The sequence below is a fragment of the Paenibacillus sp. 1-8 genome, assembly GCF_056316205.1.
In genome coordinates this window covers 5230405-5448191 of sequence record NZ_CM149995.1, presented here as the reverse complement: position 1 = coordinate 5448191, position 217787 = coordinate 5230405, and the positions used below count along the sequence as shown (strand labels likewise).

Here is a 217787-nt window from a genome sequence, read left to right as displayed (position 1 = left end):
AGACGTCACTCCTTTTAAATCCTGACATTTTGCCGTTTAAGCTGCAGAGAGCTGCTCCCGGTGCTTCGGCAAAATGCCTAAATCCCAAAAATGTTGTTGAAGGCCATAAAAAGACATACCGCCGCCTGAATCATGCGGCAGTGTGGTGAGAGAACGCAGCACAAAATGGTCCTGAAAAATAGCTAATGGAAAAATCCGCTGCTGATCGGCAGAAGAAGGCGATATTTCTCAGGAGGGAATGTGCGGCACGATCCGTTCTCTTGATCCCGCAGGCCAAAACGGGACTTCAATATGTCGAAATCAAATGAAAAATGTAGAATATATCCCCAGAATCCCGAATCCGCACAAAAATAAAAAGATGGATAAATTGAACTTGTTCACAACTTTATCCACAGGGTGTTGATAATATGGAGGGTAAAACAACATATTCACATTCAAAAGTAATATCATCATAGCAAAAGAAGCCTTGTATTTCAATGACTCGTGGTTATTTATCCACAAATTCAATCTGTTGTGTACAATTTTTATTCACAACACAAGATATTGTTTATAATTTGTTCAGTTTTCGACAATAACTCTTTTTCGTCTCAAAATGTTATGCACAAGTTATGACCATTTAAATCACAATTCAGCTCTTTTTGTGGATCTGTGCATAACAGCCGTTGCCTTTTGGTCACAGAGGTCGTTTTTTTTGTTGAAAATTTCCGGTAACGTTTCCGACAATGTTTTTAATAATCGATTACGGTGCTTGGAAATATGCCGATCACAAAATAAAAGACGGTGTAAAGAAATTAGGAAGTAGGAAGGAAGAACGAACCGTAAGGAACAGGAGTGGTGGAAGGAACACAAAATGTAGACAAGCTGATATTGAAGAGGGAAGGTCGAAGAAAATTCACGATAAAAAAGAGCAAAAGAGCGTGGAATAAGTGGACTGGATGAAAGAGCAAAATCTCTGGGCGTAAAAAAGAGGGAGAGGATTGCATGATTTTGGGGAGGGGATTAAGCGGTACATTGACTTTGGCCGCTATTTATGGTTAAATGTACAAAGGTGTTTTTTGTGGAGATTGCTATGTTAGGTATATTCCATATAAAACGTATTCCTTGTAAGGAGGTGCAGTACAATGAGACCGACTTTCAGACCGAATGTCAGCAAACGTAAAAAAGTCCACGGCTTCCGTAAAAGAATGAGCACAAAGAATGGCCGTAAAGTTTTGGCAGCTCGTCGCCAAAAAGGCAGAAAAGTATTGAGTGCGTAATGCGTGCATAAAGACCACTACGGTGGTCTTTTTTTTCATAATGAAGGTATTCATGGGCCGGATCGCTTTCCCTGCGTCTGTAGAAATGCAGTGAAAAAAGAGGGAGAAGCACCGCGTCCTGCTCTATATTAGATGAAGCTTTTGAAAATGAATGTAAAATAAGCGAGATTACCATGGCGGAATGTTGTCCATACTTCTTACTACATAAGAGGTAAGGATTGGCTTGCCGGCATGTGTAAAAGAGATGAGCAAGGAGAAGCGCCGTGCAAAAAAAATTGCGTCTACGAAACCGGGCGGACTTTGGGCGCGTATACCGCCATGGCAAATCTTTTGCCAACCATCAGTTTGTGGTGTACTGGTTCCGCCGCAGAGAGGTAGAGCAGTTCCGCGTTGGAATTTCGGCCAGCAAGAAGATCGGCAACGCCGTAGTCCGTAACCGGATGCGCAGAATTGTCAAGGAAATTGTGCGTCATCATGAGCATGAATTGGTGGAGCAAATTGACCTGATTTTTATCGTCCGCAAGGGAGCGGTTACAATGTCGTATCAGGAGCTGGAGAAAAGCGTGCTGCATGTTCTGCGCAAAGCCTCGCTGCTCAAGTCTTCACGTCGATAGTCAGTATCTTTGTCCTACAGGATATGGTATGATTTACGTTGGAATGGATTGGTTAAGAAAGGGGTTATGAAGTGTCGCGTTTGAAGACTCAACGGGGGAAATGGTTCCTCCTGATTGCCTTATTGGCACTTGTTGCTGTGCTGTCGGGATGTGCCCAGACGGCCCACAATTCTTACACGACGGCAGACTTGGCCAATGGATCTTGGTGGCAAAGATATGTCGTTTACTGGTTTTCGTATGCGCTGGATACATTTGCCCAATGGTTCTCAGGAGAGTATGGCCTGGCCGTACTGATTCTGGTGATTATCGTGCGAACCATTATTTTGCCGCTTACACTCAAGCAAGTACGCAGTTCTAAAGCTATGCAGGCTATTCAGCCGCAATTAAAAGAAATTCAAGCGAAATACAAGGATACGCCTGAGAAAGTCCAGCAAGAGACGATGAGGCTATTCCAGGAAAACAAGGTCAACCCGATGGCGGGCTGTCTTCCTTTGGTCGTTCAGATGCCTATTTTTATCGCGCTCTATAATGCCATTTACTATAACTCGGCATTGCGGGATCATGATTTCTTGTGGCTCCAGTTAGGTAAACCGGATCACTTCTTTATCCTGCCAATTCTGGCAGCAATCACAACATTCATCCAAACCTGGATGATGATGAAAATGAATCCGACTCCGCAGCAGGGACCCATGCAATTTTTGCTGTACGTCTATCCGGTGCTGATTCTGTTCATGTCGTATAACTTCCCATCTGCTTTGCCGTTATACTGGTTCTACAGTAATATTTACACGATTATTCAAAACTATTTCCTTTATCGGAATAAGGATAAAGAAGTTGCGCTGGCAAATGTGAAAACAGCCAGTCTTACGAAAACAGGTTCCTCCAATAGCAATAACAAGAGAAAAGGTGGCAGAAACTCGAAGGGGGCTAAAAAGTCGAGATGACCAAAGTCGTGACTTCAGGAAAAACCGTTGAAGATGCTGTAAAACAAGGACTCTCCCAGTTGGGAGTAAGCCGTGAACGGGTAACCGTAAACGTGTTGGAACAGCCGTCAAAAGGATTCCTGGGGTGGCTGGGGGTCAAAAAGGCGAAGGTAGAGCTTACGCTGCTGTCTGATCCGTCTCCCGAAACCACACACGCGGCTGAACATCATGTATCGGCTCAAGCGCCTGCCGTGGGACAGACTGTTGTTCCGGAAGTGGAATCTGTTATCCAGGAAGTACGTACGAGTAAGGAAGCCTCCACGGAACATGCAGACCCTTATAAAGAAGCTGTACGTTTTATCCACGAAACAGCAGCCGGAATGGGACTGGATGTGGAAGTGGATGTCCGTCACCGCAAGGATGAAAGCATACTGGATATATCCGGTCCGTCGCTCGGCATGCTGATCGGCCGCCGGGGACAGACGCTGGATGCATTGCAGTACCTGACGAATATCGTTGCCAACCGTCATTCTGACAAATTCATCCGGATTGTGCTGGATGCCGAGCAATTTCGCGCACGTCGGCAAAAAACATTGGAAGATTTGGCAGATCGGCTGGCAAACCAGGCTATTCGTTACGGCAAGGAAGTAGTGCTGGAGCCAATGCCGTCACAGGAGCGAAAGCTGATTCACGCCAAGCTTCAACAGCATGCGCTGGTTAGAACATACAGCAAGGGGGACGAGCCGAATCGGCGCGTCGTCATTGCCAAAAAATAATCCGACGCAATGGCTCTCTGCAATGTGCAGAAGCCATTGTTTTTTATATTTCTTGCTGAAACGGTTGCCGTCCTTGATCAAGGACGGCAATGCCGTTTCTACTTGATAGGAGGTAGAAATCATATGCTGAGCGATACCATAGCTGCCATTGCAACAGCTGTTGGCGAAGGGGGCATTGCGGTTGTACGGGTCAGCGGCCCGGAAGCTGTTACGGAAGTGGAAGCTTTGTTCCGGAGCAAAACGCCTCTAAGCAAGGCTCCATCTCACACGGTACATTATGGACATATTATAGATCCTCAAAGCCATGAAAAGGTGGAGGAAGTTCTAGTTACGGTTATGAGAGCGCCACGCTCTTTTACAACAGAAGATGTCATAGAAATCAGTACACATGGCGGGGTTGTAGCCGTCAAACGGGTGATGGATTTACTATTGCTGCAAAATGTACGTTTGGCCGAGCCGGGCGAATTCACGAAGCGTGCTTTTCTGAACGGTCGTATTGATCTGAGTCAGGCGGAGGGAGTCATCGACCTGATTCGCTCGAAGTCGGATAAAGCTTTTTCAGTAGCTTTGAAGCAAGTGGATGGACAACTGTCACAGAATATCCGCCGTTTGCGGCATGTTCTGGTAGAGACACTGGCTCATATTGAAGTGAACATTGATTATCCTGAGCATGATGTGGAATCTTTTACGTCTGAACTGATCAAGGATAAGAGCAGTGAGGTTATGGCGGAAATTGATCGGCTGCTGCATACAGCGGAGCAGGGGAAAATTTTACGTGAGGGCCTGACCACAGCGATTGTCGGAAGACCGAATGTGGGGAAATCCTCGCTGCTGAATACACTGGCTCAGGGCGAACGGGCGATTGTGACCGATATTCCGGGCACGACCCGTGACGTTATTGAGGAATATGTGACGATTAACAGCATTCCTCTGAAGCTGCTGGATACGGCTGGCATTCGGGAAACGATGGATGTCGTGGAACGGATTGGGGTAGAGCGTTCGAGAACAGCGGTCAGTGAAGCAGATCTGCTGCTCATCGTGATTAACGCCAACGAACCGCTGCATGAGGATGAAATGGCATTAATGGAACAAATCCGCGGTAGACAAGCGATTGTCATTATGAATAAAATGGACTTACCGGCCCAAGTAGACCGGGATTTGCTGTTGCGTTATGTTCCCGAAGAGCTTATCGTACCGATGTCTGTAAAGGAAAATGAGGGAGCGGACCGACTGGAGCAGGCTATATCGCAGTTATTCTTTAGTGGTAAGCTGGAATCTGCCGATATGACATATGTCAGCAATGTACGGCATATTGCTTTGTTGAAGAAGGCTCGCCGATCGTTGGTAGATGCCTATGAAGCTGCTGATCAATTTGTTCCGATCGACATGATTCAGATTGATGTAAGGCTGGCATGGGAACATTTGGGCGAGATTGTAGGCGATACTGCGCATGATGCGTTAATCGATCAAATATTTTCACAATTCTGTCTGGGTAAATAGGGACATTGAAGCATGGCTGATATAAGCCTGCTATCGTTATAGATATATAAGAACATATTCGGCGTGAAGACCGGAATGTATAAGGAGGTAAGAGAGATATGGTATATCAAGGAGGCGACTATGACGTAATTGTCGTGGGCGCGGGCCATGCGGGTGTGGAATCCGCCTTGGCAGCAGCCCGGATGGGCTGTCGTACGTTGATGATTACGATTAACCTGGATATGGTCGCGTTCATGCCCTGCAACCCCTCTATTGGCGGTCCTGCCAAGGGGCATGTGGTGCGTGAAATTGATGCTTTGGGCGGCGAAATGGGCCGGAACATCGACAAGACGTTTATCCAAATGCGGATGCTGAACACAGGTAAAGGGCCTGCGGTCCACGCATTGCGCGCGCAGGCTGACAAGTTCTCTTATCAGCATGCGATGAAGGAAACGATGGAAAAGGAACCGAATCTGACCTTGCGCCAGGGAATGGTGGAAGAGCTGATTATTGAAGACGGTCATTGCGTGGGTGTCATCACGAAGACGGGCACAGAGTACCGAAGTAAAGCAGTTGTATTGACTACAGGCACTTATTTACGTGGTAAAATCATTATGGGTGAGCTGATGTATGAGAGTGGGCCGAACAATCAACAGCCTTCATTGAGACTGTCTGAGCATTTGCGTGAGCTGGGCTTTGATCTGGTCCGCTTCAAAACAGGTACGCCGCCGCGCGTGCATAAGGACACGATTGATTTTAGCAAAACCGAAATTCAGCCGGGGGACGATCAACCGAAGTTTTTCTCGTATGAAACGAAGTCTTCGGATAATGAACAGCTTCCTTGCTGGCTGACCTATACTTCAGTGGAAACTCATCAGATTATTAATGATAATTTGCATCGTGCACCGATGTTCTCCGGACTGATTGAAGGAACGGGACCGCGCTATTGCCCATCTATTGAAGATAAAGTGGTACGTTTTAGTGATAAGCCGAAGCACCAAATCTTTTTGGAGCCTGAGGGTAAAAACACATCTGAATACTATGTTCAAGGCTTGTCGACCAGCTTGCCTGAGGATGTGCAATTAGCTGTGTTGCGCTCGATTCCGGGGATGGAAAAGGTAGAAATGATGCGTAACGGCTATGCTATTGAGTATGATGCCATGGTGCCTACGCAATTGTGGCCAACGTTGGAAACGAAAAGAGTACCAGGCCTGTTCACGGCGGGTCAAATTAACGGCACTTCCGGTTATGAAGAAGCTGCGGGCCAAGGGATTATGGCAGGCATTAACGCGGCTCGTAAGGTGCAGGGCAAAGAACCTGTCGTGCTGGACCGCTCACAAGGCTATATCGGGGTTCTGATCGACGATCTGGTGACCAAGGGTACGAATGAGCCTTACCGTTTGCTAACATCCCGTGCAGAATACCGTCTGTTGCTACGTCATGATAATGCGGATCTGCGATTGACTCCAATCGGGCATGATATCGGCCTGATTACGAATGAACGGTACGAGCGCTTTTTGGATAAAAAGCAAAAGGTAGAGCAAGAGATTGAGCGTTTGCGTCTGGCGAAGGTGCGTCCGGTTGATGTAAATGAGATGCTGGAGCAAGGTGGATCTGCACCGATACAGGATGGCAGTAATTTGTTAACCGTGCTGCGTCGACCAGAGATCAGCTATGCGCAAGTGGCACAAATTTCACCTTCGACTGTAGCTCTGACTGAGGAAGAACAGGAGCAGGTGGAAATCCAGATTAAGTATGCGGGCTACATTGAGAAGCAATTGCTGCATGTAGAACGTCTGCAAAAAATGGAGAAGAAAAAGCTTCCAGAGGATATCGTATACGATGAGGTTCAGGGTTTGGCGATTGAAGCCAAGCAGAAGCTTACGAAAATTCGTCCGATGTCGATTGGTCAGGCATCCCGTATTTCAGGTGTGACTCCTGCGGATATTTCCATTTTGCTCGTTTATCTGGAGCACTATAACCGTGTAACGGCAGCAAGGGGATCATAATGGACGCGATACAACAGCAATTTAAGCAGCGACTGGCAGAGCATAGCATTGTGATTAATGACAGTCAGCTAGAGCAGTTCGAAACGTATTACCGTGTGCTGGTTGAGTGGAATGAAAAGATGAACCTGACGGGCATTACAGAGCGTGATGCGGTGTACACCAAGCATTTTTACGATTCTCTTTCGCTGGCCTTTTATGTTCCGTTAAATGATGTGGGAAGCTTGGCGGATATCGGATCGGGAGCGGGGTTCCCAGGTATTCCTTTGAAAATATGCTTTCCGCAGATTCAGTTGACCATTGTGGATTCGTTGAACAAACGCATACAATTTTTGGCGCATGTGGTAGAGCAGCTAGGATTGGAAGACGTGGAGCTGGTCCATAGCAGGGCAGAGGAATTGGGTCGTAAAACGGGATACCGCGACAGCTACGATCTGGTCACCGCCAGAGCCGTTGCCCGTCTTGCGGTACTGAATGAATTTTGTTTGCCTTTTGTCCGTGAAGGGGGTCATTTTGCTGCGATGAAGGGCAGTGATCCGACGGAAGAAATCAAGGAAGCTTCCTATAGCTTGAAAGAGCTTAAAGGGAAGATTAAGCATATTCAGGCTTTTCAGTTACCTGTGGAGGATGCAGCCAGGCATATGATTATTATTGAAAAAAGAGCAGCTACACCACGGAAATATCCGCGTAAGCCGGGTACGCCTTTAAAAACACCGTTAGTGTAACCAATTGAAAGAAAGTGAATGTTTCACGTGAAACATTCACTTTTTTTATGACTTGCAATGCTCTTAACATAAATAACGTATAGATGCAGAAGGTCTTTATTTACGGCGTAGAGAAACATGGATAAATAGGCATCTGATTGGGTGTACAATTTATTCTCTGATCCTTCCGAAAAGCTGGTAGAGACGATAGGATTATGGCTGGAAAAGTGATAGAATAGAGATAATCGTTTTTGATGTAAGTTGACTGCTTCCCGTACCGTTCAATTCAGATATACATAAGGGGGAGCAGGACAACAATGCCAGGGAGAATACGTGGAGTGTACCCGGTTACGGCGCTGTTTCATATAAAAGGGTCTACGATCCGCGTAAGGAACTGTTTTTCACGAAGCGCTGTTAGTATGGTGCTATTATGAAATTAGGTGGTATTATACGGAATGAAAGAACAATTTTCCAAGCTATTTGGTTTGACGGAGCGATCTACTGGGGACGAAATAAAACAAATTCCAGTTCGGGATATTGTCAGCAGTCCTTATCAGCCCCGCACCATATTTGACGACGAGAAGATTGATGAGCTATGCCAGACCATCAAGACGCATGGTGTAATTCAGCCGATTGTCGTTCGTTTCCGTAATGGACAATACGAAATTATAGCAGGGGAACGTCGATGGAGGGCTGTCACCAGGCTGGGGATGGATACCATTCCAGCCATTGTTCGTGAGTTTAATGATTCACAAGCTGCTTCTATCGCGTTGATTGAGAATCTTCAAAGGGAAGGGCTAACATCGATTGAAGAGGCTGTAGCTTATCAGAAGCTGATTGATCTGCATCAGCTCACCCAGGAAAGTCTCGCTCAGCGACTTGGCAAAAGCCAATCCACTATTGCTAATAAGATACGGCTGCTTCATCTGCCAGAGAGAGTGAAAAATGCTCTAATGGAACGGAAAGTGTCCGAGCGTCATGCCCGTGCGTTATTGTCATTAGGGACTGAAGAGCTACAGTATAAGGTTCTGGATGAAGTCATCGCCAAGGAACTCAATGTGAAGCAGACAGAGGCGAGAGTCGCCTTTTATAAACAAGTGTCCACGATGAAGAAATCCAAGCGGATTTCCTTTACCAAGGATGTCCGGCTTGCGCTGAATACGATTCGTCAATCCATTGATATGGTGTCTGGCTCCGGCTTGGATATCAAGACCAAGGAATCCGACCATGAGGATCACTATGAGATTGTCATTCAAATTCCCAAACGTAAGTAAGGGGTGAAGCGTACAGGCGGCAGCAATTGCCGCTTTTTCTGTCTAACGCCAATTAAAGCCGCAGCATACTCGTATTCTATTGATAAAATTGCCGTTATCCGTAAGCTAATAATGGAGAATCGTCTTAATAAAGGATTTTGCAATAATGAAATATAGCAGGATTCCGATTAAAGTATGAGGTGAATGAAGTGTCAAAAATAATAGCCGTAGCCAATCAAAAGGGCGGAGTGGGCAAAACAACTACTTCCGTGAATTTGGGCGCCGGACTTGCTTCCCTCGGCAAAAGGGTATTGCTCGTGGATATCGACCCGCAAGGTAATACAACGAGCGGTGTGGGTATCAATAAGGCGGATGTGGCAAATTGTATTTATGATGTACTCATTAATGAGGTTGATCCTAGCGAAGCGATTGTCAGTACACAGATTGAGGGTCTGGATATTATTCCGGCCACCATTCAACTGGCAGGAGCGGAAATCGAGTTGGTGCCGACCATTTCTCGTGAACTCAGGTTAAAAAGATCACTCCAGCTCGTCAAGCATAAGTATGATTATATATTGATTGATTGCCCTCCATCGTTAGGGATTTTGACACTTAATTCTTTAACGGCCTCTGATTCGGTCATTATCCCCATTCAATGTGAATATTACGCATTGGAAGGTTTAAGTCAGCTACTGAATACTGTGCGATTGGTGCAAAAGCATTTGAATACCTCACTGCAAATTGAAGGCGTGCTGCTGACGATGTTTGATGCCCGTACCAACTTGGGTATTCAGGTGATTGAAGAAGTGAAAAAGTATTTTCAAAGCAAGGTTTATCAGACGATTATTCCACGCAATGTGAGACTCAGTGAAGCACCATCACATGGCCAGTCCATTATTACGTATGATCCCCGCTCCCGTGGGGCAGAGGTATATATTGAGTTGGCAAAGGAAGTGGCATCTTATGAGTAAACGGTTGGGAAAAGGGCTGGATGCACTCATTCCCTCCCTTACGGTCAATGATGAGGACAAGGTTGTTGACATTCCGCTTAGTCAGTTGCGTGCAAATCCGTACCAGCCTCGAAAAACGTTTGATGAGGAATCGATTAAAGAACTGGCAGAATCCATTCGTCAGCACGGTGTTATTCAACCTATTATTGCGCGTAGTGTATTAAGAGGCTATGAAATTATTGCAGGTGAAAGAAGATACCGGGCTTCCCAATATTGTGGGAATTCGACGATACCTGTGGTTGTTCGCAATTTTACGGATCAGCAGGTAATGGAGATTGCCCTGATTGAGAATTTGCAACGTGAAAATCTGAATGCGATGGAAATAGCAGTAGCCTATCAGGGATTAATGGATCAGTTCTCGTTAACTCAAGAGGAATTGTCCTTGAAAGTGGGCAAGTCGCGCTCTCATATTGCGAATTTCCTTCGTTTGCTTGCATTACCGGAGGAAGTTAAGGATCATGTTTCACGTGGAACATTATCTATGGGACATGCCAGAGCGATTGTTGGGCTCAAAGATCCGGACATGGTGAAGCAACTGGCGACACAATGTATTGAGCAGCAGTGGAGTGTCCGGGAGCTGGAAGAAGCTGTACAGCAGTTGGATCATAAGTCTGGTGAAGCGAAGGCCAAGCCCAAGGTGAGAAAAAAGGACCCTTTTATTGATCATATGGAAGAGTCCTTGCGTGAGCGTTTTAAAACAACTGTGAAAATTAAGCATAACAAGGATAAAGGTAAAATCGAATTAAATTATTACAGCCAGCAGGATTTGGAAAGACTACTGGAACTATTGCAGTAGTCTGTATGAAATAGGACATGTCTCCTTGGTCGAAACGGGAAGCGAGATATGTCTTTGCTTTGTCTGGATGTGTAGGAATCAGAATAGTCTGGATGGATAAACTCAAACGTATAAAATAAGAGGTATGCAGTGACATGATTTTTGAGGTAGAGGAGTAGAAGCAAGCATATGGCTGAATTGAACAGACTAATCATGGAACAGCTTGCCGGAATCGTTGCAGGAATTGTGCTGATTTTGCTCATCCTGTTGATTGTTATCATTGTGCAGGGTGCAAAGTTGAAGAAGATGCGGCGAAAGTATGAAACCATGATGGCAGGCAGCGGTGTTGAAAACTTGGAAACGCTGCTGATTGATTTGAAGGTGCAAATGGATACGATTGAGGATGAGCAGGAGGCCCATCGTGCAAGTATGAAATCTCTACGCAGTAAACTGACAGGCCTGAAAGGACATATAGGCATCAAACGCTATAATGCCTTTGGCGAGCGAGGAAGCGATCTAAGCTTCTCCTTGGCTATTGTAGATGACAATCAGGATGGCATCGTATTAACCGGTATTTATAACCGGGATGGCTCTTATGTGTATGCCAAGCCCCTGGAAGCGGGGCAGTCATCCTATTCCTTATCTCCTGAAGAGAAAGAAGCCGTTACTCTTGCGCAGCAAGCAGGACGGAACGGTAATGCCACTCCTTAATCGCAGAGTATAAGCTGCCAGCAATGATATCTGATAATTTCATTACCAGATTTAGTCTTGTATTTTGCAACACAAAGTATTCCATAAAGCCGCCGACGTTAACGATGCCTGTCAAATGGATATCGCCGACCGGCGGTAATTCTTTATTTACCCCCGCTCCAGGCTTCAAAGGCCCGTCCGCAACCTGAATGCATCCGACGCTGGAGGTTTGTCCAAGACATGCGTCTATGCCGATGATATAGGGCTGGTCGTACCGGGTGTGTATGCCGTCCAGTGTTGTTTGCAGATTCATAGCATGTACTGGCTCCTCCAATGTTCCGTAAAGGTGAAAGAGCGGGCTTTTATAGCGAGACAAATGAGTACCTACGAGCGGGCCGAGACAATCTCCAGTAGAACGGTCGGTGCCGATGCAAATAATAACGATATTTTCCAGACTGGGCGCCTGATGCAAATGGAACAGCAAACGATGGCTGATGGCTGATTGGATCCCGGGGTCGGTGTGTGATATTTTTAAGCTAAGGGGTTCTTGCCCCGGAATGAAGTCAGATGGATGAGTCATGGAATCTTCCTTTCGCTCTGTAATGGAGTGTGCAGGTTGCGCTCGCTTTATATAGACAGTTAGCTGTTGGCATCGCATTGATCAGAGATGAAAACCAGCAGTAAACTGCCTTAGAGAATAACAATTAGCCTGCGGGTAACATTTATTCTCAAGATAGTAGCTAGTATATGGATAAGTTTGGGCTTTTATACTCGGGGGAAGTAGATTATTCATAGCAACATGAATGAAGGCAGTAGATGGGCTTATGTAGTAGAAAATAGAATTTGGGAACCCAGAAGAGTAGGTCCCTTGTGTAAGGAGGAGCAACAGAATGACCTTAATGCGTTGGTTGGAGAACAATACAGGGACGGCTACTGTTGTAAAGGATGCGATACACTGGAAGGATGTTATATGGAGATGGCTTACAGATAGTGCGATGTGGTCGACCTTGTTGTTTGTGATTTTGAAGATTGCTATTATTTTCATCATTACACGTATCTTTATTCGGGTTATTAATAAAATTATAGATAAGTCGATGCAGCAAAAGGGAGAGAACGGCAGATTTCGATTGAATACCCGGCGGTTAACTACCGTTGGGGAACTGCTGAAAAATGTAACCAATATCGTATTCAATTTTATTCTGATTATGCTGGTATTGTCTCAGATGGGCATTAATCTCGGACCTCTGATTGCCGGAGCCGGAGTGCTTGGATTGGCCGTTGGTTTTGGGGCGCAGAGCCTGGTCAAGGATGTGATTACCGGATTCTTTATCATTTTCGAGGATCAATTTGCCGTAGGAGACGTTATTCAGACAGGAACCTACAAAGGTACAGTAGAAGTGATTGGGCTACGTACAACCAGGCTGGTGAGCTGGAAAGGGGAGGTTTACATTTTACCTAACGGCTCCATTACGACGGTTACGAACTTTTCCATGTCCAATTCGTTGGCGGTGGTAGATGTACCGATGAAGGCAGAACGTACTCTGGAGGAAGCTGTTGATTTGGTAAAACATGCGATTCGAGGAATTGAAGAATCCAATGTACAGGTGCTGAATATACCGGATGTTCTGGGGGTCCAATCCATGACGACATCTGAGTATATTGTGCGTATTGTGGCGGAGTGTATGCCGAATACAGGTGCTGCGGTAGAGCGTGATATTCAGAATAACATCAAGAAGGCACTAGAGGATGAGGAACATCGTCAGAGCGCGCTGGAGACGGCGGTAACCCTCGAGAAGGAAGACGAGCAGGAAAGAAAAGGGGGAGAGAAGGGTGGAGCGTAAGTCGTTTGAACTGGGGGACATTGTGCAGATGAAGAAGCCCCATCCCTGCGGAACGAATGAAATGGAAATTATCCGCATGGGTATGGATATTCGGATCAAATGTGTCGGTTGCCAGCACAGTGTGCTAATTCCGCGTGCCAAGTTCGAAAAGAATATGAAGAAGGTGCTGCGTTCAAAAGCCAACGCTGACGGACAGAATTCGGAAACGAATTGAGTCGGGGTAACTGAGTGATTTTGGGTAACAATGAACTTGCATCATGGGCACAATGATGATATAATAATCCTTGCTGCGGAAAGGTACCCAAGAGGTCTAAGGGGGCTGACTCGAAATCAGTTAGGCGTCGCAAGGCGTGCGTGGGTTCGACTCCCACTCTTTCCGCCACTAACTTCATTAAATCATAAACCAATCTCTTACATCTATGGATGTAGGAGATTTTTTGTTTTATAGAAAAAATATATAGCTGTATAAACTGAACTTAAAAGTTACATATGCCGCCACTGCGCAGTCGGATAGTGCTTCCCATCGCCATCGTCCCCGGATTTCTAGAATAAAGCCTTTCATCAGGGTAGAAATCCGGGGAAGTGATGCTTCCGAAGCGAGCTTTCCTACGGAAAGCTTTGAAAGCGGCCGCTTCGCTTGTACAGCACCATTCCGCCTACTCCGTTTTAAATGTGCATTTTTAAGTTCAGCTTATTCATCATGTAATAAATTTATGTAAACTGAAAAAAAATGAGCGCTGCCCCAAAGCGGGTTAGCGCTCATTCTCTATGTTTTTAGGAACGTACTGAATGATGTCTTCAATACCAAAAGTTTTTTCCACACCGTGGCTATGAGCAAATTCATTAATCGCGTTTAAGATATTTACCAGCGTATCTAGCTTAATGGTTTTCGTATCACCACTTGCAAGATCAAGAATAGTCGCAGGTCGTGTTTTGGATTCAACTGCTATTTTGTTCCTCGTAGCTCCGATATCTTCGAGCGTTTCACTTAATCTAAAGTTGATTTGACCCATGACACAAGCCTCCTTGAGAATAAATTGCAACTTTATAAGTTATTAAATTAGTTTTCCTATTGATGTTGTTATTATATCCTATCCTCCCTTTATCGTAAAACTTTTTTCGTATATTCTATTGACGTACTACTTACAGAGTAGTACTATATTATTACTAATAAAGTATTACTAACTAAGTAAAGTGTTAACTTTCTTTAGGGAAGAATGAACGATTTTGAAAGAGGAGGGGAGATTTTATAAATGGATTCATTAAAACTGGAACAGGCGGCTATGGTGTATGGACCTTATGATCTGCCACATGTGTACGAGATATTCGAGGGAGTTGTTTATGAGGGCTGTTATTTCTTTTATCTCGAAAATGGCGCTTTGTGCTTACGTCATGTACAAAAGGTGGAACTGCCGTATCATACGCACCTTTATGTAGAAGGAGAGTATGGAGGGCTTCAACTGGCGAGAGGGGTACAGCGTGAAATTACGGAGGTTGTCACGGACATTATTCGGTACTGGAGAGATAAGAGCGGACTGGCTTTTTTATTCGATGAATTACTTTGTCTGCCGGGGAGGGGAGATATGGAACTGGACCTTTTGAGGAACAGAGGATGAACGATGAGGCACGTATACAATAAAGAAGGTGCCCTTGAACAGTGACAGGATATCATCTGTTCAAGCGCACCTCTTTGTTGTTATAGCTGGTTTGGCGGGTAGTTATAGCGTTTTGTTTTTTTCGAGCCGGAGATCATCAGAAGGATTGCTGCGATCAAATGGAGAATCCAGCCCAGAACAGGTATCCAGGCCAGTAAAGAGGTCAATATCCCCCATACAGAGCCATAGATCGCTTCCTGATTGCGTAACGACAGGATGAGTGTCACTGCATGCAGGACAAGCATGAATCCCAGAGCCGAGTAACCGGTCCCCATGACAATAGCTCCTCCCACAATCGGTACGGCAAGCACCAATTCGAATATACCTGATATCCACTTTAATATTCGAGAATAGCTCATCTTTAAACCTCCGTAGATAGTAGGTCTTTGTACTTGGATATATTCTAGCAGAAGGAGCTGGATTAATCTGCATTTTACCAGTATATGCAAAAAGTCCGATAATGCAACAAAGGAGGACCTCAAAGGTCCTCCATCGTAGGCGATACATTTTTAACAGGATACGATCTGTCCAATCACATCACGAAACTCGGTGTACTGACAAGCAATACCAGTGTTGAAAAGACAGTGTCCTCTTACACAAACCTAACGCTTCTAATGCCCGGAATGGATCTCCTAACAGTTTGTCCGGCTACGTCATCCAACGGAACCACACCTCTCTGTTGTATCGCCTGATTATAATATGGCCCGAATGTCGAGGAAATATACATTAATGAACGCGGGCTTTCGTTTTTTTCTTCCATTTGCGATTATGGTTGGCCGTCTCCGGAAAAGTTTCGCCTCTTTCGAGTGTCACTTGCTGCGGGTTTTGAATTTCGGTATGAAAGCTTTTTTCTCCGACTTCCATATATACGCCGTCATTTGGCGCTTTGTCGCCTGGCTCAAATTCGGTTTTTTCACCCATAAGATTGTTCCTCCTTTACTACATGGATTTGAACTGCAACGGTTATTGTTCGCTGACATGAGCAGAAACATGCGGGAACAACAACACGGGATTTCAGAAAATTGAGTTATTTCCTATATATAGATAAATTATACTGTACCTATAAAATCATAGAAAATGGGATGTGTGCAGCTAAATTAACGGATTTACATCCAATGAACTCAATTGCTGGTTGCAATCAGTTGCTGGATTTGGTAAACTGTTTTAGTGCGAGTTTAGGCTCGTTCCTTGCTCTCAACCAAGATTGAGGGCCTTATGTCCATAAGGAGGTGTAAAGAATGCGCAAATATGAAGTGATGTACATTATTCGTCCTGACATTGAACAAGAAGCTGTTCAAGCGGCAGTCGATAAATTCCAAGGTATCATCTCCAACGGCGGTGGCGAAATTACGAGTCACGATGTAACTAAACGTCGTCTTGCGTATGAGATTAAGAAATTCCGTGATGGTTCTTTCGTTCTGGTAAACTTCACAGCAGAACCTGCTGTAGTTGCTGAGCTTGAGCGTCTCATGAAAATTTCTGACGAAGTAATTCGTTATCTCATTACGAACGACGTAGCTTAATTATTGTACGTGATTATGTAATGAACAACGCTCAAAGGAGGGGATTGGATTGTTGAACCGTGTCATTCTGATCGGTCGTTTGACCAAAGATCCAGAGCTGCGCTATACACCGTCTGGTGTAGCAGTAACCCAGTTCACCCTGGCTGTAGACCGTCCGTTTACGAGTCAAGGCGGCGAACGGGAAGCGGATTTCTTGCCGATCGTAACCTGGCGTCAGCTTGCTGAAACATGCGCTAACTATCTTCGCAAAGGTCGTTTAACGGCTGTTGAAGGCCGTGTTCAGGTGCGTAATTATGAGAACAATGAAGGAAAACGTGTATACGTGACTGAAATTGTAGCTGATAATGTGCGTTTCCTGGAATCTAACCGCGATGGCGGTAACGGTGGCGGCAATAGCGGTGGAGCTGCGCGTGAGGAGTCTCCTTTCGGAGGCGGTAACAGCAATAGTGGACGCGGGAATAATAACTCGCGAAACAATCAGGATCCTTTTTCCGATGACGGAAAACCGATCGATATTTCGGATGATGATTTACCATTTTAATTGGGAAAGGACTGACAAAGAATGGGCTTCAGACAAAGAGAAGGCGGAGACGATAACAAAAGACCAGCTCGTCGTGGTGGTCGCAACAAACGTCGTAAAGTATGTTTCTTCACTGTGAACAAAATTACTCACATTGACTATAAAGATACAGACCTGCTTAAAAAATTCATCAGCGAACGTGGAAAAATTCTTCCTCGTCGTGTGACTGGAACAAGCGCGAAATATCAACGTATGTTGACAATCGCGGTTAAACGTTCCCGTCAAATCGCATTGCTTCCTTACACTACTGAATAGTAGTTTGATGGAAGAGCAAAAGAGGCGTTCCCGATTTCGGGAGCGTCTTTTTTTGTGATTTTTCTGGTTGACAACAAGTCCCATGTATTGTAACTTACTAATAATACAATCCATGTTTAACCATTAAGCGTAGCTCAGCTTTTATGGTCCCATTTGTGATCGCACGTTCCCCAACTCGCCAGAGTAAACATTTCAGATTTCTGAAATGTTATTTTATATTACATGAAAATTCAGATTATCGGTATTTTTTCGAATAAAATTCATAAACTTTACAAAAATAGATATTTTGCATTTTTATATTACACAAAAAAAGATATTGACGTGATATTATTTTACACTTAAGATAAACCTTAATAAAAATGTAATGATTATCAGCACCCTAAATTGACCAAAGGTTTAAAAACACGTGTTTACGCTATCATTGGTAACCGTAAGGAGGATGCACAGACTTCATTTTCAAACCTCAGGCTTTAACGAATCAACGCAGGAAAGAGACAGGCTGTTAAAAAAAGAACCGACTAAGGGGGATTAACAGGATGGTGCAAACGAAGAAATGGGTTTCTTTACTTATGGTGCTTACGATCGTTGGTGTTCTGTTTGCAGGATGTAGCGGAGGTGCTAATGAAGCGCAGCCGGGCAAAACGGAGAATAAAACAGAGGGAAAAGAAGGCAGTGCACAAGTCACTGAGGGTGTTATTAAAGCAAGTGATCTGACCCAAAATCCGCCGGGAGCTACAAACCGGAAGGATAACATAGTGGTAGGTATGACGTCACCTAAAGGGGTATTTAACCCGTTGTTCTGGCAAACGACCTACGATCTATATGTAGTCAGAACCGTATTTGATTCCTTTTTACAGGTGAAAGCGGATGGTACATACGAAAATAGCTTGGCTGACAAGATTGATGTATCGCAGGATGGCTTGAAATACACGTTCCACCTGAAACCGGGTGTGAAGTATAGTGACGGCACGCCAGTAACAGTGAAGGATTATGCCTTTGTTCTCAAGGTACTGCATGATCCGAATTATGATGGAGAAACGGATATTTTATCCTTTAAGATTAAAGGCGGTAAAGAATATCACGATGGCAAGGCGAATGATATCTCCGGTATCAAGGTCATTGATGATAATACGGTAGAGGTAACCGTTACAGAAGCAACAGCTTATACAAAGGATTTTCTGGGTGAGCAATACTTCATGCCAGAAGCTTATTACGGAAAAGGTTTCAAAAAGGGTGACCTGGACAGCATCAAGGCGCTTAATAATAAGCCACTCGGCTCCGGTCAGTATGTGTTGAAAAGCTTCTCCCCGGGTCAACAAGTCGTACTTGAAGCCAATCCAAACTACTTCAAGGGCGCACCGAAGGTGAAAACAGTTATTTACAAAACGACGACAGACGAAACCAATTTGTCTATGCTGCAAACGGGTGAGACGGATATAGACAATATTACGGTTACAGAAGATAACGTAGAAGAATTGAAGTCTCTAGGCTTCCTGGACGTGAATATTATGCCGACCAACGGCTACGGATATATTGCATTTAATCACAAAGAAAAGAAATTTCAGGACCCTAAGGTACGCCAAGCTCTGACCATCGGTTTGAACCGGAAGGAGATTGTGGAAGGGGTGTACGGTCCGTATGCGAATGTCATTAACATTCCACAATCTACAGAAGCTTGGTCTTATACAGATGAAGGCATTAATAAATATGAGTTTGATACAGCTAAAGCAAAGGCTTTGCTGGATGAGGCTGGCTGGAAGGTTGGAGCGGACGGCATCCGTGAGAAGGATGGTGAAAAGTTTACCATTAACTTCTCAGCGACTGCGGATAACCCAGTAGTAGAGGCCTTGCTACCGATTATGTCCAACAACTACAAGGAACTGGGCATTAAGCTGAATTCTGAAACACTGGATTTTAACGCGATTATGGATAAAAAAGATACAGGCAAGTTCGATATGTTCTTTGCCGCTTGGGGATTGACACCTGATCCGGATACAACGGTTTACCTTACGAACGGCGCACAAAATGATGTCGGCTACTCTAATAAAAAAGTCGATGAGCTGACGCTTGCTGGTAAAAAGGAATTGGATCAGGAGAAACGCAAACTGATTTACAAACAACTCTATCAAGAGCTGAACAAAGATCTGCCAGCCATCTTTATGTATCAGCGCAGAGATATGTGGCCAGTTAATGGACGTGTATCCGGCTTGGAAATTACACCATACAAAGATTTTGAATTCAGTCTGTATAACGCTCAACTCGCTCAATAAGGATTGCCAATCGTATGCTCAGCTCTCACGGGCTGAGCATATCACTTCTTTATTTGTCTGGAGGAATGATTATGAAGCAGTATATTATTCGAAGACTGCTGCAACTCATCCCCACACTCATTGGCATATCCATTATCGTATTTGCGATTTCAGCCATGGTGCCGGGTGATTATATTACAGCCAAGCAGAACCCGAATATGACCGCCGAAAAGGCACAACAGCTACGACATATCTACGGGTTGGATAAGGCGGAGTACCAACGCTATTTTATATGGGCGGGCAATATGTTGAAGGGTAATATGGGGGATTCATTACAGCATAAGCAGCCGGTAACGAAGGTCATTGGCAATTATGTATGGAACTCTTTTATTATCGCTTTTTTCAGTCTTATTTTTAGTTGGCTGATTGCAGTTGTTGCCGGGGTATTTTCAGCTAAGTTCCAATACTCGTTATTCGATAAGTTTGTCACGCTGTTCATATTTTTGTGTATGTCGCTGCCGTCTTTCTTTATCGGTCTTTTGGTGATCAAAATATTTGCTTTGGAATGGGGCATTCTTCCGGTTGGCGGCATGACAACAGCGGGGATGGAGCCGGGCTCATGGGCTTATATCGTGGATGTTCTCAAGCATATGTTCCTGCCAACGCTCGTTCTCACGATGCTGAGCACAGGCAGTCTGACCCGGTATTTCCGTACAGGTATGCTGGAGGTTATTCGTCAGGATTATATTCGCACCGCACGCGCTAAGGGCTTGAAGGAACGGACGGTTATTTTCAAGCATGCTCTGCGCAACGCACTGATTCCAGCCATCACGCTGCTTGGCTTTGAGCTTCCGGCTTTATTTGGCGGGGCAATGATTCTGGAAAAGGTATTTGTGTGGCCGGGTGTGGGGCAGGTCTATCTGGAGTCGATCAGTATGCGGGATTATCCGTTTATGCTGGGCTTCACTATTTTTCTGGCGGTCCTTACGCTCATCGGTAATTTGCTCTCGGATGTATTGTATGGCATGGCAGATCCAAGAATTCGCTTGAAGTAGGAGGGATACTATTGCCCGCAGAAACAGTCACGATTGAAACCAGTCCAAAGGCGGCGATCCGTCCTGAAGCGTCTCCGTGGAGAATCGCCGTTCGCCGTTTTAACCAGAATCATTTGGCTTTGGCCGGACTCATTATATTGATTCTTATGGTTGTCATTTGTATATTTGGACCGATGATTTCACCTTATCATCTGGATGATTATAAGCTATCTGATAAAAATTTAGCTCCGAATGCCCAGTACTGGCTTGGTACGGATAAGTTTGGCAGAGATATTTTGCTGCGTACGATGCTGGCTGGCCGTATTTCTTTGACGGTGGGGCTGGTGGCCACGTTTATTTCGGTCGTGATCGGTGCGACGTTGGGTGCACTGGCAGGATTCTATCGTAAAGGCGTGGATACGATCATTATGCGGATTGCCGATATTTTCATGGCATTACCTACATTGCCGCTGTTGATTATTTTAGGTGCCGTTTTGTCAGATTTGAAGGTTGATCCAAAGAACCGGATTTATTTTCTAATGCTCATTATCGGGATCTTGAGCTGGACGAGCTTGTCCCGTCTGGTCAGGGGGCAGATTCTTACGCTGCGTGAACAGGAGTTCATGCAGGCGACGGAAGCGCTCGGCTTGAGAGACCGTCGTAAAATATTCCGCCATCTGCTACCGAACACGATTCCTACTATTATTGTAACGGCTACGCTTGGGGTAGCTGGGGCGATTATAACGGAGTCTGCGCTCAGTTACCTGGGAATCGGCGTTGTGCCTCCCACACCTTCGTGGGGAAATATGATTTCGGCTGCGAATAATCTGATCGACTTTCGCAAGCGGCCCTGGATATGGGTTCCACCGGGAATGTGTATTCTGATTACGGTTGTAGCGATTAACCTGATTGGCGACGGTTTGCGCGATGCACTGGACCCTAAAATGAAGAAGTAGGAGACGAACGTTTATGGAAAATGCTTTGATTGAATTTCGTAACCTGAAAACCCACTTTCATACCTCAAGCGGAACTGTCAAAGCGGTCAATGACGTCAGTTTTAAAATACGTGAGGGTGAAACGCTCTGTGTGGTAGGCGAATCCGGCTGCGGCAAAAGTGTAACAGCCATGACGATGATGCGGCTGATTGATTCCCCACACACCTCAGACGGTGAAATCTGGTTTGAGGGCAAAAACCTGTTAACGCTGAATAAAGGTCAAATGCAGCAAATTCGCGGCAATGACATTTCGATTATTTTCCAGGAGCCGATGTCTTCGCTGAATCCCGTGCTTACCATTGGAGAACAGATTACGGAACCGCTACTGATGCATACATTAATGAGTAAAAAGGAAGCACGTACCCGGGCGATTGAGCTGATCAATCTGGTGGGGATTTCGCGTTCGGAGGAAATATTTCATTCGTATCCGCATGAACTGAGCGGCGGTATGCGTCAGCGAATCATGATTGCTATTGCATTGAGCTGTAATCCGAAGCTGCTGATTGCAGATGAGCCGACAACGGCGCTGGATGTTACCATTCAGGCGCAAATCCTCGATCTGATGCGGGATTTGAAGGATAAGCTCAAAACGTCCATTATGCTGATTACGCATGATCTGGGCGTCGTGGCGGAAATGGCCGATTACGTGGTCGTTATGTATGCCGGGAACGTTATTGAAGAGGCTCCGGTCATTGAGCTGTTCAAAAACCCGCAGCATCCGTATACACAAGGGTTACTGAAGGCGAAGCCTGTCATTAATCAGAAGATTGATCGGCTGTATTCGATCCCCGGTCAGGTTCCCAACCCGATTGAGCTGGAGGAAAATTGTCATTTTCATGATCGGTGTGCACATTGTATGCAAATCTGTAAGGATCAGGCCCCTCCCCTGCGTGAAAAGAAGAACGGTCATAAGGTTGCCTGCTGGCTATATGAGGAAGAAGGAGGGCAACGGGGATGAGCGAGCCTTTAATTCAAGTGGAAGGTCTGAAAAAATATTTCCCGATCACAGGCGGGATTTTTCAGCGTACCGTGGGACATGTGAAAGCGGTCGATGATGTATCTTTTAACATTCATAAGGGCGAGTCCTTTGGTCTGGTAGGAGAATCCGGTTGCGGCAAAAGCACGATTGGGCGTACGATTCTCAGGCTGATGGATAAGACAGAGGGATCGGTGCGATACAAGGGAGAGGACTTGCATGCGTTAAGCAAGGAGCAGATCCGTGCGCTTCGTCCGAAGCTGCAAATCGTCTTTCAGGACCCTTTTAGCTCATTGAATCCGAGAATTAAGGTGGGTGAAGCCATCGGGGAAGCACTGCTGGATCACGGATTGATTGAACATAGTAAGCTGCGGAAAAAGGTTAACGAGACGCTGGATATCTGCGGGTTATCTGCTTATCATTATGATCGGTATCCACATGAGTTCTCCGGCGGTCAGCGCCAGCGTATCGGGATTGCACGGGCTTTGATTCTGAATCCTGATTTTATCGTGGCTGACGAGCCGGTATCTGCACTCGATGTGTCTATTCAGGCTCAGATTATTAACTTGTTAAGTGATTTGCAGCAGGAACGGCAATTGACGTATCTGTTCATCTCGCATGATCTGAGTGTGGTCGAGCATCTGTGCAGCCGCATCGGTGTGATGTATCTGGGCTCGATGGTGGAGCTGGCTTCCAAGGAAGAGCTGTTCCGAAATCCGCTTCATCCGTATACGAAGGCGCTGCTGTCGGCGGTTCCCATTCCCGATCCGACGATCAAGAGACAACGGATTGTGCTAAAAGGGGACATTCCTTCCCCGGCGAATCCGCCGTCAGGCTGCAAGTTCCATACGCGCTGTCCTATGGCGGAGGCTCGTTGTAAAATAGAAATTCCGGCGTATCGGGATGCAGGCGATCAGCATTATGTAGCCTGTCATTTTGCCTAGAAACATAGTAGAAGGCCTTTTTGAATCATTCGACTTATAAAAATCTGTCAGCCTGCAAGCAGGAAATGGCGGATTTTTTGCTGTGGAGTGGAAAAAACAAAAAAATTGCATCTTTTTTTCGAAAAGTTGCAGACAAAATGGATTTTTCATCGTCTAATAAAGTATGGGGGTTATTACGATGATGAAAAAATACTGGTTACGTTGGGCTATTGTGGTCCCGGTACTTATTATATTGATTTTTATTACACTTGGACCCCGACTACTGGTCGGTAAGCCAGATGTGCACGCAGGAGCTGCGGTGCTGATGGACATGCAGACGGGAGAATTGTTGATGGATGTGAATGGCGATACGCCTATGCCTTCCGCAAATATGTCCAAGCTCATGACCGAGCTGCTGGTTCTAGAGGATATTCGTGCCGGGCGGTTAGGCTGGAATGATGAAGTGAAAATTAGTCGTTACGCAAGTACGGTGGGTGGTGTAAATCTGTCACTTCGGTATGGTGAAAGGCTGACGGTGTCCGAACTGTTCCAGAGTATGGTTGTGTATTCGGCTAATGACGCGGCTGTGGCACTGGCGGAACGCTCAGCAGGCAATGAACCGGCTTTTGTGAAGCGTATGAACGACAAGGCGGCTAAGATTGGATTAACGTCCTACAGCCGATTTAGCAATGCGTCAGGAGCGGGACAGAGTGAGCTGGGTCCTAACCATCCCGAGAATATTCGGGGAGAAACGCAAATGACGGCAAGCGATACGGCGAAGCTAGCCTCCTACCTGATAACGTCGCATCCGGAGATTTTGAGAACGTCCAGCCGTACGCAGATGGAATTGAAGGATAAGGGCATCTATATTAGTAATACGAATTGGATGCTGCCTTCCTTGGCGGGGCCCTACTCTTACGCAGGAACGGATGGGCTGAAAGCGGGATACACTAGCGATGCGGGATATTGCTTCACTGGCACAGCCGAACAGCATGGCAGAAGGCTGGTAGCTGTGGTGCTGGGGGCACCGAGTAAGGAGGAACGGTTCGAGCAGACACGGAAGCTGTTCGATTATGGTTTCGCTCTGTCTACCTCTTTCCCGGTAAGGGTGCAGAATTTGGTGAAGCTGGCTCCGCGCTAAGGTAAGGAACGACTTTAAAAGCTACATAGGATACGGGCTATAAACATCAAGCAAGGCTTTGACCGTGAGGGCGAAGCCTTTTTTGGCGTGAATGTGGTGGCGAGGGGCTGTCTACGACATGGCACTTTTGACAACAAGGTAGCAGACCTTTTATGCTGTGAGGGGAAGTTTCCGCTTCATAAGGGCCTGATTCGGTTTAATGAAGAGATGGATTTATTGAAGTAAAGAAGGAAGGAACCTGTTATGGAGAGAAGACATAGGAGAAGGACAGGCGGAAAGCCTAAGAAGAAAAAAAGGTTTACCGCTCTATATATTTCATGTATTGTTTTGTTTCTGATTGCGGCGGGAGGATATCTGTTTCGTAAACAGCTGACACTGGTGGCCTTTGACTGGTTCGTATCTCCGACGTTGGAGAGCAAGCTGGAGAAGTCCTTTCAGCCGCGCCAGTCGGAGGGACAGAAGCAGCCAGAGCCGGTTGCTTATCGGAAAGAGCCGTTTTCGGTGCTGCTGCTTGGAACGGACCAAAGGCCGAATGAGAAGGCGCGTGGCCGCTCGGACACGGTAATTTATGCGGCTGTACGGCCTGCGGAATCGCGTGTGCTTCTGGTTTCCCTTCCAAGGGATACGTATGTCCAGATTGCCGGACATGATCCAAATCATGACGGTGAGGATGATTTTGATAAGTTGGGGCATGCTTATGCGTTCGGAGGCGAAGATATGTCCATGGCTACGGTAGAGAAGCTGATGGAGCATAAGGCTGATTATTATGCTACGATTAATTTTCAAGGTATTCAGGATGCTGTAAATGCGGTAGGCGGGGTTGAACTTCCTATTGATAAGCCGATTGAGAATAAAAATCCGCTGCATATCAAGTTCCGCATCGAGGCGGGCAAGCCGCTTTATAATGGTGAAGAAGCAATGTATTATGTTAGATATAGGGAAGACAGCGACTTTAACCGTACCAAACGGCAGCAAATTTTTCTGAATGCAATGACGGATAAGCTGCTGAATATCAACGGGATTTCCAAGATTCCGGAGCTACTCGATATTATGGGAGCCAATTTCAAGACGGATATGGAGCCTACTTTTATTACCGGGCTTGGCAAGCAGGCCATTTTGCAGGGTCAACCACAAATTTCGAGCTTTACGATTACGGGGGAAGGTTTCAAGAAGAAGGGCCTGTATTATGACCGGGCCAATGAACAGGAACTCGAATACGCCAGACTTATGATCGCGAACTGGCTGGATTCCGGCACAACCCCGCAGACGCTGAAGCTTCCCGACAAGCAGGACATTCAGTGAGTAATCATTTGATTTTACAATTGATTTTGAGGGGGATTCGTTTCTCATGAATATCGCTTTTTTCTTGCTTCCCAAACAAGAGGTTGCTTTTGTCACGGCGGATGCAACTTTACGGCAAACGTTGGAGCGAATGGAGTATCACCGTTTCACGGCGGTTCCGATTTTGGATAAGGAAGGTAGATATACCGGGACGGTTACAGAGGGTGATCTGCTGTGGCATATGAAAGAATCTGAGGGAAAAATCACCTTTGAAAACGCTTCGAAGTTCATGCTCAAGGACGTTCCGCTTCGGGTTTCGATAAAGCCGGTGTCCATTGATGCCAATATGGAGGATTTAATTAATTTGGCGAAGGTGCAGAACTTTGTCCCTGTTGTGGATGATATGGAACGGTTTATCGGCATTGTCCGCCGTAGCCAGATTATTGAATATTGTGAAAAATTTGTGTCGAGAGAATCACTTAACTCGTCATCTTAAAGCAAGCAGCGTAGCTGCGCTGAACAATAATAATTTGCCTACGGATAACAATTATTTTCAGCATAGGATATGCTATAATGGAGAATAAAGCTTTTTCAGAGGGGTGTGACTCTTCATCATATGCCTAAAGAACTGGATGTAGTTAAGCGGGCCAAGGTGATTGAATGGCTCAAAACAGAGGTACTTGACCAGGTATCCCGTCTGTTTAAAGCGATGTGGGAAGGCAGTACAGCCCGCATTGGCGATTGTCTGGCGAGCCTGATAATGAGCAGCTATATTTTGGGAAGACGCCTTGGGGTGTCTTACCGTGAATTGGATGATCTCCTCATTGACAAGCTAAGAAAGCACAGAAAAGAAGGACACCAGCTGGAGGATTGGTATCAGGACATTTCCGCACTGGAAGAACATATGCGTAAGAGGTGAAAACTTTGAAATTCCGCTTTGCAACTGTAGCATGGAGCGTTATTTATTTGCTGCTGCTGCTGTCTCTATTGACACCCTTAAGAATCTTTACCGTATTTTTGCTGATTGTGCCTGGCGTTGTATTGTTTTCATCGCTGCCTTTCAAAGGATTTCTGATTCATGTGATACCGGTGCTGTTGATTATAGCGCTACAAGATGTATATTTACTGCTTCCCGCGATTTATTTTCTGATCCCAGCCTTGTTAATGGGACGGGTATATAAAAAGGGAGCCCCTGCTTTTCAGGCGTTGATGACCGGAGCGGGTGTGATTTTAGCCGAGTTGTTGGTTGTGCTACTCATTGCTACGTATGCCTTCGGGTTTGATCTTTCGCAATATCTTCGTGATCAGGCTGCTATATCGGCAAATCTGGTACAGCAAATCTTAAATGACAATCCGATGCTTCCGGGCATGAATTGGACAGCAGAAGATACACAGAGACTCGGTACGATGATGATCGGCAAAGTTCCATATGTGCTGATCCTGACCTCGTTTTTACTGGCTGTGATCACGCATGCTCTGGCGCGTCCGGCATTGAGCAGCCTTGATGTGCCTGTACGCAAAATGAAGCCTGCCCGAGAATGGAGGCTGCCACGCGCGCTCATCTGGTATTACCTGCTGGCGATTGTGTTTGAGTGGATCGCCATGTCCTCTGACAGCAGTTGGGTTCAGGCGGTTTCTGTTAGTATGTTGCCGCTGATCCATGCGTGCTTTATTATCCAGACGATCGGATTTATTTACTTCTGGACGCATAGCCGTAACATGAGCCCGGTGATCGCGGTGCTGCTATCGCTCGTCGTTCTGGTGTTTCAGCCGCTCCGTATTATCGGTATTATTGATTTGGCCTTTCCGCTGCGCGAAGCTATTACAAGATCAAAGAAATAGGGTGAACAGTCATGCCTAAATTTCTACAAAAACGCTGGCACGGCTATCATACCGTCTGGGCGTTTTTACTGCTGCTGGTGCTTGTCATATGTATTTCCATGTATAACTGGGAACTGGGTGTGATGGGACTGGTGCTGTCATTCTTGCTCGGCGGGCTGATGCTGAAGACGGAATTGGATTTCCGTCGGGAACTGAATCAATATATCAGCGGCCTTTCCTTTCGCATCAAGCGGGTGGAAGGGGAAGCGATCAGCTCACTGCCGTTCGGCATCATTTTATACAGTGAAAATCGAACGGTAGAATGGCACAATCGGTTCGCTGGGGAAATGTTCGAGGACCAGTCACTGATAGGCGAGCCGCTCCAGGACCTCTTTCCCCAGCTGGTAGGAGCTTTGGGTGCCAAAAAGGAAACGAAGGAGCCTGTTCGTGAGCTAATGGTAGAGCTACAGCATGATGAGCGCTATTATCAGTTCCTCATCGTGCTGGATGAGCGTCTGATTTATTTGTATGAAGTAACGGAGTTGGCGGTGCTGCACAAGCAGTATGAGAACGAGCGGCTGGCGCTCGGCATCGTTATGCTTGATAATATGGATGAAGCTGCTCAGGGAATGGATGATCAGCAGCGTACCGCGCTTATTGCGAAGGTGTCGAGCGAGATTACATCATGGGCGAACCAGTACAATATTTATTTGCGTCGTTTGTCATCCGAGCGTTATCTCATCATGCTGAATCACAAGGCGCTTCAGGAGCTGGAGCAAAGTCGATTCGTCATTCTGGATACGGTACGGGAAATGACGGCCGATTTGAAGGTGCCGATGACACTGAGCATCGGCTTGTCTTTCGGCGCGGAGAGCATCAAGGAGCTGGGCGAGCTGGCTCAGTCCAGTCTGGATATGGCGCTCGGACGGGGCGGCGACCAGGCGGCGGTGAAGGCCGGACAGCGTCTATCTTTTTACGGCGGCAAGTCCAATGCTGTCGAAAAGCGTACACGGGTGCGCGCGCGGGTCATTGCGCATGCGCTGCGTGATCTGATGCAGGAGAGTGACCGCGTGCTGATCATGGGGCACAAAATACCGGACATGGACGCACTGGGAGCGGCCATCGGGGTATGGAAGGCCGCAGCGCTCTACAACGTAGAGGCACACATCGTGCTGGATAAATCTAATCCGTCCATCGACCGGATGATGGAGCAGGTGAACAAGGACGAGAATCTGTCGAAAGCGATCATGACGCCGGAGCAGTCGCTCCAGCTGATGACCGAGCATAGCCTGCTGGTCGTGGTGGATACGCACAAGGCCTCGATGACAATTGAGCCGAAATTGGTGCAGACGGCGAGCAGGGTGGTCGTTGTAGATCATCATCGTCGGGGCGAGGAGTTTATTAACGACTCTGTTTTGATTTATCTGGAGCCGTACGCGTCGTCGGCATGTGAGCTGGTGACAGAGCTGCTGCAATATATTCATGAGAAGGTTCAACTGACGCCGCTGGAGGCGACATCGTTGCTTGCGGGGATTACGGTGGATACCAAGCATTTTTCCCTGCATACAGGCTCACGTACGTTTGAAGCAGCCGGTTTTTTGCGGCGTAGCGGGGCGGATACAGTCATGATCCAGCGCATGTTAAAAGAGGACCTGGATGAATATATTGCTAAGGCGGAAATTATTAAGCATGCTAAAATGATATATGGGCACATCGCGCTTGCGGTGACAGAGCCCGGACAGAAGATACCGCAGCTCCTGATTGCTCAGGTGGCGGATTCATTACTCAATATGACGGATGTACTGGCCTCCTTTGTGGTCAGTGAACGTCCTGACGGCCTGGTGGGGATCAGCGCCCGTTCACTCGGACGCATGAACGTACAGGTCGTCATGGAACGGCTAGGCGGCGGAGGACATCTGACGAATGCGGCGGTTCAGCTGGATTGTCCGCTGGAGGAAGCCAAACGCAGAGTGGTCGACGTGCTGGCCGAAATTGATGGGGAAGAGGGGTTATTTGAATGAGAGTGATTTTTATTAAAGATATGAAGGGCCAAGGCAAGAAGGGACAAATTAAGGAAGTATCGGACGGTTACGCAGCGAATTTCCTGCTGCCGCGTGGTATTGCCCGCCCGGCAACGGAAGGGAATATGAAGACGCTGGAGAACCAGAACGCTGCTGAGGAAAAGCGCAAGCAAGAGGAAAAGGAAGAGGCGCAGGCACTCGGCAAAAAGCTGGAATCCACAACTGTTCAGCTTAAAGCAAAAGCTGGTGAAGGCGGTCGACTGTTCGGAGCGATTACAAGCAAGCAAATCGCGGAAGCGGTCGCTGCGACGGGGATTAAGCTGGACAAACGCAAAATCGAGCTGGAAGAACCGATTCGTACGTTGGGCGTGACTCAAATGACCGTTAAGCTTCATCCTGAGGTCAAAGCTACGCTGAAGGTACAGGTGACCGAAGAATAATTATGGGCGGCGAATTTTTCGATCGGATTCCTCCGCAAAACCTGGAGGCAGAACAGGCGGTTATCGGGTCCATTTTGCTCCAGTCCGAAGCACTGATTACAGCGATGGAGCGGGTGCAGACCGAGGATTTTTACGATAAGGCTCACCAGATGATTTACGAAGCGATGATTGAGCTGGGTGAATCCGGACAGCCGATAGACTTGGTTACCCTGACCTCGAAAATTCAGGACAAGGGCCAGTTGGAGGATATCGGGGGTGTCAGCTATCTGGCGAAGCTGGCTCACGGGGTACCGACAGCGGCCAACGTGGATTACTACGCTCAGATTATTGAAGAAAAGGCGATGCTCCGCCGATTGATTCGTGCAGCTACGCAGATTGTGAGCGAAGGCTATAGCGGTGGCGAGGACGTCGCCGGTATGCTGAGCGATGCCGAGCGCAAGATTATGGAGATATCCAACGGGCGTTCGGGCAGCGGTTTTATTGCCATCCGCGATGTCGTGATGGAAGTGTTCGACCGGGTCGAATTGCTGCACCAGAACAAGGGCAATACGACCGGGATTCCATCCGGCTTTGTTGATTTGGACAAGATGACGGCAGGTTTCCAGCGCAATGATTTGATCATTGTGGCAGCTCGTCCATCCGTAGGTAAAACGGCGTTCGCCCTGAATATTGCGCAAAACGTTGCGGTTCGGGCGAAGGAGACGGTTGCTATCTTCAGTCTGGAAATGTCAGCGGCCCAGCTCGTGCAGCGGATGATCTGCGCCGAGGCCAATCTGGATGCGAACGTGATGCGGACAGGTGATTTTAAAGGCGACGACGATTGGGCGAAACTGACGATGGGCATTGCAGCCTTGTCGGAGGCCGAGATCTATATTGACGATACGCCGGGTATTACGGTTGCGGATATCCGTGCCAAGTGCCGCCGTCTCAAGACGGAAAAGGGACTGGGTATGATCGTGATCGACTACTTGCAGCTCATTCATGGGCGCGGGAAGTCGGGCGAGAACCGGCAGCAGGAGGTATCCGAAATTTCGCGGACCTTGAAGCAAATTGCCCGTGAGCTGGAAGTGCCTGTAATCGCCCTTTCCCAGTTGAGCCGGGGTGTGGAGCAGCGTCAGGACAAGCGGCCGATGATGAGTGATTTGCGGGAATCCGGTTCCATTGAGCAGGATGCTGATATCGTCGCGTTTCTGTACCGGGATGATTACTATAATCAGGAAACGGAAAAGAAAAATATTATCGAGATTATCATTGCCAAGCAACGTAACGGCCCGGTCGGTACGGTAGAGCTGGTGTTTCTCAAAAATTATAATAAATTCGCCAATTACGAGCGTGCCCATTCGGATGCGTTCGCTGGATAACGGAATGATATATTTGAAAAAAGGCTCTTTCGACGCGGTTCTCGCAATGTCGAAGGGGCCTTTTACATACGATATTCATAAGTTTTCATATAAAGGCCGAAACTCTCAATTACGAACAATACTATTTTCATGTGATATAATGTTCGCTTTTTATTTGACTTTGAAAAATGGTGCTGTTACACTTATAGTGCTGCTTCAACGCAGTGGGGAGATCATTACGCCCGGGGCTTTCCGTACCTACGGAATGTCTGCGACGGACGTTTTTTCCTGCTGTCCAAGAACGCTCCGTATCTGTCCGCTCAGGCGGTTGAAGTCGGATATGCGCAGCGCGTCAGCTCAAAATCAGAGTGTCTGTGGCACTCCACGGAGGAATGAAACATGTCAACTGTAGTCGTTGTGGGAACACAATGGGGAGACGAAGGCAAAGGCAAAATTACGGACTATCTGGCGGAAAGCGCTGAAGTAGTGGCCCGTTACCAAGGCGGAAACAATGCTGGTCATACGATTCTCATTGACGGTAAAAAGTACAAGCTGAGCCTGATTCCATCCGGCGTTTTTTATGAAGATAAAAAGTGTGTCATTGGCAACGGCATGGTAGTTAATCCGGCCGCTCTTATTGAAGAAATTACTTACATTCACGATAATGGCTTCTCTACGAAAAATCTGGTCATTAGTGACCGTGCACATGTTATTATGCCATACCACATCACGTTGGATGTGCTGGAAGAAAACCGCAAAGGACCTAACCAAATCGGTACGACGCGTAAAGGGATCGGCCCTGCTTATATGGATAAAGCTGCTCGTAACGGTATTCGTATTGCTGATTTGCTGGATGCAGAGGAATTCGAAACGAAGCTGCGCCTTCAAGTGAAGGAAAAGAATCAAGTGATCGAACAGGTATACGGCGGCGAGCCGCTGAATGTGGAAGATATACTGAAACAATACCTGGAGTATGCAGAATTTGTTCGTCCTTATGTAGGGGATACGTCTGTTGTGCTGAATGATGCGATTGATGCGAATCAAAAGGTACTGTTCGAGGGCGCGCAAGGCGTTATGCTCGATATCGACCAAGGCACGTATCCGTACGTTACATCCTCCAACCCTTCGGCTGGCGGCGTATGTATCGGTTCCGGTGTAGGCCCGTCCAAGATCCAACAGGTCATTGGTGTAGCCAAATCGTACACAACTCGTGTCGGTGACGGTCCGTTCCCAACGGAACTGAATGATGAAATCGGCGATTACATCCGTGAAACAGGTCATGAGTACGGTACCGTTACAGGTCGTGCTCGTCGTGTTGGCTGGTTTGACAGTGTGGTTGTACGTCATGCCCGTCGTGTCAGCGGACTTACAGGTCTGTCCTTGAACTCGCTGGACGTATTGACAGGTCTGAAAACGGTGAAAATTTGCACAGGCTACAAGTATCGCGGTGAGGTGATTACGCATTATCCGGCTAGCTTGAAAATGCTGGCGGAGTGCGAGGCCGTATACGAGGAACTGCCAGGCTGGAGCGAAGACATTACTGGCGTGAAAACGCTGGAGGAATTGCCTGAGACTACTCGTAATTACGTACAACGCGTATCTGAACTGACAGGTATTCCAATTGCGATCTTCTCTGTTGGTCGTAACCGTGACCAAACGAACCAAGTGCTTCCGATTTACCTGTAAACCAGCAGAATCGTTTTATCTGTTAAGGCGTTATGCCTATTCAATTGTATAGCTATTCCTGCACGTTTAAGGAGAGAGAGGCTGTTAAAGCCTCCCTCTCCTTTTTTTTATGTAAAAACCGTTCCTCTGATTTCCCTCCCCTTTACAAAGTCTTATCGCCCATGTCGATTTGTGATAACAAACCCTCTCTATAATCCAGATAGAAAGAGATTCGGACGTCTAGACGTCTTGAGAGGGATGAATTATGAACTGGTATCTTCGCTCACTTGGCACACGTAAAATTGTGGAGTTCATCGTGCTTGTCATTTTCGTCATTTTTTTCCTGGGGCCTCTGACCAACCTGCTACTATTAGCGGTTTCGGGAAAATGGCAGTATCCTGCACCGCTGCCACAGAGCTTGTCACTGGAATGGTGGAAGTTTGTATTGACCCAGGATGATGTGCTCAGCTCCATATCTCTATCCTTCCTGATCGCCATTACCGTTACAGTCTGCTCGATTATCGTATGTGTTCCCGCTGCCTACGCCTTTGCTCGGATTTCGTTTCCGCTGAGTAAGTGGTTTTTGTTTTCATTTTTGCTCACGCATGCTTTCCCGAAAATGGGATTGTACGTGTCCATCGCGGTGTTGTTCTACAAGTTCGGGCTGATGAACACCTTTACGGGCATTGTATTGATCCACATGGTGAACACCCTGATGTACATGACCTGGATTCCTTCCTCTGCGTTCCGCAGCGTCCATCGTGCTCAAGAGGAATCTGCCCGGGATGCCGGGGCGGGACCGCTACGGGTTTTCTGGAAAATTACGTTCCCCATGGCGCTGCCCGGCATTGTGGTCGCTTCCATCTTTACATTTCTCGCTTCATTAGATGAGGCGCAGGGAACGCTGCTCGTCGGGACACCGGACTATAAAACGATGCCCGTCATCATGTATTCCATTATTGCGGATTATCCGAGCACAACCGGTGCAGTATTCTCCGTCATTTTGACCTTGCCCACGGTGATCTTGCTGCTTGCAGCAAGGCGTTTCGTAAGTGCGGACGTGCTGGCTGGGGGATTCCAGGTGAAATAACGCAATTGGTAAAAAGGAGCCAAATCTAATGTCCATTCAATTATCCATTCGTGAGTTAACCAAACGCTTTAAGACGGGGGACGGAGTCAAGGGCATTTCACTTGACGTAATGAAAGGGGAACTTGTAACGCTACTCGGTCCTTCCGGCTGTGGTAAAACAACCGTGCTTCGCTCCATTGGCGGCTTTTTGGACCCGGACAGTGGCGACATTGAGATTCAGGGTAAAAGCGTGCTCAAGCTGCCACCCGAAAAGCGCCCGACCGCTATGGTGTTCCAAAGCTATAATTTGTGGCCGCATATGACCGTGTATGACAACCTTGCCTTCGGTTTGAAGATTCGCAAGGTGAAAAAGGCGGAAATCGACCGTCAGGTAAAGGAAGCACTGGCGCTGGTTCGGCTGGAGACAGCAGAGCGTAAAACGCCGGGGCAGCTCTCGGGCGGTCAGCAGCAGCGGGTAGCGCTCGCTCGGGCTCTACTGCTAAAGCCGGATGTATTGCTGCTGGACGAGCCTTTTTCCGCGCTCGATGCGAAGCTGCGCATGGAGATGAGGGAGGAGCTGCGCGACATCCAGACCCAAACGGGAATGACGATGGTGTTCGTCACCCACGATCAGGAGGAGGCGCTGTCCATTTCCGACCGGATCGTCGTTATGAATGCGGGTCGGATTGAGCAGCTCTCTTCGCCGCAGGAGATTTATGACAAGCCACAATCGCTTTTTGTAGCAGGCTTTATTGGCCGGATCAATTTATTAAAGGGGGTGAGCACAGGTCGCAGTGTCTCCGTGAGCGGAATACCGTTTGCACAGGAGCATGAATACACAGGTGAATCCATGGTCGGTGTAAGGCCAGAGGATATTGTTCTGACGACGGAAGAAAACGGCTCTCTGGCCGGAACGATCAGACAAGTGATGATTCTCGGGCATTATGCGGAGGTTTCGCTGGATAGCGGAACCGATCATCTGAAAATGTTTGTGCCGCGTGAACGGGCGGCCGAGCTGCGCAGTGGAGAGCAAATCAGATTCAGCTTCAGTAAAATTGTTACTTTTCCAGCAGCACAGTGAAGATTCACGATCAACCTCTACATCGCATCAATGTCCATCATGAATGCATCATCTGATGATGCTGCGAACTTGTGCAACTATCTAAAGGAGGCAACAACGTGTTTGGGAAAAAGAAGATGGGTCTGATTTTGTCCGGGGTGCTTAGCTTATCGTTGTTGGCTGGATGTGGAAACGGTGGTAATGCCGCTACAGCTACAGGGGAAGCCAAGGATACGAAAGCGGGAGCAGCTACGGGAACGACGGAAATCTCCTTGTACACTGGCGGTTCTTTGAACGTCAAAGAGCTGTGGGAGACGTTGATCAAGGACTTTGAAGCTAAAAATGATCACGTTAAGGTCAAGCTGGTGTATTTGCCGGCGGGAACCGGGGGCGCATCTACACTGGATCGTCTGATCGCAGCCAAGAAGAGTGGGCAAACCGATACAGATATTGACCTGTACGAAGGCAGTCTGGATGACATCACCAAAGGGGTAGGCGAAAAGCTGTGGGAAACGGTCGATACTGCCAAGGTTCCCAATTTGAAGAATGTCGATGAAACGTATCTCAAGCAAGTAAACAATCAGGCCATTCCTTACCGGGCATCTTCGGTTGTCCTTGCCTACAACAGTGCAAAAATAGCGACACCTCCGAAAACAGCCGACGAGCTGTATACGTGGATTCGCCAGCATCCGGGCAAGTTTGCCTATAACGACCCGTCCACGGGTGGATCGGGCAGTTCGTTTGTGAACACGGTTATCTATAATTTCCTTCCTCCAGAAGCGATGAACAGTGATGATCCGGCAAATATGAAGAAATGGGATCAAGGCTTCTCGCTGCTCAAGGAACTGGGCCCTTCGATGTACCAAAAGGGAGTCTATCCGAAAAAGAACCAAGGTACGCTTGATATTTTGGCAAGTGGAGAGGTGGACATGGTTCCGGCTTGGTCCGATATGGCGCTCGAACAACTGGATAAAGGTCTGCTTCCAGACACGGTGAAGCTGACACAGATTGACCCTGCTTTTACAGGAGGTCCCTCTTATCTGATGGTTCCTTCGCTTTCCTCCAAAAAAGAAGCAACACAGGAATTTCTGAACTACGTGCTGACGCCGGAAGCGCAAACGGTTATTATTAACAAAATGTACGGTTATCCAGGGATTAAGTGGAATCTGATGCCAAGTGAATTGCAAGAAAAATTCAACAGTGTATCTTCTGGATACCGCAGCTTCAACAGCGGCGAGCTTCAGCAGGAAATCTACAAACGCTGGCAAAGTGAAGTAGCGGGCGGTTGATCATGAGTTCATCGTCCAAAAGGGGGATGCTGGGGCTTGCCCTGGTCATCCCGTCTTTTCTCATTTTGCTGGTCGTCGTCATTATTCCGATTCTCTATGCCGTAAAGGAAAGCCTGATAGATCAGCATGGAACAGGCTACGGGCTGGCGAACTATATCCGCCTGTTCACGGAGACTGCGATGCGAAAAAATATTATATATACGATCAATGTCACGCTGGTTTCGACGGCCCTTACCTTAGTCATCAGCTATGCCTTGGCGATTTATCTGCGATTTGGAAAAGGTTTTGTCGTCAAATGGATCGGCCGATTGTATTTTGTCCCGATGTTCGTTCCCGGCGTAATTGCAACCTATGCGATCATTACGATGTACGGCAATCATGGCTGGGCTGCACGCCTTTTGCTGCCGCTGGGTATTGAAACCATTCCGAGGATTATTTACGACTACAAAGGACTGGTGCTGGCTAATCTGTGGTTTAACATTCCGTTCGCCACGATGCTCCTAAGCTCGGCCTTGGCCAGCATTCCAAACGCTGTTGTGGAGAGTGCCAGAGACGCGGGAGCCAGCACGCTGCAACTGTTTGGGCGCTTTATTTTACCCCTTTCCTACAAAACGATGTGGGTTGCGGTGACCTTCATCTTTATGGGGATTATGGGCAGCTTCACGGCTCCGTTCCTGATCGGCGCCAATTCACCGCAGGTGCTGGGTGTCGCGATGCAGCAGGTATTTTCCAGCTATCAGGAGACGCATACAGCCAGCGCAATGGCAGTGTTTATGTTTTTACTGTGTTCTTTTATGGGCTACTTTTATATTCGGACAATGGTGAAGGATGCGGATGCGAGCTAGACAGCCGCTATACACTAAGGAGGTTACAGGGATGAACAGCCAAGCAGAGGTGCAGATTACCGGATTTAGTGGGCGAGTGTGGGAAAGGGACCTGCTGGATTGCGGTTATCGGATTTCCTTACACAAAGCAGAGGTTGAACTCAGTCCGGGGAATGGATTCCGGTTCACGTTTTCCATGCCGGAAGACGGATTCGCAGAGCTTGATCTGCTCGCCAGATCGGACAGTGACTGGGCTGCTACAGATCGGGAATCCGCTTTCGTGCGCCTCTACCTGAACGAAGCCTATAATCAGGATGTTATTTTGTATTATGGCAGCAGTCAGGGAGTGTACACCCGTTTGTTGGGGTATCTAAAAGAAGGCGATTATGAAGTCTATGCCGAATTTCGTGAGCTGGAATCGTCTCCGCTTGTATCCAGAGCATGGATCGACGGGGTTGAACTGCGCTGTGTGGCTGATTCGTCTCCAAGATCGCTGATTTATCGTCACACCCCACTTTTATACGGTCGCAATCTGGCACATCCCTATGAGAACCGCTTTACGGATACACCGCTTGTTCTGTTCTACTCCGTGGAAGAGAATGAGGGGAAAACGGTCATTGAATACCAGATGATGTACAGCCATGAGGATGAAGGAACGCCCGCACCGCTGCTCATGAGCAAATGGGGGAGAACCACCGATATCGAATGGATGTACCGCGTCGAGCTGGATGCCGGGGGCAACGTTCTGGATGCTGTTTTCCAGGGGGCACATCATATTACGACTGCGTTTAATGGCAACTATGATCTGGGCGGGCATCCTGTTCTCCAATCCGCGACAACCAATGGAAACTTTAAGGATGACATTTCATCGGACTATCGTTTTATGCTGCCGCCTGCTTTCCAGTGGAAGCCAGAGGAAGAGCCGCGTGAAGCGGTCATGAGCCGTTTTCCCTTTGCTTATCAGGTCACCGGGTGGGAGATGGAGCGTCAGCAGGAGCTGGAAATGCCGTCAAATGCGTCTTCCATTATGCTTGCCCACCAGCGCAGCTATGTATTTATCCAGACTTCAAAACGCCCCTTAAGGGATTCCAGCAGTGAATTGTCTCCAGCGTCCAAGCCGGGCTTTAACCGACGCGAGGAAGATGCCTGTGTGGATATAGAGCTTCGCCTTCACGGCTCGGAGCAGTGGTATTCATCGTGCTATCATGATCTGCGACTGGGTGATTTCAGGGCTGCTTATGAGGGTGCAGAGTCGCATTTTTCTACAACGGTCAAGTTATCTGGAGAGGCTGTGCTTGAGGATATAGCTGAAATCAGAGCCGTATTGCTGGAGGGCGGTGCGGACAGCATGGAAGTGGCAGGACTGTATGCTTTTACGCTAAACGAGGAAAACCTGCCGCAGTTTCCTGGTATTCGTACGGACCGGGTGATTGAGCTAACGCGGCTTCAACCAGCGGGTATTTTATGGGCAGCAGGCAAAGACGGGGCGGGTGCTGGCGACCATACTGTAAATCGTACTGTGAACCATGCTGTGGATGACCCGACAAGCCAAGATGGGGAGTCATGAGCAGGCTACTGTACGTGGAGGGAACGGTCGATAGAACCTCCACCCAGAGCCATATTACGTACTCTTTTCACATCCCACAGCCGACTGACACGATCCGCATTCACTTCTCTTACACCCCCAAGTTATTGGAGGATCAAGAGCAAGCGCGAGAAATCATTGAGGAAAGCATGAGCAAATACGGATACGACGAGCCGGGGCATTCATCCGATCTGTGGAAGAAGTATATACCGCTGCAAAATTTATTGACGCTGTCTGTCGATGACCCTCTCCGCCACCGGGGAAATGCACACCGTCCCGAGAGGCAGCAGGAGCATTGGCTCGGTTCGTCTGCGGCTTCGCCGGGATTCCTTGCAGGAGATAATCCGGCGGGCATGTGGCGGATCACCGTCAGTTTGCATGCCGTTGTGACCGAGACGCTTGCCTACCTAATTCACGTATCGGGGGAGGAAGCGGTATATGTTTAAATGGATTCCGGCTGAGCTTCACACCCATACGCTTCACAGCGACGGAAAGCAAACGCTGGAGGAGCTTGCCCAAAGCGCAAAAAATCTCGGGCTTGAATGCATCGCTATAACGGATCACAATACGCAGTCGGCACTTGCGGATCAGGAACGGGTTCAGCGACAGTTCGGTGTCCCGATCATTTCAGGGATGGAGTGGACGACCTTTTACGGACATATGCTGACGCTGGGAGTAGACCGCTTTATTGACTGGCGTGTGCTGGGACCGGATGACATTCATGAGGGAATCCGGCAGGTGCATGAGCAGGGAGGCGTTGCAGGGCTTGCCCATCCGTTCAGGATCGGAAGTCCGATCTGTACGGGGTGCTTTTGGGAGTACACCATTCAGGACTGGCATGAGGTCGATTATATTGAGGTCTGGTCAACGCTCATGCCGTCTATTAAGCGGGATAGCCAGCGGGCGTTTGCCATGTGGACGAATTTATTGAATCAGGGGTATCGCATTACGGCGGTAAGCGGTCGGGACTGGCATGTATCGAAACCGGATGATGCGCTTCCGGCTGTCACGTATCTGGGTATTCATTGTGAAGCAGAAGAGCAGGAGAGCTTAGTTAACCGGGCAGTTGAGGCGATCCGCCTCGGTTCGGTGTCGGTTACGATGGGACCGTTACTGACAATGTCGGCACAAATTAATGACAGCGATAAGCGGTATGGTATCGGCGAATGTGTAGAGCTGGCTGTGGAGGATTCACTGTCCGTGACGGTTCAATTGGATGTGGAAACGAGAGCAGCCCATTACAACCTTGAGCCTCAGAACCTTCGCCTTCTGCTGACAAGCGGCCAGGGGGTATGCTCCGAAACTTATATCCCTGCTCAATCAGGAGAATATACGCTATCATTACAAGATCCAACAGGAAAAGGCTGGGTGCGAGCCGAATTATATGGATATATGGAAGATTGCATCACGATGATTGCCTTTACAAATCCGATGTATATCACTTGAACTCAGGTCACTATAATAGAAAGGCTGGGCTTTGGACGGTGTCAACAAAACAAGAGAACATTAAGCAGCTTATAGAGGAATATATAGAGGTCAACCAAATTGAGCCGGGCGAGAGGCTGCCTTCGGAAGCTGAACTTTCCCGATTGTTCTGCGTCTCGCGTGCGACGCTACGGGGAGCCGTCCGCCAGTTGGAAACGGAAGGCAAGCTGTTGGTGAAGCACGGGAGTGGTACGTTCGCTACTTGCCCGCTGCCGAGCATTCCAAGCTCGCTGGATCGTTTGTACAGCATCGGGGACATGATCCGTTCGGCAGGGTTGCGGGAGGATGAGCAGTTGGAATCTATCAAGAGGATGACGGTATGTCCCCCTGATATTGCCGAACGAATGAGGTTTTCCGAGAATGAGCCCATGATCGTTCTGGAGCGGACTCGCACAGCCGATGGGGAAGCGGTAGCACATTCTATCAATTGGATGCCGGAGACATTGGCAGGTTCGATTTTGGAAGGCGGGTCTTTTTCAGGTTCGCTTTTTCAAAGTCTGGAACTTAAAGCCGGGGTACGAATTGTTGGTGCGTATTCGGAGCTTACTGTCCCGAGTCATGATGATGCCCATATGACGCGTCTGTTGAAGCATCCGCAGGCTACCGTGTTACTGCTCAAGCAGCTTCATTATGATGAGCTGAACAGACAGGTGTTGTATTCACTGGATTATGTCCGCAGCGACATTTTCCATTTTTGGGTGCGCCGTACGCGCTGATCCATGGAAGTATCACATCTACTATCCAATCGTGCTAGTTTTACATATTCCAAGGGTTAAAAATCGTCATATCTCGTCAATACTGATCTATATGCACTTCATGATGATACACATGGCAAGATGCGTATAAGGAGGTAACGGGATATGAGGTGGCTTGGATGGCTGCTTAAAAAAGGAATGACGGTGGTGCTGGTCAGTGCTTTAACGCTGGCGGTAACAGGTGTGGTCGTAAATGCCTATGTTCAATCGCTGCTGCGGCAGTTTAACATTCAGCTGGATCATCAGCCAGTATGGGGATTGGGCTGGCTGACTGGAAGCTCTGGTACCGATAAAAGTACAGATACGGGAAAAAACAAAGCTACGGGCGGCGGTTCGGAAAGTGTAAAACCGCCTGATGATGCTTTGCCTGTCATGGGACAGGGCTTGGAAGCGAACGGGAGCGATACGGGAGGCACGGGTACCAGTGGGGCAACGAATGGGAAAACCCCGCAGGAGGGCGGTTCTTCGTCGGCTGGTGCATCTGGCAACGCATCACAGGAACGGGCAGAAGGTACAACTACACCTGAAATGAGTATTGAAGGTCATGAGCTGGTCATTACGCCTGATAATTTGACGGAAAAGAAGAATAGCTTACCCGCAGAGCAGAAGCAGGAAATTTTTGCGATTCTGATGAAAAAGCTACCGCCGGAGGAAATGCAGAAAATATCAGCCGCGATGGAAGGCGGCCTGACCGAGCAAGAGCTTCAGGATATTCAGCAGGTGCTTGCCAAATATTTGACCAAAGAGGAATACAACAAGCTGATGGGTATGCTTAAATAGACATGCTCACAATAGGACTGTGGAATCCGCGCCGGGCGCGGATTTTTTTGCGTGTCAGGAAGGATCTGGAGTGCAGTTGAATTCTTTGTAAAAGCTATGTTAAAGTAAACAGTGTCGCGAAAAGGTTAAAATTTTGAAACCTTTTACGCAACTATGCAATGAGAGATAGCGACTAATATCATAGATACTTGTAAATACAGGCTAGATTCATAGGGTGAGAGACCAATAACGAACGCATTTATATAGAGATAAGATATGCTGAAAAGGAGAGAATCATGAAGGTTTTGAAGGAGAAGCATTCACCAGACAGCAGGAATGAAGGTTCGAGCATGGAAGACAAGCCTGCTGGGGAAACGGGAAAAATAGCAAAGTGGTGGAGCGGACGGAGAAAATGGTTGAGCTGGACCGCAGGCGGTGTGGTGATTGCAGGCAGTCTTATTTTTGCGGGTAATCAATATGTCGGGGCCAATACAGTCCCTTATTATAAAGTGTATGTAAAAGGTGTCGAGGTTGGAAGCATCCTCAATGAGCAACAGCTAAAGCAATTGTATACAATGAAGAGCAAGCAATATAAGGATAAGTATCCCGGTGTGGACATGGTGCTCAATACGAGCGCGGTAACGACAGGCATCGAAAAGGCGTATAAAGTGGATATCGACAGCGGAGCAACACTGAAGAAGCTGGACGGGTTGCTGACCGCATATGCCAAAGGAGTAGAAGTAAAGGTCAACGGCCAGACGGTCGGTATTGTAAAGGATAAAGCGACTGCGCAGGCGGCTTTAAAGCAAGTGCAGAAGAAATACACACCTGCGGGTGAAGGCGTGGCTACAGGCATCAAGGGACTGGTTCGCAAAACATCCGTGGGCAGCAGTCATGCAAGTACCAGTAGCAAAACCCCTAAAGCGTGGCTGGAGTCTGCCAGTATTCGCGAGAAAATTGCATACGAGCCTGTAAAAGCAGACCCGAACAAGGTGCTGACTGAGGCAGAAGCGGTTAAAGCACTGACCGAAGCGCGTGAGGCACCTGTAACGTACACAGTGCAGGAAGGCGATTCCTTGTCGTCGATTGCGAATAAATTTAATATGACCGCTTGGGAGATTAAGCAGAACAACCCCGGCTCGCGTGAGCGGTATCTGCAAATCGGGGATGAACTGAAGCTCACGGCTCCAAAGGCTCCGGTTACGGTCCGGACGGTGGAGAAGGTCGTCGAGCAGATTGCCATTGAGCCTGAGATTGAGGTTCGCCAAAGTGACGAACTGAAAGCAGGAGTCACCAAGGTCGTCAGACCGGGACAAGCGGGCTTGAAGGAAATGGATTACCGTCTGACCAAGGAGAACGGCGAGGTTGTGCAAGAAGAATGGCTCGGTCAAAAGGTATTGCAGCCGTCTGTTACCGAGGTGGTTCTGAAAGGAACGAAGGTCGTGGGCGAAGGTTCGGGTCAATTTGCTTGGCCGACTGCGGGTGCGACCATGACGAGTAGTTTCGGGGGACGCTGGGGGCGTATGCATGAGGGTGTCGATTTGGTCGGTAGTCCTGACATTCACGCATCGGATGAAGGCGTAGTCACATTTGCAGGGCAGCAGAATGGATACGGCAATGTCATTATGATCGATCATCGCAACGGCTACCAAACGGTGTACGGGCATTTGAGCAGCATTGGCGTTCATGTAGGACAGGTCGTTCAACAAGGCGAGTCGATCGGGGTTATGGGGAACACAGGACGCTCGACAGGAACACATCTGCATTTTGAAATACGTAAAGACAATACGCCACGTAATCCAATGACGTATTTAAGATAGATGGGTTGTTTATAACGATGGGTTATTGATGATTCATGAAGATCAAGGGGAAAGGCCATGTTTTTCTGCATGCTTAAAGTCAGGTGCAGGCATGGTTTTTTTCTGCGTAAAGAAAGGGTCCGAAGAAGTAATGGAATGGCGCATAGGTATGATAGAATAGAATAAGCATCTTATGGATACTGACAAACGAAAGTTAATATATAACATGATCCGTGAGAAGAGGTGAGCGCTGTATGCAGGGAACGATTCTGGTGGTGGATGATGAACAGCCTATCGCTGATATTTTGAAATTTAATTTGGAAAAAGAGGGCTATCAGGTGATTTGCGCCTTCGATGGAATCAGCGCGGTGGATATCGCGGTCAAGCAGCAGCCTGACCTGATTCTGCTCGACCTGATGCTGCCGGGGATGGACGGCATGGACGTGTGCCGCGAGGTGCGCGGGCATCAGCTCCAGACGCCGATTATTATGCTGACTGCCAAAGACGGCGAAATCGACAAGGTGTTGGGGCTGGAACTGGGCGCAGATGATTATGTGACGAAGCCGTTCAGCACACGGGAATTGCTGGCGCGGGTGAAGGCACAGATGCGCAGACAGCAGCGCGGCGGGGCAGGCACGTCGGAAAGCCGCTCGCAGGAAGAGAAGCAGGGGCTGCGCGTGGCGGACCTCTTTTTTGATACGGATATGTATACAGCTTACAAAAACGGTACACCGCTCGATCTGACGCACCGGGAGTATGAGCTTCTGTATTATATGGCGAAAAATGCCGGGAAGGTCATGACGCGGGAGCATTTGCTCCAGGCGGTATGGGGCTTCGAATACTACGGAGATGTGCGGACGGTGGATGTGACGATCCGGCGGCTGCGCGAGAAGATTGAGGAAAACCCGAGCAAGCCGGAGACGATCCTGACGCGCCGTGGACTCGGATACATTATTAGCGGGGGCAAAGGTGGCCTGCGGGCATGAGATGGCTGTCTTTCTTTCGCACTATTCATGCGAAGCTGATTATTATTTATGTGCTGTTGATTTTAGTGGCGATGCAGCTGATCGGGGTTTATTTTGTCAGCTCGATGAAGAACTCTCTGACGAGTAACTTTACACAGGACTTGCAGGCACGGGCGGAAATGCTGTCCGTGCTGGCAGAACAAGATCTGAGCGGCAGTGACGGTAAAATGGAGGAAGACAGCGTAGAAAGTTTGCGTGCACGCGTGAATAATCTGTTTGATTTCAGCGGCGCAGAAATTCAGGTGCTGGATGCCAGCGGTAAGGTGCTGATTACGTCCCAAGGCTCACACGCCGATTATGTCGGACGCAAAAATACGCAGACGGTGGTCAGCCGCGCACTCCAGGGTATCCGTGACAACGAGGAATACATGGTGGACGAGGATAATGTCCGCAAGAAGGTCGTTGCCAAGCCCGTCATCAGCCAAGGCAAGATTGTCGGCGCAGTGTATATCGCTGCCTCCATGACCGAGCTGTACGATACGATGAAACGCATTAACAATGTGTTTCTATCAGGCATGCTCATTGCATTGGCGTTGACGGCTGTGCTGGGCGTGGTGCTGGCGCATACGATTACACACCCGATTAAGGTGATGACGCGTCATGCGACAGAGGTTGCCGAGGGCAAATTCGACCAGCAGATGCCTGTGTTTGGCGACGATGAGATCGGCAGGCTCAGCGTGGCCTTTAACTATATGACAGGCCGCTTGCGCGAGGCGTTGTCGCAAAATGAAGAGGAGAAGGAAAAGCTCTCCTCCATCTTGACCAACATGAGCGACGGTGTGGTCGCTACAGATGACAATGGCCGGGTTATTCTGGTCAACCGCCGAGCCAGTGCGATGCTGGGCGTGAACGAGAACGAAATGACCGGCAGACATATTGCGGTGCTGCTCGGTATCGACCCGGAGGAAACCGAGGCCCTGTACAGCGGTTCCTCGGCTTCCACGCTGTTACAGCTGGAGCCCGCGGGTCAGGACGAGCCGATCGTTATCCGCGTGACGTTCACGCCGATTCATCGGCGTGAATTCGGCATCACGGGAACGATTGCGGTGCTTCAGGACGTGACGGAGCAGGAGGAAATGGAGACAACACGGCGGGAGTTCGTAGCGAATGTATCGCATGAGCTGCGCACCCCGTTGACGACGATCCGCAGCTATGCCGAAGCGCTGGATGACGGGGCAATGGGTGAACCGCAGCTCGCGGAGCGTTTCGTAGGCGTGATCCGCAACGAGACGGAGCGTATGATCCGGTTAGTTACGGATTTGCTGCATCTGTCGCGGCTGGATTCCAATGAGGCGCCTTTGCGGATGCAGCCTGCGGATGTGATGGAGATGCTGGACGAAGTCGCGGATCGATTTTCTTTTCAAATGAAGCAAAAGAATATCCGGTCTGGAATGTTCGTGGAGCAGGGGATCGGCAAGGTCGTGATTGACCGGGATCAAATTGAGCAGGTGTTGGACAATCTGATGTCCAATGCTTTGAAATATACGCCGGAGGGCGGAGATATTCGAATTGAAGCTCGCCGCAATAGTGAGGGAATGCTGGCTATTTCGGTTCAGGATACCGGGATAGGGATTCCCAAAAAGGATTTGGACCGGATTTTTGAACGGTTTTACCGTGTGGACAAGGCCAGATCGCGCAATATGGGTGGCACAGGCTTGGGGCTATCGATTGCCCGGGAAATTGTAAAGGCGCATGGGGGCCAGATTTTTCTGGAGTCAGAATACGGTCAGGGAACCTGTACGACCTTTACACTACCCATGTCGGGTGAGGGGAGGGAAGCACAGTGAAGGAACGTTTGAAGTCATGGGCGCTTATTTTGCTGGTTGCTTCCAGTCTCATACAGAGTTATTTTCTGATTTATCGCCTTCCGGGCAGTGATTCTGTACTTACTTCGGAGACGAATTATGTCAAAACCGAGAGCATGGGACAGGAGAAAAAGATTGAAAATCTCGTGTTTCCCGATAAAATGCTGATTCACCAAGGGCAAAACAAGCATACCGTTTTTTATCCGGGCGTTGCTTTCTATGATTTGATTTTTACACGGCTGGAAAGCCGGAGCTTTAACAGCTTTCAACGTCGGAGTATCCATTCGGCGGATTGGGCGCGGATTCGCAGCGAGAATGAGGGCATGGAGCTGTCCTTTTCGGGGGGCGTCCCTGTTTCACTGCTGGAGAGGGTCATGCGTCTGACGCCGGATTCTGTATTTCAGGGAGAGACGATTAACCGTATCTGGATCTATATAGATGAGAAAAATGCCAAGCCGCATGCTCTCTTTTTCAGTGCCAGAGGCGATGTGGTGTATGAGGCGAATCAGTTCGATATGACGGTGGAGGATATCCGGCAGCATGTGAATTTCGGTAAAAATGCCCCGTTGTACGAGCTGGTGGATAATCAGTATTACATTCCCGCAGATAACCTGGAGACGGTGCAGCCAGTGGTATATGCCGGGTTGTTCACGACAGAGCAGATGCAGCGGAATTTATTTTTCGATCCGGGGATTACGCGTAATATTCAGGAGAAGGATGGTTCCCAAATTTATACAGACAGCAAGCGCAGTCTGCAAATCAAGCAGGATCAGCGATGGATGAGCTATACCGATCCCAGCGCCCCGGGAGCGAGCGGAAGCAGCCCGATTAGGGATGTGTTGGCCGCGGTTGATTTTGTAAATCAACATGGCGGCTGGGATGCTTCTTATCAACTGAAAATCAGAAGCAGCGATGAAGACCGTACAAGTGTGCTGTTTCAGCAGTATTACGGGGCTTATCCGGTGCTGGACACGCCATCCTTCCGGTTTGGCACGATTTTGTTGGAAATCCAGCAGGAAACGGCATCCGTCTATGATCGTTCGCTGTTGTATCTGAAGGGCGGCGAACAATCCTCGAAAAAGGTTATGCTTCCAGGCGGCGAAACCTTGAAGAAGCAGTTGGACGCTGTAGCCAAAGGGAAAACGATTAGAAATCTGACCCCTGTATATCAGCCGGAGCTGATCAATGATGGGTTAAAGCTCGTTCCCGAGTGGCGGGTTACGTTGGGCGATGGTTCAGTAGCAGAGATTCACGCTGTGCCGTAACAGCGACAACGTCGAGTACACCGCAAACACAGCAATCTCAGGAGTCAAAGAAGTGACCATATAGGCTTATGGCAGAAAGGGGGAACGGGAATGGATTGGAGCCGCGCGAAAAACGTACTGATCTGTACATTTTTGCTGCTCAATGTAGTGCTGGGGCGCCAGTTGTGGAATGATGCGCAGGAAACGGCAGGGCCGAATTTGGATTTTACTTCATTGGATGAAAATACGCAGCGTTTAATGGAAGAAAAGAGCATTCAGGTGCTGGCTCCGATTCCCGGGGATACCCCGCAGCTGCCCAAGCTTTCCTACACGTATGTTCATAGTGGGAAAAAGGATGATCGCGTGCAGCTGGTAAAGCCGGTAGACAGCAAGCTTGTATTCACTCACGATTCGCTGGTTGAGGCATTACAGCCGCAAATCAAGGATATCGACAACTACCAGTATGATCCACTGGATGTACAGGAGGAGCCGGCATCCGGACAGACGGACGCTTTTGTGCTGCATCCGTTGGTACAGGATAAATGGCCGCTGTTTAATGTGAAGCTGGCTCTGTTTTACAGCAATCAGAAGATTACAGGATATCGCAAAATTCAGGTTGATCTCCAGCCCTCGGATGAAGCGAAGAAAATGCTGCCCGCATCCAAGGCGCTGGCACGGTTGATTGACAGTTATTTGCCGCGTGATGCGATTGTGAAGGATATTCGGCTTGGTTATTACGGACAAACCTTTAACTCGGATAGCCAGGTAGCTGCGCCTGTATGGCGGTTTATGCTGGATAACGGGCAAGGCGTGTATTACGTGCAGATGAATGGAGATGTCATAAGTCCAAAGACAGAACAAACAGAAGGGTCTTGAACAGATATGGGGATTTCATTTACCGTGCTGTCGAGCGGTTCGACCGGCAACGCCACCGTTGTCCGGAACGAAGACACGACATTACTCATCGACGCAGGTCTCAGCGCGAAGCGTATTGATGAATTGCTAAAGGAACGCGATCTGAGCGGAGAAGAGCTGGATGGTATTTTGGTCACACATGAGCATTCTGATCATGTTAAAGGACTAGGCGCCATGGCGCGTAAATATAATGTACCTGTGTATGCGAATGAGAAGACATGGTTTGCTATCAGTAATGCCGTCGGTCAGATTGCGGACGATAACCGCAGAATATTGGAGACAGGCGGCACACGGGAATTTGAATCGTTGCGCGTAGAGTCTTTTGGCATATCCCATGATGCGGCTGAGCCGGTAGGCTATAGCTTTTACGATGGGGCAGAGAAGCTCAGTGTAGCTACTGATCTCGGCTATGTCAGCGACAAGGTGAAGCAGGCCATTTCAGACGCAGATGTATTGGTACTGGAGTCTAATCATGATGTGGAAATGCTGCGCATGGGACGTTATCCATGGAATATCAAGCGCCGTATTCTCAGCGATATCGGTCACTTATCCAATGAAACGGCGGGCGCGATCCTTAGCGAGCTGCTGACGGGACGGACGAAGCGAACGTATTTGGCGCATTTGAGCCGCGACCACAATATGATGGAGCTGGCAAAGCTGACCGTGCGCGGAGCAATGGAAGATCGCGGCTGCTTTTACAAGGACAGTGAGTTCCGATTGTGCGATACGTATTATGACCGTCCTACACCGTGGGATAAGGTAAGTGAGCCATAAAGCTGTCCAGCTCGGCGGCTTTGCGTTCTACCTCTTCGCGGGTCACAATGCCTTTGTCCACCAATAGCTCAATGAGTGTACTTAACGCCAAAGTGTTGCGGTAATGCTCGTCTTTCAGATCCGCAAGCTTGGCAGCCATACGAACTTCATCCATAGCTGAGCGATGTTGATTCATCATACATTCCTCCTGTTAAAATATTTGAAAAATGGCGTGTGATCAGCTTGGTTTTGCCGGGTGCTGTGATACAATAAAGCTAACAACTGAAAGCTTTCTGAAAGAAGGCTTGTATCGGAAGCATAAGCTGTTACAAGCGAACGGGAACAGGCCAGAACGTCTCTATGAGACGATCATTTTGTAATAGAATAGAAGACTTGTTACTATTGTAGTCAACTGATTTGGAAATCATTCCTCCTTTTTCCTCTATTCGGAGTGGGATGCGACGTGTATGCTGGTTTATGAGATCAGGATGCTTAGGGAGGCCCCATTTGTGGTGATTAATAAGTAGGCTGAAATGAGCGGTTGTTTCGGTCATGGGGGATATTCAATCCATTTTGGCGTTCAAACGGAGCGAGTCTCAGTAGCATAGGTTGGCGCAAGCCCGAATAGCCCTAATTTTTTAGTGAGTGTCGGTGCATGACAACGAAGGGGAGAGGATTAGCATGGGCTTGTTTGATGACGATTTTTATTCAACGAGGGTATCCACGCGTGCGGCCAAAAAAAAGGCATTCAAGGCACGTCGTGGAGGACAGGGACGATGGCCGTACAGGAACCGGGGCGTGAGTCCGGTGCAGGCTGCTGTCATTAGCGGTGCAGTCAGTGCGGTAGTTGCGGTGCTCCTGTTCAGCTTTATTACAGGTCTGCCCTCCACTACAGCGGTAACCGGAGCAAGTCATTATCCCATGCGCCAAGCGGCGGGTGACCCGTATGACCGGATTGTGCAGGCGGCAGCCAAGGTGCGTCCGGCCGTCGTCAGCATCGTGAACCTGAAAGGGGGAGACGGTCATAGCGCAGAGCCGTCGGCGCTTGGATCGGGTGTTATTTTCCGGATAACCTCCGGCAAAGCCTTTATTATGACTAACAATCATGTGATTGAAGGCTCGGATGATCTGGAGATTGTAACTGTGGATGGTGTCAAAAAAGAGGCGAAGCTGATCGGCAAGGATCGCATTAGCGATATCGCAGTGCTGGCGGTAGACGATAAGGGCATTAGCACGATAGCGGATATCGGTGATTCCAGTAAGCTTCGTCTGGGCGAGACCGTGATTGCCATTGGTAATCCGCTTGGCTTGGGCGATACGCTCACCTCCGGCATTGTGAGCTATACGAATCGGATTATTCCCATTTCCATTAATCAGGATGGCGTATATGACTGGGAGCAGCATGTCATCCAGACCGATGCAGCGATTAATGAAGGAAACAGCGGCGGTGCGCTGGTCGATCTGGACGGACGTGTGATAGGCATCAATACGATGAAAATTGCCGATACCGGTGTGGAAGGACTCGGCTTCGCCATTCCCGCCAATGAGGTCATGAAGACGGTGAATGAACTGGTTGAGGACGGCAAGATTACCCGTCCTTATCTGGGAGTATACACAGTTGACCTCAATAATGAGTATGCTCCGCTGGATGAAACACAGCGCAAGGAACTCAAGTTGCCTGATACCGTAAAGGACGGAGCGGTTGTTCTGGAGGCGCACGGCCCTGCCGAGGAGGCAGGCTTGAAGCTGAACGATGTCATTACCGCGTTCGATATTGAACCGATTAACTCCACGCTTGATTTGCGCCGCTACTTGTATGATAACAAGAAGATTGGCGACGAGCTGAAAGTTACCTTTTACCGGGCAGGCAAGGAAGAATCCGTGACGTTGAAATTAACGGATAAGCCGGACGGCTAAGGTATAATTTATAGGCATAACTATAAAAAAGGGCGTTCTCCGGATCATTTTCCGGGAACGCCTTTTCAGTTTGTCGGTTGTATTTTAGGTTAGGATGCCGTTCCCGTTACACAGGTTCCGTTCTTGGTAATTTTGTATGTTACCACATCACCGCTCCAGAAATGGAACTTCAGCGTGACTTCACCATCCTTCACACTGTTAAAAAATTCAGGTAGCAGCTTGATGCCATTCGCATCATACGCAGGGGCAAAGGTGTTGCCAAATTCCTTATACGGTGTCCAATCCTGCGGACCGGCATTGCCGCCATTGGTATAAACAGCTTCCATTGTGGCAAGCTGGCTGCCACGGAAGTCCGTTGGAATGGTAAAGGTTTGCGTAGTACCCTCGGTAGCGCTTAATTTTGGTGTATCATACACGACTACTTTAAAATTCCAGTCTGCCCCCTTATTAAACTTGGCGTTAATTACTGCATTCTCACCATATTTACCGGAAGTGGTTAGGCTGGTAAGCAAGCTGGCCTTCAAGGTTAATGTATCTCCGCTCAGTGTGTATTCGGTGCCCTGTTTCAGTTGCTTGTTGTTGGCGCTTAGTGTGCTCAACTGATTGCCGTTCAGGTTTAAAGTGACCGTGGCATCCTGAACGGAAGTGCCTTTCTTCAAGTGAATGAGGTCACTGACTGCATTGGAGGAACGTCCTTTTAAGCTGGATTTCATGACATTAAAGAGTTCAGGATCGGACCACTTGTATGTTGTGCGGTTAAAATGCTGGCCGTTATCCCAGAGTATGCCTGTTATTTTCTTCTCTTTCATATAATAAGTCAGGTATTCAAAGAATTTCAGCTTTTCGCCTTGTTCAATAACACCTGTATTTTTATCGAAGCCGAGTAGGCCATATTCACCGACAATGACCGGAATGCCCTTGGCTACAAAGGCATTATAGACGTTATCAAAGGTTTGAATAATATCGTTTTTGGTATCCTTCTCAAATGTAGTATATCCGGCAATATTCACACTAAAAGGCCAATAGCCATAATAGTGGACAGTCGCAATCAGGTTGGGATCGTTCAGTTTGGTTATCGTGTTGTACAGCTCGTTGATTTTGTTCTGGGCAGGTGAAGTATCCAAGCCGGGCAGAACAAGTGGGCGGGTTGCATTATTGCCGCCAGAGGCGCGGACAATTTTGTGGAAGGAAACATTCAGTTCTTGGAGCATCTGGTTCATTTTCGCTTCATCCGTCGTTCCTCCTTCGGAGAAACGGGGTTCGTTAATGCTCTCGAACATCAGCTTGTTCGGCTGATCTTTAAAGCGATTGGCAATTTGTGTCCATAATGCGTTATAACGGGCCAGTACTTCATCATGCTTGGGCTCCATACTGCTTACCCATAACCACGAATCATGATGGACATTGAGCATGACGTACAGATTGGCATCCAGTGCCCAGCGGACGACTTCTTCTACACGGTTCATGTAGGCAGCGTCAACGGTATAATTCGGTGCAGCTCCGATGTGTTTATCCCAGGTGACGGGAATACGAATGCTTTTGTATCCTTGGGCAGCAATTTGCTTGATCAGTGCCTGAGTAATGCGTGGATTGCCCCAGGCAGTCTCATCTGCCCCGACAGCATCCAGAGAATTGCCCAGATTCCATCCGGGCTGCATGGCTTCGACATACGATTGCATACTGCTGGCGGCGGTGGCTTGTGGTGCTTGTCCTTCAGATTCAGCAGCGGCGGCAACGGACGCGAACGTAGATAACAACAGAGTGATGGCAAGGGTCAGCGACAGCAATGAAACGGGTCTTCGTTTTAACATAACAGGCAGGCCCCTTTACAAAGTTATTTTTGAAAGCGTTTTCCAATAAAACACTATCATACTATTTCAGTAAGGAATACCTGTAAAATTCATGTAAAAATCATGTGTAAATTAGATATTTTATCATCGTAAACGTTATGATTAATAATAAGAGGGAATTTGCGTAAAATTTATTGTCCTACCGGGAAAGCGGATTAGCGCGGTTTAGTCAGTACAGAAGGGAGAATGAACTGGATATGAACAAGTGGGATACCGAAGCCGTCGGCAGAGATGCTGGAACGATATCCCGATTACCACGAGGACCTGAACGTCAGTCATTTTCTCATTTTTAAAACCAAGCGTCAGGGATAGGAATCAGGCTCTTTCCTTTCCGCGTCAAGTGTGGTAGAACAAAGGAAGGCGTTTGTAACAGACACCAAACAACTGGAAGAGCTTCATACGGAAAGGGATGCAACTTGGATGTACGTGGTATGTAAAGAGCATGTGGAACTGGCAATTGATATGTTCGTCGATGAATACGAGGATGCACCGGATGTCGTCGATCTCAAGGAAACGAAATTTTCGGATTGGGACCCTCCAGTGAAGTGCAAGGAATGTGAGCAGAAAGCAGAATTTTTAGTCGTCTAAAAAAACAAGCACGGGCGTTTCGGGTAGAAACGTCCTTTTTGTATACCAGGATTTTTGCAAAATCCTCATACATAGAGCTATATTTATTCCCAACACGTGCTGAGACAGGAGTGAACGATGGATGGACCCTTTGCTGCATTCACTGTTTCGTCCGATTCAGGTCACTGGAAGTGATTCTTCCACAACCTATATCGAAAAAAGGCCGTCTGCTGCTCTTAGGGCTTACGTGGCATGTTATTGGGAGTCCGGTCCGTCTACTAGAGAAGTAGAGGGAGGTCTAGACGTTTCGTGTGAAGACGTAGCTTCATCATGCTGGCTGGAGGAAGAAGCGAAGGAGCGGGTATTGCCTGACGGCTGTACGGATATTCTATTAGAATATGACCCGAGCAGTCAGCGTTATGATCTGTCGTACTGCGGGACGTTTACACATCCGTTCGTGTCTGCCAGACAAGCAGGTACCGAGACACGCATTTTTGCTGTGCGATTTTTTCCGGGCGGGGCACATTATTTTCACGGTATGCCGACTCACTTGTTTACAGGCGGTAATTATCGCTTGGATGATATATGGCCCGAGAATATCGAGATCATAGGTGAGCGCATTTTGGAAGCTCGGGATTTCAATGAACGGGTGCGGATGATGGACGAGTATCTGAACCAGCTTATACTGCGCCAAGGGACGAACGATTGTGACCTGATGAAAAACCTGCTGCATCGTATTTTTGTAAGTAGTGGGAGTATGAGTGTTAAAGAGCTAGCAGAGCGCGAAGCGATCAGTGAAAGACAGATCAACCGCAAGTTCGGGCAATGGATCGGGATCAGTCCCAAAAAGTTCAGTGAAGTCGTTCGCTTCCAGAGCGTTCTGCAAAGTATTCAAAGCGGTGACCCTCTGGATTGGACGGAGCTTGCGTTGGAGCACAGCTTTTTCGATCAGGCGCACCTGATCCGTGATTTCCGCAGATTTTATGGTGATTCTCCGCTTACAGCGGCAAGGGATTTTCGAAAGTTGTCCGATTTCTACAATACACGCCCCGAGGCTTCCGTTATACTCAAAACATGAAGAAGAATGACAAAGGAGAGATGAGAACATGAGTGGAACGCTGCAAATTCGGGAACATTTGCTGAATGAGCTGGAGACTGGAGTACGAACAGGAGAAGCCCTGATCCGTAAAATACGTCCAGAGGATTGGAGCTTTCGTCCACAGGACAATTTCCGCTCACTTTTGGAGCTAGTGCATCATTTTGTACTCATTCCTGCTTCGGATCTTGCGATTATGCATCAGGAGAAGTCCGAGGAAGAAGTAGGAAATATTGAAAACAGCCTGTCCGAGGTAGACGATCCCGAACGCTTGGCTGCAAGCTTCAGAGAGAATTTTGAGGCATATAAGGCTTACATTCTTTCGCTCAGCGAAGACGATTATTTGAATCGTTCGACCAAAGCTTTTTATATGGAGCATGGACATGTGCAAGTCCAATGGCAGATTGAAACTGTGACACATGTATTCCATCACCGTTCGCAAATATATAATTATTTGAAGCAGTTGGGGCATGAAGTGAGCTTTTTTATGTTGTACGCTTGAGTATTTTTGTGAAGATTTATGGAGGGCACCTGTGCGGTGCTCTTTTTTTGGTTGTAATCAAGCTTTTCCGGGGTGGAATGGCCTTACTCAAACGCGCGTGAAACTTCTTTACTAACTCGTCTGAGAATCCCGATTTGCTTTTTATGTTCAATCCATTTTTTGTTGTAACTCAATTAAACCAACAATATTTTTTGTTATAGTAGTAAGAATTTCGAGCTCTGTTGTTTCTCTTGAATTTATGAGTACCATAAGTTCATTTATGATTTGTTTTCGATCCGAAGTTTCATCGAATTGAAAAAGTTCAAAGGGTGGAACTTTTAACGCTAAAATTATTTTTTCCAACGTCTCCAATGAAATATTTCGATCCCCACGTTCTACTCCGCCAATATAACTGTAATGAAGTCCTGCTGCTTCTGCCAATTGTTCCTGTGTCCATCCTTTAGCTTTTCTTAGTTCTCGTATCCGATTTCCGACGCTTTCTGGTAAACTCATGTAATCACCTCCACTTAAGGTTAGAAGAGGATAGAATATCGTTACAGACCATCTTATGCAAAATAAAATCATTAAAAACTGTACTTTTAAGTACTTTTTATATTGACCTTCATTCTCGTTTTCTATACAATTGGTTGTAAATGGAAATGTAAGGAGGGACTTTTCTTGAGAACTTCTATCCTAAAATCACTCAAACCTGACATCATTGTTGAAATGTTAGAGATGGCTGTGGCTTTTGAAAATTGGAAAAAGGTGATGGAGACGGCGGATATTTTGTACCAATGTGTACAGCGTATCTATGAAGAACGGCAGTATCATAAAGCAATGAAATTACCCATTCCGGATGTCAAGTTAGAGCGCCCGCTGGTATATTATTTTGGACTCAGTCACCTGATGTGTGGAATGGCTCACCAGAACCAGGGTGCATATGAGCAGGCAAGGGAGTGCATCTATAAGTATGCTGAGCTGGGTGGATGGAGGATCTAAAGGAAGAAGACAATCAGGTTGTTGAGGAATTCAGATTTTTAGCCAAGACTAATTTATATGCAGTAGATATTATGTCTGGAAATATAGAGCTGATCGAGGAATATGTAGCCTTTTTACAGGATAATCTAGAGGAAATATTACCGGGGCTGAATACCATATTACAGGCAGCGCTTATTTATCATTTGGATGTGGCAGATATTTTACATACGTTTGCAGAGCAGATTGATGAATTCGGGAGTTATGAAGACGCAGAGAACATATCTTACCATTATAGCTATTGCTATCATTTGGCTTTGTACTATCGGAAGTACGATAGATTACAGGATGCAGTGGGGCTTACTTTGCAGGCGATGCAACTAGCCAACCAGTCAGGTAACGATCGTAATTTCAAAAGATGTACGGCATTGTTCGAATCACTGCGCGAGTTTGCGACAGCGGAACAAATCAGCCAATATCGAAAGATGCTAATGCAGTGTCTTGATGAATACGAAACGGATAGGCATTTCATTGTGAAGAGCGTAAATGAATGATCCGCTATGATCTGAACAGGGAATAGGCTCGTAACAGAGAGGAAATAGATAGGTAAGAGACGTTTCAGGTGCTAAAATAACTATGTTAACGGTATCTTTTCATGTTAGGGATCGTAAATACGATTTTACATTATCATTCGACATAGATAGGGGTATGGAATTTGTTTATTCAACTTATAGGTGTTGGCAAGTTAAAAGAGAAGTATTTGGTCATGGGAATTCAGGAATACGCTAAACGGCTAGGCCCGTACATTAAGTTTCAAATGATCGAAGTAGCCGATGAAAAGGCTCCTGACACACTGAGCGAAGTGGAAGTTCGACAGGTCAAGGAGCGAGAGGGAGAGCGCATCCTTGCTCATGTGAAAAGTGAAGCACATGTCATTGTGCTTGCCATCGACGGCAAACTCTGGAGCTCGGAAGAGCTTGCGGAGGAATTGGACAAGCTTGGCACCTACGGTACAAGCCATGTTGTCTTCGTCATTGGTGGTAGTCATGGTCTCTCTGACGAAGTCCTTCGCCGCGCCCAGCAGAAGCTGAGCTTCGGAAGGATGACTTTGCCACATCAGCTAATGCGATTGGTGCTGGTGGAACAAATTTATCGGGCGGTGAAGATTAATCGAGGGGAACCGTATCACAAGTAGGGCGAAAATCTAATGGAGTAAAATTTTTAAATAAGCAATTTTGCGTTGTAGAAGTCTAGTTGTTAAACGGTACGTAACTAATGTCGAGCAACCAAAAGATATTTAGTATATGAAAAAGAAGGAAATTGAAAGCAGAAATAGAACATAAACAAAGTATGTAAGTTTTTAACCCTGTAACTGAGATGGACTGAAATATAAAAGTCATTAGGGGGATATATAGAATGTCTACAAATATGAAACTATTAGAAAAAGTATCAGATTTAATAAAAGTAGCATCTCAAACTTTCTCAGATAATGTTGCTGAGGATGTTTGTAATAACGCAAGGAAATCAGCAGAAGCAATAAGTAAGGCAGTTATATATAATCACTTTGGCGAACACCTTGGGACGGATATTATTTTAGGAAAGAAAAAAGCTGATGGAACTTCAGTAACCAGTAGAATTAAAGAATTAGAACTAGCTACATTGTCTCAAATTGTTACATGTGAAAATCCAAGAAATTCCACTATTATTACGAATAAACGTACAAGGCATAGAGTAGCTTCGTATCTTGAAACAGTTAGAACACATGGGAACCCTGCATCTCATGACCCTAATAGTGCAGAAGATTTCATAAGTATCGGTCATGTAAATATCACCAAGATTGCAGTTGTGAATTTATTAAAGTGGTTTTTTGAGGAATATTTGGAGGAGACTATTCCAACAGAGTTAAATGAGGTAGTTAAACTTCTATCAAACGGAGAGACTGCTTCGACAGTAATAAAAGAGTTGAGTAATCTAAAGAAATTCAATATTGAGTTAAAAGATTGGTTTCATGCTCTAGATTACACTTTTGATAGTTTAAATATTGAAAACGATAATTTTTTTGTTTTTGTGATAAAAATTCCTGAAAGACGGAGGACAATAGATGTTCTAGTTTATGGTGTAACATCACAAATTAAAGTACAACACGTAAAAGAGGTAGAAAATCTAACAAATTATCATGATTGTGATGAGGGGTGGGTGGTTTCAACTTCAAATGTGACTAAGGCAGCAAAAGATTATTCCGAAAAATCATCAGGGTCTCGTAGCTATATTTGTTATAATTTTGATCAACTAATTGAAGAAACCATTGATTTATCTAATTACTTTGAGTGGATCGAGACCGAGATAACTAATAAAAAAATTGAGAAAAATTACATACCACTGTACTGTGAGAAGATGGAAATAGATGAACGGACTAAACGTTTTGAAGCAAAAAATATTTACGATGAAGAAGATGGGGGTTTAGAAAGATATATAGATTATTGGCAACAAGATAACCAAAAAGAACATATTTCCATCCTTGGGGAATTTGGAACTGGAAAATCATGGTTTTGTTTATATTACACATGGAAAATGATAAAGAAATATAAAGAAGCGAAGAAAACAAACTTTCCCCGTCCAAGGATCCCAATATTAATTCATCTTAGGGATTATTCGAAAGCAATGAAAGTCGACACACTAATTTCCGATTTTTTCTTTCGACTTCATAAAATTGAAGTAAAAGGCGCATTTTCAGCATTCATGCAATTAAATAAAATGGGTAAATTGCTTCTTATATTTGATGGATTTGATGAGATGGCAGATAAAGTAAATAAACAAAAAATGATAGATAATTTTTGGGAGCTTGCAAGTGTCATTAACGGGAGTTCAAAGGTTGTTCTCTCATGTAGAAATGAACATTTTCCCCAAATAAAAGAGGGGAGATCGTTGCTAAATGCTGAATTAAAAGAATCAACAAAATTTTTAACAGGTGAGAGTCCCCAGTTTGAGGTACTACAGTTGTTAAAATTTAATGATGAACAAATACAAAAGATTTTGTCTCTGCATACTAATCCCGAGGCAGTAAGTAAGTTAATAAATAACGAGGAAATTAGGGATTTATTAGCTCGCCCTATAATGATTGATTTAATCATAGATGCAATAAAAGATATTGAAGATAACAAACCTGTAGATATGGCTAGAATTTATTTGTATGCGACACAACGTAAGATGGAGAGAGATATAAAGCAAGTCAGGACATTTACTTCCTTAGCAGACAAACTCTACTTTTTGTGCGAATTATCTTGGGAGATGATTTCGAACGATAAGCTGACTATTAACTATAAAGAATTCCCCAATGTTATAAACCGCCTATTTAATTTAGATGACAAGGAAATTGACTACTGGAGATACGATTTGAGAGGGCAGACAATTTTGATAATAGATGAGGAAGATGGTAACTATAAACCTGCTCATAAGTCATTTCTGGAGTTTTTTGTTGCATATAAATTTGCAGCGGAACTAGGTATCCTACCAGATGATTTTACAGAATGTGCGAGGCTTCACATAAATGACCAAGAAGCAGTAAATGAAGATTACACATGGTCTTCGTACTTTAATAGAAATAAAATTGAAGGTATGAAAAAAAAGTATAAGTTAAGACATTTTAAGCAAGAAGACATTCTGTACATTATCCAATCATTTGGTAAACTTCCGCTGACAAAGGCAATACTAGATCTAATGATGGATATTATTAAATTGGATGATGAGGAAGTTGAATTAAAACTCTTGAAATTACTAGATCAGTGTAGAAAAAAACCATTTGAAGAAGTTAACTATTTAACAAATAATATTGTGCTTTTGCTATTATCCTTTAGAAATGATTATTTTTCTAATAAGGATTTGTCAGACTTATCATTAAGAAATTTCTCTATACCAAGCAATCCAAAATATAGACCGAATAAACCTGAAATCGGTAAGAAATTCTTAAGTACTTATGGAGTTTTTACAAACACACTATTTGACAATTGTGACTTGCAAAATGCTGAATTGGGTAATTTCATATTTGAAAGAAAAAGAAACATTTATGCTGGTGCATCTTTTAGAAATGCAAATCTGAAAAATTTTAAATTTAATAGCTATCAAATCGATGATCTAGATATTGACGAAGTAAATAAAACTGTTGTTTTAGGCTCTCCGGTTCACATATTGATTCTTGATCTTGAGTCCTTTCAAGTTAAAGAGAGAGTAAATGATTCAGCGTGGAATGTTAGTATCAGCACAAACAAAAGAATTATTGCACACTCAGGTTGGGGAAAAATAAAAATTCGCTCGATTGAAAACCTGTCTCTTTTAAAAACTTTAGAAATTGAGCCGTATATTAATTCCAATGCAAGTGAGACCAGTAATTTGTGGACGGGTAAGTTTTTGTTTTCCAAAAGATCCAATATTCTATATGCTGGATGTAATAACTCTTACATTTACTTGTATGATCTTAATAGTAATAAAGAAGACGGATTGTAATATGAAGTGCGACACCTGCTGGAAATAAATAAAAAAGGGCCCATGGCCGGATTCGTGTAGAATGAAGTTACCACACCACCTTCTACAAAGGAGAATCCACCATGAGCTACACACATCTTAGCATAATCGAACGAAGCAAGCTAGAAATCCTGCATCAGCAGGGGAAAAGTGCAAGAGCGATTGCCAAGGAACTGGGCAGGCACCATGCGACCATTAGTCGCGAACTCCACCGCCATGACGAGCAAAAGGCGTATCATGCCGAGCGCTCTCAAGAGAGCTACCACCAGCGACGTAAGGCCTCGATTCCTGCCGGGAAGTGGACTGCTAAGCAGGCGGCGGTCATCGAAGAGAAGCTTCAGGCGACCTGGTCTCCAGAGCAGATCGTAGAGCGGTTGCGTCAGGAAGGACAGCGTGTGGTGTGTTTCAAAACCATTTATCGCTGGCTGTATGCAGGCCTTTTGGTGAGAGGGGCGCTAACCGTACTTCGGCACCAAGGCAAGCGACAGAAGCCAGCAGAAACCCGTGGCAAGTTTACCGTAGGTAAACCCATTTCAAAACGCCCTAAAGACGTCCGTTCTCGGGAAACGTTCGGCCATTGGGAACTGGATACCGTCGTCTCGGGCCGTGGAAAAAGTAAGGGCTGCGTAGCCACGTTCATTGAACGCAAAACGCGTCTGTATACCGCGATCAAGATGCCTGACCGCACGGCGCTATCGATGGAGATTGCCTTTGGCGTAGCCGCTTCTCAGTACCCTACCGGAGCCTTCCAGACCGCTACCGCTGACCGAGGCAAGGAGTTTGCTTGTTATCTCAGCCTGGAAGCTACGCATGGCGTTCAGGTCTACTTTGCTGATCCTTACTCGTCCTGGCAGCGGGGCTCAAATGAGAATGCCAATGGCTTGCTGCGAGAGTTCTTTCCCAAAGGGACGGATTTTGCTCATATCACGGATGAAGATTTGGAGAATGCCCTCTATCTCATCAACCACAGACCACGAAAATGTTTGGGCTGGAAGACTGCTCACGAATCCTTTTCAGAAGAACTGTCGCACTTGGCTTGACAATCCGTCAAGAAATAAAAGCTTTAGAATGCTTTTATAATGCTGACCGGTTATCTATCAATCATTCGGAGAATTTTCTTCTTAGTTCTGGATTTGATGAGTTTATTTTGTGGAATCTTCACACTAATGAGAAGGTATTTTTTGAAAAACTATCAAAAGAGGAAAATGATTTAGTTGAATTTTATGCTGCTTTTCATCCAAATTTAGATCAGTTCGCAGTTAGTGATGAAAAGTCGATTAGAATATTTGAAACCCAATCACAAGAAAAAATATTCGAGATTAGCCTAGAAGATTGCAGACATCTTACGATTAACGGAAGTGGTGAATTTATTGCTGTTTCGGTAAAAGGTGAGATCTTTATTTATAACTACAGCACTAAAGAATTATACACTAAGTTTAAAATTAAGAGTGTTATAAGTGAGAACAGTACAATAGCAGAGGAGGATGACGATGATTATAATTACTTTGTTGAAGAAATGAAATTCAATTATTATGGGACTATTATATATATATTAACTATGAGGGAATTATTGGCTGTAGATATATGTTCATTACAATTATTAAATAGATATTTGCATCTTGATGATCTAAGTGGGTGTGAATTTATAAACTCCTCAGGGTTGACACCTTCTAAAGTTAATGCCTTGAAGAAAAACGGTGCGATTTTCTAGTATGCAAGAGTTTATTAAAGATCAAGATCAATGACTTCTTCCGTAAACTGGCGATTGAACCTTAAAGTTTCACTCATATATTATTGAATCACTATCTCAAAAACAAAGGGTACCTGTTAGGTGATCTTTGGCGATTACACCCTATTTATGATACGGTTCACCGTATCATAAATAGGGTGTAATTTAAGCCTGCAGATAAGGTGTTTAAATATGTTTGGGATAATAAAGGGTTACAGGTTATGTGAGCTTGTAAACCTAGCTATTTACAGGTAGAAGTAAAGGATCATAGCAGCCAAAACACTTTGAATAGTTTATGCCGAAGAATTGCCCCCTTCTCTTAACTCAGTGAGTTCAGATAGGATCCGAAAAGTTATTCAATAACTTTCCTGAGGCCCGAAATATCCAATTTTACCCACAACTTGAATTACCCGGAGGGCAAGTAGAAGAAATAAAGGAACTAAGCAAGATGCGAGGCAATAGCATAAGCGGCGGCCTTTCATGAGACCACCGCTTATGCTTGGTGTATCGATTCCTTACCTTTTAACCAAAGACAATAGCTTCTTTCTTAGTTTAGGGTCTGTAGCGTAAATATAGAGTCCATGGATACCGCGCTTCATCAACACATTAATTGAATTTAAAATGATATCTTGTTTAGCTTGTTGTATTTCCTGCGCAGAGAGATCACTTCGTGAGTTAAAGGCGCCGACATCCTTATATTTAGTTGTATCAATAAGGATTTGGTCCGTATGTTCATCATACCCGACTGAAGGACCTAGTATGACACCTACATAATTTAAATCAAAGCCTTGGATGGTATAGATAGAACCTACTTCATGAATCGTATCCTCTTTCTCCGCCCAGGTCGTGCCGCTAACTGGAATATTCCAAGGCATTTTCAATCCGTCTGTCTCAACGTAGTATATCTGTCCGTCCTTTTTGTGTTCATAATCAAAGGTCGCAACTAGTCGGGACAAGCCAAACTTTTTGTTTTTATCCTCAATCGCTTTCTTCATTTCAAGAGCATTGCTGAAAATCTGTAAGTCATATGTATTTTGACTTACGTGTGGCACGTTAATCAGCTCCTTCGATACAAATTTGTTAATCCATTTAACAAACTCAGGATCGGCACACATTCGGAACTGATCTTCTAAACGAAAGGTTTTAGGATGATACTTTTCAGTAATTTCTTTTAACATTTTGTTGTTCCAGTAGCTTTTAATTCTTAGAACCTGCTTCGGGTCAAAAATGACGATCGTTACTTTGCTTTTCTTAATAATTTCCTCGAGATGATTATTTCCTTTGAAGTTGTTATATCGATCTTCCTTAGTTAAAAGCAAATGGGCTTCGTCTACTAAGACAATATTAGCTGACGTTATTTTTTGATCATTAATGAATGTTGTGGGCTTCATAACTTTGTTCTTTTTAATATTGGGAAGGCTTTTAGCCAGACTATGATAAGTCTTTAGCATCTCGCTATGGTTCACTAATAAGTAATTATTTGTACCGTACAGAATAGTGTCACTGTCATTGGCATAGTCCTGAATAGTATTGAACAGAGAACTTATTAGCACGCTTTTTCCGGTTCCTGCTTCACCTTCAATAATTAATACTTGCGACTCCGTTTTTTGAATATTTTTCTTGCAGAAATTAAGGATTTGATTCTTAATCTCAAACTGCTGATCGGATAATTCTTTAAAGGGCGAGAGCTTATAGGTATCTCTATTCTTTAATTTTTCAAGAGGTTCTTTTACAATTTCTTCATCTCTGAGTTTTTCCCATATTTCTGTGAAAACACCTTCATTGTAGTAATGCTTTCGATAGTAATTGTGTACCTCACTTTTTACCGTCTGGCTGACATTCTGAAGCCTGTATCGATTTTCTGCGATCAAATAGTTAATTAAATTAGTCTCAATATTATAGGTCGCAGACTGGTGGAATCGCTTATGTCCAATAAGTATGGTTTGCTTAAGGCCCTTGCGCTGGGGATTACCCAAATGCTTTTTTAAGCGCCGTTTAAATTGAACCGTTTCGCCAACATAAGCATGGAGCGAGTGCTGATTATAAAGAATGTAGATAATGGGATGGTTGGTTAGCAAATCTTCCTCTATTTGTTGTACGTCATGTGAAGAAAAGCCTATTTTTTTAAAAATAAGTTTATTAGTCATGTTAGCCACCTGTAGAATCTAGGAAATTAGTAAAGACTACTACAGTATACTACATTTAGATTCTCTGTAAGATGTGAAGCTCTTAAATAGTTTGACTGAATATTTTAGTTGAGAGAACAGATTGTATTCTTTATTATGCGGGATCGGCCCTATCGAACGAACATAGTGCAGGCTGGATCGGCGGGAATGCACCTGAATTCTTTGATGATCAATCAGACCTCATCCACGAAGGTAACCAAAAATATGTTTTTTACTTGATCCTCGTCCATCTCTTTAAACCGGAGAGCATGATTTCGATCTTCATCCCTGAGGACTATGAGGAGTATTTGGAAAACAACATTTATCCTAATTGCTCGATCAAGATGATTGAGCATCCCATTTCAACTGAAAGCGTCAAGGATATGTTTACTAACCCAGGTCTTATAAAGCATACAATTTCAGACGGGGAACTAAGCCATGACGAAAAATCCATGGATTAGCCTTTCTTGATCAAAGTAGGCGGAAACCCGAGACTTATTCAAAATGAAGACTACTATTTTACGACCCATATGGATTCCTTTCATATGCATTTTTTGTGTGGTACTCTAAGGTGGTTCAGTGGTGACCTTAAGAGAAGATACAATGAAAAATTGGTTTCAATGCGCTCAACTAAACGTTACGGATGAACAAAGAAAGCTGTTTGCTGCACCGGTTGTATACTGGTGAAAACCTACTTAAAGATACATATAATTCTAAAGAGGTAAAAACCATAGAAAAAATGTTGAAATTGCTGGATAAGCAAATAGAGGAAACATATAATTCTAAAGAGGTAAAAACCATAGAAAAAATGTTGAAATTGCTGGATAAGCAAATAGAGGAAACCTGGCTATAGTCAACAGGAGGGTTCAAATATGTGGTTTGGGAAGAAAGAAACGCAACTGGATCGAATAAAAAACAAACTGAATCAAGCCATGCGCAAAGACGCGGATTTCTCGGTGTTTGGAGCATCCTCACATCAATATAGGGTTAAAGAGAAGCTTACAGCAAAAGAGCTGGCGGACTGGCAAGCCCAAAATCAGGTCACACTTCCTGAGCCTTACGCGCAGTTTTTAACGAAAGTCGGCAACGGAGACGCCGGACCCTATTATGGAATTTATCCGATTGAAAAGGCAGCTTCCTATACCGAGCGCCAGGCACTCCTTGCAAAATCCGTTCTGCATCCCGGGATGATCAAAGAGGAATGGAACCATCTGATTGAGCCCCTGACCAAGGATGAGGACATCCCCGATGAGGAATACGACGACACCTGTAATAAGGTGTTGGGTGGCATGTTGTGCATAGGCACACAAGGCTGCGAATACGACATGTATCTCGTACTTGAAGGGAAACACAGGGGGAGAATTGTGTACACCTCCGATTTTCATCCCGATCATCCCTTTTTCTTTGTCTATGAAGACAGCTTTCTGGACTGGTACGAGCGCTGGCTGGATGAAATTATTCTGGATTATGATATCGGGTGGTTTGGCAGTCGAATGCCAGGTGATGAGAATGCGCTGATCCAGATTTATCAGAGCGCTCCAAACGAAGAAATCCAAGCAAAAGCGCTTGATGGAATGTTCAAGTTTAAGAAAGTTTCTCAGCCAACCCTTGGTTTTTTGAAAAATATTGCGGAGCAAAGCCCAAAAAACCGGACCACAGCCATTTGGTTAATCTGCAAAACTTCTTTTGACGTGGGTAGAAAATATCTTCTGGAGCTGTTGCAATCGGATGAGCATGAGGGTTTTCTGCAAGCTTTACAGATTCTGCATGCCTCCAGTAAAACTGTGAATTTAACGGAATTTATTCCAGTGATCTTGCAAAGGCTTGACAGGATTTACGACCCGGAAACGTTGCGTTATGCAGGGTATATCTTGGAAGATTACGGTGCGATTACTCTCCAGAACTTTGCGCCTTTCTTGTGTCATGCCGACCTGAACATGCAAACCACTGCCATCTACGCCGCGCGCAGTTGCGAAAACAAGCTGGGAAGCTGGCAGATCATTGAACAGATGTTGATGGGGGGCAGCCCGCAGGTTCTGAATAACTCGATTTTATACTGGGGCATTATTCCACATGAGAAGTTGCTACCTTACTATAAGGCGGTATGGCCGGAATATAAAAGCAATCCGAAATTCAGAGAAAAATTTATCGGTTGTTTGCGAGAACTGCATTTGCCAGATGATTATTTCGACAAAGACGAATCGTGAGGAAGGTGTACATGAACCACCCCGCTCGTCATCGGATGAGTCGTTTTGTATCTTTTTCAGCACATTATTATCCATAAAATGTAAACGAATAAGGTTTCAACGTGATAACGGCGGAGAAGTTACCTCGCTTCCCATCCGCCAGTATTTTCAACATACCGTATCACAAGTGATGGTACACACGATCAGGAAAAGAAAGTATTGATTTGATCTGTAATAAAGTCTGTCCATGTTTCCACAGACAGAAAGAAGTTGGAGAGAATATTCCTTTGGATCGGTGACGATTTATGTGTACCAGTAAGTTGTGAGCGCAGAACCGTAACATAAATAGCAGCATGGGAATAATGAGATAAAAGGAGAGATGGAAATGTCCTATATCGTTGATTTTAATAATGTGTCTACGGTTGGTTTAGAGTCTTCACCTGTAGTAGAAGCGCTTGCTGGTTTGTGTGCTAATGAAGCCCGTTACTTTATGAACAAATACAAGCATGAATTTACGGTTGTGTCAGCTAGTGAAAGTCAGGAGACCCTTGATTATGGAACCGAGTTCTGAAAGAGCGTGATATTGAGTTTGCGGCCAAACCTTTAGAAACGTCACGTTTTCAAGTGGAAAATATTAAATTTGCTTACGTCTTTTATGAGGATGGTCTTGAGGTCAACGTCATGTATACGGTTGACGACACTAAGAAGCGGGCCGTTGGTTTTAAGCTTTCTGAGGGGATGGAGGTACCAAAGGAGCTAGAAGGGAAGTTTAAGTTTGCTAGGCAGAAGTCAAAACTAGCTGGAACAATTCGGGGTTCGTTTTTTGTAATTAAAGGAGAATATTAAAGTAAGCAAAAGCGCAATTGGAGAAATCCATCCACTTGTTCTATTTGCAAAAAAGATGCGATATCAAAGAATGGACCATCCCGCAAAATGATGGTCCTAAATCTTGCCGTTACAAACAGCACGGAGAACCTTACCACAAGTAGGGCGAATTTTTTTCCAAGGAAAGGATTGGGCGATCTTCCGCATTTCAACCCTGATCTCGATTTCGATGAAGGACCTGCTTCGGTAAGAGAGCTACGGACACAGCTTAGGCGGCAAATGATGTACTTTTATGTACATCGGAATATGGGAATGGCGTGCCCGGTGTGTTAAAAAATGACTTGTATTTGAATGCTGGGATTGTAGAAAGAGGGAGCTATTTAATATTCTTCTTTGGTAACAGTAGACGTTCCAATCCCACTGCTCATTTTTTTGAATAGCAAGATGGCAAGAAGTAATGCAACGCTTACAGCAGCCAAACCTACCCAATTCAAATTCAGAACAGAGGTACGACTGATGACAAGGCCGCCTAATCCAGATCCTAGCGCAAAACCAAATTGGATGAAGGAAGTATTTACGCTCAGGGCAATGTCTGGATTTCGAGGTACCAGAGTGACCAAAAATAGCTGCTGAGCAGGGGAAATGCTCCAGGTTGCTAACATAAAGATCATTAAAACCAAGATTAATACAATGATATTGACACCAGCTAGAGTGAATAAAAGGAACATTGCTCCTTGTAACAGGAGTCCAATACAAATTGTGAATTTTGATCCCTTTGTATCTGCCAATTGTCCACCCACTTTGGATCCGATGAAGCTGCAAATTCCCGCTAGGAATAAAACACCGCTAATTTCGGTTATGGAAAGAGAGGATGCGGCTTGCAAGAAAGGTGTAATATAAGTAAAGAGCGTAGAGTAACCACCAATATAAAATAAAGTAATAGCCAAGGCAGTTACAATTTTTGAATCTTTTAAAATAGAGAGCTGCATCCTGAGGGTAACAGCTTCTTCTTCTCTGATTGTAGGAACCTTTTTATAGATGATAAACAATGGAAGAACGCTTATTATACCGATCAAAATAAACAAAACTCTCCATCCAAACATCTCGCTAAAAAATGTGCCAGCTGGAACACCCAGAACTAACGAACTACTGAGCCCCATCAAAATAATACCGATGGCATTGCCCCTTCTTTCTTTTTCGACGAGTCGTGTCGCTACTGCCATGGCTACTACGGTAGCGATTCCTCCGCTAGCCCCTTGAATAATTCGTACCCATAGTAATGTTTCGTAAGAAAGGTTTGCAAGCATAAGTCCGTTGCTGGTAATAAACACACTGAGGGCAGCCATCAGTAGCTTCTTGCGATCCATATTTATTGTTAATGCAATCAGAATCGGAGCAACAATGGCCGCTGCGAGAGCAAATACAGTCACCAGTAAACCAGCTTCGGAAGTAGATACTCTCAAGTCCATGGCGATCATTTCAATGACTCCTGTAATAATGTATTCAATGGTTCCAATTAGAAAAACAGCAAGTGCTAGGACATATATAATCAATTTATTTTTCAATTTAATCCGCTCCTCCTCAGTTTCATTCAAGCAAGAAACTTTTTAGACTTTTATCTATAAATACGGAATCTGGTTCATGCTGTCCAATGCCTGCGCAATGCCCCCACTTGGATTCAATCGGGAGGAAGACTGCATTGGGCATATGTTGTGCTTCAACTTTGCTATCCTGGGGAGTGAAGAAAAGGTCTGTACTTCCCGGCATAATCAAGGCCCGTGCAGTGATCCTGCTTAATGCAAGATCAAAATCCCCGTTATACATCGGATTAGCGCTAATGTCACCTGTAATGCCGGTACGTAACATGGTGATGAGGTCATTAGCGTCAAAGGTCAAAAATACTTGATCCCAGTAATTGACGAGATATTCCTCCAGTGTGTGGTAGCCCTCTTGCTGATATAGCTGCTCTAGATAATAAGCCTGAGAGAACCCCCATGCTGCATAGACTCGGCCCATGGCTGCCAATCCCGTTTTGGGTTTATGCGTATAAAAGCCATTATTCCAGGCAGAATCAGCCTGAAGGGCAGCGATCATTCCTTCAAATACAACCTTGGTATGTGGCCGGGTCAGGGCAGTCCCGCCGAATGGCGCGATTCGTTGTACCATATCGGGATAGCTTGCCCCCCACTGAAAGGTCTGCACAGCACCTAGCGACCAACCTACAACGAGGGCGATTTCTGTAATCCCGAACTTTTGATTCACCAGTTGATGCTGCAGCAGCACATTATCATAAATGGAGATAAGTGGAAAATTTGCTTGTTGATAGGGCGATGGCGTATTGCTTGGTGAGGAGGAGAGTCCATTGCCCAGCATATTAGGGACGATGATAAAATATTTTTCCGGGTCCAGTGCCTTGCCGGGTCCGATTAACCATTCGTTATCAGTATGCAGGCCGGCAAACCAGGTGGGATATACAATCACATTATTTTTGGCTGCATTTAGCATGCCGTATGTTTTGTAGGCGAGAATGGCATTTGGCAGAGTGTCACCGGATTGCAGCAGAACATCTCCTAGTTCATAAATTTCATAATCTCTCATATAAAAAAACTCCCTTTCATAGCTAAAAGTATGGACTGCCTTCCTTGTCATCACTCTACGATGCTGCTATTGTTAAGTCAAAGAAACGTTTATGAAGAGAACGTTCATTTTTTTTGATTTAAGGAGCGGGAACTCGATGGAATTGCGCCAATTAAAAACCTTTTATACGCTTGCTTCCACACTCAACTTTACCCGAGCTGCAGAAGTGCAGAACTATGTCCCTTCAACGGTTACGATGCAAATGAAGGCCTTAGAGGAAGAATTGGGTGTCAAGTTGGTGGACAGATTGGGTAAAAATGTGACTTTGACCGATGCAGGGAGAACGTTCCTGCGCTATGCAGATAACATATTGAGTGTGGTTGAAGAAGCACAGCATGCCGTCAAGCAATCCGGCGAATTGACGGGTACGGTAATCATAAGTGCCGATGAAACGTTGTGTACGTACCGGCTGCCGGCTGTATTGCGCCAGTTTCGTTTGTGCTATCCAGGGATTCGGTTAATGTTTCGACCGCTGGCTAATTCGAACCTCAAACAGAGCTTGCGTGAAGGGGACGCTGACATTATTTTTATGCTGGATGAGGACAAGGGCGAGACAGGATTTTGCGGTGAAAAAATGCTGGATGAGCCCTTTTATCTATTGGTATCACCAGATCATCCTTTGGCTGCACATACTGCATTGGCCATTGAAGATTTTCATGGCGAGACCTTTTTGTTGACGGAGAAGGGATGTTCCTATCGCACTTTTTTTGATCGAAGTCTTTCACAGAAGGGCATGGGGGGAATTACCGAATTGGAGTTTAACAGTGCTGAGGCTATTAAACAATGTGCGAAAATAGGAATGGGCATTGCCATATTGCCTGAAATGGCCGTGATAGGAGAAGTGAATCGGGGAGAACTGGTTCCGTTGCCGTGGGATTTGACCGCCACATCGTTTGCAACCCAAATGTTTTGGCATGAAGAGAAGTGGATCTCGCCTGCAATCGAAGCCTTTTTGAGCTTGACCAGAGAAACATTTTTGAAAAATAACACCTAAAGAGATTTCGCGCACAGGTGTGCAATTAGAATGATACTTTATCCGACATGGGGATCGTAAAGGGTACGCCGGACAGTTTATTCAAACCGAACGCTAATGCGACTATATCTGAATCGTTACTCATGATCCTACGCATGCTGAATGCCAGTCTTGATCATTCGCTAGATTTAGAATATAAGAATAGAGTCGCTTGAATTCGGCAGGTACTGGTCAAACGGTATATGCTATTTTGTATGCGGCTAAGATGTCGACAGAGTGTTTCGTCGCACTTATGTCTAAAAAGCATGAAGATAGGGAGAATATTGCATTGCACGTCTGGATAAGGTGCTGTCAGAAGCGTTGAAAGAATTGGTTACTGACAGTCTCGTTGAACGGACGGTATATTCAGAAATACCGCCTAAAGTCTGTTATAAGATCACGGAATATGGAATGACACTGAGTTCGATATTTTGAAGTGTTGCATGAATGTGAAAAAGAACAAAACAACCAGTCGAACTAACGGCACGGTTAGTTTTGCTTCCAACGTTTGGAGCAGACTAATGCCCCGGTGACGGCGAGCCCATTAAGCGATTTTGGGCGTGCGCATGCCCCATTCGCACAAGCAGGCAGCCCGCCCCTGCCGTAAACTGAATTATAATCAGTGAGCGAGGTGAACTTCCATGGCACAATCGAATGAGATGCGCGCACGGGCTAAGAAGCTTCAGGGCCGTCCGGTCTGTGTCACCCTGCACAGCGGAGAGACTTACGTCGGCTACATCACCAACGTTAATTACGGCGGGTTGGTACTTGCCAGCGCCGGAGTCCCCCCACGCGCTTCTTCCGGGAAGCAAGCCTCCCGATCTCTCAAACGCAGAGCTGGTGCGCATGCCCCGGGCGTCCGTCTCGGCAACCGGAGAAGCGGCGCGCGTAAACCGTCTGGCCGTTTGCGCTCCCGCAAGCCGGACGCCAAGGTGTCTGCATTCCTGCCGATGATGGGCTCACTGTTTGGCGGCCTGAGCGGGCTTGGCGGCGCCACTGCGGGCGCAGGAGGGCTTGGCGGTATGCTCGGCGGCGGCCTGCGGCTGTTCGGCATGATCCAGAAATTTGTCCCGGTCGTGAAGATGGGCTACGGCATGATCAAGTCCATTCGCCCGTTTCTCGGCGCCGTTCAAGGCTTGATGCCCCCGGCCGGTCCGGCCACGCCGGATAACGAATAATCGTATACCTGCGGACTTTAAGCCCCTTTTAAGTGGTCAAAGGGGGCTAGCCCACACCATCACTTTCTAACAAGGAATAAAAATGATCACGGTCTTCGTCATCAAATTTGCCAAGTGTCCGTATCCTAACAAATTCATGTTGGCCATACATGTCTATTCCCTCACCGTACCTATTGTAGAGCGCGATCATATTGCCATCCTGATTCAACTCCATGTACCCGTAACATTTTGCTTCAGGCGCTTCACCGTAAAAGAGCGTAAATTTGATTTTGATCACTCTGTGCATGCAGGTCCTCCTTTTCTGTCTTTCATAATTTACTGCACCGGTTGTATACTGGTAAAAACTTACTTAAAGATACATATCATTTTAAAGAGGTAGAACCCATAGAAAAAATAATGAAATTGCTGGATAAGCAAATAAAGGAAACCTGGCTATAGTCAACAGGAGGGTTCAAATATGTGGTTTGGGAAGAAAGAAACGCAACTGGATCGAATAAAAAACAAACTGAGTCAAGCCATGCGCAAAGACACGGCTTTCTCGGTGTTTGGAGCATCCTCACATCAATATAGGGTTAAAGAGAAGCTTACAGCAAAAGAGCTGGCGGACTGGCAAGCCCACAATCAGGTCACACTTCCTGAGCCTTACGCGCTGTTTTTAACGAAAGTCGGCAACGGAGGCGCCGGACCCTATTATGGAATTTATTCAATTGAAAAGGCAACTTCCTACACCGAGCGCCAGGCACTCCTTGCAAAATCCGTTCTGCAACCCGAGATGACCAAAGAGGAATGGAACCATCTGACGGAGCCCCTGACCAAGGATGAGGACATCCCCGGTGAGGAATACGACGACGCCTGTAATAAGGTGCTGGGCGGCATGTTGTGCATAGGTACCCAAGGCTGCGAATACGACATGTATCTTGTACTTGAAGGGAAACATAGGGGGAGAATTGTGTACACCTCCGATTTTCATCCCGATCATCCCTTTTTCTTTGTCTATGAAGACAGCTTTCTGGACTGGTACGAGCGCTGGTTGGATGAAATTATTCTGGATTATGATATCGGGTGGTTTGGTAGTCGAATGCCGGGTGATGAGAATGCGCTGATCCAGATTTATCAGAGCGCTCCAAACGAAGAAATCCAAGCAAAAGCGCTTGATGGAATGTTCAAGTTTAAGAAAATCTCTCAGCCAACCCTTGGTTTTTTGAAAAATATTGCGGAGCAAAGCCCAAAAAATCGGACCACAGCCATTTGGCTAATCTGCAAGACTTCTTTTGACGCGGGTAGAAAATATCTTCTGGAGCTGTTGCAATCGGATGGATATGAGGATTTTCTGCAAGCTTTACAGATTCTACATGCTTCCAGTAAAACTGTGAATTTAACGGAATTTATTCCGGTGATCTTGCAAAGGCTTGACAGGATTGACGACCCGGAAACGTTGCGTTATGCAGGGTATATCTTGGAAGATTACGGTGCGATTACTCTCCAGAACTTTGCGCCTTTCTTGTGTCACGCCGACCCTAAAATGCAAACCACTGCCATCTATGCCGCGCGCAGTTGCGAAAACAAGCTGGGAAGCTGGCAGATCATTGAACAGATGTTGATGGGGGGCGGCCCACAGGTGCTGAATAACTCGATTTTATACTGGGGCATTATTCCACATGAGAAGTTGCTGCCTTACTATAAGGCGGTATGGCCGGAATATAAAAGCGATCTGAAATTTAGAGAAAAGTTTATCGGCTGTTTGCGAGAATTGCATTTGCCAGTTGATTATTTCGACAAAAACGAATCGTGAGGAAGGTGTACATGAACCAGCCCAAGGTTGTCTCCTCCATTCATACATAGATTTTGTTTTCCATAAGCACGAACCGAATAAGAATGTGGAGTAAACGCAAATGCTTCGATAGAATATCATTCTATATTGTTGTATTCAGGATTTTATTAATACAGATTGGAGAGGAAATCATGGGAAATACGGATAAGTTTGAAATGATAGCTAATATATATGACACTTCTGAAAGAATTCAAATTGCAAAGGGGCTGTCCCAAAAGTCATAAAATTGGCTGGGGACGGCCCTTTTCTCCAAATTGTAAAACAAAAAGAAACCGTTCCTTGGTAAAATGGAGGTACCACCCAACCATTCGAAAGGAGACGGTTTCTTTGTACATTCAATATACCATGGATCAACTTTTCTTACCAATGGATTTAGAGGCAGATATCCCCGAAAACCACATCGTCCGTGTGGTAAACGACGCAGTCAACCGCCTGAGTGATTCCATTTTCAACGCTGCGTATCCTGGCGGTGGCCGTCATAGTTATCATCCTAAAATGCTCACCAAAATCATCATTTACGCCTACACCCAGCGCATCTACTCTTCCCGTCAAATCGCCAAGGCCGTCCGCGAAAATATCATGTTCATGTGGCTCGCTGCGCGGCAACAACCGGATTTCCGTACCATCAACCGCTTCCGTTCGGAGCGGATGAAAGAGGTGCTGGAAACCGTGTTTACCCATGTGCTGGAGCTGCTTGTTCAGGAGCAATACGTGTCCTTGGAACACTACTTTCTGGACGGAACCAAGTTTGAAGCGAATGCAAACAGGTACACCTTCGTCTGGAAAAAGGCCGTTGTCAAGCACCAGGCCAAGCTGCAAGAAAAAGTACATACCCTGTTCCAAACCATCGAAGCGGCCGAAAGCGAAGAAGATGCGCTCCACGCGGGTACAGACCTTCCTGAGCTTGGCGAAGCTTCCTCGCTCACGGCAGAAAAGCTGGAAAACGCGGTTCAACAACTGGAGGAAGCTTTGCAAGAAAAACCGAAAAACAAAACCTTAAAGAAAGCCGTGGGCCAGTTACGCAAGGACTTGCTGCCGCGGCTCCAAAAGTATGAGCATCAGATCGAAACCGCGGGCGAGCGCAATAGCTACAGCAAAACCGATTTGGACGCGACGTTCATGCGAATGAAGGAAGATCACATGCGAAATGGTCAACTGAAGCCGGGATACAATGTGCAGATGGGCACGGAAAACCAGTTTGTGCTCGGTTACAGCGTGCATCAGCGGCCTACCGATACGAAATGCTTGAAGCCCCATTTGGAACATCTGGAAGAATCACTCGGGAGACGACCAGAGATGGTCATTGCCGATGCAGGGTATGGAAGCGAAGAAAATTACAGCTATTTCGAAGAGCACAACATCCAAGCGATCGTCAAATACGGGACATACCACAAAGAGAAAACCAGGGCCTGGAAGCAAGCGATAGGCAAAGTGGACAACTGGAGCTACAACGAAACGGAAGATACATGGACCTGTGCGGCTGGAAAAATGTTACGTTTTCGATACGAAGGCCAGACGGTCACGGAGAGCGGCTACACGATTCGGACACGCCATTATCGAAGTGAAGATTGTAGCGATTGTCCCCTAAAAGCGAAATGCACCACAGCCAAGGGCAACCGGGAGATTGCCGTCAGTCTGACCTATATGCGGCAAAAAAACGACATGCGGGAACGACTGCGCAGCGAGGAAGGATACACCCTTTCCGTTCGGCGCATGACTGAGCCCGAGAGCGTGTTTGGACAAATAAAAAACAATCGGGGTTTCCGAAGGTTCCTGCTTCGCGGCTTGCAAAAAGTAAGCCTGGAGGTCGGGTGGCTTTGCCTTGCCCACAATCTGCTCAAAAAAGCCGCAATGACGGAAAAACGCAAAAGGGACGAAGCAGGATAAACCTCTGCTTCGTCCCTTTTGAACATATCGGTGTTTTTGTTCTTTTTCGATATGCTTTTTAAGGGCTTTTGGGACAGCCCCATTCGTGAATATGTAGTTGACGCTAATAGTAAGAATGCTGTTGATTTCGGGTGCGGAACGGGTCTTGTCGGAATGAACTTGTTAAACGATTTTAATTCTATGCTTTTTCTGGATACTTCACAAAACATGATTAATCAAATAAAGCAAAAAATTTTCGATTTTAATATTCAGAATGCAGATACATTATGCTTTGATTTTGAAAAGGAAGGTCTATCGGATTTGCATACTGACTATATTTTTATGGCTCAGGTTCTACTCCATATTCATGATGTTGAATTCGTTTTATCAAGATTATTTGATGTTCTAAATGAAGGAGGACATTTATTAATCGTAGATTTTAATAAAAATGAAAAAGTAGTTTCAGATATAGTTCATAACGGATTTAGTCAAGAAGAGCTGACTGACATTATGACTAAAATAGGATACAGAGATATTCAGTCCAAAACTTTTTTTAACGGAAGTAAAATATTCATGGGACATGATGCATCTATGTTTATTCTTGATTCTCAAAAATAAACATTTAGGAAGAAATGATCCCGTTAGTAGATTTGAGACTATTGAGTAGCGATATAAAAAAGTGCCACCCGTAAAGGATGTCCTTTAAACTTGTTATTACAGGCGGTGAACCGTAACATGGGTAGCGGCAAGTTTTTTTGGAAATAATGAGATAAAAGGAGAGATGGAAATGTCCTATATCGTTGATTTTACTAATGTGTCTACGGTTGGTTTAGAGTCTTCACCTGTAGTAGAAGCGCTTGCTGGTTTGCGTGCTAATGAAGCCCGTTACTTTATGAACAAATACAAGCATGAATTTAGGGTTGAGCCAGCTAGTGAAAGTCAGGAGACCCTTGATTATGTGAACCGAATTTTGAAAGAGCGTGATATTGAGTTTGCGGCCAAACCTTTAGAAACGTCACGTTTTCAAGTGGAAAATATTAAATTTGCTTGTGCCTTTTATGAGGATGGTCTTGAGGTCAACGTCATGTATACGGTTGATGACCCTAAGAAGCGGGCCGTTGGTTTTAAGCTTTCTGAGGGGATGGAGGTACCAAAGGAGCTAGAAGGGAAGTTTAAGTTTGCTAGGCAGAAGTCAAAACTAGCTGGAACAATTCGGGGATCGTTTTTTGTAATTAAAGGAGAATACTAAATTAGGCAGAAGCGCAATTAGAGAATTCCATCCACTTGTTCTATTTGCAAAAAAGATGCGAGATCAAAGAATGGGCCATCCCGCAAAAGGATGGTCCTAAATCTTGCCGTTACAGACAGCACGGAGAACCGTATCATAAGTGACGGCAATTTTTTTTACAAAGTTTGGCAATATTTTGTCTCGCCCGCACCATACCGTTGTACACAAAAAGGCCCCATAAGGGGTCTCAGATTGTCGAGAAACCCCATCTTTTTGAGACGTGGGTTTCTTTTTCTTTACATCATAAGGGTCTGGTATCTGGAAAAACGGGGGGTTACCCCTGTTTTTCCAGGCGATCCAGGCGGATCGCCATCTTCTTCATGTTCTGCACAGCTGCCGTCATGAGGGCTTGTTCCCTGACGTTCAGAAGTCCGCACAAACGGCAATAGCGAAACCCATGAGCTCTTTGGCATCCGCGAAGCTTCGCTCAATCGTCTTTTTTCGTTTGCGGTACAGCTGGTTTCCCGGATGGACTCAGCCGGTTGCTCCGTACCCACTCTTTGCTGTCTTCCCAGACATGCCGAGTCACCACTTTGCGCTGGTTTCGAGACTGGGTGCACTGGCCCAGTAGTGGGCATTGCTGGCACTGAGCTGGATCAGACGCATACTGTCGGTATCCCTTACGATCCGTCGTTCGGTAGGGCAGCTCCTGTTTGGCTGGGCATATATACACATTGCGTTTGGCATCGTATTCAAACTTCCATTTCGGAAACAGGCCTTGTCTGAGATGGAATCTTCGGTGAGCAATCACGGCAAAAATCTTTCGGTTTTGCAAACCTCGGCAAATCGGCGTCGTTAAATAACCGGAATTTAGTGCAACAGCTTCTACTTGAAAACCAAAACGCGCTCTCTGGCGGTCCAAACGGGACAAATAGGGGACGGAATCATGTACATTCCCCGGTGTCACATGCACATCCGTAATCACATTGTACTTCATATCCACCGTACGGTGGTCCAGATAAAAAAAGCCTTCGGGCTTGCCATCACGGATCATATAGCCGCTGTCCGGTCCTCTTTTACTGCTGCATTAAGCTCATCCATATAGTCTTTGGTATTCTGCAATACTTGCCCTTTGGTGTACTGGTGTTTATTGGCATTGGCTTTGACGTGTGTAGAATCGGTGATGAGAACACGCCCGCCCACCATTCGGTGAGAGATCGCCTGCAGCACCATTTCATCGAAGATATCTTGAAAGATTGTGGTGTCTTTGAAGCGTGTGCGGCGGTTCCAGCTTATCGTCGTATGGTCTGGAACTTTATCGGTTAAGCCCAGCCCCAGAAACCAGCGATAAGCCAGGTTCGTTTGAATTTCTCGCTTGAGTTGCCGTTCTGAGCGAATGCCATAGAAATAACCGAGAAAAATCATTTTAAACAACACGGTAGGATCAATGGCAGGGCGCCCATTGTCTGCACAATATAGCGGGCTTACCTTCTCATGTATAAAGGAGAAGTCTATATATTTATCCACTTTGCGAAGCAAATGATCTTGGGGTACCAGTTCTTCCAGAGAAACTAATTCAAAGGATTGTTGTTTGTCTCGATGAGATCGCAGCATACGAGCACCGTCCGTTCTATACGAAGTTACCTATATTTTACAACATTAATGCGGTGTCGTCTTAAATAAAATCAACATAAAATAGGCTGTCGAGACTTTCTCGACAGCCTGAGGCCCCATAGGGGGCCTTAGTCTTGTCTATACACATTACCGCTTTTTGGAACCAAACGCGCCTTCTTCGTAGTATCAGAAGTTTTCTAAAACAATTTTTCCAATGGACCGTCCAGTTTCCAACTTCTCATGTGCTAAACGTAGGTTTGCTGCATTAATGGGTTCTAGTCGTTCGTTTAGCGTAGTTTTTAATTTTCCATCATCAATTAAGTCCGCCAGGTCATTCAGTAATTCGTGTTGTTTAATCATGTCTTTGGTATGAAACAAGGACCGTGTAAACATGAACTCCCATACAAACGTTACACTTTTAGAAAACAGCAAGTCCATTTTCAGGCTTCCTGCCCAGGTAGCCTTATCTGCAGGAACGATACAGCAAATTATACCTTGAGGGGTAATGACCTCCGCCATATTCGCTAGATGTTGTACAGTATCATTCAAGCAAAAGATATAATCTACGGTGTCTAGACCAACTTCCTTGAGCTGAGGTTGAAAAGGGTTGTTGTGGTTTATTATAAAATCCGCACCTAGACTTTTAACCCATTGAGTTGACTCTGGACGCGAAGCAGTACCGATGACAGTCAAACCTGCTAATTTGGCAAGTTGAATAGCAATCGACCCTACTCCTCCTGCTGCACCGATAATAAGTATACTTTTGTTTTCATTTGCGTTTAGGCTAATTCCTAAACGATCAAATAGGCCCTCCCATGCAGTTATCGAGGTAAGCGGTAATGCGGCTGCGGCTGCGAAATCCAAACTTTTCGGCATATTTCCTACAATTCGTTCATCAACCAAGTGAAATTCACTATTACTACCTGGTCGAGACACACTGCCCGCATAATAGATCTTGTCCCCAGGTTTAAACAATTGACAGTCAGGACCAACTTGTTCTACGATTCCAGCAGCATCCCAACCAAGAATTTTCGGTGATTCGGCTTCGTAGTTATGGTTTTCGCGAACACCTACGTCTGCAGGGTTTACAGAGATTGCCTTTACATTTACAAGCAAATCACGGCCCGTAGGTTCCGGTTTATCCAAATGCAGATCAATAAGGCTTTCCGGATTGGATATTGGGAGGTATCGGTAAGCACCGACTGCTTTCATCTTTTGGTTGGTATTCATGGATATCCATCCTCTCAAATAGGAAATGTTGTACAGTTGCATTGTAAATCAATTCGATTACTTTAAGTAAGTACGCATATTTTTATGATATAGTATTAAAAATCAAACCTTTAGGGAGATGAGTTGATGGGAGACCGAAGAAACAAATATGGAGCGAGTCCGGATATGCAAGCATGTCCGGTTGAAACAACGCTGGATGTTATTGGTGGAAAGTGGAAGGGGATCATTCTCTATCAGCTCCTGGACGGAACGAAAAGATTCAATGAATTTAGGCGCCTCAATCCGGGAATTACGCAGTTTATGCTCACATTACAGTTAAGAGAGCTTGAACGGGATGGCATCATTCACCGAGAAATATATAAAGAGATTCCGCCAAAAGTGGAATACTCCCTTACTGATTTCGGAAGGACTTTGGAACCGGTCATTATGTCTATGAAAGCATGGGGGGAGTCTTATAAAATGCGGCTTGATGAAAATCGAACGATACAAGGGGAGGAAAGTTAAAGGCAAGTTGGGTAACAAGCTAGGGGTGGGTATAAGGCCACAGTTACAGGAAGTAAATAGAATATACCAGGCCTGTTGATTAACTAAAAATAGGATAAAAAGAGCCGCCTTGAGCAGTGGAAAGGCTATCGCTCCGGCGTGGATCAAGCGTCGTTAAGTGGTTTGCCGACGGTTCATTACTCTACCTTCTCCGGGAAAGCCGCCGAGGTTCCTTTTGCTGTGTTCAAAACATGGTTTCACCAACTTCTTCAAAGCCGAGGACGAGCCGAACGGCGAACTTTACAGATTCCTCAGGAACTGCTGCTCATCGACTCGACCACCGTAACGGTAGGAAAGACTCGTCTGCCCTAGGCTCCTTATCATGGCGAACGTAGATTCTCCTTTTCCGTCTTTCGTATTGGCTTTGAATATATACAGTATTCTCCATAAAATGTCAACAGATAAGTTTCTACGTGATAATAGCGGGAGAAGTGTACCAGCAAGTTGTGAGCGCAGAACCGTACTATAATTAGCGGCAAGTTTTTTGGAAATAATGAGATAAAAGGAGAGATGGAAATGTCCTATATCGTTGATTTTAATAATGTGTCTACGGTTGGCTTAGAGTCTTCACCTGTAGTAGAAGCGCTTGCTGGTTTGCGTGCTAATGAAGCCCGTTACTTTATGAACAAATACAAGCATGAATTTACGGTTGTGTCAGCTAGTGAAAGTCAGGAGACCCTTGATTATGTGAACCGAATTTTGAAAGAGCGTGATATTGAGTTTGCGGCCAAACCTTTAGAAACGTCACGTTTTCAAGTGGAAAATATTAAATTTGCTTACGTCTTTTATGAGGATGGTCTTGAGGTCAACGTCATGTATACGGTTGACGACACTAAGAAGCGGGCCGTTGGTTTTAAGCTTTCTGAGGGGATGGAGGTACCAAAGGAGCTAGAAGGGAAGTTTAAGTTTGCTAGGCAGAAGTCAAAACTAGCAGGAACGATTCGGGGTTCGTTTTTTGTAATTAAAGGAGAATATTAAAGTAAGCAAAAGCGCAATTGGAGAAATCGGATGTGAATCAGCTTCCGATCTCTCCGCAAACATTGTCATGACTTGGATTAATTATCTTTGGAGTGTCGTTCCCCCACTTGGTACTCATTCGCATGTTCAAACATATATTTCACCGTTACGGGATCTTGACCCGTCAGCTTCTTGAAGTCGTCCGTAAATATATCCATTTTCCCTAAGCGAATAGCTTGTCCAAAGGTAACCATACCTTCAGAAGAGAAGGGGGCTTCGGAGTCCTCCGCAAATTTGCCATCCGTTGTTCTGGGAACTCCCATGGCATCAAATACGCCGTAATTTTCTTCATCCGTGATCTGCTTGTAGGTAACATGATGACCCGTTACTTCATTTCCAATCTCGATAAAGTCGGACATTGTTATTAATTCAGGACCATTTATATTTAATATCGCCTCATGATAATTACTTGCTGCTAATGCATGGGCGACAGCTTTTGCACAATCTTTCCTTGAGATATAGGCCATCTTGCCGTCACCCTGGTTATTTTTCAACACGCCGTCAGACTTCACATAGGTGAAGTAATTGGTAACCATGGCTTCCGCATATTGCGAATTACGCAGGAAAATATAATCTAACCCGACACTTTTGATATAATCTTCGGTATATACATGGTCCAGTTTCTCAACACTTGGATTGGATTCATCCGCCGCATTAACCAATGAAGTATAGATGATTTGTTTTACTCCAGCTTCTTTCGCCGCATCGACCACGTTTTTGTGTGCATTTTGGCGTTTTACCCCCACAAAAGGCATGGAGATTAAAGCAAGCTTATCTGCATTAGCAAAAGCTTCTGCAAGACCATCTATTTTATTGAAATTGGTCACATGCGTTTCAATACCTTGTTCTGCATACCCTTGTAAAGATGCCGGATCATATGCGCAAAAAATAATTTGGTCTTTTTCTACTAATTTTAATAAATATTCAGCTGCTTGTCTGCCCAGATTGCCATCCACACCCGTTAATAATAACTTACCCATGTTCGTCGTCACTCCTTGCTGAAATGATCTACACTTATATAATATGTGAAAAAAATAACAAAGTATAATACAAAAAGCTTATGGGCTATTGTTAAAACGAATTTTGTATTTGTTGCAGGAATGAGTATAACGCTGGATTTGAATTATTTTTTAAGTAGCCTATTTCGATTTTAAAAGTATGGTGTGAACCATGTATGGGAATGAGTCGGACCTCTTCTTTCAGGTCAGTAAGATCATAGTTATCTGGGAAAAAGCCGATTAAATTCTCTGTGATGATATAAAACAGCTTTGTTTCGACATCGTCTGCGGTTCTAAGGATGTTAGGCTGGTAACCGTCTTCCATGGCATGTTGAATCATTAAATAGTAGGAGTCTCCAATAACCATTGGATTCAGCATAACAAGCGGATACTTATATAATTCTTCCTTTGAGATGGACTCAAAACAGAAGAGGGGATGTTGTTTACTTACAGCCGCGCAGTATCGTCCGCTATATAATGTATGGGTTAGGATTTCCTCTTTCCCTTTAAACTCTGAGTCAAAGGCAACGGCCACGTCATGTATTCCTTTTTGCAGATACTCAGCGATATCCTTTAGCAATACTTTATTTAATTCAAGTTTAATCTTTGGATGATTTTCTTTGAATGAAGGGATGAATTTTAACAAGCTTTGGATATCTGTGATTGCAGCATATTCGATACTCAATAGCTGGGTATTATATTTTTGAAAATTTTCCATGCTTGTTTTCATATGATTATATTGCTTCCAGAGCACGACGGCTTCTGCATAAAACAACCATCCCGCTTTGGTGGGTTCAATCGGAATTTGTTTTCTATCAATCAACTGAATGTTGAACTCATTCTCAAGTGAGGCAATCTGTTGGCTAATCGTAGTTTGCGATACAAAATTTCTCTTTGCTGTTTCTGTGAAGTTTCTACATTCAACGAGATCTATAAAATATTTCACCCTTTTTAGATTCATGTGTACCTCCAATTGTATGAAATTTATTATAACTTACGTTCCCGCCATAAATTCAAGCCAGCATACCCTAATGTTAATGGCAAATCGGCGGTTCATAATTTGGAGGTAATGTGAGCACCATCTACTTCCTTCTCTTCTTTCCAGTTGCACCAAGCTGTAAGGGCTCCTTTACATTCCCACACGCGCTGGTCGATTTGCTCGTATGCGGCTGGGATGGCTTCATGATGCATGGATTGGACGGAGCTTGCGTTGGAGTATAGCTTTTTTGATCAAGCCCATCTAAACCGTGATTTTCGCAGATTCTATGGCGATTCTCCGCTTACTGCCGCAAAGGATTTTCGAAAGTTGTCCGATTTTTACAATACACGTCCTGAGGCTTCCGTTATACTCAAAACATGAAGAAGAATGACGAAGGAGAGATGAGCGCATGAGTGGAACGCTGCAAATTCGGGAACATCTGCTGAATGAGCTGGAGACTGGAGTACGAACAGGAGAAGCCCTGATCCGTAAAATACGTCCAGAGGATTGGAGCTTTCGTCCACAGGACAATTTCCGCTCACTTTTGGAGCTAGTGCATCATTTTGTACTCATTCCTGCTTCGGATCTTGCGATTATGCATCAGGAGAAGTCCGAGGAAGAAGTAGGGAATATTGAAAACAGCTTGTCCGAGGTAGACGATCCCGAACGTTTGGCTGTAAGTTTCAGGGAGAATTTTGAGGCATATAAAGCTTACATTCTTTCGCTTAGCGAAGACGATTATTTGAATCGTTCGACCAAAGCTTTTTATATGGAGCATGGACATGTGCAAGTCCAATGGCAGATCGAGACCGTGACACATGTATTCCATCACCGTTCGCAGATTTACAATTATCTGAAGCAATTGGGGCATGAAGTGAGCTTTTTTATGTTGTACGCTTGAGTATTTTTGTGAAGATTTATGGAGGGCACCTGTGCGGTGCTCTTTTTTTGGTTGTAATCAAGTTTTTCCGGGATGGAATGGCCTTACTCAAACGCGCGTGAAACTTCTTTACTAACTCGTCTGAGAATCCCGATTTGCTCTTCATTCAATCTGCTGGTCAACGCAACAAACTCATCTATCGCCTCTTGCCGAATAGTTTCGTCTTTAGTCATATGTTCTTTGGAAAACATTAATTCACTGATAGACACGTTTAAGGCAGTTAACACTTTCTCCAAGGTATCAATAGAAAAGTTTCTTTCACCACGCTCTACCGATCCGATATATGCATCATCCAATCCTGAAAGTTCCGCAAGTTGTTGCTGTGTTAATCCCTTAGCCTTCCGAATCGTTCTAATTCTTTCTCCAACCGAATTCCGTAATTTTGTCATATTAACCACCTCTCCTAAAGGTTAGGAGAGTATCGATGTAATTAGCAGAGACATAAAGGCGGTAAAATATATTGAAAAAACTGCGATTAAGTACTATATTAAATTTATTGTACTACTTATTTGGAGTTTCACAAAGGAATATATTAAGAGCGAGTGCTTTTTATTCTAGTCATTTTAAGGGAGGAACCCTCTTTGCGAACTTCTATCCTGAAATCACTCAAACCGGACATCATTGTTGAGATGTTAGAGATGGCAGTGGCTTTTGAGAATTGGAAAAAGGTGATGGAGACGGCGGATATTTTGTACCAATGTGTACAGCGTATCTGTGAAGAACGGCAGTATCATAAAGCAATGAAATTACCCATCCCGCATGTCAATTTAGAGCGCCCGCTGGTATACTATTTTGGACTCAGTCACCTGATGTGTGGAATGGCTCACCAGAACCAGGGTGCATATGAGCAGGCAAGGGAGTGTATCTATAAGTATGCTGAGCTGGGGTGGATGGGGGATTTAGAGGAAGAAGACATTCAGGTTGTCGATGAATTCAGGTTTTTAGCCAAGACCAATTTATACGCAGTAGATATTATGTCTGGAAATATAGAGCTTGTGGAGGAATATGTAGGTTTTTTGCAGGACAATCCCGAGGAAGTATTACCGGGGCTGAATACCATATTACAGGCAGCGCTTATGTATCATTTGGATGTAGGAGATATTTTACATACGTTTGCAGAGCAGATTGATGAATTCGGGAGTTATGAAGACGCAGAGAACATATCATACTATTATAGCTACTGCTATCATTTGGCTTTGTACTATCGGAAGTACGGTAGACCACAGGAAGCGGTAGGGCTTACTTTGCAGGCGATGCAACTAGCTGAACAGTCGGGTAATGATGGTCAATTTAAGAAATGTACAGCATTGTTTGAATCACTGCGTGAGTCAGCGACAGCGGGACGAATCAGTCAATATCGACAGATGCTAATGCAGTATCTTGATGAATACGAAACGGATAGGCATTTCATTGTGAAGAGCGTAAATGAATGATCCTCTATGATCTGAATAGGGAATATGCTCGTAACAGAGAGGGAATATGCTCGTAATAGAGAGGAAATAGATAGGTAAGTGACGTTTCAGGTGCTAAAATAACTATGTTAAAGGTGTTTTTTCATGTTAGGGATCGTAAATGCGATTTCACATTATCATTCGACATAGATAGGGGTATGGAATTTGTTTATTCAACTTATAGGTGTGGGGAAGTTAAAAGAGAAATATTTGGTCATGGGAATTCAGGAATACGCTAAACGGCTGGGGCCATACATCAAGTTTCAAATGATCGAGGTAGCCGATGAAAAGGCTCCTGACACACTGAGCGAGGCGGAAGTCCGACAGGTCAAGGAGCGAGAGGGCGAGCGTATTCTTGCCCATGTGAAAAGTGAAGCACATGTCATTGTGCTCGCCATCGACGGCAAACTGTGGAGCTCGGAAGAACTCGCAGAGGAATTGGACAAGCTCGGCACCTACGGTACAAGCCATGTTGTCTTCGTCATTGGCGGCAGTCATGGTCTCTCTGACGAAGTCCTCCGCCGCGCCCAGCAGAAGCTGAGCTTCGGAAGGATGACTTTGCCGCATCAACTGATGCGATTGGTGCTGGTGGAACAGATTTATCGGGCGGTGAAGATTAATCGGGGGGAACCGTACCATAAGTAGCGGCATGTTTTTTGGAGAAACCCCCCCTGGTTATTCCGATAAATTTTAGGGGGGATCCGATTACACATTGAGAAGAAATGGACATATAGGCAAATAACCGAACACTAGGGGATTCAGGATAAGGATAGAGTAAAGAAGTGGATATTACCGTTATCTAGGTAGGCTGGATAATGACAAGGACTATGAGACGAAAGAGAGAATCAAAGCCACACCGTTTATGATAGTGTGGAGAGACTCACTCCATGGCCAGCTCCGGGTTAGGTCTTGCCATCGTGAAGCAGATTATCGTTAATCATGGCGGAACGATCCAAGCGAGAAGTGAGTCGACAATCCATGACGGTGATGATTAGCATTCCGATGAAACGGGATAGCAAGGAAGCGGGGAGAGCGTGAGATGTCGAAGCGCAAAGTGTTAATCGTTGAGGACGATGCGAGGGGCGGAGGTTACAATGACGGCTAAGTAATTCGATCTGCTGCTGTTCCACGCGGAAAACCCGGATCGGGTATATTCCAAGGAGGCGCTACTGGATAGGGTCTGGGGAATCGACAATTTTGACGATACCGTCACGGTCACGGTCCATGTAGGGAAGATCCGGGACAAAAACCAGAAGGACCCGTCGCAGCATCAGTTTATCGAGACCGTATGGGGCGCGGGATATCGCTTTAAGGTGTAAATGCGCAAGTAGTCCCCGTGATTCGAAGAAGCGCGTAAAGACCCAACTCATGTGGAGTCGGTCATTTATGCCAAGATGAGGCCTCTATCAGGAATAGTTCTTCATCATTTGATATAAATAATTTCGAAAGTCTTCAACATAGGACTTGGGCTCTACAACTTTTAGATGAGTGCCGAAGCTTGCTAACAATTGAAATCCCATATGATTTTGTGGGACATAAATAGTTGCTAATAAAGATCCACCATTATGGTCTTCAATACTTCTTCGACCATACCTTTCGATGATTTGATCTTTTATGCTAGGCGATATCCATGCCTTAATCGTGACGAATTGCGGTAGATAACTTGCAACGCGACCTTGCTCTGACCAATCGTCTCTAGGATGAAACGTACGTTCATCCATCGTAATATGATCGATCCGCGATAACTTGAATGTTCGATATCCCTGTCGATGTAAACAGAATCCTTTCAAGTACCAACTCGATTCGTTGAAATGCAGCTCATAGGGCTCGACCATTCTATTCGTTACAGCCCCGTCTTTATCTGTATAATCAAACGAAACCAGCCTTTTTTTAAAAATGGATTCTTGACATATCTTTAAGGTTTCAAGAATCTCGGACCGACCTTCCCAAACATAAAACGACAGTTGAATGGAACGATTCAGAGACAATGGACTAACCATTGCCTCTATTTTTTTTATCGTTCTTTCCACTTCTTCAGTAAGGAGGAGTTGTTCCAATCCGCCGAGCGCAGCCAATATATTCTGTAAATCGGAGCTGCTTAGAAGGCGTTTATCGACCTTGTATTCGTCCATTATGCCGTAGCCGCCTTTGACGCCATTGACAGAGTAGATTGGGATGTTCGATAAGCTCAATGTTTCCATATCGCGAAGGATCGTTCTTTTGGAGACATTGAATAGTTGTGAGAATTCCGTTGTAGAAACAATCTCTTTCCTCAGCAATATCATGATAATCGAAATGAGTCTCTCCACTTTGTCCATAATTGCCCTCTTTTTTTACATGATTTCATAAAGGTGACACTAAGATGTCACCTTTTATCCATTATACTACATGTATCACAAGAAGGAGGTTTTAATTCAATGTTTAATCCAACCGATTTTCCCAAGCCCACCCTTATTTCAGTCAACAGTGTGGAACTCGAAGTGTTTGAAGCAGGCCGAGAAAACGCTGGAAAACCTATTGTACTCTGCCACGGCTGGCCAGAGCATGCCTATTCTTGGCGCCATCAGATGGACGCACTTGCCGCAGCAGGCTACCATGTCATCGTCCCCAACCAGAGGGGTTACGGCAACTCATCCCGTCCAACCGAAGTAACAGACTATGACATTGAACACTTGTCGGGTGATCTCATCGCGCTTCTCGATCACTATGGATACGAGGATGCTACCTTTGTCGGTCATGACTGGGGTGCATTCGTCGTTTGGGGACTGACCTTGTTGCATCCAAACCGCGTCAATAAAGTGATAAATCTGAGCTTGCCTTATCAAGAGCGCGGAGAAAAACCCTGGATCGAGTTCATGGAAGAAATACTTGGCGGCGATTTCTATTTCGTCCACTTCAATCGACAGCCAGGCGTCGCGGACGCCGTATTCGAAGACAATACGTACAGGTTCCTTCGTAACCTCTACCGGAAGAATGAGCCTCTCAGAGCACCTGAGCCAGGTATGGCGTTGATCAATCTCGCCAGAGCAGAAACACCGCTCGGTGAGCCCGTAATGAGCGAAAGCGAGCTGGCCGTTTACGTCTCCGCTTTTGAAACATCAGGGTTCACGGGCAGCATAAATTGGTACAGGAACCTTGACCGCAACTGGCGCTTATTGGCGAAGGTGAACCCAATCATCCAGCAGCCGACCCTCATGATCTACGGCGACCGGGATGTGGTTGCGAAGTCTGAAAACCTGACAAAGTTCGTGCCCAATGTGGAAGTGGTCAATCTGGATTGCGGTCATTGGATTCAGGAAGAAAAGCCGGAGGAAACAAATCAAGCGATTTTGAGATGGCTGGAACAGCAGGATGCCACCTAGTCGGTTTTGATGTTGCTCTGTTTGCTTAACAGAACGAGATCTAAGTGGTTACTTTTCCGTATTGCCATAGCATGCTCTGGCATCATCGGCGGATTTTTACCTCCGGATATGACTACGAGTGGAATATCGGGGAAGGAGCCCGCTCCATATTGCTTTCGCCATTGCTGTTGCAGCTTGTCAGAATCAGAATACTAATTAACATAGTTATGACAATAGCTCCCGGACGGGATAAGTGTCCTATCCTATACTTCTTCATTGCATGCGTCCTCCCTTGCTTAAAAACTTAAGGATAGTATAATGCACTAAACTTACGTCCCCTCGTGAAAACTCACTCATATGATTTTACCTATATGGTGATACGGAGAGCCGTACCACAAGTAGCGGCAAGTTTTTTTGTGGGGAACTGCGTAAAAAGCGTGGAAAAGGAATAGTATGGCAGGGATTTACCCTAAGTCACTTTCTGTGAAAAAGCCTGCTATAGAGGCGATGTGCTGTGATTTGAGGGCATAGAGCTGGACGGGACTTACTCCTATTTGGCATCAGATGACGATAGTGTACGGAGCGTTGAACTTTTGCTTGGGAAAAGCAAAAGCCCCTGCCACCGTTTGGGTGGAAGGGGCATATCCTAAAAAACACGCATTGACTTTATCATCGAACTCCAATTCGATGCCTTCGATTTTCTGGCCTTTCTTCACATGAATCTGCTTCACGATGATCTGAAGCAGGTTCTTTTGTGTTTCAATCGGTGCTGACGATAACAACTCATGGAATTGAGACAGTACCTGCTTTACTTGATGCAGCGGAACCGGGTCAGCGGAGCTTCGTTCAAGCTGTCGTAAGGCCTCTTGCCTTCTTCTTGTCAGTGCTTCATGCTGCTGCTTAAGTTCATTCATACGCTGGATTAGAAATTCATTATCAACAACATCGGCTTCGTAGAGCTTGAAGTATTTCTTCTTTTGGGCATCCAACGTTCCAAGCTCCTTGTCAACGGAAGCTAGTTCTTTTTGGAGAGGGACGACATTCACTGTACGGTTATTATTGATTCGTGCCACGATGTCCTCCAATATCTTAGGCTTTCTCACAACGGCAGCAATTCGGTCGGTTACATATTGTTCAGCCATATCAGCCTTCACACTGTTTGAAGTACAAACGCGGCTACCTTTAGCACGGAAGTTGCTGCAAATGTAGTATCGCCGTACAACCTTGGTTCCACCCTTGAGCGTATCATGAATTCGATGTGCGACAAGCGTGGCTCCACAGTCAGGGCAACGCATCATTCCGGTCAACAAATAGGTTCCATTGAAGACACGCGGCGAGGTGACGGACTTTTTAGCGTAGAGCTTTTGTACGGTTTCCCACATATCCTGTGAGATAATACGTTCGTGTTCGCCATCAACAATGATAGGATCATGATTAATACCCTTACGCCTTTGTTCACTCCAGTTTTCTCTCACGTTGTACCGAATCTTACCGATGTAGACGGGATTGTTGATGATCGTCTTGATCGAAACGGCACTGAATGGTTTGTTAGGCTTCGTTTTGTAGCCGTTGTGGTTCAGTTCGTTAGCAATGCTGCGTAGTCCTCGTCCTCCGGCATACATATGAAATATTTTCCTCACCAATTCAGCTTCAACGGGGTTTATTTGCAGTGCGGAATCCTTTCCTTTAGGAATGGGAACCTCGACGACATCATAGCCGAGTACCTGACCGCCGTTCCATTTCCCGTTTCTCGCACGTTGCTTCATTCCCATTTTGACATTCTCTACAATGATGTTTCGCTGAAACTCAGCCATCACACCCATCATTTGCATCATGGCCTTCCCTGATGAAGTACTCAGATCGAAATCCTTCTTTTTTACCCTTTTCGGATGTAACATTTTCTAGATCTTTGTATGCTTCAAATACTTCTAAAAATGAATCTAAATTTCCTAGAAGCCTAGTATCTTTAAATAGACGCTTACTGGTATATATAACATCAACTTCGGTGAATGTAATGATAAAGTTTTGATTTCTGTTTATATAATCTAGCAAACTGATTTCTTGATCAGTGAATTTTAGAATGATTTTTTTGAGTCTGGGTGAACTAATTGTAATAGAACTAATATTTTTTTTAATAGTGATATTTTTATCATATGGGTTCTGAACATTATGAGTAATTTTTTTATCACTTATTTGTTTATTCTCTATAATGAAATAAGATTCAAATTTTTTTAAGACCTCCTGCAAATTTATATTTCTGCTACGATCTTTATTGTATCGATATTCAACTGATTCAAGAGAGTCAGTTTCAAGTTCAGTTAGAAGGTCATTAAAATGAAATAAAACACTAGAGGGGCGTAATAAAGGAAAAATTTCCCCGGTTTTTAAAGGTGTTGAGAAGCTATCAAGAAATGAATCAGCTAAAACAAAGTTTTGGATCTTATTAATAATTTCTTGTAACCAGCCAACATATTCATGGAACGTGACCTTTTTTCCTAGTTTATTAATGCGTGAGGTGTTAAGTGCTAGAGAAATACGGTTATCACTTTCCTTAATTCTTATATTTTTCAATACGTAGCGGCCTAAATAAGCAGCTGAAAAAGAGGCTCGAAGGTCATTAGCTTCAACGTTACGATTCCTGATAGCATTGTCGCTTATATCCATATTTTCCATGGAAAATTTCTCGAAATATGCTTTATCGCTTAAAAAGAGACGAGATATCGTTAAATAATCAACCTTAACGGAAGTAAAATATTCATGGGACAAGATGCATCTATGTTTATTCTTGATTCTCAAAAATAAAATTTTAGGCAGAAATCAGCTCTCCTTACCGGAAACCATGCTTTGTGTCTTCTCATGCATCGCAGAGGGATTGGATCAAAAGCCGCTTGACTCTGCAAAGACGATTACCATTACTATGCGATATTTAAAAAATGGCGAAGAAACAGTTGTTTTTCCTCATTAGGTTTGCAGACCGCTTTCGCCTTGTGTCATATGACATTATGGCACTGGCCGATTTGACATCAAGAGCCGTAGGATACGACTACTACTTGTAAAGGATGTGGGCTCTTTGATGACAAGAACCGTCGTCAGCTTTATTCAAAATGGCTATTTCCTACTGCTTACTTTCGCTACCGGATTGTTTTACTTTTGCTTTTATCTGGTCGCTCTTACATTAGGCTTGAGTCTTTCGTTTACCGTCGTGGGTGTTCCTCTGATTACTCGCATTTTGCGAACTACATACGCCTTCCTGCAATTTGAACGCATACAGACCAAGATCTATACGGATATTACCACAGAGCTTTACGTTAAACCAATAAACACCGATGCCTCTATCTGGCTTCAAGCAAGGAAGGAGCTGCTAAATCGGCGCAACTGGATTGCTATCGGCTGGCTGATGCTGAAGCTTCCGGTGGGGATTTTAAGCCTAATTAGTGCGGCCTTGCTTTATATAACTCCACTCGCGATGATTGCGACCCCGCTCCTCTTTCCGCTATTTAATTATTATTTTATGGGTGTACTTGTAGATACTGTGATAAAATCCGTATTGGTTTCGGCCTCAGGAGTCATATTCACTATGGTGAGCTACAGGCTTGCGAACAGCTTCACGCGCATGCTAGGAGGCTACACCCGTTTTATGATCAAGAGTGTGAACCGGTAGCCGGAATGTCCCGGTCTGGATTTAAAAGTATTGTTGGATGATGGTCTGCTCTATAATAGTTACGTAATGTCATACTGATAGTTCTTAGGGGTTGATGGTTTTGTTCGATATGGTAAAGCAGTGGTTCTGGTACGACTGGTTCATGCTTACGATCCGCCTGATTTGCAGTACTTCTCTCCTGCTCACTATCATAGAGCGGCAAGCTCATTTCACGCTGCCGCTTTGGGTTCTTGTGTTTTGGCAGCTTATTGCTTTTTCCGTTCCCTGGCTGTGCTTGCAGCTCAATTATAGATACTACCTGCTTACCGAGATTGTGATCCCGGGCGGGCTTTGCTTGTATTTAGCTTCATTTTTTCCAGAAGCCTACCTCACATTCCTATTGTATGCATTTTTAATTGCCGCTAACAGCAAACAAAGAACATATCTTTGGTCAGGTCCTTTATCAATATTGCTCCTACCCGCTATAATTAAGCTGCTTGCAGAGCAGAGTGATTTTTGGGTTATGACCATTCAATTCGGGACGGCTTATGCATTCGGATTTTCCTTCCATTTATTGATGGTCAATCATCGTCAAAGCGAAATTATACGCGAGCAAAATGCGGTGCTGGAGCAGTACTTGTCCCAAATCGAGCGCATCACGCTGGCCGAAGAGCGGAATCGGCTCTCCAAAGAGCTCCATGATACTGTCGGTCATGCGTACACTTCCCTCATTATGGGGTTGGAGACCTTGCGCCCTGAGCTAGAAACGGATACAGGAACGAAACGGCTCGATTCCCTATTGAACCTGGCCCGCCAGAATATGGATGAAGTGAGAGGCTATGTGCATCAAATCGAATCGCCGCATGAAGAACTCCCACTGCTTCAGTCTTTGCGGAAGCTGGCAGAGGAGTTTCAGGAGCATGCTAAGGTGTCGGTTCGTTTCCAGGCCTTCGGGGAGGAATACCCTGTAACGAAGCAAGCGAAGATAGCGCTGTATCGCTGCTTGCAAGAATCATTGACGAATGCCGTGCGTCATGGACACTCGACGGAGATTACGGTTTTGGTGCAATTCGAGCCTCAGCAGACGAGGCTGGAAATTCAAGATAACGGCCGCGGGATGGAACATGGACGGGATGGCTTCGGCTTGAACGCCATGAAAGAGCGAGCGATGAATTTGCAAGGTCATGTTGGCGTCTATACCCAACCGGGCGAAGGCACCCTCGTTACCTGCACCCTGCCACGACAAACGGAGCTTAAGGATGATGTCATCCGTCTGTTGGTCGTCGATGACCAGCCTTTTATCCGTGAAAGTCTGCGGACTCTTCTCGAGGAGCAGCAAGATTTGCAAGTCGTAGGGGTGGCAGAAGATGGCAAGCAAGCCATCGAGCTGTGCAGGCAGGTTCAGCCTCAGCTGGTGCTCATGGATTTGGACATGCCGAACCTGGACGGAATCTCCGCATCCCGTATCATAAAACAAACGTGGCCCCACATCCGCATCTTAGTTCTCACCACGTTCGAAGATACTGGACAGGCTCTGGAAGCGCTGCGAAGCGGAGCGGACGGATACTTATTGAAGTCGATGAAGCCGATAGAGCTCGCCGAAACAATACGCACGGTCTATCGCGGAGGCACGCTGATCGATCAGGAGATGTCGCACAAATTGTTTGCACAGCTGGAATCCGCCAAGAGCGGGGAAGATCCGTCGACAACTCAAGTGGCCGCGACCTATGATTTAACTCCACGGGAGCTTGAAATTTTACAGTCCGTGTCGAAAGGACTGCGATATAAAACCATTGCCTCCAAATTGTATTTATCTGATGGTACGGTTAGAAACTATGCGTCATCGGCCTATCTGAAGCTGGGGGTTCGCAACCGGGAGGAAGCGGTGCAAAAAGCCCGGGAGGCAGGGCTTCTGGAATAAACCTTACGGCTGGATGCCGATTTCCGTTGGATATGGAGAAGACCAAGAAACAAGCGGCAGCATCAGCAGCCGCTTGTTTCTTATTGTACAAGAAAACCCCCAGTTTGATCGGGGGTTCAGGAAACCTTATATAAAGTACCATTATAGGAATTGGCAATTTTGGTGTAGAGGCTACAATGTGGATACCGTAGGGCGAAACAAGACAGTGATTGCCGAATACATTCGAAATCAACTAACCGAGGACAAGAACTACGAACTACTCACGATGAAAGAACTGTTTGACTCGTTTACGGGTAAGTTGATACAAAAGGGCATATAAAATCCCCTTTATGGGGGAAGCCTGAGACCAATCGCGGTTGGCAGACTTTCGGTACGCCTCCTTAGGTGCCTGCTAGTACCGTGCCCTTATCGGTTGGCTTTTGCTTGCCCATAACATCCTCAAATGGGCGAGATGAACCAAAAAGCGCGAGTCATGGGGAAATCCCCCCTGCACTCGCGCTTTTTTTCGTTAATCCTGAAGTAAGCACTGTCCCTTACGGTAGAAAATCTACTTAATCCTTTTGAATTAGTGACTGATTGGCAACGTATAGTAATTAAATGCTTGATCCAACAAGGCACTGGCTTCTTGACGCTTCAAAAGCTGTTTGGAGCGGAAGTTTATGGAGCCGTCTGAATTGATCTTGATATCCGGGTCCACGATACCTTGGGAAACAAGAGCTGTGATGGCTTTAACTGCCCAAGCATCCGTTTCGCCACTCAATTTAACCTTAGTTCCAGGCTCAACCTGTTTCAGGTTCTGGATCATTACCGCCGCCATTTGTCTAGTGATAGGAGAATTAGGCTGATAATTACGTAGTCCGGCCATCATCTGCTTCTTATTCGGTTCAATCATGAAAGGTTGTTTATACCACCCCTGGGCGCGCAGCAGCACTTCTGAGAATTCTCCCTGAGTCATCGTTCCTTTCGGATCGAAGAGGTTAGCTGACTTTCCGCTCATGACTTTCAAAGCATTAAGGTTGTTTATATATGAATTATATTTACTATCCGCAGGTACATCAGAGAATGGTGAATCAATGTTTATTTTTTGCGCATAAGCAACGAGGTCTGGGAGCTGCATGTAATACAAATATGCAATATGGCCTGCTTCATTTTTATTAAACGTCAATTTATTACCTGATTCATCTTCAAATAATAAAGGGTGGATCATTTTTAGTGTATGTTTGCCTGATGTTCCTGTCTCCAATATTAATTTCCCGTCCGAATACGAAACCTTCGTCCTTAAGGCAGCGATACGCGTGTTTTGGTATAATCCCACGTAGCCTTGGGCCTGCTGCTCACTTATTGTCGCGTAGGTTGACTTTGGAACTTCTGCTTTTCTCGGATAATAATGATTCATAAATTCTTCATACACGTCAAGACTCATCATGGAGTCGTTATTGTAGGACATATACATCGCTGTATTCTTCTCAGGCAGAATAACAATCAAGGAAGAATGCCCTGTAACATTTCCTCCTTTTAGAATCACATGCTGATTATTCATCTTCTCTTTGAAGTAGCCTTCGAATCCAATTGTTGTAACCGGGAACTCCTTGTCAGGAAATAATTGGTATGTGTGCATTTGCTCTATGCTCTTTTGACTCACCACTTCTTTACCTTTGTACTTTCCTTTGTTCAGGTGCATAATGAGGTACTTCGCCATGTCATCTGCTGTTGAAACCATACCGCCTTCAGGTTTTTCCGTTGGTTTAAACCCGTCCAAGGGTATCAGTTCGCCTGTTGGTCCATAGTGAGCAGCCATTCTGCTTAACAATTGGGGGGTAAACCGCACACTCGTCGAAGTCATGCCTAACGGTTTGAAAATATTCTTTTCCATATATCGGGAATATGACATGCCCGTTACGTTTGCTACTGCATATCCCGCTAGCATGAAACCAAAATTGTCATAAGTGTACGCTTCTCCTGGAGGCCTGACAACAGTTGGCATATTTGATGCAATGTACTTCTTCATTGGAAAATATTTGTCCGCGTATTCTGGATGCATTTCCATGAGAATATCTGGTTCATCAAATCCACTTGAATATGTAAGTAGATCAAACATCGTCAGTTTTTTTCCTGTTTTATTCGGAACCTTTATTCCTCCTAAATACTCTTGGATATCGTGTTTTAAATCCATTTTCCCCTTATCGACCAACTGCATAGCTGCCAATGCAGTGAATGACTTTGTAACAGAGCCGATTTGGAAAACGGTATTTTTATCAACAGGAATTCTTTTTTCCCTGTCGGCATAACCGTAACCTTTGCTTAGCATCACTTTCCCACCTGCGACGACCACAAAATTAGAACCAACTGTATTAAACTTCTTCATCTTGTCCGCAAAAACACCATCTGCAAAAGCTTCTAGTTCCTTGGCATCTCGCGGCCCCTCCAAGCTAGCCTTTTCAGATGTAACTGGTGCGTTAACGGGTGCGGCAACTGACGCGCCGTTGGGTGCCATACACGCGGTAGTTATCGTAGCAGATAATAGTAGAACCGCGAGACTGGTGTGAAACATTTTTTTCATGAATGATTTCTCCTTGAAATGTATTTTTGCCTTATAGCGTCCGGCAAAACCAAGTATGGCAAAGGACTTGTCATACCAACAAGTTACATTTCGTCACCCACCATACCAAGTCACTCCAAAGTGTCATATGACAATTAGGCTTCTTACAAGACATCATTATACAAATTCGATTTTTAAGGGAATAGAAGGGGCTTACTCAAGAGGCTCTTTCAGAGAAAGCGGAAATTCACTACAGTTACATATCAGAAATGGAACTAATGCCTAGTGTTCAATGGTAATATCGTTTTTGCGTGTGTCCATTTGATTGCATACCTTTACAGCATTACATCTTTAAGAAAAGAACAGCCGGAATGGTTTAGAGAGGATTTAGGTATCCTCTTCACATGGTTGGAGCAGGGGAAAATCAATCCGCTTGTTTCCCATCGAATTCCGCTTCTTGAAGCGGTACATGCTCAGCAGTTGTTAGAGAAATCGCAAGCTGTCGGTAAAGTGGTTCTCACTGTATCATAAAGGGAGGCTGACAAGTCTATGTACTCCATTGGAGAAATCGCTAAATTAACGGGCATTACGGCCTTTACACTTCGATATTATGAAAAAATAGGCGTTCTCCCCAAGCCTCGCCGTCAAGATGGAAAACGAAGCTATGATGAACAGGATCTACAATATGTCCGGTTTATTCATGGATTAAAGGAGACGGGGATGAGTTTGGAGAACATCGCAGCTTTTACCGAGGATGGCTGCCTACTGACCCGTAACGATTCGGACATGGACATTTGCGGAATTTTATACAAGAGGATCAACATGCTGGATGAGCATATTGACCTATTGGAGCAGCAAATGGAGCGGCTGGAAACGTTAAAGGCGATTGCGCATGAAAAAAGCGCGTTTTATTCCGCTATGCTGAAAGGGCGGACATCGAAGAGAGTACAGGATATATAAAATCGAATATAACCATGATAACAAATGGGCATCCGCTGGATATCCTCTTTGATGAATTGAGAAAAAACTTGCTGTTTCAAAAAGTGCGGAGAACCGTATCACAAGTAGGGCGAAATTTTTGTTTTAGGTAGCAAGAGTGGAGCGCATAGTTTTTTGAAACAAGATTTTTAAACTCGTTGTTTAAATACAAGGGGGGATAGTATGGATCATACAATTGAGCTAATCAAATCAATTTTTCCAAACACTATAACTGCTGCCCCGATAGCGGAAGCGTGAATAATTGCATGATATTTCTTTTCTTGATCGCTAGTCAACATTTTCACCTTTTATTTGAAAATTATAGAAATAAATAGCCACTCCAATATTTTACTACAAAAACTATTCTTCAAGTTTATAAATGTTCTAAATCCTATATTTTGAGTGCTACTGAATATAGAATAAGCCCCTTCTGCCGAAGTCAAAGTAGAAGGGGCTTATCTTCGTTGCCTGTGTAAAGAACTGTGGGAATTTTCCCTTACGTCTGGCACTTTTCCCAGTTTATTAAGCGCTTTCCTAACTTCCTCCAAACGTATTGTTAGCGTTTTTTCATAGTGATATTATCTGTTCATAGCAACGAAGAAAACACTTTCAAAAGGGGATTAGAGATATGGGCATAGTATTGGCACGAATTGATCAACGTTTGATTCATGGAATTGTGGTGACTCAATGGGCAGGACATACAAGAGCGAAACGACTGATGGTAGTGGATGATGCCGCGAGTAAAGATGAAATCCAAAAAACAGCTATGCGTATGAGTAAGCCTGCCGGAACCGGGATGTCTATTATTGATACGGATACGGCCATTACCAACTTCAATGCTGGAAAATATGACGACCACAATGTTTTATTGGTTGTTCGAGAACCTGAAACGTTACTGAAGCTTGCTGAGGGCGGCGTTCGAATTCCGAAAGTAAACATCGGGATCATTTTTGACGGTGAAGGTAAAAAAACGGTAAAGAAGATGGTTTCGGTCAATGAAAAAGAAGTAGCCGATTTAAAATCTTTAAAAGAAAAAGGAATTCCTGTCACCTTTCACTTTGTGCCGGGAGATGCGGAAGAACCACTGGAAACCTATATTAAATAGCAGAGCAGGAAGAGGATAAAAAATGGAGATTATACAAGCGATACTCATTGTTGTATTAGCCTTCTGGATGGTTATTGACCAGCAAGGCTTTGTCATTACTACCTGGTACCCATCCATTATCGGAATGATTGCAGGGCTTATCATGGGAGACGTCCCGACAGCAATGGTTATAGCCGGGACATTTCAATTAATGGCCTTAGGGGTAGCGAATATAGGTGGGTCCTCCGTACCCAATTATGGTCTTGCGACACTTATTGGGATCTATGTAGCCATTCGTACAACCAATGATGTTGAAAATGCGAAAGCCATTGCCTTGGCGGTCGGCGTACCTGTTGGAATGTTGGGTATTCAATTGGATGTACTGGGCAAGATACTCAATTCATATGTTTCTCATGCTGCTCAAAAAGCTTTAAACGAGGGGAAATTCGAGAAAATGAACCGTATTTTCTGGATTGGTCCCCTTATTTTTGGTTTAACCACAGCGGTTCCAACCTTACTTTGTGTGATATTCGGAGATAAGATCGTAAGGGTGTTATTGGATGTCGTACCAAAATGGTTTATAGATGGATTATCCATAGCCGGATCAATGCTGCCAGTAGTAGGGATTGCATTATTACTTCAGTTTATGCCAGTGAAGAAATACCTGACGATGCTCTTGATTGGATTTGTGATTTCCGCGTATCTGGGCTTACCGATCTTAGGAATTGCAATTTTGGGCTTTGCATTTTCCTATTATTACTTTACACAAAAAATGAATAGTACACCCGTAACAGCCGCGGCGGGGAATGGCAATGCCTCAGTTGAAGGAGACGAATTCGATGAGTAACACAGAGCTGGCAGAAAATAATGTAACGAAAAGAGACATTCGGAAAGCAGCCATCCGGTATATGTTCATGGCTTGTAACACCTTTAATTACGAAAATCAGCAAGCTCCGGCGGTTGTGTTTGGACTGAACAAAATTTTACGAAAAATCCATAGAAATGATGAGGACTATAAAGCATCGTTAAATAATCATTTTAATTACTTTAATACAACCACCTGGATGGCCAATCTCCTTTTAGGAGCCACGGTGGCGATGGAACAAAAAGATGGAATCAAATCCAAAGAAGCGGTTCAAGCTTTTAAAACAGGAATGATGGGACCGTTAGCTGGTGTTGGAGATACACTCATTTGGGTGTTATATCCAACCATTATGGGGTCAATTGCCGGATATATGGGGTTACAAGGAAATCCAACAGGTGCGATTATTTGGTTATTATTAAATACTTTCTTTTTCATTTTCCGTATTAAATTGTTTGATTTGGGTCACACCTCCGGATTGAAATTAATCACTGCCCTTGGCGACAAATTAAATGTCTTTACTGAAGCAGCCTCCATCATGGGGTTAACAGTTGTTGGCGCATTAATTCCATCCGTTGTAAAAATGAATGTTCAGATTAAGTATCAAACGGGGGAAGTAACTCTACCCATTCAAACTGAAATTCTGGACAAAATTATGCCAGCGTTGCTGCCGGCTGTTTTAACAATTGTCGTCTATAAATTGATCGGGTCGAAGAAGCTAAGCATCACAAACATAATATTTTTGATCATTGCATTAGCGTTAATCTGTTCATACTTTGGAGTTTTGGGAGTTTAATTGTTAAAGACCAGAAAGGAAGGGAACCAGACATATGCGAAAAATTATCATCGCAAGCCACGATAGAATGGCAGAAGGCTTAAAGGATACTTTAAACTATATAACTAAAGGTATTGGTAATGTTCATGCCCTTTCAGCATACCTGACCAACACACCAGTTAAGGAAGAAGTCAAAGTATTGTTGGGAGATGTAGGGGAAGAAGATGAAGTAGTGGTGTTCACGGACTTGCTCGGAGGATCGGTTAATCAGGCATTTGTACCGTATATAAACCGCCCGCATTTTCACATCATAGCAGGAATAAATTTACCGCTTCTCATCTATCTACTGGTTCTACCTGAGGATGAATATTTAACAGCCGATCAAATACTTTTCGCCGTGAGTGAAGCAAGGCAACAGTTAGTATATGTGAATGACTACGTCGCCAATATGCCAAAAGATGATGATGAAGATGAGTAAGAAGATGAAAGAGAAAAATTGGTGGAAAAAAAGTGTGGTTTACCAAGTTTATCCGCAAAGTTTTAAAGATACAACTGGAAGTGGAATAGGCGATTTAAACGGAATAATTGAGAAGTTGCCTTATTTGGCGGATTTAGGAATCAACGTGATCTGGTTGAATCCGATTTATCAATCGCCGCTGGTGGACAATGGATATGACATTGCAGATTATTACAAGATTAATTCCGAATATGGAACAATGGATGATTTTAAACGACTTTTGGAAAAAGCACATCTCTTGGATATCAAGATTATTATGGACCTGGTAGTTAATCATACAAGCGATCAGCATGAATGGTTTAAGAAGTCTTGTGAATCCCGCGACAATGAATTTTCAGATTTTTACATTTGGAAAGATCCGAAAGAAGATGGAAGTGCACCTACGAATTGGGGCTCGACTTTTGGAGGTCCCGCTTGGGAGTACGTCGAGAGCCGCGGACAATATTATCTGCATCTGTTTGCTAAAGAACAACCGGATTTGAACTGGGAGAATCCCAAAGTTCGTGAAACAATTTATGATATGATGAAATTCTGGTTTGAGACGGGAATTGACGGTTTCCGGATGGATGTAATCAGCTTGATAAGTAAACGTCAGGATTGGCCGGATGCACCGGATGATGCAATCTATACTAAATCCTATTATATCGGTGCCTCCAATGGACCGCGCGTCCACGAATTTCTCCATGAAATGAATCAAGAGGTACTGAGCAAATATAATATTGTTACCGTGGGAGAGACAGCAAATACAAATAGTGATCAAGCGATTTTGTATACAGACCCGGATCGGGAAGAATTAAATATGGTCTTCCATTTTGATCACATGCATCTGGATTATGGACCCTATGGAAAGTTTTCAGACATACGTTTTAAGATGAGCGATTTACGAGACGTTATGACAGAGTGGCAATACAAACTGGAAGGCAGGGGGTGGAACTCGCTTTATTGGAGCAATCATGATCAGCCGCGTGCAGTTACCCGTTTTGGGAATGACAAGGAGTATCGCGTAGAATCGGCGAAAATGTTAGGGACACTCCTTCATATGATGAAAGGCACGCCTTATATTTACCAAGGAGAAGAGCTAGCAATGCGCAATGTCCGCTTCGCTTCTTCAGATCAGTATAAGGATATTGAGACCTATTGTATGAAGAAAGAATTTGAGGAAAAAGGACTTCCAGAAGCGTACATTAAAGAGTCCATTTTCTTGAAATCCCGTGATAATGCGCGTACACCGATGCCATGGAATGGAAGAGGAAAGTATGGATTTACAACCGGAACACCATGGATTGATTTCAGCCCGGATAATGATTGGATCAATGTAGAAAATTGTCTGGCCGATCAAGATTCTGTGTATTACCATTACAAAGAATTAATTCGTCTTCGGAAAGAGTTGCCGGTTGTGGTTGACGGAGTTTATGAGCTGATCAATCCGGGAGATTCCGCTGTCTACGGGTATACACGTACCCTGGCAGAGCAGAAGCTGGTAGTCATTTGCTCCTTCTCCGAAAACAAAGTTAACTATTCGTTGCCTGAAGAACTGAAAAATTCGTCCGGTAAATTGTTATTATCCAATTATCCTGATACAAAGAAAGAGCTGGATGACCTGGAGCTTCGTCCGTATGAAGCTGTAATTTATTTTATTAAAAAATAATAAACTGACCAGACTAGTAGAGTATCTCCTCTTACTAGTCTTTTTTTGCAGTATACTTAATATGGAGAATGCAACATTAAATTTTTCATAAGTGATAATACTTGATAATGCTACATAATAAGGAGAAACTATATGGATTTTGACCTGCGTGTAAAGATAAATTATGACGATTTGACCGATTCTGAAAAAGAAATGGTAAGATTCATAACAAATCGGCCTCAAGATGTCATTAGCATGAATATTGTTGAATTAGGCGAGGCAATGTTTAGTTCAAAAAGTTCGGTGCTTCGCTTGGCAAAAAAGCTGGGATATCATGGATTTTCAGAATTAAAGTATGCTCTTCGATCGGACATGACCCAATCCTCACTTGTGCCTAGTGATTTGACTCTATTATTAAAACGGGATTTAGACCGGATTTTTCGATATGTGGAACAAACGAATTTCCAGCCTTTCCTGGAGAAGTTAAAAAATGCACGGATGGTCTTTTTATACGCTACTGGTTTCTCACAGAATAATTTTACAAAAGAATTTTCAAAGGATTTAATGATTGCGAATCGACAAAATATATTGATTTCAGGCGAGACAAACTTGGCGATTAATAGCTCTATTATAACAGAAGATGATTTGATTATATTTACTTCGTTTAGCGGCGAAACAGAAAGGATAAAAGATGTCGTTCGAGCATTAAATATAAAAAATGTAACGATTGCAGCCATTACTAAATTCGGAAGTAATTTTTTGGTTAAGTATGCCGACTATTCATTCTTTTTTGAAGCAACCCCATTGCCAAGTCATCAAAAGCAAGTCGTTTATTCGATGATTGGGTTAGAAGTGATACTAGATGTAATCGCACGAAAATATCTTGAGTTTGTTCTATTTGATGAATAATCATTTTTGCAGTTGTTTATGCGGTCACGTGCGTGAAGAAAAGTACACAAGCAATTTCGCCTTAGCGATGATATGGTGAACCGTATCACAAGTAGGGCGAAATTGTTGGCTTTAGCCGCTCAAGGGCGCGGAAATGACAATAGCCTATTCCCCGTCCATGTATCTAAAGAAAGCAGGATCGGGAGTGCCCTTATCCTGCCTTCTTGCGTGTATATGTTTTCTACTGTACTAAATTATCTAAATCCGGCTGCAATTTGTTCCGCAAAACATACACCATGATGGCACCAACAAGGAATGCGACCGCGTCCGCAATGACAAGCGACCAGACCACCCCGTGGAAGCCGTTCATTTGATTGGCGATAAACAACACAGGAATCAGAGTAATTCCTTGAATAATTGACATAATAAACGCGGCAGTTCCTTGCGCTGTTGCTTGGAAGATCCCGGTAAACAATGTGGTCATTCCTGTAATGAACAAGGATAGGAACGTCACATGTAGAATGTAGCTGCCCATTTCAATTAATTGCGAGTCATTTGTAAATAAACCAATTAAGTGGTCGGAAATCAAATAGACGATGATGCCGAATACGACTGCTAACGCCACAATCACTTTGATCGTAAATCCAATGGCATTCTTCATGCGTAATCTATTCGCTGTGAAAGAGAAGGCAATCAACGGCACGACTCCCTCGCATAAGCCCATCAGAATAAACTCAGGAAATTGCAATAAACGTGATGAAATTCCGTAAGCCGCTACGGCCTGATCCCCATATTCGACAAGAAAATGGTTAAAGATGAGCGACATTGCACCCAAAAAGATACTCATAATAAAGACGGGAACTCCGATTTTGAATACATTGCTCAGAATGTCCTTGGTAGCCTTGAACCATTTTACGGAGACAGTTAAGAATTGGCTCTTATATCCCATATGGAAGGCGTAGAATGCACTCGCAACCAAGTTAGAAATGACCGTAGCAGACGCAACGCCGATCACGTCCCAATGGAGCACGAAGATGACTAACGCGTCGAGAATAATATTTATAACAACACTGAGAATCATACCGATCATCGACGTGATTGCTGCACCCTCCGAACGCACGATATTCTCCAGCGTGAAGAATAATACGACGAATGGTGAGCCAATAAGCATAATCGTGACATAGTCCTTCGTGAATCCGAAGGAGTCAGACGTTGCCCCCAGGCTATGAACGATTGGATTGATCAACGGGAGACCCATGGCCATCACGATAAGACCGAGAACTAAACTGCTGTAAAAGGCGAATGAAGACACATGCTTTACATCATCATATTTTTTCTCTCCTAGCAAACGGGAGACGAATGTACCGCTGCCCATGCCAATCAAGTTGCCTAGCGCCATTATGATTGCGAATAACGGCAGGGTTAGTGCGAGTGCGGTTAACATAGCAGTATTGTGAAGTGTACCAAGGAAATAGGCATTTAAGATGGAATATATAACATTCATTGACGTGCCTAGCATCATCGGTACAGCGAAGTGAGCTACGGCTTTTGCGACCGGTGCTTTTTCAAAGTAATAGAGGTTTTCTGCATCCATGTTGGATCACCGCTTTCTTCATTATTTTAGTTATTAGTCTAACACCGTTAGATTGAACCTTACAGTGTTAGATGATATCATGAACCTATGAACCTGTAAAGCATAAACTTACACTGTTAGATAAAAGGGCGGATGACAATGAAAAAGCAGCAGCCTCAGATTTCGGAGGATAAGATTTTGGAAACCTCGTGGGAGCTTCTTGGAGAGGAGGGCATCGAGAAATTCAGCATGAGACGATTGGCCGACAGGTTAGGGATTCAGGCTCCCTCTCTGTACTGGTACTTCAAGAGCAAACAGCATCTCTACCAGCGTCTGGCCAACCAGGTATCGAGAATGATTCTGGAGGAGTTCCATTCCGAGGGGGACTGGAAGGAGCAACTGACGGTGCTTGCGGTAACGGTACGGAGCGTGCTCAGCCGATATCCCTGCTCCACGCAGCTCATGATGATGACGCTGCCCCACGAACCGGACATCATCCGGTTCACCAACCGTATGCTGCTCTGCGTGGAATCGACGCCGCTTGAGCAAGAGCAGAAAATGCAAGTGGTTACTACGCTTGTGAACTATGTCTTCTATTTCGTTCTAGACGATTATCAGCATGAGCGCAATGTCTCCGCCATCCTTAAGGACCAGGAAGCGCATCCGGGTGAGGAGATGATTCGCCTTCTGAACTCCATGAGCGAGACGGATGCGGGACTGTTTCGGAGGATGTTCACGAACGGGCTGTTCGATCTGATGGGGACCGACGGGGCGTTCGAGTTCGGCTTGAAGCTGATTCTGTTGGGGATTGAGCAGGTGATAAAGGAGCAGGAGAAGTAGCGTTAGGTTAATTAATTGCAGCTGTCACGACGCGACAGCTCCCTTTTTATTTTTCGCCGATAGCCCCGTTACGGTGAACCGTATCACAAGTAAGTAAAGCAGAACCCCCGTACTATAGACGGGGGTTCTTTTGCCCAGAGGAAGATTATACAGCTATACGAACAGTATTGGTGAGTCTTTTGACTATTTTCGTTTTTTCCCAACAGCGCCTAGGAAAAGGATAAATTCTTCATCACCGTCTAAACCTAATACCTCGTCGATTAGGTTTTGGTCATAAATACCGATCGCACAAGCTCCTGCATCGATCGATTCGCTTGCCAGATAAAGGTTCTGAGAAACATGTCCAATATCAATCAGAATTTTTTTATGTGCTGAGATATCATATTTCCATTCGGAACGGTATGGAATTGTACTCCATGCGAACATTACGGCAGCCTTTTTCGAGAAATTCGGGACAAATGGCTGGTCTAATGTGATGGCATCAATTTTTTGGTCAATTTCATCCAATTCAGACATAAATAAGAGCTTGTGTTCCACCGGTAAATATCTGTAGATTCCTTGGCGAATTCCCTCCACCCGCATAATGAAAAGGTAGGTTTCAAAGGTATGTGTTGCGCCGCTGCACGGCACAGTTCGAAGGGTAAGTCCGGTCTTCGTTGTACTTGTTATTCCTTGAGTAGCCCATAATAGATATGATAACTCCTCAAGATGTAAACTTTCCTCAGAATAAAATCGGGTACTTCTTCTTTCCTTTATACAGTCATAAATATTTTGTTTTTTAACAACGTCCTCGTTACATTCCGGGAGGTCAATAATGACGGATGAAGAGGAATAAGGTTTAACGGTCATTGGTTTCGGCAGACCCTTTATCTTATCTGTTTTCACATGTTTAAATTCAAGAAAGTTAGACTTCAAGAAACTTCTTTGCTGTTCATATCGCCCCATGATAGAACCTCCCATGATATCTTTACTCTATAAAAGTATACACGTTCAGGTATTCGTGGTAGTGATATGAATCACGTACTATAACAAAGAGATATTCTGTCTTGATTATTAAATAAAAATAGGAGTTTGCTATTCTATGCTCCTGGCTACGGATGAGGTGAAGAGGTTCAATCAGGGACGACTTATGGTGCGTGCGCCCATCGGCAAGGAAGTACAAGTCGAATTTCGCAATTGGGGGGAGTCCGAGCCTACCCGAACGAAGCTGACGGCTTATGACGATCAATTCGAGACGTTGAAGAAGACGAAAATCAAACTCACTCAAGCCGATCTGGATGCTTCCCCCATTAAAGGGAAAATTCTTGGCAACGGCTATGGATATGTGAAAATCAAGCATTTTCTCCCCAAGTCAAATGTCACCTCACCTGAAAAAAGCCTGGCGGATCTATTGAAAATGTTCCAGGACAGGCACGCAAAAGGCTTGATCATCGATCTGCGGAACAATCCCGGCGGGGACGATCAGCTTGCCGCCAATCTGGCCGGTTTCTTCGTCAAGGAGATGAAACACTACGAATATGTCAGTTATTACAACAGATACACGGGAAGGTTTGAACTGAATCGGAATGAAGTCGTCAAGGTCAAGCCTGCAAAGTCTTATTTGGTGGATGAATGTCCAATTGCCTGATCCAGAGGTGCTGCAACCTTTTGCCGAGTATGGGTCATATTCATGGGTTTAAGTGCTTCGTTAGTGTTAGGTGTACCCTTAGGTACAATAATTGGTGAGCATTGGGGTTGGAGGATGACATTTGTATTAGTGTCAGTTCTCAGTATTGTTTCTATTGCAGCAATTATGAAGTTTCTACCTAAGGTTCCAGCACAACCAACAATTCCTTTACGTAAACAACTTGCAACTTTAAAAAGCAAAAAAATCGCTTCCATCCAACTCATATCTGTTTTGGAACTGACAGGCCACTTCACAGTATATACGTACTTTACTCCGTTCCTGCAAGCTACAATGGGACTATCAACGAATTTGATTAGCATGGTCTTACTGGTGTTTGGTGTAGCTGGAATAACAGGTGAATGGATTGGCGGATGGGCTTCAGATAAATTTGGAGGGGTTAGAGCTATCCTAGTATTTCTAGTTTTATTTGCAACTTCGCTGTTCCTATTACCTTATGCCACAGGATCTATCTTAAGTTTGTTGATTGTAGTTATCCTTTACGGTGTGATGGTTTGGGCGCTTAGTCCGGCAGTCCAGAGTTATCTTGCCAAGTCTGCTCCAGATTCTGCGGACATTCAATTAGGTTTAAACACGTCATTTTTACACTTTGGGGTAGCTTTGGGTTCTGGATTAGGTGGTTTCCTTGTCGACCATTATCCTGTTACCACCAATACCTGGGTAGCTGGTATTATGGTTGTTCTAGCAATTATTTCTGCCGTTTATTCAGTAACGAAATCTCACAACACAGTATCTTCATTGAGGTAGTAGCTAAGCTGAGAAGATGGAGCGAACTTGGAGTCGTGTAAGTCTCATATAGGGCAATACAGCCATAGAAATTTTGCCGTTAGAGCGATGTACGGAGAACCGTATCACAAGTGAGGCTTATCCATGTTCCTAAAACGGGCGTGCATTCATATGCAGAAAACCTGAAAAAGGTATCCTGCCAGTTTTGTTTTGGAATCGCATTTTAGCTGTAACACTTATAACTTCTAGGACATAGAATAACAACTAAAAGATAGGGAGAGTACTATGCAGGCAAACCCTTATACGGAGACATTATGACTAAGTTCTACAATCAACTTCTCAAAGCGGGGATGATGCTTAAATGGTAATTCCAACACCTGGGCGAAGGCTTGCTGTAATCGATACTAATTTTCCATGGAAGCAAAGCGGGTTTAGATATTGGGAAAATTACGAAATATACCGGCAGCGGCCGGATACTTTGTTCTTTGCTACAAATCCATATACGGATTGGAGGGGCAACCAAGTGTCGGATAACTTCCCGGCGAACGTCCACTCTTTTTCCCAGCTTGTTGACCAAATTTATTCCGAAAAAATAACCGATATTTATTGCGTCTTTTTGAATTTGGCTCTCAGCTTAATCGGCAATACCTGCCTTCCGAATGGTTATACGATTCTCGGGTCCCGTAGCGGGCTGAATATATTGCCGGTAATATATGATCAGGAATTAAAGCTTCATACGACCCTCTATCCGGGCGGCGGATTGTCTGCAAATACTCCGTTTGAGATTAGCAAATTGGACTCTTATTATTCTACGATCTTTTCCAACGTTCAAGAGGTGCTTAAACAATATCCCGGCAGTATTTATGTTCCCGGTATGATCAACGCAGAGTTTTACAGCCTTCTCCCAAAACCGAAAACTCCGCCGATCAGATTGGTATTTTCAGCCCATCAAGGCCTGCGTAAAAATTTCCCTCAAATGGCCGAAGCTTTCAACCAGCTCGACGGAAGCTTTCATCTTGATATTGTAGGTGACTGGGAAGACTATTTGCATTTGTTGATCAACGATAACTTTACCTTTCACGGTTTATTGGAGCCTGAAGAGGTCCGAGATATATATCATCAAGATCATGTGTTTATTAGTTGCAGCACAACGGACTTTTCGGCAACGGACGGATTTCCGACTACGGCTGCCGGCGATGCCATGTCGACCGGGTGCCTGTTAGTTTCAAGCAATCCCCGTCGCGACAGTTTTGTGTTGTTGAGCGGCGTTGACTATCTTGAAATCACCGAAACCAGAAGCTTGGTCGACATACTACGGTGGATAAAGGATCATTTCGACGAAGCGATGGCCATCGGCGTCAGCGGCACCAATAAAATCAGATCCCGTTATGATTCCAAGGTAGTTGTATCAAAGAAACTAGAGGCAATGGGATTAATTTAAAAGGGCATTTTCTAAGTGTCGATACCGCTCTATGGAATATTATCATGAACCCCTAATTTGAAGTTAACCTTAGAGAGGGACAGGTATATTTGGACGATAGTCCACCGTTACGATGATGCGACATATATCCCAATGATCCATGAAAAATGACCTCCCACAATTCTAAGCTGATGATTGGCTGGTGTTCACCGTTAACGATGATAGGGTCTTTATTAGTGCCCAGATTCCTCGCTTAGAGTCAACAATAAGGATTGGGAAGTCAAAGCTCAGGTGATGATTATGGTTTCGTGCGGAACGCGCACTTCCCTAACAATGCAAGATTTAAGGTACTTATCAAGGAATTTATATACATCAGTGAGCTGTTCCGTGAGACCTGGCTACGGCACGACGTGCGGATCATTGCCGGCTGTCATAAGCATTGGAACGACCTCGTATCAGAGAGATGCACTCCATATTTCGGGATTGTCGTGGGGTATGCAATGAACATATCAAATGAGTTTTACAGCAAGGTCAAACCGATTTATGGTGAGGTCGGTGAAAACTGGCTTGCACGTTTGCCAGACATTATCGATAACTGTAGCGAGAAGTGGGTCTAAGTAACCTATTGCATTTGGATAATTTATCCAATCTATTCGGGTAACGGCGAAATTTGTTGAATACCACGTTATCCCGCTGATATCAGCGGGAACAGATTAAATAAAACGGGGCAATCTTGCGAAGTCGTAGAAAAACTACTTCGCAAGATTGCCCCGTGATGCACTTAAGAACAGACGATCCTAAATGAGTTCGGACTTCTGTAAAAGTCTCTGAATCATCACAGCTGCCTCTGCTCTAGTGATATACGCTTATGGAGCTGGAAGGTGGGATAAAGTTGACCCAAACATAGACGGACCTCATTGGTCCGGGTTTACTGCAATTGTTTAAGGACCTTCTCCGTTACTTGAGCAACGATGGATTGAATCAGTTTTTGATCCACTTGTGCAGAAGACGGCTCATGAGGCTTATTATTCTCTCCCAGCTTCAAAGCTTCTTCACGGGAGATCAGGCTGCCACCAGTCTTAATCCCCATGCTCTCACGAATCTGAATAAGCTCTGCTAGTCGCTCTGTACTCAGCTCCTCTAGTTGATCCGTGATCTTCTTCGTATGAAGCAGCGTCAAGGAGTAGTGCTCTAGTGATTCCATCCGGTAATATGCTTCAATTGCATCTCTTCCCCAAGTCAGTGCACCATGATTAGCAAGCAATACCGCATTGTAGTCTTTGCAGAATGGAGCAATGGAATCTGGCACCTCTTGCGTACCTGGTGCTGCATAGGGAGATACAGGTACTTTACCAAGCAAAATGACGCCTTCTGGTGAATAGGCATGATCCAGTGCAACACCTGCCATCGCATAAGCTGTCGCCGCTTGTGGATGTGCATGGACAACAGCTGTCGTCTCTTCATTCTCCAGATATACTCTCAAATGCATCTTCAGCTCAGAAGAAGGCTTCAGCATACCATCTAACACCTTCCCTGTAAGGTCCACCTTTACGAGCATATCTGGCGTCATGTAGCCTTTACTGACTCCAGTTGGTGTAGCCCAGATTTCATTAGACCCCACTTTGATGGAGATATTGCCATCATTCGCTGCAACAAAGTTTTTGTTATATACGCGTCTTCCGATCTCACAGATCATTTCTTTCGCTTCAGCATCGCTGAGATAACGCTGATGATCTAGCATATAAATCCCTCCTGTATACCATGCCGTATCTGTCCTACAAGACGTGTTAGCTACTTGCAGGACAGCTCTTATATGCTATTCACAATATTTATTGAATTTTATGAATAGATTTCTTGGCAAAATTCAATCCTCTTAATGTCCATTCAATGGTTGGACCAATGAGCAAGATTCCGATAATGGTACCGAATCCGACCATACCACCTAGCCAATAACCACTAAGGACAAGTGATGCATCCAAAATAATTCGAATCCACTTCATCGACAGCTTTGTTTTCTCAGACAGATACAACATCATTCCTTCTAACGCACCTGCACCAATTCCAGCATACAGATAAACTCCTATGCCAATTCCCAGAATGATCGGTCCGAGAACTGCCATCATCCATGAAGATGTAGGAAGGTAAGTATCTATGCCTATGTTTTGGAACATATTGATGAAGAATCCTACCGAGATCGCATTTAATACACTGCCGAGGCCGATTTTTTTGCGATCCAGAAACAGAACGATCAATAGGACAACGACATTAAAAATTTGACTGCATGTTCCAAAAGCAAACGGCAAGTGCTCCATCATACCAAGTAAAAACGTACTAATCGGATCAATGCCCTTTCCCCCTGCTAGGAAACATAGGATGCCAAAAGCAGTAATAGCAGATCCTAGCAGGACAACAAGGATTTTCACTACGATATATTGATTTTTCACATCAACTTACCAAACGAAGAGGCCGACTAAACCAGCACTTAGTAAGGATACTAATGTTCCAGAAAGGATCATCATCCATACGCCTCTAGACAAATTATTTGCCTTTTCCTTGCTTACAATACCATTGAAGCAGCCTAGAATCATTCCCACTGTGGAGAAGTTCGCAAAGGATACAAGGAAAGTACTAAGAACGGCTTTCATATGCGGACTGAATGTATCCATAATCGGCATAATCTCGGCCATCACGACGAATTCATTCGTTACCAACTTCGTACCCATGTACTGAGCCGTTTGGAATGCTTCACTAAGCGACAGACCAAGAAGTAGAGAGAAGGGTGTCATGATTACTCCTAAAATACTGCTCAATGTAAGCCAAGGCGCAATGAGTAGAAGAATCTTATCAATAAGTGCCGCCAAGGCTACGAATGCAATAATCATCGCTGTGATGATTAGAATCAACTTACCAGCAGCAAGGATCGAATCACCAAGGAAAGAGAAGAACGGTGGCTTTTCTTCCTTTTGCATTTCAAAAACAACATCCTCTTCCTTCGTCATGACGACAGGATTCAGGATACTCGTCACAATAATGGCGTTAATAATATTCAGTGGCACCGCCGTTAGAACGAATTCCGCAGGCAACATTTGTGTATATACACCAATCATCGCCGCTGATACACAGCTCATGGACATGAGAGAAATCGTGAATAGACGCTGCTGACTCATCGATTTTAATTGTCCGCCCGATACAGCTAATGCCTCTGTGTTCCCAAGGAACATCATTTCAATCGCATAGAAAGACTCAAACTTCGGTTGACCTGTGAGCTTGGACAGCCCCCAGCCTAACCATTTTATGATTTTTGGAAGAATCCCAAAATAAGTTAATATATCAAATAACGGTACAACCAATAGGATTGGCATTAACGCACTGAACACAACGTCCATATTTTCAACATGAACCATACTTGCAAATGCAAATCCAACCCCAGAAAAAGCAGTCTCGACTAACCAGGTAAAGGCTTTGGCAACTTGTCCAACAAACCAGCGACCACCTGAGAAGGCCGTTAACAACCAAGCTAAGAAAAGATTAAAAACAACCAGTATAGCAATGGACTTCCATTTCACATTTTTCTTATCTTTAGAGAAAAGAAACGCAACTCCCATAAAGGCCAAAATACCAATGATGTTGATGAGTAAAAAGAAGTTCATATGACCCCTCCCGCTATAATTGAATATCTTTTGGAGTGATGCAGCCTAGTTGTCCATACAGAGGTAGGAGGCTTTCTTGAATTATTCGAACAAAGCTTTCAACTTGTCGGTGTAAGGGGCTTGAATAATACCCTTTTCCGTTATGATCGCAGTAATCAATTCATTTGGTGTTACATCAAAAGCAGGGTTGAACACTTTTACGCCATCTGGTGCCGTCTGTTTACCAAAGCCATGAGTAATCTCTGCACTAGAGCGTTCTTCGATAGGAATCTCAGCTCCAGTTGTTGTCTCTAGATCGATCGTCGATAGAGGACTTGCTACGTAGAATGGAATATTGTGTTTTTGTGCAAGAACAGCAAGACCATAAGTACCGATTTTGTTCGCAGTATCGCCATTAGCTGCAATTCGGTCGCAACCTACAATTACCGCATCGACTTTACCTTGCTGCATCACCATCGCTGCCATACTATCCGTAATCAAGGTAACATCTACATCCGCTTGCATAAGCTCCCAAGTCGTTAAGCGAGCACCTTGCAATAGCGGTCTAGTCTCGTCAGCAAACACTTTAATATCCATACCGCGTTCTTTGGCAAGATAGATTGGAGCAAGCGCTGTTCCGTACTTCGCTGTAGCAATTCCACCTGCATTACAGTGAGTAAGCAGTGTCATTCCATCTTTTAATAGAGTGAGACCATTCTCTCCAATAGATTTGCAAATCTCTGCATCATCTTTCTTGATTGCATCTGCTTCATTAAGAAGAATTTGTTTGATCTCAGCGACAGACTTGTCTTTGTTATCCACCAATGTCTTCTTCATGCGATTAAGTGCCCAGAACAGGTTAACCGCAGTGGGGCGGGATGATGCTAGATAATCGGAGATTTCTTCATATTTCACGATAAAAGAAATATAATCCGTTTCAGTCAATTGACTTGCGCCTAGAGCCACACCATATGCTGCTGCAATTCCAATTGCTGGAGCACCGCGAACCTTAAGTTCGAAGATGGCATCCCACAAGTCCTTCATCGTTTCAATTTCAAGATATACTTCTGCCAGAGGCAATTTGGTTTGATCTAGAAGGATGATTTTTTTTCCATCGTATTTCACTGACTCGATATTTTTCATGGTTATCATTCCTTTATATTAAGAAATATTTCAGTTCATCCTTCTACAGATCCTTATCTTCGACGAACGATATGAAATTTCATGATATTGTTCACAATCAAACTTTTTCCATAAAATATCGGATCATTCGCATTGGAATAGAAGGTTTGTTCCAAAACTTGAAGCGCTTCATGCTGAATAATGCCCAGCTTCTCAGCATCTGCCGTAGAAGCATTCTCAGCAAATAAATTGCAATGAGAGCTGAAAATCTGAATATTTTGCGCAGAACTTAGATAGCTCAATATGGATGAATTCGCATAATTGGTGAAGAAATCAGCACTTACATATTTTTCAGGAATATACACTCGGTCTAAGGTAAACGGTTTTTTGTCCGCTGTACGGATACGCTCAAAGAATAACAAGATTTCATCATCGTTCAAGTGAAGCAGCTCTCTAATATCTTCATCATTGGTAACTTCGGGCTTTGTAATCCCGATCGTGCCGACCGTATAGTTTTGCGCCTTAACTAGATCTGTCATGCTGTCTAGCTTCTCAATACCTGTCGTTAACATAGGCGTTTTGGAGATGACAAATGTACCTACGCCATGTTTTCGCACAATGTATCCTTCGAGCTCTAATTTCTGAAGGGCCTCCCGCAATATCGGTCGACTGATATTTAGCTTGTCAGCGAGTTTCTGCTCCGCATCCAATTTTCCTCCAATTTTGAATACATCATTTTCAATGAGATCTATAATAGTTCTTACCGCAAGCGTCGATAATGTTTCTTTTTCGATTCCAATATTTTTCATTTATTTACCTCCTAAAGCGACTTCCTTCATCTTACTATTGTTGAATAATGAAAAACAATAGCGTTCTAGGAGGTAGGATTTTTATAGGGTTAGCAACGTTTCCAGAGCAATATCAATTTCGGCTTGAATGGCTTCGTTCACAAAATCTTTGTGTGGGTTGTAATCATTCATATCACCAAAAGCATATCCATCGAGTGCAAAGATCCCGACAGCAGAGACACCTCTTAATCTAGCAATCACGTAGAGTGCTGCAAGTTCCATCTCCGCACCAAGAGCTCCTGACTCTTTGTACAGCATATGTGGGAACTCAAGTGGACCTGCATAGAATGCATCCAAGGTAACGATCGTACCTAGCCCATACTTAAATTTCATTTTCTTTGCCGCTTCTTCAAGTTTGAGCAACATATTGAAGTCGGCAACAGCCGGTACGCCCTCAGGCACCAGTTGTTTCGTTAATCCTTCTGCTCGTACTGCTGAATCCGCGATAATCAAGCTTCCTGGAGGAAGCTCCTCTGTATAGGATCCCGCTGTACCTACACGAATGATTTTTTTTGCACCTGCTTTAATCAATTCTTCAAAACAAACAGCCGCACCTGGAGAACCGACACCATGACTTGCAACGGTGATTTTTTTACCTTTATAATAACCATTGATCGTACGGTATTCTCTGGAATAAGCGAGCTCCTCAGAGTGATCTAATAGATCTCCAATCATTTTGGCACGCTCAGGATTACCAACTACAATAACATGTTCAGATATAGCACCTTGTTTAACTTTAATATTAGGTAACATCATTTCAGTAGTATCCACACGGATCACCTCACTTAGTCATTAAGAGGTCTGACCTCTTGACTACTATATTACTTCAGCATGAAAGCGGTGTCAAATGTTATTTTCATTCAGTTGTATGCCATATAAGCGGTAAATATATCAACCAATCACCGATAGACTGGTTAAGGTGAACCGTATCATAAGTATAGTAGAGCGGAATGTTGAATTAGTTCTACGTAATGAGTTGTTAGTACCTTCTTAATGTCTACGCCAAAGCAAAACTTGTGGTTAAAATGGTTCTAATGAAGGAAAAAGTAATTAACCTTTGTAAAAAGCTGAGTTAAGACCTCCGTTTTATATTCTTAGACCCTTGTGGATAATTTATCACTTTTTTTTCCATATGGAAATGGTTTATAATTATCAGATAATAGTCGATATAATTTTTAATAGACTATAATTTAGTTATAATGGAGACAGAAAAGGTATGTTCCTGAGTGGAGCCTTCTTCTTGTATCACCTAAGCAGGAGGGCCTGCTCTTTTTTGCAAATATAAGAGATAAGGAAGGTTTTTATGAGTAACATACAGAAAAAAACAGACGTTATCTTAATTGGTGCCGGAGTCATGAGCGCGACTCTGGGATCATTGCTGAAAGAGTTAGCACCGAAATGGGAAATCACAGTGTTTGAGAAACTTGCAAGCGCAGGAGAAGAAAGCTCTAACGAATGGAATAATGCCGGTACGGGCCATGCTGCACTGTGCGAGCTGAACTATACATCCGAGAAACCTGACGGATCTATAGATATTAGTAAAGCTGTAAACATTAATGAGCAGTTTCAGCTCTCAAGACAGTTTTGGTCTTTTCTTGTAAACAGCAATTTGATTCATAATCCGCAGGACTTTATCAAGCCAATACCTCATATGAGTTTGGTAATCGGGGAAAAAAACGTATCTTTTTTGAAAAAGAGGTTTAAAGCGCTTTCAAATGTTTCTCTGTTTCAAGGAATGGAGTTTTCCGATGACCCTGAAAAGCTGAAGGAATGGATTCCGCTGATCATGGAAGGACGTACATCGAATGAACCGATTGCAGCAACCAAAGTCGACTCCGGAACAGATGTCAACTTTGGTGCTTTAACACGCATGTTGTTTGACCATTTAAAAAATAAAAACGTCGAGATCAATTACAAGCATAGTATTAAGGATATTAAGCGTACGAGCGACGGCTCGTGGGAAGTCAAAGTGCATAATCTGGATAACGGTAAAATCGAATACCATACTGCCAAATTCGTCTTTATCGGCGGTGGGGGCGGTAGTCTACCCTTACTACAAAAAACCGGCATTCCTGAGTCCAAACATATTGGAGGATTTCCGGTAAGCGGACTATTTATGGTATGTAACAATCCTAAAGTTGTCGCGCAGCATCATGCAAAAGTATACGGTAAAGCTAAGCTTGGTGCTCCCCCCATGTCTGTCCCGCATCTGGATACAAGATATATCGGCAGCGAAAAAGCACTGCTGTTTGGGCCATTTGCCGGCTTCTCACCAAAGTTTTTGAAAACGGGTTCAAATTTGGATTTGATCTGTTCTGTAAAACCAAATAACCTCCTCACGATGCTGGCGGCAGGCGCAAAAGAGATGGCATTGACCAAATACCTGATCCAGCAAGTCATGTTATCGAATGAAAAGCGCCTGGAAGAATTACGCGAGTTTATTCCTAACGCCAAAATGGAGGACTGGGAGATCGTGGTAGCGGGCCAACGTGTGCAGGTGATCAAAGATACGGAGGTCGGTAAAGGAACCCTTCAATTTGGTACGGAAGTGGTTAGTGCCGCTGATGGCTCGGTAGCTGCATTGCTCGGCGCTTCTCCGGGTGCTTCTACTGCTGTTAACGTTATGCTGGAAGTATTAGAAAGATGTTTCCCACAACATATGAAAGAGTGGGAACCGAAAATAAAAGAAATGATTCCTTCTTATGGTGTGTCACTAGCGGAAAACCCAGATATTTTCCAAGAAATTCATGATTCTACAACGCAGATGCTTGGTCTGGGCGAAAAAGAACCGCTGCATCGTTAATTTTTGGATGTAGAACCTAGCCCCAGGATCTACTCACTTGTGAGAATTACTTTTTTTGATAAAATGCACATTAATCTTACGATATGTATTAAAATCGCATAAACAACAACGCTTAGCGGTGGGAAATATTCCCACCGCTAAAATGCTTGCATAAGAATACAAAATGTTGCAATCCTCCCATGTTTCCGATCATAGGTGTCTGATATAGTGATCACAGTAATTATGTAAGCGCTTTATAAAAAGTGGAGTTGTTTATAGGTATTCGGGTTTGAAGAAAGGGGACAGAGAGATGAAAAGAAAGAGACAGGCATGGTGGTTGCTGGTGGTGGCGATCATGTTAAGTTCGTGGCCGATGCGGCTGACACCAGCGGCGGCAGCAGAATCGGCCGGTGTTTCGGCAGTCGTAAACGGGGGGTTCGAGACGGACTTCTGGAGTGATCAATCGTGGCAGGTGGAAGCATCGGATTGGAATCAGGTGGATATTCAGCATTATGCCTATGCCAGTGATCCTCTTATTACGCCGTCCGAAGACACGTATGCACTCAAGTATTGGATCAACGACGCGGCGCCGACGGATCAGCAGGTCACGGTCAGTCAGAAGCTTCCGACGCTGCAGCCAGGCAGTTATGAGCTGTCGGTGCAATCGATGGGCGGTGCCGATGCCGAAGCTGGACATGTACAGGTATTCGCAGGTACCGATCAGAGCAGTGAGGTGGCAACGTCAGGCTACAACCAATGGGGGAGCGTGACGTTGAAATTCGTGCTGACCGAGCAGACTTCCGATCTGGTCATTGGAGCGAGGATCAGGGGCGCTGCGGCTGCGTGGGGCTATCTGGACCACTTTACCTTAAAGCAGGCCGGCACGGATACGACCCAGCCAGTGGCAGCGGATATTTTCGTGAAGAAGGTCGAAGGATTGAAGTCTGATTTTATCAAAGGTGTCGATATCTCCAGCATTCTCTCTCTGGAGCAGAGTGGAGTACGCTTCTATAACGAGCAAGGCACAGAGCAGGATATATTCCAGACGCTGAAGGAATCCGGCGTAAACTATGTCCGGGTGCGTGTGTGGAATAATCCGTATGATGCGAAAGGTAACGGCTATGGCGGCGGGAACAACGATCTGGCCAGAGCGATCGAAATCGGCAAGCGGGCAACCGACAACGGGCTGAAGCTGCTGGTGGATTTCCACTATTCCGATTTCTGGGCCGATCCGGGCAAGCAGCATGTGCCGAAGGCCTGGCAGAATCTGAGTTTTGCTGACAAGGAACAGGCGGTGTACGACTATACCCGGGACAGCCTGCAGCAGTTGGTCGATCAGGGCATAGATGTGGGGATGGTGCAGGTCGGCAATGAGACGAACCAGTCGTTTATCGGGGAGAAAGATTGGACGAAGATTAGTGCTTTATTTAATAAGGGAAGTCAGGCGGTGCGTGCCGTCGATCCGAATATTCTCGTGGCACTGCATTTTACCAACCCGGAGACGCCGGGCCGCTATGCTTCCTATGCGAAGGCGCTGTCGGACAACCATGTGGACTATGATGTGTTTGCCAGCTCGTATTATCCGTTCTGGCACGGTTCACTGAGCAATCTCACAGCAGTACTGAAGCAGGTAACAGATACGTATGGTAAAAAAGTGATGGTGGCGGAAACGTCCTATGCCTATACATCTGAAGATGGCGATGGACATGGGAATTCCGCTCCGAGAAGCTCGGGACAGACGCTGGACTATCCGATCAGTGCTCAGGGGCAGGCCACGTCGGTACGTAATGTCATTGAAGCGGTGTCCAATGTAGGCGATGCAGGCATTGGTGTATTTTATTGGGAGCCAGCCTGGCTGCCGGTAGGACCAAAAGCAGATGTCGAGCAGAACAAGCGGCTGTGGGAACAATATGGTTCCGGCTGGGCGGCGAGCTATGCTGCGGGATATGACCCTGACGACGCGGGCAAATATTATGGCGGCAGCGCGGTAGACAACCAGGCGCTGTTTGATTTTACGGGCCATCCACTTCCTTCGTTGAATGTGTTTAACTACGTCAACACGGGAGCGGTTGCTACGCTCCAGGTTGATGAGGTCCAAGCGGTAACATTAACGGTCAACGCGGGCGAGAACATCTCGCTGCCGGATTCGGTCACCGTGACGTATAACGATGGCAGCACCGGAACACTCGCTGTGGAGTGGGATCAGGCGGCCTTAGAGCAAGCGGTGAGCCAGGGAGAGGGCAGTTACGTGATTAAGGGGACAGCCAAAGGCGGTTATCCGGCACAGGCGATGCTGGAGATTCGCCGGCCGAATCTGCTGGTGAACGGTGGTTTTGAACAGAGCGATCAGAGCATGTGGAAGATTACTCACGTTGACGGAAGCGCTCCGCACACCGACTACCAGAACAAAGCTTCCGATGCGAAGTCAGGCCAGTATTCGCTGCATTTTTATTCGGCGGATGCGGTCAATTTCCGGGTGGAACAGGCGGTCTACGGTTTGAAGCCCGGCTACTACGAGCTCTCGATGTCGATCCAGGGCGGTGATGCGAAGAACGCGCAGATGAAATTGTTTGCTGCGACCGGCGGCAAGGAAACTAAGGTAGATACCGGTGTAAATGGCTGGGTGCAGTGGAATCAGCCGGTCATTCGCGATATACGGGTAACCGACGGCAAGCTGACGGTGGGCGCTTCCATCCAGGCAGATGGCGGGGCGTGGGGATCGCTGGATGATTTCTATCTGACGTTCGTCCGGGATGCAGAGGCGACAAACCCGGGTGACGGTACAACGCCAACACCGGGCAAAGATTCCTCCGGAAATTCATCTACTGGCGGCGGTGGTACATCTGCCGGACAGAGCGAGAATGTGACGGTGAGTGTGGACGGCGGCAAGAACAGCAGTACTATGCTCTCCAATGTCGTCATTCAGCGGACAACGCTGTCCGACGGGTCGAAAAAAGACCGGGTCAGCTATGGAGCTGCTCAGGCACGGGAGGCATTGAGCAGCGTAAAGGCCGAAGGACGTTCCACCGTCCGGCTGGTGATGCCTGATCCAAAGGATGAAGTCACCGAGCTTGAATTGACCCTGCCAAAGGATACGGCGAAGACGCTGGCGGATGCGGGGGTCGGTCTGGAAGTATACACTAACCATGCGCGTCTGATCCTGTCTCCATCAACGCTCGCTTCGATGGACGGGAGCCGTCAGTTTACGCTCAGTCCGGTAAAGAGTGAAGCGGCGATCCAGGCGGTAGCGGAACGGGCAAAACAGAATGGCCTCGTGCAAGCAGCCGCTGGACAGGGTGAAGTTCGTGTTATTGGCCAACCGGTGATGATCGAGACGAATCTGCAGGGGCAGTCGGTAGAACTGGTGCTGCCACTGCCGCGGCAGTCGCTCCCGAGCTCTGCCGAGGAACGCCAGGCTTTTCTGAACAATCTGGCCGTGTATGTGGAGCATAGCGACGGCACCAGGGAACTGGTGCAGCCGACGCTGCTGTGGGATGGTAACCAGCCGGCAGGGCTTAGTTTTAGTGTAAACAAGTTCAGCACCTTTACAGTGCTGCATCTGGACAAGCAGATCGTGAGCACAGGCGGAGAGCAGGAGAGTGAGCGTTCGCGGCCGTATATGCAAGGCTACCCGAATGGGACATTTCAACCGGCGCGTAGGATGACACGGGCGGAGCTGGCAGAGATCCTGTTCCGTCTGGCTGTTGACCGGTCGAAGCAGCCGTTGGTGGAATCGTCAGCACCGCAGAAGCGCGCCAGCTATACGGATGTTGCTGGGCAGAACTGGGCTGCTGAAGCGATTGATAACGTGACAACGGCCGGATGGATGAAGGGCTACAGCAGCAGCACTTTCGCACCGGAGCGTCCGATCACTAGAGCGGAGATGGCGACAGTGCTGGCACGCTGGAAGAATCTGAGCGGAGCAGCTTCGGCCACCTTCCCGGATACGACCGGACACTGGGCGAAAGACGATATTGCACGGGTACAGCAAGCCGGCTATATGCATGGCATGCCGGATGGCAGCTTCCAGCCGGACCAGAATCTGAGCCGGGCAGAGGCGGTCACTTTGTTCAATCGGGTTTGGAAGAGAGAGCCAGTATCCTTCACTGACTCGTCCAGGTGGTCAGATGTCCCGGTCGGACATTGGGCTTTCGGGGACATTGCCGCAGCAACAACCCAGATTCGCTAGGATATACTTGTAAGCAAAACATATCTGCATTTCCTGTCTGCATGTCTGGATCACATTAGGTCGGTGATTCCCCAAAAGGCCTGGCCTGTCGTCATAAGAGAATTCGTTAAAGAACCTCCTCGGAAATTTATTGAGGCGGTTCTTTATTTTGGGAAAACGGCCTGCCGTCTGGCGACCCTGCCGGAGGATGGGCCAACGGGCGGATTCTATTACATGGATGATCAGCTTCCATGGTAAAGCTTAACGCATGAAGGGAAAATACGATTCTAATCATAAGAATGAAGCAGTTTAGCCATAGTTAAATCGTAAGATGTTGTTTTGCATTGGAAAGGCCATCCCTCAAAGGATGGCTTAAAAACTTGCCGTTACGGTCAGTGCGGTGAACCTTATCAAGTAATGGTAAGTTTTTTAGGGGCGAGCCCACAAGGGCTGTCCCTATCTATTTATGTTACACTTGTGCGGTCGGACGGATCACGATTTCGTTCACATCAATATCAGTCGGTTGCTCGATCGCGAATCCAATTGCGCGGGCTACCGCGTCCGGTGTCATTGCTAGTTTATCCCGGATGGCGGCGAGTTGATCTCTCAATGCGGGATTTGTCATGCCCTCCGTGAAATTCGTCTGCACAATACCAGGCGAAATGATGGTCACGCGCAGCTTATCGCCAGCCTCCTGGCGCAACCCCTCTGAGATGGCGCGCACGGCGAACTTCGTACCGGAGTAGACCGACTGGTTCGGTACAGTCTTATGTCCTGCTACAGAAGCGATGTTCACAAAATGTCCGAAACCCTGCTGGTGAAAGACTGGCAACGCTGCGGCTATACCGTACAAAACGCCTTTAATGTTGACGTCAATCATGTCCTCCCAGTCCTCGACGCGCAGATCTTCGAGAGGGGAAATGGGCATAACGCCGGCGTTGCTGACGAGAACATCCAGCTTCCCGTACCGTTCGCAAGCCAAAGTAACGAGGTTGCACAGATCCTCGCGCCGTCTTACGTCAGTGCTTGCATAAACGGCTTCGCCACCTCCATTTGAAATACGTGTCGCCAGTGCTTCAAGGCGATCCGCTCCGCGCGCTCCAAGCACGACTTTTGCTCCCCGCTCGGCAAGCAACAGTGCTGTTGCTTCTCCAATTCCGCTGCTTGCACCTGTAATGACGACGACTTTGTCCTTCATTCTTCCTTCTAAGCTCATAGCCCAATCCTTCTTTCTTTGATCTATTTGCCGCAGGCCCTCTGTTGGCCTTGCAAGTAAATTTTAAGTAGAATTCGATTGAAACAGGTAGACCAATCAAGTCCGATCCTTGCCTAATCCTATTCGGCGTGCATATAATTAGCACATCAATATCAGCGTTCACGGAAAGGAAGGTGAAGCATGTATGATTTCGTCTCCTCCCCCCTCTGAGATTTCTACTCATCTACAAGAACTGATTCATCTGATTCAACGCCACGCGTCTTCGGACGGTACGCTTGTTTCATCTGTGCCGGGACTTTATTTCAGGCGTGCAAGCCATGTGTCCGAGATGAATCATACCGTTCATATGCCCTCCCTGTACGTGGTCGCACAAGGCTCAAAGACAGCAACGCTGGCTGGGGAAAATTATGTGTATGATCCGACAACCTACATGGTCACATCGGTACAACTTCCTGTAATTGGGGAAATAACTCAAGCCTCGCCGCAGCTTCCTTATCTAAGTCTTCAATTATCCATTAGCCCAGATATCATTCTGGACATTATCAAGAAGAGTCCCCCCCAATGTAACGTAAAGACAGGACGCGGCATATTGGTGAGCCAATCTGACCCTCCGCTGCTTGATGCGCTGCTTCGGCTTGTCAGACTTTTGGATACGCCTGCGGATATTCAGTTCCTTGCGCCGCTTATTACGCGCGAGATCCTCTATCGTGTATTACAAGGCGAGCAGGGAGCTTTAATCAGGCAATTTGCCGTAGTCGGCAGCTATGCACATGGCATCTCCAAAGCGATCCATTTGATTACCCGCGATTACTCCAAGCCTCTTGTGATCGAAGAATTGGCGAAGGAAGTAAACATGAGTCCTTCTTCCTTACACAAGCATTTTAAAAAAGTAACGGCTATAAGTCCTCTGCAGTATCAGAAGGCCATTCGACTGCAGACAGCACGCCGCTTGCTGCTCTCGGAAGGATTGGAAGCTGCCAATGTAGGCTTTCGCGTTGGCTATGAGAGTCCTTCGCAGTTCAGCCGGGAGTATGGCCGCATGTTTGGACGTCCGCCGATGAGCGATGTTAAACATCTGCGTAATTCCCTAAGTGCTCCGGTTGATTGAGAAGTTTTTTTGGGGACCAAGTTTAAAAATATTAATAGAGGAGAAATGATGAATAAACCACAACAAGCCAAAAGCGGTATCATACAAACCAGCCCGACCAAAAATCGGAAGTGTTTTTGTCCCAGTTCGGAATATTGAGGAGTCTCGCAGTTGGTATTGTCAGGTTTTAGGGCTGCTTGAAGGTGACTGTGAAATCACGAACGGTCACTTGTGCTCGCTACCAATGGATGGGGTTGGAATTATTATTGATACTATGCCAAAGTGGGGAGGCGATCATCCGGGTGGAGTCGCATCTATCGAGACGCCCGCTTTTATGCTAATGACAGAAGATCTGAAAGGTTCGCTTGACTATATGAAAGCAATCAATCTACCCTGCATCGGAAAAACAGCCCAAAGAGAGATCACCCTCTATTTAAAAAGGTGATCCCTCCCTGGTTAAAGATTCACATCCACTGAATTGCTTTCAGCCATTTTTTCATGTCACGGAGCTTCTACCTATTCCCCTTGCGGACCTTTAACAGCTTGCCTTTTACGGTCGTATTCTTCATAATCTCCAGCACCAGTGGGCCCTTGCCATTCAGAATCTCAACATCTGTCACATTATCAAGAATCGTAATGATCCCGATATCGTCTGCGCTTACCCCGTCAAGCTTAGCGATTGTACCGACAAAATCGACAGCTCTAAGTTTCTTCTTCTTGCCGCCATTGAAGTTAAGCTTCATAATCTGTTGGTTTAATTGCTCGCGCTTATCTTTTTTGAGTGCAGTTTTTACATGTAGTTTCTGTTCAAAATCTTCTCTACGGAGATCCACAGCCTCTTCTGAGGGAGCTTTTACGTTCGGAATCGCGAATCCAATATATGCCTCAATATCGGCTAATCGTTTGCTATCCTTAGGAGTGACCAGGGTAATGGCTTTCCCTGTCTTGCCTGCACGTCCCGTACGTCCTGTGCGATGAACATAGCTTTCCTTCTCAAGTGGAATATCGTAGTTAATGACATGGGTGATATTGGTGATGTCGATCCCCCTTGCGGCAACATCTGTCGCGATCAAGTAACGGAACTGCCCCCTTCTGAACGCATTCATCACCTCGAATCGCTCATCCTGCTCCATTCCACCATGAATCCGGTCACATGGATATTCGAGATCAGCCAATGCTCTGAATAATGTATCTACATTCTCCTGCGTACGACAGAAAATAATACAACTGTCAGGATTCTCAACAATGAGCAGATCTTGCAGCAGTGCCAGCTTGTCCGACTCCTTCACCTGAATAAGAGAGTGATCAATTGTGGCGGTCGTTATACCGGTCGCTTTAATTTCAATTTCAACAGGCTTGTTCATATACTTGAGTGACAGTTTGGCTACATCCTCAGGAAAAGTAGCGGAGAATAACATCGTAACCCTGTCACCAGGCAGCGCCTGAATGATCGACTGAACTTGCTCGATAAAGCCCATATTCAGCATTTCATCAGCCTCATCAATCACGAGATAGGCAATCCGATCTAACGATAGCGTGCCTCGTTCAATATGGTCCAGTACACGTCCTGGCGTACCTACAGCCACATGCGTTCTTTGCTTTAACTCGGCCTTTTGGATATGAAAAGGATGTTTTCCATAAAGGGGCGTTGCTTTTATCCGCTTAAAGCGTCCAATATTCGTGATGTCTTCGGTGACCTGTAATGCGAGTTCACGGGTTGGCGTCAGGATTAAAGCTTGGGGCTTATTCTCATTCCAATCTACCAGCTCACAAAGTGGAATACCATATGCTGCTGTTTTGCCGCTGCCTGTTTGCGATTTGGCTACAAGATCCTTCTTCTCTAGCGCAACGGGAATAACCTCCGTTTGAATCTCTGTTGGCGTCTCATAGCCCAAGCTATTCAGCGCTCTTACAATTTCTTCACTTAATGCGTAATCTGTAAAATGCTTTTGACTCATTTTCGACCTCTTCTGCGCTGTATTTGAATACCATTACATATATAATGTCATCGTGTATCGAACTTATACTCATATAGTATACTCTATATCCACGTTCACTCTAATACATATCCATGATTAACTGTTTGTCTTACCGTATCTATGGAGCATTTACGAAATGGACGTAAGGAGGAAAGGGGTCTCCTCCTACGCACAAAGGGCACCCGACTGGGTGCCCTTTAAACTGTCGTATAGTGATTGCTATTCGTTAAAATTGAATTCACTCCGAATTACTTAAGCAGTGTGAGTGTTACCTCTATCGTATTATCAATAAAGGATCGCTCTGGACGAGACTTTATCATTACGGTCAGTCCAATTAACGATATGACTAGCGCCTGTGCTACAGCCTTCGCATCGAGCCCGATCTCAAGCTCACCTGATTGTATACCTCGTTCAATGGTTTCTTGAAATATAACCGATAGGTACATTTGATGTTCCCTTGTAAGAATTTCAAATTTCTCATCATGAGGTGCAAGTTCAACCATTGTATTGATGCAAAAACATCCTTTTCTAGGATTTTCTGTATACTCCTCCTCGACCACACCTTCAAAAAAAGTACGAAATGCTTCTTTTACAGATGGATTGCTTTGAAGTTTGTTTCGGACCAGAGAAGCACGGGACATCATGTATTTGCGTAGCGCGGCTTCGAACAATTCTTTTTTGTCTCCAAAAGCTGAGTATATACTGGGTCGTTGAATTGCCATTCTGGAAGTTAAATCACTTAATGAGGTAGCTTCATATCCCTTCTCCCAAAATATTTGCATAGCTGAATCTAATACTTTTTCTTCGTCAAATTCGCGGATTCGTCCCATAATCAATACCTCTCGTTACTCTTGATTTTATTCTTAATTGCTCAATGACTCTGATCATAATTGTCAGTGGCCTTTATTTGCGTACCAAATAGTATGTTATTATCTTATAGTTAGCCGTTTATATTGTCAAACGCAGGTTGGTTTATCCCGATAAAGGGAGATCAATATCAAAATAAATCAGAGTATTTGTACTATATTTATTGACAGTATTCTTTTCAATGAGTTATATTTACTGGGAAAAATATATTACCGATCAGTATGATATTTTATCGGTATTTAAAATCAATGGAAATAGGGTGTGTACATAATTGGAGGAGGATCATCACATTGATTCAGCTCATGGTTCTTTCATGTCTCGCCATGGAATTGTGATTGGTATACAGAAAAAGCTATTAGAATAGGGGAGATTGACCATGGAGATAGGTATTACTTCGTTTGTAGAAACGAAGCCTGACGTTCAGACAGGTGAAGTGATAAGTCACGCACAGCGATTGCGCGAAGTTGTCGAGGAAATTGTTCTTGCTGATCAAGTGGGACTTGATGTGTTTGGTGTAGGTGAGCATCATCGGAAGGATTATTCGGCATCTTCACCAGCAGTTGTGCTGTCTGCGGCTGCAGCGCAAACGAAACGAATTCGGCTGACTAGTGCAGTGACGGTGCTTTCTTCAGCTGATCCGGTGCGCGTTTTTCAGGATTTTGCTACGCTGGATGGTATTTCAAATGGACGTGCGGAGATTATGGCGGGCCGGGGTTCCTTTATTGAATCTTTTCCACTGTTTGGCTATGACTTGGATGACTATGATGAGCTGTTTGAACAAAATTTGGAATTGCTCCTTAAAATACGGGAGTCCGAAAAAGTAACCTGGAGGGGCGGGCATCGGCCAGCGATTAACAATTTGGGCGTGTATCCACGGCCCGTTCAGAATCCTTTACCGATATGGGTTGGCAGCGGGGGCAGACAGGATTCTGCTATCCGTGCAGGTCTGTTAGGACTGCCACTGGTCCTGGCGATCATTGGCGGGAATCCGACGAATTTTGCACCGCTCGTGCAGCTTTATAAGAAAGCAGCAGCGCACGCTGGTCATGATGAATCGCGGCTTAAGGTTGGGTCGCACTCGATAGGATTTGTTGGAGAGAACACTGAACGAGCCGCAGATACATTTTTTCCTTCTACCATGGCAGGTATGAATAGATTAGGCAAGGAGCGGGGCTGGGCGCATTATGATCGTTCTAGCTACGATGCTGCGCGCAGCTTTGAAGGTGCGCTGTATGTCGGCGATCCCGAGACTGTTGCCCAGAAGATCATTCACCTTCGCAAAAATGTAGGTGTTACACGCTTTATGCTGTATGTTCCGTTAAGCACAATGCCGCATGCTGAGGTGATGAGAGCCATTGAGCTGCTAGGAACAGAGGTAGCACCCCGAGTTCGGGAGGAAATAACCAAGTGGGAAGCTGAGACGGAAAAAAGATCATAATTCAATTATAGGAGTGATTCAAATGGATTTTGAAAGTCGGGTATTACCAGAATTAAGGTCGATATTAGCACAATTTCCTGGTTTTCAACTGGAGGAAAATTTAGCACTGAGCAGAAGCTATTTGTCGGGTCCTCCCATTGAGAAGTCGGAGCACGTACGCACGACAAGCCGGATGATTCCGAGCGTAGCAGGCGAGATATTAGTCAAAATCTACGAACCTGCCCAGCGAACTGACGTTAAGCTTCCGGCCATGCTGTGGATTCACGGGGGAGGCTATGTGATGGGGCATCCTGATATGGACGACGCTTTGTGCGAACGCTTCGTGCAGGCGGCTACATGTGTCGTCGTAGCGGTAGATTACCGACTTGCTCCCGAGCACCCCTACCCAGCTGCCATCGATGACTGTTATGCCGCTTTGACGTGGATGACCGACAAAGCTGAGCTGCTGGGCATCGACTTGGATCGGATCGCGATTGCCGGTGCAAGCGGGGGTGGCGGTCTGACCGCAGCGCTTGCTTTAATGGCTCGTGACAAAGGCGGGCCAGCCCTTATCTTCCAAATGCCACTATATCCGATGATCGACGACCGCAATATCACGGCGTCAAGTCATGAAATTACGGCCGATAACGCAACATGGAGCCGGACGAACAATTTGGAGGCCTGGAACATGTACTTGGGCGATCGTACCGAAGACAGCGAGGTGTCCCCATATGCGGCGCCTTCGAGAGCGGAAAGCTTGGCGGGGCTGCCGCCGACCTATACGTGCGTAGGCCAGCTCGATCTGTTCCGAGATGAGACGATCGAATATGTGGCGCGCCTTGCTCAAGCGGGTGTAGACGTCGAATTTCATCTGTATCCCGGCACATTCCACACCTTCGAAGGGATGGTTCCGCAAGCAGAAGTAAGCCAGCGCGCTAGCCAAAGTTATGTGGACGCGATTGCAAGAGCGCTTAATCCTTAAACAATTAAAGGGGCTGTCTCCAAAGGTCTGAAACGACTTGGGAGATAGCTCCTTTGTCAATCATAGGATCGTGTACTTATCTTAATTCGTACAAAGAGACTGTAAGTTACGCACTTTTTTGAACCTCAGTTTCAAATAATATTAAGCTGTTCTTGTATATGTAAAAAAGACCTACGGAAAATGGCGTGAGAACCCAAGCGAAAATGCCTGGAAAATGTGTTCCATTCTGACGTCATTGCATCTCACGTAGGTGATCATGGTTACTTACTCCTGGAAATTAATGATATTGTTATAAGTTTCCCTTTGTTGTAGGGTCACAATTCGTGTCGCTAAGATCGGGATTGGTAGAAATGTCACGATAATGGTTGAGCTTATATTCAATAATTTTTTGGGTTTCCATTAATCTGGAAATTTCTTGTTGAATCTTCTGGTTGTGTTGTTCCAGTAAGGAATGTCTGATAGGGATGGTGCTGTTGCCTTGCATCGAAAGTTCTCGATAATGCTTCATTTCTTCTATGGTCATCCCCGTGGCTTTTAATCGGGTTAAAAAGATAATCCCCTGAATCTGGTCTCTACTGTAGAACCTGTGTCCGTTAGCCTTTCGTTCTGCATAAGGCAGCAAGCCAATTCGCTCATAATAACGTATGGTATCCTCTGTTAAACCTGTTAGTTCTGCAGCTTGACTAATAGAGTCTATGGTCTCCGGAATTTCCTGCAAAGTATCCCACTCCTTAATTGTAACGATTACCAAGGCACTTCTCCATTCGCGTCGAAAAACCCTCCTGACGGCCCGTCATTATTTAAAGTGGCTAAACGAACAACGACAGCAGCAGCTTGTTGTACCGAACCCGGTCCTGTAAAGCCATTTAAGTCGGTGGCGGTAAAGCCAGGGTCAGCCGAATTAACTTTGAGAGGTGAGTCTTTGAATTCTTTGGCAAGCGTGACGGTGAACATATTAACCGCTGCTTTGCTGCTATTGTAGGCAAGCAAATTAAATTGGGCATACTCATGCTCAGGATCGCTATTATAGGTTAACGAACCAAGGCCACTTGACAAGTTAACGATTCTACCGCATGGAGATTCTTGCAATAAAGGCAACATGGCTTGTGTCACCGCGACCAAACCGAAAAAGTTTGTTTCATACGTTTCTCTTAAATCGTCCAAAGAGAACTGACTTGGAGGAGTGGCCCCTCTCAAAGATATGCCGGCATTGTTAATTAGTACATCAAGGGAACCAGATTCTTGTTTGATCTGATGGACTGCGGAATCAATCGTACTTTGATCCGTCACATCCAACAAAATCAATCGGGCTTCCACTCCATCATTAGCCAACTTAGCCACCGCTTGCCGGCCGCTATGCTCATTCCGTGATCCAAGCAGGATTGTAAAACCCATGCCCCCCAATTGTCTAGCCGTTTCGTAACCGATGCCTTTGTTGGCCCCAGTAATAAGAACTGTTTTTCCAATATTCATGAGCGGTTCCTCTTTTCATCATTCTTAAATTTGGCTGCCACCATGCTTTAAATGTACTACTTGGAGTGTACTTAAAGTCAACACAAAACCAGCAAAAATATAGTCCGAAGCTTGAGTCAGCAGCGTTCACCGCGTGAAATGAGCATGATGCCAAGCGAGACAAAGCCTGCACCCGCCAGATGGGCAAATGAGAAGGGTTCCCGGAGGATAATATAGGACAGCAGCAGTGTACTGACCGGAATACACCCGGTGTATACCGCTGCCGTACTGGCTGGTACCCTTGACACGCCCCGGAACCATAATACGTAAGCTAATGCTGTGACAAAGATACCATAATATAAGACAAGTCCAATATCCCTTGCACCAACGTCGTTGAAGTTGAACTGTCGTGCCTCCCCAAAGGAACAAGCCAGAAACATGAGGAAAGAAAAGAGTGTTATATACATGGTTCCAAGCAGGGAAGAGACATGGCTGGATAGCATCTTGCGTAATACCGTTAGCGCTGCTTCCCCGAACACGGCAGAGAGAACAAGCAGCATGCCAATGAATGAGGTTGCCTTGGGAGCAGAAAAACCGAACGCGGATATGTGAGGCAATTGCAGTGCCAAAACGCCGAGCAGTGAACATGCGATCCCGAGTCCAGGGCGCAGGGTGATCTTTTCTCTCAGCAGCACATACGAAAGAAGTGCAACGATAGCTGGCGTCAAGCTTGTCAGGATTCCGCTTTCAGAAGCAGAGGCATAGGTCAGCCCGTATAGCATCAGGACACGGAAGAGAAACATGCCAACCAGGGCCTGAATGAACAGGATCAAGGCATCCCCTTTGCTGATTCTTAGCGAAAATTTATGCCTGATTAACACAATGGGTACCAAGAACAGAAGGGCAACAGCCAGACTGGCAGATTGCGATAAAAAAATAGGCAGCCGCATCACGACCAGTTTGCCGGCTACCACAGAGCTGCCGACAATGACGGTTGCGATCAGTAATTCCATGTAAGTCGAAAGGGTTGGTTTGTTCATTCCTTCTCACCTCTTGTATAGATATTGATATATACTGTAGCAATAGGAATTGGTTCGTTGTAGATCCAGTTGAAGAGGTTTTTGACAGTACCGCTTTAGGGGGACAGCGTATGTGGGTATCTATAGATAAGAATGTGGCAGTTCCGATGCTGCGTCAGGTGTACCAGACTATCCGGGACCGTATTTTAGCCGGAGAACTGCATGCAGGATATAAGCTCCCTTCGACCCGGGTGCTGGCATCACAGTTGAATGTCTCCCGGAATGTTATTCTCGAAGCTTATGAAATGCTGCTGGCCGAGGGTTTAGCCTCGGCGCGCCCAGGTTCAGGTACCTATGTAGCCGAGGGAGCCGTCCTGCCAGGTTATGTACCCGCACCGCCTATCGCAGCGTCTGCGTCTGCATGGGATACTCCATATTCAAATGAGGTGTCGGTGATTTCCTTCCGGACGGGCCTTCCCGCGTTGGAATTGTTCCCGCGAAAATCATGGGCTGACTTGCTTCAGAGCGTATGCAAAGAGGCTCCCGATCTGGCACTGGGTTATGGCGACCCTGCTGGAGAGCCCGAGCTGCGAAGGGAGCTGGCCGATTATCTGGTTCACACCAGAGGAGTGAAAGCCAGACCGGAACATATCGTAATTACTAGCGGAGCGGTACAGGCGATTCAGCTTGTCACACGTTTGCTGCTGTCTGCGGGGGACGAAGCCTTGGTGGAGGAACCGACGAACGAAGATTTAAAAAGCATCTTGTCGGCTACAGGGGCAACACTGCGGAGCATGCCTGTTGATGATTCGGGAGTTATAACAGCGGATCTGCCGCAAATAAATCACCCCAAACTGGCGTATCTGACACCCTCGCACCAGTTCCCGCTGGGGGGCATCCTGCCGATCCAGAGGCGAATCGAGCTCATTCGGTATGCAGCCCGGACAGGGTGCCTGCTGCTCGAAGATGATTATGACAGTGAGTTCCGGTATGATGGGGCACCCGTTCACTCCTTGCAGAGCCTAGACCCGGAACGGGTGCTATACGTCGGGACGTTCAGCAAAATTTTGTTCCCCGCACTGCGGATTGGCTATATTGTTCTTCCTCCGTCACGTGTCGCCGATTTTATCCGGTTAAAGCAACTGGCGGATTACCAGACGGCGAGCCTGGAGCAAATTGTGTTGAGCCGGTATATCAGGAAGCGACTCCTTCATAAACATGTACATAAAATGAAGAAAGTGTACGCCAAGCGTCGTCAAGTCCTGCTTGATAGTCTGGAGCAGCATTTTACAGGGCAATACCGGGTATGCGGCCGGCCGGCTGGCTTGCATTTGGTAGCAGAGTTCCAGTTCCCGCTCCGAGAGGACTTGCAAGAATGTCTCCGTAGCGAAAATGTATTTGCGGCACAGCTCGAAGGGAACCGGCTGCTAATGGGCTATGGGCATCTGAATGAAAGCAAAATTCGTGAAGGGGTCAGCCGGATCAGGAAGGCCCTGCAACGGTATATATGAACGAATCCTATTGCGGCATTCGTAATATTGAGCAATGGTCGCTTGATCGGCTCATGGACTATTCCAGCGGTCCTTGCGATTTTATTTTGTTTCTTGTGGAAAAATCTTCGTTATTTAGCTATTTCAAATATATTGATGTGGCTTGTATCCGTACCTATGTGGTGGTTTTTCGTTGAGCGTATGAGGGAAGGCCAAGGTGCCGCGATTTTTATTTCCTCCTTGCCATTCATTGTGCTGTCACACGTATTTATTGTATTGATCCCCCAAATATTAATTGTTCTATTTAAGAACCTTATCTTGAAAAAGCTTAAAACCCCTCACCCCGAGGTGAGAGGTGGTCCTTAGAATCACTACATAAAGTCGAAAAAATAACGGATCACGTGGAAAAAGACGGGCGAGGTGTAGGTCAAGCTATCGACCCGGCTTAAGTAGCTTTTTTTCAAAGCATCGAACTTGTCGTCATCCCCAATTAATAAATCTCGCTTCAACACGGAAACCGTTAAGCTGCCGAAGAAGCCGCTCAAGCTGATCAGCATACCAAAAATGAGCCCGAATTTCAGATCAAATGGCGTCAGGTAGGGATAGATCAGATATGAAGCCCCTATCGTCACGATAAACGCGAATGCAAAGCCTTCCCAAGTTAAATTTGGGTTGGAGGTCGGCACCACTTTCCGTTTCCCGAAATAGAGTGATGCCAGATAGTGTGCAACATCATTGAGCTGCGTCAACACCACTAGAAAAAGTACAAGTTTCGCCCCGTATTGCGGCGTAGCAAACTGAAAGTAGGCCAAGTGGCTAAGCCCGAAAACCATCAGCATAAGCCCCCACTGGGTCGAGCTGACACTGCGCAGAAAACCGACCGTTCCTTTATTGATCAATCGCGGGAGCGGCAGGAGCAAGAATACATAAATAGGGATAAAGACAATAAACATCCCGTACCACCCGATATAAATCCAATAAAACTGCACAGGAATCGCCAAGTACGCCCACAAAAAAAGTCTGCGATCGGCTTTTCTGGATTTGATCATGGAGAAATATTCTTTCAGCGCAAAGAAAGTGAGGGCCATCAGGGAAAGCAGTGAAACGATCGGATTAAAAAGAGTTGCCAAGCAAAAGATAAAGAACATGCCCCACCAGGTTTTGATGCGAAGTCCGATGGCTGCATAGTCTTTGTTGGGCTGTGTTTTGACGATCACAACATATATCAGTTGGATAGCCAATAAGGCTGTGAAAATAAGGATTAACGTTAATAGCGAGCTGTCCATTGCCAATCACCAACTTATCGCGAGGTAGGAGTCCATTATAGGATTCCTATGTTATTATGAAGGAATAATCCAAACTTGATAAGGAGAAATTTCGTAAATGGCAGCTGATCAATCCGTCTTTATCTTGCTTACGAATACGGGAACATTTCTTACGAGAGTCATTAAAAGCTATACGAGGGCGCCATACAATCATGCCTCCATTTCCTTCAACCGGGAGCTTTCGGAGTTATACAGCTTCGGGAGAAAGACCCCCAATAACCCGCTGGATGGTGGTTTCGTGAAAGAGGATATTAAGACAGGTACATACAGCAGATTTCCGAATACAACATGTGTCATCTACGAGCTTCAAGTAACCGAGCGTGAAGTCGAAAAAATGAAACGGGTCCTACACGTCTTTATCCGAAGTCGTCAAAAATATATGTATAACTTACTGGGTTTGATTGGTATTGCACTCAAAGAACCGGTCGAGTTCAGTAATTCCTATTTTTGTTCGCAATTCGTCGCAGAAATTTTACAGCGATCCGGCATAAAAATATGGAACAAGTTGCCTGCTCTTATTACGCCGGACGATTTTCGGCAAAGCGACCGACTGCATTTGATTTATGAAGGGAAATTGAGTGACTACGAGTCTCAATCCTGAGCTGGAGCGCTCCGAGCGCCCTTTTATTCAAACGCCCCGCGCACCTCTTTAACAATTCGCTTTAATGCATCAATCCGCCTAACATTTAATTCGCTGACAGCAGCCGTGTATTCATCAATTCCAAATTAGACAAGCGTCATATTTATAGTTACTATAGAAAGGTAAATAAAATTTGAATGGAGGATTTCATATGAAAATCGCATTAACAGGAGCAACCGGGCAACTGGGTTCCATCGTGGTAGAGGCGTTGCTTGCATCCGTATCGGCAGAAGACCTTATTGTTAGCGTGAGAAATCCGGAAAAAGCAGAAAACTTGCGTGCCCGTGGCGTTGACGTTCGTCATGGCGATTTTGATAAACCGGAGACGCTGGACCAAGCGTTTGCTGGTGTAGACCGACTGCTGATTATATCCGCAGACGGCGATAATGATACGAGAATCCGCCAGCATAAGGCTGCTGTGGATGCTGCTGTACGTGCGGGAGTAGGCTTCATCGCTTATACCAGCGCTGCCAAAGCGGCTGAAAGCACTCTGTTCCTTGCACCTGTACATCGTATAACGGAAGAGTTCATTCGCGAATCGGGCATCCCTTACTCTTTCCTGCGCAATAACTGGTATCTTGAAAATGAAGCAGGCACGATTCAATCCGTGCTGGCCGGGGCTCCTTGGCTGACCTCAGCAGGTTCCGGTAAAGTAGGTTGGGCTGCCCGTGCAGATTATGCGCAAGCGGCGGCAATCGTATTATCCGGCGAAGGGCATGAAAACACAATATATGAGCTTTCCGGCAAGTTGATTACCCAAGAGGAGTTTGCAGCGATTCTTGCTGAGGTGCTGGGTAAGGATGTGCCTGTACAGCAGGTAGACGATACTGCGTATGCCGACATTATGCTTGGTGCGGGCGTACCTGAAGCCGCAATCCCTATTGTGGTCGGTATTCAACAAGCGATTCGCGAAGGAGCTTTGGATGTTGTAAGCAATGATTTCGAGAAGCTTCTGAAACGCCCGCTTACGCCGCTTAGCCAAGGAATTCGTGAGCTGGTTGAGCAAACAAAGGCATAAACGTGCCGTAGAGTACATTTTCAATATATGATTTTGCTTATGATGAAGGATGCTACCTAACGAGGTGGGCATCCTTTTTCAATCATCATAATCATTTCAAAGGGAAAGGGTAATCCCAAACTAATTTCCTCCATGAGTGGAATCGTTGCTGATTATCCAATATACTTGTAAGGGACTCCAAGGAGGGCTTGGAGCAAGGTTTGTTCATAGGACGATCACAGGTGTAGAATTGATAATGAATGGAGTACATAAGACGATGTCTAATTTGCCAAATTGCCCGGAATGTAATTCAGAATACACGTACGAGGATCGGAGTCTTTTCATTTGCCCGGAATGCGCTCATGAGTGGTCTTCCGATTCAGAAGCAGCAAATAACGAAGATGTAAAAGTCATCAAAGATGCCAATGGTAACGTTCTGAAGGACGGTGACTCTGTAACTGTCATTAAAGACCTTAAAGTCAAAGGAAGCTCATCCGTCCTGAAAATCGGCACAAAAGTAAAGAATATCCGTCTAGTGGAAGGCGATCATGATATTGATTGCAAAATTGATGGCTTCGGAGCGATGAAATTAAAATCGGAGTTTGTGAAAAAGAACTAAAGGCTATGTTAATGCAACCCAACGAGTTTGGAGTTTTTACTGGAAAAACCCTTTGATATAAGAGGGTTTTTTCTTTATATTCGGACAGCTTCAGGAGGTAGAATCATAGTCATAGATGGACCAACAGCAACAGCCCTGAAACTTGAATTGGAAAAAGAAATATGCTGTTTATCTCATACGTATTGCAGAGACACTTTTCAGTTCAATGAGGATAAGCCAAGAAGAAGCTAGACGCTTCTCCTTGGCAAGTGCTTTGTTTATAACGGTGCCAGCCAAACGGTTCCTGTTCCCCTGTACACATTGACAAGCCCTTCGCCGGAAGCGGCAGAGCCCATTTTGGTTTTTCCAGATTTCTCGACGGTAAACTGTAAGGTATTGGACCACATGAGGGCAAAATTGCCGTCCACTTTTAGGATATCATTTTGCAATTCTATAATAACAGCTTCTTCGGAAGGGATCGGCGCTTGCAGGGCAAGAACTCCTTTTCCCCGAGCGCTTAAATTAAATAATCCTTCTCCGCCAAGTGCGGCTGAGGAAAGGTTGCTGCGGGCAACGACGGATATGTCCAGTGTGGTTTCACAAGCTAAAAACAGGCTATCTTCAATAGCAATGTGATCATTATCGACATCAATGAGCCAAATGTAACTATAAGTAGGCTCCAGCATAATCGTACCCGTACCCTTATAGTGAGGTTTGATGGCACCTGTTCCTGTTACAGCACCGGACACCAAATTTCGCATTAAGCCTCCCACGCCCTTTACGCCGGTAGTCATTTCCATGCTACCCACAGTATACTGCATAGCTCCCGCCTTCATCATAATTTCGCTATTGTTGATTTCGATCATGAGCTGCTTGCGGCGCATGCTACTTTTGCTCATATAGTAATTAGCTTCCGCAGCCGCAACCGAGGTGCAGCTTAAATCCGATATGTATTCCAATACGGTAAATCCACCTAATTGGTCTGTGATGGCAACATTGCTGTTATCCTTTAGGTTATTGATGACAAAAGCCATGGATGTATGAGCCCCCTTGTTGTATTCACGCTGTGAGGATTGAAATCTCTTTTATTCCATAAAAATATTCGACAGAAAGATATCGTTTCCTGCGGGAAATCCTCAGGTTCTCTTCAGCTGGTTCCATATTTAGAAGGCAGAGCTTGAAAAAGTTATAAAAAAAGTTCAAAATAAAGATATCGGTTTTTAAAATGGTTTGCTTACAAAGCAGCCGATGGGAACGAGAGATTGAAGTAGGGGGTAGGGCAAGTGGAGATAGGTATCAGCACATTTGTAGAAACAACGCCGGATACACAAACGGGTGAGATCATCAGTCATGCGCAACGAATACGTGAAGTTGTCGAGGAGATTGTGCTTGCAGATCGGGTAGGGCTGGATGTATATGGCGTGGGAGAGCATCATCGTAAAGATTATGCGGCATCTGCTCCTGCGGTAATATTAGCTGCTGCTGCTTCGCAGACCCAGCGGATTCGGCTGACCAGCGCGGTTACGGTGCTTTCCTCGGATGATCCGGTACGTGTATTTCAGGATTTTGCTACGCTGGACAGCATCTCGAATGGACGAGCTGAAATCATGGCAGGCCGGGGTTCTTTTATCGAATCCTTCCCGCTGTTTGGCTATGATTTAGATAACTATGACGAACTGTTTGATGAAAAACTCGAACTGTTGTTGAAAATAAGGGATTCTGAAAAAGTCACCTGGGAAGGTGGACATCGGCCTGCGATCAATAATCTGGGCGTGTATCCACGTCCGGTTCAAAATCCGTTGCCCGTATGGATTGGTAGCGGAGGCAATCAGGAATCTGTGGTTCGCGCGGGCTTGCTCGGGTTACCATTGGTTCTGGCGATTATTGGCGGTAGCCCTGTGCAGTTTGCGCCGCTTGTGGAGCTGTATAAAAAAGCGGCTGCGCACGCAGGGCATGACGCATCATTACTTCCGGTTGCATCACACTCACATGGTTTTATCGCAGAAAATACCGAGCTTGCAGCCGACAAATTTTTCCCTTCCACCCAGCAGAGTATGAATGTGCTTGGGCGGGAGCGTGGATGGGGTCCTTACACTCGTTCCAGCTTTGATGCCGCGCGTAGCTTTGAAGGGGCGTTGTATGTAGGCGATCCCGATACGGTTGCCAAGAAAATCATTCATCTGCGGAAGCAGGTAGGCATTACACGCTTTCTGTTGCACGTACCTGTAGGTACGATGCCGCACGAGGATGTCATGAGAGCCATTGAGCTATTGGGAACAGAGGTAGCCCCACGGGTTCGCGAGGAAATATCCAAGTGGGAAGCTGAGAGTAAATAAGTGGATTTACCTCAATAGATAAAAGAGAAAGGAGCAGACCCATGGGGATGAGGTCGCTCCTTTTTTGGTTCTAAAATAATCTGTATGTGCGTGCTTGAAAAGGTAATTCTTTAGCTTGGCTTAGCTAGCCTGTTTTGCGAAATGCCCAATTATTTATTTGGTCCGTTTTTTATGCGCGATGCGTTTTTGCAATAGAGGTTTCCCTTGTTTTAGTTTCTTAGGTGTTGCAGGGACTCTGCGTAAAGGTTTTTCTTGTGTTGCTTTTGAAGGCAGTGTCATGCGGAGAGTGGATGATTCAGGTTTTCTTTGACTACTGCTCGTTATAAAGTTGATGGTGTAGTTCAAGACGAACGGACTAACTGCGATTCTCCGAAATCCCACGCTTCTACAAGTGGTACAGCCTGTATCCCAGCACCAATCGAAGGCCTGCTCAGGAACTTGAGTGAAGTATGAACCCCGCCACTCGCGTCCAAAATCATCCTCGGCATAATAAAAGAACGTATTACCTCCTGCGAAGCCGCTCCAAACCTGAATGGTCTGACCGGGGTTCACACGGAACCAGCCTGTTTTAGAATAGTTAACAGGACTACAGCTGAAGTCCGGGTAGGCATAGGCAACAAAGATAGCTGCATTGGTACTGTTGCGAAAATTAAGACCCATTGTCGTCACTTCTTTCCTCATATAGTAATTATACAATGTATCCTATGAGCGTTTTGAAAGAAGGAAACGGACAAAAGTCTCTTAATTGCTATAATTGAACCATTTGCTGATGTCTATTTTGTTATATTCATTCATAGATCGCCATTCGTTCGATTCTGGTTGATAGGTATAATCTTTTTGCCATGTCATGATGTTTTCTGCAATTGCACGTATGGAAGAGGTGATATAGAAGACTTCCTGATTCGTCATTATGGGATGGAGGGATAGGCGCACCCAGCCCGGTTTTCGCGATAAATCTCCCGCATGGATTAGGCTTGTCATTTGATTAGAGGTTTGCTGGTCGACACCCAGCAAATAGTGTCCATACGTTCCTGCACAGGAGCAACCGCCGCGGGCCTGAATTCCGAACCGATCATTCAATAATTTTACGATCAGATTGTAGTGGATATGGTCAACAACGAAAGAAACGATTCCGAGTCGTTCTTGGCTTCTTCCACCTAAAACGTGCAGGCCTGGTATTTTGTCCAACCCGTTTAACAATAACGACGTTAGTTCATTTTCGCGCTCCAACATGCGCTTTTGTCCCATCTGTTCTTTTAGCCGAATGCAGAGTGCCGTTCGAATGGCTTGTAGAAAAGCAGGAGTTCCTCCATCCTCACGGGCTTCAATATTATCTTTATACTCGTATCCCCCCCAAGGATTGGTCCAGCTTACCGTGCCGCCTCCGGGCTGATCCGGAGCATAATTGAGGCACAGCCTCGAATCCATAATTAAAACGCCGCTTGTACCGGGACCACCAAGAAATTTATGGGGAGAAAATACAATCCCGTCCAGTTTCTCAAGGGGATCTGTGGGGTGCATGTTGATCTCGGCATAAGGTGCACTTGCTGAAAAATCAATGAAACAAACGCCGCCATGTTCGTGCATTTTGCGGGATAGCTGGTAAATCGGCGGTTCAAACCCTGTAACATTGGAGCAGGCTGTAAAAGTGCCAATCTTGATAGGGCGATGTTGGAATTGAAGCAGCAGTCGTTCGAGATGAGTTGGATCGACAATCCCGTCGGGACCCGGAGGAAGGCATACGACGTCTCCAATGGTTTCTGCCCAGGAAATATGATTGGAATGATGCTCCATGTGTGTAACGAAAATAAGGGGGCGTTCTTTTTCGGCGATGGGGTAAAGGGGCTTTAATTTTTCATGTATTTTCAATCCTAACAGCCGCTGAAGCTTATTTACCGCTCCCGTCATACCAGACCCGGCGAACAGGATGATATCGTGTTCGTCAGCATGAACGTGGTTCTTAATGATTTGCTTCGCCTCTTCGTAGGCTTGGGTCATCAGAGTACCTGTCAAATTAGACTCCGTATGGGTATTGGCCACAAAAGGGCCTAATTCATTAGCTATTTTCGACTCGATGGGTCCATACAGACGGCCGCTGGCTGCCCAATCCGCATACATCAGCTTTTTTTGCCCATATGGAGATTCAAAGGTCTGGTGATATCCGATTGTACTTTCGCGATACCTTTGGAAATAAGCCTCGTTAGAAGGCTGATACCTGCAATTACTGCTTCCAATTCGAGCCATGAGCATACGGCGCCTCCCAAGTCGTTCTGTCTTCTTAGGGTACGTAGGTAGGCCTAAATGGGTTAAAAAAATAGGCAAGTGTCATCATTTTTTCAAAATAAAAGCCTCATCCGAAAGCCGGACAAGGCGTGCGTACATCTTATATGAACAGCTGCATATCCGATTCGAGCGCATCCTTGAGATACGTTTTGGCCTCGATGATTTCTAATTCAGGTATGAATTCTTCGGGTTTAAAACCCATAATGTCCACCGATAGCTTGCAGGCATAAAATTTGACATTCTTTTTCCGTGCCCCCTTCAAAAAGTGAATCAGCCTCGGGGCTTCGTTATCTTCGATCATTTCTGTCAGCATCAGCTTGCCCAGACCGCTAAAATTCATTTTGGACAACGGCAGCTCCTCAGGTCCTTTTGGAGTCATCCAGCCCATGATTTTTTCATAAATCGTTTTGTCCTCAAGCGTCATTTTATCAGGATCACGAACCAGAAATAGTCCCCAGAACGCAAAAAACATCGTCACGTCCACGTCCAATTCCCGAGCCGTATTCGCCAAAATCAGTCCAGCCATCGCCTTATCGTAATCCCCGCTGAACATGAGCAGGTTCATCTTTTTGTCCACTACCTTCCGCCTCCATTACCAACAGATATATTCAGTATGGATTGGGAAATGAAAAGTATGCCCAGTTCACATATCGCTCACAATTAGGAGGCAACTATCGTAAGAAGGAATGAATGTCAAATCTTTTGGAAGAGCCAATCTTACTTTACCTCCTTTCAGTAACACTGTAAAATATAAAGTATGCATATTTATGTCTTATACCCATCCAAAGGAGAGTGTAACTTATGAGTGAAAGCTGTGCTCCTACCGGGGTGATGCTAAAAGATACTGGGTTCGGATATACGTTGTCCTTAATAGGCGGTAAATATAAAATGATCATTTTGTATTGTCTATCTGAAAATAAGGTTATGCGGCATAATGAGCTGAAGCGAAGGATCGGTACCATTTCTTTTAAAACGCTAAGCATCATGTTAAAAGAACTGGAGGCAGATGGCCTGATCATACGCAAGGAATTTCCCCAAGTCCCTCCAAAAGTTGAATATTCATTATCTGAACGCGGTCTTTCTCTCATTCCATTGTTAAATATGATGTGCGAGTGGGGAGAGAATAACAGTTCGCCAGGAAGTATCTCCTAAACAAGGAAATGCTTCTTTTTTAACTTTAATAAATCTACTTATTACAGGTTGTCCATAAAATTCAAATAATCTTTCGCGCTATTTTCCAAATGGCGTGTAACCAGCTCATTTTCTTTGCCAGGCTCATTTTCACCAGGTTCGCTTTCTATACCATAAAACGCAAAAAACGAACGATAATCCGCATTGCAGTATAGCAGTGTAGTTTCAAAAGGAGATAATAAATGTTCAAGCGTATAGCGGTATCTTCCCTCTTCGCTGTAATCTTCTTTTTTGATTCCGGCAGATACAGCTAAGCCGACTTTACGATTCTTTAATTTATCCCCTCCATTTGAGCCATATGCCCAACCATAAGCAAAAACATCGTCAAGCCACTTTTTAAGAAGTGGCGGACAATTAAACCAATAGACCGGGAACTGTAAAACAAGATTACGATGTGATTCAATTAATTGCTGTTCTTTTTCCACATCAATGTTTCCGTCAGGGTAAATTTTATACAATTCGTGTACAGTATACTTTTCAGGATGTTTTTTGAGTTCTTCTACCCATCGCTTATTAATCACGGATTTTTCTATGTTTGGGTGCGATACGATAATGAGAGTTTTCAAAGATTTGCCCTCCTTGAATATGATTTACTTCTAGAGTATAGAGTACGCACTGCAAATAAGTAAGTATGCACTTTTAGTACAGGTACTTACATAAAGGTTAGTGTTATTTCCACCCTCGCATTACCACTATTTATGATACGGTTTGCTGTATATCATTTTCTTCTCAGGGTGAGAATATATAGTCAAACTTTAAAAAAAATAAAAAAAATCATTTTCTTAAGCCCGAATTTCGATTAAAATATAAGTATTATTCATACTTATGAATCGGAGCGGTGGATATGGATCAATTCAAATTTAAATCCGAACAGAACAAAATGATTGTTGATGCTATCGTAGATGGATATCGCGACTATATTGAGCATCGTAAAGATCGAAAAGCAAAAATGAAGATTAGTTCAGCTTTTGCCTGGACCAAGGGTAATTTTATCGAAAGTAAGATCGCAGAAGAGTGCGTTGATCACGGTTTTACATATAAGAAATCGAAGGCTGGATTAACGTGGGACTATCTCCAATTTATCCATGGCGACTCCAAAATTCTCTTTCTTATTAAGAACGCCGCTTATTTCAATGAGAAATGCTTTTCACAAGCGAAGCTACCTAGTAATTATGGTAGGAAAGGTCCACGTCGTACTTATCTTCATGAACTTTCAAAAATCAACAAAGATTTAGTGTTTTCCCCTACTGAGCAATCCTCTAAAACAGGGGAAGAACCTGAACAGCTTTCTTTTCTCATTTTAGAGAGTCAGGTAAAAGATGAGCTTGAAAGCTTCAAAACGTCCTATAATGAGTTCCATATACTCACATATGCACTTGATGAGGCCTATCAGATATCTGAAATAATGCATTATTTGCCTAATCCAAATAATAACATTGCTTATCTGATAGAAGATCTCTCAAATTTTATCTCTGGAGCTGATTTAACGGAAGAAGAGCGCGAAGTAGTTGCGCCAGAAATGAATGAAGATATTATGGATCCAGCAGCATTCGATATCGGGATCTTGGAAGAAGAGCAGCACAACTAGACAAGCAAGATTGTGTTAGTCAAATAAGGAGGGAGCAGCATGTTCATTGGTGAAAATTTGACCAATCTACGGATCATGCATGGATATTCGAGAAAACAGCTCTCCGAAATGTTAGGTGTTACGGAACAAGCAGTCTGGCAGTACGAGAACGCGTATACATCTCCTAAAATGCAAATCGTGAACGAGTTAAAGCGGATTTTCAACGTGAAAAGTAAATACTTTTACACTAAAGACATGCTTGCTCGGAACATCACACCTGCCAACGTAAACGTAATGAATATCGCTTATCGTTCAAAAGTTTTGAACGTCATCTCGAAGACGCAGGCAGAAGCGAAGCATGTTGAATACTTAGATGCTTTTATTAACTATATCACCGCCAAAGTTAGTCTCCCCACCCTCAAAATCATTAGGTTAAGGGACGAAGTTATCGAATATCTAAACCATTCAGATGACGATAGATCGACTCAAATCAATAAAGTCGCTCATTTGGCACGAAAAAGACTTGATCTAGCGCAAGGTACAAACGAGGACCTTATGTTTCTGGTCGAAAAAAGTGGAGTATTCGTGTTTGAGAAGGCAATGGGTGAAGACATTGATGCTTACAGCCTCTGGACTCGCAACGATCGACCTTATATCATATTAGGGAATATGAAACGATCAGCCGTTCGGAGGAACTTCGATATAGCACATGAATTGGGCCATTTACTGCTTCATTATCGCCTTGAGTTTACTAATTTAAATCGAAAAGAACACAAAATTATTGAGAATGAAGCGAATATGTTTGCTGGGGCATTCTTATTACCAGAAGACGAATTCGCACTTGATATGAAAAATGTTGTCCATATCACAAATCCAGACAATTACTTGGATTTGAAGAAGAAATGGAAGACATCGCTGCAAGTGTTGGGATACAGGGCAGCTCATTTGGGGAATCTTGAACCAAAAGATCATCGGAACTTCTATGCTGCTTTACATCGAAAAGGTTATTTGAAAATTGAACCGCTCGATGAATTAATTCCGATTCAAAAACCAATGAAGATCAAAACCATTATCGACCTTGTTTCTAAAAAGGGACTCGTGGACATTCGTCAAATGGTCGAGAACGATTGGAAAACGGAAATATCCTTCTTTTATCATATGACAGGAATTGATTCTGACTTTTTTAATAAGTATTTGACGAGAAGCCTGGATTTCGGCCTACAAAATGTCACGGATATATCCAAACGTCTCTCTGATGAAAATAAGTAAGTATAACTATGATTTTACCGCCAGACGATACCAATGTCATATCTCCAAACCGCTCCCATTCTGTATAATCTCAAGGGAATTCAAGACACAAGCCTGAGATTGGGAGGGTCATGGAAGTGACTACAGAGAATAAATATAAATCGCTTGAACTGGAAAAGCCGGGTATCTACGAGTTGGAGGGGCTGGAAGTTGGGGTCACCTCCAATTGTAATTTCAAATGCGATTATTGCTGCGCATACCAGCGGAATGATGGACAATGCATCAGTAGTAAAGAAGTGATACGCATCATCGATGGAATCCCCACCTTAAAACGCGTGAGGCTGTCCGGGGGAGAGGTAACCTTGAAGTATCAGGATTGTCTGGACATTGTGGCTCACTCTTCGAGCAAGGGAATCGCTACCCAACTCAACACTAATGCCAGCTTGCTCAGCCCTGAACGGATTGAGAGGTTACGTGACGCGGGACTTTCCAATATCCATATCTCCTTCAACTTCACAGACCCCGAAAAATATGCGGCATATTATCATGTTCACCCTCGCATGTATGAGAAAATCGTTCAAAATATCCGGTTGTGTACCGAAGCCAAGCTGGAAACGGTGCTGGAGACGTTGCTGTTTGCGGAGACGCAGAACAATATGCCAGCTATTAGTGAAAAGGTATATGAACTCGGTGTGCGCATCCATGAAATCCAAAACAGCATTGTGATGGATCATACCAACTGGAACGCCATCTCCACCAAGGAAGCACTTGTCCGTTCCGTTCATGACTTAATCGCACATAAAAAGGACGACACCGTGCTGTATTTCACCTGTATGGATCGTTTTGCAGAAGCTTTAGGCTTCAAGGAGCAGCCGGGCGTATATTTTTCCAACTGTGTTGATGGTAAAAAACAGCTTCATCTTCACGGGAATGGTGATATTCTGATCTGTGAGCTGTGCCATCCTGTTGTTATCGGCAACATTTACAACGGAACCTCTCTAAAAGACATTTACACCCATAAACCGAAGCCGCTTCAAGAGTTTCTGGACAAACTGCCTTGTCCTGCCTATGATGCACTTTTCCCTGTAGAAAGCTGAGAGAGGAAAGATGTAAGTAACGGAGTATGCGAGGCTTGTACAGCATAAGAGAGTTTTAATTTTTACTAATAACATATCCATATGTTATAATATTCCTTAACAACAGAATGGCTTAGATGGGCGGTCGGCTAGTCTCCTGCAAAGGAGGTGATGCCTGTGGAGGTTAAAGATGCTCTGACATTAATGATGATGTTCGGTACGCTAATTATTGCGTTAATCGGATTAATCGTCACGATTGTTATTGCGTTGAACCAAAACAAAAAGAAATAGACCGCCCTCGGACAAGGTAAACGGTCTATCTTCACTGATCTAAACTATAGCCGACCGCCCTTAAAAGCGGCTGTTGCTAAAGAGCAGGGATGTTAACGCATCCTTGCTCTTTCTTAATTATGTTCTTCTTAACTGTATTTTATCACAGTTTTATCAGCATTTACAATGCGGAAAAGCGAAAGGAGGTAACTATCTTAAGTATAGATCGAGGATGTTCCAGTAAAGGATGAACACAAATACAACAAGGATCAGCAGGGTTGCAAAAATAAAGTATATATCTTTAACAACCCCCCGTGTGAGTTTTGGATTTTTCTCGATTATAATGCTGCTTTAATGACCTTTTTATAATACAGGATGGATAGTATCCCGAAAATGGAATATAAGGCGGTGTATAGTACCATAACGATGATCATAGGCATCCAAATTTCGGTTCCAAATAAGAACCAGCCGGATTGGACGGCGAAATAGCTGTGTGAAAGGCCGATTACTAATGGAATGCCGAAGTTAAAAAGTTGTTTTATTTTAATGCCCCTAAGCAGATCACCTTGTGTGAACCCCAATTTTCTCAACACCGTATAATTAGCTTTTTCGTCTTCGCTCTCATCCATTTGCTTAAAGTAAAGGATACAGCCTGATGTAATGAGAAAGGTGAGTCCTAAAAAGCCGACAACAAACATGATCACTCCCATGTTTCTCTTCTGATTACTGCTCATTTCAAGGCGTGATGTTTGTTGATCATTAAAATTCGCAGCTGCAAAGAGACGATTGGCTTCTTCAATTTGTTCTGCATTAATCATATCAATTCCAATATATAAGGATGATTTCTTTTGAATCTCAGGATTAGCATCTTTCTTTAACCGCTCAAATATGGTTTCGTCTACAATGGCAGTGGGTAGTCCCCCGGCTGTAAAATAGTAGGGAATAACATACTCCTTTTTTAGACCCAAATATTGTTGATGTATGACTTCTTTTTTTCCCTTCAAATCCAATGGACCAAAGTTTTTCAAGGACATAAATTTCTGTAACAGATCATTATAGCCCGTTAAAATTGCTTGACCTGGAGATACATCCGTACCCTCCACAGATTGATCGCTTATGACAGGCAGTGTCATGGAATTCGCACCGATATTTATTCCTTCCAGAGGAGTCTCCATGATTTGCGCTGTGTCCACACTGACTTGAATGACTTCAATTTTCTTTTCACGATACTTTATATCATGCTCATGAAGTAACGTTGTGAATTTCTCTGCATCCGGTACATTCGTCATTGCAAAATGGGAAGGCACATTGTCCTCAGCTGCTTGATCCGCAGAATAATAGGCGATATAGCTTAAGGAGAGTAAACCGATGGCAAGTGCCGATACCGTCGTAATAATGGTCAGTAATAAAGCATTCGATTTCATTCGGAACATAATGGATGACAGAGACAGCACCTCATTGATGTTTAAATAGCCGCCTTTACTTTTTCTGATGATATTTGAAATAAAGCGGATAGATCCTTTATAAAAAAGTAGTGTTCCGATGATGACAGAGCCCAAAATAAACACCATAGCCATAAATAATTCATTCATGGATGTAAAGTCTCCACCAAACAATTTGGAAGAAACATAGTATCCTACAGCGATGAATGAAACTCCAATGATCCCGATGATCATCTCATAGATAGATATTTTCTTGATTTTCCCTTCGGTGGTTGAGGTCACTCTGAACAAAGACAAAATACTCTGTCTTTTGATAAAGGAATAATTCATGAGCATGATCAACAGGTAGATGATACAAAAAACGATGAGTGTTTGGATAAGTGCTTGGTTAGAGAAATATAGAGTGGCAATGGCTTCGACGCCCGTCGTCTTAAATAAAATCATGATCACCAATTTGGAAAAGGAAAATCCAACTCCGATTCCAATAAACAGGGAACTGAAGTATAGAATTAAGTTTTCAGCACTCAGGATGCGAAAAATTTTATTTTTGGTCATTCCGATTAATTGAAATAAGCCAATTTCTTTGCTGCGTCTTTTTATGAAAATATTATTAGCATACAAAAGGAAGATGCAGACAATGGCGACCAGCAGGACGGATGCTGTACGTATGGAAGCCGCGCCCTTAACTGAACCCTTCACTTCGTCCATGGAGGGATCATATTGTAACGTGACAAAAGCGAAATAGAGCGCAACACTGAAAATGAGAGCAAAGACATACAGGTAATAATTTTTCAGGTTTTTTTTCAAATTTTTCAGGATGAGTTGATTAATGTTCATATTGGACCCCACCTAAGACCCCTTGGGTTCTCATGATATCCTGGAAGAAGCTTTGTCTTTCCTGCCCGCCTTTATGAAGCTGCGTATACATTTGCCCATCCTTAATAAAAATGACCCGACTGCAATGGCTGGCAGCGACGGGGTCGTGCGTGACCATAATAATGGTTGCCTTGCGCTTCTGGTTTAGCTGGCCCAGCTTGTTTAACAAATCGGAAGCGGATTTGGAATCCAGCGCACCCGTAGGTTCATCGGCAAAAATAATACTGGGCTCATGAATAAACGCTCTGGCCGCAGATGTACGCTGTTTCTGTCCACCCGAGATTTCATTGGGGTACTTATCTTTCAACTCATAAATTCCCAGTTCTGTAGCCACTTCCTGAAATCTTCGGTTGGCCTCTTTTTTAGGCGTTTTGGTGATGGATAAGGGTAAGAGAATGTTCTCCTTCACGGTTAGCGTATCCAGCAGATTATACTCTTGAAAAATAAACCCTAAATGCTTTTTGCGGAATTCAGCCAGTTGCTTTTCCTTCATTTTCGTCATTTCGATGTCATTGATTTTAATGGACCCGTGGCTCACGTGATCAATGGAGGAAAGGACATTCAGCAGTGTGGTTTTACCTGAACCAGAGGCTCCCATAATACTGACAAATTCGCCTTCTTCAATGAGGATATCAATTCCCTTTAATACCTCCTGCATATTTAACTTGTTACCGTAGCTTTTATGAATTTTATGAGCTTCTAAAATATTCACTTCGATGCACTCCTTATTGTTCTTGTAGCCTTATTATAAAAATAGAGCCGATGTTTTTCCTTTGATTGGGCGAACAATACATAAAAGCATGTGACATCTCTGTCACATGCTCACCATGCTCACGAAATCATTTCGTTTGGGGAAAATTAAAGTGAAGGTTGTACCCACATTCGGTTTGGAGTGCACATCTATATGTATGAGCAAGGAATGTGCTGCCTTTTTCGTTAAATATAATCCCATGCCCGTTGAAGTATGATCAGAATGTTGGGTTGTGGAGGTAAAACCTTTCTCGAAAATACGGGGTATATCCTTCGGATCAATACCGCGCCCAAAGTCTTGGACCTCAAGCTGTATTCGCTCCTTTTGTTCATAGCTGTGAATGATAATATCACTGGCATCGCTATATTTGATGGCATTGGTTAAGAGCTGTCTGATGATAAAAGCCAGCCATTTGGCATCACTCAGCACTTCCATGTGCTCCAATTGGATGTCAAAACCGATCCCTTTTTGGATGCACCATGACTGTAGTGCTTTGATCTCTTTAAAAACCAGAGATTTTAAATCCACTTGCTCGACATACAAATCATTTTCAATAAAAGATATGCGTTTGTGATGGAGCTGCTGGTCCAGCAGTAAGTGAATTCGTAGCCATTCATAGGTTAACTGAGCCTTTAGTGATTTGTCGTCCAATCGCTCAATCATCAAATGCATGGCGGTCAAAGGTGTTTTTACCTCATGAATCCAGGATAATAGTTCATCTTTTTCGTGTTCAAGTGTTAATTGGTTTTGCGAGATGATCTGTTGTAACCGTTCGATCTGGTCAGTGATTTTTTGTTCAATGATTTGCTCAAACGGACTCTCGGGTTCACCTATACCCGTTAATTCGAGAGGGCTTTCCCATTCTTCCAGTGCTGTATAGAATTTGGTTTCCTTAGGATAGCGAACGATTAAGAAAACCAAGAAAATCATCATAGATAAGAAGACAATATAAAGGATCGGCATCAACGGGATTGCTGCATCCACATAAGCGATGAGCAGGATAAGGAATTGCTGACATACAAAAAGTAGAATCCAGCTTCGCCTTTCCATAAGATATTTTTTAATCATAGGCATGTGCCTCTTCTATGGCCATGTAGCCTTGCCCCACCCTCGTTTCAATGAAACGGCCCAAATCCAGCTCATCCAGTTTTTTTCGCAGGCGATTCAAGTTGACGGTCAGGGTATTGTCGCTGACAAAACGTTCATCATCCCATAGGCTTTTAATTAATTCCTCCCGGGGGACAATTTTGTTTTTTTGCTCAATCAGCAGCTTTAAAATATAAATTTCGTTCTTGGTTAATTCGATGGAGCCAGTCTCATTGGCAACTACATTCTTTTCGTAATCGACCGTGGCTCCACACCATGTTTTGAGAGAGACGGGTTCTGTATTGTAATTGTATACGCGGCGAAGTGTCGCCTGTAATTTGGCAATGAGTACATCAAAATGAAACGGTTTTTGAATAAAATCATCTGCTCCAAGCTGCATCGACATCACCATATCCGTAGGGTGATCACGCGATGATAAGAAAATGATAGGGACGTTAGAGTGGGATCGAATCATTCGACACCAATGAAACCCATCAAATTTGGGCAATTGAATATCAATCACGACCAGATCAGGCTTTATCGTTGTGAACTCCTGAATGACTTTACTAAAGTCCTGGATGCCATACACATCATAGGCCCATTGAGTTAACCTGTCCTTAATTTCATGGAACAAAGTCTGATCATCTTCAATTAGCAAGATTTTGAACAACGATTTCACCACTTTTTACTTTTTTTATTTAAAGTGTATAGCAAAATTGGTTTATGTGCTATATGTGTGAGTCTCCACTTTATACTGCGATAATCTGCTGTTAATAGTTGAGGTTTATAGTTGGGTTTATATTTACTATCTCATAAATTTTAAAGGATGGATGCAATGATGGGAATTCACACGTATTTTCGGTCGCTAAATGAGCTGGAAAGAATCATACGTTGTCCGGGCAAGTTTAAATTTGAGGAACACAGCGTATCGGCTCATTCCTGGAAAGTGGTACAATACGCCAAAACACTGGCTGATATTGAAGAGAGAAACGGGGTTAGCATTGACTGGAAAAAGCTTTACGAGATCACAAGCAGTCACGATTACGGGGAGATTTTTATTGGAGACATTAAAACACCTGTTAAGCATTCCTCCAAGGAGCTCCGGTTATTAATCCAGCAGGTCGAAGAAGGTATGATTGAGTATTTTATCGAAGAGAATATTCCGGAGGATTTTAAAGCCATTTTCCGCAAACAGCTCCGGGAAGGTAAAGACAATTCAGTAGAAGGCTTAATCCTTGAAGTTGCTGACAAGATGGATCAGGTGTATGAAGCGTTTGCCGAACTACAGCGGGGAAATACCGAAAAAGAATTTATAGTCATGTATCGTAATGCGCTTGTGAAAATTAAAAACATTCAATTAAAATGCGTGGATTATTTTTTGGAAAATATCCTGCCGGATATGGTAAAGGAAGAAACGCCTTCATCCATTGATATTAAAAAGATTACGGAAGAAGCCTTGGCTCTGTAAATGAATTACCTCACCGTCCAGAAGCTACAGAAGCGCTTCTGTTCATACATAATGATGTCTATTTCTGCTTGCAATGCAATTACGAAAAAAAGAGCAACAAGGGACAGTGATTGAACTGTTCTTATTGCTCTCTTGGGTTGATGGTGCTATTCGAATTCAACCTTGCCAAGCGATTTTTTGGCCGGTCCTTCGATTACTTCCCCTTGATAGGAAAAGCGAGAGCCATGGCACGGGCAATCCCATGTTCTTTCCGCCTCGTTCCACCCGACTTCGCAGCCCATATGGGTGCAAGTTGTGTCGACTAGGTGCAATGCTCCTTGTAGGTCTCGATAAGCGCCCGCCCTTTTTCCATTCACCTGGATGACCGCCCCTTCGTCGTGCTGTAGTTCTTCGGCTTTTTTGTGGATCATCTCCAACTTTCCAGCAATCAAGTGTTTAGCCACATTCGCATTTTGTGTCACGAATGTTTTAATGTCAGGGTCCACATGAAACCTTGAAGGGGAGAAAAGATCCTGGTACGGGCTATCCTTTCTGGTTATCAGATTCGTATTTAATAAAGCTGCCGCGACACTTGTGGTCATTCCCCATTTTCTATAACCCGTAGCAACGAGGATGTTAGGGACGCTGGATAGCTCCTGCCCGATATAGGGGAGCTTGTCTAACGTATACAAGTCTTGGGCCGACCAACGATACATGATTTCCTTTAATCCAAATGTTTGCTCTGCGAACTTTTCTAAAGCTTCATAGTACTGGAAGGTGCAAATTCCTTGGCCCGTTTTGTGGCCTTCCCCACCGACGATGATCATCGGTTCTCCGTTTACCAGTACCGAGCGAAGCGAACGTTTCGGGGACTCAGCACTTAGATACATACCACCCGGATAGATTCTGTCGGTCTTGACGGCTAGTACATAAGAACGCTCGGCATGCAATCGTGCAAAATAAAGACCGTTTGGATCATTGAATGGAAAATGCGAGGAGGACACGACATGGTTGCAGGTAATTTTATTTCCATCGTTTGTTTTAATGATGGCAGGGTTTCCTTTTTCCACACCTACAACGGTGGTTTGCTCATAAATTTTCCCGCCCTGACGGATGACTTGATTTACCAAATACCTTAAGAAAGGAACCGGATTAAACTGGGCCTGGTTTTTCATCATAATAGCTGCTTTAGTTGAAAACGGCAGAGGCGTTTGTTCGACATAACTTCCCGGGATGCCAAGTTCCTCGTAGGCTTTATACTCGGTGGAGATCTTGTCCACATACGTATCTGCACATGTATAAACGTAGGCATCTTCTTCTGTAAATTGACAATCGATATTATACTCCTCTACCGTTTGTTTAATGAATTGAAGAGCGTTGTGGTTGGCTTCGTAATAGAGCCGGGTTTTCTCCTTACCAAAATGTGAGAGAAACTCGCCGTAGATCAAATCATGCTGCGCAGTAATTTTGGCGGTAGTATGGCCCGTTGTTCCATGAAGCATCCGCCCTGCGTCGACGACCGCGACGTTTAGTCCTTTTTTAGAAAGTAAATAAGCAGTGGTAATACCGGTGATCCCAGCACCGACAATGGCAACGTCCACCTGAATATCCCCACTAAGCTTGGGAAAACTGGGGATGTCAGTTGAAGCTAACCAATACGATTCCGGAAATTGCGGAAATTTTGTATGAGATTCATTTTGATCCATTATTACAACCGACCCCTTTGATTACACTTTATGTCTATTATTTCCATTGTAGGCTTCTATATTCACTAAACGACTCTCATTATGATAAATTGGCCTGTACCTTCCAGGCTTTTTTAACGTTGGCTTCCCATTCCTGAAAATCAAAAATTCACCTGAATAATTTGATATAGAGCGCGTCACGAGGCAACGCTTGACTTCAAGTTAACTTTAAGTAGTAACATAAAGGATGTAACGTGATGGGGCCAGAAAGGCGAACGACAAAATTCTTTCAATATAGGAGTGATGGACAATGAAAAAGAAACAACTGGGTAACAGCGACCTTCAAGTATCTGCACTGGGTCTGGGCTGCATGGGAATGTCCGAATATTATGGTGAGCTGGATGATCAGGAGTCGATCAAAACGCTTCATCGTGCGCTGGAGCTAGGAATAAACTTCTGGGATACTGCCGATACCTACGGTGTGGGGGAAAATGAAAAACTGATCAGTCAAGTTTTGCGGAACCACCGTGATGAGGTTGTATTGGCTACCAAATTTTCGATTATGCGCGGAGAAGATGGTGCATTTCTGGGTGTAAACGGCCGTCCTGAATATGTGAAGGAAGCGTGTGATCGCAGCCTGCAAAGACTGGGTGTAGATGTGATTGATTTGTACTACCAGCACCGTGTCGATCCGAATGTACCTATCGAAGAAACGGTGGGCGCGATGAGTGACTTGGTTCAGGCAGGAAAAGTCCGCTATCTGGGACTATCCGAAGCTTCTCCTGCGCTCATTCGACGTGCTCACAAGGTACACCCGATTACAGCCCTGCAAACGGAATATTCCTTATGGAGCCGGGAAGCGGAAGATGAGGTTATTCCGACGTGTAAGGAGCTGGGTATCGAATTCGTAGCTTATAGCCCGCTGGGACGCGGCTTTTTGAGCGGGGAAATCCAGAAGTTTGATGATTTTGCAGAAGACGATTTTCGTCGCTTAATGCCGCGTTTTCAGCCGGAGAACTTCCAGAAAAATCTGGATCTTGTGCAGCATGTTAAGGACCTTGCTGCTCAAAAAGGGATCAAGCCTTCTCAACTGGCCTTGGCTTGGCTGCTTGCGCAAGAGGGGATTGTTCCGATTCCAGGCACCAAACGGGTGAAGTATTTGGAGGAAAATGCAGGGGCAGTCGATATCACTTTATCCGCGCAGGAGATGGAAGCTATTAATGGGATCATTCCTGTAGGGATGGCAGCGGGCCTTCGTTATCCGGCAGAGCGGATGCCAAATTGGCAAGCAGAATAGTACCAACAACGTCATAACCCAAAAAGCCGTCCTCAACGCGGATCGGCGCGAAAGGCGGCTTTGCGGGCTTACATATACAGCTAAGGGCGTGGTTTGAAAATGCCGAAGGGACGTCCTACAGGCAGGAACGTACGGCCGAAGTGAGCATTCAGAACGGCGGCTCCTGTACCGTACAGCGAGAGCAGACCAATTCCCATTTCAGCATAAGCCGCGATGGTATGGAATACCTCAGGAGCAACACCGAATGCATCGAAGCTAAGACCGAGGAACAGAAAATCAATCAATACAAAGATAAAAAACAGAACCTTATGCGTCTCCATCGCTCCAATGGTCATGAATAGCGTGAAGATGAGATAGCCCGCAAAGGCAAAACCGAGCTGTTTACCGTCTACAGCAGAAGCCAGCTCAGGGCCGAATACGCCCATTTTAATCATCCAGCTACTAGCTACGGCTAACCAGAAGAAAGCGTAAGCGCCGAATGCCGTCATGCCAAAGGTGTTATTATGCTTTGCATCCTGAATGCAGGCAAACAGCTGTGCAAAGGCACCAAGGAAGATTGCCCAAGGGATGATGAAGCTCAAGCCTTCAGTGAGACCGAGCTTTTGGGATGAAGCCACAAGCGTTACAATAGCCAAGCCAAACAGACCGATCGCGCTCGGATCGGCCGTTACGATTTTTACGTTAGAATGAGATTCGTTTTGCATGAAAAAATAGAAGCCTCCAATAATGTTCAAGTACGCGCCAATCTGCCGATGCCAGAATCACACTGACATATTGTAACGGAAACAGAGGAACTAGCATAGTACATAATTCTACTACCGATTACGGTTGCCTGTATTCACATTATTGGTTACGGTATTGTGGCACCGTTATTAGGGATACGAATGCCAGCATACCGTCAGATTGATCCCACTGCCTCCACCCGAGTTGGTAATCTGGTTGTTCGTAATATTTACGTTGCAGAATTCACCTGCTGGAAAGCTTTCGTGTCCGGTAGCAATAGCATGTCCGTTATTCCGGTCAAATCGGCTGTTGGTAATCTCTGAATCTCTGGTTCTGCGAAGCAACGCTCCGATGGTCGTGTCACGAATCTCTACTCGATCCAGGGTGAAGTGCGAGACGGCCACATCTATAATAATACCGGTTCCTCCTATAGAACCTTGAATAACGAGAGCAATGACGGCTACCAGCAACAAGCTGAGCCTGGCCTTCCGATTAAAGATACTAGACATTTTAAAATTTTGTTTTCAGCTTGACCGGCGGAACCGATAATTAGCCAAGCAGCCGTGAGGCATATACCACCTGGCACGAGAGCAGGCTGCATCACTAGCGTCTTACTGGAAATAAAAGCTCCGCTACCTTCCCGGTCGCGGAGCTTTTGTGATTTGGCGACAGCCTATTTTCTGTGGTCCGAACCCCGAGCCTGGCCGAAAGGTTGTCACCTAGGGGTTTTCGTATTTATAACAAGCTGGGACATGCCGTTGTGTGACATGAATCTTGGTTTGTAGCAGAGGTAGCGGCCCACGCAGAAGGGGATCTGGATGCATATGCATACTGTATGCGCAAAAACCCAAAAAGATAAGAGGGATGACAAGTGCCCATTGGAAAAATGAAAAAGCATAAAGAAATGCTGCAACAGCCCGTTTTGCGTCCGCATTTACCTGAAACCCACTGGTTTACGGATTCAAGGACCTCGCGGATGCTGAATACCTATTCATCGGTCTTCATAAAACCTAATCACGGGAGTGGTGGCAGCGGGATCGTCCGGGTCAAGAGATTGAAAAAAGGATATGAGGTTCGTCGCGGTTCAAGTCGAAAGGTTGTTGGATCTCGTTTTGTCTTAAAAGCAATTAAGTCATACCGGAAACCCAGACACCGGTATTTGGTACAGAAAGGACTTCGGTTAGCTAAGTACCACGGGTCGATTTTTGACACGAGGATATACTTACAGAAGCCAAAGGGGAAATGGGTTATTTCCGGCGTGGCCGCCCGTGTCGCGGCACCTCATAAATATGTTACCAATTATCTTAAAGGAGGGCATGCAGTATCTTTGCATCGAGTGCTTTTCAGCCTTTTTAAGCACAACCGCACGAAAGCGGATGCCTATTTTCGTAAAATCTCCAAACTATCCGTCATCATTGCCAAAACGATCAATGAACGGCATCCGGTTCGCGAATTGGGGGTCGATATTGCCATAGATAAAAAAGGTCGTATTTGGATTATCGAGGCTAATTCACACCCCGGACATATGTTATTTACTCAAATTCCCGATCCTACTATGATCAACACGATCATGAGAAACAAGAGTCTTATACGAAAGTAGATTCCATGCACGTTATTTTTAAGGGAGAAGGAGTTAGTTTCAATGAAAAAAACAAAGCAGCTTAGAGACTTGGTCAATTCCCAAAAACCAGAGTTTATCATGGAAGCCCATAATGGTCTGTCGGCCAAAATTGTGGAGGAGGCGGGGTTTAAAGGAATTTGGGCCAGCGGGTTATCCATCTCTGCAGCGATGGGAGTAAGGGACAACAATGAGGCCTCCTGGACGCAAGTATTGGATGTTTTGGAATTCATGAGTGACGCTACCTCCATCCCGATTTTACTGGATGGAGATACGGGGTACGGCAACTTCAATAATGCAAGGCGGCTGGTGAAGAAACTGGAGCAGCGTCATATTGCGGGGGTATGCATCGAAGATAAGCGGTTCCCTAAAATGAATTCTTTCATTAACGGTCAAGGGCAGACTTTGGCTGATATCGAAGAGTTTTCCGGGAAAATTAAAGCGATGAAAGATACGCAAACGGACACGGATTTTACGGTGGTGGCCAGAGTAGAGGCGTTTATTGCCGGGAAAGGGCTTAAGGTGGCACTGCAGCGGGCGGAGGCGTACCGGAAGGCAGGAGCCGATGCCGTATTTATACACAGCAAAAGATCGGATGTCACAGAGATTGAAGCGTTCATGAAGGAATGGGCCGGAAGATTGCCGATAGTGATCGTGCCTACCAAATACTATACGACTCCAACCGTCAGGTTTCAGGAGATGGGGATTAGCCTCGTGATTTGGGCAAACCATAATTTGAGAGCATCCATTCAAGCAATGAAACAATTATCTGACCGAATTTATCGGGATGAAAGTCTTGTTCATATCGAAAAGGACGTCGCAACAATCGAAGAAGTATTCCGCCTTCAAGGGGTCGAAGAGCTGCAAGCTGCGGAACGGAAATACCTTCCATCGTCAGAACCGGATTCGGGTGGGCGCGTATAATGGACACGAAATTGTTAGGAGAAGAGCTGAAAAAACTAGGATTTACCTTTTTCAGCGGTGTTCCATGCTCCTTCTTGAAAAGCTTGATCAATTATGCCATAAACGAATGCGATTATGTTGCAGCGGCTAACGAAGGGGATGCGGTCGCCATTGCATCCGGAGCTTATATAGGGGGGAAGAAGTCGGTAGTCCTTATGCAAAATTCAGGGCTGACCAACGCTGTTTCGCCATTGACATCCCTTACTTACCCTTTTCGTATTCCGCTGCTTGGATTTGTCAGCCTGCGTGGAGAACCGGGGATACATGACGAGCCTCAGCATGAACTGATGGGCCAGATTACAACGCAAATGCTGGATTTGATGGATGTGGAATGGCAGTATCTCTCCAAGGATTTAGAGGAGGCCAAAAATCAGCTGATCCAGGCTAATGAGCAAATTGCCCGATATCGCCCGTTCTTTTTTGTCGTTAAGAAAGAGACTTTTGACAAAGAACCATTACAAAAACAGCAAACCTCCATTCATTTAAATCAGATCCGGCAGCATGGTCATGGGGACCACCAAATGCCTACGCGGTATGATGCATTAACTGCGATTAACTCTATGAAAGACAGTAATACCGTACAGCTCGCAACAACTGGTAAAACCGGGCGCGAACTTTATGAAATTGAAGATGCAGATAACAACTTGTACATGGTAGGTTCTATGGGATGCATCGGTTCTTTTGGACTGGGGTTGGCTCTGAGCCAATCAAGCAAAAATATCGTCGTGATTGACGGAGACGGATCTCTGTTGATGCGTATGGGGAGCCTGGCAACCAACGGTTACTACCATCCAGCCAATATGGTTCATATTCTGCTCGATAATAACGCCCATGAATCAACAGGCGGGCAAAGTACGGTATCTCATAATATTGATTTTATAGATATTGCTGCTTCCTGCGGGTATACAAAGTCGATTCTTGTTCACAGTCTCGAGGAACTGAAAGCCTTTTTACAAGAATGGAAATTAAATAAAAAACTTACATTTTTGTGCCTAAAAATATCCAAAGATTCCAAGAATCAGCTTGCTCGTCCGCATATGAAGCCTCACGAAGTAAAAGAACGTCTGGAGCGTTTCATTCATAACGATCCTTTGAAGGGCAAGGAAGTGGGTGGTTCATGAGTTCTTCCGTCAAGAAAAACATTTTGCTTACCCCTGGTCCGGCAACGACGACAGAAAGTGTGAAATGGTCACAGGTGGTTCCGGATATTTGTCCTCGTGAAGCCGAATTTGGCCAAATCATGGAATATATTTCTACAGAGCTTACCCGGCTGGTTGCAGACCCGGATCATTATGCGACCATATTGTTTGGCGGATCGGGTACTGCAGCGGTGGAATCCATCATCAGTTCGGTCCCGAATCACGATGCAGTGGTCATTGTCAGCAATGGAGCCTATGGAAAACGGATGTGCGAGATAGCGAAGGTTTATGGAGTGGACTATTTTGAATTCAAAAGTCCTCCCGATGATGCTATTGATTTGGCTGAATTAGAAAGATATATCCAATCCTCCGAACGCACCGTCTCCCATCTGGCCGTCGTACATCACGAGACGACAACGGGCCTGCTTAACAAGATAAAGGATATCGGAGAATTGTGCAAAAGGTATCAAATCGACATGATTGTGGATGCCATAAGCTCATTTGCGGCCATTCCAATTCAATTGAAGGAAATGAACATTGCCTACCTGGCGGCAAGCTCCAACAAAAACTTACAGGGAATGGCCGGGGTTTCGTTTGTGATAGCCGACAAAAGCAAATTGGAGAATTTGAAAGGCCAGAAACCAAGAAGCTATTATTTGAATTTGTATGCTCAATACCGCTATTTTGTGGAACATGGGCAGATGCGGTTTACTCCTCCAGTCCAAACCTTATATGCGCTTAAACAAGCGATTGAGGAATTAAAGCAAGAGGGGGTGGATAAAAGGTACGAAAGATACGCGACATCCTGGAAAACCTTAATTAACGGGTTAGCCCGGTTAGGTCTAAGCTATATCATTCCCGAAGAGCATCATTCCAAAATCATTACCTCCATTCTTGAACCTCATTGTGCAGGTTATGATTTTCAATCTATGCATGATTATTTTTACAGCAAAGGTATTATGATTTATCCCGGCAAGCTTGAGAAACTAAATACGTTCCGGATTGCCAATATAGGTGATATCACGTATAAGGAAATGGAGTTATTTTTGGAATGGCTTGAACGCTATCTCAGTAGCATAAAATGCGGATGAGAAAGGTGGAGTCCCCATGGCATCAGCAGCAAAAGATAAGTGGTACAAATATTTGTTATTGAGAAGACATGCGTCTCTGAGGTCTTACGTCCCCGAAACGAAGCTCCTGAAGAGGTATAATTTTTCGAAACTTCTCTCCAAGTACGGGCATGTTATCGTGAAACCGGTGTGGGGGAGTCGTGGACGGGGGATCTTTCAGGTCTCCTGGTTAGGAAACCATAAGTACATCGTACATTACGAGAATAAACAAGTTTTAGTACGGGGCAGAACCAATACGTATCATTATATTAGAAGAAAAATCGGGAACGCCAGTTATATGGTTCAACGCAGAATTACTCGTCCGACCATCCACAAACGCCCTTTTGATATGAGAGTCATCATTCAACGGAGAATCCACTCATCTGTATGGGTAGTCACAGGAAAGGTTATCAAAGTTGCAGGCAAAGGCTATATTGTTTCCAATAATACACGGAGTAAAGGGACATTGCTCAGCTTTAAATCCGGTATTAAACAATCTTCCGTTCGGCACCTGTCTGCCAGTGCATTAGAGTCCCATATTAATCGTGTTTCCATCCGTTCCGCGAAGAGATTAAGCGCCTTTTTTCCGGGACACCGTATATATGGACTGGACATTGGAATAGACCGGAAAGGACGTATCGGGATTATTGAAGCTAATCTTTATCCGGCAAGGTCTCATTTCCGTAAGCTGAAGGATAAAACGATGTATTACCGCATTACGGATTACAAAAACGGTTGACAGAAAATGAAAAGGTGGCTCTGTATTCATCAGGGTCATCTTTTTTTCATACTATTTTCTAAGTCGGGCATTTTAGTCATGGGGCAAGGATTATTGAATGGTGTTACATCGGGATTTGTGATAATATTTACACTTATATAAAACGAGGAAGTGACATAGTGATAAACATAACGATTCCAACCCCGGACATCACGATTACCAAACAGGTTAACCCTGAACTGAGCCATATTTACGGATTTACAGATTTCCACCTGATTCCCAGAGATAAGAGCGGTATTTTTATGTTTTACAACGCACAGAAGGAATTGTTGTTCGTTGGTAAAGCAAGAAAGCTGAGACAAAGAATCAAAAAGCATTTTGAAGACACCGTATCGCCGATGAAGGACAAGCGGAACGAAGTGGCGATTATTGAAGTTTGTATTGTAGAAGATGCGGTAGAGCGAGAAATCTATGAAACCTACATCATCAATTCACAAAAGGCTAAATATAACGTCGAAAAAGTGTTTTTCAAGTAATGAAAGTAATCTCCGTATGAAAAAAAGAGCAATAAGTCGCAGTGATTGCACTGTCCTTATTGCTCTTTTATATTAGTGTATGTAGATCCTTCCAGAGAGGGTGCCATGGTATGAACAAAACAGACCGCCTGCTAGCCATCTTGCTAGAGTTGCAGCGTAAGGATATTTTACGAGCCGAGGATTTGGCGGCCATATTCGAAACGAGTGTGAGAACCATCTATCGGGATATTCAGGCACTAAGCGAATCGGGTGTACCGATTGTAGGCGCACCCGGCATTGGATATTCCCTGATGGAGGGATATTTTTTGCCCCCGGTGAGCTTTAGCGTGGAAGAAGCCGTGGCGTTGCTAATCGGGACAGATTTTGTCGAACAAAAATTTGATACAGATTACGGCATCAAGGCGCAGGCTTCTCGCAGAAAGATTGAAGCTATTTTACCGGAGAGTGTTCGCAAGGAAGTTTCCCGGGTGCGTACGACCATCAGACTGCTCGCGGTGGGTGAAGGGGCAAGCCGTAGAGAGAAAACCTATTTGGAAACGCTGCGTCTCGCTATTTTGGAAAAACGGAAGGTACGGTTCGGCTACTCCAAAAGAATGCCAGAGTCTGACGGGAATCGTCAAAGTGTGCGTGTGGTCGCCCCCTATGGTCTTGTACTGATTCGTGGTTCGTGGGTTTTGATTGGGCAGTGCGAATTGCGGCAGCAGTTCCGCCATTTCCGTTTGTCACGTATGGACGAGCTTATCGTGCTGGAGGACAGGTTTCAGTTGCCTGTCGATTTTAATTTGCAGAATTACAAGCAAACCGATGACCGTCATGTAAGTGTTCGCGTACTAGCCCGTTCAGATATCGCAGATAAAGTGAAGGAAGCGAACAATTTTTACATGGAGGCCATAGAGGAGCGTGTAGATGGATTGCATGTACTCTTCCGCGTTAGACAGCCGGAGGAATTACTGCAATGGATACTTGGATGGGGCGCGGATGTGGTCGTGCTGGAGCCTGAATCTCTCCGGGACCGGGTACGTGCAGAAGCCGAAAAAATGTTGAAATGCTACTGACATAATGCTGTCAGTAGCATTTTTGTATAGTAAAGCTACTTGAAGGAGAGGGGCAGTTACTAATATATGAATACAACAACCGAAACATTGCAGCGTTTTGAAGAAACGGTACAACACTATCTTCTTGAATTGGACAGCTTTAGCTTGGAGCAATTGCAGTACAAGCCACAGGAGGGCGAATGGTCACTTGGACAAATGTACCTTCATTTGGTGAATTCGGCTCTTTATATGCATCTTAAGAACATTGATCTTTGTCTAAAGCCAGATGGAGAGATAGGGGCTAAAACGGAGGCAGGAACGGCCATTTTTGATCTGGGAGGCTTTCCGCCCGTGCGTATCCAGGTCCCGCCATCCCCACAATACACTCCCCCGCAACCGACTGGCAAAGAAGAAATTGTAGAGGGATTGAACGCGGTAATCCGCAAAATGAGAGAGCTTGAGCCGATCGTTGGGAAAACAACAGGGAAGTCTACCGTTTCTCATCCCAGTTTCGGCGCGTTGAATGCTGGAGAGTGGTTTACGCTCATCGAGATGCATTATCGCCATCATCTTTTGCAGAAGGAGCGCTTGAAGCACGCAATAGCCGATTAATCGTCTCCCGGCGCAGCCCGATGAACTGGCCGATTTCCTCCTGCGTCAGCACGTCCGTTAACGTTGCGGGTGCGATGTAGGAGTGGAACCAGCGTTGAAGCTTCCGAAGCTTCTCGGCAGGTGACACCTCGGTGAGCTGGTCAATTCGTTGCTGCATCATGCGTAATTTATCCTGTAGCTGCAAAGCGATAGCCCGACATTGAGACGGGTCTTGCTCCAGTACCAGATACCATTCCTTTTGCGACAGAACTTCAACCTCAGAGGTTACCAGCGCCACCGCTGTACCATAATAAGGATTGGGACTGATCAGGGAGTGGTGCGGGATGATTTCATCGGGCACAATCACATTAACTAAAATTTGCGAGCCATCTTCATGGACTCGGATAATTTTTAACAGGCCGCTCTTTAAGTGATATAGAGGGCCGGATTCCCCCTGCCGAAACAGGGTCTCGCCTTTGTGTAATATCATGAGCGTGAACAGCCTCCATTTCATGTATTCCAGCTTTTAAATGAATCCGCCGTTGACGCGAATTGTCTGTCCGGTAACCCACTGTGATTTGGCGCTGACCAGGAACTCAATCACATCAGCGATATCTTCCGGTTCACCGAGACGACCCATCGCATTCATTGTTTTCATGCCTTCGATCTGTTGCTCGGTTTTTCCTGCTTGAAAAAGCTCGGTGTTCACGGGACCGGGAGCCACGGCGTTGATCGTAATTTGTTTACTCCCGAATTCTTTCGCAAGCTGGCGGGTAAATTGCTCCACCGCGCCTTTCGTACCCGCGTATACGCTATAGGTCGGAAACATTTGTCCGAGGACGGACGTAGACAGGTTCACGATTCTTCCGTAGTTTTCCATATATTTCATCGCTTGCTGACAGGCAAAGAAAGTCCCTTTTACATTCAGTGCGAATTGTTTGTCAAAATCAGCTTCGGTCACCTCAGCCAGAGGTTTGGTGATCATCAGCCCAGCGTTGTTAACCAGAATATCCACTTTGCCGAATTCAGCAATCGTATTTGTAAATAATGCTTCAATATCACTCATCTTGCCCAGATCAGCGTGGAGCGCTATGGCTTTTCCGCCTTTTTGAATAATGCCCTCCACGACTTCTTTGGCTTTGTCCGGACTGCTGGCATAATTGATGACTACATTAGCACCCAGATCAGCCAGTTGCTCGGCAATAGCACGTCCAATTCCTCTGGAGGAACCGGTGATAATCGCTATTTTCCCGTCCAAATGTTTCATAGGTATTTAACCCTCTTTCTATAATTTTTTAAGAGATTCCATTTTCTAAAAGCATCCACACATCCGAAAACTCCTGATCAATCGCAGGACTCTTCCATTCGTAAGCATGAGCAGGATGATGAAAACGGGCTGTGGCATAGAAAAGGGTACGCGCCAGTTGGGCTGGCTGATCCGACGTGATGTCCCCGTGTGCAATGATGTCAGCGAGCTGATTCACAATGTGGGCGATATGCTGGTCGATTAAATCAGCGGCTTGCTCGGTGACCCGGGTATACATCTCGAACATTTCCTCGTCATCGCGGGCATAATACTGCTTGAGTTCGACCAAGGTCTGTATATATCGTTTTAAACGCGGCGCTCCCAGCAGGGATGAATCCTGACATACCTCCGTTAATGGAGCGATAATCTTATCATTCAGCCATTTTTCGGTCACGCCTTCAAGAAGCTCGGCTTTACTTTTAAAGTGTCGGTAAATGGTGCCATGACTTACTCCCAATACTTTGGCAACATCGGTCACGGAGGTTTTGGCTACACCAAAACGTCTAAGTGTGTCTTCTGTAGCGATGAGAATCTGTTCCTTGGTTAAAATATCTGAGGATTTTTCCATAGAGACACGGTCAAGTTGCCGTGTGAGTCACCTCCTTGAAGTCAGGATAACACAAAGAGAATCAAATGACAAATATTTGTTTTTGTCATTTGATTCTCTTTTCTGAAATAATCCAAAGAAGTGAACGGAAAAACTACAATAGCGATTCGATGACAGGATCAATGGCACAGGGCTCCGTTGTTACTTCAAACCTTCCTTTTACATGGCCATCGCGATCGACCAAGAATTTAGAAAAATTCCACTTGATACCGTCGCCAGCGTATATTTCCGGATACTTATCCCGCAGGAAATCCTCCATCCATTGACCGTCCTTGGTCTGGGTATCGAAGCCTTGAAACGGTGCTTGTTGGGTCAGATATTGAAATAAAGGATGAGGAGATGGGCCCCTTACATCCGTTTTCTCAAATAGCGGGAATGTTACTCCATGGTTAATTTGGCAGAATTCCTGAACCTCCGAATGGCTACCCGGCTCTTTTTCATTGAATTGGTTACAAGGAAACGCAAGGATTTCAAAACCTTGTTCCCTCCGTCTTTCGTAGAGCTTCTGCAGATCAGCGAATTGACGGGAAAAGCTACATTTGCTGGCTGTGTTTACGATGAGGAGAACTTTTCCTCTATACGTTGAGAATTCAATCGGTTCTCCGTAAATTGAGGTTGCTTGAAAATCATAAATGGACATGTTAACGTTCCCCCTCACGGTATTTTTAATATATCATATATCCAAAGTTGCTATTGGTCTAATATATAATTGAAATCGAACTTATAGGTATATGCAATAATTACGCCGTGTAATGAACACTTTGCGCATCTCTATCTTGAATCAAAGAAGGTAGGATAGGAGAGATTTGCCTCTTTCATAGCAAACTGTGGCATTCGCCGTTACCAAGATAGAATCTAGATGCATATTCATGTAATGCGTGCAAAAACCCAAAAGAATAGGGGGATATTCGTGCCCATTGGAAAAATGATTCAATATAAGGAAATGCGACAACATCCCGTTTTAAGTTCTCATTTGCCGGAAACTCGTTGGATTAGCAAGGCAAGGACTTTGCGCATGCTGGATGCCTATCGGACGGTTTTCATTAAGCCTAATTACGGAAGCGGAGGGACTGGCATCATACGGGCAAAAAAGCTGGGGAGGAAGTATGAGATTCGTTGCGGCTCCAGTCGAAGAATTGTCAGATCCCGAGCGGTTAGGAGAGCGATCAGAACCTATCGGAGGCCTCATCGCCGTTATTTGGTACAGCAAGGACTTCGGTTAGCGAAGTACCAAGGCTCTATTTTTGACGCCAGAGTGTACATGCAGAAGCCGGAATCAGAATGGATCATTTCAGGGATAACCGGGCGTGTGGCAGCCCCATCCAAAGTCGTGACCAATTACCGGAAAGGGGGACATGCGGCTCCGATATCCAAAGTGCTTTTAAGGGTTTTTAAAAATGACAGAACGAAAATGAGAAGTACGCTGGATCAGATCATCGAACTTTCCAAAATCATTGCCGACACGATGGGGCAAAACCATTCGGTTCGCGAGTTGGGCATTGACTTGGCTATTGAGAAGAGCGGCCAGATCTGGATTATCGAGGCCAATCCGCACCCCGGACATATGCTGTTCACGCAACTCCCCAATCATAAGATGATTCGTAACATTTTGAAGAACAAGCGTCTGATTAAAAAACATTAGTATAGAGTTGCTCAAGCGCGTTGGAATCTCATTAATCAAAAACCAGTCGAAGCACATTAATAAAACAGATAAAGTGTTTAGAGTCTAGATTCGGAAAATAAAGTTGTAGACTAACCATTAATAAGCCGTTTCAGAACATCCTGGGTCTTTTCCACAACGCCCGTCACACTTAAGAAATCGCTCTATGCATACAACAAAAAATCTTCCGCATGGGCGCACCTCTGACGGAGTCTACAACTTTATTTTTTAGAATAATCCCAGTTTGCAGTACGGACACCTTCTCCTAGATATCCAGTCTAATACTTTATTTTTTACTGACATCTATTTCAAATTCTCGTTATTCTCAAATAAAAAATGGTTAACGATGTGCATTTAATCGCGCAGCATCGCATGTTATAATAGCCTCACTAATGGAAGAAGAGGGGAAAAATGAATAAAGAGACATTTGAAAAAAAGCTATTCTATTTGGATGGCCTTAGGGGCCTCGCGGCATTTGCCGTGGTTATTTCGCACTACATACAAGTATTTTATCCAGCTGCGTTAACTGGAAGATCGCAACAAGCTCATTTTGAATGGGATATCTGGTACGGACATTCTCCGATTAATTTATTTTATAATGGACAATTTGCCGTTTGTTTGTTTTTTGTGCTAAGTGGTTATGTGCTCAGTGTCAAAATGTTTGAAAAAGAGCTCGATAGTGAGACCTTTCTAAAATTGTTGCATTCCAGCGCCCTACGAAGGTACATTCGGCTTGCCGTGCCGGCAGCGGTATCCGTATTGCTTGTGTATCTAGCAATTATTACGAATGCCTTTTATCTCCAAGATATATGGGGAACAACATGGACGGATATGAAAAAGAACTATTACGCTTTAGATACAAATATATATACCGTTATCAAGGCTGCTATTTTTGATCCGTTTTTCCATTTTGAAGCACATCCTTACAATCCAGTCCTTTGGACAATGAGCTATGAGCTATTAGGTTCTTTTTTGATATTCGGTTTTCTTGCTTTATTTGGACGAGTAAAAAAAAGATGGATTGTGTATGTGGTCTTATCCATTGCTTTTATTCAAACCTATTTTGTCGCTTTTTTGTGGGGAATGCTGCTTGCTGATTTGCTCAAGCACAAATGGGTCCAAAGTAAAATAATGAAAGTACTTGTGCTTTTAGTGGGGATTTACTTAGGTTCGGCGCCTTATACTTCATTAATGGGGACTATGTATGAACCTATAGAAGTGTGGACAAAAAATATCAATGAATGGATTCAATTTGACATCGACCCACGACTTCTTGCACGAACCCTGGGTTCTGCTATGATTTTGTTTGCTCTGATTCGTTCAAAAGTGCTGCAGCATGTGTTTGGATGGAGACCTTTTGTTTATTTAGGACAGATTTCATTTTCCCTTTACCTCATTCATTTCACTTTCCTAAATACGTTCTCCGCGTTCCTGTTTAGTAAAGTAATTCATTTTTTAAATTATAATCTTGCCTATGCAATTACGTTTCTGGTTTCCATGGTGCCCTTATTTATTTTGTCGCATTATTATATGAAATATATTGATCAAGGTGCATTAAAACTAGCTCGAAAAGTTGAAAAAAAGATGACCGCTTACAAAAAACGCAGAGTTGAAACCAACAATACTGCGTTTTTTGGTGGTAGATTACCTACTTTTGTATGGAAACTACAGGGAAATCATTATAGAGACATAGAGGGAAATAGTAAAAATAAAGCTCATTCTAGACCTTCAGAGCAAAGAACTTCAAAAAAGCGATTCAATGAGCGTGAACTTGTTGACAAGGATCTCGTCGAAAAATGTAGTCTCGTTTTTTAAGAGAAATTTTTTGAAAAAGTGGAAGTGAAATTAGATCCTAGTACATAAGGGAATAATGTCGTTAAATGTCGTATAATTGGTTATTTGGTATAATATACCTGTCATGTTATGATATTAGCGTATTCAAAAAATTATAATTATATTGAGAGGAAGTTATGAGAATGACAAACAAATTTATGAAGATTATTGGTGTTAGTGCATTATCTATTTCTCTTATTACTGGGGTTGCTGGTGCTGTTTCGGCAAATGAAAATACAGCATCCAAAGAAGGAAATGAAGCCATTGGAATTTTTGCAATCCAAAATAATACACTAGATTGGAATTTATCAAATAATACTACTGCAGACCCATCTACTTCATGGACAGTACAGAGTGGATATCCACATATTAACATGTATGTAAAAAATACAGGGGCAAAATCTTTTAGAGTTGAAGTAAAGCATAATACTAAGGGTACAATCATCTTTAATAAAACTATTGCAGCAGATGGAGTAGGAGTAAATTTCATAAATAATGATAGTAATCCACTTGTTCCTTCAGGTACATACACAGTGACTATTTACGGTGGATCAGGTGTGCCAAAAGGAACAGTTATACTTAAAGCTTCTAACACTCCTTGGTAAGCGTTATAATCTTGCAATGGGGCTGTCCCAAAAGTCATAAATAATGACTGAGGGCCAGCCCCTTTCTCATTTTTGTAAAACAAAAAGAAACCTTTCCTTGGTAAAATGGAGGTACCACCCACCCAACCACATACCAAAAGGAGAGGTTTCTTTGTACATCCAATATAGCATGGACCAACTTTACTTGCCAATGAGTTTAGAGGAAGATATTCCAGAAAATCATCTTGTCCGTTTAATGAACGAAGCTGTGAATCGGATTGACGACAATATTTTCGCTTCAGTGTATCCTGGGGGATGGCCGGGATAGCTATCATCCTAAAATGCTCACAAAAATCATCATCTACGCCTACTCCCAGCGTATTTACTCATCCCATCAAATTGCAAAATCAGTTCGCGAGCAGATCCCATTCATGTGGTTAGCTGCACGGCAAAGACCAGATTTCCGAACCATCAATCGTTTCCGTTCTGAACGTATGAAAGATGTTCTAGAGCATATCTTTACAGGTGTTCTTCAACTTCTCGTAGAGTCAGGTCATGTGAAATTGGAGCACTACTTTGTCGACGGCACAAAAATCGAAGCGAATGCTAACAAGTACACATTCGTTTGGGGAAAGGCTGTTGTGAAATTTAAAGATCATTTACAGAAGAAAGTTCACCCCCTTTTTGCAACGATTAAAGAAGCAGAACGGCAGGAAAATGCTGAACTTGTTAATTAGGATCTGCTTGAGTTAGGCGAATCCAGTTCCATCACGAGTGAAAACTGGAACGAGCTGTGCAGCAACTCGAAAGTACATTACAGGAGAATCCTAAAGATAAACCGCTGAAAAAAGCGGTTCGTTTGGTGCGTAAAAATTTGTTGCCGCGCCTACAAAAGTACGAGCAGCAACAAGGAATTCTAGGTGACGGAAACAGCTACAGTAATACCGATCATGCCGTGACCTTCATGCTAATGAAGGAAGATCATATGCGTAATGGACAACTGAAACCAGGCTAAAATGTATAAATCGGAAAAGATGTCATAAGAAAATAAAGTGTTAGGCTGGTTCTGTTTTATCAAGCTATGATGGCTTATTAGCGAAATGTGCTAATTATCTCTAATATATTGCATATTAATTCGTTATATAGTATATTTATTCAATTATATTAAGAGGGGGAGTTAACATGTCATTTATCGTAAGAAATGCTGAACCTAACGATGTAAATGGTTTGACGGAGTTAATGTATGAGTATATTGTTGGTTTTTATAAGAATCCCGCACCGGCTGCTGAAAAAATACATAATTTGATTTTTAACCTTTTCGAGAAGCAAGCAGGTATACAGTTCGTAGTAGAGCAGGAAGGGGAGCTTGTTGGCTTCGCTACATTATACTTTGCTTTCAGCACAATGAGAGCAGATAAAATCACCATCATGAACGATCTCTTTGTCAGGGAGCCATACAGAGATACAGAGGTGGAATCCCAACTGTTTTTGGAATGCCGACGTTACTCACAAGAGCATGGGTATGCGTACATGTCCTGGATCACGGGGCCTAGCAATCAGCGGGCGCAACGTTTCTTTGAAGAAAAGGGCGCCGTCCAGGCAGAATGGGTTAACTATTCCATTATCTAAGTCAGGGGTTCTTGGTGATTCGATGAAACAAATTAGCAGCCGATTTTCGATTGCAGTGCATACCATGTCCATGATTACTTTACACCCATCGTTATGTACAGACGATTACATTGCCACAAGCGTCAACAGTAATCCTGTTATCATACGCAAAACCATTGCGCAGTTATGATCTATAAATCCCACAATGCGCTGTAAATCGGCTATTTGTCGATCACTTTTTGACGGTAGTTTTGTAACAGAGCATTTACTTCCGGAACGCTTGTTACGTCTTCTTTATAGGAGAGGGGGTAAAAGGAAGCCGCTCAACAAACTGGAGTATCATCTCAGAACTGTCTTGCACTCACTTGAAGGTCGTACAGAGATCCATCCGAGTTGGATATGCGAACTTCATAATTTCCTGATAAACCGCTGGAAACCAGTTGTTCAAAGGTTCTTGTTTTTTGTTTACCAGCCGGAACGTCAGAAGTCCCAAAATCTTCACCATCAATAATTACATTCACATGGACTGTGGAGGTGCCATTGTTTTTAACGTATAAATTTAGATGTTTCCCGTTTTGAGGGGATAGTGTGAAAAAGTCTTGGAAGCCCCCATGTCCTCTACTACGAGCGGAAACTATGGTTTCAACACCAGGGGAGGGAGGATTAACTCCATTTTTGGCTACTGCTTTAAGCACTGGATTTGGAGAGGCTGAAACATGAGATTCGGCAGATTGGGACAATAGCAACATCGTTAAGGAAAGAAAAATGAATTTTTTCATAGTAATGACCCCTTCTTAATTGGATGGTTTACTGGTATTGCTATTGGGTTTCTATGTACATGTTTTTGGAAGTAGCTTAGATTGTTATGTTGTTCCTATTTAGCTGAAGATATTGTGGGACAGCAGATAGTAGGCGATGTTGTATTGTTACAACCGAATCAGCCTGTACCGAATGGAACACCCATCGGATAATCATGGATGGTTATTTTCAATCAAACATTCAATGATGAGGTGATAGAATGTTAAAAGCTCCACTTTTTGAAAATGATGTACCTGTAGTCCTTCCGCGCCCTTAATGGAGTGGAAGTGATTACTTCTCTCCGCTGGGGCATCTACCCCAACTTATATTCGGAGGGAAATAAAATGAAAAATAATACGTTAGGTGCTATATATTTGGCTTTAGCCGCCAGCATTTGGGGCGGAATGTACATTGTTGTTAAGGTAGTTGTAGCTGTAATTCCACCGCTGGAATTGGTCTGGATGAGATATGTTGTAGCAATCATTGCACTTTTGGTGATTGGTTTTATTAAGCGCCAATCATGGAAAGTTCATAAACGTGATTTATTGCTGCTAGTAGTGATCGGAGTCGTAGGGAATGCAATTTCCATTGTAACGCAAGAATATGGGACAATGCTATCTTCGGCGCAAATGGGAGCTATCATTACTTCTTCCACACCAGCCTTTATGGTTATTTTCGCCAGATGTCTACTTAAGGAACGGTTAACGTTAAAAAAAATCAGTTCAGTCGTTTTAGCTACAGTCGGTGTAACGTTGATCGTTGGGAATGCTCACGTAGACGAATCAAGCCAGCTTGGCGGTATAGCTCTACTTATTGCAGCTCTAACTTGGGCGCTCATGTCAGTGTTAATTAAACGCGTACCCGGACAGTATTCACCTCTTTTGGTCACGACCTATTCAATCTTGTTTGCCATCATCGTACTGACTCCTATGGTTGTAGGACAGTTGCCCCAAATTGACTTTTCCCAGTTGGCCAGACCAAAAATCTGGGGAGGAATTTTGTATTTGGGGATTATTTCAACCGCTTGTGCGTTCATTCTCTGGAATCGTGGTTTACAATTAATGAATGCTTCAAGCGGGGGGTTATTTTTCTTTTTTCAACCCTTGGTGGGAACCTTCTTAGGATGGATTCTACTGGGAGAACAAGTAGGTGGTACATTTTGGATCGGCGCGCTTTTCATTTTGATAGGTGTTTTATTGGTGATTAAAGAAAAAAAATAAAAGAGGATTGCTTGATACGACAAAAAAAACGGCTTCGGCCGTTTTTTTATTTCAGCCAATTATGGAAACTTTAAGTTACAGCGTTTGTCCGCTGTCCACCGTAATAATCTGGCCTGTCATGGCTTCCTGTTCCAAGGCAGAGCAAATCATGCTGGCGATATCTTCGGGCGTGGAAATGTGCTGTAGCAGCAAATGAGGAAACAATTGTTTCATTTGATCCTCCCTCCCCGCCCACCATCTAGTCGCTACCGCTCCCGGCACGATGCAATTGACGCGGATATCTGGTGCCAAGGCTCGTGCCAAAGATTTCGTTAACCCGTGAACGGCCGCTTTAGATACGGCATAAGGGAGTGAGGAACCTAGCCCCGTCTGTCCCGCTATACTTCCAAGATTAACGATGGCTCCTTGTTTACTACTCTTCATAAAAGGAGCTACGGCTCTGGCGCAGTAAAACATGCCTTTTACATTTACATTAAAAAGATCATCCCATACCTCTTCCGTGGCCGCCTCCAGATCATCCATAGGAATGTGATGTGTAATGCTGGCATTATTCACGAGTACATCAACCGTGCCGAATTGCTGAACAATCTGGTCCACCATATCTCGTACCTCTTTGTCTCGAGAAACATCTGCCTGTAACGCGATAGCACGTCCACCCTTTTCAAGTATCATTCTCACGGTTTCCTCTGCATCGTTTTTAGAGCGCGAATAGTTGACGACCACCGTAGCCTTTCGATCTGCCAGCGCCATACATACAGCTCTCCCGATTCCTGTACCCCCACCTGTAACCAATGCTACTTTTTGATGTAAATCCATATACAATCGCTCCTTATCCGTCCATTTGATTTTGCTTCTGAAAAAATAGATACCATCTGATATATATTATTGTAGAGGATGTAGTTGATTCTGTATAATTGAATTAAATGAACAGATCGTTCAATAAAAATGAATTCAGATCAGGAGTATGAGGATGGATATTAAAACACTCAAAACATTTCAAATGATCGTGAACTACGGCAGCTTTGTTCGTGCGGCGGAAGAGATGAATTATGCGCAATCTACAGTTACGATGCAAATGCAAAGGCTGGAGTCGGATATGGGAGTTCAACTGATTGAACGAGGCAAGAAAATAAAGTTAACTGAGGCGGGCAGGGTGTTTTATGAGCAAAGTCTGCACATTGTAAAGGATATGGAGCAATTGCAGAAGAACATGGAGGATCTGCAATGGGGCACCGCAGGCCATATTCGTTTAGGAGTGACCGAGCCGACCGCCAGCTACCGATTACCGGCGATTCTAAAGCGATTCTTATCCGATTATCCGAACATTCAGATCTCCATCGAGTTTGGAAATACCCCCACCTTGAGCGAGTGGATTCTCAAAGGGGATATTGATTTAGCGCTGTGTTCCGCACCAGATTTGGGCACTGAGCTATATTTTGAACCTTTATGTAAGGAGAATTTTGTGGTTTTGATGCCTGAACATCATCCGCTTGCCGAAAAAACAAGCATTGGGCCAGAGGATTTACAGGGACATCGGTTGCTAATTACGTCAGCCACCTGCCCCTATCGTCGCAAACTAGAAATGGTCATGAAGGAATATGGAATAACCACGTTAGATACCATGGAAATTGGCAGCATGACGGCTCTAAAGTTTTATGTGGAAAGCGGGTTGGGTATTGCCCTTGTGCCCCAAATTCTAGTGAATCCCGTTCCGGCAGGAACAACGACGAGGGAATTAAGTGGCAGCCTGATAGATATGACTTTCGGCATTCTCTGTAAAACAACAGAGTATCCGCTTAAGCTGGCAGGTTCAAAGCTTTATTCTGTGTTGAAGCAAGAGCTTAAGGGGGAAGCCTTTCAAAATAATCTGGACTGATGTTAACTACATAAGCCCCTCTTCCTTCATGCTAATGAACGTTTTGTCTCCTAATATGACATGATCCAGCAATTCGATACCGAGTAAAAGCCCTGCGTCTCGTAATCGGAGGGTTGTGCTTACATCTTCCGAGCTAGGAGCAGGTGTACCTGAAGGATGATTATGACAAGCAATGATAGATGCAGAGTTGGCAAGTACGGCGAGCTTATAAGTTTCTCTGGGGTGAACCAATAAGGGACATGCTTAGGTTTATCCATTTGTGATCTCCTTTGATACGTTATAAATATGTAATTTTTGGATTGTTATTTCGTAGCGTTTTGTGACCTCGGCATGTTCATTACCTCATTTAAGAGTAACCGAGGTAACCCAAAAGATTAACCCTCTATATATGTTGATTTACTACATTTTAACATCTATAGATAATAATATAGCAGTATTTGTGAATAATTTTTATTGGGGAACAGAATCAGGAGATGGCTCTACAGGTTTTGAAATCAGTATTAGAGTGGGAGAAACACAAAAATCAATAATTTACAGCAGAAAACCGACTGCCCTGGGCAATCGGTTCATTGTTTTATTTTTTGCTAACCGGAATCCATACCTCGCATCGGTAATCCTCAGCACGGGAATCCCCCATGGTATAAACTTCCAACTCGGGTCCGCCTGAATGCTCATAATTGCTGGCAGGGAACCATTCCTGAAAAATTCTTTGCCATACCTTTTGAATCGAATGAGGCAAAGGGCCGATAGATGTAAACACAGCCCAAGTTGCAGCCGGAATCGTTCTGGCATCCAATCCGTTGGAAGCGGCTACGTCCTCGGTGCCCTCTGCGGCAATCAGGTACGTGAATTTCTCCTCCCCATGCTTGAAATCCAAACAAATACCGAGGATATCCTCGCTTGTTCCCAAGGCTTGAATCCGATCCGATGTACCATCCGCGTTCAGCTCGTCCCAGAATTTCGGGATTTCCCGGAAATTTTCGCCGTCTTTCGTTGTGACTTGGATGGACTTTCCAATGACCGTAAAGGCCGCTTTCTCTACGATTTTATAATCCATATCCTGATCTCCCTTTAACGATAGATGGAAGGAAATGCGTGGAAAGGCTTTCAGGTTCACCCCAGGGCTTCTGGCCTCAGTGGGAGATATACCGTGTACCTTACGGAACGCTTTAGAAAAAGATTCGGGGGAATCATATCCGTATTTGAACGCTACATCCAAGACTTTGGTGGTAGAAAGACTCAATTCCTGTGCAGCCAAGGTCAATCGGCGTTTACGTATATATTCGGCTACCGTGACGCCGGTTAGCATATGAAACATACGTTGAAAATGAAAAGGAGACGAATAGGCTGCCTTTGCAATTTCGTCGATATCCAGCGGCTGCTGCATTCTTTCTTCCATCAGCTCAAGCGCGTTCTTGATCCGAAGTAACCATTCCAACCGCATCACCTTCCTTGGTTGTAATCATATCATTAGCAGTGTCCGTAATCCTGTCTTTACGTGCTCTTGTTGAACAGACTCTGTCGCCTAGTTTAATGGGACGCATACTCTGTTTCAAGTCGGAATTTCATATTGAAATTCTGGAGGAGACAATTAGCTTTTCCCCTTGTGTTCATAATTAAAATTTGGGACAATGAAAGAAGCGTTTGAATAGCGAAGACTGCTTAAACATGCTATGATGCAATGATGGTTGAGACGATTGATGAGTGCTTTGTTTTAAATAAATGGTTTGTATATAGAGGAAGACGAATTTTAACGTTTTGAAAAGAGGACCGAACATGAAAAAAGAATCCATTTATGGATTAACACTAGATCAGTTGACAGCATGGCTTATCGAGCATGGACATAAGAAATCCCGGGCGTTGCAGGTATGGGACGCACTTTACCGGAAACGGATTACCGATTTTGCTGCGATGACGGAGGTTCATGAAAATTGTACCCGCCTGTTGGCAGAACATTTTCCGATTGAAACATTGGAAGAGCATGTGAAGCAGCAGTCGGCGGATGGGACGGTCAAATTCTTGTTTCGTCTTCAGGATGGCAATCTGATTGAGACGGTATTGATGCGGCACAAGTTTGGGCTGTCTGTATGTGTGACAACGCAGGTGGGCTGTAACATCGGGTGCAGCTTTTGCGCGAGCGGGCTGTTGAAGAAGAGCCGGGACCTGTCCAGCGGTGAAATTGTAGAGCAGATTATGAAGGTGCAGTTGTTTCTGGATCAGGAACGTCCGGGCGACCGGGTCAGTCACGTCGTTGTGATGGGGATTGGTGAGCCGTTTGATAACTTCGTGAACCTGTCCGACTTTATCCGGGTCATTAAGGATCATAAAGGGCTGGCGATTGGTCCGCGTCATATTACGGTTTCTACGAGCGGACTTGCCGATAAAATTATTGAATTTGCCGATTCCGATCTGCATGTCAATCTGGCGATTTCCCTTCATGCGCCGAATAATGAGACTCGTACCCGCATTATGAAGATTAATCGGGCGATTCCGATTGAGAAGCTGATGCAGGCGATTGATTATTATTTGGACAAAACAAATCGCCGGATTACGCTGGAGTATATTTTGTTGAAGGATGTTAACGATACCAAGGAGCATGCGCTGGAGTTGGCTGAGTTGGTAGGCCACCGTCGCAATTTGGCAAATGTAAACCTGATTCCATACAATCCGGTGGATGAGCATAGCCAATACCAACGGAGTGAGTCGGAGTCGATTACTGGCTTCTATGATGTTCTGAAAAAACAAGGCATTAGCTGTAGTGTTCGGCTGGAGCATGGAGTCGACATTGACGCGGCTTGCGGACAGTTGCGCAGCAAGCAAATCCGTAAGGATGCAAAAGATAGTCGCAATCCGGAACGCGAAGCGATTAGTTAATACAGAAGCGTACTCTTCAACAGGAGTACGCTTTTTTATGCCTGGATTATTGAGGAAGGTTCTATAAATGTGAAAATAGTCACGTAATCATTGCTGTTTTTACGTTATAGTGAGTGGTTAGTGGAGGGGTTATATGACTAACATAGTTTCGAATGTGGCGCTCGTTCCGGGCATCTATGTGATGAAAGTAGAGGGGAACTTCAGAGGGGAAATGGGGCAGTTCTACATGCTGCGCAGCGGGATGAGTTACCCACTGCTACCCAGACCCATTAGCATTTATGATATCGGAGAAGAGAGCATTTCCTTTTTATACCGGGTTGTTGGAGAGGGGACAAGCCTGTTTTCCCAGCTACAGCCGGGGCAGGAGATTCAACTGGAGGGACCGTTCGGCAACGGCTTTCCTCAGGTAGAAGGCAGCTTGGCCTTAATTGGCGGTGGAATGGGGACGGCTCCATTGCTGCTGGCTGCGAAGCATTACCCCCATGCGCACGTTTATCTGGGGTTTGCGCAGCAAGCCTTCGGGGTTGAGGCATTCGAAGCTGTGGCGGCATCTGTGCAGGTCAAGGTAGGGGGAAGCATCGTCGAGCAGGTCGATCCGGCTCTCTATGCGAATATGTTTTCCTGCGGGCCGACTCCAATGTTACAAGCGCTCGCGATGAAAACAGCTGGCACGTCGTCCCGTTTATATATATCAACAGAAAGACACATGGCCTGTGGTATTGGCGCGTGTTTGGGCTGTACCATGCATACCCATGGAGGTAATAAGAGGGTGTGTAAGGAAGGGCCTGTATTCCCGGTAGAGGAGGTGGATTTTGATGATCTCCATGGCGTGTAATATTGCAGGCGTACCGTTCAAGAATCCGGTCATCATGGCATCCGGTACATTTGGGTTCGGGCGTGAGTATGCGGAATTTTACTCTCCTGAACTGTTGGGGGGCATCGTCGGCAAGGGATTAACCCTTCATCCGAAGGCTGGCAATACCGGATCACGAATACATGAAACAGCATCCGGTATGCTCAATAGTGTGGGACTGGAAAATCCGGGTGTGTCGGCCTTTTTGAAGGATGAGCTGGATGACATGACGCGCTGGAATACGGCTGTAATTGCTAATGTGGGTGGCTCCAATCTGGAGGAGTACGTTCAGGCCGTAGCCATGATTACGGAAAATGCGCAAAAACGGCGCACGATGAATCGCAGAGGCGTCGATATGCTCGAACTGAACATTTCCTGTCCCAACGTAAAGCAGGGCGGAATGCAATTTGGCATCCAGACGGAGGTGGCGCGGGACGTCGTGCGACAGGTGCGCAACGTAACGGCGCTTCCGCTGGTCGTCAAGCTGTCTCCAAATGCAGAGAACATCACGCAGATGGCGGTTATGTGCGAGGAAGAAGGCGCGGACGGTGTTTCACTGATCAATACATTTTCTGCGATGAAAATTGATATACGTCGGCGACGCAGTGTCTTCGCAAATACGTATGCAGGTCTTTCCGGCCCGGCGATCAAGCCGATTGCCTTGCGCATGGTTCATCAGGTGGCGCAGGCGGTATCCATTCCGGTGATCGGAATGGGCGGCATCAGCTCGGTGGAGGATATTATCGAATTTACGATGGCAGGAGCGGCTGCGATTCAGGTGGGGACGTACAATTTTGTCCACTTGCACGCAGGAGCTGAGCTGGTCTACGGTCTTGAACAATGGATGCATCGGGAAAAGGTGCAGTCATTGGATGAGATACGGGGAATTTTGTGAATTTGGAACCTTTTTGCATACACTAATTCATATAAAACCGGCTTGTCTTTTAAAGACAAGCCGGTTTTATTTATTTTACTGAAATAGCCAAGCTTCAACTATTTCAGATGGAGGCTACGTTTGTTGTCGTGGGGGTTTTTTAGAGCTTGCAGATTAAGGAGGAATTTGTCAAACAGTGTCGAATAACAAGGGATTAGAGGAGCAGAACATGCTTTCTTCCCAATGGAGAGCTTGAGAAAGAAGCTAGGTGATGGGGTTGCGGTTAAAAGGTAAGTCGAAACCGAGACGACAATTCAAAGTTTCGCTACAGTTCATGATTATTATTTTAGTTGTTTTAGTTATCATTATTTCCTTAATTATTTCCTTGCTTCTCATTCGTAATTTTGTGATTAACAAGCATTTTGATAATACGAAGGAAAAACTTTCGGGTATTGCCAAGGTGATTGCAAGTGATAGCGATGTTATTCGAAATGTCGAGCAGGGAGTTCCTGTGAAGCAGATTCAGGACTATTCGCTAAGAGTGATGAATGACGTTAATGTAGATTTTGTTGTCATTCTGAACCGCGATTTAATTCGGCTATCCCATCCGAATGCAACGATGATTGGCAAACCCTTCTCTGATTTGAATGATGCCAGAAGAACGCTGTCCGGTCAGGGGCATTTTTCTGAAAATATAGGTATTTTGGGCTCAGGCTACCGATATTTTGCGCCGATATTTAATAAACAGAATGAGGTCATTGGCATTGTATGTGTAGGACTGACCATGAGAACCCTGAATTATGATCTGATGCAGGCGCAGTATACTATTTTTGGAGGACTGATGCTTGGGCTCTTTAGTGGAGTTCTGGGTGCCATCTTCCTGGCTCAAAAGATCAAAACGATTTTATTTGGGCTTGAGCCGCAAGAGATAGCAGCACGATTACGTGAAAAAGAAATTATTGAAAATGAGGTCGCTGAAGGAATTATAGCCATTTCGGCAGACAAGAAAATTATGCTCATGAACAAAGAAGCTCAGGCCAAGTATCAACTGGCAAACCAGGACATGAAAGCCCCGATTGGCGAGCAGCTAGATACCAACTTTTATAACGTGCTCTTCAAGAGAGTGTTTGATGACAAGAAGAAGATCAAGGATCGCTCATTTTATGTGAATGGTATAGAAGTCATTGCGACAGTAACGCCTATATATATTGAAAATGAGTTTTTTGGGGCAGTTGCAACGCTGCGCGACCAATCCGAGATGATTCATCTTAGCAACCAGTTAAGTGGTACAAAATATTATATTAACTCTCTTCGCGGACAGACTCATGAGTTTATGAACAAAATGCACGTAATATCTGGGCTGATTGAGATGAGGCAATATGCGGAGGTCAGTCAGTATATTCAGCAGCTAAATCACCGGTATCAAAATGAGGTAGGCTTTCTGACCGAGAGAATTAAGGTTCCGGCATTAGCAGGTTTTATTATGGGTAAAATCAACGAAGCACGCGAACAGAATATTTCGGTTCTTATTGAAGAAAGCTCGAATGTCTCTAATGTGGAGATGCAGGACATTGTTCATGATGTCATACACATTCTGGGCAATTTTTTTGACAACGCCATAGACTCGATTTTACAAAAAAAACAACCTGGTAGAATTGAGTTGAAATTAAACTATGAGTCTGAGGGAAATGTATTCATTCTGAAAGTGAAAGATAATGGTATGGGGATTGATTTTGAAATGCAAAAAAGAATATTCGAGCATGGTTTCTCAACCAAAGGAGAAGATAGAGGCTACGGCTTGAATCTGGTTAAAACCATGGTGGAAAATCATCAAGGAATCATTGAGCTTGATAGCCAGCCGGGCCTGGGAACAAGTATATATGTAGAGTTGCCCTGTGCATTGGAGGTGACAAATAAATGAAGGTTCTGATTGTTGAGGATGATCCCATGGTTGCTGAGCTCAATCAACAGTTTATTGAGCGCATGGACAATTTAGACGTTGTATGTAAGGCGGATACTGTAAATAAAGCACAGGATTGTCTTCAAAAATGGACGCCGGATCTGGTATTGCTGGACGTTTATTTACCTGGAAAAAGCGGACTAACTTTATTATCACATATGCAGGAGCATCAGTATCATGCGTCGGTTATTTTAATTACGGCTGCAAAAGACATTCAAACGGTGAAGGAAGCTGTTTTTTATGGAGTTGCAGACTATTTAATTAAACCCTTTACATTCGAACGCTTTAAGCTGGCTGTTGAGAAAATCCAGCGTCTGGCCACGGTGATGGAGGAAGGGAACGGAATTAATCAAGCAGTCATTGATCATTATTTTAATAAAGATGAGCATATGGATATGGAGAAGAAAGAACCTTCTGAAAACCTAACCAAGAATCTTCCCAAAAATCTATCCAAAAACCTGTCCAAACTGACCATGACCACGATACTGAAGAGCATCCAAGAGCTGGACGGTCCATTCTCGGTTGAAACGTTAGCCAGAGAAGTGGACTTGTCCCGTATTACGGTGAAAAAATATATTCAGTTCCTGGTGGACGATGGCTTCTTGATTGAATCGATAGAATACCACAAGGTTGGAAGGCCGCTAATGCTCTATCAGTTGAACCCTGATGTAAAAGAACCGCCATTTCCATTGTAATCTGGAAATAGCGGTTCTTTTTTTGTCCAACAATAGTGCCGAGCTTTCTAATTATTTCATAGAAAGAACAGGGAGCGGGACCAGATTGTCCGAAGATTGGGTTGTAAGTATATCATGGAAGTTGTCGTAGCTGGTTTCAATCATGTTGGATAACGCCGTAACGGTATTCGAGCCAGCATGAGGCGTCACCAAAACTCTTGGATACAGCTCCACAAGCTTCTGGACCGTTGGATCCGGGAGCATTTGCCATGGATCAAATGCTCTGAAAAATAATTCATCTTCTTTAGGGAAGACATCCGTAGCGAAGCCTTCCAGATGGTTACTGAGCAATGCGTCCAAAATGGCTTGGTTATCTTGTAATTCTCCACGAGAAGTATTGATTAGAATAGATCCCTTTTTCATTTTTGCTAAAAAGCTGGCGTTAATCATCTTGTCGTTCTGTCCCGGCAGATAAGGAACATGCACACTGACGATATCACTCTCTGCCAATAGCTCATCTAAAGTTGTGAATGGAATGACTTCCTTGGCTGCGTCAGATTGGTACACATCATAGCCAATAACAGAAGCTCCCAATCCTTTAAACAATTTGGCTTCCGTCAGACCAATGCGACCGACCCCGATAACCCCAACTTTACAGTTATGGATCTCTTTGCTGAATGTATGCTCATCCACAATAAAATTTTTGAACGAGCTTTTGGTAGTCATATAAGCGGTGTGTCGGAACAGCATCATTGCTAAAGTTAGGGAGAGCTCGGCGATGGCATTCGGAGAGTAGGATGGCACGCGTGCCACCTTCATTCCGAATTCGCTGCAGGCATCCAAATCAATGTGGTTGATTCCGACCGTTCTGGTGAAAACATATTGAATGCCGTATTCCTTGAATTTCGTGAGATTCTCTCGATTCGCAGCGCAGTTTCCTCTTAACAAAACGGCATCATGATGCTGTGCCAATTCCGCGTTGCCGGAAGTTAGCAGATCTTCTACCAGCGTTAGTTGAAAGTTATATTTATTGAGGTCATGGAAATATGGTTTCTCATAAGAACGGACGCCGTAGCAAATTATTTTTAACATGTTGTTTTCCCCCTAATTTAGAAAATGCCAATTTTATCAATGATATTTAGCGTAATAATCCAAACTGGAATCATGACGACAGAAGTTATAGTTGATAGAAGCGATGCATTGGAAGTCAATATGGCTTCCTTATCGAAACTGATGGCATAGGCTGCGGCTACGGTAGCTGTAGGAGTAGCCATCATAATGACAATAGTAGATAAAGCGACAGTATCGACCGACAGAATATGGGATACAGTTAACAAAGCCAGCAAAACGATGTTAACAATGGGTACAAGCCAAACCTTAACTATGCTGTAATACCAAGAGGTCTTGTCAGTAGCTGCCGACTTGAAGCTGATCTCACCCAATGTAGAGCCAATCGATAACCAGGCTAATGGTGAAGCTAGCCCAGCAAGGTAGGTCATGGGCTTGAACAACCAGACAGCGGTTTGATCAATTCTTAGAAAAGCGAATTGCTGAATGGCCCCATCCTCTGTAGCTACGCTCATCTGTGGCAAATAACCCTGAAACAACCAAACAAACAAGCCTAGAAAAGTGGCGATAACGATCGGATTTAAAAACATGGTTTTGAGATTTTTAAGCTCCATTTTTAAGCCGCTCATTTTGATATAGCCATAGGAGTATAAGAAAATGCGGTAGCCTATGTTAAAAATGGAACTGTACATAACTCCGGTAGGACCGTAGATTGCCGCAACAATTGGAATTCCGAAAAAAGTAGTAGAACCGAAAATGGTTAATACCCGCAGAACATCCTGTTTATCTTTCTTGTAGCTCAGGAAGAAAGGTTTTGAAATAAAAATGAGAATAATATAAATTAAAATTCCCCATATTAAAACATTCATGCCTTGCTTTAATATTGTAGGATTAATATCCTGCATGAAAGAGTTAAAGGCTAGCGCTGGTAAAGCCACGGTTAAAACAACCTTGGACAGCAGCTTTCCTACTTGTGCTGTAAAAATTCCCTTCTTGCGGCAAAAGAAACCAAGAAGGATAATAAAAACGGTGGAAGCGATGGAACTGAGAATATTATTATCTGTTAAGGTCGATGTAATCATTTGTAGTAAAGACATAGATAAAACCCTCTCTTGTACCTTTTTTCACAAAAGTGACTATGCAATTCCCTGATCTTTTGGCCAAAGTGGTTGGTTTGCACCTTTATAGTAAAATGACTTTGTGAAGAAAAGAACAATATCTAATTAATTTAACTTATGAAACTAATTTAAAAAATTTATACGTTACATCAGATGGGCAAATGAGAGGTACTCATCAACATACATGCTATAATATAAATCATTAAACCCAACTTAATTAGTGGGTTAAATAGAAAAGACGAGCAGGAGGGTCCACATGAATCCGATACAACATATACTGGACGAATTTCCGGTGATCGTGCTGGACGGCGCAATGGCGACCGAGTTGGAGCGTCATGGACATGATCTGAACGATAGCTTATGGTCGGCTAAAATACTCCATGAGCACCCGGAGTCGATCAAGCGTGTGCATAGAGACTATTTTGAAGCGGGTGCAGACTGCGCAATCACTGCGAGCTACCAGGCTACCTTTGAAGGCTACGTCAAACGGGGTTTAAGCGAAAATGAAGCGCTGGAGTTGATTCAGTCCTCAGTACGGATTGCCGTACAGGCACGGGATGAATTTTGGGCAGACATTACGGCTGGTGCAAAACAACAGCATCGTCCCAAACCGCTGGTTGCGGCCTCCGTTGGCCCCTACGGCGCGTTTTTGGCGGATGGCTCAGAATATCGCGGTGATTATACGCTGAGCGAGGAACAGCTTGTGGAGTTCCACAGGCCGCGTATGAAAGCGCTGATCGAGGCGGGCGCGGACATTTTGGCCTGTGAAACAATACCATGTCTGGTCGAAGCCAAGGCCATCGCGCGATTGCTAAAGGAATTTCCCGGCACGTATGCCTGGATCAGCTTTAGTGCAAAGGATGGGCAGCACATCAGCAATGGGGAGTCTGCCGCCGCGTGCGCTGAATGGCTGGATGAACATGAGCAAGTGGCTGCTGTAGGTATTAATTGTACTTTGCCGCAGTACATTCCATCGCTCATCCACGAAATGCGCAGTTATACGGATAAGCCTGTGGTGGTGTATCCCAATCTGGGGGAGGAATATGACCCGGTTACCAAGACATGGCACGGTACGAGTTGTACAGAGACGTTCGGGCAAAGTGCTCGCCAATGGTATGAAGCAGGAGCCCGTCTGATTGGAGGTTGTTGCCGGACTCAGCCGGAGGATATCCAGGGGATTGTGGCATGGTCGAGAGACGCATAGGCGGGGCTGAACGAAGGATGAAGAAGGCAATTCATAAGGGGCGTTCTTCCACTGTACTATAAAAGTAAACAGGCTGAACCAAGTGACTCTCCAGTAATGGAGGGCGTGGTTCAGCCTGTTTTTGTAATGACAAATAGTCTTTGTATCATGCAGGAGTGACGTACAACAGCGTGACAGCATCCCACTTGATACACGATCTCCACGTTCTCCGGTTAGCTGTCTGACAGCCGTTCTAGCAACGCATCCCCGTTCTGGCTTACCCGAATGTAGGCATAATGAGCGTTCTGTTCAACATTACGTCCGGTTCCCTCGGGGATGAAATAATTCTCAATACCGTACTGAATACGTGAACCATCCCATTGCCCATTCAGAATGACCTCATGATCAGCCAGCTTTTCGCCCTCCTGATACAGGCGGTCAGCGATGTATACTCCCTGGGAGCCAGGCGTGAGAACGACTTTAACCTTGCCCCGGTTCCAATGGTCCTGCGAAAAAGGGGTAGAGATATCGTAATTCAGCATGACATAATCGCCTTGTAACAGGGAGCGCGGGTCTACAGGGGCTAGTTTGAGCTTGATGGAAGCGCCTGTGGCAAGCAGGGTTTCACTTCTCACAGTCTGATAGCCGATTACCCCGAGCTGTAGCACGATGACTATGGCAATCAGGAGCGGACTTAAGCGCATGAAGCTAAAGCTGCGGTGGCCGGCATCAATCGCTGTCTTGCCGCTATGGGCCATCCGCCGATCCGCCCACCACGTAATTCCGAGTGCAATGACACCCAGCAGCGCCAGCGTAAAGGACTTATACAGTAGCGTCCACAACAAATCATAGTATTTGAAGCCAATAAAAATAAACCAGAACGCTACGCTTGTGATGGCCGCCGATTTTTGTTTTAGTCGGATGAAGGCAAAGACCATACCTGTAACGATAACAAAATAAAAAATGTTAATGAACATATAAGAGTGTGGGATGACATCCTCGAAAAAGGTCGCCCATAACATAAACAGCAAGCTGAAGAATAATGAGCTATCCCGGAGGTGTTCTTTTAACTCCGTCTTGAGTATAAAGTAGCTTATCCCATATAACACAGCATTGGCGATGAAAAGAGAGAAGATGATGAACTCATAGGTCCAGTTCCAAGAATCCCACTCCTGAAGCTGCTGAAAAAGAATGGTCGCCAGATTCAGGTTTACAAAGGTATAGGTAAAAAAGAGCTGCCTTTTCCCCTTGGAGCGAAACCATCCGGCGATGGAAACGATCAGAAATAATACCGAAAGCAACGTCATATCTGACCATAAAATGGCTACCCAGCCTGTAATATAACTGATCGTCAACAGGGTATAACGTATTACAGAATCCAGCTTGGATTCCGGAATGACAATCATCGAAATCATAAGCAGCAACGCCACACCCAACAGTACATATTCGGTGTGGTTTACATTCGTGCTAATGTTAATCAGTCCGATCAGGGATATACTTCCAATCAGCACTCCAACCACTTTGATCACGCGGGATACGGTTTTGCTGATCCATTCACTGCTACGTTCCTCGGTAACGGTTGTCTCAGTCTTTGATGTACTGATGCCCGTTGTCTCCGTATCGGATTTTGCGCTGTCCCCTTTGTCCTCGTTGGATATTTCCTCAGCTTCCGGCGGTGTTTTCCCCAAACGATTCAAATAACGGAAAAACCATACATTACCCGTCAACAGCAGCGCCACAAAAATCAACCCAAAGACAAAGAACAGCGATGAAGAGTACGCCTCCGCCAGCTCGATAAATTTAAAGACAGCAAAAGCGGAGGTCGCCAATGCATTCAAGGTGAGCAGCGTTTTACTCAGTCGGACCTTGGTAAACACATAAAATCCAATAGCGATTACAGCGATACAGGGTATGTTCATAATGAGACCATATTCATCCAATGCAAAAGAGTTAGTCATCGTCAGCACGGCTATATGGAAAACGATAAAGCTCATATATTTCAGTGGTCCAGAATGTATACGATGAAGGAACGTCAATAGAAACAACACCAGATTGACCAGTGCGAACACACCGGCAATGGACAACGATTCCAGTTCGCTATAAGACGCACTTTGCATCGTAGGGTAAAAATAAAGCCACAAACCGAGATGAATCAGTACATAAGACAGCATATAAAAAGGATTGTAGCGGGTGATCCAGCTAAGTAACAGAGCCGGAATCGACCAAATTAAAAACAATCCGTAGCTGTCCGCATGGGAATTGTAAATTTGACCGAGCAGCGCCACGGAAACGCCAAAGGCTATACAGCCAGCCACCAGAAATATATTCGACAGAAAGGCTTGCTGACCGGGAATAGCGCGTATACGTGCAAATACAAAGGACAAGCCATAGAACAGCACAATAAGCGCAGCAGCCAGCACAATTTTGACCGTCCGATCCAGTCCGCCCCAATTGGAGGCGAAAAAATAAATAATCGCGGCCAGTACCAGTGAGATGCCCAGCAAATAGCCCGTACGTATCGCATTGAATCGCAGCATTCGTTTCACGTACCTTTCCTGTTGGTTTGATGCCTATTATAACGTTGAAAGGTCTGAGAACCAAGCAGGAATTAGGATCAGGTCATAAAAAAAGGAGAGCCACCGATGGAATATCTTATTTAGGCTATATTGGATTTTTCATGGATATCCCCCCGGAATATTTATAATTTTTTTGTGGAGTATTACGATTTTTCCGAATAAAATTCTTAATAGTGTACTTTTATGTGTATTGTAATATTTTAGATATAAATGATAACTTCTCTTTTTATACTTATATGATAACGCTTTTATTTAGGGTTATTAATACCGAAACACAAGTTGTTGACTGTCCAAACTTAAGATTATAATAAAAGGAGGGGGGATGGGGCTAATGGAACATGATGAATTGGATCGCAAGCTGCGTAAATTGACGGCAAGTGAGGAAGCCTATCGAGAACATCCGTATCTGTCCGAGAAATATAACAGCATTAAACAGATTGAATATAACGGTCAAAAAGTGTTTGTGTTTTATTTGGAGGGCGGCAAAATCAAGATTACAAAGCACAGTCGATTTGCTGAGGTTCCTATACATATCCACAATGATATTGAAATGAATTATGTCTATTCGGGGCAGTGTACACAGATCATCAACGATCAGACGGTGACATTAACGGAGGGCCAAATTTGTATTGTAGATGCCGGAGCGCCGCATGCGATTTTGGCGACAGGTGAGAATGATATTATCGTGAACATTTCAATGAGCAGAGAGTATTTCTCCACTTCTTTTCTAAGCCGCTTGTCCAGTCACAGCGTGATTACGGATTTTCTGGTGAATGCGATTTCGGATAATCAGATGCATAACAGATACATTATTTTTCATTCTGAAAACAGCAGAAAGCTCGGTTTGTTTATGCGGGAACTTCTGTGTGAATATTATGATCAATCCCTGTGTTCTGAAGAGATGATCGACTGTTATATGGTCTTGATCTTTTCTGAACTATTGCGCGTATTCCAATTTGATACGAACCAGAAGCATGCCAAATCGTCTTCCCATCCATCCGTCATTGAGATTCTTCACTACCTGGAAGAGAACTTCCAAACGTGTACGCTTGCTTCTACAGCAGAGCACTTTAATTTCCACCCGAACTACCTGAGTGCGCTGCTTAAAAAATCGACCGGACGATCGTTTAAACAATTGATTTTGATCCACCGAATGACGCGTTCCTCGCTCCTTCTTTCCAATACAGATACACCCGTGTATCATATTGCGGCGGACATTGGCTATGATAATTTGAGCTTTTTTTACCGCAAATTCAAAGACTATTTCGGCGTAACTCCGAATGAATATAGAGAGCAGCATAAAGCGTGATATCCCGTAGGCATGACAAAGGCTCCATGGCTGGTTTGAGACGAGCCGTGGAGCCTTTTAGGTTGTGAGCTATGAGGTCAGCCTATGTTTATACGTCCAGGATTCCTTCTTTTGGAGTAACGTTAAAGGCTTTAGCCAGATCCGCCAATTCCTGATCCGTAATCTGCTGCTGGATATCATGCTGTGCAATGAGCATATAAATTTGCGCCGCTTTTTCAATCGTTTCAATCAGGCCAAACGCTTCGTCAATGGAGCTGCCTGTTCCGAAAATGCCGTGATGAGGCCATAATACGGCGTGATGATCCTTCATTTTTTTTGCCGTTTCGCGGCCGATTTCGCTGGAACCCGGTACCATCCAAGGGATTACGCCGATTCCGTCTGGAAAGACAACAATACATTCGGTACACATTTCCCACAGCGTTTTGGTGAATTTGTTTTCGTCCAGACTATGAATGAAGGTCATGGCAATAACATGGGTGGCATGATTATGAATCACAACACGATGGTTAGGATCGACCTTCAAGCGCTCAATGTGGCTCATAAAATGAGACGGCAATTCGCTGGTAGGTACCGCGTCATGCTTGAGGCCCCATAAGACTTCTAATTGCTCGCCATCCTGCGAGACACGAAGGACACCTAAATTGGCTTCCGGATCGGCAAGGACGTTCTTAAAATATTTACCTGATCCAGTGACGATAAAATATTTTCCAGCCAGCTCATTCACTGGAAAAGCAGGCTTAATCGTCCGAATGACTTGATGAATATCAAGATATTTGGCAACCTCTGCTTCATCCAGAATATAACTGACATTCCCACCGTTGCGTTCATCCCAGCCGAATTTCCACATGTTTTGCGTAATTTCCGCCATCTCGCGAACGAATGGAATATCCAGTTCTGATTTCCGTTCTTTTTGATTCTCCAGCACAGTAGTCATGGATGATCTCTCCCTTTGGATGATATACATATAAGCTTATCAATGCAGTAGTTACCGTTTTAGCAGTATGTGCTGTTCATAGTTCTTCACTTCGGTCAGCCATTCCTCACGAACGGGAACGCCGTTTTTAGCGCAATAGTAATCCCATACGGCACCAAACGGATACGATTTAAACTCTTCGACCAGGGCAAGGCGAGTGGTGAAGTCCCGTTCCTCTTCCGCCCGCTTTAATGCTTCAATCGGTTCGAGCATAGCGCGAAGCAGCGCTTTGATCGTGTTGCGTGTTCCGATGACCCATGCAGCCACATGATTGATGCTGCCGTCAAAGAAATCAAGGCCGATATGTGTTCGGGAAAGTAAATCTCCGCGAACCAGCTCACGGGCAATGTCGAGCAATTCGTCGTCCATCGTCACCACATGATCGCTGTCCCAACGGACGGGTCTGCTGACATGGAGCAATAATTGATCGGTGAACATCAGCACGGAAGACAGTTTATTCGAAATGACTTCGGTCGGATGGAAGTGGCCGGAATCGAGACAAATGGATTTACCTCGCGTCAGGGCGTAGCCCATATAGAACTCATGTGAACCGACGACATAGCTTTCCGAACCGATGCCGAACAGTTTGCTTTCAACCGCGTCTATGTTGTATTCTTCACTGATTTTTTCGCTGAAAATCTCGTCCAGAGAATCCCGCAGCCGTTCTCTTGGAGCCAAGCGGTCAATCGGGGTATCCTTGTAACCATCCGGCATCCAGTGGTTGGTAACACATGGCTGACCGAGTTCTTTTCCAAAATGCTCTGCAATCCTGCGCGATTTTTTGCAGTGTGTGATCCAGAAGTTGCGAATTTCCGGGTCCTTGTGGCTCAGTGTGAAGCCGTCTTCCGCTTTGGGGTGGGAGAACAGTGTGGGGTTAAAATCAAGTCCGAGTCCCTGCTGTTTGGCCCAGTCTACCCAGTTCTGAAAATGGCGCGGCTCCAATTGATCCAGATCCACTTGTTCTGTAGTATCCGCATAGATCGCGTGCAGATTGACCTTGTGTTGACCCGGAATGAGCGACAGGGCTTTCTCTAAATCCTGACGCAGCTCATCCGGTGTACCTGCTCTGCCCGGGTAGCTGCCCGTTACAGCGATGCCCCCGCTAAGCTGTTTGTCTTTGAACAGGAAGCCCTGAACATCATCTCCCTGCCAGCAGTGTAATGATATTTTGATTTCTGAAAGCTTCTGTAAAACGTCATCCACCTGAATACCGTGGCGGGCATACAGCTTTTTCGCTTCGTTATAACTGGCTTCAATGGCTTGATTCATGGTTTTACTCCTTTATCGAGATATCTGAATAGAGGATGCTGGTTGCTTCTTGAGACTCTCCCAGCGATCCAGAAGCCCTTCCAGTCCATTCACCGACCTCGGCTGATATAGCTGGGTCGGGAAGGATTGGGCAATGACGCTGCCAGCAGCTTGGAGATCCTCAAGAGCGCCGGTACTGATGAGCTGCACGACAATATTACCGATGGCCGTAGATTCGGAAGGGCCTGCGCTTCCCGTCGTGATGGAACACCCGCAACCGCCGAAGCTGTATCATGCGTAGGCACGAGGATGAATTGGCAGTCTGGAAGATCGTACTTCTGAACAAGCTCCGGCAAAATAGCACCCAGCATCTGGCCTGGCTCAGCAAGCCCCGAAAATTGATTGCGCCGAAGCTGGAGCAGGGACAGCAGGTCCTCATCAAACTCTCGGGTGTTCACATTTAGAAGCTGCATGGTAGATGCGTTTGTCGTTTCATTGACCATGATGCCTGAAAGGCGATAGTACAAATAATCGGGTACCATCAATATTTTATCCGCCTGGGCAAGCTGTTCCCGATCATGAACGTACAGTTGATACAGTGTATTAAAGTTCAGTTCCTGAATGCCTGTTTTCTCATATACGTCTTCCCGGCTGATAAGCTGGTGCAGCTTGTCGGGTGCATGAAGGGTGCGTGCATCCCGGTAAGCGTATATCTCATGAATGCGGTGGCCTTCCTTATTAAGCAGTACATAATCTACAGCCCATGTATCGATGCCGAGCGTACAGGAATGAATCCCTTTTTGTTTCGCTTTTTGCAGTCCCTTAATAATCTCATTCAGCAGATCGTCGACATTCCAGTAATCATGTCCGTCTCTTTCGGTAAAGGAGTTGTTGAACCGATGAAGCTCTTGCAAGTGAAGATGGCCATCTTGCAGGGTTGCGTGCACGAGCCTTCCGCTTGAAGCTCCAATATCAACAGCGAGATAGTTATCCATAACCAATCTCCTTTTATTTCTTAACTAATTCCATACTACTTCCGTTTATCTGTGCAGTCAACACAAACGGAAATATAATTTATGGTTTTATTTTTGTTTTTAAAATTATAAATAAAATATAATGTTGTTTTGTGTGGTTTTACGTGTTTTAACATCTGTTTTCTACAATATATGTACCTTAATCGGAAGGGTACGCTGTTTTGTAATGTTCGAATCGTGGAATGTTCTTCAAGTGCCGCTGTTTGTATGAAAAATAGCCTTGAAACCGCCCGCCAGAGGGTGTAGTATACAAGATATCAATTTCATATGACTCGTATAATATTGGGGATATGGCCCAAAAGTTTCTACCGGACGACCACTGTAATCGTCTGACTATGAGTGATAGCGCATCGGCTTCGGATGAATGCGGGCATTTATTTGTGCGCCAATCCGTCAGGGATTACAACCCCAAGGACAGGCTTCACTTGAGAAACAATTCAAGGGAGCCTGTCCTTTTTTTGGTTTTGGCCGTTTCTATTCTATTTTAAAGTCAGAAGGAGCGATACCCGCATAATGAAAGCTTTAGAGGAACGTATTCGTCAAGAGGGACAGATTTTATCCGACACGGTATTAAAGGTAGATTCATTTTTGAATCATCAGGTGGATACAGCATTGGCGCTGGAGATTGGTAAGGAGTTTGCACGTCTTTTTAGCAGTGCTCCCATTACGAAGGTGCTTACGATTGAAGCAAGCGGTATTCAGTTTGCCATGGCCACTGCTATTGCATTGGGGGTTCCGTTCATTTATGCGAAGAAAAAGAAGGCGATCACGCTGAATGAGCAGGTATACTTCGCTGAAGTTCACTCGTTTACACGGCAGGAAACCTATCGGGTGAGCATTTCCCAAAAATATCTCGATGCCAGCGACCATGTGCTGATCGTGGATGATTTTCTGGCGACCGGCGCAGCATTGGTCGGACTTACGGATATTGTGAAGGAAGCAGGAGCGGAGCTGGCTGGGGTTGGCTGCGTGATTGAAAAGAGCTTTCAGGAAGGCCGTGGACTGTTGGAGCAAAGAGGCATTGCCGTACGCTCTCTTGCACGTATCGCTTCCATGGCACCGGGCGAGGTTCATTTTATAGAAGAAGCTGGTGCGGTGATTCCTTCTGATAAGGAGAATGTGGGATGCTAAGCAAACAAAAGTTATTCGCGCTGGGCTTCCAGCATGTGATGGCAATGTATGCCGGAGCAATTGCCGTACCTCTCATTGTAGGGGGAGCATTGCATCTGACGCCAGCCCAGATGGCCTATCTGGTGGCTGCCGATTTGTTCACTTGCGGGATTGCTACATTATTACAGATTATGGGCACGCGGTTTTTCGGCAGTAGATTGCCTGTCATTTTAGGTTGTACGTTTACGGCAGTAGGACCCATCATCGCGATTGCTTCGACCTCAAATTTAGCGACCGCGTACGGAGCCATCATTTTGTCCGGTATATTCGTGGTGCTCGCGGCACCGCTGTATGGCAAGCTGCTACGCTTTTTCCCGACAGTGGTTACGGGGTCGGTTGTTACGATTATCGGTCTATCCCTCATTCCGGTGGCGATGAATAATGTAGCAGGGGGTCAGGGAAGCGCGGATTTTGGACAGCCGCGTAATTTGTTGCTGGCGTTAGTTACTTTGCTGGTTATTTTGCTTGTGAATCGGTTGGCAAAAGGCTTTTTGCGTTCGATTTCCGTGCTCATTGGTCTGTTTGCGGGTACGGTGGTCGCTTATGCGATGGGAATGGTGCATTTTGCTCCAGTGGCGCAAGCTTCTTGGGTGAGTGTTGCGCAGCCGTTTTATTTTGGTAAGCCTGAGTTTAGCATTATGGCAGTATGTACGATGATTATCGTTAATATTGTCAGCATGGTCGAGTCTACGGGCGTTTATTTGGCAGTAGGCAAGGCGATTGATCAGAAGGTGGAGCAGAAGCAGATCGTCAATGGTCTGCGCTCCGAAGGACTTGCGATTATGCTCGGGGGTATTTTTAATGCGTTTCCTTACACAGCCTTTTCGCAAAATGTAGGTCTGATTTCGCTGACACGCGTCAAATCGCGGAACGTTATTTTTGCTGCGGGTGGTATCATGGTTGTTCTTGGTTTGCTGCCCAAACTGGCTGCCTTGACGACAGTGATTCCTAATGCTGTGCTGGGCGGGGCGATGATCGTTATGTTCGGTTCGGTTGCTGCATCAGGCATGTCTATTTTGTCAGAAGTGGACTTGCGGAAGGAAAGCAATCTGCTGATCGCGGCATGCAGCATTGCGGTGGGCCTCGGCTCTGCCGTGCTGCCCCAAATGTTCGACCAACTACCGAGCTTTGCCAAAATGCTGCTGCAAAACGGCATCGTATCCGGCTCGATTACGGCGATTGTCTTGAACATCGTTTTAACGAAAAAACAAGCCGAATCAGTCAAAGGTGTGACAGTGTCGGAGGTTCCGCAGAAGGTTTGATAATTAGGATTAGATAAAGACAGCCGGAGAGAGGTCGTAAGCCTCTTTTCCGGCTTTTTGGCATAGAGTTATTGATAAAGCCCTCTTCCTGTATGAAGATGGGGATTTGAGATTCTATTAGAAGAATTTGCTAGAGTGGTAGGCGGGATCATGGTATGATTTACCTTATGGATTTTGAATAGTGGTGGATGTTTTCGGACCAAGCGAAAACCCACCGCGTAATTAGGTTAGGCGCCTAACGGTGGGTTTAGCTAAGCATTTAGCGCGCCGTGGTGATCCACAGCCTTTCAAATCCTGAGAGTCTTTGCCGTTGGTAGCGGCGAAGACTCTTTTTAGTATACGGACACGATGGGTATCTCTATACCTAATTTTATCACGTCCATTGCGTGCATGCAACGCAAAGTCATAGCCTTGATTCTCGCCGTATCGTTCAAATTTAAATTATTATGCGACATTTGTTGACAAGCCTGTAACAACAAAATAAGATAGTCCTAAATCGTAATGAAAAAGAATAAAGGAAGAAAACAGGTGTGAGCCGGACTTTCTATCTACAGGGTTTCGTTGAGATCATGTAGATGGTTGTTGAGCGTGTTCACTTAAAAGGGAAGTTCGGTAGATTCCGACACGGACCCGCCACTGTATACAGGCATCAGCAGGGTAACTGCTGTAGCTTTCAGAACAGCCACTGGAACTGTGAAGAACCGGGAAGGCCTGAAAGATACGCCTGGAGTCAGGAGACCTGCCTGTTTTAACATCACTGTCAGACCCACGGGATGCTGGGGAGGTGGTTAGGCGTGCTGCATACGGAATGTCTAAAACCGACCGATCCCCTTTTTTAGAGGGTACTGAGGGTGAGCTTTGGCATTTTATAATGAAAGCATTTCTGACTGCTGATCAAGCGGTCCGGAATGCTTTTTTCGCGTTTTGCGTTAGGTTTATATGATTTTACAAGTTAGAGGGGGATTCATCGAATGATAAGTAATCGTAGTAGGCGTTCATGGTTGATATGTACAGGGGTGATGCTGCTGCTGGCAGTTATGGCTCTTGCGGGATGCTCCACAACCAATAAGACGGCGGACAGCTCAAGCAAGGGCGAGAACATATCCGCACAACAGTCCACAACGGACAAAAAGCTGGTGATGGCGTATACGTGGAAGCCGTCAGGCGTTGACCCGCACGGAGATAATAGCTGGGATGTGATGCGATCCGGTGCAGGTGAGACACTTGTCCGTTTGAATGAAAAGCTGGAGCCTGAGGCTTGGCTGGCCAAGGAATGGAAGCAGGACAGCCCTACAGTTTGGACGTTCAGCTTGCAGGATAAAGTCACTTTTCATGATGGAAAGAGTATGGATGCAGCAAGTGTAAAAGCGTCTTTGCTGCGCTCTATCGAGAAAAGCCATCTGGCGAAGGATTTACTGAATGTGAAGTCCATTGATGTAAGCGGCCCGCTGGCGTTGAAAATTACGACAAACCAGCCGAATGCGGCGCTGGTGTCCAATCTGGCGGATCCATCGACGATTGTGCTGGATGTAGCGTCTATAAAGGATGAGCAGAGCTACCCTGCGATGACAGGTGCTTTTAAAATTAAAGCATTCAACAAGGATCAATCCTTGGTCGTAGAGCGTTATGACGGATATTGGGGCGAGAAGGCCCGGCTGGCTGAAGCAACGATGAAGTTCATTACGGACGGCAATTCGCGCCTGCTGGCGCTGCAATCCGGCGAAGTAGATGTAGCGACCGATATTCCGGTGGATAACGCGGAGGTATTGAAAAAGAACGATAAGCTGCAAGTGCTGTCGGCTCCCTCTTTGCGCACGCATATGATCGTGTATAACATGGAGTCGCCTGTGTTCAAGGATGCCGCGAACCGCAAAGTAGTGGACAGCTTGATACCACGTGCATCCATTGTGAGTGCGATCATGAGAGGCTATGGTACGGAGGCAAGCAGCCCATTCCCGAGCATTCTCCCCTTCGGTAAGGTCGAGCGTAAAGCGCTGGACGGAACGCCCGAGCAGCTATTGACGAAGGAGGGCTGGAAGAAGGATGCCCAAGGCACATGGACCAGGCAAGGCAAGCCGTTCGAAGTTACGTTGCTGACCTTTCCTCAACGTCCAGAGCTTTCGGTGATGGCTGAGGTGATTCAGAGCCAACTGCTGAAGGAGGGCATCCAGGTGAAGATTCGTAAGGTGGAAAATATCGACGAGGCACTGACCAAAAACGATTGGGATTTTGCCATGTACAGCATGCTGACTGCCCATACGGGGGAGCCGCAATATTTTATGGACATGTTTTATTCCTCTAAAAGCCAAGCCAATGTAAGCCGTTATAGTTCCAAACCGCTGGAGAACCTTCTTGGCAGCTTGAAGCTGGCGAAGGATACAGCGCAGCGTAATGCCGTGACACTGCAAGCGCTGGATATCATTAATACGGATTTGCCGCAGTCGTTCATTGTTCATCCGGATAACGTATTTGGGGCGAAAAAAGGGGTAAAGGGCTTCACGCCGCATCCGATTGAGTATTACTACATTACGGCGCAATCCGATATTGCGGAATAGCCGGCTGCATACCCTATGATTCGTTTTATTCTGGAACGTGTGGCGCAACTGGTCATCATTGTGTTCGTTGTATCTACGCTGACGTTTGTACTGATGAGGCTGGCTCCCGGCGACCCTGCTACCATTCTGCTCACCGCGCATAATGTGCCTGCCTCTGAGGAGGCGCTGACGGCGCTGCGTAAGGAGCTGGGCTTGAGCGAGCCGCTCCATATTCAGTATGTGAACTGGCTGCGGGATGTGTTCACAGGGCACTGGGGCACCTCCTATGTATCCAAGGAGTCGGTGCTAACCGAACTGTGGAACAGACTGCCCGCTACCGTGGAGCTGGCCTCGGCGGGCTTTGCCGTCATGACGGTGCTGACTCTTGGGATGGGGCTGGCCGCCTCGGTAAAATCCAGCGGTTGGCTCGATCGTCTGGGAAGGCTGTTTGCACTGCTGGGATCGTCCATTCCCTCTTTTTGGCTTGGCTTTCTGCTGATTTACCTGTTCTCCGTCCGTTTGGGCTGGCTCCCATCCATGGGTCGTGAGGATTGGACTCATTTGGTACTGCCAGCTTTGACTCTTGGGGCAGGCTTGGGAGTAGTGCAAGCCCGTGTGCTGCGTGCCCAAATGCTGGAGCTGGGTGACCGGAATTTTGTGAAGGCGGCGAAGGCCCGAGGCTTTTCCCGCACGCATATTCTGTTTTTTGAGATATTCAAGCATGCGATTTTGCCGATCATTACGCTGTTAGGCACGAATTTGTCATTTATGCTGGCGGGTAATGTCATTGTAGAGACGATTTTTTCATGGCCGGGATTGGGCAAGTATTTTATAGATGCGATCACGCAGCGGGATTATCCGGTGATCCAGGGGTATGTCATTTTTGCTGCATTTTTAATCGTAGGTGTTCAGTGTTTGGTGGATGTGGTCCAAGCGGCTGTAGATCCGAGGTTGCGTTTGCGTTAGGGGAGGAAGTTGAAAATGAAAAACACGCGGCTGTCCTTCAAAGGAAGCTTGCTGACGGGAGGCGTAATGCTGGGCCTGATCGGACTGCTCGGGCTTTTGGCTCCATGGGTTGCTCCTCATGATCCTCTCAATGTCGATCTCCTGAAGCGTCTGGAGCCGCCCAGCCGAGAATATCCTATGGGTACGGACCATTTGGGGCGGGATGTGCTGTCGCGGCTGATTTACGGGATTCGGACAAGCGTACTGATTGCCTGTGCGATTACAGCAGCTACGTTGTGCATCAGTTTGCCGATAGGCTTGTTCATTGGCTATGTGCGCGGGCGTGTGGACCAGTTAGTCATGCGGGTCATTGACGGCGTGCTGGCTTTTCCCGATATTATTTTGACGGTGGCGATTGTGGGTATCCTGGGTCCGGGCTTTGTAAACATGACCTTAGCGATTATTGCGGTACGGTGGGCGGGATATGTTCGGTATATTCGCACCCTTGTTCAAAAAGCCTGTCAGGAGGATTATGTCCGATATGCCCGTTTATCCGGTAATTCACATGTGCGCGTGCTGAGACGTTATGTGTTGCCGCAGGTACTGCCACAGTTGCTTGTGTACGCAGTCTGGGACATTGGACGAGTCGTGCTTATGGTTGCCGGACTTTCCTTTCTTGGACTGGGTGTGCAGCCGCCTAAGCCGGAGTGGGGCGTGATGCTGCATGATGCGACGTCGTATTTTCAGGTGGCACCGCATGTCATGATTTTTCCGGGCTTGGCGATTATGCTGTTTGTGCTCGCGTGCCAGCTTCTCGGAGACCATTTTTCGGAAAAGGGGGCGGCGAAATGAAGGATGGGACAGGGCATATGAAATGGGATATGGCAGGGCGCAAGCCAATGTTGCACGTGGAACATCTGGAGATATGCTGCATAGGCACAGGAACAGCCGTTAGGACGGAAACAGGTGCAAAAGCAGGAGCAGGTACACGTATTGGCGCAGCAACAGGTGTGGGCGCGGGTAGAAAACCGGGCGCGAATGGGAAAATAATGCGGATAAGCGGTAATCAACCGCTGCTCCGGGATGTCAGCTTTACCGTATATCCGGGGGAAATTGTGGCCCTAACCGGACCGAGCGGATGCGGCAAGAGTCTGACCGCGCATGCGATCGCGGGCATGCTGGAGCCGGGGATCGGCGTTACGCGGGGGCATATACACTACAACGGGGAGGATATCGTCCCGTTCGATGAACGGCGCTGGCAAAGGCTGCGCCGCGAGGACATTGCCCTGCTCATTCAACAATCGCTGAGCGGGTTGAATCCAATCCGTACCGTCCGCACACAACTGACGGACACGCTCAGACTGCACGGGCGGCGCTGGATGCCACCCGACCAGAAGGGGCGTGCGGATGCCGCTCCCTCCCTTGCTATGCCGCAGCAAGCCGCCCCACAGGGCGTGTTGCCCCAGGTGCGGCAGGTGCTGAGCTGGATTGCACGGATGGCCGGAGGCCGCGTTACCCAAGCGCAGGAGGCTTATCTGTGCTCTTTATTGAGGAAGGTCGGGTTTGCAGACCCCGAGCATGTTTTGTCCTCGTACCCTTTTGAATTAAGCGGAGGGATGTGTCAAAGGGTACTGCTGGCTGTGATGCTAGGCTCCGGTCCGCGCCTTTTTATTGCCGACGAGCCTACCACGGCGCTGGATGTTATCAACCGGGACAAGGTTCTGGCGTTGTTCCAACAGTTGAGAGAGGACCTCGATCTCACTATTTTGCTAATTTCTCATGATCGTCAGGGTGTAAGCCGTGTGGCGGATCGTGTACTGGAGATGAGCCCGGAAGGAAGGATGCGCGAATGATACTGGAATTAAAGCAAGTGACCAAAGCCTATCCTGTCCGCAGACGGAGAAAGGGTTGGTCCAAGACGCAGGAACCCGAACAGGCTGTGAAGCAGGTGAGTCTGGAGCTGCAACGGGGGGAGTGTCTCGGACTGGTTGGCGAAAGCGGTAGCGGCAAGAGCACGTTGGCAAAATGCATCTTGAGGCTGGAACCTTTAACCTCGGGTGAGATTTGGTTGGATGACCAGCCGATTCACACCGGAAGGATGAAGGATATCCATCTGTACAAACGAATCCAGTTGGTTGCACAAGACTCATCCTCCTCGCTGCATCCCCGTATGACGATCCGAGATATTTTGGAGGAGCCGATCCGCAACTATTTTCCCGAACGAAAAGCGCAAGCGCTGAATATTTGCCAGTCCTTGCTGGAATCGGTGGGGCTGGAGGCTGACAGTTTGGAGAAATACCCATCACAGCTAAGCGGTGGACAAAAGCAGCGGGTATGCATCGCCCGTGCGCTGGCGGTGGAGCCGGAAATCATCTTGTTCGACGAATCCGTCGCCAATCTCGATACGGCAACGCAGGCTTCCGTGCTGGACATGCTCAAGAAAGCACAGGAGGAGCGCCAGCTATCCTATCTTTTTATCACCCATGATCTTCAATCCACCCGTCCGTTTTGTGATCGGATTGCCGTCATGGTTCAGGGGGAGATCGTGGAGTTATTTCAGGAGTGGGATAAAGACCTGTTACAGCATGAATACACGCGTGCTCTGTTTCAAACGTTGGCGGAATGAGCCATACATCTCATATTCTACAAATTTAAAATAAATTAAGAGCATTGCTTGTCGAATGTTGTTGACAAAATAGGATGTGATACCTATTCTAAATATGATTATGATAATCATTATCACGTACATAGAAAAGGGGAATTACATTGATGTCCGTTCGACACCGCAAGACTGCCACCCTTATGTTGGTGACGCTCCTCTTATTATCCGTTATTTTGGGCTGCGCGAAGCAGGAGAACACACCTGCATCCACCTCAACTGACGGAGTTGCCAATGAAAAATCGATCACGCTATCGTGGCCGCGCGACATTGGTACGATGAATCCTCACGTATACAATCCTTCCCAACTTTTTGCACAATCCATGATTTATGAGCCGTTGGTCAGCTACAAGCAAGGAGGCAAGCTGGAGCCTGCTTTGGCTGAATCCTGGACCATTTCCAAGGACGGTAAAATATATACGTTCAAGCTGCGCCAAGGCGTGAAGTTTTCAGATGGAACTCCATTTAATGCGGCTATTGTCAAAAAGAACTTTGACGCTGTTATGAAAAATGAGAAAACGCACAGTTGGCTTGGTGTGGTGGGCGTTCTCGACAAAACCGAAGCCGTAGATGACAGTACCTTCCGAATGACGCTCAAAGAGCCATACTATCCGTTGCTTCAGGACTTGTCTGTCGTTCGCCCGTTCCGTTTTCTGGGTGAAGCCGGGTTCCCGGATGATGGAGATACGTCCAAAGGGATTAAGAAACCTGTAGGTACAGGCCCTTGGATGCTGGATGAATACAAGCAAGATGAATATGCAACCTTTAAGCGTAATCCGAATTATTGGGGTACTGCACCGAAGGTAGATAAAATTATCGTAAAAATCATTCCCGATAGCGAAACACGTGTAATGGCCTTTGAGAAAGGTGATCTGGATCTGATTTACGGTGAGGGCGTCATCAGTCTGGATGCTTTCAAGCAGCTTCGCGACACGAATAATTATGTGACCAAGCTGTCTGAGCCTGTCGGCACAAGAAGCTTGTTGCTCAATTCGTCCAATCCTAAGCTGGCAGACCTTCGGGTACGTCTGGCGCTCCAGCATGGCTTTAACAAGCAGGCGATGGTGGAAGGCGTGACCTCGGGGCTGGAGGAAAAAGCGGATACTGTTTTATCCAAAAACTATCCGTATACAAATGTGGACTTACAGCCTGTTGACTATGATGTGGAAAAATCCAAGGCGTTGCTGGATGAGGCTGGCTGGAAGCTGCCCGCAGACGGTACAGTACGAGAGAAGAACGGACAACAGCTGGATTTTGAGCTGATTTTTGATAAGACCGATCCAGTCCAAAAGGCGATGGCCGAAACCATTCAGGCGGAATGGGGAGAACTGGGCGTCAAGGTGAAACTGACCGGGCTGGAGCTGACAGTTCAAATCAAGCGCCTTAGATCCAACCAGTTTGATCTGTACTTCTGGTATAACTATGGTGCGCCTTATGATCCGCATTCCTTTATTAATGTCATTGCCAAGAAGAGCTTCGGGATTTCCGAGGTACTGAGCGCTCTTCCGATGAAGAAGGAACTGGATCAGCAAGTACACGAAGCACTCTCATCGACAGACGAAACCAAGCGTCAAGAGCTGTATGCTTCGATTCTGAAGACGCTTCAGGAGCAATCTGCCATTGTGCCTATTTCGTATATTAAGAAAACCGCAGTATATCAGAAAAAGATTACAAACTTTGTATTCCCGGCCAATCGGGATGAAAATCCGTTTGAGGGAATTGAAATCGGGAAGTAGTTAAAATCAAAGGGTAACGGTAGTTTACAGGATAGGAGGACAACTCATGATCAGCTATATCGGTAAGCGAATGGTAGCGGTCATTCCTATTGTTCTCTTTGCCACCCTCGTTACCTTTGCACTCATTCATATTTCACCAGTTGATCCGGCCGAGGCCTATTTGACGGCTGCTCATATTTATCCTACTCCGGAAATTCTGGAGCAGAAAAGACATGAATTCGGGCTGGATCAACCTTTGCTGACGCAGTATATGCATACACTTCAAAGAATCAGTCGACTGGACTTTGGTATTTCATATCTGACAAACAAGCCGGTGTGGGATGAGGTTAAGGTTCGGCTGCCCGCCACTCTTGAATTGGCTCTGAGCAGTATGGTGCTATCTATCGTGGTGAGTATCCCGCTGGGCGTGCTGGCGGCGATGCGTAAAAATGGCTGGATCGACATGCTCAGTCGAGGGATTTCATATTTTGGAGCGTCTATTCCCCAATTTTGGCTGGGATATCTGTTGATCTTCTTTTTCTCCGTTCGGCTGGATTGGCTGCCTGTAGAGGGCCGGGGAACGTGGCAGCATCTGGTGCTGCCTACGTTGACCCTGTCGCTGGTTCTGATTGCTCTATATACGCGCCTGCTGCGCTCCAGTGTATTGGAGCAGCTTCAGGAAACGTATGTCCAGTATGCCAGAACTAGAGGAATTCGTGAGCGGGTGATCATGCTCAAGCATGTACTGAAAATTGCCATCGCTCCACTGATTACAAGTATGGGTATGAATCTGGGCAAGCTGCTGACCGGAACGATTATTGTCGAGCAGGTATTTTCATGGCCCGGGTTTGGCCGTTACTTTGTGGAAGCGATATTTAACCGGGATATTCCCGTCATACAATGCTATGTGTTTTTGGCGGCATGCCTGTTCATCGTATGCAATTTGCTCGTTGATCTGGTGCATTTGTATATGGACCCCCGAATTTCATCGAAGGGACGAGCAGAGCAGTGATGATAAGGTTGCGTACAATGTTCAAGGGTCAAAAGGTGATCGTGGTCTGCTCTATAGTGCTAGTGGTTCTTTTTATCATTATGGCGCTGGCTCCGTGGCTGGCTCCCCATGATCCGGTTAAAGTCAATTTACTGCACAAGCTGGAAGGCCCTTCAAAAGAATATTGGCTGGGAACCGATCATTTGGGTCGGGACAATCTGTCCCGGCTGCTGTATGGAGCACGGATTTCGCTTGGCTTTGCGACATTAATTTTCCTGTCCTCGCTTAGCATTGGTGTCGTGATTGGATCAGTTGCAGGTTATTTGGGCGGCTGGATCGATAGTGTGCTGATGCGGTTTTGCGAAGGAATTATGGCGTTTCCGAATCTGGTGCTGGTGCTGGGGATTGTCGGTATTTTTGGGCCGGGCCTCATGCAGGTGCTGCTTGCCTTGATGATGGTGCAGTGGGTGTATTATGCCAGAATGTGCCGCAACATGGTCGTCAGTCTGAAAGAACGGAATTTTATAGCTGCTGCAAGGATTAGCGGGTCCTCCTCAGGGGCCATTATCCGGCGGCATATCATTCCGAATGTGCTGCGGCCGATTGTGGTCATTGGTACGCTGGAGATGGGCTGGGCGATCATGGATATTTCCGCGTTGTCATTCCTCGGTCTGGGCATCCAGCCGCCGACTCCCGAATGGGGAGCGATGATTCATGAGGGAACGGGATACATCCGCAGTCATCCGGAATTAATGATCTATCCGGGCGTCATGATTCTGGTGGTGGTGATGGCCTTCAATCTATTGGGAGAAGCGCTGTCCGACCGATACGGAATTGCCAAACGTCAGTAAAACAGGAGTGAGAACAACGATGGATGACGGGGTGAAGTCGAAGGTGCTGGAGGTCAGCCGCTTGCAGGTGAAGCTCAAAACCGATGCAGGAGCGGTGTCTCTGCTGGAACCGATCCATTTTGAGCTGAAAAAGGGACAGGTTCTGGGTCTTGTCGGCGAAAGTGGAAGCGGCAAAACGGTAACCTGTAACGCGCTGCTCCAGTTGCTGGATCGCCAGACGATGGACGTGGAAGGCAGCGTCCGCCTGAACGGGCGCGAGCTGAACGGCATGGCAGCCGAGGAGATGCGGCGTATTCGCGGCAAGGAAATCGCGTTTATTATGCAAAATCCGATGAGCGCTTTTACGCCAGTGTATACGATCGGAGCTCAGTTTATGGAAACGATCCGTACGCACACCGGATTAACCAAACGACAGGCCCGTGATCTTGCCATAACGGCTTTGGAAAACATGAATCTGCCTGATCCGACCAAGCTGATGAAGCGTTATTCGTTTCAGTTGAGCGGGGGAATGCTGCAACGGGTCATGATCGCCATTTCCATGTGTCTGCGGCCAGCAGTGGTTATTGCGGATGAACCGACGACGGCGCTCGATGTGGTCAATCAGCTACAGGTGCTTAGAGAGTTGGATCGCTTGCGTACGGAATACGACACGTCCATTTTGCTGATTTCGCATGATCTAGGCGTCATTTCCCAATTGGCGAATGAAGTGGCAGTCATGCAGCGGGGACGTATCGTTGAGCAGGCAGAGGTTCATCAGTTGTTCGATCAGCCACAGCATGAATATACGAAAATGCTGCTGCATGCCAGACCCAAGTTGTCCCTTCGGGGCATAAATCAGGTAGGCGGTTAGTCGCCTGTTGGACGGTTACACTTTCAAAAGGGGAGCGAATGCGCATGCTACAAGTGAAGGAAGTAACTCATAGCTATGGAAGGCGCAAATGGCCGGGCCGCTCCGAGCCACGCCCCCCTGTGCTGGCTGACGTGTCGCTTACCATAGAGAGCGGATTTTGCCTGGGGTTGCTTGGAACCAGCGGAGCGGGGAAAAGCACGCTGGGCAAGGTCATTCTGGGGCTGGAGAAGCCGCAGGAGGGTCAGGTGCTGTTCCAGGGGCAGGACATTTATAATGGAAGTCAACAAGTCCGCAGGGGACTGCGACGGGATATGCAGGTCGTATTTCAGGACTGCTATTCGGCTGTAAATCCCCGGATGACCGCCGGGCAGATTATCGGGGAGCCTCTGGACAATTACGAACGGCTATCGGTGCAGGAGCAAAAGAGAACGGTTGAAAACCTGCTGGAACGGGTCGGTCTCAAGCCGGAGGATCGGAATAAATATCCGCATCAATTCAGCGGCGGACAATTACAGCGGATCAACATTGCACGGGCGATTGCGCTCAAACCGAAGCTCATCGTTCTGGATGAGTCCGTCAGCAGCCTGGATATGGTTCACCAGATGCACATTTTATCCCTGCTGGGAGAGCTGAAATCTTCGTTTGGATTGTCGTATCTGTTCATCACGCATGATATTCGGGCGGCTTATGCTGTCTGTGATGGGATTGCTGTGATGGAGCAGGGAAGATTGATCGAGCGCTGTGATGAGAAGGACCGGATTTTTGAATCGGCGCATCCGGCTGTGCAACGGCTGATCTCGTCCATTTTGCCGGAACATCCAGCAGACCGTCTTCCGCTTCATGGATGACTGAGGACCCGCAAGGGTCCTTTTTTTGTGCAACATATGGATAAGTAATTGAAATTAAATTTATCTGTTGTATTATTGGAATAACCCGATATAATATAAAATCATACTAAATTACTTGGATTAAGAAGGGATATCACATATGAAGAAATCTGCTTTTGTTGCAGTGATTGGCCTATCTCTCCTGCTATTGACGGGAGCCTTGAGCGGGTGTTCCTCGAAGGAAACAGCATCGGGGGATAAGGTTATTTATGTGGGCACACAAAATGACTACCCGCCGTTCGCTTTTACGAATGATAAAAATGAGCTGACCGGGTACGATGTGGAAGTGGTCAAGGAGATTGACAAGAAGCTGGACGGCTATAAGTTTGAGTTTGTACCTTCCGGCTGGGACGGAATTTTTCTGGCGCTGGAATCGAACAAAACTCAGGTCGTAGCGGATGAAGTCGCCAAAAATCCTGAGCGTGAGCAAAAATATTTGTTCTCGGATGAATCCTACTTTCAGGCGCAATCCGTCATTGTTGTGAAAAAAGGCAGAACGGATATCCACTCTCTCAAGGATTTGGAAGGCAAGAAGGTAGCTGCTTCCGTAGGGGATTCCTACACTCAATTACTGGAACAGTACAATGCAAAGAACGGCAATAAAATTATTTTGAAATACAATGACACAGGCACTTCATCCGACAACCTTCAGGACGTGCAAAATGGCCGGGTGGATGCTTATGTGAATGATCCAGTCATGACGGCTGCTACGATCAAGAAGGAAGGCTTGCAGGTCGAAGCGGCAGGTGATCCTGTGCAAACGGATGATATCAATCTGGTGTTCAAGAAGGATAAGCAGGGCGAGGAGCTGAAAGCGAAAATTGACCCGATTATTAAAGAACTGAAAGCGGACGGAACGTTGAAAAAACTGTCCAAACAATGGACAGGCGGGGAATATATCCCTCAGTAACAACAATGCAAAGGGTAAAGTGGGGTTCATATGGAAAAGCTGTTTGATTTGGATTATATGCTAAAAAGCCTTCCCCGGATCGTGGAGTATCTACCCGTTACGCTATGGATTGCATTTTTGTCCATGCTGCTGGGTACGATTATCGGGTTGGCAACGGCGTTAATTCGGATATACAAGGTGCCTGTATTGGCACAACTGTCTACGCTGTATGTTTCGTACATCCGGGGAACACCGCTCATTGTGCAGTTATTTCTCGTATATTATGGAATACCCAAGTTTTTATATTATTTTCAGAGCGAATACGGTTTCTTGCAGCAATTAAATATCTACGTGATTCCGCCCGAGATTTTCGCGCTGTTGTCATTTTCGCTGAATCTCGGGGGTTATCTGTCGGAGACGTTCCGAGCGGCGATTAATTCGGTGGATCGGGGGCAATTTGAGGCGGCCAATTCCATCGGTATGAGCCAAACACAGATTATGCTTAAAATTGTGCTGCCACAGGCATTGACGGCGGCTTTGCCCAATTTGGGGAACACGCTGATTAGTACGGTGAAGGACACGTCTTTTATCTTTATGATTGGTGTTGTCGATATGATGGGACAGGCCAAAATTATGGGCGCACGTGCGCTGGCCTTTTTTGAGGTATACGTTGCGGTGTCCCTGATCTACTGGCTGGTGTGCATCATTATTGAGCGTGGGCTTGTCGTGCTGGAGAGACGTATTCGAATTTACGAAAGAAGTGAGTAAGGGCATGATTCAACTTCATCAAATTCATAAGCATTTTGGACAGCATCATGTGCTGAAGGGTATAGATCTGACCGTAGGCAAGGGAGAAGTCGTGGTTATTCTAGGGCCAAGCGGATCGGGCAAGTCTACGCTGCTGCGCAGCATCAATTTCTTGGAGCAGCCGACCAGTGGTGTCATTGAGATCGACGGTGTGAAGGTGGATGCCGCCAAGGCGGGGAAAAAGGACATTCTCGGACTGCGTACGGCAACGGCGATGGTATTCCAGCAATATCAGTTGTTTAAAAACCTGAATGCCCTCCACAATGTCATGATCGGCCTGACCAGTGTCAAAAAGCTGGACCGCAAGCAGGCGAGGGAGATCAGTGAAGGCATTTTGGAAAAGGTCGGGTTGAAGGATCGCATGACCTACTACCCTGCCCAGCTTTCGGGTGGACAGCAGCAACGTGTTGCGATTGCCCGCGCCTTGGCGCTGAATCCGCAGGTGCTGCTGTTCGACGAACCGACGTCCTCACTCGACCCCGAGCTGGTGGATGAAGTGCTGTCGGTCATTCAAAAGGTAGCGAGTGAAGGCAATACGATGATTATCGTCACGCATGAGCTTGGCTTTGCGAGGGATGTCGCGGATCGGGTCGTGCTGATGGAGCATGGCGTGATCGTGGAGCAAGGCCCGGTGGAGCAGTTTTTCACCAATCCGAAGGAAGAACGGACACGACAGTTTCTGGGCAAAGCGTTGGTACAGAGAGCGCCACAGGAGCAACTGGTATCTCTGTAAAATACGTGGAACGGGGTACAACAAGGTTCGCCTCCATATGCAGTACCAGTGAAGACACCTTAAATGGTGTCTTTTTTCATTTCAGTGGCTGTTTTGGGCTATACACATGGCGGCTAGAAAGCTTGCTATGATACGATTTCTGGGGCTTACGGTTAATGAATACAGTGAGTTTCACTGAAGCTATGAGAAGATGGGCAAGTTTGGCCGTCACGTAACCAGTGTTAAATATACCCGCCTTCCATATCTCCTCATCCGTACTTCGATTCGTTAAAACTACTTCTCTAAAACCTCCAAAGCTTCTTAGTTTTCTTTTACTAAACTGCTCACTTATGCCTAATATGTTCCAACACGGCAAGCTGATTCAAGCTGAGCGGGTTTACTCACCTTTCTAAGGCTCAAAACCCTTGAAAAATGATATAATAATAACGAATGGAGCTGATAACGATGGATTTACTTGATCCTCGTGTAGATTTTGTATTCAAACGGATATTTGGCAGCGAGAACAATAAGGATGTGCTACTGGCGTTTCTTAACCGTATTTTCACCGAAGCTGGCGAGCCGCCGCTGACTGAGATCATCCTGATGAATCCCTATACGGATAAAGATGATCCGCTCGACAAACAGTCCATCTTTGATGTTTACGCCAAGACCTCCGAAGGTAAACTGATTGATATAGAAATGCAGCTTTTTAATAAGTATGATATTGAGAAACGAACGCTGTTTTATTGGTCCAAACGATATGCGAGTCAACTCAGCGAGGGCGATAAGTACCGAGAACTGAAGAAATACGTGACGATCAACATTTTAAACTATTCGTTCTTGAAGAGTGAGCAATATCATAACATATTTCATTTGCGGGAAGACCGGACAGGGATATCCTTGATTGATGACATTGAGGTTCATTTCTTGGAATTACCTAAGCTGGATGAGCACAGCGTTCCGTCTGAAGGCGGATTGATCAATTGGCTGTTGTTTCTAAAAAGTGCCGATACATCATATTGGGAGGTGCTGAAGATGAATGAGCCAGGTTTGGAGAAGGCGATGGACACCCTGCAATATTTGAGTCAGGATTCGGATGCCAGACGATTGTATGAGGCCAGACAGAAGTATCTGCATGATGAGGCTTCTATGCTGGAAAGTGCAGAAATGGAAGGTGTTAAGAAAGTGGCCAAGAATATGCTCGAAATGAATCTGGATATAACGACCATTGTGAAGGCCACTGGATTAACGGAACAGGAAATCAAAGGCTTGAGCAAGAATAGTTAAGGGTATTTCTATATCGAATTAAAAGACATACTGAATGTAATGTCAAGGAATTAAAAAGAAGAGACTCGAAACTACACTGGTACCCATAGACTGGACACTTAGAAAAAAGGTGTGTGGGCTGTGGGTACCTTTTTGTATACGGTACGTTCAAGCCGGATAACACGATCACCCGGTAGGAAATGGTTGTTCTTTTATCCCGCACTTGAACCTTAACAACGTATCGAAGGACACCACCAAAGGCAATTTCGATGACCTGAAGGGTTCTTATGCAGCAAACGAGATCAAAGCTGAAGCACAAGCAGGTATCATCAGCGGCAGGACGGATGGAAAATTTGATGCCAAGAGCAACTCCACACGTGCAGAAGCTCTGCAACTCATCCTGAATGCGCTGAATCTCAACCCGCAATTGAAGACGCTGTTGGATTCACATAACTAATACCGTTTCTACGAATAGAAGGGACAAGTGTATTTTGCACTTGGCTCTTTTGTTTTTTATCGAAAAGATTAGTCAAAATACAGCCCTATAATCTATCTCCCCTTTTCGGATCAAAAGTAGCTTATCACACTTATTCATGATAAATTCTAAGAACAATAAAGTGAAGATGTAATCGGGAAGGAACATGGGCATGAAAAAGGTTCTATTCATTAATACCGGAGGGACGATCTCTTCCTCCTATCAGGAAAATGGCCTGACGCCGACCCAATCGGCTGAAAATATTTTGGCGGAAATTCCGGAGTTGAAGGAAATTTGTGAAATTGATGCCCATAATCTGATGAGCATTGATAGCACGAATACACAACCGGAGGACTGGGCTTCCATCGCCCGAATGGTACATCGTTCTCTCGATCAGTACGATGGCATCGTCATTGCCCATGGCACGGATACGATGGCTTATACGGCTTCGGCTTTGAGCTTCATGTTGGGAACTGTAGACAAGCCTGTCGTGGTGACGGGGTCACAGGTGTCCATTCTGGCCGAGCACAGCGATTCCAAAAAAAATGTAATCGACTCGTTTTTGACCGCCTGTGGCGAGGTAGCGGGGGTATTTGTCGTATTTAACGGCAAAATCATCAACGGCAGCCGCAGCTCCAAAATCAGAACGCGCAGCTATAACGCTTTTGAGAGTATTAACTATCCGTACATCGGCCTCGTGGAAGACGGAAAGGTGGTCTATACAGAGGGCGTATTTGCGAATCGCGGTACAGTTCGCCATCCGTACAATGACGGGTATGCTTCAGAAGTATTTTTGCTCAAGCTGATTCCGGGGACGAATCCGGCTATTTTTGATGCCATTCAGGGCTTGGGCTATAAAGGGATTGTGATTGAGGGCTTTGGCATGGGTGGCGTGCCCTTCAAGGAAAGAAGCCTGATCAGCAAAATTGAAGAATTAATGAAGGATGGCATGAGTATCGTCGTGACCACCCAATGTCCTTATGAGGGCGGCGATCTGACGATTTACGAGGTGGGGCAGAAGGTGCTGGAAAAGGGTGTTATTCCGGGTTATGACATGACGACGGAGGCACTTGTAACTAAAATGATGTGGGCGTTAGGCCAGACCACTGACCCTGCCGGGGTAGCAAAAATTATGGCTACAAACTATGCGGACGAGGTTTCCTTACCTACGGATACAGCCTCCCTGTAGGGAAGGGAGGCTGATTTCCGCAGCAGGAACGGGTAAATCAGGACGGGTGACAGGGGGCGCTCGGCTAACGTTGAGTCTGCCCCAGTCTATTTTGAATTTGAATAGCCATTTCTAATGAGTGTATGGCTTGCTCCAGTGGAATCATACATTCCGAATGTTCACCAAAACATTCAAGTGCGTGATTCAAACTTTTTTCGTATGGATTGGCGGGTTCGAGATTGATCTTTTGTTGACGGTGAGCCTCATAAAGAAAGGTATAGGCAGGATCAAACTTGATGAACTGGTTGACCAGAATCATTTTACCATATTGCTGCTCAGCCTGTTTCATAAGGAGAGCGTCTTCGAGATCAAAGCAAACCGGCGTTTCACAAAATACATGCTTTCCATGCTTCAGCGCTTCAATCTCATATGACCTGTGTACATGAGAGGGCAGGCATATATCGACCACATCTACGTTTGGATCAAGCAGAATATCCTCTATATTTTGTGTAACTTCTACGTTTAGCTCCTTTTTCAGCTTGTCCAGCTTGGTTTCATTTCTTCCGAATACGACGATTCTGTTCACCTGAGCGTTGTTGTTTAACAGTGACGCATGATACGCACCGAATCCCGTCCCCATATTCCAATATTCATCATCCATTACACCCCTTTACTTCTATGATACGCTTCTATTATTGCCAACAGGGTATGTACATCCCTATGGACTTGTAGTGAAAAAGGGGGATTGGTATCTCATTGCCTTTTGTGAAGCAGGGCAGGAGATTCGAACCTTTAAGTGCGAGCGAATCATGGCGGTTAAGGTTAAGGCGTCTGCGGATTTCTTTGAGGTTCCAATGGATTTTTCGCTGGAAAATCACTGGATGAAGCATCAAAAAAACACCTGCCTATGGCAGATGCTTTTGCTTGTTACGTCCAAGCCCAGAGGAATCCGTCACGATCCCAGGCGATTTTGCCGCCATGAAGCTTGCGAAACGCTTTTTTGATTTCCTTTTCGAGAGATACATGACCGTGCTCACTTATAAACACATACTGCTCTCCATATTCAGAGCGTACATATGCAATCGCATCTTCTTGTTTCAAGGTTCCCACTTCACGGATTTGTGCGACCATCCATGCTGCAATTTGCTGTTCTGTTGTAGGGGTATTGTCTGTTTTGTCCATGTGTCGTATCCTTTCCTTCGTTCCATAATAATCCATATTATAGTTATATTGACCTATGGTAAGATAAATGTTTTTCCATTCACTCTCCATATAGTATACGCAAATTACGAAATTACCAAATCTGTCGGCAGTAGCCCCATTCATAAATATACATCTATGAAATAAATACTATGAACTATATGTTTTTAGTTTTTTATATTTTAGAATAGTAATCATTGTTAGGCTGTACTGGAATTATATGTTATAATAGGTGTGTAAGATGGAGAGAAGAACTGTCGGCTTGTTCGTAAAAAACTTGAGCCGCAAAATAATAATTGCAGCGGTGAGCATGTACGTGTCTATAGCGCACAAAATAATGCACCGATTACCGAGCCGCAGGGAGATGTGGGACATGCACTGCGGGCATATGACGGCAAGGGTGCCAAAGGGAATAGCGGCTACATTTTTGAATGGGGCGGAGCTGGTGTGCAACCACAAAATTTAAACAGCAAGGATCAAAATTATTGGAAAAATTATTTATCTGATTTTGACGAGTCCAAACGCATGAATTATGGCTTGAAGGCATTACAGCATACGCTGTGGCCGCTCAGAAATGATTTTTCTATTCAATTGTGGTCAAGCTATGGCACCTTTAAGGGAGATAACGGCAAAGAAGACGCAGCGAGTGCGCCATGGGGCTGGAGCTTTAAAGGCTATCGTGATTTAGGACGCGGTACCATCCTTACAGATCCGGCATCATTCGTCGATGCTTTGTTCAAGGACAAGGGACCTTACGCTAAGAACTACGTGACCAATCCATATCGTTAAGCCTGTGATTCGTGTGATTTCAAGAAACGGTTGACTCTATCCAGATATATTTTAAGTAGATGAATTATACAGTTGGCGAAGTAGGTTTTATTTTGTATAATTAAGGGAATATTCACGGGAATTTTCTTTTTTTGAATTGTAAACATACAAGTAATCCCTGGGGGTGCCTGATTTGAAGGAAACAACCACGATTCGTGCAGAGCTGGAGCAGTATATCAGACGTGAAGGAATCACGATTAGTAAGTTTGGGGAGAACACGGGTATTAATGCAGGAACGATTAGTGCCATTATCAACGGCAATCGGCCGATTGCGATGTTGCTATTGGATCGGATTGCGGCAGGCATGGGGCTTGAAGAGGGAAGTCTCTATGAGCTGTACATTGAAGAATTTATACGGAATACGGCACCGAATTGGCGGCGGGTTCGCCCATTTTTGTATCGCTGTGCAGCGCTGAACAAGCTGGATTGTATGGAACAGGTCGTGGAGTTCATGATGGACTATCTGATTTACGCTCCGGCCTTGTTTGAGACGGCAGAAGAATTGTTCAGAGAAGGCAAGTTTGCGGCAGCGGCTATCATCTATAAAAATGTCTCGGAAAGCGAGAAGTATCAACATTCCGAGCGTCTGGCCCTTTGCCAGTATCGGTTATTTACAATCGCTGTCGGTGATGATCAGGACGAAAATTTATGGGCCGCCACACACTTTGAAAGCTTTGTAGATCGATTGGGTGAAGCGGATCAACTGGATGCATTAAAAGATTTGGCCAATACTTATGTTTCGCTGCGTCGCTGGGATAAAGTAGAACCATTAGCTGATAAAATGTGTCGCAGGGCTAAAGTGCAGTATGAACAAAAATATGGAAGAACCAGAAAAGCAGAGCGTGGCAAGGAAACAAAGGGTCCTTTGTTTATGTATATTGTATACTCTTACGTGCTGCGTGCCGGTATTTGTGACGAACGAGGGGATTATGAAAAGGCCTTGGAATATGTCTCCCTGTACGCAGATCTAAGCTGGGTGCGGGAGGACACGGAAGAGGCGCGCCGCTTAAAGGAGCAGTGTAGTAACTGGGCTGAGGCCAACGGATATCTGTATCAGCTCATGTCCGGTAAATTGGACGTCATTCCAGAGTATGTGGCCTATCTGGAAAGAAACGAAGGCGAGATTCTGATGGGATTGTTCAAAATCATGCTAGCCGCAAATCGTTATGATTTTAATGTGGATGATGTACTGCGACGTTTCGAGAAACAAATTGCCGTATTAGCCAAGCAGCATGTCAAGGTGGGCACCTATACAGAGCAGGTATCAACCGATCTCTATGCGCGCTTTCTGGCGGAGCTGGCTTGCTACGATCTCAGTAAAAAGCGCTATACGAAAGGCATGAAATTTTTGTTGGAAAGCCTGTCCTATTCTGTGGTGCTGGATGGTAATCCTGTAACGATCAAATGTGTAGGTTTATTTGAAAAATTCCGGCATACCGCCTCTCCTGAGGCGACGAAGGAATATAAAAATTTACTTGGAGAGGTAAGATCACTTCAATGATAAAAAAGATCGCCTTTTTTCTGATCGCGTTTAATTTTTTTATCATACTGAATTTTTCACCCATTGCTCCCCTAGTAGAGGACCCTAGCGAAGCTCATAGTCATGGAATGGGCGGCTGGTCATTGTCATCCTCGGAACCATCTGCTTAATAGGTTGGGATAACGCCATGAAAGGTATTCTCTTGTAAAAGAGGATACCTTTTTGTATTGTGGCGGCGCACTCGCGAAGAAACTCTTTTTCCATTAAGGCTTGGAGGCTTGCGGTTGAGTAGGCGGGAACCAGACATGACGCAGATCCACCCACCCCTGACTATTGAAGGAAACGCCGCGCACGGAAGGAAGATATGCTGTCTGGACTGGCTTTTCATATAAGATATGGAGCTGATGCTCATGAATA

204 protein-coding genes, 1 tRNA gene, 12 pseudogenes and 2 riboswitches (1 of these 219 running past the window's edge) are annotated in these 217787 nt (G+C 45.3%); of the genes and pseudogenes, 153 read left to right on the top strand and 64 right to left on the bottom strand.

Annotation, left to right across the window (positions count from 1 at the left end; all coding sequences use genetic code 11):
• The first annotated feature begins 1121 nt into the window (after positions 1 to 1121).
• The 11 genes from rpmH (at position 1122) to AC0WRU_RS25125 (ending at position 11507) form a co-directional block, all read left to right on the top strand.
• Positions 1122 to 1256: a 50S ribosomal protein L34 gene (gene rpmH / locus AC0WRU_RS25175; protein WP_007433250.1), complete on the top strand. Its 135-nt coding sequence runs from the start codon at positions 1122 to 1124 to the stop codon at positions 1254 to 1256.
• Positions 1257 to 1519: 263 nt separating this feature from the next.
• On the top strand, positions 1520 to 1870 hold the full coding sequence (gene rnpA / locus AC0WRU_RS25170) for a ribonuclease P protein component (protein WP_013312817.1): 351 nt from the start codon (positions 1520 to 1522) through the stop codon (positions 1868 to 1870).
• Between the two features lie 71 nt (positions 1871 to 1941).
• Entirely contained in the window at positions 1942 to 2814 is an 873-nt protein-coding gene (locus AC0WRU_RS25165; protein WP_476126764.1) for a YidC/Oxa1 family membrane protein insertase, read from the top strand.
• Positions 2811 to 3569 carry an RNA-binding cell elongation regulator Jag/EloR gene (jag, locus tag AC0WRU_RS25160; RefSeq protein WP_476126763.1) on the top strand — a complete coding sequence of 253 codons (759 nt, stop codon included), beginning with the start codon at positions 2811 to 2813 and terminating at the stop codon, positions 3567 to 3569. Before AC0WRU_RS25165 ends, jag begins: the two co-directional genes overlap by 4 nt.
• 123 nt (positions 3570 to 3692) lie before the next feature.
• Complete coding sequence (gene mnmE / locus AC0WRU_RS25155; RefSeq protein ID WP_476126762.1) at positions 3693 to 5069, top strand: tRNA uridine-5-carboxymethylaminomethyl(34) synthesis GTPase MnmE; 1377 nt, start codon at positions 3693 to 3695, stop codon at positions 5067 to 5069.
• A 98-nt stretch (positions 5070 to 5167) separates the two neighbouring features.
• Positions 5168 to 7057 carry a tRNA uridine-5-carboxymethylaminomethyl(34) synthesis enzyme MnmG gene (gene mnmG, locus AC0WRU_RS25150; protein WP_476126761.1) on the top strand — a complete coding sequence of 630 codons (1890 nt, stop codon included), beginning with the start codon at positions 5168 to 5170 and terminating at the stop codon, positions 7055 to 7057.
• Complete coding sequence (gene rsmG, locus AC0WRU_RS25145; RefSeq protein ID WP_025683687.1) at positions 7057 to 7779, top strand: 16S rRNA (guanine(527)-N(7))-methyltransferase RsmG; 723 nt, start codon at positions 7057 to 7059, stop codon at positions 7777 to 7779. The genes mnmG and rsmG overlap by 1 nt, the downstream gene beginning before the upstream one ends.
• A gap of 434 nt (positions 7780 to 8213) precedes the next feature.
• Entirely contained in the window at positions 8214 to 9032 is an 819-nt protein-coding gene (gene noc, locus AC0WRU_RS25140) for a nucleoid occlusion protein (protein ID WP_476126760.1), read from the top strand.
• Positions 9033 to 9220: 188 nt separating this feature from the next.
• A complete protein-coding gene (locus AC0WRU_RS25135; protein ID WP_025683689.1) occupies positions 9221 to 9982 on the top strand; it encodes a ParA family protein in 762 nt (253 codons plus the stop codon).
• Entirely contained in the window at positions 9975 to 10817 is an 843-nt protein-coding gene (locus tag AC0WRU_RS25130) for a ParB/RepB/Spo0J family partition protein (RefSeq protein WP_025683690.1), read from the top strand. The genes AC0WRU_RS25135 and AC0WRU_RS25130 overlap by 8 nt, the downstream gene beginning before the upstream one ends.
• Positions 10818 to 10985: 168 nt before the next feature.
• Positions 10986 to 11507, top strand: coding sequence for a DUF4446 family protein (locus AC0WRU_RS25125; RefSeq protein WP_025683691.1), 522 nt, complete (start codon positions 10986 to 10988; stop codon positions 11505 to 11507).
• Here AC0WRU_RS25125 and yyaC read toward each other — a convergent pair.
• Positions 11461 to 12066, bottom strand: coding sequence for a spore protease YyaC (gene yyaC, locus AC0WRU_RS25120; protein ID WP_476126759.1), 606 nt, complete (start codon positions 12064 to 12066; stop codon positions 11461 to 11463). The genes AC0WRU_RS25125 and yyaC overlap by 47 nt on opposite strands.
• A gap of 310 nt (positions 12067 to 12376) precedes the next feature.
• Here yyaC and AC0WRU_RS25115 point away from each other — a divergent pair, with 310 nt between their 5' ends.
• The 3 genes from AC0WRU_RS25115 (at position 12377) to AC0WRU_RS25105 (ending at position 13709) form a co-directional block, all read left to right on the top strand.
• The gene (locus tag AC0WRU_RS25115) at positions 12377 to 13327 is read left to right on the top strand and encodes a mechanosensitive ion channel family protein (RefSeq protein WP_476126758.1); all 951 of its coding nucleotides are present in this window, start codon (positions 12377 to 12379) and stop codon (positions 13325 to 13327) included.
• Complete coding sequence (locus tag AC0WRU_RS25110) at positions 13317 to 13541, top strand: DUF951 domain-containing protein (RefSeq protein WP_025683694.1); 225 nt, start codon at positions 13317 to 13319, stop codon at positions 13539 to 13541. The genes AC0WRU_RS25115 and AC0WRU_RS25110 overlap by 11 nt, the downstream gene beginning before the upstream one ends.
• A 77-nt stretch (positions 13542 to 13618) precedes the next feature.
• Positions 13619 to 13709: transfer RNA gene (locus tag AC0WRU_RS25105), tRNA-Ser, on the top strand.
• Between the two features lie 370 nt (positions 13710 to 14079).
• Here the strand turns inward: AC0WRU_RS25105 and AC0WRU_RS25100 are convergent.
• Complete coding sequence (locus AC0WRU_RS25100; RefSeq protein ID WP_476126757.1) at positions 14080 to 14340, bottom strand: XRE family transcriptional regulator; 261 nt, start codon at positions 14338 to 14340, stop codon at positions 14080 to 14082.
• A 240-nt stretch (positions 14341 to 14580) separates the two neighbouring features.
• Here AC0WRU_RS25100 and AC0WRU_RS25095 point away from each other — a divergent pair, with 240 nt between their 5' ends.
• A complete protein-coding gene (locus tag AC0WRU_RS25095; RefSeq protein WP_476126756.1) occupies positions 14581 to 14943 on the top strand; it encodes a hypothetical protein in 363 nt (120 codons plus the stop codon).
• A gap of 80 nt (positions 14944 to 15023) precedes the next feature.
• On the opposite strand, the gene AC0WRU_RS25090 is transcribed toward AC0WRU_RS25095, so the two are convergent.
• Together AC0WRU_RS25090 and AC0WRU_RS25085 are read right to left on the bottom strand one after the other, a co-directional pair.
• Positions 15024 to 15341, bottom strand: coding sequence for a hypothetical protein (locus tag AC0WRU_RS25090; RefSeq protein WP_025683697.1), 318 nt, complete (start codon positions 15339 to 15341; stop codon positions 15024 to 15026).
• 367 nt (positions 15342 to 15708) lie between these two features.
• Positions 15709 to 15903: a YjzC family protein gene (locus AC0WRU_RS25085; protein WP_476126755.1), complete on the bottom strand. Its 195-nt coding sequence runs from the start codon at positions 15901 to 15903 to the stop codon at positions 15709 to 15711.
• A gap of 317 nt (positions 15904 to 16220) precedes the next feature.
• Between AC0WRU_RS25085 and rpsF the strand changes: the two genes are divergently transcribed.
• The 32 genes and pseudogenes from rpsF to AC0WRU_RS24925 all read left to right on the top strand — a co-directional run bounded on the left by rpsF (position 16221) and on the right by AC0WRU_RS24925 (position 49614).
• Positions 16221 to 16505 carry a 30S ribosomal protein S6 gene (gene rpsF, locus AC0WRU_RS25080; protein ID WP_044648139.1) on the top strand — a complete coding sequence of 95 codons (285 nt, stop codon included), beginning with the start codon at positions 16221 to 16223 and terminating at the stop codon, positions 16503 to 16505.
• A 49-nt stretch (positions 16506 to 16554) separates the two neighbouring features.
• On the top strand, positions 16555 to 17046 hold the full coding sequence (ssb, locus tag AC0WRU_RS25075) for a single-stranded DNA-binding protein (protein ID WP_013312801.1): 492 nt from the start codon (positions 16555 to 16557) through the stop codon (positions 17044 to 17046).
• A gap of 21 nt (positions 17047 to 17067) precedes the next feature.
• A complete protein-coding gene (rpsR, locus tag AC0WRU_RS25070) occupies positions 17068 to 17340 on the top strand; it encodes a 30S ribosomal protein S18 (protein ID WP_013312800.1) in 273 nt (90 codons plus the stop codon).
• Positions 17341 to 17876: 536 nt separating this feature from the next.
• A complete protein-coding gene (locus tag AC0WRU_RS25065; protein WP_476126754.1) occupies positions 17877 to 19610 on the top strand; it encodes an ABC transporter substrate-binding protein in 1734 nt (577 codons plus the stop codon).
• A 71-nt stretch (positions 19611 to 19681) separates the two neighbouring features.
• Positions 19682 to 20644: an ABC transporter permease gene (locus AC0WRU_RS25060; protein ID WP_476126753.1), complete on the top strand. Its 963-nt coding sequence runs from the start codon at positions 19682 to 19684 to the stop codon at positions 20642 to 20644.
• Positions 20645 to 20655: 11 nt separating this feature from the next.
• Positions 20656 to 21579 (top strand): oligopeptide ABC transporter permease, encoded by a 924-nt coding sequence (opp4C, locus tag AC0WRU_RS25055; RefSeq protein WP_025683702.1) that lies wholly within the window; start codon positions 20656 to 20658, stop codon positions 21577 to 21579.
• A 13-nt stretch (positions 21580 to 21592) separates the two neighbouring features.
• Entirely contained in the window at positions 21593 to 22576 is a 984-nt protein-coding gene (locus AC0WRU_RS25050) for an ABC transporter ATP-binding protein (protein WP_025683703.1), read from the top strand.
• A complete protein-coding gene (locus tag AC0WRU_RS25045) occupies positions 22573 to 23538 on the top strand; it encodes an ABC transporter ATP-binding protein (RefSeq protein WP_025683704.1) in 966 nt (321 codons plus the stop codon). The genes AC0WRU_RS25050 and AC0WRU_RS25045 overlap by 4 nt, the downstream gene beginning before the upstream one ends.
• A gap of 178 nt (positions 23539 to 23716) precedes the next feature.
• Positions 23717 to 24658, top strand: a complete 942-nt coding sequence (locus tag AC0WRU_RS25040) for a D-alanyl-D-alanine carboxypeptidase family protein (RefSeq protein ID WP_025683705.1) — start codon at positions 23717 to 23719, stop codon at positions 24656 to 24658.
• Positions 24659 to 24901: 243 nt separating this feature from the next.
• Entirely contained in the window at positions 24902 to 25960 is a 1059-nt protein-coding gene (locus AC0WRU_RS25035; protein ID WP_476126752.1) for an LCP family protein, read from the top strand.
• Positions 25961 to 26006: 46 nt separating this feature from the next.
• On the top strand, positions 26007 to 26435 hold the full coding sequence (locus AC0WRU_RS25030) for a CBS domain-containing protein (protein WP_025683707.1): 429 nt from the start codon (positions 26007 to 26009) through the stop codon (positions 26433 to 26435).
• A gap of 120 nt (positions 26436 to 26555) precedes the next feature.
• Positions 26556 to 26858 carry a MazG-like family protein gene (locus AC0WRU_RS25025; RefSeq protein WP_025683708.1) on the top strand — a complete coding sequence of 101 codons (303 nt, stop codon included), beginning with the start codon at positions 26556 to 26558 and terminating at the stop codon, positions 26856 to 26858.
• A gap of 5 nt (positions 26859 to 26863) precedes the next feature.
• A complete protein-coding gene (locus tag AC0WRU_RS25020; protein ID WP_476126751.1) occupies positions 26864 to 27781 on the top strand; it encodes a DUF2232 domain-containing protein in 918 nt (305 codons plus the stop codon).
• A gap of 11 nt (positions 27782 to 27792) precedes the next feature.
• Positions 27793 to 29781 (top strand): DHH family phosphoesterase, encoded by a 1989-nt coding sequence (locus tag AC0WRU_RS25015; RefSeq protein WP_476126750.1) that lies wholly within the window; start codon positions 27793 to 27795, stop codon positions 29779 to 29781.
• Entirely contained in the window at positions 29778 to 30221 is a 444-nt protein-coding gene (gene rplI / locus AC0WRU_RS25010) for a 50S ribosomal protein L9 (RefSeq protein WP_014278976.1), read from the top strand. Before AC0WRU_RS25015 ends, rplI begins: the two co-directional genes overlap by 4 nt.
• Positions 30222 to 30223: 2 nt before the next feature.
• Positions 30224 to 31582 carry a replicative DNA helicase gene (gene dnaB / locus AC0WRU_RS25005; RefSeq protein WP_014278975.1) on the top strand — a complete coding sequence of 453 codons (1359 nt, stop codon included), beginning with the start codon at positions 30224 to 30226 and terminating at the stop codon, positions 31580 to 31582.
• Between the two features lie 378 nt (positions 31583 to 31960).
• Positions 31961 to 33247: an adenylosuccinate synthase gene (locus AC0WRU_RS25000; protein WP_025683711.1), complete on the top strand. Its 1287-nt coding sequence runs from the start codon at positions 31961 to 31963 to the stop codon at positions 33245 to 33247.
• A gap of 244 nt (positions 33248 to 33491) precedes the next feature.
• A complete protein-coding gene (locus AC0WRU_RS24995; RefSeq protein ID WP_149096164.1) occupies positions 33492 to 34316 on the top strand; it encodes an ABC transporter permease in 825 nt (274 codons plus the stop codon).
• A gap of 28 nt (positions 34317 to 34344) precedes the next feature.
• Positions 34345 to 35376 (top strand): ABC transporter ATP-binding protein, encoded by a 1032-nt coding sequence (locus AC0WRU_RS24990; protein WP_025683713.1) that lies wholly within the window; start codon positions 34345 to 34347, stop codon positions 35374 to 35376.
• 98 nt (positions 35377 to 35474) lie between these two features.
• Positions 35475 to 36644: an extracellular solute-binding protein gene (locus AC0WRU_RS24985; RefSeq protein WP_476126749.1), complete on the top strand. Its 1170-nt coding sequence runs from the start codon at positions 35475 to 35477 to the stop codon at positions 36642 to 36644.
• 2 nt (positions 36645 to 36646) lie between these two features.
• Positions 36647 to 37489, top strand: a complete 843-nt coding sequence (locus tag AC0WRU_RS24980) for an ABC transporter permease (protein ID WP_476126748.1) — start codon at positions 36647 to 36649, stop codon at positions 37487 to 37489.
• A 31-nt stretch (positions 37490 to 37520) separates the two neighbouring features.
• Positions 37521 to 39035 (top strand): hypothetical protein, encoded by a 1515-nt coding sequence (locus AC0WRU_RS24975; protein ID WP_476126747.1) that lies wholly within the window; start codon positions 37521 to 37523, stop codon positions 39033 to 39035.
• A complete protein-coding gene (locus AC0WRU_RS24970) occupies positions 39032 to 39499 on the top strand; it encodes a hypothetical protein (RefSeq protein WP_476126746.1) in 468 nt (155 codons plus the stop codon). Before AC0WRU_RS24975 ends, AC0WRU_RS24970 begins: the two co-directional genes overlap by 4 nt.
• The gene (locus tag AC0WRU_RS24965) at positions 39492 to 40499 is read left to right on the top strand and encodes a CehA/McbA family metallohydrolase (protein WP_476126745.1); all 1008 of its coding nucleotides are present in this window, start codon (positions 39492 to 39494) and stop codon (positions 40497 to 40499) included. Before AC0WRU_RS24970 ends, AC0WRU_RS24965 begins: the two co-directional genes overlap by 8 nt.
• A gap of 38 nt (positions 40500 to 40537) precedes the next feature.
• Entirely contained in the window at positions 40538 to 41254 is a 717-nt protein-coding gene (locus AC0WRU_RS24960) for a GntR family transcriptional regulator (protein ID WP_476126744.1), read from the top strand.
• Between the two features lie 144 nt (positions 41255 to 41398).
• Positions 41399 to 42073: a hypothetical protein gene (locus tag AC0WRU_RS24955; protein ID WP_476126743.1), complete on the top strand. Its 675-nt coding sequence runs from the start codon at positions 41399 to 41401 to the stop codon at positions 42071 to 42073.
• Between the two features lie 275 nt (positions 42074 to 42348).
• Positions 42349 to 43872 (top strand): peptidoglycan DD-metalloendopeptidase family protein, encoded by a 1524-nt coding sequence (locus AC0WRU_RS24950; RefSeq protein ID WP_476126742.1) that lies wholly within the window; start codon positions 42349 to 42351, stop codon positions 43870 to 43872.
• 233 nt (positions 43873 to 44105) lie between these two features.
• On the top strand, positions 44106 to 44837 hold the full coding sequence (gene yycF / locus AC0WRU_RS24945; RefSeq protein WP_014278963.1) for a response regulator YycF: 732 nt from the start codon (positions 44106 to 44108) through the stop codon (positions 44835 to 44837).
• Entirely contained in the window at positions 44834 to 46663 is a 1830-nt protein-coding gene (gene walK, locus AC0WRU_RS24940; protein WP_476126741.1) for a cell wall metabolism sensor histidine kinase WalK, read from the top strand. The genes yycF and walK overlap by 4 nt, the downstream gene beginning before the upstream one ends.
• Positions 46660 to 48002: pseudogene (locus AC0WRU_RS24935) on the top strand (YycH family regulatory protein). Before walK ends, AC0WRU_RS24935 begins: the two are co-directional and overlap by 4 nt.
• A gap of 34 nt (positions 48003 to 48036) precedes the next feature.
• Positions 48037 to 48801, top strand: a complete 765-nt coding sequence (gene yycI / locus AC0WRU_RS24930; protein WP_134911793.1) for a two-component system regulatory protein YycI — start codon at positions 48037 to 48039, stop codon at positions 48799 to 48801.
• Positions 48802 to 48807: 6 nt separating this feature from the next.
• Positions 48808 to 49614: an MBL fold metallo-hydrolase gene (locus tag AC0WRU_RS24925; RefSeq protein WP_476126739.1), complete on the top strand. Its 807-nt coding sequence runs from the start codon at positions 48808 to 48810 to the stop codon at positions 49612 to 49614.
• Here AC0WRU_RS24925 and AC0WRU_RS24920 read toward each other — a convergent pair.
• Positions 49583 to 49789: a hypothetical protein gene (locus AC0WRU_RS24920; protein ID WP_014278958.1), complete on the bottom strand. Its 207-nt coding sequence runs from the start codon at positions 49787 to 49789 to the stop codon at positions 49583 to 49585. The genes AC0WRU_RS24925 and AC0WRU_RS24920 overlap by 32 nt on opposite strands.
• Positions 49790 to 50274: 485 nt before the next feature.
• Here AC0WRU_RS24920 and AC0WRU_RS24915 point away from each other — a divergent pair, with 485 nt between their 5' ends.
• Positions 50275 to 51510 (top strand): S1C family serine protease, encoded by a 1236-nt coding sequence (locus AC0WRU_RS24915; protein WP_476126738.1) that lies wholly within the window; start codon positions 50275 to 50277, stop codon positions 51508 to 51510.
• An 89-nt stretch (positions 51511 to 51599) separates the two neighbouring features.
• Here AC0WRU_RS24915 and AC0WRU_RS24910 read toward each other — a convergent pair whose 3' ends face one another.
• Positions 51600 to 53321, bottom strand: a complete 1722-nt coding sequence (locus tag AC0WRU_RS24910) for a cellulase family glycosylhydrolase (RefSeq protein ID WP_476126737.1) — start codon at positions 53319 to 53321, stop codon at positions 51600 to 51602.
• A 252-nt stretch (positions 53322 to 53573) separates the two neighbouring features.
• On the opposite strand from AC0WRU_RS24910, the pseudogene AC0WRU_RS24905 reads away from it, so the two are divergent.
• The 4 genes and pseudogenes from AC0WRU_RS24905 to AC0WRU_RS24890 form a co-directional block, all read left to right on the top strand.
• Positions 53574 to 53672 (top strand): annotated as a pseudogene (locus tag AC0WRU_RS24905) (SAM-dependent methyltransferase); the annotation flags it as partial.
• Positions 53673 to 53780: 108 nt separating this feature from the next.
• Positions 53781 to 53948, top strand: coding sequence for a CxxH/CxxC protein (locus tag AC0WRU_RS24900; protein WP_081750721.1), 168 nt, complete (start codon positions 53781 to 53783; stop codon positions 53946 to 53948).
• 121 nt (positions 53949 to 54069) lie between these two features.
• The gene (locus AC0WRU_RS24895) at positions 54070 to 55005 is read left to right on the top strand and encodes a DUF6597 domain-containing transcriptional factor (protein ID WP_476126735.1); all 936 of its coding nucleotides are present in this window, start codon (positions 54070 to 54072) and stop codon (positions 55003 to 55005) included.
• Between the two features lie 28 nt (positions 55006 to 55033).
• Positions 55034 to 55525, top strand: coding sequence for a DinB family protein (locus tag AC0WRU_RS24890; protein WP_476126734.1), 492 nt, complete (start codon positions 55034 to 55036; stop codon positions 55523 to 55525).
• A 147-nt stretch (positions 55526 to 55672) separates the two neighbouring features.
• Here the strand turns inward: AC0WRU_RS24890 and AC0WRU_RS24885 are convergent, their stop codons facing one another.
• Positions 55673 to 56017 (bottom strand): helix-turn-helix domain-containing protein, encoded by a 345-nt coding sequence (locus AC0WRU_RS24885; protein WP_476126733.1) that lies wholly within the window; start codon positions 56015 to 56017, stop codon positions 55673 to 55675.
• Between the two features lie 165 nt (positions 56018 to 56182).
• Between AC0WRU_RS24885 and AC0WRU_RS24880 the strand changes: the two are divergent.
• From AC0WRU_RS24880 to AC0WRU_RS24860, 5 genes and pseudogenes are all read left to right on the top strand, one after another.
• Positions 56183 to 57033, top strand: a pseudogene (locus tag AC0WRU_RS24880) (DNA-binding protein).
• 161 nt (positions 57034 to 57194) lie between these two features.
• A complete protein-coding gene (rlmH, locus tag AC0WRU_RS24875; protein ID WP_452484607.1) occupies positions 57195 to 57674 on the top strand; it encodes a 23S rRNA (pseudouridine(1915)-N(3))-methyltransferase RlmH in 480 nt (159 codons plus the stop codon).
• Positions 57675 to 57895: 221 nt separating this feature from the next.
• Entirely contained in the window at positions 57896 to 60979 is a 3084-nt protein-coding gene (locus AC0WRU_RS24870; RefSeq protein WP_476126732.1) for a restriction endonuclease, read from the top strand.
• 101 nt (positions 60980 to 61080) lie between these two features.
• Complete coding sequence (locus tag AC0WRU_RS24865; RefSeq protein WP_476126731.1) at positions 61081 to 62037, top strand: IS30 family transposase; 957 nt, start codon at positions 61081 to 61083, stop codon at positions 62035 to 62037.
• Positions 62034 to 62708 (top strand): hypothetical protein, encoded by a 675-nt coding sequence (locus tag AC0WRU_RS24860; protein ID WP_476126730.1) that lies wholly within the window; start codon positions 62034 to 62036, stop codon positions 62706 to 62708. Before AC0WRU_RS24865 ends, AC0WRU_RS24860 begins: the two co-directional genes overlap by 4 nt.
• 533 nt (positions 62709 to 63241) lie before the next feature.
• On the opposite strand, the gene AC0WRU_RS24855 is transcribed toward AC0WRU_RS24860, so the two are convergent.
• Positions 63242 to 64873 carry a DUF2075 domain-containing protein gene (locus AC0WRU_RS24855; RefSeq protein WP_476126729.1) on the bottom strand — a complete coding sequence of 544 codons (1632 nt, stop codon included), beginning with the start codon at positions 64871 to 64873 and terminating at the stop codon, positions 63242 to 63244.
• 890 nt (positions 64874 to 65763) lie between these two features.
• On the opposite strand from AC0WRU_RS24855, the gene AC0WRU_RS24850 reads away from it, so the two are divergent.
• Positions 65764 to 67098 (top strand): SMI1/KNR4 family protein, encoded by a 1335-nt coding sequence (locus AC0WRU_RS24850; protein WP_476126728.1) that lies wholly within the window; start codon positions 65764 to 65766, stop codon positions 67096 to 67098.
• Positions 67099 to 67462: 364 nt separating this feature from the next.
• A pseudogene (locus AC0WRU_RS24845) lies at positions 67463 to 67923 on the top strand (phage tail protein).
• 359 nt (positions 67924 to 68282) lie between these two features.
• Here the strand turns inward: AC0WRU_RS24845 and AC0WRU_RS24840 are convergent.
• Positions 68283 to 69467: an MFS transporter gene (locus AC0WRU_RS24840; protein WP_476126727.1), complete on the bottom strand. Its 1185-nt coding sequence runs from the start codon at positions 69465 to 69467 to the stop codon at positions 68283 to 68285.
• Between the two features lie 22 nt (positions 69468 to 69489).
• Positions 69490 to 70500, bottom strand: coding sequence for an alpha/beta fold hydrolase (locus tag AC0WRU_RS24835; protein WP_476126726.1), 1011 nt, complete (start codon positions 70498 to 70500; stop codon positions 69490 to 69492).
• A gap of 136 nt (positions 70501 to 70636) precedes the next feature.
• On the opposite strand from AC0WRU_RS24835, the gene AC0WRU_RS24830 reads away from it, so the two are divergent.
• The 4 genes and pseudogenes from AC0WRU_RS24830 (at position 70637) to AC0WRU_RS24815 (ending at position 72729) form a co-directional block, all read left to right on the top strand.
• Entirely contained in the window at positions 70637 to 71533 is an 897-nt protein-coding gene (locus AC0WRU_RS24830; RefSeq protein ID WP_476126725.1) for a LysR family transcriptional regulator, read from the top strand.
• 41 nt (positions 71534 to 71574) lie between these two features.
• Positions 71575 to 71727 (top strand): annotated as a pseudogene (locus AC0WRU_RS24825) (S-layer homology domain-containing protein); the annotation flags it as partial.
• A 130-nt stretch (positions 71728 to 71857) separates the two neighbouring features.
• Positions 71858 to 71986 (top strand): winged helix-turn-helix transcriptional regulator, encoded by a 129-nt coding sequence (locus AC0WRU_RS24820; protein ID WP_476126724.1) that lies wholly within the window; start codon positions 71858 to 71860, stop codon positions 71984 to 71986.
• A gap of 206 nt (positions 71987 to 72192) precedes the next feature.
• Positions 72193 to 72729 carry a hypothetical protein gene (locus AC0WRU_RS24815; protein WP_476126723.1) on the top strand — a complete coding sequence of 179 codons (537 nt, stop codon included), beginning with the start codon at positions 72193 to 72195 and terminating at the stop codon, positions 72727 to 72729.
• 46 nt (positions 72730 to 72775) lie between these two features.
• Here AC0WRU_RS24815 and AC0WRU_RS24810 read toward each other — a convergent pair whose 3' ends face one another.
• Positions 72776 to 73015: a hypothetical protein gene (locus AC0WRU_RS24810; RefSeq protein WP_025683411.1), complete on the bottom strand. Its 240-nt coding sequence runs from the start codon at positions 73013 to 73015 to the stop codon at positions 72776 to 72778.
• A 171-nt stretch (positions 73016 to 73186) separates the two neighbouring features.
• On the opposite strand from AC0WRU_RS24810, the gene AC0WRU_RS24805 reads away from it, so the two are divergent.
• From AC0WRU_RS24805 to AC0WRU_RS24790, 4 genes are all read left to right on the top strand, one after another.
• The gene (locus AC0WRU_RS24805) at positions 73187 to 74521 is read left to right on the top strand and encodes an SMI1/KNR4 family protein (RefSeq protein WP_476126722.1); all 1335 of its coding nucleotides are present in this window, start codon (positions 73187 to 73189) and stop codon (positions 74519 to 74521) included.
• 366 nt (positions 74522 to 74887) lie between these two features.
• Positions 74888 to 76447, top strand: a complete 1560-nt coding sequence (locus AC0WRU_RS24800) for an IS1182 family transposase (RefSeq protein WP_476125033.1) — start codon at positions 74888 to 74890, stop codon at positions 76445 to 76447.
• Between the two features lie 51 nt (positions 76448 to 76498).
• On the top strand, positions 76499 to 77044 hold the full coding sequence (locus AC0WRU_RS24795) for a class I SAM-dependent methyltransferase (RefSeq protein WP_476128716.1): 546 nt from the start codon (positions 76499 to 76501) through the stop codon (positions 77042 to 77044).
• 169 nt (positions 77045 to 77213) lie between these two features.
• Positions 77214 to 77675, top strand: coding sequence for a phage tail protein (locus AC0WRU_RS24790; protein ID WP_476126721.1), 462 nt, complete (start codon positions 77214 to 77216; stop codon positions 77673 to 77675).
• Positions 77676 to 77988: 313 nt separating this feature from the next.
• Here the strand turns inward: AC0WRU_RS24790 and AC0WRU_RS24785 are convergent.
• Both AC0WRU_RS24785 and AC0WRU_RS24780 read right to left on the bottom strand, forming a co-directional pair.
• Positions 77989 to 79268 (bottom strand): annotated as a pseudogene (locus AC0WRU_RS24785) (transposase).
• Positions 79269 to 79454: 186 nt separating this feature from the next.
• Complete coding sequence (locus AC0WRU_RS24780; RefSeq protein WP_025683415.1) at positions 79455 to 80498, bottom strand: zinc-binding alcohol dehydrogenase family protein; 1044 nt, start codon at positions 80496 to 80498, stop codon at positions 79455 to 79457.
• A gap of 126 nt (positions 80499 to 80624) precedes the next feature.
• On the opposite strand from AC0WRU_RS24780, the gene AC0WRU_RS24775 reads away from it, so the two are divergent.
• From AC0WRU_RS24775 to AC0WRU_RS24765, 3 genes are all read left to right on the top strand, one after another.
• On the top strand, positions 80625 to 81002 hold the full coding sequence (locus AC0WRU_RS24775) for a winged helix-turn-helix transcriptional regulator (RefSeq protein ID WP_226002244.1): 378 nt from the start codon (positions 80625 to 80627) through the stop codon (positions 81000 to 81002).
• A 138-nt stretch (positions 81003 to 81140) separates the two neighbouring features.
• Entirely contained in the window at positions 81141 to 81353 is a 213-nt protein-coding gene (locus AC0WRU_RS24770; protein ID WP_134911809.1) for a hypothetical protein, read from the top strand.
• Positions 81354 to 81557: 204 nt separating this feature from the next.
• On the top strand, positions 81558 to 82019 hold the full coding sequence (locus AC0WRU_RS24765; protein ID WP_071644079.1) for a phage tail protein: 462 nt from the start codon (positions 81558 to 81560) through the stop codon (positions 82017 to 82019).
• 77 nt (positions 82020 to 82096) lie between these two features.
• Here AC0WRU_RS24765 and AC0WRU_RS24760 read toward each other — a convergent pair whose 3' ends face one another.
• Positions 82097 to 83038, bottom strand: a complete 942-nt coding sequence (locus AC0WRU_RS24760; protein ID WP_476126720.1) for an NAD(P)H-binding protein — start codon at positions 83036 to 83038, stop codon at positions 82097 to 82099.
• Between the two features lie 91 nt (positions 83039 to 83129).
• The gene (locus AC0WRU_RS24755; protein ID WP_476126719.1) at positions 83130 to 84017 is read right to left on the bottom strand and encodes a LysR family transcriptional regulator; all 888 of its coding nucleotides are present in this window, start codon (positions 84015 to 84017) and stop codon (positions 83130 to 83132) included.
• A gap of 228 nt (positions 84018 to 84245) precedes the next feature.
• Between AC0WRU_RS24755 and AC0WRU_RS24750 the strand changes: the two are divergent.
• Positions 84246 to 84416, top strand: a pseudogene (locus AC0WRU_RS24750) (helix-turn-helix domain-containing protein); the annotation flags it as partial.
• A gap of 28 nt (positions 84417 to 84444) precedes the next feature.
• Entirely contained in the window at positions 84445 to 84936 is a 492-nt protein-coding gene (locus AC0WRU_RS24745) for a DinB family protein (protein ID WP_476126718.1), read from the top strand.
• Positions 84937 to 85019: 83 nt separating this feature from the next.
• Here AC0WRU_RS24745 and AC0WRU_RS24740 read toward each other — a convergent pair whose 3' ends face one another.
• The gene (locus AC0WRU_RS24740; protein ID WP_014278951.1) at positions 85020 to 85364 is read right to left on the bottom strand and encodes a helix-turn-helix domain-containing protein; all 345 of its coding nucleotides are present in this window, start codon (positions 85362 to 85364) and stop codon (positions 85020 to 85022) included.
• Positions 85365 to 85556: 192 nt separating this feature from the next.
• On the opposite strand from AC0WRU_RS24740, the gene AC0WRU_RS24735 reads away from it, so the two are divergent.
• The 3 genes from AC0WRU_RS24735 to AC0WRU_RS24725 all read left to right on the top strand — a co-directional run bounded on the left by AC0WRU_RS24735 (position 85557) and on the right by AC0WRU_RS24725 (position 87745).
• Complete coding sequence (locus AC0WRU_RS24735) at positions 85557 to 86408, top strand: DNA-binding protein (protein ID WP_476126717.1); 852 nt, start codon at positions 85557 to 85559, stop codon at positions 86406 to 86408.
• Positions 86409 to 86591: 183 nt separating this feature from the next.
• Entirely contained in the window at positions 86592 to 87071 is a 480-nt protein-coding gene (gene rlmH / locus AC0WRU_RS24730; protein ID WP_013312768.1) for a 23S rRNA (pseudouridine(1915)-N(3))-methyltransferase RlmH, read from the top strand.
• Positions 87072 to 87541: 470 nt separating this feature from the next.
• A complete protein-coding gene (locus AC0WRU_RS24725; protein WP_476128715.1) occupies positions 87542 to 87745 on the top strand; it encodes a winged helix-turn-helix domain-containing protein in 204 nt (67 codons plus the stop codon).
• Positions 87746 to 87832: 87 nt separating this feature from the next.
• Here AC0WRU_RS24725 and AC0WRU_RS24720 read toward each other — a convergent pair whose 3' ends face one another.
• Entirely contained in the window at positions 87833 to 88744 is a 912-nt protein-coding gene (locus AC0WRU_RS24720; RefSeq protein WP_476126716.1) for a helix-turn-helix transcriptional regulator, read from the bottom strand.
• A 99-nt stretch (positions 88745 to 88843) separates the two neighbouring features.
• On the opposite strand from AC0WRU_RS24720, the gene AC0WRU_RS24715 reads away from it, so the two are divergent.
• The gene (locus tag AC0WRU_RS24715; protein WP_476126715.1) at positions 88844 to 89788 is read left to right on the top strand and encodes an alpha/beta fold hydrolase; all 945 of its coding nucleotides are present in this window, start codon (positions 88844 to 88846) and stop codon (positions 89786 to 89788) included.
• Between the two features lie 539 nt (positions 89789 to 90327).
• Here the strand turns inward: AC0WRU_RS24715 and AC0WRU_RS24710 are convergent.
• A complete protein-coding gene (locus AC0WRU_RS24710; RefSeq protein WP_476126714.1) occupies positions 90328 to 91602 on the bottom strand; it encodes a recombinase family protein in 1275 nt (424 codons plus the stop codon).
• Entirely contained in the window at positions 91574 to 92440 is an 867-nt protein-coding gene (locus AC0WRU_RS24705) for a hypothetical protein (RefSeq protein WP_476126713.1), read from the bottom strand. The genes AC0WRU_RS24710 and AC0WRU_RS24705 overlap by 29 nt, the downstream gene beginning before the upstream one ends.
• 400 nt (positions 92441 to 92840) lie before the next feature.
• On the opposite strand from AC0WRU_RS24705, the gene AC0WRU_RS24700 reads away from it, so the two are divergent.
• The 3 genes and pseudogenes from AC0WRU_RS24700 to AC0WRU_RS24690 all read left to right on the top strand — a co-directional run.
• Positions 92841 to 93428, top strand: a complete 588-nt coding sequence (locus AC0WRU_RS24700) for a sensor domain-containing protein (protein ID WP_476128714.1) — start codon at positions 92841 to 92843, stop codon at positions 93426 to 93428.
• Between the two features lie 100 nt (positions 93429 to 93528).
• The gene (locus tag AC0WRU_RS24695; protein WP_476126712.1) at positions 93529 to 95328 is read left to right on the top strand and encodes a response regulator; all 1800 of its coding nucleotides are present in this window, start codon (positions 93529 to 93531) and stop codon (positions 95326 to 95328) included.
• Positions 95329 to 95458: 130 nt separating this feature from the next.
• Positions 95459 to 95647 (top strand): annotated as a pseudogene (locus tag AC0WRU_RS24690) (IS200/IS605 family transposase); the annotation flags it as partial.
• Positions 95648 to 95893: 246 nt separating this feature from the next.
• On the opposite strand, the gene AC0WRU_RS24685 reads toward AC0WRU_RS24690, so the two are convergent.
• A complete protein-coding gene (locus AC0WRU_RS24685; RefSeq protein ID WP_476126711.1) occupies positions 95894 to 97888 on the bottom strand; it encodes a serine hydrolase in 1995 nt (664 codons plus the stop codon).
• Positions 97889 to 98152: 264 nt separating this feature from the next.
• Here AC0WRU_RS24685 and AC0WRU_RS24680 point away from each other — a divergent pair, with 264 nt between their 5' ends.
• The 8 genes from AC0WRU_RS24680 (at position 98153) to AC0WRU_RS24645 (ending at position 104619) form a co-directional block, all read left to right on the top strand.
• Positions 98153 to 98398 (top strand): zinc-binding dehydrogenase, encoded by a 246-nt coding sequence (locus AC0WRU_RS24680; protein WP_476126710.1) that lies wholly within the window; start codon positions 98153 to 98155, stop codon positions 98396 to 98398.
• Between the two features lie 18 nt (positions 98399 to 98416).
• Positions 98417 to 98827, top strand: coding sequence for a MerR family transcriptional regulator (locus AC0WRU_RS24675; protein ID WP_476126709.1), 411 nt, complete (start codon positions 98417 to 98419; stop codon positions 98825 to 98827).
• Between the two features lie 646 nt (positions 98828 to 99473).
• The gene (locus AC0WRU_RS24670) at positions 99474 to 99950 is read left to right on the top strand and encodes a PTS sugar transporter subunit IIB (protein ID WP_476126708.1); all 477 of its coding nucleotides are present in this window, start codon (positions 99474 to 99476) and stop codon (positions 99948 to 99950) included.
• A gap of 22 nt (positions 99951 to 99972) precedes the next feature.
• A complete protein-coding gene (locus AC0WRU_RS24665; RefSeq protein WP_476126707.1) occupies positions 99973 to 100776 on the top strand; it encodes a PTS mannose/fructose/sorbose/N-acetylgalactosamine transporter subunit IIC in 804 nt (267 codons plus the stop codon).
• Positions 100769 to 101587, top strand: a complete 819-nt coding sequence (locus AC0WRU_RS24660) for a PTS system mannose/fructose/sorbose family transporter subunit IID (protein WP_476126706.1) — start codon at positions 100769 to 100771, stop codon at positions 101585 to 101587. Before AC0WRU_RS24665 ends, AC0WRU_RS24660 begins: the two co-directional genes overlap by 8 nt.
• 34 nt (positions 101588 to 101621) lie before the next feature.
• Positions 101622 to 102044, top strand: a complete 423-nt coding sequence (locus AC0WRU_RS24655) for a PTS sugar transporter subunit IIA (RefSeq protein WP_476126705.1) — start codon at positions 101622 to 101624, stop codon at positions 102042 to 102044.
• Positions 102037 to 103731, top strand: a complete 1695-nt coding sequence (locus tag AC0WRU_RS24650) for an alpha-glucosidase (RefSeq protein ID WP_476126703.1) — start codon at positions 102037 to 102039, stop codon at positions 103729 to 103731. Before AC0WRU_RS24655 ends, AC0WRU_RS24650 begins: the two co-directional genes overlap by 8 nt.
• Positions 103732 to 103863: 132 nt before the next feature.
• Entirely contained in the window at positions 103864 to 104619 is a 756-nt protein-coding gene (locus AC0WRU_RS24645; RefSeq protein ID WP_476126701.1) for a MurR/RpiR family transcriptional regulator, read from the top strand.
• 220 nt (positions 104620 to 104839) lie between these two features.
• Here the strand turns inward: AC0WRU_RS24645 and AC0WRU_RS24640 are convergent, their stop codons facing one another.
• The gene (locus AC0WRU_RS24640; RefSeq protein ID WP_476126700.1) at positions 104840 to 106192 is read right to left on the bottom strand and encodes an MATE family efflux transporter; all 1353 of its coding nucleotides are present in this window, start codon (positions 106190 to 106192) and stop codon (positions 104840 to 104842) included.
• A 138-nt stretch (positions 106193 to 106330) separates the two neighbouring features.
• On the opposite strand from AC0WRU_RS24640, the gene AC0WRU_RS24635 reads away from it, so the two are divergent.
• On the top strand, positions 106331 to 107011 hold the full coding sequence (locus tag AC0WRU_RS24635; protein WP_476126699.1) for a TetR/AcrR family transcriptional regulator: 681 nt from the start codon (positions 106331 to 106333) through the stop codon (positions 107009 to 107011).
• 183 nt (positions 107012 to 107194) lie between these two features.
• Here AC0WRU_RS24635 and AC0WRU_RS24630 read toward each other — a convergent pair whose 3' ends face one another.
• A complete protein-coding gene (locus tag AC0WRU_RS24630; RefSeq protein WP_476126698.1) occupies positions 107195 to 107956 on the bottom strand; it encodes a SagB/ThcOx family dehydrogenase in 762 nt (253 codons plus the stop codon).
• Between the two features lie 136 nt (positions 107957 to 108092).
• On the opposite strand from AC0WRU_RS24630, the gene AC0WRU_RS24625 reads away from it, so the two are divergent.
• The 4 genes from AC0WRU_RS24625 (at position 108093) to AC0WRU_RS24610 (ending at position 111458) form a co-directional block, all read left to right on the top strand.
• Positions 108093 to 108638: a S41 family peptidase gene (locus AC0WRU_RS24625; RefSeq protein ID WP_476126697.1), complete on the top strand. Its 546-nt coding sequence runs from the start codon at positions 108093 to 108095 to the stop codon at positions 108636 to 108638.
• Positions 108639 to 108680: 42 nt separating this feature from the next.
• Positions 108681 to 109442: an MFS transporter gene (locus AC0WRU_RS24620; protein WP_476126696.1), complete on the top strand. Its 762-nt coding sequence runs from the start codon at positions 108681 to 108683 to the stop codon at positions 109440 to 109442.
• A 340-nt stretch (positions 109443 to 109782) separates the two neighbouring features.
• Complete coding sequence (locus AC0WRU_RS24615; RefSeq protein ID WP_476126695.1) at positions 109783 to 110862, top strand: glycosyltransferase; 1080 nt, start codon at positions 109783 to 109785, stop codon at positions 110860 to 110862.
• A gap of 287 nt (positions 110863 to 111149) precedes the next feature.
• Positions 111150 to 111458, top strand: coding sequence for a hypothetical protein (locus AC0WRU_RS24610; RefSeq protein WP_476126694.1), 309 nt, complete (start codon positions 111150 to 111152; stop codon positions 111456 to 111458).
• A 311-nt stretch (positions 111459 to 111769) separates the two neighbouring features.
• On the opposite strand, the gene AC0WRU_RS24605 is transcribed toward AC0WRU_RS24610, so the two are convergent.
• The 6 genes from AC0WRU_RS24605 to AC0WRU_RS24580 all read right to left on the bottom strand — a co-directional run bounded on the left by AC0WRU_RS24605 (position 111770) and on the right by AC0WRU_RS24580 (position 117211).
• A complete protein-coding gene (locus AC0WRU_RS24605; RefSeq protein ID WP_476126693.1) occupies positions 111770 to 112582 on the bottom strand; it encodes a class II aldolase/adducin family protein in 813 nt (270 codons plus the stop codon).
• 88 nt (positions 112583 to 112670) lie between these two features.
• Positions 112671 to 113285 (bottom strand): YczE/YyaS/YitT family protein, encoded by a 615-nt coding sequence (locus AC0WRU_RS24600; protein WP_476126692.1) that lies wholly within the window; start codon positions 113283 to 113285, stop codon positions 112671 to 112673.
• Positions 113286 to 113291: 6 nt separating this feature from the next.
• Positions 113292 to 114491, bottom strand: coding sequence for a NupC/NupG family nucleoside CNT transporter (locus AC0WRU_RS24595; protein ID WP_476126691.1), 1200 nt, complete (start codon positions 114489 to 114491; stop codon positions 113292 to 113294).
• 81 nt (positions 114492 to 114572) lie between these two features.
• Entirely contained in the window at positions 114573 to 115622 is a 1050-nt protein-coding gene (gene mtnA, locus AC0WRU_RS24590; RefSeq protein WP_476126690.1) for an S-methyl-5-thioribose-1-phosphate isomerase, read from the bottom strand.
• Positions 115623 to 115666: 44 nt separating this feature from the next.
• Positions 115667 to 116401, bottom strand: coding sequence for a GntR family transcriptional regulator (locus AC0WRU_RS24585; protein WP_476126689.1), 735 nt, complete (start codon positions 116399 to 116401; stop codon positions 115667 to 115669).
• 81 nt (positions 116402 to 116482) lie between these two features.
• Positions 116483 to 117211 carry a nucleoside phosphorylase gene (locus AC0WRU_RS24580; RefSeq protein ID WP_476126688.1) on the bottom strand — a complete coding sequence of 243 codons (729 nt, stop codon included), beginning with the start codon at positions 117209 to 117211 and terminating at the stop codon, positions 116483 to 116485.
• Positions 117212 to 117743: 532 nt separating this feature from the next.
• Here AC0WRU_RS24580 and AC0WRU_RS24575 point away from each other — a divergent pair.
• Both AC0WRU_RS24575 and AC0WRU_RS24570 read left to right on the top strand, forming a co-directional pair.
• Positions 117744 to 119243 carry a malate:quinone oxidoreductase gene (locus AC0WRU_RS24575; RefSeq protein WP_476126687.1) on the top strand — a complete coding sequence of 500 codons (1500 nt, stop codon included), beginning with the start codon at positions 117744 to 117746 and terminating at the stop codon, positions 119241 to 119243.
• 289 nt (positions 119244 to 119532) lie between these two features.
• On the top strand, positions 119533 to 123411 hold the full coding sequence (locus AC0WRU_RS24570; RefSeq protein ID WP_476126686.1) for a glycosyl hydrolase 53 family protein: 3879 nt from the start codon (positions 119533 to 119535) through the stop codon (positions 123409 to 123411).
• Between the two features lie 448 nt (positions 123412 to 123859).
• Here the strand turns inward: AC0WRU_RS24570 and AC0WRU_RS24565 are convergent, their stop codons facing one another.
• Positions 123860 to 124606, bottom strand: a complete 747-nt coding sequence (locus tag AC0WRU_RS24565; RefSeq protein WP_476126685.1) for an SDR family oxidoreductase — start codon at positions 124604 to 124606, stop codon at positions 123860 to 123862.
• Between the two features lie 184 nt (positions 124607 to 124790).
• Between AC0WRU_RS24565 and AC0WRU_RS24560 the strand changes: the two genes are divergently transcribed.
• On the top strand, positions 124791 to 125714 hold the full coding sequence (locus tag AC0WRU_RS24560) for an AraC family transcriptional regulator (RefSeq protein ID WP_476126684.1): 924 nt from the start codon (positions 124791 to 124793) through the stop codon (positions 125712 to 125714).
• Positions 125715 to 126205: 491 nt separating this feature from the next.
• Here the strand turns inward: AC0WRU_RS24560 and AC0WRU_RS24555 are convergent, their stop codons facing one another.
• The gene (locus AC0WRU_RS24555; protein WP_476126683.1) at positions 126206 to 127651 is read right to left on the bottom strand and encodes a DEAD/DEAH box helicase; all 1446 of its coding nucleotides are present in this window, start codon (positions 127649 to 127651) and stop codon (positions 126206 to 126208) included.
• A gap of 269 nt (positions 127652 to 127920) precedes the next feature.
• Positions 127921 to 128502: a TetR/AcrR family transcriptional regulator gene (locus tag AC0WRU_RS24550; protein WP_476126682.1), complete on the bottom strand. Its 582-nt coding sequence runs from the start codon at positions 128500 to 128502 to the stop codon at positions 127921 to 127923.
• Between the two features lie 413 nt (positions 128503 to 128915).
• Between AC0WRU_RS24550 and AC0WRU_RS24545 the strand changes: the two genes are divergently transcribed.
• Positions 128916 to 129977 carry an LLM class flavin-dependent oxidoreductase gene (locus tag AC0WRU_RS24545; protein WP_476126680.1) on the top strand — a complete coding sequence of 354 codons (1062 nt, stop codon included), beginning with the start codon at positions 128916 to 128918 and terminating at the stop codon, positions 129975 to 129977.
• 22 nt (positions 129978 to 129999) lie between these two features.
• A complete protein-coding gene (locus tag AC0WRU_RS24540; RefSeq protein WP_476126679.1) occupies positions 130000 to 130938 on the top strand; it encodes an alpha/beta hydrolase in 939 nt (312 codons plus the stop codon).
• A 289-nt stretch (positions 130939 to 131227) separates the two neighbouring features.
• On the opposite strand, the gene AC0WRU_RS24535 is transcribed toward AC0WRU_RS24540, so the two are convergent.
• The 3 genes from AC0WRU_RS24535 to AC0WRU_RS24525 form a co-directional block, all read right to left on the bottom strand.
• A complete protein-coding gene (locus AC0WRU_RS24535) occupies positions 131228 to 131656 on the bottom strand; it encodes a MerR family transcriptional regulator (protein WP_476126678.1) in 429 nt (142 codons plus the stop codon).
• Between the two features lie 26 nt (positions 131657 to 131682).
• Positions 131683 to 132411: an SDR family oxidoreductase gene (locus AC0WRU_RS24530; protein ID WP_476126677.1), complete on the bottom strand. Its 729-nt coding sequence runs from the start codon at positions 132409 to 132411 to the stop codon at positions 131683 to 131685.
• Between the two features lie 116 nt (positions 132412 to 132527).
• Positions 132528 to 133430 (bottom strand): DMT family transporter, encoded by a 903-nt coding sequence (locus tag AC0WRU_RS24525; protein ID WP_476126676.1) that lies wholly within the window; start codon positions 133428 to 133430, stop codon positions 132528 to 132530.
• 110 nt (positions 133431 to 133540) lie between these two features.
• Here AC0WRU_RS24525 and pdxR point away from each other — a divergent pair, with 110 nt between their 5' ends.
• Positions 133541 to 134920, top strand: coding sequence for a MocR-like pyridoxine biosynthesis transcription factor PdxR (gene pdxR / locus AC0WRU_RS24520; protein ID WP_476126675.1), 1380 nt, complete (start codon positions 133541 to 133543; stop codon positions 134918 to 134920).
• 350 nt (positions 134921 to 135270) lie between these two features.
• On the opposite strand, the gene AC0WRU_RS24515 is transcribed toward pdxR, so the two are convergent.
• Entirely contained in the window at positions 135271 to 136185 is a 915-nt protein-coding gene (locus tag AC0WRU_RS24515; RefSeq protein WP_476126674.1) for a phosphatidate cytidylyltransferase, read from the bottom strand.
• Positions 136186 to 136282: 97 nt separating this feature from the next.
• On the opposite strand from AC0WRU_RS24515, the gene AC0WRU_RS24510 reads away from it, so the two are divergent.
• From AC0WRU_RS24510 to AC0WRU_RS24500, 3 genes are all read left to right on the top strand, one after another.
• Entirely contained in the window at positions 136283 to 136825 is a 543-nt protein-coding gene (locus AC0WRU_RS24510) for a hypothetical protein (protein WP_476126673.1), read from the top strand.
• Between the two features lie 190 nt (positions 136826 to 137015).
• Positions 137016 to 137882, top strand: coding sequence for an SDR family oxidoreductase (locus AC0WRU_RS24505; protein ID WP_476126672.1), 867 nt, complete (start codon positions 137016 to 137018; stop codon positions 137880 to 137882).
• Between the two features lie 256 nt (positions 137883 to 138138).
• Entirely contained in the window at positions 138139 to 138480 is a 342-nt protein-coding gene (locus AC0WRU_RS24500; protein ID WP_025686189.1) for a zinc ribbon domain-containing protein YjdM, read from the top strand.
• Between the two features lie 257 nt (positions 138481 to 138737).
• On the opposite strand, the gene AC0WRU_RS24495 is transcribed toward AC0WRU_RS24500, so the two are convergent.
• A complete protein-coding gene (locus tag AC0WRU_RS24495; RefSeq protein WP_476126671.1) occupies positions 138738 to 139493 on the bottom strand; it encodes an AIM24 family protein in 756 nt (251 codons plus the stop codon).
• 249 nt (positions 139494 to 139742) lie between these two features.
• Here AC0WRU_RS24495 and AC0WRU_RS24490 point away from each other — a divergent pair, with 249 nt between their 5' ends.
• Positions 139743 to 140795 (top strand): LLM class flavin-dependent oxidoreductase, encoded by a 1053-nt coding sequence (locus AC0WRU_RS24490; protein ID WP_476126670.1) that lies wholly within the window; start codon positions 139743 to 139745, stop codon positions 140793 to 140795.
• A gap of 153 nt (positions 140796 to 140948) precedes the next feature.
• On the opposite strand, the gene AC0WRU_RS24485 is transcribed toward AC0WRU_RS24490, so the two are convergent.
• The 3 genes from AC0WRU_RS24485 to AC0WRU_RS24475 all read right to left on the bottom strand — a co-directional run bounded on the left by AC0WRU_RS24485 (position 140949) and on the right by AC0WRU_RS24475 (position 143655).
• Complete coding sequence (locus AC0WRU_RS24485; protein ID WP_476128713.1) at positions 140949 to 141455, bottom strand: DUF1036 domain-containing protein; 507 nt, start codon at positions 141453 to 141455, stop codon at positions 140949 to 140951.
• Positions 141456 to 141536: 81 nt separating this feature from the next.
• The gene (locus AC0WRU_RS24480; protein WP_476126669.1) at positions 141537 to 143045 is read right to left on the bottom strand and encodes an aminotransferase class V-fold PLP-dependent enzyme; all 1509 of its coding nucleotides are present in this window, start codon (positions 143043 to 143045) and stop codon (positions 141537 to 141539) included.
• A 133-nt stretch (positions 143046 to 143178) separates the two neighbouring features.
• Positions 143179 to 143655 (bottom strand): DsrE/DsrF/DrsH-like family protein, encoded by a 477-nt coding sequence (locus AC0WRU_RS24475; RefSeq protein ID WP_476126668.1) that lies wholly within the window; start codon positions 143653 to 143655, stop codon positions 143179 to 143181.
• A 224-nt stretch (positions 143656 to 143879) separates the two neighbouring features.
• Here AC0WRU_RS24475 and AC0WRU_RS24470 point away from each other — a divergent pair, with 224 nt between their 5' ends.
• On the top strand, positions 143880 to 144230 hold the full coding sequence (locus AC0WRU_RS24470) for a winged helix-turn-helix transcriptional regulator (RefSeq protein ID WP_476126667.1): 351 nt from the start codon (positions 143880 to 143882) through the stop codon (positions 144228 to 144230).
• A 41-nt stretch (positions 144231 to 144271) separates the two neighbouring features.
• Here AC0WRU_RS24470 and AC0WRU_RS24465 read toward each other — a convergent pair whose 3' ends face one another.
• Positions 144272 to 144835 carry an NAD(P)H-dependent oxidoreductase gene (locus AC0WRU_RS24465; protein WP_476126666.1) on the bottom strand — a complete coding sequence of 188 codons (564 nt, stop codon included), beginning with the start codon at positions 144833 to 144835 and terminating at the stop codon, positions 144272 to 144274.
• Between the two features lie 278 nt (positions 144836 to 145113).
• Here AC0WRU_RS24465 and AC0WRU_RS24460 point away from each other — a divergent pair, with 278 nt between their 5' ends.
• From AC0WRU_RS24460 to AC0WRU_RS24445, 4 genes are all read left to right on the top strand, one after another.
• Positions 145114 to 145857 carry a spr1630 family ClpXP-sensitive toxin gene (locus tag AC0WRU_RS24460; protein ID WP_476126665.1) on the top strand — a complete coding sequence of 248 codons (744 nt, stop codon included), beginning with the start codon at positions 145114 to 145116 and terminating at the stop codon, positions 145855 to 145857.
• A gap of 39 nt (positions 145858 to 145896) precedes the next feature.
• Entirely contained in the window at positions 145897 to 147105 is a 1209-nt protein-coding gene (locus tag AC0WRU_RS24455) for a spr1629 family repressor/antitoxin (RefSeq protein WP_476126664.1), read from the top strand.
• A gap of 116 nt (positions 147106 to 147221) precedes the next feature.
• Entirely contained in the window at positions 147222 to 148181 is a 960-nt protein-coding gene (locus AC0WRU_RS24450; RefSeq protein WP_476126663.1) for a radical SAM protein, read from the top strand.
• Between the two features lie 156 nt (positions 148182 to 148337).
• A complete protein-coding gene (locus AC0WRU_RS24445; RefSeq protein WP_222822241.1) occupies positions 148338 to 148451 on the top strand; it encodes a putative holin-like toxin in 114 nt (37 codons plus the stop codon).
• A 317-nt stretch (positions 148452 to 148768) separates the two neighbouring features.
• On the opposite strand, the gene AC0WRU_RS24440 is transcribed toward AC0WRU_RS24445, so the two are convergent.
• The 4 genes from AC0WRU_RS24440 to AC0WRU_RS24425 all read right to left on the bottom strand — a co-directional run bounded on the left by AC0WRU_RS24440 (position 148769) and on the right by AC0WRU_RS24425 (position 153255).
• Positions 148769 to 150709: an FtsX-like permease family protein gene (locus AC0WRU_RS24440; RefSeq protein WP_476126662.1), complete on the bottom strand. Its 1941-nt coding sequence runs from the start codon at positions 150707 to 150709 to the stop codon at positions 148769 to 148771.
• Positions 150699 to 151460 carry an ABC transporter ATP-binding protein gene (locus AC0WRU_RS24435; protein WP_476126661.1) on the bottom strand — a complete coding sequence of 254 codons (762 nt, stop codon included), beginning with the start codon at positions 151458 to 151460 and terminating at the stop codon, positions 150699 to 150701. The genes AC0WRU_RS24440 and AC0WRU_RS24435 overlap by 11 nt, the downstream gene beginning before the upstream one ends.
• A gap of 102 nt (positions 151461 to 151562) precedes the next feature.
• Positions 151563 to 152567, bottom strand: a complete 1005-nt coding sequence (locus AC0WRU_RS24430; RefSeq protein ID WP_476126660.1) for a sensor histidine kinase — start codon at positions 152565 to 152567, stop codon at positions 151563 to 151565.
• Positions 152560 to 153255, bottom strand: a complete 696-nt coding sequence (locus tag AC0WRU_RS24425) for a response regulator (protein WP_476126659.1) — start codon at positions 153253 to 153255, stop codon at positions 152560 to 152562. Before AC0WRU_RS24425 ends, AC0WRU_RS24430 begins: the two co-directional genes overlap by 8 nt.
• A 168-nt stretch (positions 153256 to 153423) precedes the next feature.
• Here AC0WRU_RS24425 and AC0WRU_RS24420 point away from each other — a divergent pair, with 168 nt between their 5' ends.
• A complete protein-coding gene (locus AC0WRU_RS24420) occupies positions 153424 to 154053 on the top strand; it encodes a YfbR-like 5'-deoxynucleotidase (protein ID WP_476128712.1) in 630 nt (209 codons plus the stop codon).
• Positions 154054 to 154199: 146 nt separating this feature from the next.
• Here AC0WRU_RS24420 and AC0WRU_RS24415 read toward each other — a convergent pair whose 3' ends face one another.
• On the bottom strand, positions 154200 to 155738 hold the full coding sequence (locus AC0WRU_RS24415; RefSeq protein WP_476126658.1) for an FAD-dependent oxidoreductase: 1539 nt from the start codon (positions 155736 to 155738) through the stop codon (positions 154200 to 154202).
• Positions 155739 to 156027: 289 nt separating this feature from the next.
• Between AC0WRU_RS24415 and AC0WRU_RS24410 the strand changes: the two genes are divergently transcribed.
• Positions 156028 to 157014, top strand: coding sequence for an aldo/keto reductase (locus AC0WRU_RS24410; RefSeq protein ID WP_476126657.1), 987 nt, complete (start codon positions 156028 to 156030; stop codon positions 157012 to 157014).
• An 80-nt stretch (positions 157015 to 157094) separates the two neighbouring features.
• On the opposite strand, the gene AC0WRU_RS24405 is transcribed toward AC0WRU_RS24410, so the two are convergent.
• Together AC0WRU_RS24405 and AC0WRU_RS24400 are read right to left on the bottom strand one after the other, a co-directional pair.
• A complete protein-coding gene (locus AC0WRU_RS24405; protein WP_134911856.1) occupies positions 157095 to 157718 on the bottom strand; it encodes an acetate uptake transporter in 624 nt (207 codons plus the stop codon).
• Positions 157719 to 157886: 168 nt separating this feature from the next.
• The gene (locus AC0WRU_RS24400; RefSeq protein WP_476126656.1) at positions 157887 to 158210 is read right to left on the bottom strand and encodes a hypothetical protein; all 324 of its coding nucleotides are present in this window, start codon (positions 158208 to 158210) and stop codon (positions 157887 to 157889) included.
• Between the two features lie 398 nt (positions 158211 to 158608).
• Between AC0WRU_RS24400 and AC0WRU_RS24395 the strand changes: the two genes are divergently transcribed.
• The 8 genes from AC0WRU_RS24395 to AC0WRU_RS24360 all read left to right on the top strand — a co-directional run bounded on the left by AC0WRU_RS24395 (position 158609) and on the right by AC0WRU_RS24360 (position 165466).
• The gene (locus AC0WRU_RS24395; RefSeq protein ID WP_476126655.1) at positions 158609 to 159337 is read left to right on the top strand and encodes a YheC/YheD family protein; all 729 of its coding nucleotides are present in this window, start codon (positions 158609 to 158611) and stop codon (positions 159335 to 159337) included.
• Positions 159338 to 159379: 42 nt separating this feature from the next.
• On the top strand, positions 159380 to 160279 hold the full coding sequence (gene aepX, locus AC0WRU_RS24390) for a phosphoenolpyruvate mutase (protein ID WP_476126654.1): 900 nt from the start codon (positions 159380 to 159382) through the stop codon (positions 160277 to 160279).
• Positions 160279 to 161439, top strand: a complete 1161-nt coding sequence (gene aepY / locus AC0WRU_RS24385; RefSeq protein WP_476126653.1) for a phosphonopyruvate decarboxylase — start codon at positions 160279 to 160281, stop codon at positions 161437 to 161439. The genes aepX and aepY overlap by 1 nt, the downstream gene beginning before the upstream one ends.
• Positions 161436 to 162548 (top strand): 2-aminoethylphosphonate aminotransferase, encoded by a 1113-nt coding sequence (locus AC0WRU_RS24380; RefSeq protein WP_476126652.1) that lies wholly within the window; start codon positions 161436 to 161438, stop codon positions 162546 to 162548. Before aepY ends, AC0WRU_RS24380 begins: the two co-directional genes overlap by 4 nt.
• Positions 162549 to 162564: 16 nt before the next feature.
• Positions 162565 to 163305, top strand: a complete 741-nt coding sequence (locus AC0WRU_RS24375) for a YheC/YheD family protein (RefSeq protein ID WP_476126651.1) — start codon at positions 162565 to 162567, stop codon at positions 163303 to 163305.
• A 158-nt stretch (positions 163306 to 163463) separates the two neighbouring features.
• Entirely contained in the window at positions 163464 to 163820 is a 357-nt protein-coding gene (locus AC0WRU_RS24370) for a nucleotide excision repair endonuclease (protein ID WP_476126650.1), read from the top strand.
• A 110-nt stretch (positions 163821 to 163930) separates the two neighbouring features.
• The gene (locus AC0WRU_RS24365) at positions 163931 to 164875 is read left to right on the top strand and encodes a helix-turn-helix transcriptional regulator (protein WP_476126649.1); all 945 of its coding nucleotides are present in this window, start codon (positions 163931 to 163933) and stop codon (positions 164873 to 164875) included.
• Between the two features lie 66 nt (positions 164876 to 164941).
• The gene (locus tag AC0WRU_RS24360) at positions 164942 to 165466 is read left to right on the top strand and encodes a DinB family protein (protein WP_476126648.1); all 525 of its coding nucleotides are present in this window, start codon (positions 164942 to 164944) and stop codon (positions 165464 to 165466) included.
• On the opposite strand, the gene AC0WRU_RS24355 is transcribed toward AC0WRU_RS24360, so the two are convergent.
• From AC0WRU_RS24355 to AC0WRU_RS24340, 4 genes are all read right to left on the bottom strand, one after another.
• Positions 165399 to 165935, bottom strand: coding sequence for a Crp/Fnr family transcriptional regulator (locus AC0WRU_RS24355; protein ID WP_025686212.1), 537 nt, complete (start codon positions 165933 to 165935; stop codon positions 165399 to 165401). The two genes, AC0WRU_RS24360 and AC0WRU_RS24355, sit on opposite strands and share 68 nt — an antisense overlap.
• Before the next feature lie 36 nt (positions 165936 to 165971).
• Positions 165972 to 166712, bottom strand: coding sequence for an SDR family oxidoreductase (locus AC0WRU_RS24350; RefSeq protein WP_476126647.1), 741 nt, complete (start codon positions 166710 to 166712; stop codon positions 165972 to 165974).
• Positions 166713 to 166740: 28 nt separating this feature from the next.
• Positions 166741 to 167319, bottom strand: a complete 579-nt coding sequence (locus tag AC0WRU_RS24345) for a TetR/AcrR family transcriptional regulator (protein WP_476126646.1) — start codon at positions 167317 to 167319, stop codon at positions 166741 to 166743.
• 133 nt (positions 167320 to 167452) lie between these two features.
• Positions 167453 to 167998: a glutathione peroxidase gene (locus AC0WRU_RS24340; protein ID WP_476126645.1), complete on the bottom strand. Its 546-nt coding sequence runs from the start codon at positions 167996 to 167998 to the stop codon at positions 167453 to 167455.
• A 270-nt stretch (positions 167999 to 168268) separates the two neighbouring features.
• On the opposite strand from AC0WRU_RS24340, the gene AC0WRU_RS24335 reads away from it, so the two are divergent.
• The 6 genes and pseudogenes from AC0WRU_RS24335 to AC0WRU_RS24310 form a co-directional block, all read left to right on the top strand.
• The gene (locus AC0WRU_RS24335; RefSeq protein WP_476126644.1) at positions 168269 to 169000 is read left to right on the top strand and encodes a YheC/YheD family protein; all 732 of its coding nucleotides are present in this window, start codon (positions 168269 to 168271) and stop codon (positions 168998 to 169000) included.
• 429 nt (positions 169001 to 169429) lie between these two features.
• The gene (locus tag AC0WRU_RS24330; RefSeq protein ID WP_476126643.1) at positions 169430 to 170833 is read left to right on the top strand and encodes an acyltransferase family protein; all 1404 of its coding nucleotides are present in this window, start codon (positions 169430 to 169432) and stop codon (positions 170831 to 170833) included.
• A gap of 161 nt (positions 170834 to 170994) precedes the next feature.
• On the top strand, positions 170995 to 171456 hold the full coding sequence (locus tag AC0WRU_RS24325) for a hypothetical protein (protein ID WP_476126642.1): 462 nt from the start codon (positions 170995 to 170997) through the stop codon (positions 171454 to 171456).
• A gap of 151 nt (positions 171457 to 171607) precedes the next feature.
• Positions 171608 to 172447: pseudogene (locus tag AC0WRU_RS24320) on the top strand (transposase); the annotation flags it as partial.
• A gap of 170 nt (positions 172448 to 172617) precedes the next feature.
• Positions 172618 to 173064, top strand: coding sequence for an N-acetyltransferase family protein (locus tag AC0WRU_RS24315; protein ID WP_476126641.1), 447 nt, complete (start codon positions 172618 to 172620; stop codon positions 173062 to 173064).
• Positions 173065 to 173086: 22 nt separating this feature from the next.
• Positions 173087 to 173230, top strand: a pseudogene (locus AC0WRU_RS24310) (Rrf2 family transcriptional regulator); the annotation flags it as partial.
• Between the two features lie 157 nt (positions 173231 to 173387).
• Here the strand turns inward: AC0WRU_RS24310 and AC0WRU_RS24305 are convergent.
• Positions 173388 to 173822: a hypothetical protein gene (locus tag AC0WRU_RS24305; RefSeq protein ID WP_476126640.1), complete on the bottom strand. Its 435-nt coding sequence runs from the start codon at positions 173820 to 173822 to the stop codon at positions 173388 to 173390.
• 363 nt (positions 173823 to 174185) lie between these two features.
• Between AC0WRU_RS24305 and AC0WRU_RS24300 the strand changes: the two genes are divergently transcribed.
• Complete coding sequence (locus tag AC0WRU_RS24300; protein WP_025686223.1) at positions 174186 to 175061, top strand: DMT family transporter; 876 nt, start codon at positions 174186 to 174188, stop codon at positions 175059 to 175061.
• 75 nt (positions 175062 to 175136) lie between these two features.
• On the opposite strand, the gene AC0WRU_RS24295 is transcribed toward AC0WRU_RS24300, so the two are convergent.
• Positions 175137 to 175877 carry an SDR family NAD(P)-dependent oxidoreductase gene (locus tag AC0WRU_RS24295; protein ID WP_476126639.1) on the bottom strand — a complete coding sequence of 247 codons (741 nt, stop codon included), beginning with the start codon at positions 175875 to 175877 and terminating at the stop codon, positions 175137 to 175139.
• Between the two features lie 154 nt (positions 175878 to 176031).
• Here AC0WRU_RS24295 and AC0WRU_RS24290 point away from each other — a divergent pair, with 154 nt between their 5' ends.
• Positions 176032 to 176937 carry a LysR family transcriptional regulator gene (locus AC0WRU_RS24290; protein ID WP_476126638.1) on the top strand — a complete coding sequence of 302 codons (906 nt, stop codon included), beginning with the start codon at positions 176032 to 176034 and terminating at the stop codon, positions 176935 to 176937.
• A 6-nt stretch (positions 176938 to 176943) separates the two neighbouring features.
• Here the strand turns inward: AC0WRU_RS24290 and AC0WRU_RS24285 are convergent.
• Positions 176944 to 177168: pseudogene (locus tag AC0WRU_RS24285) on the bottom strand (JAB domain-containing protein); the annotation flags it as partial.
• 343 nt (positions 177169 to 177511) lie between these two features.
• Complete coding sequence (locus AC0WRU_RS24280) at positions 177512 to 178381, bottom strand: AraC family transcriptional regulator (RefSeq protein WP_476126637.1); 870 nt, start codon at positions 178379 to 178381, stop codon at positions 177512 to 177514.
• A 332-nt stretch (positions 178382 to 178713) separates the two neighbouring features.
• Between AC0WRU_RS24280 and rlmN the strand changes: the two genes are divergently transcribed.
• The 5 genes from rlmN to AC0WRU_RS24255 all read left to right on the top strand — a co-directional run bounded on the left by rlmN (position 178714) and on the right by AC0WRU_RS24255 (position 184193).
• On the top strand, positions 178714 to 179811 hold the full coding sequence (rlmN, locus tag AC0WRU_RS24275) for a dual-specificity RNA methyltransferase RlmN (protein ID WP_476126636.1): 1098 nt from the start codon (positions 178714 to 178716) through the stop codon (positions 179809 to 179811).
• A gap of 133 nt (positions 179812 to 179944) precedes the next feature.
• Positions 179945 to 180646 (top strand): dihydroorotate dehydrogenase electron transfer subunit, encoded by a 702-nt coding sequence (locus tag AC0WRU_RS24270; RefSeq protein WP_476126635.1) that lies wholly within the window; start codon positions 179945 to 179947, stop codon positions 180644 to 180646.
• Entirely contained in the window at positions 180627 to 181559 is a 933-nt protein-coding gene (locus AC0WRU_RS24265; RefSeq protein ID WP_476128711.1) for a dihydroorotate dehydrogenase, read from the top strand. Before AC0WRU_RS24270 ends, AC0WRU_RS24265 begins: the two co-directional genes overlap by 20 nt.
• 250 nt (positions 181560 to 181809) lie before the next feature.
• Positions 181810 to 183459 carry an ATP-binding protein gene (locus tag AC0WRU_RS24260; protein WP_476126634.1) on the top strand — a complete coding sequence of 550 codons (1650 nt, stop codon included), beginning with the start codon at positions 181810 to 181812 and terminating at the stop codon, positions 183457 to 183459.
• A complete protein-coding gene (locus tag AC0WRU_RS24255) occupies positions 183456 to 184193 on the top strand; it encodes a response regulator (protein WP_476126633.1) in 738 nt (245 codons plus the stop codon). The genes AC0WRU_RS24260 and AC0WRU_RS24255 overlap by 4 nt, the downstream gene beginning before the upstream one ends.
• A 51-nt stretch (positions 184194 to 184244) precedes the next feature.
• Here the strand turns inward: AC0WRU_RS24255 and AC0WRU_RS24250 are convergent, their stop codons facing one another.
• Together AC0WRU_RS24250 and AC0WRU_RS24245 are read right to left on the bottom strand one after the other, a co-directional pair.
• Entirely contained in the window at positions 184245 to 185264 is a 1020-nt protein-coding gene (locus AC0WRU_RS24250) for a 2-hydroxyacid dehydrogenase (protein WP_476126632.1), read from the bottom strand.
• A gap of 17 nt (positions 185265 to 185281) precedes the next feature.
• Entirely contained in the window at positions 185282 to 186337 is a 1056-nt protein-coding gene (locus AC0WRU_RS24245) for an AEC family transporter (protein WP_476126631.1), read from the bottom strand.
• 277 nt (positions 186338 to 186614) lie between these two features.
• Between AC0WRU_RS24245 and mmuM the strand changes: the two genes are divergently transcribed.
• Positions 186615 to 187562: a homocysteine S-methyltransferase gene (gene mmuM / locus AC0WRU_RS24240; protein ID WP_476126630.1), complete on the top strand. Its 948-nt coding sequence runs from the start codon at positions 186615 to 186617 to the stop codon at positions 187560 to 187562.
• A 212-nt stretch (positions 187563 to 187774) separates the two neighbouring features.
• Here the strand turns inward: mmuM and AC0WRU_RS24235 are convergent, their stop codons facing one another.
• Positions 187775 to 190078, bottom strand: coding sequence for a GDYXXLXY domain-containing protein (locus AC0WRU_RS24235; RefSeq protein ID WP_476128709.1), 2304 nt, complete (start codon positions 190076 to 190078; stop codon positions 187775 to 187777).
• Positions 190079 to 190448: 370 nt separating this feature from the next.
• Between AC0WRU_RS24235 and AC0WRU_RS24230 the strand changes: the two genes are divergently transcribed.
• Complete coding sequence (locus AC0WRU_RS24230; protein WP_476126629.1) at positions 190449 to 191426, top strand: AraC family transcriptional regulator; 978 nt, start codon at positions 190449 to 190451, stop codon at positions 191424 to 191426.
• Positions 191427 to 191514: 88 nt separating this feature from the next.
• Here the strand turns inward: AC0WRU_RS24230 and rhaD are convergent, their stop codons facing one another.
• The 3 genes from rhaD to AC0WRU_RS24215 all read right to left on the bottom strand — a co-directional run bounded on the left by rhaD (position 191515) and on the right by AC0WRU_RS24215 (position 194642).
• A complete protein-coding gene (gene rhaD / locus AC0WRU_RS24225; RefSeq protein ID WP_476126628.1) occupies positions 191515 to 192360 on the bottom strand; it encodes a rhamnulose-1-phosphate aldolase in 846 nt (281 codons plus the stop codon).
• A gap of 51 nt (positions 192361 to 192411) precedes the next feature.
• Positions 192412 to 193668, bottom strand: a complete 1257-nt coding sequence (gene rhaA, locus AC0WRU_RS24220) for an L-rhamnose isomerase (RefSeq protein ID WP_476126627.1) — start codon at positions 193666 to 193668, stop codon at positions 192412 to 192414.
• A gap of 89 nt (positions 193669 to 193757) precedes the next feature.
• Positions 193758 to 194642, bottom strand: a complete 885-nt coding sequence (locus tag AC0WRU_RS24215) for an FGGY family carbohydrate kinase (protein WP_476126626.1) — start codon at positions 194640 to 194642, stop codon at positions 193758 to 193760.
• Between the two features lie 291 nt (positions 194643 to 194933).
• Positions 194934 to 195037, top strand: a riboswitch (purine riboswitch).
• 157 nt (positions 195038 to 195194) lie between these two features.
• Here AC0WRU_RS24215 and AC0WRU_RS24210 point away from each other — a divergent pair.
• From AC0WRU_RS24210 to AC0WRU_RS24125, 18 genes are all read left to right on the top strand, one after another.
• Positions 195195 to 195812: a xanthine phosphoribosyltransferase gene (locus tag AC0WRU_RS24210; protein WP_476126625.1), complete on the top strand. Its 618-nt coding sequence runs from the start codon at positions 195195 to 195197 to the stop codon at positions 195810 to 195812.
• The gene (locus AC0WRU_RS24205) at positions 195806 to 197113 is read left to right on the top strand and encodes a nucleobase:cation symporter-2 family protein (RefSeq protein WP_025686240.1); all 1308 of its coding nucleotides are present in this window, start codon (positions 195806 to 195808) and stop codon (positions 197111 to 197113) included. The genes AC0WRU_RS24210 and AC0WRU_RS24205 overlap by 7 nt, the downstream gene beginning before the upstream one ends.
• A gap of 559 nt (positions 197114 to 197672) precedes the next feature.
• Positions 197673 to 197874: riboswitch (cobalamin riboswitch) on the top strand.
• Between the two features lie 210 nt (positions 197875 to 198084).
• On the top strand, positions 198085 to 199668 hold the full coding sequence (locus tag AC0WRU_RS24200) for an ABC transporter substrate-binding protein (RefSeq protein ID WP_476126624.1): 1584 nt from the start codon (positions 198085 to 198087) through the stop codon (positions 199666 to 199668).
• Between the two features lie 15 nt (positions 199669 to 199683).
• Positions 199684 to 200613 carry a nickel ABC transporter permease gene (nikB, locus tag AC0WRU_RS24195; RefSeq protein WP_476126623.1) on the top strand — a complete coding sequence of 310 codons (930 nt, stop codon included), beginning with the start codon at positions 199684 to 199686 and terminating at the stop codon, positions 200611 to 200613.
• A 15-nt stretch (positions 200614 to 200628) separates the two neighbouring features.
• Positions 200629 to 201444, top strand: coding sequence for a nickel transporter permease (gene nikC, locus AC0WRU_RS24190; RefSeq protein ID WP_476126622.1), 816 nt, complete (start codon positions 200629 to 200631; stop codon positions 201442 to 201444).
• Entirely contained in the window at positions 201441 to 202445 is a 1005-nt protein-coding gene (locus AC0WRU_RS24185) for an ATP-binding cassette domain-containing protein (RefSeq protein ID WP_476126621.1), read from the top strand. The genes nikC (AC0WRU_RS24190) and AC0WRU_RS24185 overlap by 4 nt, the downstream gene beginning before the upstream one ends.
• Positions 202442 to 203218 carry an ABC transporter ATP-binding protein gene (locus AC0WRU_RS24180; protein WP_476126620.1) on the top strand — a complete coding sequence of 259 codons (777 nt, stop codon included), beginning with the start codon at positions 202442 to 202444 and terminating at the stop codon, positions 203216 to 203218. The genes AC0WRU_RS24185 and AC0WRU_RS24180 overlap by 4 nt, the downstream gene beginning before the upstream one ends.
• Positions 203219 to 203361: 143 nt before the next feature.
• The gene (nikA, locus tag AC0WRU_RS24175; protein ID WP_476126619.1) at positions 203362 to 204987 is read left to right on the top strand and encodes a nickel ABC transporter substrate-binding protein; all 1626 of its coding nucleotides are present in this window, start codon (positions 203362 to 203364) and stop codon (positions 204985 to 204987) included.
• Positions 204988 to 205033: 46 nt separating this feature from the next.
• Positions 205034 to 205978, top strand: coding sequence for a nickel ABC transporter permease subunit NikB (gene nikB / locus AC0WRU_RS24170; protein WP_476126618.1), 945 nt, complete (start codon positions 205034 to 205036; stop codon positions 205976 to 205978).
• A complete protein-coding gene (gene nikC / locus AC0WRU_RS24165) occupies positions 205978 to 206808 on the top strand; it encodes a nickel ABC transporter permease subunit NikC (protein ID WP_476128708.1) in 831 nt (276 codons plus the stop codon). Before nikB (AC0WRU_RS24170) ends, nikC (AC0WRU_RS24165) begins: the two co-directional genes overlap by 1 nt.
• A 19-nt stretch (positions 206809 to 206827) precedes the next feature.
• Positions 206828 to 207658 carry an ABC transporter ATP-binding protein gene (locus AC0WRU_RS24160; RefSeq protein ID WP_476126617.1) on the top strand — a complete coding sequence of 277 codons (831 nt, stop codon included), beginning with the start codon at positions 206828 to 206830 and terminating at the stop codon, positions 207656 to 207658.
• A 38-nt stretch (positions 207659 to 207696) separates the two neighbouring features.
• On the top strand, positions 207697 to 208506 hold the full coding sequence (nikE, locus tag AC0WRU_RS24155) for a nickel import ATP-binding protein NikE (RefSeq protein WP_476126615.1): 810 nt from the start codon (positions 207697 to 207699) through the stop codon (positions 208504 to 208506).
• Positions 208507 to 208645: 139 nt separating this feature from the next.
• The gene (locus AC0WRU_RS24150; RefSeq protein ID WP_476126614.1) at positions 208646 to 209455 is read left to right on the top strand and encodes a transporter substrate-binding domain-containing protein; all 810 of its coding nucleotides are present in this window, start codon (positions 208646 to 208648) and stop codon (positions 209453 to 209455) included.
• A 30-nt stretch (positions 209456 to 209485) separates the two neighbouring features.
• Entirely contained in the window at positions 209486 to 210202 is a 717-nt protein-coding gene (locus AC0WRU_RS24145) for an amino acid ABC transporter permease (protein WP_476126613.1), read from the top strand.
• A 4-nt stretch (positions 210203 to 210206) separates the two neighbouring features.
• Complete coding sequence (locus AC0WRU_RS24140; protein ID WP_025686253.1) at positions 210207 to 210974, top strand: amino acid ABC transporter ATP-binding protein; 768 nt, start codon at positions 210207 to 210209, stop codon at positions 210972 to 210974.
• A gap of 429 nt (positions 210975 to 211403) precedes the next feature.
• Positions 211404 to 212240 carry an Rpn family recombination-promoting nuclease/putative transposase gene (locus AC0WRU_RS24135; RefSeq protein ID WP_476126612.1) on the top strand — a complete coding sequence of 279 codons (837 nt, stop codon included), beginning with the start codon at positions 211404 to 211406 and terminating at the stop codon, positions 212238 to 212240.
• 202 nt (positions 212241 to 212442) lie between these two features.
• A complete protein-coding gene (locus AC0WRU_RS24130) occupies positions 212443 to 212676 on the top strand; it encodes an S-layer homology domain-containing protein (protein ID WP_025686255.1) in 234 nt (77 codons plus the stop codon).
• A gap of 190 nt (positions 212677 to 212866) precedes the next feature.
• Positions 212867 to 213883, top strand: a complete 1017-nt coding sequence (locus tag AC0WRU_RS24125; RefSeq protein ID WP_476126611.1) for an asparaginase — start codon at positions 212867 to 212869, stop codon at positions 213881 to 213883.
• Positions 213884 to 213947: 64 nt separating this feature from the next.
• Here AC0WRU_RS24125 and AC0WRU_RS24120 read toward each other — a convergent pair whose 3' ends face one another.
• A complete protein-coding gene (locus AC0WRU_RS24120) occupies positions 213948 to 214523 on the bottom strand; it encodes a Gfo/Idh/MocA family protein (RefSeq protein ID WP_476126610.1) in 576 nt (191 codons plus the stop codon).
• A 34-nt stretch (positions 214524 to 214557) separates the two neighbouring features.
• Here AC0WRU_RS24120 and AC0WRU_RS24115 point away from each other — a divergent pair, with 34 nt between their 5' ends.
• Entirely contained in the window at positions 214558 to 214866 is a 309-nt protein-coding gene (locus tag AC0WRU_RS24115; protein ID WP_476126609.1) for a helix-turn-helix transcriptional regulator, read from the top strand.
• Here the strand turns inward: AC0WRU_RS24115 and AC0WRU_RS24110 are convergent.
• On the bottom strand, positions 214790 to 215044 hold the full coding sequence (locus AC0WRU_RS24110; protein WP_354450456.1) for a DUF6953 family protein: 255 nt from the start codon (positions 215042 to 215044) through the stop codon (positions 214790 to 214792). The genes AC0WRU_RS24115 and AC0WRU_RS24110 overlap by 77 nt on opposite strands.
• A 384-nt stretch (positions 215045 to 215428) precedes the next feature.
• Between AC0WRU_RS24110 and AC0WRU_RS24105 the strand changes: the two genes are divergently transcribed.
• Together AC0WRU_RS24105 and AC0WRU_RS24100 are read left to right on the top strand one after the other, a co-directional pair.
• Positions 215429 to 215851 carry a hypothetical protein gene (locus AC0WRU_RS24105; RefSeq protein WP_476126608.1) on the top strand — a complete coding sequence of 141 codons (423 nt, stop codon included), beginning with the start codon at positions 215429 to 215431 and terminating at the stop codon, positions 215849 to 215851.
• Positions 215852 to 216023: 172 nt separating this feature from the next.
• Positions 216024 to 217425 (top strand): annotated as a pseudogene (locus AC0WRU_RS24100) (transcriptional regulator).
• Positions 217426 to 217633: 208 nt separating this feature from the next.
• Here the strand turns inward: AC0WRU_RS24100 and AC0WRU_RS24095 are convergent.
• On the bottom strand, positions 217634 to 217787 hold the final stretch of the coding sequence (locus AC0WRU_RS24095; protein ID WP_476126607.1) for an ABC transporter substrate-binding protein. The gene runs 1586 nt beyond the window's last position; the window shows 154 of its 1740 coding nt (coding positions 1587-1740); its start codon lies off the right edge, out of view; its stop codon occupies positions 217634 to 217636.

What these genes read in the sequence shown, in the direction of transcription:
- rpmH (WP_007433250.1), top strand. Translation starts at nt 1,122, where the DNA reads ATGAGACCGACTTTCAGACCGAATGTCAGCAAACGTAAAAAAGTCCAC.
- jag (WP_476126763.1), top strand. Translation starts at nt 2,811, where the DNA reads ATGACCAAAGTCGTGACTTCAGGAAAAACCGTTGAAGATGCTGTAAAA.
- mnmE (WP_476126762.1), top strand. Translation starts at nt 3,693, where the DNA reads ATGCTGAGCGATACCATAGCTGCCATTGCAACAGCTGTTGGCGAAGGG.
- mnmG (WP_476126761.1), top strand. Translation starts at nt 5,168, where the DNA reads ATGGTATATCAAGGAGGCGACTATGACGTAATTGTCGTGGGCGCGGGC.
- rsmG (WP_025683687.1), top strand. Translation starts at nt 7,057, where the DNA reads ATGGACGCGATACAACAGCAATTTAAGCAGCGACTGGCAGAGCATAGC.
- noc (WP_476126760.1), top strand. Translation starts at nt 8,214, where the DNA reads ATGAAAGAACAATTTTCCAAGCTATTTGGTTTGACGGAGCGATCTACT.
- AC0WRU_RS25130 (WP_025683690.1), top strand. Translation starts at nt 9,975, where the DNA reads ATGAGTAAACGGTTGGGAAAAGGGCTGGATGCACTCATTCCCTCCCTT.
- AC0WRU_RS25125 (WP_025683691.1), top strand. Translation starts at nt 10,986, where the DNA reads ATGGCTGAATTGAACAGACTAATCATGGAACAGCTTGCCGGAATCGTT.
- yyaC (WP_476126759.1), bottom strand. Translation starts at nt 12,066, where the DNA reads ATGACTCATCCATCTGACTTCATTCCGGGGCAAGAACCCCTTAGCTTA.
- AC0WRU_RS25115 (WP_476126758.1), top strand. Translation starts at nt 12,377, where the DNA reads ATGACCTTAATGCGTTGGTTGGAGAACAATACAGGGACGGCTACTGTT.
- AC0WRU_RS25100 (WP_476126757.1), bottom strand. Translation starts at nt 14,340, where the DNA reads ATGGGTCAAATCAACTTTAGATTAAGTGAAACGCTCGAAGATATCGGA.
- AC0WRU_RS25095 (WP_476126756.1), top strand. Translation starts at nt 14,581, where the DNA reads ATGGATTCATTAAAACTGGAACAGGCGGCTATGGTGTATGGACCTTAT.
- AC0WRU_RS25090 (WP_025683697.1), bottom strand. Translation starts at nt 15,341, where the DNA reads ATGAGCTATTCTCGAATATTAAAGTGGATATCAGGTATATTCGAATTG.
- AC0WRU_RS25085 (WP_476126755.1), bottom strand. Translation starts at nt 15,903, where the DNA reads ATGGGTGAAAAAACCGAATTTGAGCCAGGCGACAAAGCGCCAAATGAC.
- rpsF (WP_044648139.1), top strand. Translation starts at nt 16,221, where the DNA reads ATGCGCAAATATGAAGTGATGTACATTATTCGTCCTGACATTGAACAA.
- rpsR (WP_013312800.1), top strand. Translation starts at nt 17,068, where the DNA reads ATGGGCTTCAGACAAAGAGAAGGCGGAGACGATAACAAAAGACCAGCT.
- AC0WRU_RS25065 (WP_476126754.1), top strand. Translation starts at nt 17,877, where the DNA reads ATGGTGCAAACGAAGAAATGGGTTTCTTTACTTATGGTGCTTACGATC.
- AC0WRU_RS25060 (WP_476126753.1), top strand. Translation starts at nt 19,682, where the DNA reads ATGAAGCAGTATATTATTCGAAGACTGCTGCAACTCATCCCCACACTC.
- AC0WRU_RS25050 (WP_025683703.1), top strand. Translation starts at nt 21,593, where the DNA reads ATGGAAAATGCTTTGATTGAATTTCGTAACCTGAAAACCCACTTTCAT.
- AC0WRU_RS25045 (WP_025683704.1), top strand. Translation starts at nt 22,573, where the DNA reads ATGAGCGAGCCTTTAATTCAAGTGGAAGGTCTGAAAAAATATTTCCCG.
- AC0WRU_RS25040 (WP_025683705.1), top strand. Translation starts at nt 23,717, where the DNA reads ATGATGAAAAAATACTGGTTACGTTGGGCTATTGTGGTCCCGGTACTT.
- AC0WRU_RS25035 (WP_476126752.1), top strand. Translation starts at nt 24,902, where the DNA reads ATGGAGAGAAGACATAGGAGAAGGACAGGCGGAAAGCCTAAGAAGAAA.
- AC0WRU_RS25030 (WP_025683707.1), top strand. Translation starts at nt 26,007, where the DNA reads ATGAATATCGCTTTTTTCTTGCTTCCCAAACAAGAGGTTGCTTTTGTC.
- AC0WRU_RS25025 (WP_025683708.1), top strand. Translation starts at nt 26,556, where the DNA reads ATGCCTAAAGAACTGGATGTAGTTAAGCGGGCCAAGGTGATTGAATGG.
- AC0WRU_RS25015 (WP_476126750.1), top strand. Translation starts at nt 27,793, where the DNA reads ATGCCTAAATTTCTACAAAAACGCTGGCACGGCTATCATACCGTCTGG.
- rplI (WP_014278976.1), top strand. Translation starts at nt 29,778, where the DNA reads ATGAGAGTGATTTTTATTAAAGATATGAAGGGCCAAGGCAAGAAGGGA.
- dnaB (WP_014278975.1), top strand. Translation starts at nt 30,224, where the DNA reads ATGGGCGGCGAATTTTTCGATCGGATTCCTCCGCAAAACCTGGAGGCA.
- AC0WRU_RS25000 (WP_025683711.1), top strand. Translation starts at nt 31,961, where the DNA reads ATGTCAACTGTAGTCGTTGTGGGAACACAATGGGGAGACGAAGGCAAA.
- AC0WRU_RS24995 (WP_149096164.1), top strand. Translation starts at nt 33,492, where the DNA reads ATGAACTGGTATCTTCGCTCACTTGGCACACGTAAAATTGTGGAGTTC.
- AC0WRU_RS24990 (WP_025683713.1), top strand. Translation starts at nt 34,345, where the DNA reads ATGTCCATTCAATTATCCATTCGTGAGTTAACCAAACGCTTTAAGACG.
- AC0WRU_RS24980 (WP_476126748.1), top strand. Translation starts at nt 36,647, where the DNA reads ATGAGTTCATCGTCCAAAAGGGGGATGCTGGGGCTTGCCCTGGTCATC.
- AC0WRU_RS24975 (WP_476126747.1), top strand. Translation starts at nt 37,521, where the DNA reads ATGAACAGCCAAGCAGAGGTGCAGATTACCGGATTTAGTGGGCGAGTG.
- AC0WRU_RS24970 (WP_476126746.1), top strand. Translation starts at nt 39,032, where the DNA reads ATGAGCAGGCTACTGTACGTGGAGGGAACGGTCGATAGAACCTCCACC.
- AC0WRU_RS24965 (WP_476126745.1), top strand. Translation starts at nt 39,492, where the DNA reads ATGTTTAAATGGATTCCGGCTGAGCTTCACACCCATACGCTTCACAGC.
- AC0WRU_RS24955 (WP_476126743.1), top strand. Translation starts at nt 41,399, where the DNA reads ATGAGGTGGCTTGGATGGCTGCTTAAAAAAGGAATGACGGTGGTGCTG.
- AC0WRU_RS24950 (WP_476126742.1), top strand. Translation starts at nt 42,349, where the DNA reads ATGAAGGTTTTGAAGGAGAAGCATTCACCAGACAGCAGGAATGAAGGT.
- yycF (WP_014278963.1), top strand. Translation starts at nt 44,106, where the DNA reads ATGCAGGGAACGATTCTGGTGGTGGATGATGAACAGCCTATCGCTGAT.
- walK (WP_476126741.1), top strand. Translation starts at nt 44,834, where the DNA reads ATGAGATGGCTGTCTTTCTTTCGCACTATTCATGCGAAGCTGATTATT.
- yycI (WP_134911793.1), top strand. Translation starts at nt 48,037, where the DNA reads ATGGATTGGAGCCGCGCGAAAAACGTACTGATCTGTACATTTTTGCTG.
- AC0WRU_RS24925 (WP_476126739.1), top strand. Translation starts at nt 48,808, where the DNA reads ATGGGGATTTCATTTACCGTGCTGTCGAGCGGTTCGACCGGCAACGCC.
- AC0WRU_RS24920 (WP_014278958.1), bottom strand. Translation starts at nt 49,789, where the DNA reads ATGAATCAACATCGCTCAGCTATGGATGAAGTTCGTATGGCTGCCAAG.
- AC0WRU_RS24915 (WP_476126738.1), top strand. Translation starts at nt 50,275, where the DNA reads ATGGGCTTGTTTGATGACGATTTTTATTCAACGAGGGTATCCACGCGT.
- AC0WRU_RS24910 (WP_476126737.1), bottom strand. Translation starts at nt 53,321, where the DNA reads ATGTTAAAACGAAGACCCGTTTCATTGCTGTCGCTGACCCTTGCCATC.
- AC0WRU_RS24900 (WP_081750721.1), top strand. Translation starts at nt 53,781, where the DNA reads ATGTACGTGGTATGTAAAGAGCATGTGGAACTGGCAATTGATATGTTC.
- AC0WRU_RS24895 (WP_476126735.1), top strand. Translation starts at nt 54,070, where the DNA reads ATGGACCCTTTGCTGCATTCACTGTTTCGTCCGATTCAGGTCACTGGA.
- AC0WRU_RS24890 (WP_476126734.1), top strand. Translation starts at nt 55,034, where the DNA reads ATGAGTGGAACGCTGCAAATTCGGGAACATTTGCTGAATGAGCTGGAG.
- AC0WRU_RS24885 (WP_476126733.1), bottom strand. Translation starts at nt 56,017, where the DNA reads ATGAGTTTACCAGAAAGCGTCGGAAATCGGATACGAGAACTAAGAAAA.
- AC0WRU_RS24870 (WP_476126732.1), top strand. Translation starts at nt 57,896, where the DNA reads ATGTCTACAAATATGAAACTATTAGAAAAAGTATCAGATTTAATAAAA.
- AC0WRU_RS24865 (WP_476126731.1), top strand. Translation starts at nt 61,081, where the DNA reads ATGAGCTACACACATCTTAGCATAATCGAACGAAGCAAGCTAGAAATC.
- AC0WRU_RS24855 (WP_476126729.1), bottom strand. Translation starts at nt 64,873, where the DNA reads ATGACTAATAAACTTATTTTTAAAAAAATAGGCTTTTCTTCACATGAC.
- AC0WRU_RS24850 (WP_476126728.1), top strand. Translation starts at nt 65,764, where the DNA reads ATGTGGTTTGGGAAGAAAGAAACGCAACTGGATCGAATAAAAAACAAA.
- AC0WRU_RS24835 (WP_476126726.1), bottom strand. Translation starts at nt 70,500, where the DNA reads ATGAGAGATTATGAAATTTATGAACTAGGAGATGTTCTGCTGCAATCC.
- AC0WRU_RS24830 (WP_476126725.1), top strand. Translation starts at nt 70,637, where the DNA reads ATGGAATTGCGCCAATTAAAAACCTTTTATACGCTTGCTTCCACACTC.
- AC0WRU_RS24815 (WP_476126723.1), top strand. Translation starts at nt 72,193, where the DNA reads ATGGCACAATCGAATGAGATGCGCGCACGGGCTAAGAAGCTTCAGGGC.
- AC0WRU_RS24810 (WP_025683411.1), bottom strand. Translation starts at nt 73,015, where the DNA reads ATGCACAGAGTGATCAAAATCAAATTTACGCTCTTTTACGGTGAAGCG.
- AC0WRU_RS24805 (WP_476126722.1), top strand. Translation starts at nt 73,187, where the DNA reads ATGTGGTTTGGGAAGAAAGAAACGCAACTGGATCGAATAAAAAACAAA.
- AC0WRU_RS24795 (WP_476128716.1), top strand. Translation starts at nt 76,499, where the DNA reads ATGCTTTTTAAGGGCTTTTGGGACAGCCCCATTCGTGAATATGTAGTT.
- AC0WRU_RS24790 (WP_476126721.1), top strand. Translation starts at nt 77,214, where the DNA reads ATGTCCTATATCGTTGATTTTACTAATGTGTCTACGGTTGGTTTAGAG.
- AC0WRU_RS24780 (WP_025683415.1), bottom strand. Translation starts at nt 80,498, where the DNA reads ATGAATACCAACCAAAAGATGAAAGCAGTCGGTGCTTACCGATACCTC.
- AC0WRU_RS24775 (WP_226002244.1), top strand. Translation starts at nt 80,625, where the DNA reads ATGGGAGACCGAAGAAACAAATATGGAGCGAGTCCGGATATGCAAGCA.
- AC0WRU_RS24765 (WP_071644079.1), top strand. Translation starts at nt 81,558, where the DNA reads ATGTCCTATATCGTTGATTTTAATAATGTGTCTACGGTTGGCTTAGAG.
- AC0WRU_RS24760 (WP_476126720.1), bottom strand. Translation starts at nt 83,038, where the DNA reads ATGGGTAAGTTATTATTAACGGGTGTGGATGGCAATCTGGGCAGACAA.
- AC0WRU_RS24755 (WP_476126719.1), bottom strand. Translation starts at nt 84,017, where the DNA reads ATGAATCTAAAAAGGGTGAAATATTTTATAGATCTCGTTGAATGTAGA.
- AC0WRU_RS24745 (WP_476126718.1), top strand. Translation starts at nt 84,445, where the DNA reads ATGAGTGGAACGCTGCAAATTCGGGAACATCTGCTGAATGAGCTGGAG.
- AC0WRU_RS24740 (WP_014278951.1), bottom strand. Translation starts at nt 85,364, where the DNA reads ATGACAAAATTACGGAATTCGGTTGGAGAAAGAATTAGAACGATTCGG.
- AC0WRU_RS24720 (WP_476126716.1), bottom strand. Translation starts at nt 88,744, where the DNA reads ATGGACAAAGTGGAGAGACTCATTTCGATTATCATGATATTGCTGAGG.
- AC0WRU_RS24715 (WP_476126715.1), top strand. Translation starts at nt 88,844, where the DNA reads ATGTTTAATCCAACCGATTTTCCCAAGCCCACCCTTATTTCAGTCAAC.
- AC0WRU_RS24710 (WP_476126714.1), bottom strand. Translation starts at nt 91,602, where the DNA reads ATGATGCAAATGATGGGTGTGATGGCTGAGTTTCAGCGAAACATCATT.
- AC0WRU_RS24705 (WP_476126713.1), bottom strand. Translation starts at nt 92,440, where the DNA reads ATGGAAAATATGGATATAAGCGACAATGCTATCAGGAATCGTAACGTT.
- AC0WRU_RS24700 (WP_476128714.1), top strand. Translation starts at nt 92,841, where the DNA reads ATGACAAGAACCGTCGTCAGCTTTATTCAAAATGGCTATTTCCTACTG.
- AC0WRU_RS24685 (WP_476126711.1), bottom strand. Translation starts at nt 97,888, where the DNA reads ATGAAAAAAATGTTTCACACCAGTCTCGCGGTTCTACTATTATCTGCT.
- AC0WRU_RS24675 (WP_476126709.1), top strand. Translation starts at nt 98,417, where the DNA reads ATGTACTCCATTGGAGAAATCGCTAAATTAACGGGCATTACGGCCTTT.
- AC0WRU_RS24670 (WP_476126708.1), top strand. Translation starts at nt 99,474, where the DNA reads ATGGGCATAGTATTGGCACGAATTGATCAACGTTTGATTCATGGAATT.
- AC0WRU_RS24665 (WP_476126707.1), top strand. Translation starts at nt 99,973, where the DNA reads ATGGAGATTATACAAGCGATACTCATTGTTGTATTAGCCTTCTGGATG.
- AC0WRU_RS24660 (WP_476126706.1), top strand. Translation starts at nt 100,769, where the DNA reads ATGAGTAACACAGAGCTGGCAGAAAATAATGTAACGAAAAGAGACATT.
- AC0WRU_RS24655 (WP_476126705.1), top strand. Translation starts at nt 101,622, where the DNA reads ATGCGAAAAATTATCATCGCAAGCCACGATAGAATGGCAGAAGGCTTA.
- AC0WRU_RS24650 (WP_476126703.1), top strand. Translation starts at nt 102,037, where the DNA reads ATGAGTAAGAAGATGAAAGAGAAAAATTGGTGGAAAAAAAGTGTGGTT.
- AC0WRU_RS24645 (WP_476126701.1), top strand. Translation starts at nt 103,864, where the DNA reads ATGGATTTTGACCTGCGTGTAAAGATAAATTATGACGATTTGACCGAT.
- AC0WRU_RS24640 (WP_476126700.1), bottom strand. Translation starts at nt 106,192, where the DNA reads ATGGATGCAGAAAACCTCTATTACTTTGAAAAAGCACCGGTCGCAAAA.
- AC0WRU_RS24635 (WP_476126699.1), top strand. Translation starts at nt 106,331, where the DNA reads ATGAAAAAGCAGCAGCCTCAGATTTCGGAGGATAAGATTTTGGAAACC.
- AC0WRU_RS24630 (WP_476126698.1), bottom strand. Translation starts at nt 107,956, where the DNA reads ATGGGGCGATATGAACAGCAAAGAAGTTTCTTGAAGTCTAACTTTCTT.
- AC0WRU_RS24625 (WP_476126697.1), top strand. Translation starts at nt 108,093, where the DNA reads ATGCTCCTGGCTACGGATGAGGTGAAGAGGTTCAATCAGGGACGACTT.
- AC0WRU_RS24620 (WP_476126696.1), top strand. Translation starts at nt 108,681, where the DNA reads ATGGGTTTAAGTGCTTCGTTAGTGTTAGGTGTACCCTTAGGTACAATA.
- AC0WRU_RS24615 (WP_476126695.1), top strand. Translation starts at nt 109,783, where the DNA reads ATGGTAATTCCAACACCTGGGCGAAGGCTTGCTGTAATCGATACTAAT.
- AC0WRU_RS24605 (WP_476126693.1), bottom strand. Translation starts at nt 112,582, where the DNA reads ATGCTAGATCATCAGCGTTATCTCAGCGATGCTGAAGCGAAAGAAATG.
- AC0WRU_RS24595 (WP_476126691.1), bottom strand. Translation starts at nt 114,491, where the DNA reads ATGAACTTCTTTTTACTCATCAACATCATTGGTATTTTGGCCTTTATG.
- mtnA (WP_476126690.1), bottom strand. Translation starts at nt 115,622, where the DNA reads ATGATAACCATGAAAAATATCGAGTCAGTGAAATACGATGGAAAAAAA.
- AC0WRU_RS24585 (WP_476126689.1), bottom strand. Translation starts at nt 116,401, where the DNA reads ATGAAAAATATTGGAATCGAAAAAGAAACATTATCGACGCTTGCGGTA.
- AC0WRU_RS24575 (WP_476126687.1), top strand. Translation starts at nt 117,744, where the DNA reads ATGAGTAACATACAGAAAAAAACAGACGTTATCTTAATTGGTGCCGGA.
- AC0WRU_RS24570 (WP_476126686.1), top strand. Translation starts at nt 119,533, where the DNA reads ATGAAAAGAAAGAGACAGGCATGGTGGTTGCTGGTGGTGGCGATCATG.
- AC0WRU_RS24565 (WP_476126685.1), bottom strand. Translation starts at nt 124,606, where the DNA reads ATGAGCTTAGAAGGAAGAATGAAGGACAAAGTCGTCGTCATTACAGGT.
- AC0WRU_RS24560 (WP_476126684.1), top strand. Translation starts at nt 124,791, where the DNA reads ATGATTTCGTCTCCTCCCCCCTCTGAGATTTCTACTCATCTACAAGAA.
- AC0WRU_RS24555 (WP_476126683.1), bottom strand. Translation starts at nt 127,651, where the DNA reads ATGAGTCAAAAGCATTTTACAGATTACGCATTAAGTGAAGAAATTGTA.
- AC0WRU_RS24550 (WP_476126682.1), bottom strand. Translation starts at nt 128,502, where the DNA reads ATGGGACGAATCCGCGAATTTGACGAAGAAAAAGTATTAGATTCAGCT.
- AC0WRU_RS24545 (WP_476126680.1), top strand. Translation starts at nt 128,916, where the DNA reads ATGGAGATAGGTATTACTTCGTTTGTAGAAACGAAGCCTGACGTTCAG.
- AC0WRU_RS24540 (WP_476126679.1), top strand. Translation starts at nt 130,000, where the DNA reads ATGGATTTTGAAAGTCGGGTATTACCAGAATTAAGGTCGATATTAGCA.
- AC0WRU_RS24530 (WP_476126677.1), bottom strand. Translation starts at nt 132,411, where the DNA reads ATGAATATTGGAAAAACAGTTCTTATTACTGGGGCCAACAAAGGCATC.
- AC0WRU_RS24525 (WP_476126676.1), bottom strand. Translation starts at nt 133,430, where the DNA reads ATGAACAAACCAACCCTTTCGACTTACATGGAATTACTGATCGCAACC.
- pdxR (WP_476126675.1), top strand. Translation starts at nt 133,541, where the DNA reads ATGTGGGTATCTATAGATAAGAATGTGGCAGTTCCGATGCTGCGTCAG.
- AC0WRU_RS24515 (WP_476126674.1), bottom strand. Translation starts at nt 136,185, where the DNA reads ATGGACAGCTCGCTATTAACGTTAATCCTTATTTTCACAGCCTTATTG.
- AC0WRU_RS24510 (WP_476126673.1), top strand. Translation starts at nt 136,283, where the DNA reads ATGGCAGCTGATCAATCCGTCTTTATCTTGCTTACGAATACGGGAACA.
- AC0WRU_RS24505 (WP_476126672.1), top strand. Translation starts at nt 137,016, where the DNA reads ATGAAAATCGCATTAACAGGAGCAACCGGGCAACTGGGTTCCATCGTG.
- AC0WRU_RS24500 (WP_025686189.1), top strand. Translation starts at nt 138,139, where the DNA reads ATGTCTAATTTGCCAAATTGCCCGGAATGTAATTCAGAATACACGTAC.
- AC0WRU_RS24495 (WP_476126671.1), bottom strand. Translation starts at nt 139,493, where the DNA reads ATGGCTTTTGTCATCAATAACCTAAAGGATAACAGCAATGTTGCCATC.
- AC0WRU_RS24485 (WP_476128713.1), bottom strand. Translation starts at nt 141,455, where the DNA reads ATGGGTCTTAATTTTCGCAACAGTACCAATGCAGCTATCTTTGTTGCC.
- AC0WRU_RS24480 (WP_476126669.1), bottom strand. Translation starts at nt 143,045, where the DNA reads ATGCTCATGGCTCGAATTGGAAGCAGTAATTGCAGGTATCAGCCTTCT.
- AC0WRU_RS24470 (WP_476126667.1), top strand. Translation starts at nt 143,880, where the DNA reads ATGAGTGAAAGCTGTGCTCCTACCGGGGTGATGCTAAAAGATACTGGG.
- AC0WRU_RS24460 (WP_476126665.1), top strand. Translation starts at nt 145,114, where the DNA reads ATGGATCAATTCAAATTTAAATCCGAACAGAACAAAATGATTGTTGAT.
- AC0WRU_RS24455 (WP_476126664.1), top strand. Translation starts at nt 145,897, where the DNA reads ATGTTCATTGGTGAAAATTTGACCAATCTACGGATCATGCATGGATAT.
- AC0WRU_RS24440 (WP_476126662.1), bottom strand. Translation starts at nt 150,709, where the DNA reads ATGAACATTAATCAACTCATCCTGAAAAATTTGAAAAAAAACCTGAAA.
- AC0WRU_RS24430 (WP_476126660.1), bottom strand. Translation starts at nt 152,567, where the DNA reads ATGATTAAAAAATATCTTATGGAAAGGCGAAGCTGGATTCTACTTTTT.
- AC0WRU_RS24420 (WP_476128712.1), top strand. Translation starts at nt 153,424, where the DNA reads ATGGGAATTCACACGTATTTTCGGTCGCTAAATGAGCTGGAAAGAATC.
- AC0WRU_RS24415 (WP_476126658.1), bottom strand. Translation starts at nt 155,738, where the DNA reads ATGGATCAAAATGAATCTCATACAAAATTTCCGCAATTTCCGGAATCG.
- AC0WRU_RS24410 (WP_476126657.1), top strand. Translation starts at nt 156,028, where the DNA reads ATGAAAAAGAAACAACTGGGTAACAGCGACCTTCAAGTATCTGCACTG.
- AC0WRU_RS24405 (WP_134911856.1), bottom strand. Translation starts at nt 157,718, where the DNA reads ATGCAAAACGAATCTCATTCTAACGTAAAAATCGTAACGGCCGATCCG.
- aepX (WP_476126654.1), top strand. Translation starts at nt 159,380, where the DNA reads ATGAAAAAAACAAAGCAGCTTAGAGACTTGGTCAATTCCCAAAAACCA.
- aepY (WP_476126653.1), top strand. Translation starts at nt 160,279, where the DNA reads ATGGACACGAAATTGTTAGGAGAAGAGCTGAAAAAACTAGGATTTACC.
- AC0WRU_RS24380 (WP_476126652.1), top strand. Translation starts at nt 161,436, where the DNA reads ATGAGTTCTTCCGTCAAGAAAAACATTTTGCTTACCCCTGGTCCGGCA.
- AC0WRU_RS24375 (WP_476126651.1), top strand. Translation starts at nt 162,565, where the DNA reads ATGGCATCAGCAGCAAAAGATAAGTGGTACAAATATTTGTTATTGAGA.
- AC0WRU_RS24365 (WP_476126649.1), top strand. Translation starts at nt 163,931, where the DNA reads ATGAACAAAACAGACCGCCTGCTAGCCATCTTGCTAGAGTTGCAGCGT.
- AC0WRU_RS24360 (WP_476126648.1), top strand. Translation starts at nt 164,942, where the DNA reads ATGAATACAACAACCGAAACATTGCAGCGTTTTGAAGAAACGGTACAA.
- AC0WRU_RS24355 (WP_025686212.1), bottom strand. Translation starts at nt 165,935, where the DNA reads ATGATATTACACAAAGGCGAGACCCTGTTTCGGCAGGGGGAATCCGGC.
- AC0WRU_RS24350 (WP_476126647.1), bottom strand. Translation starts at nt 166,712, where the DNA reads ATGAAACATTTGGACGGGAAAATAGCGATTATCACCGGTTCCTCCAGA.
- AC0WRU_RS24345 (WP_476126646.1), bottom strand. Translation starts at nt 167,319, where the DNA reads ATGGAAAAATCCTCAGATATTTTAACCAAGGAACAGATTCTCATCGCT.
- AC0WRU_RS24340 (WP_476126645.1), bottom strand. Translation starts at nt 167,998, where the DNA reads ATGTCCATTTATGATTTTCAAGCAACCTCAATTTACGGAGAACCGATT.
- AC0WRU_RS24330 (WP_476126643.1), top strand. Translation starts at nt 169,430, where the DNA reads ATGAATAAAGAGACATTTGAAAAAAAGCTATTCTATTTGGATGGCCTT.
- AC0WRU_RS24325 (WP_476126642.1), top strand. Translation starts at nt 170,995, where the DNA reads ATGACAAACAAATTTATGAAGATTATTGGTGTTAGTGCATTATCTATT.
- AC0WRU_RS24315 (WP_476126641.1), top strand. Translation starts at nt 172,618, where the DNA reads ATGTCATTTATCGTAAGAAATGCTGAACCTAACGATGTAAATGGTTTG.
- AC0WRU_RS24305 (WP_476126640.1), bottom strand. Translation starts at nt 173,822, where the DNA reads ATGAAAAAATTCATTTTTCTTTCCTTAACGATGTTGCTATTGTCCCAA.
- AC0WRU_RS24300 (WP_025686223.1), top strand. Translation starts at nt 174,186, where the DNA reads ATGAAAAATAATACGTTAGGTGCTATATATTTGGCTTTAGCCGCCAGC.
- AC0WRU_RS24295 (WP_476126639.1), bottom strand. Translation starts at nt 175,877, where the DNA reads ATGGATTTACATCAAAAAGTAGCATTGGTTACAGGTGGGGGTACAGGA.
- AC0WRU_RS24290 (WP_476126638.1), top strand. Translation starts at nt 176,032, where the DNA reads ATGGATATTAAAACACTCAAAACATTTCAAATGATCGTGAACTACGGC.
- AC0WRU_RS24280 (WP_476126637.1), bottom strand. Translation starts at nt 178,381, where the DNA reads ATGCGGTTGGAATGGTTACTTCGGATCAAGAACGCGCTTGAGCTGATG.
- rlmN (WP_476126636.1), top strand. Translation starts at nt 178,714, where the DNA reads ATGAAAAAAGAATCCATTTATGGATTAACACTAGATCAGTTGACAGCA.
- AC0WRU_RS24270 (WP_476126635.1), top strand. Translation starts at nt 179,945, where the DNA reads ATGACTAACATAGTTTCGAATGTGGCGCTCGTTCCGGGCATCTATGTG.
- AC0WRU_RS24265 (WP_476128711.1), top strand. Translation starts at nt 180,627, where the DNA reads ATGATCTCCATGGCGTGTAATATTGCAGGCGTACCGTTCAAGAATCCG.
- AC0WRU_RS24260 (WP_476126634.1), top strand. Translation starts at nt 181,810, where the DNA reads ATGGGGTTGCGGTTAAAAGGTAAGTCGAAACCGAGACGACAATTCAAA.
- AC0WRU_RS24255 (WP_476126633.1), top strand. Translation starts at nt 183,456, where the DNA reads ATGAAGGTTCTGATTGTTGAGGATGATCCCATGGTTGCTGAGCTCAAT.
- AC0WRU_RS24250 (WP_476126632.1), bottom strand. Translation starts at nt 185,264, where the DNA reads ATGTTAAAAATAATTTGCTACGGCGTCCGTTCTTATGAGAAACCATAT.
- AC0WRU_RS24245 (WP_476126631.1), bottom strand. Translation starts at nt 186,337, where the DNA reads ATGTCTTTACTACAAATGATTACATCGACCTTAACAGATAATAATATT.
- mmuM (WP_476126630.1), top strand. Translation starts at nt 186,615, where the DNA reads ATGAATCCGATACAACATATACTGGACGAATTTCCGGTGATCGTGCTG.
- AC0WRU_RS24235 (WP_476128709.1), bottom strand. Translation starts at nt 190,078, where the DNA reads ATGCTGCGATTCAATGCGATACGTACGGGCTATTTGCTGGGCATCTCA.
- AC0WRU_RS24230 (WP_476126629.1), top strand. Translation starts at nt 190,449, where the DNA reads ATGGAACATGATGAATTGGATCGCAAGCTGCGTAAATTGACGGCAAGT.
- rhaD (WP_476126628.1), bottom strand. Translation starts at nt 192,360, where the DNA reads ATGACTACTGTGCTGGAGAATCAAAAAGAACGGAAATCAGAACTGGAT.
- rhaA (WP_476126627.1), bottom strand. Translation starts at nt 193,668, where the DNA reads ATGAATCAAGCCATTGAAGCCAGTTATAACGAAGCGAAAAAGCTGTAT.
- AC0WRU_RS24215 (WP_476126626.1), bottom strand. Translation starts at nt 194,642, where the DNA reads ATGGATAACTATCTCGCTGTTGATATTGGAGCTTCAAGCGGAAGGCTC.
- AC0WRU_RS24210 (WP_476126625.1), top strand. Translation starts at nt 195,195, where the DNA reads ATGAAAGCTTTAGAGGAACGTATTCGTCAAGAGGGACAGATTTTATCC.
- AC0WRU_RS24205 (WP_025686240.1), top strand. Translation starts at nt 195,806, where the DNA reads ATGCTAAGCAAACAAAAGTTATTCGCGCTGGGCTTCCAGCATGTGATG.
- AC0WRU_RS24200 (WP_476126624.1), top strand. Translation starts at nt 198,085, where the DNA reads ATGATAAGTAATCGTAGTAGGCGTTCATGGTTGATATGTACAGGGGTG.
- nikB (WP_476126623.1), top strand. Translation starts at nt 199,684, where the DNA reads ATGATTCGTTTTATTCTGGAACGTGTGGCGCAACTGGTCATCATTGTG.
- nikC (WP_476126622.1), top strand. Translation starts at nt 200,629, where the DNA reads ATGAAAAACACGCGGCTGTCCTTCAAAGGAAGCTTGCTGACGGGAGGC.
- AC0WRU_RS24185 (WP_476126621.1), top strand. Translation starts at nt 201,441, where the DNA reads ATGAAGGATGGGACAGGGCATATGAAATGGGATATGGCAGGGCGCAAG.
- AC0WRU_RS24180 (WP_476126620.1), top strand. Translation starts at nt 202,442, where the DNA reads ATGATACTGGAATTAAAGCAAGTGACCAAAGCCTATCCTGTCCGCAGA.
- nikA (WP_476126619.1), top strand. Translation starts at nt 203,362, where the DNA reads ATGTCCGTTCGACACCGCAAGACTGCCACCCTTATGTTGGTGACGCTC.
- nikB (WP_476126618.1), top strand. Translation starts at nt 205,034, where the DNA reads ATGATCAGCTATATCGGTAAGCGAATGGTAGCGGTCATTCCTATTGTT.
- nikC (WP_476128708.1), top strand. Translation starts at nt 205,978, where the DNA reads ATGATAAGGTTGCGTACAATGTTCAAGGGTCAAAAGGTGATCGTGGTC.
- AC0WRU_RS24160 (WP_476126617.1), top strand. Translation starts at nt 206,828, where the DNA reads ATGGATGACGGGGTGAAGTCGAAGGTGCTGGAGGTCAGCCGCTTGCAG.
- nikE (WP_476126615.1), top strand. Translation starts at nt 207,697, where the DNA reads ATGCGCATGCTACAAGTGAAGGAAGTAACTCATAGCTATGGAAGGCGC.
- AC0WRU_RS24150 (WP_476126614.1), top strand. Translation starts at nt 208,646, where the DNA reads ATGAAGAAATCTGCTTTTGTTGCAGTGATTGGCCTATCTCTCCTGCTA.
- AC0WRU_RS24145 (WP_476126613.1), top strand. Translation starts at nt 209,486, where the DNA reads ATGGAAAAGCTGTTTGATTTGGATTATATGCTAAAAAGCCTTCCCCGG.
- AC0WRU_RS24140 (WP_025686253.1), top strand. Translation starts at nt 210,207, where the DNA reads ATGATTCAACTTCATCAAATTCATAAGCATTTTGGACAGCATCATGTG.
- AC0WRU_RS24135 (WP_476126612.1), top strand. Translation starts at nt 211,404, where the DNA reads ATGGAGCTGATAACGATGGATTTACTTGATCCTCGTGTAGATTTTGTA.
- AC0WRU_RS24125 (WP_476126611.1), top strand. Translation starts at nt 212,867, where the DNA reads ATGAAAAAGGTTCTATTCATTAATACCGGAGGGACGATCTCTTCCTCC.
- AC0WRU_RS24120 (WP_476126610.1), bottom strand. Translation starts at nt 214,523, where the DNA reads ATGGATGATGAATATTGGAATATGGGGACGGGATTCGGTGCGTATCAT.
- AC0WRU_RS24110 (WP_354450456.1), bottom strand. Translation starts at nt 215,044, where the DNA reads ATGGACAAAACAGACAATACCCCTACAACAGAACAGCAAATTGCAGCA.